The 229,866-nt window shown below is 70.5% G+C and carries 203 protein-coding genes, 4 tRNA genes, 1 pseudogene and 1 riboswitch (1 of these 209 only partly in view); of the genes and pseudogenes, 67 read left to right on the top strand and 141 right to left on the bottom strand.

Annotated elements, in window-relative coordinates:
- On the top strand, positions 1-336 hold a 336-nt coding region (locus tag BLT82_RS18400), incomplete at its 5' end, for an integrase core domain-containing protein (RefSeq protein ID WP_143041504.1).
- Here BLT82_RS18400 and BLT82_RS18405 read toward each other — a convergent pair.
- Positions 333-1,181, bottom strand: a complete 849-nt coding sequence (locus BLT82_RS18405) for a DUF3017 domain-containing protein (RefSeq protein ID WP_093656181.1) — start codon at positions 1,179-1,181, stop codon at positions 333-335. The two genes, BLT82_RS18400 and BLT82_RS18405, sit on opposite strands and share 4 nt — an antisense overlap.
- A gap of 5 nt (positions 1,182-1,186) precedes the next feature.
- Entirely contained in the window at positions 1,187-2,044 is an 858-nt protein-coding gene (locus BLT82_RS18410; protein WP_093656183.1) for a bifunctional methylenetetrahydrofolate dehydrogenase/methenyltetrahydrofolate cyclohydrolase, read from the bottom strand.
- A 337-nt stretch (positions 2,045-2,381) separates the two neighbouring features.
- Here BLT82_RS18410 and BLT82_RS18415 point away from each other — a divergent pair, with 337 nt between their 5' ends.
- On the top strand, positions 2,382-2,963 hold the full coding sequence (locus BLT82_RS18415; RefSeq protein WP_093656185.1) for a hypothetical protein: 582 nt from the start codon (positions 2,382-2,384) through the stop codon (positions 2,961-2,963).
- Positions 2,964-3,163: 200 nt separating this feature from the next.
- Here the strand turns inward: BLT82_RS18415 and purH are convergent, their stop codons facing one another.
- Both purH and purN read right to left on the bottom strand, forming a co-directional pair.
- Positions 3,164-4,744, bottom strand: coding sequence for a bifunctional phosphoribosylaminoimidazolecarboxamide formyltransferase/IMP cyclohydrolase (purH, locus tag BLT82_RS18420; protein WP_093656187.1), 1,581 nt, complete (start codon positions 4,742-4,744; stop codon positions 3,164-3,166).
- Positions 4,731-5,348, bottom strand: a complete 618-nt coding sequence (gene purN, locus BLT82_RS18425; RefSeq protein ID WP_093656189.1) for a phosphoribosylglycinamide formyltransferase — start codon at positions 5,346-5,348, stop codon at positions 4,731-4,733. The genes purH and purN overlap by 14 nt, the downstream gene beginning before the upstream one ends.
- A gap of 226 nt (positions 5,349-5,574) precedes the next feature.
- Here purN and BLT82_RS18430 point away from each other — a divergent pair, with 226 nt between their 5' ends.
- The gene (locus tag BLT82_RS18430; protein ID WP_093656191.1) at positions 5,575-6,405 is read left to right on the top strand and encodes a hypothetical protein; all 831 of its coding nucleotides are present in this window, start codon (positions 5,575-5,577) and stop codon (positions 6,403-6,405) included.
- 167 nt (positions 6,406-6,572) lie between these two features.
- Here BLT82_RS18430 and BLT82_RS18435 read toward each other — a convergent pair whose 3' ends face one another.
- Positions 6,573-8,723, bottom strand: coding sequence for a cell division protein PerM (locus BLT82_RS18435; protein ID WP_093656505.1), 2,151 nt, complete (start codon positions 8,721-8,723; stop codon positions 6,573-6,575).
- 117 nt (positions 8,724-8,840) lie between these two features.
- On the opposite strand from BLT82_RS18435, the gene BLT82_RS18440 reads away from it, so the two are divergent.
- Positions 8,841-10,331, top strand: coding sequence for a helix-turn-helix domain-containing protein (locus BLT82_RS18440; protein WP_093656193.1), 1,491 nt, complete (start codon positions 8,841-8,843; stop codon positions 10,329-10,331).
- 104 nt (positions 10,332-10,435) lie between these two features.
- Here the strand turns inward: BLT82_RS18440 and sucD are convergent, their stop codons facing one another.
- The 7 genes from sucD to BLT82_RS18475 all read right to left on the bottom strand — a co-directional run bounded on the left by sucD (position 10,436) and on the right by BLT82_RS18475 (position 19,892).
- Positions 10,436-11,320 carry a succinate--CoA ligase subunit alpha gene (gene sucD, locus BLT82_RS18445; protein ID WP_093656195.1) on the bottom strand — a complete coding sequence of 295 codons (885 nt, stop codon included), beginning with the start codon at positions 11,318-11,320 and terminating at the stop codon, positions 10,436-10,438.
- A 20-nt stretch (positions 11,321-11,340) separates the two neighbouring features.
- Positions 11,341-12,516: an ADP-forming succinate--CoA ligase subunit beta gene (sucC, locus tag BLT82_RS18450; protein ID WP_093656197.1), complete on the bottom strand. Its 1,176-nt coding sequence runs from the start codon at positions 12,514-12,516 to the stop codon at positions 11,341-11,343.
- A gap of 452 nt (positions 12,517-12,968) precedes the next feature.
- Positions 12,969-13,970, bottom strand: coding sequence for a hypothetical protein (locus tag BLT82_RS38565; RefSeq protein WP_093656199.1), 1,002 nt, complete (start codon positions 13,968-13,970; stop codon positions 12,969-12,971).
- 87 nt (positions 13,971-14,057) lie between these two features.
- Positions 14,058-15,011, bottom strand: coding sequence for a hypothetical protein (locus tag BLT82_RS18460; RefSeq protein ID WP_093656201.1), 954 nt, complete (start codon positions 15,009-15,011; stop codon positions 14,058-14,060).
- Between the two features lie 212 nt (positions 15,012-15,223).
- Entirely contained in the window at positions 15,224-16,414 is a 1,191-nt protein-coding gene (locus tag BLT82_RS18465) for a VWA domain-containing protein (RefSeq protein WP_093656203.1), read from the bottom strand.
- Entirely contained in the window at positions 16,411-18,783 is a 2,373-nt protein-coding gene (locus tag BLT82_RS18470; RefSeq protein WP_093656507.1) for a DUF5682 family protein, read from the bottom strand. Before BLT82_RS18470 ends, BLT82_RS18465 begins: the two co-directional genes overlap by 4 nt.
- Positions 18,780-19,892, bottom strand: a complete 1,113-nt coding sequence (locus BLT82_RS18475) for an ATP-binding protein (RefSeq protein ID WP_093656205.1) — start codon at positions 19,890-19,892, stop codon at positions 18,780-18,782. The genes BLT82_RS18470 and BLT82_RS18475 overlap by 4 nt, the downstream gene beginning before the upstream one ends.
- Before the next feature lie 118 nt (positions 19,893-20,010).
- Here BLT82_RS18475 and BLT82_RS18480 point away from each other — a divergent pair, with 118 nt between their 5' ends.
- A complete protein-coding gene (locus BLT82_RS18480; RefSeq protein ID WP_208867971.1) occupies positions 20,011-21,360 on the top strand; it encodes an SWIM zinc finger family protein in 1,350 nt (449 codons plus the stop codon).
- Positions 21,361-21,377: 17 nt separating this feature from the next.
- Positions 21,378-22,985: a DUF5691 domain-containing protein gene (locus BLT82_RS18485; protein ID WP_093656209.1), complete on the top strand. Its 1,608-nt coding sequence runs from the start codon at positions 21,378-21,380 to the stop codon at positions 22,983-22,985.
- A 467-nt stretch (positions 22,986-23,452) separates the two neighbouring features.
- Here BLT82_RS18485 and BLT82_RS18490 read toward each other — a convergent pair whose 3' ends face one another.
- Positions 23,453-23,860 (bottom strand): coenzyme B12-dependent isobutyryl CoA mutase small subunit, encoded by a 408-nt coding sequence (locus BLT82_RS18490; RefSeq protein WP_093656211.1) that lies wholly within the window; start codon positions 23,858-23,860, stop codon positions 23,453-23,455.
- A gap of 412 nt (positions 23,861-24,272) precedes the next feature.
- Here BLT82_RS18490 and BLT82_RS18495 point away from each other — a divergent pair, with 412 nt between their 5' ends.
- Entirely contained in the window at positions 24,273-25,142 is an 870-nt protein-coding gene (locus tag BLT82_RS18495; RefSeq protein WP_093656213.1) for an esterase/lipase family protein, read from the top strand.
- 210 nt (positions 25,143-25,352) lie between these two features.
- Complete coding sequence (locus BLT82_RS18500; RefSeq protein WP_093656215.1) at positions 25,353-26,954, top strand: M23 family metallopeptidase; 1,602 nt, start codon at positions 25,353-25,355, stop codon at positions 26,952-26,954.
- A gap of 211 nt (positions 26,955-27,165) precedes the next feature.
- On the opposite strand, the gene pcrA is transcribed toward BLT82_RS18500, so the two are convergent.
- Positions 27,166-29,613 carry a DNA helicase PcrA gene (gene pcrA, locus BLT82_RS18505; RefSeq protein ID WP_093656217.1) on the bottom strand — a complete coding sequence of 816 codons (2,448 nt, stop codon included), beginning with the start codon at positions 29,611-29,613 and terminating at the stop codon, positions 27,166-27,168.
- A gap of 211 nt (positions 29,614-29,824) precedes the next feature.
- A riboswitch (cyclic di-AMP (ydaO/yuaA leader) is annotated at positions 29,825-29,993 on the top strand.
- On the opposite strand from pcrA, the gene BLT82_RS18510 reads away from it, so the two are divergent.
- Positions 29,992-31,158 (top strand): C40 family peptidase, encoded by a 1,167-nt coding sequence (locus BLT82_RS18510; protein WP_208867972.1) that lies wholly within the window; start codon positions 29,992-29,994, stop codon positions 31,156-31,158. Its footprint overlaps the riboswitch before it by 2 nt.
- Before the next feature lie 135 nt (positions 31,159-31,293).
- Here BLT82_RS18510 and BLT82_RS18515 read toward each other — a convergent pair whose 3' ends face one another.
- Positions 31,294-31,647: a hypothetical protein gene (locus BLT82_RS18515; protein WP_093656219.1), complete on the bottom strand. Its 354-nt coding sequence runs from the start codon at positions 31,645-31,647 to the stop codon at positions 31,294-31,296.
- Positions 31,648-31,897: 250 nt separating this feature from the next.
- Between BLT82_RS18515 and BLT82_RS18520 the strand changes: the two genes are divergently transcribed.
- The 5 genes from BLT82_RS18520 to BLT82_RS18540 all read left to right on the top strand — a co-directional run bounded on the left by BLT82_RS18520 (position 31,898) and on the right by BLT82_RS18540 (position 40,053).
- Positions 31,898-32,947, top strand: a complete 1,050-nt coding sequence (locus BLT82_RS18520) for a C40 family peptidase (protein WP_093656511.1) — start codon at positions 31,898-31,900, stop codon at positions 32,945-32,947.
- 227 nt (positions 32,948-33,174) lie between these two features.
- On the top strand, positions 33,175-33,927 hold the full coding sequence (locus tag BLT82_RS18525) for a TnsA-like heteromeric transposase endonuclease subunit (RefSeq protein ID WP_208867973.1): 753 nt from the start codon (positions 33,175-33,177) through the stop codon (positions 33,925-33,927).
- Positions 33,924-35,975: a Mu transposase C-terminal domain-containing protein gene (locus tag BLT82_RS18530; protein WP_093656223.1), complete on the top strand. Its 2,052-nt coding sequence runs from the start codon at positions 33,924-33,926 to the stop codon at positions 35,973-35,975. Before BLT82_RS18525 ends, BLT82_RS18530 begins: the two co-directional genes overlap by 4 nt.
- A complete protein-coding gene (locus tag BLT82_RS18535; protein WP_093656225.1) occupies positions 35,972-37,057 on the top strand; it encodes an ATP-binding protein in 1,086 nt (361 codons plus the stop codon). The genes BLT82_RS18530 and BLT82_RS18535 overlap by 4 nt, the downstream gene beginning before the upstream one ends.
- On the top strand, positions 37,054-40,053 hold the full coding sequence (locus BLT82_RS18540) for a TniQ family protein (RefSeq protein WP_093656227.1): 3,000 nt from the start codon (positions 37,054-37,056) through the stop codon (positions 40,051-40,053). The genes BLT82_RS18535 and BLT82_RS18540 overlap by 4 nt, the downstream gene beginning before the upstream one ends.
- 718 nt (positions 40,054-40,771) lie before the next feature.
- Here the strand turns inward: BLT82_RS18540 and BLT82_RS18550 are convergent.
- From BLT82_RS18550 to BLT82_RS18560, 3 genes are all read right to left on the bottom strand, one after another.
- Positions 40,772-41,866 (bottom strand): hypothetical protein, encoded by a 1,095-nt coding sequence (locus BLT82_RS18550; protein WP_093656229.1) that lies wholly within the window; start codon positions 41,864-41,866, stop codon positions 40,772-40,774.
- Between the two features lie 114 nt (positions 41,867-41,980).
- Positions 41,981-42,478, bottom strand: a complete 498-nt coding sequence (locus BLT82_RS18555) for a DUF6420 family protein (protein ID WP_093656513.1) — start codon at positions 42,476-42,478, stop codon at positions 41,981-41,983.
- Between the two features lie 44 nt (positions 42,479-42,522).
- Complete coding sequence (locus tag BLT82_RS18560; RefSeq protein WP_061445963.1) at positions 42,523-43,347, bottom strand: hypothetical protein; 825 nt, start codon at positions 43,345-43,347, stop codon at positions 42,523-42,525.
- A gap of 663 nt (positions 43,348-44,010) precedes the next feature.
- Here BLT82_RS18560 and BLT82_RS18565 point away from each other — a divergent pair.
- Positions 44,011-44,810 (top strand): IS5 family transposase gene (locus BLT82_RS18565; protein ID WP_167746039.1). Its coding sequence is split into 2 segments (ribosomal slippage): positions 44,011-44,350 and positions 44,350-44,810, totalling 801 coding nucleotides; the frame shifts between segments, so codons are not numbered across the junction.
- On the opposite strand, the gene BLT82_RS18570 is transcribed toward BLT82_RS18565, so the two are convergent.
- Together BLT82_RS18570 and BLT82_RS18575 are read right to left on the bottom strand one after the other, a co-directional pair.
- On the bottom strand, positions 44,782-45,117 hold the full coding sequence (locus BLT82_RS18570) for an ankyrin repeat domain-containing protein (RefSeq protein WP_093656231.1): 336 nt from the start codon (positions 45,115-45,117) through the stop codon (positions 44,782-44,784). The two genes, BLT82_RS18565 and BLT82_RS18570, sit on opposite strands and share 29 nt — an antisense overlap.
- A gap of 43 nt (positions 45,118-45,160) precedes the next feature.
- Positions 45,161-45,457 carry a transposase gene (locus BLT82_RS18575; RefSeq protein WP_093656233.1) on the bottom strand — a complete coding sequence of 99 codons (297 nt, stop codon included), beginning with the start codon at positions 45,455-45,457 and terminating at the stop codon, positions 45,161-45,163.
- Between the two features lie 182 nt (positions 45,458-45,639).
- On the opposite strand from BLT82_RS18575, the gene BLT82_RS18580 reads away from it, so the two are divergent.
- The 7 genes from BLT82_RS18580 (at position 45,640) to drmC (ending at position 60,903) form a co-directional block, all read left to right on the top strand.
- On the top strand, positions 45,640-45,873 hold the full coding sequence (locus BLT82_RS18580) for a helix-turn-helix domain-containing protein (protein WP_078884921.1): 234 nt from the start codon (positions 45,640-45,642) through the stop codon (positions 45,871-45,873).
- 444 nt (positions 45,874-46,317) lie between these two features.
- A complete protein-coding gene (locus BLT82_RS18585) occupies positions 46,318-46,815 on the top strand; it encodes a hypothetical protein (RefSeq protein WP_093656235.1) in 498 nt (165 codons plus the stop codon).
- Between the two features lie 395 nt (positions 46,816-47,210).
- Positions 47,211-50,453, top strand: a complete 3,243-nt coding sequence (drmD, locus tag BLT82_RS18590) for a DISARM system SNF2-like helicase DrmD (protein ID WP_244292034.1) — start codon at positions 47,211-47,213, stop codon at positions 50,451-50,453.
- A complete protein-coding gene (locus tag BLT82_RS18595) occupies positions 50,453-54,565 on the top strand; it encodes an Eco57I restriction-modification methylase domain-containing protein (RefSeq protein WP_093656237.1) in 4,113 nt (1,370 codons plus the stop codon). Before drmD ends, BLT82_RS18595 begins: the two co-directional genes overlap by 1 nt.
- A 67-nt stretch (positions 54,566-54,632) precedes the next feature.
- Entirely contained in the window at positions 54,633-58,160 is a 3,528-nt protein-coding gene (gene drmA, locus BLT82_RS18600; RefSeq protein ID WP_208867974.1) for a DISARM system helicase DrmA, read from the top strand.
- Positions 58,157-60,028 (top strand): DUF1998 domain-containing protein, encoded by a 1,872-nt coding sequence (gene drmB, locus BLT82_RS18605; protein ID WP_093656239.1) that lies wholly within the window; start codon positions 58,157-58,159, stop codon positions 60,026-60,028. Before drmA ends, drmB begins: the two co-directional genes overlap by 4 nt.
- A complete protein-coding gene (drmC, locus tag BLT82_RS18610; protein WP_093656241.1) occupies positions 60,025-60,903 on the top strand; it encodes a DISARM system phospholipase D-like protein DrmC in 879 nt (292 codons plus the stop codon). The genes drmB and drmC overlap by 4 nt, the downstream gene beginning before the upstream one ends.
- 172 nt (positions 60,904-61,075) lie before the next feature.
- Here the strand turns inward: drmC and BLT82_RS18615 are convergent, their stop codons facing one another.
- Positions 61,076-61,828 (bottom strand): transposase family protein, encoded by a 753-nt coding sequence (locus BLT82_RS18615; protein ID WP_093656243.1) that lies wholly within the window; start codon positions 61,826-61,828, stop codon positions 61,076-61,078.
- A gap of 275 nt (positions 61,829-62,103) precedes the next feature.
- Between BLT82_RS18615 and BLT82_RS37590 the strand changes: the two genes are divergently transcribed.
- The 4 genes and pseudogenes from BLT82_RS37590 to BLT82_RS37990 form a co-directional block, all read left to right on the top strand.
- Positions 62,104-62,736 (top strand): hypothetical protein, encoded by a 633-nt coding sequence (locus tag BLT82_RS37590; protein WP_208867985.1) that lies wholly within the window; start codon positions 62,104-62,106, stop codon positions 62,734-62,736.
- Positions 62,737-62,759: 23 nt separating this feature from the next.
- Entirely contained in the window at positions 62,760-63,410 is a 651-nt protein-coding gene (locus BLT82_RS37985; protein WP_244292035.1) for a hypothetical protein, read from the top strand.
- Positions 63,411-63,549: 139 nt separating this feature from the next.
- Positions 63,550-64,659: a hypothetical protein gene (locus BLT82_RS18630; RefSeq protein ID WP_143041505.1), complete on the top strand. Its 1,110-nt coding sequence runs from the start codon at positions 63,550-63,552 to the stop codon at positions 64,657-64,659.
- Positions 64,660-64,900: 241 nt separating this feature from the next.
- A pseudogene (locus BLT82_RS37990) lies at positions 64,901-65,080 on the top strand (IS5/IS1182 family transposase); the annotation flags it as partial.
- A gap of 574 nt (positions 65,081-65,654) precedes the next feature.
- On the opposite strand, the gene BLT82_RS18640 reads toward BLT82_RS37990, so the two are convergent.
- The 5 genes from BLT82_RS18640 to BLT82_RS18660 form a co-directional block, all read right to left on the bottom strand.
- Positions 65,655-66,026, bottom strand: a complete 372-nt coding sequence (locus BLT82_RS18640; protein ID WP_093656247.1) for a hypothetical protein — start codon at positions 66,024-66,026, stop codon at positions 65,655-65,657.
- Positions 66,027-66,266: 240 nt separating this feature from the next.
- Complete coding sequence (locus tag BLT82_RS18645) at positions 66,267-66,503, bottom strand: hypothetical protein (protein ID WP_208867975.1); 237 nt, start codon at positions 66,501-66,503, stop codon at positions 66,267-66,269.
- A gap of 205 nt (positions 66,504-66,708) precedes the next feature.
- On the bottom strand, positions 66,709-67,848 hold the full coding sequence (locus tag BLT82_RS18650; RefSeq protein ID WP_093656249.1) for an alpha/beta hydrolase: 1,140 nt from the start codon (positions 67,846-67,848) through the stop codon (positions 66,709-66,711).
- Between the two features lie 127 nt (positions 67,849-67,975).
- Positions 67,976-68,671: a LuxR C-terminal-related transcriptional regulator gene (locus BLT82_RS18655; RefSeq protein ID WP_093656251.1), complete on the bottom strand. Its 696-nt coding sequence runs from the start codon at positions 68,669-68,671 to the stop codon at positions 67,976-67,978.
- Positions 68,668-69,942 (bottom strand): ATP-binding protein, encoded by a 1,275-nt coding sequence (locus BLT82_RS18660; RefSeq protein ID WP_093656253.1) that lies wholly within the window; start codon positions 69,940-69,942, stop codon positions 68,668-68,670. The genes BLT82_RS18655 and BLT82_RS18660 overlap by 4 nt, the downstream gene beginning before the upstream one ends.
- A gap of 323 nt (positions 69,943-70,265) precedes the next feature.
- Between BLT82_RS18660 and BLT82_RS18665 the strand changes: the two genes are divergently transcribed.
- Both BLT82_RS18665 and BLT82_RS18670 read left to right on the top strand, forming a co-directional pair.
- The gene (locus BLT82_RS18665) at positions 70,266-71,564 is read left to right on the top strand and encodes a PspC domain-containing protein (RefSeq protein ID WP_093656255.1); all 1,299 of its coding nucleotides are present in this window, start codon (positions 70,266-70,268) and stop codon (positions 71,562-71,564) included.
- A complete protein-coding gene (locus BLT82_RS18670) occupies positions 71,551-71,814 on the top strand; it encodes a hypothetical protein (RefSeq protein WP_093656257.1) in 264 nt (87 codons plus the stop codon). Before BLT82_RS18665 ends, BLT82_RS18670 begins: the two co-directional genes overlap by 14 nt.
- On the opposite strand, the gene BLT82_RS18675 is transcribed toward BLT82_RS18670, so the two are convergent.
- From BLT82_RS18675 to BLT82_RS18685, 3 genes are all read right to left on the bottom strand, one after another.
- The gene (locus BLT82_RS18675; RefSeq protein ID WP_093656259.1) at positions 71,721-72,239 is read right to left on the bottom strand and encodes a DoxX family membrane protein; all 519 of its coding nucleotides are present in this window, start codon (positions 72,237-72,239) and stop codon (positions 71,721-71,723) included. The genes BLT82_RS18670 and BLT82_RS18675 overlap by 94 nt on opposite strands.
- A gap of 90 nt (positions 72,240-72,329) precedes the next feature.
- On the bottom strand, positions 72,330-73,571 hold the full coding sequence (locus BLT82_RS18680) for a hypothetical protein (RefSeq protein ID WP_404204547.1): 1,242 nt from the start codon (positions 73,569-73,571) through the stop codon (positions 72,330-72,332).
- 134 nt (positions 73,572-73,705) lie between these two features.
- Complete coding sequence (locus BLT82_RS18685) at positions 73,706-74,491, bottom strand: class II aldolase/adducin family protein (RefSeq protein WP_404204604.1); 786 nt, start codon at positions 74,489-74,491, stop codon at positions 73,706-73,708.
- Positions 74,492-74,579: 88 nt separating this feature from the next.
- Between BLT82_RS18685 and BLT82_RS18690 the strand changes: the two genes are divergently transcribed.
- Entirely contained in the window at positions 74,580-75,023 is a 444-nt protein-coding gene (locus BLT82_RS18690; protein ID WP_093656265.1) for a cupin domain-containing protein, read from the top strand.
- A 34-nt stretch (positions 75,024-75,057) separates the two neighbouring features.
- On the opposite strand, the gene BLT82_RS18695 is transcribed toward BLT82_RS18690, so the two are convergent.
- A complete protein-coding gene (locus BLT82_RS18695) occupies positions 75,058-75,639 on the bottom strand; it encodes a Uma2 family endonuclease (protein ID WP_093656525.1) in 582 nt (193 codons plus the stop codon).
- Positions 75,640-75,752: 113 nt separating this feature from the next.
- Positions 75,753-77,360: a glutamine-hydrolyzing GMP synthase gene (guaA, locus tag BLT82_RS18700; RefSeq protein ID WP_208867976.1), complete on the bottom strand. Its 1,608-nt coding sequence runs from the start codon at positions 77,358-77,360 to the stop codon at positions 75,753-75,755.
- Positions 77,361-77,669: 309 nt separating this feature from the next.
- On the opposite strand from guaA, the gene BLT82_RS18705 reads away from it, so the two are divergent.
- Positions 77,670-77,966 carry a chorismate mutase gene (locus tag BLT82_RS18705; RefSeq protein WP_093656269.1) on the top strand — a complete coding sequence of 99 codons (297 nt, stop codon included), beginning with the start codon at positions 77,670-77,672 and terminating at the stop codon, positions 77,964-77,966.
- 987 nt (positions 77,967-78,953) lie between these two features.
- On the opposite strand, the gene BLT82_RS18710 is transcribed toward BLT82_RS18705, so the two are convergent.
- From BLT82_RS18710 to BLT82_RS18740, 7 genes are all read right to left on the bottom strand, one after another.
- Positions 78,954-80,792 carry a GMC family oxidoreductase gene (locus BLT82_RS18710; protein ID WP_093656271.1) on the bottom strand — a complete coding sequence of 613 codons (1,839 nt, stop codon included), beginning with the start codon at positions 80,790-80,792 and terminating at the stop codon, positions 78,954-78,956.
- A gap of 95 nt (positions 80,793-80,887) precedes the next feature.
- A complete protein-coding gene (locus tag BLT82_RS18715) occupies positions 80,888-82,516 on the bottom strand; it encodes a succinic semialdehyde dehydrogenase (RefSeq protein WP_093656273.1) in 1,629 nt (542 codons plus the stop codon).
- Between the two features lie 266 nt (positions 82,517-82,782).
- Positions 82,783-84,456 carry a serine/threonine-protein kinase gene (locus BLT82_RS18720; protein WP_093656275.1) on the bottom strand — a complete coding sequence of 558 codons (1,674 nt, stop codon included), beginning with the start codon at positions 84,454-84,456 and terminating at the stop codon, positions 82,783-82,785.
- A 70-nt stretch (positions 84,457-84,526) separates the two neighbouring features.
- Positions 84,527-86,128, bottom strand: coding sequence for a serine/threonine-protein kinase (locus tag BLT82_RS18725; RefSeq protein WP_093656277.1), 1,602 nt, complete (start codon positions 86,126-86,128; stop codon positions 84,527-84,529).
- Between the two features lie 145 nt (positions 86,129-86,273).
- On the bottom strand, positions 86,274-89,345 hold the full coding sequence (locus BLT82_RS18730) for a protein kinase (RefSeq protein ID WP_093656279.1): 3,072 nt from the start codon (positions 89,343-89,345) through the stop codon (positions 86,274-86,276).
- Between the two features lie 251 nt (positions 89,346-89,596).
- Positions 89,597-92,218, bottom strand: a complete 2,622-nt coding sequence (locus tag BLT82_RS18735) for a protein kinase domain-containing protein (protein ID WP_093656281.1) — start codon at positions 92,216-92,218, stop codon at positions 89,597-89,599.
- Between the two features lie 163 nt (positions 92,219-92,381).
- Entirely contained in the window at positions 92,382-94,088 is a 1,707-nt protein-coding gene (locus tag BLT82_RS18740; RefSeq protein ID WP_093656527.1) for a glycerol-3-phosphate dehydrogenase/oxidase, read from the bottom strand.
- Positions 94,089-94,308: 220 nt separating this feature from the next.
- Between BLT82_RS18740 and BLT82_RS18745 the strand changes: the two genes are divergently transcribed.
- Positions 94,309-95,550, top strand: coding sequence for a nucleotide sugar dehydrogenase (locus tag BLT82_RS18745; RefSeq protein ID WP_093656529.1), 1,242 nt, complete (start codon positions 94,309-94,311; stop codon positions 95,548-95,550).
- A 111-nt stretch (positions 95,551-95,661) separates the two neighbouring features.
- A complete protein-coding gene (locus tag BLT82_RS18750; RefSeq protein WP_093656283.1) occupies positions 95,662-96,216 on the top strand; it encodes a hypothetical protein in 555 nt (184 codons plus the stop codon).
- Between the two features lie 116 nt (positions 96,217-96,332).
- On the opposite strand, the gene BLT82_RS18755 is transcribed toward BLT82_RS18750, so the two are convergent.
- From BLT82_RS18755 to BLT82_RS18770, 4 genes are all read right to left on the bottom strand, one after another.
- The gene (locus BLT82_RS18755; protein WP_093656285.1) at positions 96,333-97,457 is read right to left on the bottom strand and encodes a GuaB3 family IMP dehydrogenase-related protein; all 1,125 of its coding nucleotides are present in this window, start codon (positions 97,455-97,457) and stop codon (positions 96,333-96,335) included.
- 127 nt (positions 97,458-97,584) lie between these two features.
- A complete protein-coding gene (gene guaB / locus BLT82_RS18760) occupies positions 97,585-99,087 on the bottom strand; it encodes an IMP dehydrogenase (protein WP_093656287.1) in 1,503 nt (500 codons plus the stop codon).
- Between the two features lie 150 nt (positions 99,088-99,237).
- Positions 99,238-99,825, bottom strand: a complete 588-nt coding sequence (locus tag BLT82_RS18765) for a sigma-70 family RNA polymerase sigma factor (protein ID WP_093656289.1) — start codon at positions 99,823-99,825, stop codon at positions 99,238-99,240.
- 335 nt (positions 99,826-100,160) lie between these two features.
- Positions 100,161-100,772: a response regulator transcription factor gene (locus BLT82_RS18770; protein ID WP_003948568.1), complete on the bottom strand. Its 612-nt coding sequence runs from the start codon at positions 100,770-100,772 to the stop codon at positions 100,161-100,163.
- Positions 100,773-101,151: 379 nt separating this feature from the next.
- Here BLT82_RS18770 and BLT82_RS18775 point away from each other — a divergent pair, with 379 nt between their 5' ends.
- A complete protein-coding gene (locus BLT82_RS18775; RefSeq protein WP_093656292.1) occupies positions 101,152-101,475 on the top strand; it encodes a WhiB family transcriptional regulator in 324 nt (107 codons plus the stop codon).
- 92 nt (positions 101,476-101,567) lie between these two features.
- Here the strand turns inward: BLT82_RS18775 and BLT82_RS18780 are convergent, their stop codons facing one another.
- On the bottom strand, positions 101,568-102,458 hold the full coding sequence (locus BLT82_RS18780) for a LysR family transcriptional regulator (protein WP_093656294.1): 891 nt from the start codon (positions 102,456-102,458) through the stop codon (positions 101,568-101,570).
- 79 nt (positions 102,459-102,537) lie between these two features.
- Here BLT82_RS18780 and BLT82_RS18785 point away from each other — a divergent pair, with 79 nt between their 5' ends.
- Positions 102,538-103,206, top strand: a complete 669-nt coding sequence (locus BLT82_RS18785; RefSeq protein WP_093656296.1) for an MOSC domain-containing protein — start codon at positions 102,538-102,540, stop codon at positions 103,204-103,206.
- Between the two features lie 207 nt (positions 103,207-103,413).
- Entirely contained in the window at positions 103,414-104,187 is a 774-nt protein-coding gene (locus tag BLT82_RS18790) for an SDR family NAD(P)-dependent oxidoreductase (protein ID WP_093656298.1), read from the top strand.
- On the opposite strand, the gene BLT82_RS18795 is transcribed toward BLT82_RS18790, so the two are convergent.
- Positions 104,150-105,952 (bottom strand): DUF2264 domain-containing protein, encoded by a 1,803-nt coding sequence (locus tag BLT82_RS18795; RefSeq protein WP_093656531.1) that lies wholly within the window; start codon positions 105,950-105,952, stop codon positions 104,150-104,152. The genes BLT82_RS18790 and BLT82_RS18795 overlap by 38 nt on opposite strands.
- Positions 105,953-106,094: 142 nt before the next feature.
- Here BLT82_RS18795 and BLT82_RS18800 point away from each other — a divergent pair, with 142 nt between their 5' ends.
- From BLT82_RS18800 to BLT82_RS18810, 3 genes are all read left to right on the top strand, one after another.
- Entirely contained in the window at positions 106,095-107,186 is a 1,092-nt protein-coding gene (locus BLT82_RS18800; protein WP_093656300.1) for a substrate-binding domain-containing protein, read from the top strand.
- Positions 107,187-107,456: 270 nt separating this feature from the next.
- Positions 107,457-108,515, top strand: coding sequence for a hydroxyacid dehydrogenase (locus tag BLT82_RS18805; RefSeq protein ID WP_093656302.1), 1,059 nt, complete (start codon positions 107,457-107,459; stop codon positions 108,513-108,515).
- A 139-nt stretch (positions 108,516-108,654) separates the two neighbouring features.
- Entirely contained in the window at positions 108,655-109,347 is a 693-nt protein-coding gene (locus tag BLT82_RS18810; RefSeq protein ID WP_093656304.1) for an ester cyclase, read from the top strand.
- A 107-nt stretch (positions 109,348-109,454) separates the two neighbouring features.
- Here BLT82_RS18810 and groL read toward each other — a convergent pair whose 3' ends face one another.
- The 3 genes from groL to BLT82_RS18825 all read right to left on the bottom strand — a co-directional run bounded on the left by groL (position 109,455) and on the right by BLT82_RS18825 (position 112,885).
- A complete protein-coding gene (gene groL, locus BLT82_RS18815) occupies positions 109,455-111,077 on the bottom strand; it encodes a chaperonin GroEL (RefSeq protein ID WP_093656306.1) in 1,623 nt (540 codons plus the stop codon).
- Between the two features lie 101 nt (positions 111,078-111,178).
- Positions 111,179-111,487 (bottom strand): co-chaperone GroES, encoded by a 309-nt coding sequence (gene groES, locus BLT82_RS18820; RefSeq protein WP_017949608.1) that lies wholly within the window; start codon positions 111,485-111,487, stop codon positions 111,179-111,181.
- Between the two features lie 333 nt (positions 111,488-111,820).
- Entirely contained in the window at positions 111,821-112,885 is a 1,065-nt protein-coding gene (locus tag BLT82_RS18825; RefSeq protein ID WP_244292036.1) for a polysaccharide deacetylase family protein, read from the bottom strand.
- A gap of 148 nt (positions 112,886-113,033) precedes the next feature.
- Between BLT82_RS18825 and BLT82_RS18830 the strand changes: the two genes are divergently transcribed.
- Positions 113,034-114,245 carry a class I SAM-dependent methyltransferase gene (locus tag BLT82_RS18830; protein ID WP_455431877.1) on the top strand — a complete coding sequence of 404 codons (1,212 nt, stop codon included), beginning with the start codon at positions 113,034-113,036 and terminating at the stop codon, positions 114,243-114,245.
- Between the two features lie 37 nt (positions 114,246-114,282).
- Here the strand turns inward: BLT82_RS18830 and BLT82_RS18835 are convergent, their stop codons facing one another.
- From BLT82_RS18835 to tsaB, 5 genes are all read right to left on the bottom strand, one after another.
- The gene (locus tag BLT82_RS18835) at positions 114,283-114,933 is read right to left on the bottom strand and encodes a hypothetical protein (protein ID WP_093656310.1); all 651 of its coding nucleotides are present in this window, start codon (positions 114,931-114,933) and stop codon (positions 114,283-114,285) included.
- Positions 114,934-115,056: 123 nt separating this feature from the next.
- Positions 115,057-115,341, bottom strand: a complete 285-nt coding sequence (locus BLT82_RS18840) for a hypothetical protein (protein WP_093656312.1) — start codon at positions 115,339-115,341, stop codon at positions 115,057-115,059.
- Entirely contained in the window at positions 115,338-116,450 is a 1,113-nt protein-coding gene (gene tsaD, locus BLT82_RS18845) for a tRNA (adenosine(37)-N6)-threonylcarbamoyltransferase complex transferase subunit TsaD (RefSeq protein WP_093656314.1), read from the bottom strand. The genes BLT82_RS18840 and tsaD overlap by 4 nt, the downstream gene beginning before the upstream one ends.
- Complete coding sequence (rimI, locus tag BLT82_RS18850; RefSeq protein WP_093656316.1) at positions 116,443-116,940, bottom strand: ribosomal protein S18-alanine N-acetyltransferase; 498 nt, start codon at positions 116,938-116,940, stop codon at positions 116,443-116,445. Before rimI ends, tsaD begins: the two co-directional genes overlap by 8 nt.
- Positions 116,937-117,590 (bottom strand): tRNA (adenosine(37)-N6)-threonylcarbamoyltransferase complex dimerization subunit type 1 TsaB, encoded by a 654-nt coding sequence (gene tsaB / locus BLT82_RS18855; protein WP_093656318.1) that lies wholly within the window; start codon positions 117,588-117,590, stop codon positions 116,937-116,939. Before tsaB ends, rimI begins: the two co-directional genes overlap by 4 nt.
- Before the next feature lie 102 nt (positions 117,591-117,692).
- On the opposite strand from tsaB, the gene BLT82_RS18860 reads away from it, so the two are divergent.
- Positions 117,693-118,247 (top strand): L,D-transpeptidase, encoded by a 555-nt coding sequence (locus BLT82_RS18860; protein WP_244292037.1) that lies wholly within the window; start codon positions 117,693-117,695, stop codon positions 118,245-118,247.
- Between the two features lie 72 nt (positions 118,248-118,319).
- Here the strand turns inward: BLT82_RS18860 and BLT82_RS38000 are convergent, their stop codons facing one another.
- The 8 genes from BLT82_RS38000 to BLT82_RS18900 form a co-directional block, all read right to left on the bottom strand.
- The gene (locus BLT82_RS38000; RefSeq protein ID WP_093656322.1) at positions 118,320-118,514 is read right to left on the bottom strand and encodes a hypothetical protein; all 195 of its coding nucleotides are present in this window, start codon (positions 118,512-118,514) and stop codon (positions 118,320-118,322) included.
- Between the two features lie 180 nt (positions 118,515-118,694).
- Complete coding sequence (gene tsaE / locus BLT82_RS18870) at positions 118,695-119,219, bottom strand: tRNA (adenosine(37)-N6)-threonylcarbamoyltransferase complex ATPase subunit type 1 TsaE (RefSeq protein WP_093656324.1); 525 nt, start codon at positions 119,217-119,219, stop codon at positions 118,695-118,697.
- Positions 119,191-120,420, bottom strand: a complete 1,230-nt coding sequence (locus tag BLT82_RS18875) for an alpha/beta fold hydrolase (RefSeq protein WP_093656326.1) — start codon at positions 120,418-120,420, stop codon at positions 119,191-119,193. Before BLT82_RS18875 ends, tsaE begins: the two co-directional genes overlap by 29 nt.
- Positions 120,421-120,444: 24 nt before the next feature.
- Positions 120,445-121,629 carry an alanine racemase gene (gene alr / locus BLT82_RS18880; protein ID WP_093656328.1) on the bottom strand — a complete coding sequence of 395 codons (1,185 nt, stop codon included), beginning with the start codon at positions 121,627-121,629 and terminating at the stop codon, positions 120,445-120,447.
- 90 nt (positions 121,630-121,719) lie between these two features.
- On the bottom strand, positions 121,720-123,153 hold the full coding sequence (locus tag BLT82_RS18885) for an NAD(P)H-hydrate dehydratase (RefSeq protein ID WP_093656535.1): 1,434 nt from the start codon (positions 123,151-123,153) through the stop codon (positions 121,720-121,722).
- Positions 123,154-123,347: 194 nt separating this feature from the next.
- Positions 123,348-123,716 carry a holo-ACP synthase gene (locus tag BLT82_RS18890; RefSeq protein ID WP_093656330.1) on the bottom strand — a complete coding sequence of 123 codons (369 nt, stop codon included), beginning with the start codon at positions 123,714-123,716 and terminating at the stop codon, positions 123,348-123,350.
- Complete coding sequence (glmS, locus tag BLT82_RS18895; RefSeq protein ID WP_093656332.1) at positions 123,713-125,560, bottom strand: glutamine--fructose-6-phosphate transaminase (isomerizing); 1,848 nt, start codon at positions 125,558-125,560, stop codon at positions 123,713-123,715. Before glmS ends, BLT82_RS18890 begins: the two co-directional genes overlap by 4 nt.
- A 101-nt stretch (positions 125,561-125,661) precedes the next feature.
- Positions 125,662-126,468, bottom strand: coding sequence for a hypothetical protein (locus BLT82_RS18900; RefSeq protein ID WP_093656334.1), 807 nt, complete (start codon positions 126,466-126,468; stop codon positions 125,662-125,664).
- Positions 126,469-126,644: 176 nt separating this feature from the next.
- On the opposite strand from BLT82_RS18900, the gene coaA reads away from it, so the two are divergent.
- Entirely contained in the window at positions 126,645-127,637 is a 993-nt protein-coding gene (coaA, locus tag BLT82_RS18905) for a type I pantothenate kinase (RefSeq protein ID WP_093656336.1), read from the top strand.
- A 61-nt stretch (positions 127,638-127,698) separates the two neighbouring features.
- Positions 127,699-128,649 carry a DUF389 domain-containing protein gene (locus BLT82_RS18910; protein WP_093656338.1) on the top strand — a complete coding sequence of 317 codons (951 nt, stop codon included), beginning with the start codon at positions 127,699-127,701 and terminating at the stop codon, positions 128,647-128,649.
- Positions 128,650-128,698: 49 nt separating this feature from the next.
- Here BLT82_RS18910 and BLT82_RS18915 read toward each other — a convergent pair whose 3' ends face one another.
- Positions 128,699-128,947, bottom strand: a complete 249-nt coding sequence (locus BLT82_RS18915; RefSeq protein WP_093656537.1) for a GntR family transcriptional regulator — start codon at positions 128,945-128,947, stop codon at positions 128,699-128,701.
- A 162-nt stretch (positions 128,948-129,109) separates the two neighbouring features.
- Here BLT82_RS18915 and BLT82_RS18920 point away from each other — a divergent pair, with 162 nt between their 5' ends.
- Together BLT82_RS18920 and BLT82_RS18925 are read left to right on the top strand one after the other, a co-directional pair.
- The gene (locus tag BLT82_RS18920) at positions 129,110-129,343 is read left to right on the top strand and encodes a hypothetical protein (protein ID WP_093656340.1); all 234 of its coding nucleotides are present in this window, start codon (positions 129,110-129,112) and stop codon (positions 129,341-129,343) included.
- A complete protein-coding gene (locus BLT82_RS18925; protein WP_093656342.1) occupies positions 129,340-129,537 on the top strand; it encodes a hypothetical protein in 198 nt (65 codons plus the stop codon). The genes BLT82_RS18920 and BLT82_RS18925 overlap by 4 nt, the downstream gene beginning before the upstream one ends.
- A gap of 73 nt (positions 129,538-129,610) precedes the next feature.
- Here BLT82_RS18925 and BLT82_RS18930 read toward each other — a convergent pair whose 3' ends face one another.
- The 5 genes from BLT82_RS18930 to BLT82_RS18950 form a co-directional block, all read right to left on the bottom strand.
- Entirely contained in the window at positions 129,611-131,017 is a 1,407-nt protein-coding gene (locus tag BLT82_RS18930; protein WP_093656344.1) for an alpha/beta hydrolase family protein, read from the bottom strand.
- Between the two features lie 85 nt (positions 131,018-131,102).
- Entirely contained in the window at positions 131,103-132,461 is a 1,359-nt protein-coding gene (glmM, locus tag BLT82_RS18935) for a phosphoglucosamine mutase (protein WP_093656346.1), read from the bottom strand.
- A gap of 201 nt (positions 132,462-132,662) precedes the next feature.
- Positions 132,663-133,181, bottom strand: coding sequence for a 30S ribosomal protein S9 (rpsI, locus tag BLT82_RS18940; RefSeq protein ID WP_093656348.1), 519 nt, complete (start codon positions 133,179-133,181; stop codon positions 132,663-132,665).
- Between the two features lie 41 nt (positions 133,182-133,222).
- Positions 133,223-133,666 (bottom strand): 50S ribosomal protein L13, encoded by a 444-nt coding sequence (gene rplM / locus BLT82_RS18945; protein WP_017949632.1) that lies wholly within the window; start codon positions 133,664-133,666, stop codon positions 133,223-133,225.
- 293 nt (positions 133,667-133,959) lie between these two features.
- Positions 133,960-135,588 (bottom strand): ABC-F family ATP-binding cassette domain-containing protein, encoded by a 1,629-nt coding sequence (locus tag BLT82_RS18950; protein ID WP_093656350.1) that lies wholly within the window; start codon positions 135,586-135,588, stop codon positions 133,960-133,962.
- A 47-nt stretch (positions 135,589-135,635) separates the two neighbouring features.
- On the opposite strand from BLT82_RS18950, the gene BLT82_RS18955 reads away from it, so the two are divergent.
- Positions 135,636-136,517 (top strand): hypothetical protein, encoded by an 882-nt coding sequence (locus BLT82_RS18955; RefSeq protein ID WP_093656352.1) that lies wholly within the window; start codon positions 135,636-135,638, stop codon positions 136,515-136,517.
- Between the two features lie 100 nt (positions 136,518-136,617).
- On the opposite strand, the gene BLT82_RS18960 is transcribed toward BLT82_RS18955, so the two are convergent.
- The 5 genes from BLT82_RS18960 to BLT82_RS18980 all read right to left on the bottom strand — a co-directional run bounded on the left by BLT82_RS18960 (position 136,618) and on the right by BLT82_RS18980 (position 143,507).
- Positions 136,618-137,697, bottom strand: coding sequence for a C40 family peptidase (locus BLT82_RS18960; RefSeq protein WP_093656354.1), 1,080 nt, complete (start codon positions 137,695-137,697; stop codon positions 136,618-136,620).
- 20 nt (positions 137,698-137,717) lie between these two features.
- Positions 137,718-138,200 (bottom strand): poly-gamma-glutamate biosynthesis protein PgsC/CapC, encoded by a 483-nt coding sequence (locus BLT82_RS18965; protein ID WP_093656356.1) that lies wholly within the window; start codon positions 138,198-138,200, stop codon positions 137,718-137,720.
- Positions 138,201-138,275: 75 nt separating this feature from the next.
- Positions 138,276-139,874 (bottom strand): poly-gamma-glutamate synthase PgsB, encoded by a 1,599-nt coding sequence (gene pgsB / locus BLT82_RS18970; RefSeq protein WP_093656358.1) that lies wholly within the window; start codon positions 139,872-139,874, stop codon positions 138,276-138,278.
- Between the two features lie 6 nt (positions 139,875-139,880).
- Positions 139,881-142,124: a HAMP domain-containing protein gene (locus BLT82_RS18975; protein WP_208867982.1), complete on the bottom strand. Its 2,244-nt coding sequence runs from the start codon at positions 142,122-142,124 to the stop codon at positions 139,881-139,883.
- Between the two features lie 204 nt (positions 142,125-142,328).
- On the bottom strand, positions 142,329-143,507 hold the full coding sequence (locus BLT82_RS18980; RefSeq protein ID WP_093656362.1) for a CapA family protein: 1,179 nt from the start codon (positions 143,505-143,507) through the stop codon (positions 142,329-142,331).
- Positions 143,508-143,614: 107 nt separating this feature from the next.
- Here BLT82_RS18980 and BLT82_RS18985 point away from each other — a divergent pair, with 107 nt between their 5' ends.
- On the top strand, positions 143,615-144,508 hold the full coding sequence (locus tag BLT82_RS18985) for a hypothetical protein (RefSeq protein WP_167746038.1): 894 nt from the start codon (positions 143,615-143,617) through the stop codon (positions 144,506-144,508).
- Positions 144,509-144,539: 31 nt separating this feature from the next.
- Here the strand turns inward: BLT82_RS18985 and truA are convergent, their stop codons facing one another.
- The 32 genes from truA to BLT82_RS19150 all read right to left on the bottom strand — a co-directional run bounded on the left by truA (position 144,540) and on the right by BLT82_RS19150 (position 163,494).
- A complete protein-coding gene (gene truA, locus BLT82_RS18990) occupies positions 144,540-145,409 on the bottom strand; it encodes a tRNA pseudouridine(38-40) synthase TruA (RefSeq protein WP_093656364.1) in 870 nt (289 codons plus the stop codon).
- Between the two features lie 97 nt (positions 145,410-145,506).
- Positions 145,507-146,001 carry a 50S ribosomal protein L17 gene (rplQ, locus tag BLT82_RS18995; protein WP_093656366.1) on the bottom strand — a complete coding sequence of 165 codons (495 nt, stop codon included), beginning with the start codon at positions 145,999-146,001 and terminating at the stop codon, positions 145,507-145,509.
- 200 nt (positions 146,002-146,201) lie between these two features.
- A complete protein-coding gene (locus BLT82_RS19000; protein ID WP_003956430.1) occupies positions 146,202-147,224 on the bottom strand; it encodes a DNA-directed RNA polymerase subunit alpha in 1,023 nt (340 codons plus the stop codon).
- A gap of 199 nt (positions 147,225-147,423) precedes the next feature.
- Positions 147,424-147,828, bottom strand: a complete 405-nt coding sequence (gene rpsK / locus BLT82_RS19005) for a 30S ribosomal protein S11 (protein ID WP_017949643.1) — start codon at positions 147,826-147,828, stop codon at positions 147,424-147,426.
- Between the two features lie 65 nt (positions 147,829-147,893).
- A complete protein-coding gene (gene rpsM, locus BLT82_RS19010) occupies positions 147,894-148,274 on the bottom strand; it encodes a 30S ribosomal protein S13 (protein WP_093656368.1) in 381 nt (126 codons plus the stop codon).
- Between the two features lie 198 nt (positions 148,275-148,472).
- A complete protein-coding gene (gene rpmJ, locus BLT82_RS19015; protein ID WP_003956441.1) occupies positions 148,473-148,586 on the bottom strand; it encodes a 50S ribosomal protein L36 in 114 nt (37 codons plus the stop codon).
- 58 nt (positions 148,587-148,644) lie between these two features.
- Positions 148,645-148,866 carry a translation initiation factor IF-1 gene (infA, locus tag BLT82_RS19020; RefSeq protein ID WP_003956442.1) on the bottom strand — a complete coding sequence of 74 codons (222 nt, stop codon included), beginning with the start codon at positions 148,864-148,866 and terminating at the stop codon, positions 148,645-148,647.
- 209 nt (positions 148,867-149,075) lie between these two features.
- Positions 149,076-149,912, bottom strand: coding sequence for a type I methionyl aminopeptidase (map, locus tag BLT82_RS19025; RefSeq protein ID WP_093656370.1), 837 nt, complete (start codon positions 149,910-149,912; stop codon positions 149,076-149,078).
- 121 nt (positions 149,913-150,033) lie between these two features.
- Positions 150,034-150,699: an adenylate kinase gene (locus tag BLT82_RS19030; RefSeq protein ID WP_093656372.1), complete on the bottom strand. Its 666-nt coding sequence runs from the start codon at positions 150,697-150,699 to the stop codon at positions 150,034-150,036.
- The gene (gene secY, locus BLT82_RS19035) at positions 150,699-152,018 is read right to left on the bottom strand and encodes a preprotein translocase subunit SecY (RefSeq protein WP_093656374.1); all 1,320 of its coding nucleotides are present in this window, start codon (positions 152,016-152,018) and stop codon (positions 150,699-150,701) included. Before secY ends, BLT82_RS19030 begins: the two co-directional genes overlap by 1 nt.
- A gap of 244 nt (positions 152,019-152,262) precedes the next feature.
- Positions 152,263-152,718 (bottom strand): 50S ribosomal protein L15, encoded by a 456-nt coding sequence (rplO, locus tag BLT82_RS19040; protein ID WP_093656376.1) that lies wholly within the window; start codon positions 152,716-152,718, stop codon positions 152,263-152,265.
- 2 nt (positions 152,719-152,720) lie between these two features.
- Positions 152,721-152,903 (bottom strand): 50S ribosomal protein L30, encoded by a 183-nt coding sequence (gene rpmD, locus BLT82_RS19045; protein WP_071273185.1) that lies wholly within the window; start codon positions 152,901-152,903, stop codon positions 152,721-152,723.
- Positions 152,903-153,514, bottom strand: coding sequence for a 30S ribosomal protein S5 (gene rpsE, locus BLT82_RS19050; protein ID WP_093656378.1), 612 nt, complete (start codon positions 153,512-153,514; stop codon positions 152,903-152,905). The genes rpmD and rpsE overlap by 1 nt, the downstream gene beginning before the upstream one ends.
- 40 nt (positions 153,515-153,554) lie before the next feature.
- The gene (rplR, locus tag BLT82_RS19055) at positions 153,555-153,938 is read right to left on the bottom strand and encodes a 50S ribosomal protein L18 (protein WP_093656380.1); all 384 of its coding nucleotides are present in this window, start codon (positions 153,936-153,938) and stop codon (positions 153,555-153,557) included.
- Positions 153,939-153,941: 3 nt separating this feature from the next.
- Positions 153,942-154,481: a 50S ribosomal protein L6 gene (rplF, locus tag BLT82_RS19060; RefSeq protein ID WP_093656382.1), complete on the bottom strand. Its 540-nt coding sequence runs from the start codon at positions 154,479-154,481 to the stop codon at positions 153,942-153,944.
- A gap of 22 nt (positions 154,482-154,503) precedes the next feature.
- A complete protein-coding gene (rpsH, locus tag BLT82_RS19065) occupies positions 154,504-154,902 on the bottom strand; it encodes a 30S ribosomal protein S8 (RefSeq protein ID WP_017949652.1) in 399 nt (132 codons plus the stop codon).
- 264 nt (positions 154,903-155,166) lie between these two features.
- Positions 155,167-155,352: a type Z 30S ribosomal protein S14 gene (locus tag BLT82_RS19075; RefSeq protein ID WP_003956452.1), complete on the bottom strand. Its 186-nt coding sequence runs from the start codon at positions 155,350-155,352 to the stop codon at positions 155,167-155,169.
- 5 nt (positions 155,353-155,357) lie between these two features.
- On the bottom strand, positions 155,358-155,915 hold the full coding sequence (gene rplE, locus BLT82_RS19080) for a 50S ribosomal protein L5 (RefSeq protein WP_019329632.1): 558 nt from the start codon (positions 155,913-155,915) through the stop codon (positions 155,358-155,360).
- The gene (rplX, locus tag BLT82_RS19085) at positions 155,915-156,238 is read right to left on the bottom strand and encodes a 50S ribosomal protein L24 (RefSeq protein WP_017949655.1); all 324 of its coding nucleotides are present in this window, start codon (positions 156,236-156,238) and stop codon (positions 155,915-155,917) included. The genes rplE and rplX overlap by 1 nt, the downstream gene beginning before the upstream one ends.
- Before the next feature lie 2 nt (positions 156,239-156,240).
- Positions 156,241-156,609: a 50S ribosomal protein L14 gene (gene rplN / locus BLT82_RS19090; RefSeq protein ID WP_003956455.1), complete on the bottom strand. Its 369-nt coding sequence runs from the start codon at positions 156,607-156,609 to the stop codon at positions 156,241-156,243.
- Between the two features lie 167 nt (positions 156,610-156,776).
- On the bottom strand, positions 156,777-157,061 hold the full coding sequence (rpsQ, locus tag BLT82_RS19095; protein ID WP_093656384.1) for a 30S ribosomal protein S17: 285 nt from the start codon (positions 157,059-157,061) through the stop codon (positions 156,777-156,779).
- Complete coding sequence (rpmC, locus tag BLT82_RS19100) at positions 157,061-157,285, bottom strand: 50S ribosomal protein L29 (RefSeq protein WP_030759371.1); 225 nt, start codon at positions 157,283-157,285, stop codon at positions 157,061-157,063. Before rpmC ends, rpsQ begins: the two co-directional genes overlap by 1 nt.
- Positions 157,285-157,704 (bottom strand): 50S ribosomal protein L16, encoded by a 420-nt coding sequence (rplP, locus tag BLT82_RS19105; RefSeq protein ID WP_005313579.1) that lies wholly within the window; start codon positions 157,702-157,704, stop codon positions 157,285-157,287. The genes rpmC and rplP overlap by 1 nt, the downstream gene beginning before the upstream one ends.
- Before the next feature lie 5 nt (positions 157,705-157,709).
- A complete protein-coding gene (gene rpsC / locus BLT82_RS19110) occupies positions 157,710-158,546 on the bottom strand; it encodes a 30S ribosomal protein S3 (protein WP_093656386.1) in 837 nt (278 codons plus the stop codon).
- The gene (rplV, locus tag BLT82_RS19115; RefSeq protein WP_009327087.1) at positions 158,546-158,893 is read right to left on the bottom strand and encodes a 50S ribosomal protein L22; all 348 of its coding nucleotides are present in this window, start codon (positions 158,891-158,893) and stop codon (positions 158,546-158,548) included. Before rplV ends, rpsC begins: the two co-directional genes overlap by 1 nt.
- Before the next feature lie 42 nt (positions 158,894-158,935).
- Positions 158,936-159,217, bottom strand: coding sequence for a 30S ribosomal protein S19 (rpsS, locus tag BLT82_RS19120; protein ID WP_017949661.1), 282 nt, complete (start codon positions 159,215-159,217; stop codon positions 158,936-158,938).
- A 12-nt stretch (positions 159,218-159,229) separates the two neighbouring features.
- Positions 159,230-160,066, bottom strand: a complete 837-nt coding sequence (gene rplB / locus BLT82_RS19125) for a 50S ribosomal protein L2 (RefSeq protein ID WP_017949662.1) — start codon at positions 160,064-160,066, stop codon at positions 159,230-159,232.
- A 37-nt stretch (positions 160,067-160,103) separates the two neighbouring features.
- Entirely contained in the window at positions 160,104-160,418 is a 315-nt protein-coding gene (rplW, locus tag BLT82_RS19130; protein ID WP_093656388.1) for a 50S ribosomal protein L23, read from the bottom strand.
- Positions 160,418-161,068: a 50S ribosomal protein L4 gene (gene rplD, locus BLT82_RS19135; RefSeq protein ID WP_093656390.1), complete on the bottom strand. Its 651-nt coding sequence runs from the start codon at positions 161,066-161,068 to the stop codon at positions 160,418-160,420. The genes rplW and rplD overlap by 1 nt, the downstream gene beginning before the upstream one ends.
- Positions 161,069-161,076: 8 nt before the next feature.
- Entirely contained in the window at positions 161,077-161,721 is a 645-nt protein-coding gene (rplC, locus tag BLT82_RS19140) for a 50S ribosomal protein L3 (protein ID WP_093656392.1), read from the bottom strand.
- Between the two features lie 17 nt (positions 161,722-161,738).
- On the bottom strand, positions 161,739-162,047 hold the full coding sequence (gene rpsJ, locus BLT82_RS19145; RefSeq protein ID WP_003948644.1) for a 30S ribosomal protein S10: 309 nt from the start codon (positions 162,045-162,047) through the stop codon (positions 161,739-161,741).
- Between the two features lie 565 nt (positions 162,048-162,612).
- A complete protein-coding gene (locus tag BLT82_RS19150; protein WP_244292042.1) occupies positions 162,613-163,494 on the bottom strand; it encodes a hypothetical protein in 882 nt (293 codons plus the stop codon).
- Between the two features lie 416 nt (positions 163,495-163,910).
- On the opposite strand from BLT82_RS19150, the gene BLT82_RS19155 reads away from it, so the two are divergent.
- The 3 genes from BLT82_RS19155 (at position 163,911) to BLT82_RS19165 (ending at position 169,237) form a co-directional block, all read left to right on the top strand.
- Positions 163,911-164,378 carry a hypothetical protein gene (locus tag BLT82_RS19155; RefSeq protein ID WP_093656394.1) on the top strand — a complete coding sequence of 156 codons (468 nt, stop codon included), beginning with the start codon at positions 163,911-163,913 and terminating at the stop codon, positions 164,376-164,378.
- A 248-nt stretch (positions 164,379-164,626) separates the two neighbouring features.
- Positions 164,627-166,297 (top strand): RNA ligase family protein, encoded by a 1,671-nt coding sequence (locus BLT82_RS19160; RefSeq protein WP_093656397.1) that lies wholly within the window; start codon positions 164,627-164,629, stop codon positions 166,295-166,297.
- Positions 166,298-169,237 (top strand): poly(A) polymerase, encoded by a 2,940-nt coding sequence (locus BLT82_RS19165; RefSeq protein ID WP_093656399.1) that lies wholly within the window; start codon positions 166,298-166,300, stop codon positions 169,235-169,237.
- A 283-nt stretch (positions 169,238-169,520) separates the two neighbouring features.
- Here the strand turns inward: BLT82_RS19165 and nshR are convergent, their stop codons facing one another.
- Positions 169,521-170,336 carry an NshR/TsnR family 23S rRNA methyltransferase gene (gene nshR / locus BLT82_RS19170; RefSeq protein WP_093656401.1) on the bottom strand — a complete coding sequence of 272 codons (816 nt, stop codon included), beginning with the start codon at positions 170,334-170,336 and terminating at the stop codon, positions 169,521-169,523.
- A 29-nt stretch (positions 170,337-170,365) separates the two neighbouring features.
- Complete coding sequence (locus tag BLT82_RS19175; protein ID WP_093656403.1) at positions 170,366-170,710, bottom strand: hypothetical protein; 345 nt, start codon at positions 170,708-170,710, stop codon at positions 170,366-170,368.
- A 316-nt stretch (positions 170,711-171,026) separates the two neighbouring features.
- Between BLT82_RS19175 and BLT82_RS19180 the strand changes: the two genes are divergently transcribed.
- Entirely contained in the window at positions 171,027-172,229 is a 1,203-nt protein-coding gene (locus BLT82_RS19180) for a cytochrome P450 (RefSeq protein ID WP_093656405.1), read from the top strand.
- Between the two features lie 97 nt (positions 172,230-172,326).
- On the opposite strand, the gene BLT82_RS19185 is transcribed toward BLT82_RS19180, so the two are convergent.
- From BLT82_RS19185 to BLT82_RS19195, 3 genes are all read right to left on the bottom strand, one after another.
- A complete protein-coding gene (locus tag BLT82_RS19185; RefSeq protein WP_093656407.1) occupies positions 172,327-173,376 on the bottom strand; it encodes a lantibiotic dehydratase C-terminal domain-containing protein in 1,050 nt (349 codons plus the stop codon).
- A complete protein-coding gene (locus BLT82_RS19190; RefSeq protein WP_093656409.1) occupies positions 173,267-175,942 on the bottom strand; it encodes a lantibiotic dehydratase in 2,676 nt (891 codons plus the stop codon). Before BLT82_RS19190 ends, BLT82_RS19185 begins: the two co-directional genes overlap by 110 nt.
- 347 nt (positions 175,943-176,289) lie before the next feature.
- The gene (locus BLT82_RS19195; RefSeq protein ID WP_094030676.1) at positions 176,290-176,433 is read right to left on the bottom strand and encodes a thiocillin/thiostrepton family thiazolyl peptide; all 144 of its coding nucleotides are present in this window, start codon (positions 176,431-176,433) and stop codon (positions 176,290-176,292) included.
- 185 nt (positions 176,434-176,618) lie between these two features.
- On the opposite strand from BLT82_RS19195, the gene BLT82_RS19200 reads away from it, so the two are divergent.
- From BLT82_RS19200 to BLT82_RS19220, 5 genes are read left to right on the top strand one after another with little or no spacing between them, the layout of a single operon-like run.
- Positions 176,619-177,695 (top strand): hypothetical protein, encoded by a 1,077-nt coding sequence (locus BLT82_RS19200; protein ID WP_093656411.1) that lies wholly within the window; start codon positions 176,619-176,621, stop codon positions 177,693-177,695.
- A 46-nt stretch (positions 177,696-177,741) separates the two neighbouring features.
- A complete protein-coding gene (locus tag BLT82_RS19205; RefSeq protein WP_093656413.1) occupies positions 177,742-179,088 on the top strand; it encodes a YcaO-like family protein in 1,347 nt (448 codons plus the stop codon).
- Positions 179,085-179,723, top strand: coding sequence for a TOMM precursor leader peptide-binding protein (locus tag BLT82_RS19210; protein ID WP_244292039.1), 639 nt, complete (start codon positions 179,085-179,087; stop codon positions 179,721-179,723). The genes BLT82_RS19205 and BLT82_RS19210 overlap by 4 nt, the downstream gene beginning before the upstream one ends.
- A 15-nt stretch (positions 179,724-179,738) precedes the next feature.
- A complete protein-coding gene (locus BLT82_RS19215) occupies positions 179,739-181,364 on the top strand; it encodes a tpaE (RefSeq protein ID WP_093656415.1) in 1,626 nt (541 codons plus the stop codon).
- Positions 181,361-182,062 carry a tpaF gene (locus BLT82_RS19220; RefSeq protein ID WP_143041506.1) on the top strand — a complete coding sequence of 234 codons (702 nt, stop codon included), beginning with the start codon at positions 181,361-181,363 and terminating at the stop codon, positions 182,060-182,062. The genes BLT82_RS19215 and BLT82_RS19220 overlap by 4 nt, the downstream gene beginning before the upstream one ends.
- 204 nt (positions 182,063-182,266) lie before the next feature.
- On the opposite strand, the gene tuf is transcribed toward BLT82_RS19220, so the two are convergent.
- The 14 genes from tuf to BLT82_RS19295 form a co-directional block, all read right to left on the bottom strand.
- Entirely contained in the window at positions 182,267-183,460 is a 1,194-nt protein-coding gene (tuf, locus tag BLT82_RS19225; RefSeq protein ID WP_093656419.1) for an elongation factor Tu, read from the bottom strand.
- Between the two features lie 152 nt (positions 183,461-183,612).
- Positions 183,613-185,739, bottom strand: a complete 2,127-nt coding sequence (gene fusA, locus BLT82_RS19230; protein ID WP_093656421.1) for an elongation factor G — start codon at positions 185,737-185,739, stop codon at positions 183,613-183,615.
- A gap of 39 nt (positions 185,740-185,778) precedes the next feature.
- A complete protein-coding gene (rpsG, locus tag BLT82_RS19235) occupies positions 185,779-186,249 on the bottom strand; it encodes a 30S ribosomal protein S7 (RefSeq protein WP_093656423.1) in 471 nt (156 codons plus the stop codon).
- Between the two features lie 2 nt (positions 186,250-186,251).
- On the bottom strand, positions 186,252-186,623 hold the full coding sequence (gene rpsL, locus BLT82_RS19240; protein ID WP_003948652.1) for a 30S ribosomal protein S12: 372 nt from the start codon (positions 186,621-186,623) through the stop codon (positions 186,252-186,254).
- A 627-nt stretch (positions 186,624-187,250) separates the two neighbouring features.
- Complete coding sequence (locus BLT82_RS19245; RefSeq protein WP_093656425.1) at positions 187,251-191,162, bottom strand: DNA-directed RNA polymerase subunit beta'; 3,912 nt, start codon at positions 191,160-191,162, stop codon at positions 187,251-187,253.
- Positions 191,163-191,255: 93 nt separating this feature from the next.
- Complete coding sequence (gene rpoB / locus BLT82_RS19250; protein WP_093656427.1) at positions 191,256-194,741, bottom strand: DNA-directed RNA polymerase subunit beta; 3,486 nt, start codon at positions 194,739-194,741, stop codon at positions 191,256-191,258.
- Positions 194,742-195,283: 542 nt separating this feature from the next.
- The gene (rplL, locus tag BLT82_RS19260; protein WP_093656429.1) at positions 195,284-195,667 is read right to left on the bottom strand and encodes a 50S ribosomal protein L7/L12; all 384 of its coding nucleotides are present in this window, start codon (positions 195,665-195,667) and stop codon (positions 195,284-195,286) included.
- A gap of 112 nt (positions 195,668-195,779) precedes the next feature.
- A complete protein-coding gene (gene rplJ, locus BLT82_RS19265) occupies positions 195,780-196,310 on the bottom strand; it encodes a 50S ribosomal protein L10 (protein ID WP_093656431.1) in 531 nt (176 codons plus the stop codon).
- Positions 196,311-196,650: 340 nt separating this feature from the next.
- Positions 196,651-197,595, bottom strand: a complete 945-nt coding sequence (locus BLT82_RS19270; protein ID WP_093656433.1) for an SCO4651 family lipoprotein — start codon at positions 197,593-197,595, stop codon at positions 196,651-196,653.
- 156 nt (positions 197,596-197,751) lie between these two features.
- Positions 197,752-198,474 (bottom strand): 50S ribosomal protein L1, encoded by a 723-nt coding sequence (rplA, locus tag BLT82_RS19275; RefSeq protein WP_093656435.1) that lies wholly within the window; start codon positions 198,472-198,474, stop codon positions 197,752-197,754.
- A gap of 82 nt (positions 198,475-198,556) precedes the next feature.
- Positions 198,557-198,991 (bottom strand): 50S ribosomal protein L11, encoded by a 435-nt coding sequence (rplK, locus tag BLT82_RS19280; protein ID WP_093656437.1) that lies wholly within the window; start codon positions 198,989-198,991, stop codon positions 198,557-198,559.
- Positions 198,992-199,166: 175 nt separating this feature from the next.
- Positions 199,167-200,051 (bottom strand): transcription termination/antitermination protein NusG, encoded by an 885-nt coding sequence (nusG, locus tag BLT82_RS19285; RefSeq protein WP_093656439.1) that lies wholly within the window; start codon positions 200,049-200,051, stop codon positions 199,167-199,169.
- A 74-nt stretch (positions 200,052-200,125) separates the two neighbouring features.
- Positions 200,126-200,413 (bottom strand): preprotein translocase subunit SecE, encoded by a 288-nt coding sequence (secE, locus tag BLT82_RS19290; RefSeq protein ID WP_093656441.1) that lies wholly within the window; start codon positions 200,411-200,413, stop codon positions 200,126-200,128.
- 106 nt (positions 200,414-200,519) lie between these two features.
- Positions 200,520-200,592: transfer RNA gene (locus tag BLT82_RS19295), tRNA-Trp, on the bottom strand.
- Positions 200,593-200,795: 203 nt separating this feature from the next.
- Between BLT82_RS19295 and BLT82_RS19300 the strand changes: the two genes are divergently transcribed.
- Positions 200,796-202,022, top strand: coding sequence for a pyridoxal phosphate-dependent aminotransferase (locus BLT82_RS19300; protein WP_093656443.1), 1,227 nt, complete (start codon positions 200,796-200,798; stop codon positions 202,020-202,022).
- Positions 202,023-202,187: 165 nt separating this feature from the next.
- Complete coding sequence (locus BLT82_RS19305) at positions 202,188-203,207, top strand: adenosine deaminase (protein WP_093656445.1); 1,020 nt, start codon at positions 202,188-202,190, stop codon at positions 203,205-203,207.
- Positions 203,208-203,333: 126 nt separating this feature from the next.
- On the opposite strand, the gene BLT82_RS19310 is transcribed toward BLT82_RS19305, so the two are convergent.
- The 6 genes from BLT82_RS19310 to BLT82_RS19335 all read right to left on the bottom strand — a co-directional run bounded on the left by BLT82_RS19310 (position 203,334) and on the right by BLT82_RS19335 (position 206,276).
- Positions 203,334-204,389, bottom strand: a complete 1,056-nt coding sequence (locus tag BLT82_RS19310) for a UDP-N-acetylmuramate dehydrogenase (protein WP_093656447.1) — start codon at positions 204,387-204,389, stop codon at positions 203,334-203,336.
- Positions 204,390-204,828: 439 nt separating this feature from the next.
- Complete coding sequence (locus BLT82_RS19315; RefSeq protein WP_093656450.1) at positions 204,829-205,257, bottom strand: MaoC family dehydratase; 429 nt, start codon at positions 205,255-205,257, stop codon at positions 204,829-204,831.
- Between the two features lie 4 nt (positions 205,258-205,261).
- Entirely contained in the window at positions 205,262-205,714 is a 453-nt protein-coding gene (locus BLT82_RS19320; RefSeq protein ID WP_093656451.1) for a MaoC family dehydratase N-terminal domain-containing protein, read from the bottom strand.
- 118 nt (positions 205,715-205,832) lie between these two features.
- On the bottom strand, positions 205,833-205,997 hold the full coding sequence (gene rpmG / locus BLT82_RS19325) for a 50S ribosomal protein L33 (RefSeq protein WP_003948671.1): 165 nt from the start codon (positions 205,995-205,997) through the stop codon (positions 205,833-205,835).
- 86 nt (positions 205,998-206,083) lie between these two features.
- Positions 206,084-206,156: transfer RNA gene (locus tag BLT82_RS19330), tRNA-Met, on the bottom strand.
- A gap of 47 nt (positions 206,157-206,203) precedes the next feature.
- Positions 206,204-206,276: transfer RNA gene (locus BLT82_RS19335), tRNA-Thr, on the bottom strand.
- Between the two features lie 284 nt (positions 206,277-206,560).
- Between BLT82_RS19335 and BLT82_RS19340 the strand changes: the two genes are divergently transcribed.
- The 4 genes from BLT82_RS19340 to BLT82_RS19355 all read left to right on the top strand — a co-directional run bounded on the left by BLT82_RS19340 (position 206,561) and on the right by BLT82_RS19355 (position 210,431).
- Positions 206,561-207,808 (top strand): amidohydrolase family protein, encoded by a 1,248-nt coding sequence (locus BLT82_RS19340; protein ID WP_093656455.1) that lies wholly within the window; start codon positions 206,561-206,563, stop codon positions 207,806-207,808.
- Between the two features lie 317 nt (positions 207,809-208,125).
- Positions 208,126-208,782 (top strand): SDR family oxidoreductase, encoded by a 657-nt coding sequence (locus BLT82_RS19345; protein WP_093656545.1) that lies wholly within the window; start codon positions 208,126-208,128, stop codon positions 208,780-208,782.
- 214 nt (positions 208,783-208,996) lie between these two features.
- Positions 208,997-209,506, top strand: coding sequence for a GyrI-like domain-containing protein (locus BLT82_RS19350; RefSeq protein ID WP_093656457.1), 510 nt, complete (start codon positions 208,997-208,999; stop codon positions 209,504-209,506).
- A 466-nt stretch (positions 209,507-209,972) separates the two neighbouring features.
- The gene (locus BLT82_RS19355; protein ID WP_093656459.1) at positions 209,973-210,431 is read left to right on the top strand and encodes a transglycosylase SLT domain-containing protein; all 459 of its coding nucleotides are present in this window, start codon (positions 209,973-209,975) and stop codon (positions 210,429-210,431) included.
- 1,050 nt (positions 210,432-211,481) lie between these two features.
- Here BLT82_RS19355 and BLT82_RS19365 read toward each other — a convergent pair.
- Together BLT82_RS19365 and BLT82_RS19370 are read right to left on the bottom strand one after the other, a co-directional pair.
- Positions 211,482-213,257 (bottom strand): FAD-dependent monooxygenase, encoded by a 1,776-nt coding sequence (locus BLT82_RS19365; RefSeq protein ID WP_093656463.1) that lies wholly within the window; start codon positions 213,255-213,257, stop codon positions 211,482-211,484.
- A gap of 140 nt (positions 213,258-213,397) precedes the next feature.
- On the bottom strand, positions 213,398-214,192 hold the full coding sequence (locus BLT82_RS19370; RefSeq protein ID WP_093656465.1) for a DUF4253 domain-containing protein: 795 nt from the start codon (positions 214,190-214,192) through the stop codon (positions 213,398-213,400).
- 320 nt (positions 214,193-214,512) lie between these two features.
- On the opposite strand from BLT82_RS19370, the gene BLT82_RS19375 reads away from it, so the two are divergent.
- Together BLT82_RS19375 and nadE are read left to right on the top strand one after the other, a co-directional pair.
- Positions 214,513-215,745: a cation:proton antiporter domain-containing protein gene (locus tag BLT82_RS19375; RefSeq protein ID WP_093656467.1), complete on the top strand. Its 1,233-nt coding sequence runs from the start codon at positions 214,513-214,515 to the stop codon at positions 215,743-215,745.
- Positions 215,746-216,139: 394 nt separating this feature from the next.
- A complete protein-coding gene (gene nadE / locus BLT82_RS19380) occupies positions 216,140-216,970 on the top strand; it encodes an ammonia-dependent NAD(+) synthetase (RefSeq protein WP_093656469.1) in 831 nt (276 codons plus the stop codon).
- A gap of 758 nt (positions 216,971-217,728) precedes the next feature.
- Here the strand turns inward: nadE and BLT82_RS19385 are convergent.
- Positions 217,729-217,810, bottom strand: a tRNA-Tyr gene (locus BLT82_RS19385).
- 189 nt (positions 217,811-217,999) lie between these two features.
- Between BLT82_RS19385 and BLT82_RS19390 the strand changes: the two genes are divergently transcribed.
- The 3 genes from BLT82_RS19390 to BLT82_RS19400 all read left to right on the top strand — a co-directional run bounded on the left by BLT82_RS19390 (position 218,000) and on the right by BLT82_RS19400 (position 219,852).
- Complete coding sequence (locus BLT82_RS19390) at positions 218,000-218,488, top strand: YajQ family cyclic di-GMP-binding protein (RefSeq protein ID WP_093656471.1); 489 nt, start codon at positions 218,000-218,002, stop codon at positions 218,486-218,488.
- Between the two features lie 198 nt (positions 218,489-218,686).
- Positions 218,687-219,193, top strand: coding sequence for a methylated-DNA--[protein]-cysteine S-methyltransferase (locus BLT82_RS19395; protein WP_093656473.1), 507 nt, complete (start codon positions 218,687-218,689; stop codon positions 219,191-219,193).
- The gene (locus tag BLT82_RS19400) at positions 219,190-219,852 is read left to right on the top strand and encodes an alpha-ketoglutarate-dependent dioxygenase AlkB family protein (protein ID WP_093656475.1); all 663 of its coding nucleotides are present in this window, start codon (positions 219,190-219,192) and stop codon (positions 219,850-219,852) included. Before BLT82_RS19395 ends, BLT82_RS19400 begins: the two co-directional genes overlap by 4 nt.
- Positions 219,853-219,890: 38 nt before the next feature.
- Here BLT82_RS19400 and BLT82_RS19405 read toward each other — a convergent pair whose 3' ends face one another.
- The gene (locus BLT82_RS19405; RefSeq protein WP_093656477.1) at positions 219,891-220,160 is read right to left on the bottom strand and encodes a GlsB/YeaQ/YmgE family stress response membrane protein; all 270 of its coding nucleotides are present in this window, start codon (positions 220,158-220,160) and stop codon (positions 219,891-219,893) included.
- 115 nt (positions 220,161-220,275) lie between these two features.
- On the opposite strand from BLT82_RS19405, the gene BLT82_RS19410 reads away from it, so the two are divergent.
- Positions 220,276-221,520, top strand: a complete 1,245-nt coding sequence (locus BLT82_RS19410) for an APC family permease (RefSeq protein ID WP_093656479.1) — start codon at positions 220,276-220,278, stop codon at positions 221,518-221,520.
- A 185-nt stretch (positions 221,521-221,705) separates the two neighbouring features.
- Here the strand turns inward: BLT82_RS19410 and BLT82_RS19415 are convergent, their stop codons facing one another.
- The 9 genes from BLT82_RS19415 to BLT82_RS19455 form a co-directional block, all read right to left on the bottom strand.
- Positions 221,706-222,098, bottom strand: coding sequence for a YccF domain-containing protein (locus tag BLT82_RS19415; protein WP_093656481.1), 393 nt, complete (start codon positions 222,096-222,098; stop codon positions 221,706-221,708).
- Positions 222,095-222,958 (bottom strand): zinc metalloprotease HtpX, encoded by an 864-nt coding sequence (gene htpX / locus BLT82_RS19420; protein ID WP_093656483.1) that lies wholly within the window; start codon positions 222,956-222,958, stop codon positions 222,095-222,097. Before htpX ends, BLT82_RS19415 begins: the two co-directional genes overlap by 4 nt.
- Before the next feature lie 163 nt (positions 222,959-223,121).
- Positions 223,122-223,580, bottom strand: a complete 459-nt coding sequence (gene mscL, locus BLT82_RS19425) for a large conductance mechanosensitive channel protein MscL (RefSeq protein WP_093656485.1) — start codon at positions 223,578-223,580, stop codon at positions 223,122-223,124.
- Between the two features lie 194 nt (positions 223,581-223,774).
- Positions 223,775-225,313 carry an NADH-quinone oxidoreductase subunit N gene (locus BLT82_RS19430; RefSeq protein ID WP_093656487.1) on the bottom strand — a complete coding sequence of 513 codons (1,539 nt, stop codon included), beginning with the start codon at positions 225,311-225,313 and terminating at the stop codon, positions 223,775-223,777.
- A complete protein-coding gene (locus tag BLT82_RS19435; protein WP_093656547.1) occupies positions 225,310-226,863 on the bottom strand; it encodes an NADH-quinone oxidoreductase subunit M in 1,554 nt (517 codons plus the stop codon). The genes BLT82_RS19430 and BLT82_RS19435 overlap by 4 nt, the downstream gene beginning before the upstream one ends.
- A 27-nt stretch (positions 226,864-226,890) precedes the next feature.
- Positions 226,891-228,882 (bottom strand): NADH-quinone oxidoreductase subunit 5 family protein, encoded by a 1,992-nt coding sequence (locus tag BLT82_RS19440; protein WP_093656489.1) that lies wholly within the window; start codon positions 228,880-228,882, stop codon positions 226,891-226,893.
- Complete coding sequence (gene nuoK / locus BLT82_RS19445; RefSeq protein ID WP_093656491.1) at positions 228,879-229,238, bottom strand: NADH-quinone oxidoreductase subunit NuoK; 360 nt, start codon at positions 229,236-229,238, stop codon at positions 228,879-228,881. Before nuoK ends, BLT82_RS19440 begins: the two co-directional genes overlap by 4 nt.
- Positions 229,238-229,807: an NADH-quinone oxidoreductase subunit J family protein gene (locus tag BLT82_RS19450; RefSeq protein WP_093656493.1), complete on the bottom strand. Its 570-nt coding sequence runs from the start codon at positions 229,805-229,807 to the stop codon at positions 229,238-229,240. The genes nuoK and BLT82_RS19450 overlap by 1 nt, the downstream gene beginning before the upstream one ends.
- Positions 229,804-229,866: the final stretch of a NuoI/complex I 23 kDa subunit family protein gene (locus BLT82_RS19455; RefSeq protein WP_093656495.1), read on the bottom strand. Its footprint extends 564 nt past the window's final position; the window shows 63 of its 627 coding nt (coding positions 565-627); its start codon lies off the right edge, out of view — the gene reads right to left on this strand; it ends in the stop codon at positions 229,804-229,806. Before BLT82_RS19455 ends, BLT82_RS19450 begins: the two co-directional genes overlap by 4 nt.

The raw sequence follows: 229,866 nt of genomic DNA on the forward strand, positions 1-229,866 counted from the left end.
GCGTTCTTCACCTCCTGCGGGATCACCGTCGAACGCGTCCTGACCGACAACGGAGCCTGCTACCGCTCCCGCGACTGGCGCGACACCCTCGCGGCAGCCCAGATCACCCACAAACGCACCCGCCCCTACCGGCCCCAGACCAACGGCAAGGTCGAACGCCTCAACCGCACCCTGCTCGACGAATGGGCCTACGCCCGCCCCTACCGCTCAGAGCAGGAACGACGCGACGCCTTCCCCGGCTGGCTGCACACCTACAATCACCACCGCGGACACACCGCGCTCGCAGGCAAACCACCCGCCAGCCGCGTCCCCAACCTCACAGGGCAATACAGCTAGCGCACCGTGAAGCGGACCGCTTCCTCGAGGAACGGGATCTCCAGCCACGGTCGCGGCTGGACCATCAGGGCGAGCAGCACGATGACGGTGCCGAGCGTGCCGTAGGTGACCATGTCGGTGAAGCGCGAGCGCACCGCCAGCATGCCCACGGACGGCAGCACCCGGCGCAACGACGCCCCGGTGAGCAGCGCGGCGCCGACGAGCACCGTGCCGACCCTGAACGCCTGCTCGAACGGGTCCGCGCCGACGATCAGCAGACCGAGCGCCGCGAGCCCGAGGACCGTCAGCAGCGGCCACTGGCGCGCCGGGGCCGGAGCGTCACCGGGCGCGGCGCGTCCGCCGCCCTCGGGGCGCGCGGTGTCCCGGGTGACGGCGGGCGGGCGGCGCGACCTGCCCGCTGCCCGCTCGCCCGTGCCGTCCGGGCTCTCCGGCGCTTCCGGACGGGAACCGTCCGACGGTCCCGCCTCCTCGGCGGCGCCGGCCACGTCACCGGTCGGTGCCGTACGGCCCGGACCGCTCGCGCCGTTCGCCGCGACGCGGTCCGGGCCGCTCACGGATCGGTTCGCCGCGACGCGCTCCGGGGTACGGGCGGAGCCGGCGGGTGCTTCGGTGTCGCGCCGGACCGGGTCCGCCCCGTTCAGCGGTGGGGGCTCGCCGGAGGCTTCGGGGCGGGTGCCGTTCGCGCCACCCGCCGTCTGGTCCGCGCGGCCCGCGCCGTCCACCGACGGGGCGGGCCCGGGCGCGCCCGGGCCCGCCGGCTCGCCCTGCGAGCCGCGGGACGCGCCGTTCGCCCGGGTCGGCCGGCGGCCGGCCGCCGGGTCCGCGTGGTTGTCCGGGGTGTCCATGGATCTCAGTCCGCGGCTGCCAGCTCGGCCGCCTCGACGACGTTGACGAGGAGCATTGCGCGGGTCATCGGGCCGACGCCGCCCGGGTTCGGCGACAGCCAGCCGGCGACCTGCGCGACGTCCGGGTGGACATCGCCGACGATCTTCCCATCGCCGTCGCGGCTGACGCCGACGTCCAGCACCGCCGCGCCCGGCTTGACGTCCTCGGGACGGACCAGATGGGCCGAACCCGCCGCGGCCACGATGATGTCGGCCCGGCGCAGATGCGAGGAGAGGTCCCGCGTGCCCGTGTGGCACTGGGTGACCGTGGAGTTCTCGGAGCGGCGCGTCAGCATCAGCGGCAGGGAGCGCCCGATGGTGGTGCCGCGGCCCACGACGACGACGTCCGCGCCGTTCAGCTCGACCTCGTACCGGCGCAGCAGCCGGATGACGCCGTTCGGCGTGCACGGCAGGGGGGCGGGCTCGTTCAGCACGAGGCGGCCCAGGTTCGTCGGGTGCAGGCCGTCGGCGTCCTTGGACGGGTCGATCAGCTCCAGGACCCGGTTCTCGTCGATGCCCTTCGGCAGCGGCAGCTGCACGATGTAACCGGTGCACTCCGGGTTCTCGTTCAGCTCGCGGACGACCGCCTCGATCTCCTCCTGCGTGGCGGTCTCCGGAAGTTCGCGCTGGATGGAGGCGATGCCCACCTCCGCGCAGTCGCGGTGCTTGCCGGCCACGTACTTCCGGCTGCCGACGTCGTCACCGACCAGGACGGTCCCGAGGCCGGGCGCGAATCCCCTGGCCTTGAGCGCCGCCACGCGGGCGGCCAGTTCGGACTTGATCTCGGCCGCGGTGGCCTTGCCATCGAGAATCTGGGCGGTCATGCCCCCATCCTCGCGGATGACCCCGTCCCGGTTCCAATCAGGTTCGGCTCGGGGCCTTCGCGTACCGCCCGCGTTCCGGCTTCCGCGGCTGCGCCGGAGTTCGCAGCGGCCATCCCATGATCCGCTCCGGCAGGCCGCCGCACGGTTCGCCGAGCGGTACACGAGGTTGCACTTGCACAACACATCGGCATATCGACTGGACAAAAAGTCGACGGTAATACGACGATGAGCCGCGCAGTGTCGCGGGCAGTGTCGGGGGGCAGCCGCTTAGTCACATGTGAAGTTCCTCCGCCAGGACCGCGTCGTCCCCGCAGAACCCCGACGGAGGAAACCCGCCATGAGCTTCGGCGACCCGAACAACCCTTACGGCCAGCAGCAGGGCCAGCCGGGCTACGGCTACCCGCAGGGCCAGCAGCAGCCGCCCCAGCCCGGATACGGCTATCCCCAGGCCCCGCCCGTCCAGCCGTACGGTGGCGGCTATCCCGGCGCCCCCATGTCGATGCCCGGCCTGATGCAGACCGCCCGCGTCCTGCTCTTCATCGTCGGCGGCCTGCAGCTCCTGTTCGCCATCCTCGCCGCGGTCTTCGTCGCCGCCGCCCAGGACACCGCCAGCTCGGTCGGCGTCGGGGAGGAGACCGGCGTGCTGGCCGGCCTCGGCTTCTTCCTCGTCTTCATCCTGCTGGCCTTCGCCGTCTGGGCGATCGTCCTGGGCGCCAAGTTCGCCAAGGGCGGCAACGGCGTGCGGGTGACGACCATCGTCTACGCGTCGCTGTACATCCTGCTCAGCCTCGCCAACTTCGCCGGCGGGACTGCGAGCTCGGCGGTCGGCGGCGTCATCGGTCTGGCCATCGGCGGCATCATCCTCGCCTCGATGGTCAACAGCAGCGCCACCGCGTGGTTCAACCGCCCGCGCTACTGATCCCTCCGCCCCGGACGGCCGGACCGGCCCGTCCCGGACGCCCGTGCCGTAGGCACGTAGGCACGAAGGCACGAAGGCACGAAGGCACGAAGGCACGAAGGCCGTAACCCCCGCCGCTGAGCGGGCGTTACGGCCTTCGGCCTGTCATGTCTGTGGCAGATGGTGCGGGTGCGCCGGCGGACGCCTCCGCGGAGGCCGCCTCAGTGGAAGAAGTGGCGCGTACCCGTGAAGTACATCGTCACGCCGGCCTTGCTCGCCGCCTCGACGACCTGCTCGTCACGGACCGAACCTCCCGGCTGGACCACTGCCCTGACGCCGGCCGCGGTCAGGATCTCCAGCCCGTCGGGGAACGGGAAGAACGCGTCGGACGCGGCGTAGGCACCGGCGGCCCGCTCCTCGCCCGCGCGCTCGACGGCGAGCTTGGCGGAGTCGACCCGGTTGACCTGACCCATGCCGACGCCCACGCTCGCACCGTCCTTGGCGAGGAGGATCGCGTTGGACTTCACCGCGCGGCAGGCCCGCCAGGCGAAGGCGAGTTCGGCGAGCTCGTCCGCGGACAGCGCCTCACCCGTGGCGAGGGTCCAGGAGGCCGGGTCGTCGCCCTCGGCCTGGAGGCGGTCGGTGACCTGGAGCAGCGCGCCCCCGTCGATCGGCTTGACCTCCACCGGCGCTGACGGGGCGTCGGGGCAGCGCAGCACGCGGATGTTCTTCTTGCGGGCCAGCACCTCGACGGCGCCGTCCTCGTAGTCCGGGGCCACGATGACCTCGGTGAAGATCTCGGCGACCTGCTCGGCCATCGCCACCGACACCGGGCGGTTGACCGCGATCACTCCGCCGAACGCGGACAGCGGGTCGCAGGCGTGGGCCTTGCGGTGGGCCTCGGCGACATCCTCGCCGATCGCGATGCCGCACGGGTTGGCGTGCTTGATGATGGCCACGCACGGCTCGGCGTGGTCGTACGCGGCACGGCGGGCGGCCTCCGTGTCCGTGTAGTTGTTGAACGACATCTCCTTGCCGTGCAGCTGCTCGGCCTGGGCGAGCCCGCCGCCCTCCTCGGTGACGTACAGCGCCGCGTCCTGGTGCGGGTTCTCGCCGTAGCGAAGGACGTTGGAGCGGTGGTAGGTGGCGCCGAGGAAGTCGGGGAACGCGACCGCGGCGGAGCCGCTGTCGGACGCGGCGTCGGCCGGGGCGTACGAGGAGGCGAACCAGGAGGCGACGGCCACGTCGTACGCGGCCGTGTGCTGGAACGCCTCGGCGGCCAGGCGCTTGCGCGCGGCGAGGTCGAAGCCGCCCGAGGTGACCGCGGTGAGCACGTCGGCGTAGCGCGCCGGGCTGGTGACGACCGCGACCGAGGGGTGGTTCTTGGCGGCGGCGCGGACCATCGACGGGCCGCCGATGTCGATCTGCTCGACGCACTCGTCGGGGCTCGCGCCCGAGGCGACGGTCTCCCGGAACGGGTACAGGTTCACGACCACCAGCTCGAAGGGCTCCACGCCGAGCTCGGCGAGCTGCTCGCGGTGCGCATCGAGGCGGAGGTCGGCGAGGATCCCGGCGTGCACGCGCGGGTGCAGCGTCTTCACACGGCCGTCGAGGCACTCGGGGAAGCCGGTCAGCTCCTCGACCCTGGTCACCGGGACACCGGCCGCGGCGATCCTCCCCGCGGTGGAACCGGTGGAGACGAGCTCGACGCCGGCCTCGTGCAGCCCGCGGGCGAGCTCCTCCAGCCCCGTCTTGTCGTAGACACTGATCAACGCGCGACGGATGGGCTTATTCACCGACATGAACCTTTCGTCCCTCAATGCGGTAGCCGTTACGGGCCAGACGCCCCACGACCTCGACGAGCAGCTGGCGCTCGACTTCCTTGATGCGCTCGTGCAGAGCGGCTTCGTCGTCCTCGTTGCGGACCTCGACCACGCCCTGGGCGATGATCGGGCCCGTGTCGACGCCGTCGTCGACGAAGTGGACGGTGCACCCGGTGACCTTCACCCCGTAGGCGAGTGCGTCACGCACTCCGTGGGCACCGGGAAAGCTGGGCAGCAGTGCGGGGTGCGTATTGACGAACCGGCCGCCGAACCGGGCGAGGAAGTCCTTGCCGACGATCTTCATGAAGCCGGCCGAGACGACGAGATCCGGCTCGTACGCGGCCGTGGCGCCGGTCAGCGCGCGGTCCCACTCCTCGCGGGTCGCATGGTCCTTGACCGTGCACACGAAGGTGGGGATCCCGGCCGCGCGGGCCCGCTCGAGACCGGCGATGCCGTTCCGGTCCGCACCCACGGCGACGATCCGGGCACCGAAGCCTTCGGGATCGTCGCCGATGGCGTCGAGCAGCGCCTGGAGATTGGTGCCGGATCCGGAGACCAGGACGACGAGGCGGGCGGCAGCCACAAGGGACTCTTTTCGCGTTGCGGTTCGTATTTGTATGGTCGTACGAATGAAACGAGCCCGGCGATAGGGGAACTCTACGAAGCCGTCGACCGTCAGCAACGATACCGGCACACCGAGCGGCCCCCGCGGGACGGGGGCTGGGCCGGGAGGTAGCGTCTGGGGGCAGGGCCCGTCCCAGACGGAGTACCCGCGTACCGAGGTACAAGAGGGGAAGACGTTCACCACCATGCCGGACCGACGCCGCCGCACGGCACTCCGCCTCCCGCTCTCCGCCGAGCGGGGCTCCCTGCTGCTGCGGGAACGCCAGTCCACGGAGCCCACGGAGCCGCCGAAGGACGAGAGCAATCCGTTCGCGCCTCCGCCGGAGGGCTCGCCGGACCGGCCGTGGCAGCCGCGGCACGGGTCCGGCGACGACTCGTCGGGCCGCGACCAGGAGCGCGGCTCCGGTGACGACGGCGAGCGTGAGGGCGGGCGTACGCCCTGGGGCAGCCAGTGGAGCGACCGTCAGCCGGGCCGTTCGTCGGGCGGCTTCGGCAGCCGGCCGGGCAGCCAGGGCGGCGGCGGCCAGGGCGGGAACGGCGGCCAGGGCGGTCCCGAAGGCGGACCCGGTCAGGGCACGGGCCTGCGCTGGGACCCGACGGACCCGGTCCAGCGCCGCGCCCGGTACGCGCTGCTCGGCGGTATGTGGGCGTTCTTCTTCGCCCTGTTCGACTTCCCCGAGATCGCCCTTCTCCTCGGGGCCCTGGCGATCTACTGGGGCGGCAGCTCGCTTCGCTCCAAGTCCCGCCGCGCGACGACGGGCGACTCGACGTCCGCGGCGGCTCCCTCACCGCAGGGCCCCGGCCGGCCGGCGGGACGGCCGCAGGTGACGGCCGCCGTGAGCGGACTGGTGATGGCCGGTATCGCGCTCACGATCGTGGCGATGACGTTCACGATGCAGCTGGTCTACCGCGACTTCTACACGTGCGTGTCCGACTCCCTGACGAAGACCGGCCAGATCTCCTGCAACGAACTGCTGCCGGAGCCGCTGCGCGGGGTCATCGGGGTCAAGGAGTAGCCGGACCGGAGCGAGCGGCAGCCGCGCCGGAGCAGGACGTGTGCGCGGCCGGGCGTCATGGGGCGCGGCATGGTCGCCGCGGCCCAGGGTCGATCGCTCCACCACCCGACGGCGTGACACGGCCGCCCGCACGGGACGTGCGGGCGGCCGTCGCTCGGGGCGCCCGGTCACGGGGCGGCGTCACCGCCCGGTGCCCCTGGCCCGGTGCGCGGGTCCTCGGGCGGTACGGAGCCGTCGGGCCCCTGCGACCGCCTGCCGGAGAGGCCCGGCCAGTTGCCGAGTCCGCTGCAGCCGACGGGGCCGACGGGGCCGGGTGCGCGAAGGCGGGCCGCCGACGCGGCGCCGTCGGGGGCCGGTACGGCCTCGACGGGCCCGCCCGCTCCGGGCTTCGGGTGCGAGGACGCGCCCGGCATGGCTTCCGGCGCGGGTCCGGGGGCGCGGGACGGTGCCCCCGGCGGGGCGCCGGGTCCGGCCGGCGCCCGGGACGGTGCCCCCGACGGGACGCCGGGTCCGGCAGCCGCCGAAACGGGACCGGCCGGCGCAGAACCGGGTCCGGCCGGCGAGAAGCCGGGCATCGCGAGGACGGGCGGCAGTTCGTCCCAGACCCCCCCGTTGATCCCGGGGCCGGCGGCGGGCATCGCGAGCCAGGGAAGCGGGCCCGTTTCCGGCACCGGTGGCACCTTCGGCGGCGCCCCCGCCCCACCCGCCGGACCGGTCGAACCGCTCGGGTCGGGCGGGCCGGACGGGCCGGTGGAGGCATCGGCACCGGGCGGGGACCCCGCCGCTGGCACGGCTCCGAGCGCGGAGCCCGACCCGGCAGACACCTCGGGCACGGACTCCGCGCCGGAACGCCCGGAGTCCGGGGACGCCGGCGCGGACGCGGGCATGGGCGGGGCCGGGGGCACCGGCGCGGACGGCGACGGCGACGGCGACGGCGACGGCGACGGGAAGGGGATCGCCGCCATCAGACCGCCCGACGCCTGCTTGATGGCCTCCCAGCGCGGGACCCGCAGCCGGCGGTCGGCGTCACGGAAGCGCCATGCGTGGAGGGCCAGGGCGACGGGGACCCCCACCGTCGCCGCCCAGAGGAACGCGGCCGGGCCCGTGAGCCACCAGAGGGGGCCGAAGGAGGCCAGGACGCCCGTGCCGAGGGCCCCGCCGGACGCCGCCGCCAGGACCGCCGTCAGCGCCCCGCACACCGCGGCCGCAAGCAGCGCGGTGAGTGCGGTCTCACGACGGCTCACCGGCGCCGGCGCGGCGCCCGTGCCGGTTCCCGGAGCGCCGGCGCCCCGGGCGTCCGCCCGCGGGGATTCCGGCACGGCGCACCAGGCCAGCATCAGACCGGCCGCGAGCGGGACCACCGCAGTGGCCGGGCCCCACGGCATGCCGGTCCTGTCGAGCGGCACCGCGGCGAGCAGCGGGAAGGGCGGCAGCGCGGGGGTTCCCGCGAGCCCCATCGGCGTGGCCGTCGCGCCGGCGCCGAGCACGAAGCCCGGGCCCAGCCCGTACGCGGCCGCCCAGACCGCGGCGTTGGGCATCAGCGCCAGCACGAGCAGCAGGAGCGCGAATCTGCCCTGCCAGTCGTGCGCGAGCCCCACGAACGCCTCCTGTGCCGCGCTCGCGTGTCCCACCAGAGAGGCACCGACGATCAGTGCTCCACCGCCGACCAGCACCGCGACCGCGAGCCCCGCGGCCCGGAACGCCACGATGACCCAGGAGCGGACCAGGGCGATCCGCACGGTCTCCGGCACCCAGCCGGGCAGCGGCCCGAGCGGGCGCCCGTGAGCCGTCCACACGCCCGCCGCCGCCGCGATCGCGACCAGCACGGGTACGTGCAGCAGCGCGCTGAGGGGTTCCGCGGCGAGCTCGCCACCCCTGGAGTAGAGCACGGCACCGGCCGCCACCAGCAGATATCCGCAGCTCACACCCATGACCACCGTGCTCGCCGACGGCTGCTGCGGGTTTTCGGCCGTCTCGACGGCATCGCGCGCTGCCCGGTACACCAGGAACACCGGCAGCGCCGTGAGCAGCAGTGGGACGAGCCCTACGGGCGCGGGCACCTCGGAGATCGTCTCGGCTCTGATCAGTTCCGTGCCGTGGGCGAGGAGCCACATGGCGGCTGCGGCGTGAAGTGCTCCGCCGGGGCCGCTGTCGGGGTACGGGGAACTGATCCACATCACCGTCACGAGAGCGGCGAGGGCGCCGAGCCCGAGGCCCGCGGCGATCGCCCCGCGCATCAGGGACATCGCCGACGCGGCCGCGGACCGGCCGCCCTGCGCGGCCACCGGTGTGGTGCCGCGATCGGTCGTCTGGGTCACGCGGGCCATGCTGCCAACGACACGCGCTTTATCCGCGTAACGGGAGATTGCTCGCTGTGTCGCTAAAAATACGCTTATGTACTTTTCGGCCCAGTACGCCCTCCCGGGGAGGTCTTCATGACGAAGAGCACCGCGGACAGCACCGAAGCGGCCGCCCCTCCGTTGCCCTCGCCCAAGGAACGCCGCAGGCTGCGTGAGGCGAAGGCGCTGTCCGAGGAGCAGGTGGCGGAGGCCCTGGGCGTCACCAGGGCGACGATCAGGTCCTGGGAGACGGGCCGCAGCGACCCTCGCGGCCGCAAGCGGGAGGCGTACGCGAAGCTGCTCGCCGCTTACGAGGCGGAGCTCTCGTCCCGGGAGCCCTCGCCCGGGGCGGATCGTGAGGCCCGACCGGCCGAGGCTCCCCACGGGGGCGTGGAGCGGTCCGGAAGCCCGTCGTCCCCACCGGTGCGCCGGCCCGGTGGAAGCCGGCGCACCGAACGCGCGGAACGAACCGCCGATGCCGCCGACGACGCCGCCGAACGGGAAACCCGTGGCACCACCGCCGGGAGCCCCGCCGCCGGTGGATCCCCCGGCGCCGGACCTGCGGGCGAGCGCTCCACCGCCGGTCAGCCGACCGCCGGTGGACCTGCCACCGGACTCGCGAAGTCGGCCCCGGCCCGGCCCGGGACCACCGCTCCGCCCCCTCCCGTCGAGGCCCCGCGTCCGTACCCCGCCACCTCCGCCGCATGGGGCCCCGACGAGTCCCCCGAAGCCCCCTCCGAGCGGCCGCCCGCCCGGGACGGAGCCACGCCCACCGCCGAGCAGGCGTTCGACGAGTTGTACGCCCGTACCGCCGTCGGCCTCGTCCGCCAGACCCTGCTGCTCACCGGGCGGCAGTCGCTCTCGCAGGAGGCCGTCGAGCGCGCCTTCCATCTGGCCTGGCAGCGCTGGCCCGAGGTCGCCGTGGACCGGGATCCCCCGGGCTGGGTACGGGCGGCAGCGTACGAGTACGCCATGTCCCCCTGGCACCGCCTGCGCCGCGCCCACCGCCGACCCGACCCGGTCGCATCGGCCCGCCCCGCCTCGGCCGCGTATCCCGGCGGGCGCACGCTCCGCGAGGCGCTGCTCGCGCTGCCGCCGTCGTACCGCCGCACCCTGCTCCTCTACGACGGCCTGGGCCTCGACCTCCCCGAGACGGCCGCCGAGATCGAGGCGAGCACTCCGGCGGCCGCGAACCGGCTGCTGCACGCGCGTGCGGCCGTCGCCGAGCAGATCCCCGAGCTGGCCGACCCCGAGGCTCTCCAGCACGAGCTGAGCGATCTGGTGGCGAACCTCACCACGCCGAAGATCGCCTCGGCCCGCTCCGTGCGCGGCGGCAGCGAGCGCCGTGCCGAGCTCTGGACGCGTGCCGCGATCGGACTCACCGTGCTGATCCTCGGCGCCGCGGCCGTGACCATGGCCGTCACCGAGGACCACTACGAGCCGCCGCAGGCGCCCGGCGAGCGGGTCGGCGGGGTTCCGCCGCGGAACGGACCGGAGCCGTACTCGAAGGAGGACTACCGCCTGCGCGTACAGCTCCACGCCCACCCCGGCGCCGGACCGGCACGCCTCGTCCCCCTGGCCCGCTGAACCCCGCCGCGGAACGCGGCTGGGCCCGCACCCCGGAAGTCCGGGGTGCGGGCCCAGCCGCATGCGTTCCCGCAGGAGACGGCCGTCGCGGCCGCGTCGGGGGATCAGCCGAGAAGGATCTCCCGCGCCAGCTTGGCGGTCTCGGTCGGGGTCTTGCCGACCTTCACGCCCGCGGCCTCCAGGGCCTCCTTCTTGGCCTGCGCGGTGCCGGAGGAGCCGGAGACGATGGCGCCGGCGTGGCCCATGGTCTTGCCCTCGGGGGCGGTGAAGCCCGCGACGTAACCGACGACCGGCTTGGTGACGTTGGCCTTGATGAAGTCGGCCGCACGCTCCTCGGCGTCGCCGCCGATCTCGCCGATCATCACGATCAGGTCGGTGTCCGGGTCGGCCTCGAAGGCGGCCAGGGCGTCGATGTGGGTGGTGCCGATGATCGGGTCACCGCCGATGCCGACGCAGGAGCTGAAGCCGATGTCGCGCAGCTCGTACATCATCTGGTAGGTCAGCGTGCCGGACTTGGACACGAGACCGATGCGACCGGGCTTGGTGATGTCGGCCGGGATGATGCCGGCGTTCGACTGGCCGGGGGTGATCAGACCCGGGCAGTTCGGGCCGATGATGCGGGTCTTGTTGCCCTTGGCACCGGCGTACGCCCAGAACTGCGCGGTGTCGTGGACCGCGACGCCCTCGGTGATCACGACGGCGAGGCCGATCTCGGCGTCGATCGCCTCGATGACCGCGTCCTTGGTGAACTTCTCCGGGACGAAGATGACGGTGACGTCCGCGCCGGTCTTCTCGATGGCCTCCTTGACCGATCCGAAGACCGGGATCTCGGAGCCGTCGAAGTCGACGGTCGTGCCCGCCTTGCGCGGGTTCACGCCACCGACCACGTTCGTGCCGGAGGCCAGCATGCGCTTGGTGTGCTTCTGGCCCTCGGAGCCGGTCATGCCCTGGACGATGACCTTGGATTCCTTGGTGAGGAAGATAGCCATGGTGTGGTGTCCCTCGTCCCTTACTTCGCAGCCAGCTCGGCGGCCTTGTCGGCCGCGCCGTCCATGGTGTCCACACGCTCGACGAGCGGGTGGTTGCGGTCCGCGAGGATCTGGCGACCCAGCTCCGCGTTGTTGCCGTCGAGGCGCACGACCAGCGGCTTCGTCACGGCCTCGCCCCTGGACTCGAGGAGCTCCAGGGCCTGCACGATGCCGTTGGCGACCGCGTCGCACGCGGTGATGCCGCCGAAGACGTTGACGAAGACGGACTTGACGTCCGGGTCGCCGAGGATGATCTCCAGGCCGTTCGCCATGACCTCGGCGGAGGCACCGCCGCCGATGTCGAGGAAGTTGGCCGGCTTGACACCGTTGTGCTTCTCACCGGCGTACGCGACGACGTCGAGGGTCGACATGACCAGACCCGCGCCGTTGCCGATGATGCCGACCTCGCCGTCGAGCTTGACGTAGTTGAGGCCCTTGGCCTTGGCCGCGGCCTCGAGCGGGTTGGCCGACGCCTTGTCCTCGAGCGCCTCGTGCTCCGGCTGGCGGAACTCGGCGTTGGCGTCCAGCGACACCTTGCCGTCCAGGGCGATGACGCGGCCGTCGGCCACCTTCGCGAGCGGGTTGACCTCGACGAGGAGGGCGTCCTCGGCGACGAAGGTCTTCCACAGGGTCACGAGGATCTCGGCGACCTGCTCGGCCACCTCGGCCGGGAACTGCGCCGCCTCGACGATCTCACGGGCCTTCTCGGGGGAGACGCCGTCGTTGGCGTCGACCGGGATCTTGGCGAGCTTCTCGGGGGTCGTCGCGGCGACCTCCTCGATGTCCATGCCGCCCGCGACCGAGGCCATGGCCAGGAAGGTGCGGTTGGTGCGGTCGAGGAGGTAGGAGACGTAGTACTCCTCGGCGATCTCCGGAGCCGTCTCGGCGATCATCACCTTGTGGACCGTGTGGCCCTTGATGTCCATGCCGAGGATGTCCGTCGCGCGGGCGACGGCCTCGTCCGGCGTGGCGGCGAGCTTGACGCCGCCGGCCTTGCCGCGGCCGCCGACCTTGACCTGGGCCTTGACGACCGAACGGCCGCCCAGTCGCTCGGTCGCCTCGCGCGCCGCCTCAGGCGTGTCGATGACTTCACCGGCCAGCACCGGTACACCGTGCTTGGCGAAGAGGTCCCTCGCCTGGTACTCGAACAGGTCCACGCGCGTCCGTCCCTTTGCTTCTAATCGTCGCAGTAGTGATTCGCGGTTCGTTGTCTGCGTGGGCGTGCCGCGAAGGGCAACGTGACTGCGCAGTCACTAGGGAGGCGTACACGGTGTCCGGGCACGCGGCATGTCCGTCTCGCAGGTTATCCCCGTGGGCCGTGGGTCCCTAAATCGCAGATCACAACCGAGCGGTGATACCGGTCACAGATCGCGTGCGCCACGGAACCCCGGGTTACGGGTCGGCCACGCGCCGGGCACGGTCCGGCACCCGAGCGCCTCCGGCGGCCCCGGCGGCGGTTCTGACACCGCCGCCCCCCTCGCGGATCGCCCCGCCGGCCGCGTCCCGGCCCCGCCCCGACACGGGACGGGCGGCCCCCACCCCAATGGGGACCGCCCGCCGAAACACGTTGACCCGCCGGTCACCCGGTTCGCTTCGCGCCCATTCGCGCTCAGAAGCCCTGGGTCGCGTAGCGGCCGAGGGAGTCGGCGTAGCCGGGGGTGATCGCGTCGGCCGCGCCCTGCGCACCGGTGACGGCGTTGCCGGCGACCGGCGAGGCGGCGACCGTGCCGTACACGTCCTGCGCGAACGGCCGGACCTCGGAGACCACACCGCCGGCGAACGGAGTCACGTCGCCGGCGACACCGTGGGCGAAGTCGCCCGCGCTGCCGCCGACCCCCTGGGTGACCGGCTGGACGTGGTCCGCGACGGTCTCGACGAGCGGCTGCACGGAGCCGACGACACCGCCGGCGAAGGGCTGGACCTCCGAGACCACACCGCCCGCGAACGGCCGGACCCCGGAGACCACACCCCCGGCGAACGGAGCCACGTCGCCGACGACGCCCGTGGCCAGACCACCGGCGTCGCCGACCGCCTGACCGGCCACCGGGAGCACACCGTCGACCGCGCGGCCGGCGATGGGCGGAAGCACGTCCTGCGCCGTCTCGTCGGCGATCGGCGCCGCGTGGGCGACCGCGTCCCGGGCGTGGCCGTGGGCGGTGGCCGGGGCGCGGTCCGCCAGCTCGGGAGCGAAGGAGGACAGCGGGCCGAAGAGGTAGTCGATCTCGGCGCCGGCGTCGGCCACCTCGGCCTCGGCGTACTGGCGGGCCTGGTCGGCGGTGGCGGCGGGTGTCTGGGCGGCCTCCCGCACGGTCCCTGCCGCCTGCCCGGCGGTGGAGGCCGCGGTACCGGTGGTGGTGGCCGCGGTACCGGCGGTGGAGGCCGCGGTAGCGGCGGTGGTGGCCGCAGCGGCCTTCGCCTTGCCGGTGGCGGCGGCGACGGCCGGTGCCTCGGAGACCCCGGCGACCGTGTCCTCGACGGAGTCGGCGGTCTTGTCGGCGGTGGAGAGGGAGAGCGAGGGGAGTTCGTCGGCGCTCGCGGCGGCGGTGCCGACGGCCCACATGCCCGCGGCGCCTGCGGCGACGGCTATGGAACGGCGGATGTTCTTGTTCATGATCGGGAGAGTCCTTCGAGTTCCGAGGAATAGGGCAGACCTGCTCCGCCCCCGCGCGGCAGGTCTCGGGCAGGGGAACGGCCTGCCCTATCCGGGGAATTCGGGGATCTCCCGCAGACGGTCGCGCACTCCGCCGGCGGCCTCGGGATGCCCGGAGCCGGGCGGAAGCGCTGAGACCGGCGCGGTCCGGAACCAGACGGCGTGCTGGTCGCCGGGCCGAGGCGGGTGGCTGTCGCCGGCGGTCTGCAGCACGGCGGCGCCGTGCGGCGCGGCCGGGGAACGGCCCGGGTACCGCGGGAAGGGACCGCCGCCGAGGCCGTGGCCCAGGATTGGCGAGCGGCCGTCGCGGGCGGTGTCCGCCGGCGTCCGGGTGTCGTGGAACGGCGGGAACTGCCCGCCGCCCACGCGGTCCGAGTCGCGCTCGGCAGCATCGGCTGACCGGGCGTCCCCGGGCTCCGCAGCGAGTGGTGCGCCGAGCCGGAGCCCGGCCGGCGCGCCCGTCTGCGAGCCGTACTGCGCGTCGCCATGGGGAAGTTCCAGTCCCGGGAGGGGCTGGGAGCCCGCGCCGGGCCACTGAGGCCCGGGGGCGGGCAGCGGCCCCGCGGCCGAGCCTTCGACGACCCCGCCGACCACGTCGCCGACGGGTTCGGTCACCTCCGAGACCGTGTCCTCGAGGGCCCGGGCTACGGGGCGGACAACGGGACGGACCGCTTGCTCCACGACGGGCTCGGCGACCGGCCGCACCACATCTCCCGCGACGGGCTCGGCGACCGGGCGCACCACATCTCCCGCGACGCGATCGGTGACCGGCCGCACCACATCTCCCGCGACGGGCTCGGCGACCGGGCGCACCGTGCGGTCGACCGCGTCGTCGGCGACCGCCTCGGTGTCATCACGGAGTTGGCGCACCGGGCCGGCGGAGCCGGCCTGCGACGTCGCCTCGGACACCCCGGGCCGCTCCGCGGCGTGCGCCTGGCTGCCGAGGACGAACCCCAGCACGACGAGACCGCCGAGGAGCAGCAACGTCTTGACGGCGCGCACCGCATGCCGACCGGCCGCGTGGCGCACAGGGCGCCCGGCGGCAAGGGTCTGAGCAGCGGCGACAGTCGAAATGGGGCAAGCCCTCCCAGTTGTGGAACGTGGCCCTCCGGGGCAACGGTGACGATGCTCGCACGAGTCTCCCGGGGGCGCGCAAGTCCCTTGTTACCGATGAGTCGCCTTGTCCGCTATGCGCGATGACAAGCCGTCCGCTCTCATATGTCGGCCGGTACCGGCAGCGGCCGCTTCTCGATCGCGGCCGCCATGACCTCGGGGAAGAGGTCGGGAGTGCACGCGAACGCCGGGGCTCCCAGGGCCGCCAGGGCCGCCGCGTGCTCGCGGTCGTACGCCGGTGCCCCCTCGTCGGAGAGCGCGAGCAGAGTGACGAACTGCACGCCCGACGCCTTCATCGACGCGACCCGCTTCAGCATCTCGTCGCGTATGCCGCCCTCGTAGAGATCGCTGATGAGTACGACGACGGTGTCGGCGGGCCGGGTGATCTGCGACTGGCAGTACGCGAGCGCCCGGTTGATGTCCGTGCCGCCGCCGAGCCGGGTGCCGAACAGCACGTCCACGGGATCGTCCAGCTGGTCCGTCAGATCGACGACCGAGGTGTCGAAGACGACGAGCCGGGCGGCGATGGACCGCATCGAGGCGAGCACCGCGCCGAACACCGAGGCGTAGACGACGGAGGCCGCCATCGACCCGGACTGGTCGATGCACAGCACGACGTCCTTCTTCACCGACCGGGCGGCACGGCCGTAGCCGATGAGCCGTTCGGGCACCACCGTGCCGTACTCGGGCAGGTAGTTCTTGAGGTTCGCCCGGACGGTGCGGTCCCAGTCGATGTCCCGGTGCCGGGGCCGGCTGATGCGCGCGCTGCGGTCGAGCGCTCCCGTGAGAGTCGAGCGGGTGCGTGTCGCCAGCCTCTCCTCCAGGTCCTCGACGACCTTCCGGACGACCGCGCGGGCGGTCTCCTTCGTCGTCTCGGGCATCGCCTTGTTCAGCGACAGCAGCGTGCCGACGAGATGGACGTCCGCCTCGACGGCCTCCAGCATCTCCGGCTCGAGCAGCAGCGCGGACAGACCCAGCCGCTCGAAGGCGTCCCGCTGCATGACCTGGACGACGGAGGCGGGGAAGTACGTCCGGATGTCGCCGAGCCAGCGGGCGACGGAGGGTGCGGAGCCCTCCAGTCCGGCCGAACGCCTGCCGCTGCGCCGCTCCTTGCCGTCACCGCTCCCGTAGAGGGCGGCCAGCGCGCCGTCCATGGCGGCGTCCGTACCCGTGAGAAGACGGCCCGTGCCCTCCTCCGGCCCCCCGCCGAGCACCAGCCGCCAGCGCCTGAGCCTCTCGTCGGACGCCGCGGCCGCCGCCGCTGAGCCCGTCGTCGCGGCCGTCGCGCTCATACCCGCTCCTCCTGGAGAATCACCCGCAGTACGGACAGCACCGCGTCGGCCCGCTGCTCGTCGAGCCCGGACCCGAACCCGGGGACCCCGGTCTCCGCGCGCACCGGCCCGCCGGCCGCCGGTCCCCGCCGCGCCAGCTCTCCGAGGGTGCGGCGCACACCGGGCTCGTACGCCGAGAACGTGCGGCGCAGCAGGGGGAGGACGTCCGTGAAGGCGTCCGCCGGGACCGACGTCAGCCAGGCGTCGACGAGGCCGAGGAGGCGCTCGTCGTGGACGAGGAGCATCCCGCCCCCCGACGCACCACCGACGAAGCCCTCGATCCAGGCGGCCGCACCGGCGGGCGGGGTGCCCGGCGAGAGGGCGAGGCCCATCAGCCGCGCCGCCTCCCCCTCGGCGAGGCGGCCGTCGTCCAGCAGCAGGCGGGCCGCTCGCCCCCGTATCAGCCCGGGCACGGCGTCCCGCAGCACGATCCTGCGCAGCACGTCGGCCCAGCGGCCGCCCAGCTCCTCGGCCTGCGGGAGCAGTCCGATCGCGGAGTGGACTCCGTCGAGCCGGTCGCGCATAGCGGCCGCGGCGTCGGCGTCGAGTCCGGCGCAGGCGGGCGGCAGCCCGACGCAGACGCGCTCGGCCAGTCCCGCGGCCACCTCGCCGAGCGCGGCGGTGTCCGTCGCACGGACGTCCCCGTACCGCAGCGAGCGGGCGAGCGCCGGCAGGGCCTCGGCGAGATGGCCCACGTCCGCGTCGAGCGCGGCCCGGTCGGCGAGCGCCCTCATCACCACCGGCAGGGCGTCGGGGAGTTCGGCGAGCAGACAGCGCTCGGCGAGGGAGGTGACATCGGCCAGCGCCGTCGCCGAGACCGCCTGTGACTCCGCCTTGGCGGTGGCCGCGGTCGGCACGGTGGTGCCCCAGACGCCCGCCTCGGCGACCCTGACGTACAGCTCGGGCTCCCAGCGCAGCCGCCAGGTCTCGCGGAAGGTGCCGGTCGAGCCCCGGCCCGACTCCGGGCTGCCCCAGCCGACGCCGAGAATCCGCAGCCGGTGCAGGAGCCGGCTGCGCGCGGCGTCGGTGTCCTTGCGCAGGTCGAGCTCCAGCTCCCGCTCGAGCGGGTCAGGCTTGAGCCGCAGGCCGCGCTGGAGGCGGGCCAGATCACGCTGCAGCGGCACCGCGGGCGCGGTGTCCGGGACTTCGCCGAGTACGTCCCCGACGGTCAGCCTGTCCCGCACCAGCGCGAGGGGCACGTCCGAGCCGTCGCACATCACGGCCCGGATCGCGTCGGTGGTCTCCCCGAGTCCGGCCAGCGGACGGCCGCGGACGGCCGCGAGCGTCACGGCGAGCCGGACCGCCTCGATGACATGGGCGGAGGACACCGCCCGGTCCTCGTCCCTGAGCAGTCCGGCCACCTTGGTCATCCAGCGCTCCACGGGCCGGTCCGGGGCGCTGAACAGATGGGCGTACCACCCGGGCGACTCGATGCCCGCGCCGTATCCCCGCCCGGGTGCTCCCAGCCGGGCGAGCCTGCGGTGGGTCCAGGGGACCCAGGTCGTCTCGGTCCTGACCTTCGGCAGGCCCTTCAGCAGGGCGCGGTCGGCGGTGGCGGTCGACCGGGCCGTGAGCGCGGGCACGTGCCAGGCCCCGCAGACGACGGCCACCTCCTCCCCGAACTCCCGGCGTGCCGCCCGCAGCTGGATCCGCATGTGGGCCTCACGGACGAGGTCGTGCGCATGGCCCCCGTGGCCGTACCGCTCGCGGAGGGCGGCCATCGCCTCGCCCACCGCGGCGAACGGAGCGAAGGCGCCGTCCACCGGACCGGCCCGGTCCGTCGCCTCCGTGCCGCGGCGGTGCTCCATCACGTCCTCCCACCAGCGCTCCGGGTCGTCGTACCCGGCGGCTTCGGCGAGCACCCCGATCGGGTCGACGCGCAGCGCGGGCTCCCCGTCGTCGGCGACGTCCTCCTCGTCGCCCCACGAGGGGTCGGCTGCGGCCGCCAGGGAGTGCGCGGCGGGCAGGTCGATGAACCGCACGGCCACGTCACGGGCCAGCGCCCAGCGGATCGCCACCCACTCCGGGGAGAACTCGGCGAAGGGCCAGAAGGCCGCCCGCCCCGGGTCGTCCACGGCGTGGGCCAGCAGGGCCACGGGCGGCACCATGCCCTCGTCGGCCGCCAGCGGCAGCAACGCGTTTCCCTCCGGGGGGCCTTCGACCAGCACGGCCCTCGGCTCCGCCGCGTCCAGGGCGGCCAGCACCGCCCTGGCGGACCCCGGGCCGTGGTGCCGCACCCCGAGCACCAGCGGCCCCTCGCAGGGCCACGCCCGGTCCGGGCGGCCGGCGCCCGCAGTTCCCCCGGGCAGGGCAGCCGTCTGCGTCGTCATGCGCTCACCTCCCGGCACGCCCGGTAGAAGTCCTTCCAGCCGTCCCGCTCGCGGACCACCGTCTCCAGGTACTCCTGCCATACGACGCGGTCCGCGGCCGGGTCCCGGACCACGGCCCCGAGGATGCCCGCCGCCACGTCGCCGGACCGCAGCACTCCGTCGCCGAAGTGCGCGGCGAGTGCCAGCCCGTTGGTGACGACCGAGATCGCCTCCGCGGTGGAGAGCGTCCCCGAGGGCGACTTGAGCTTGGTGCGTCCGTCCGACGTGACGCCGTCCCGCAGTTCGCGGAAGACGGTGACGACCCGGCGGATCTCCTCGATGCCCTCGGGCGCCGCGGGGAGGTCCAGCGAGCGCCCCAGCTGGTCCACGCGCCGGGACACGATGTCGACCTCCGCCTCCGCGGTCGCGGGCAGCGGCAGGACCACCGTGTTGAACCGTCGGCGCAGCGCGCTCGACAGGTCGTTGACGCCGCGGTCGCGGTCGTTGGCGGTGGCGATGAGGTTGAACCCGCGGACCGCCTGCACCTCCTCGCCGAGCTCAGGGATCGGAAGGGTCTTCTCCGACAGGATCGTGATGAGCGTGTCCTGCACGTCCGCCGGGACGCGGGTGAGCTCCTCGACCCGCGCGGTCGCGCCCTCGGCCATCGCCCGCATCACGGGGCTGGGCACGAGCGCGTCGCGGCTGGGGCCGCGGGAGAGCAGCTGCGCGTAGTCCCACCCGTACCGGATCGCCTCCTCAGGCGTGCCGGCGGTGCCCTGCACCAGCAGGGTGGAGTCCCCGCTGACCGCCGCGGCCAGATGCTCGGACACCCAGGTCTTGGCCGTGCCGGGCACGCCGAGGAGGAGCAGCGCACGATCGGTGGCGAGCGTCGTCACCGCGACCTCGACGATCCGGCGCGGGCCGACGTACTTCGGGGTGATCAGCGTGCCGCCGGGGAGCGTGCCGCCGAGCAGATAGGTGGCCACGGCCCACGGCGAGAGCCGCCAGCGGGCCGGACGCGGCCGGTCGTCGGCCGCGGCCAGCGCCGCCAGCTCGTCGGCGAACGCGTCCTCGGCATGCGGGCGCAGGGCCTCGCTGCCGATGTCGGCTCCGGTTGCGGTCACGGTCATGGATCCCCCTCCAGATCGGTCGGCCGGATGTGGTCCCCACCGTGCACCACGCCACTGACAACGCGCCGTCGGCGCAGGTCAGGGCCGATTGTCAGTGGCTGCCCCTAGCGTCGTCGCCATGAATCAGCAGGGGGTGCGCTGGACGGCTGAACAGGTGCTGGACCTGGCTCCTGACGCCGCGTCACGCAGGGCGGGGAGCAGGCTCGGCACGGCCGGCCCGTGGTCGGAGACGGGCGGCAGCGGCGCGGGGGCCGTGTGGGGTCTGTGCAAGGGCAGTGGCAGCAGGCCGTACGCGACGGTCGTCGACACATCCGGTCCGGCGTACAAGTGCAGTTGCCCGAGCCGGAAGTTCCCGTGCAAGCACGCGCTGGGACTGCTGCTGCTCTGGGCCGGTGACGAGGGGACGGTGCCGGAGGCCGCGGCGCCCGGCTGGGCCGAGGAGTGGCTGGCGGGGCGGCGCACGCGCGAGCGGCGGCAGGAGGACCGGGCTGCGGACGGCGGGCAGTCCCCGCGGACCGCCGATCCGGTGGCGGCCCGGCGCCGGGCCGAGCGCAGGGCGGCCAGGATCACCGCCGGTGCGGCGGAGTTGGAGCAGCGGCTCACGGACCTGCTGCGCGGCGGACTGGCCGCCGCGGAGCGGTCCGGGTACGGGCCGTGGGAGGAGACCGCCGCGCGCATGGTCGACGCCCAGGCCCCGGGACTGGCCGCCCGGGTCAGGGAGTTGGGAGCGATCCCCGGCTCCGGTCAGGGCTGGCCGGTGCGGTTGCTGGAGGAGTCCGCGCTGGTGCACCTCCTCGATCGCGCCTGGCTGGGTATGGACCGGCTTCCGGATTCCCTCGCCGCCACCGTGCGCACCAGGGTCGGCCTGACCGCCCCCGCCGAGGGCCCGGCGGTCCGGGACGACTGGCTGGTCCTCGCACAGTACGACTCGGCGGACGCCAGGCTGACCACCCGCCGGATCTGGTTGTACGGACGGAGGACGGGCCGCACGGCCCTGCTGCTCTCCTTCGGCGCGGCCGGACGGGCGCCGCAGCTCGCGCTGCCGCCCGGGCTGATGATCGACGCCGAGATCGTGCCGCACGCCGGCGCGGGTCAGCTGCGGGCGGAACTGCGGGAGCAGTTCGGCGCTCCGGTGCCCATCGAGGCGCCGCCGCCGGGCGGCTCCACCGAGGACGCCCTCGCCGCGTACGGGACGGCATTGGGCGACGACCCCTGGCTGGACTCGTGGCCGGTCACTCTGACGGACGTCATACCGGTGCCGTCGGACGACGGCTGGCAACTGGCCGACGCCCGCCGGCCGCAGGCACTGCCGATCGCGCCCACCGCACCGTCGCGGGCCGGGCTGTGGAGGCTCGTCGCGCTCTCCGGCGGCGGTCCGGTCACGGTCTTCGGCGAATGCGGGCACCGCGGCTTCGCACCGCTGGCGGCCTGGTCGGCCGGCAGCCCCGAGACGGTCACCCTCACCTGACGCACCCGGAGGATCCGATGTCCGGCACCACCCCCGCGAGCTACTGGGACGAGCTCGTCACCTCGGCGCTGCTCGGCACCGACCGGCGCACGCCGCCGGCCGACGTGGCGCCCCGGGGCGTCGACGCCCCCTCCGCGCTGCTCGACGCCGCCGCGGTGCACACCGTGCGGCGGCGGGCCGGACTGCGGCCCGCGACCGCCAGGCCCCGGCCGGAGCCCGCACCGCCCGACGACCGGCGGGAGCTGCCCGAGCCGGCCCGGCGGCGGCTGGCCGTTCTGCTGGCCGACCGGGCCGCACCGGCGGGCTCCGGAGGGCGACGCGGAACCGCGCCGGACCTGACGGAGCTCCTGCCCCAGTGGCTCGCCGCCGCCAACGACCGCGGCTACCGCGCCCCGGCGTCCGCGCTGCCGGCGCTGCTGGACGCCGCCCGCGCCCGCACCGATCTGCGGGCCCCGGCGCTGCGCTTCGCGGGGCCGCGGGGGATCTGGCTCGCCGGTCTGAACGCGGAGTGGAAGTTCGCCCTTCGCGGCACGTCCGCCGGCACCGCCCTCCCGGCGCCCGAGGACCGGGAGGCCGTCCGCCGGCTGTGGGAGGAGGGCCTGTTCGCCGAGCGGGTCGCCCTGCTCGGGTCCGTACGCGCGCACGACCCGGCAGCGGGGGCGGCCCTGCTCGCGGAGACCTGGCCGACGGAGCGCGCCGAGGACCGGCTGATGTTCCTGGACTCGCTGCGCACGGGACTGTCCGACGCGGACGAGCCCTTCCTGGACCGGGCGCTGTCCGACCGCAGCCGCAACGTCCGGGCGACAGCGGCCGAGCTGCTGTCCGCCCTGCCGGGTTCCGCGCTCGCCGGGCGGATGGCGGCGCGCGCGGCAGGCTGCGTCAGCCTGGACCGCACGGCGGCCGTCGCGACGATCGCCGTGGAGGCCCCGCACGAGTGCGACGCCGGGATGGAGCGCGACGGGGTCGTCCCGACCGCCCCCTCGGGACGGGGCGAACGGTCCTGGTGGCTCGGTCAGCTGGTGGAGGCGACCCCGCTCGCCACCTGGCCGGGACGGCTGGGCGGCCGCACGCCGGAGGAGATCGTCGCCCTGCCGGTCGCCGACGACTGGGGCGACGAACTGCACGCCGCTTGGTGCCGGGCGGCGGTGCGCCAGCACGACCCGGAGTGGGCCCGTGCACTGCTGGGGGCACCCTCGCAGCCCCCCGCGACCGGCCCCGGGACGTCCTCGCTCGCCGAGCGGGCGAAGCTGCTCGCGACGCTCCGGACGGAGGTACGGGCCGAGTGGGTGGCCGGGTTCATCTCCGCGCACGGCCTGTCCGAGGCGTTCCAGCTGCTCGGCGTCTGCGCGGTGCCGTGGGCGGAGCCGCTCGGCCGCGCCGTGGTCGACGCACTCGACATCGCCCGGGACGCGGGGAGCTACCCGTGGAGCTTCAGCGGCGTCATGGGTCTCGCGGAGCGCTGCCTCGACCCTGCCGAGGCGAGTCGCCTCGAACTCCTCACCGCCACGCCCGACGAGGCGGAAGGGGCGTCGCCGGGAGCGGGCAGCTACTGGTCCGAGGCCTTCCGGCGACTGGTCTCGACGCTGCGGCTGCGCGCGGAGATGCACGCCGAGCTCTCGTCGTAGCCGCGGCGGAGCGCGGACGCCGTCACACGGCGCCGCGACCACGACGAAGGGTCGGCAGCCGGTCGGCGTGCGCCTCGCGGCGGTCCTCGTCGTTGCTGACGGCACGGACGAGCTGAGGGGCCGCGTGCTGGGCGCCCCGGGCGCGGCGTCGCCGTACGGGCGTCTCCGTAGGGGGCTCAGGTGTCGCAACCCCATGCCAGGCGTTTCGGCCGCGGCGATCCGTGCGAGGCGCCCGGGCGCGGCGTCTCCGCACCCCCGCGCTCAGGTACCGCGAGCCGTGCAAGACGTACGTCCACCGCGATTCCGCACGGGGCGCCCGGGCCCCTGTGCTGCTGCCCGTCCGGGGCGCTCGGACGCTGTGCCCCGCGCCGGGCACCCACCTGTCACACGGGCGGACCCGACCCGCGGCGGAGCGCAACGGAACGGCCACGCCATCCCGCAGCGCCCGCCCGCAGGCCCCGTGGCGCCTACGCCGCCTGGCGGACGTTCGCGTTGACCCAGTCGACGATCGACGTCGTCGTCGCTCCCGGGGTGAAGATCTCCGCGACGCCCTTCTCCTTCAGCGGAGGGATGTCCGCCTCGGGGATGATCCCGCCACCGAAGACCTTGATGTCCTCCGCGTCGCGCTCCTTCAGCAGGTCGAGCACCTTCACGAAGAGCGTGTTGTGCGCGCCGGAGAGGATGGAGAGGCCGATCGCGTCGGCGTCCTCCTGGATCGCGGTGTCGACGATCTGCTCGGGGGTCTGGTGCAGCCCGGTGTAGATGACCTCCATACCGGCGTCCCGCAGGGCTCGTGCGATCACCTTCGCACCGCGATCGTGGCCGTCGAGACCCGGCTTGGCCACCACCACGCGGATCGGACCGGTCACACCCATCACTGCCTCCACATACCGACTGTGCCGCCATTGGCACTGTGCCCTCATTGGCACCCAGGCGTGCCGATCGACGCGCGCTGTGTGCCGTCGTGGCACGGATCCCGTGCCGCGCCCCGTGCCGATGCGGGCCCGGGAGGTGAACGAACGTTATCTACAGATCTACAGCATCCCGCAAGCCACCGTTTCGCGGTGGACGGGGAGGGGGAAATCACACATGGGACATATTCGCTACGCGCCGTATCCGCCGGAGGGCCCAGGGCCGCGGGCGGGACGCCGCGAGGGAGCCGCTGTTCGGTCGCCGTGACCACCGTGCCCACTGCCGCGGGCCCGGTGCGGCCGGGGCCGTGGGCAGCCCCAAGAGGGCACACGGGGGACGGAGCCGCGATCCCGTGCGCCAGTCGGGAGGTCGGCCATGGGGTTCCTGCCGCTCTTGCGGATGAGGATGTCGATCGCCCTGCTGCGCGCCACGGCCCTTGAACTGGCGGTCCTCACCGCACACATGATCGTTTACCCGTCGGGGCTGATCCCGGAGCGGCGCATCCCCGGGCCCACAGGTGGATCCCCGTCCGCGGACGTCCCGGACGTCCCGGACTCCCCGCATCCCCCGCACGTCCCCGATTCCCCGGCGCTGCCGGCCCTCCCCGCACCGCACCCGCCGGCCGTCCTGCTCCACGGCTTCGTCGACAACCGGTCCGTGTTCGTCCTCCTTCGCCGGGCCCTGGTCCGCCAGGGCGGGCGCCATGTGGAGTCGCTCAACTACTCCCCCCTGACCTGCGACATCCGGACCGCCGCGGAGTTGCTGGGCCGCCATGTCGAGGAGATCTGCGCCCGCACCGGGCGGCAGCGGATCGACATCGTCGGCCACAGCCTCGGCGGGCTGATCGCGCGCTACTACGTCCAGCGGCTGGGTGGCGACCGCCGCGTCCGGACGCTCGTCACACTCGGCACGCCCCACGCGGGCACCAGCGTCGCCCCGCTCGCCAGCGCGCACCCCATCGTGCGCCAGATGCGCCCGGGCTCCGCCGTGATCGAGGAGTTGCGGCTGCCCGCACCCGGCTGCCGGACCAGGTTCGTCAGCTTCTGGAGCGATCTGGACCAGATCATGGTGCCCCTGGAGACCGCGCGGCTGGAGCATCCGGATCTGATTGCGCGGAATGTCCGTGTGAGCGGCATCGGCCATCTCGCCCTTCCGGTCCATCCGGCCGTCGCGGCGGGCATTCGGGAAGCGCTCGAGGCGTCCGGCGTCGAGGCCGAGTCGTCCGATGCCGTTTCGGTGGCATGAAGTCGAACAACAGTCGAACGTAAGGCCAAAGGTCTGCCCGCAGTCCGCCGAAACACGGCCGAATGCCCGTTTCCCGCTTCCCCAAAACCTGCCGAAGATTGTCGGCGTCGCATACCGCCGGGTACAGTCGCGCCACTGCGTTGCCTCTGGGACCCCCGCGCAGGGTGGCCCCCAGACCCTGGTCCTGCTGCCGAGGCGAGAGAGAAGTTGGTGAACGACCAGCACCCCCACGCCGGGTACGACGCGTACGCCACCGGCAGCTTCGACACCGACCCGCTCTTCGGCGCCATGCCCGGCAGTTACGAGGACGGTCACCTCGCCCACAGCGGCCAGTACGACGCGACGCAGTGGAACACCGCGTCACCGACGGGCTACGACGCCTACGGCAACCCCCAGCATGCGTACGGGCAGCAGTACGACGCAACGCATTTCGACGCTGCCGCGCAGTACGACGCCACCGGCCAGTGGGACGCCAACGCCTGGAACGAGGCGGGGCAGTTCACGGCGGCGCAGTTCGAGACCTCCGCGCAGACCTACGACGCGACCGGCCAGTGGACCACCACCGGCTACGGCACGGCGACGTCGTACGAGACCGGCGCCTACGACGCCACCGCGTGGAACTCGGCCGGCGCCGACGCCACCGCCGTCCACACGCAGTACGCCGACCACCCGGGGCAGACGCCCGGAGCCGAGCACTCCGAGTACGCGCTCTACGAGGAACACCACGATCCCGCCGGGGCCTTCGTCCCCGAACAGTTCTCCCCCGCCGCCGAGTTCGGCACGTCCCACGAGACGCAGCCCGGCACCGGAACCGGCTACGAGACGGAAGCCGGCCCCGGCACCGAGAACGGCTTTGAAACCGCCGGGGAGTACGACACCGCCGGGGAGTACACGGAGTACGCCGAGTACGAGCCGGAGCGTTCGGCAGCGGACGCGTACGACGAGGAACCCGACTCGGGCCACGACCCCGACGCCGAGCTGATCGCCGGCGCCGCCACCGTCTCGGCGCCCGCCGTCACCCTCTCCTCCGCCGCCTCGGCCCGCCCCGTGCGCCGGGCCGGCGGCAGCCGCAGCCGCCGCCGCACTCCCGCCAAGCGTTCCGCGCTCCTCACCGTCGCCGTGCCCTCCGTCTGCGTGATGGGCGTCGCCGGTGTCGCGGCCGCCTCGGTCGGCGGGCTCACCGACGGCGACCAGCAGAAGGACGACAACACCGCGGTCACGGCCGCCGATCCGTCGTCCGTGAAGCCCGTCGCCGCGAACAACGCGCTCGACACCCAGCTCGCCGCGCTCAGCGCCGACGCCCGCGACTTCGGTGACCGCGCGAGCCGGACCCAGGAGCGCATCGACCTCAAGGCGCGCCAGGAGGCGGAGCGCAAGAAGCGTGAGGAGGCGGCCGCCCTTCGCGAGCGGCTGCGGCCGAAGTTCGCCCTCCCCGTCGCCCAGCACGGCCTCAGCGCCTACTACGGCCAGGCCGGCGTCAACTGGATGTCCATGCACACCGGAATCGACTTCCCCGTCTCGTACGGGACGCCGGTGATGGCCGCGACCGACGGAACCGTACGGACGCAGTGGAACAGCGCCTACGGCAACATGGCCATCGTCACCGCCGCCGACGGCACGGAGACCTGGTACTGCCATCTGAGCAGCACCAAGATCCGCTCCGGCAAGGTCAAGGCCGGCGAAGTCATCGCCTACTCGGGCAACTCGGGCAACTCCACCGGCCCGCATCTGCACTTCGAGGTGCGGCCCGGCGGCGGATCCGCGATCGACCCGCTGGCGTGGCTGCGCAGCCACGGTCTCAGCCCGACCTGATCCCGTATCCCGTCGACTGCGCCCGGACGCGCGGCCCGGCGCGAACCGCCCAGCCGCCCGGCAACCGGCCCGTCGCTCCCGAAGCGCACGACCCGGCCCGTTCTCCATCCCGTCCGCAGCGTCCCTGGCCCAGGAGCGCCGCGCCACGCGCCGACCCCACCGCAGGGCCCCCGCCGTCGGGGCCCTGCGGTCCCGGAGCCTTCTCAGCGCGTCAGAGCTTCTCCACCGGCGCGTACCGCAGCAGCAGCCGCTTCGGCTTGGTGTCGCCGAAGTCGATGGTCGCCTGGGCATCCGCGCCCGAACCCGTCACCGCCGTCACGGTGCCCAGACCGAACTGGTCGTGGGTGACCCGGTCCCCGACGGCCAGGGCGATCACCGGCTTGTCCGTCGTCCGCCTGGTCGCGAAACCCGAAGGGCCGGAGCGGGAGCGGGACGAGGAGAGCGCCGAGGCGATGCCGGACGTCGGACCGGCGGGCGCCGCCATCGGGCCCGTCCGCTTCCACTCCAGGTGCGCGTCCGGGATCTCCTCCAGGAAGCGCGAGGGCGGGTTGTAGGCGGGCTGGCCCCAGGCGCTGCGCATCGAGGAACGCGTCAGGTAGAGGCGCTCGCGGGCGCGGGTGATCCCCACATACGCCAGGCGGCGCTCCTCCTCCAGCTCCTTGGTCTGGCCGAGCGCCCGCATGTGCGGGAAGACGCCGTCCTCCATGCCGGTGAGGAACACGACGGGGAACTCCAGGCCCTTCGCCGTGTGCAGGGTCATCAGCGTGATCACGCCGCTGCCCTCCTCGTCCTCGTCGGGGATCTGGTCGGAGTCGGCGACGAGCGCCACCCGCTCGAGGAACTCGGCGAGCGTGCCCGCCCCCTCCTCCTCACCGCGCTCCTGCTCGAACTCCAGGGCGACCGCCGCGAGTTCCTGGAGGTTCTCGATACGGGTCTCGTCCTGGGGGTCCGTGGACGCCTGGAGCTCGGCGAGATAGCCGGTCCGCTCCAGTACGGCCTCCAGCACGACCGCGGGGCCGGCGCCGGAGTCGACGATCGTGCGCAGTTCCTCCATGAGCGTGTTGAAGCGCTTCACGGCGTTGGCGGAGCGGGCCGCCATGCCGTACGCCTCGTCGACGCGGCGCAGCGCCTGCGGGAACGTGATCCTCTCCCGCAGGGCGAGGGCGTCGATCATCGCCTCGGCGCGCTCGCCGATGCCGCGCTTCGGGACGTTCAGGATGCGCCGCAGCGGCACGTTGTCCTCGGGATTGGCGAGGACCCGCAGGTACGCCAGGACGTCCCGGACCTCCTTGCGCTCGTAGAAGCGCACACCGCCGACGACCTTGTAGGGCAGGCCGACGCGGATGAAGATCTCCTCGAAGACACGGGACTGGGCGTTGGTGCGGTAGAAGACCGCCACATCGCCGGCCTCGGCCTCGCCCGCGTCCGTCAGCCGGTCGATCTCGTCCGCGACGAACTGGGCCTCGTCGTGCTCGGTGTCCGCGACGTATCCGGTGATCTGGGCTCCGGCGCCGGCGTTCGTCCACAGGTTCTTGGGACGGCGGCTCTCGTTGCGCTCGATCACGGCGTTGGCCGCGGAGAGGATCGTCTGTGACGATCGGTAGTTCTGCTCGAGCAGGATCGTGGTCGCGTCCGGGTAGTCCTCCTCGAACTGGAGGATGTTGCGGATCGTGGCACCGCGGAACGCGTAGATCGACTGATCGGCGTCGCCCACCACGCACAGCTCGGCGGGGCCGAGGTCCTCGTAGCCCGTGCCCACCAGCTCGCGCACGAGCGTGTACTGGGCGTGGTTGGTGTCCTGGTACTCGTCGACCAGGACGTGGCGGAACCGGCGCCGGTAGTGCTCGGCGACGTCCGGGAACGCCTGCAGCAGGTGGACCGTGGTCATGATGATGTCGTCGAAGTCCAGCGCGTTGGCCTCGCGGAGGCGCGCCTGGTACATCCGGTACGCCTCGGCCAGCGTCTTCTCGAAACCGTCGGCGGCCTGACCGGCGAAGGTCTCCTCGTCGATCAGCTCGTTCTTCAGGTTCGAGATCTTGGCGCTGAACGACTTCGGAGGGTAGCGCTTCGGGTCGAGGTCGAGGTCGCGGCAGACCAGCGCCATCAGCCGCTTGGAGTCGGCGGCGTCGTAGATGGAGAAGGACGACGTGAAGCCGAGCCTCTTGCTCTCCCGGCGCAGTATGCGGACGCAGGCGCTGTGGAAGGTGGAGACCCACATGGCGCGGGCGCGCGGGCCGACGAGATGCTCGACGCGCTCCTTCATCTCGCCCGCGGCCTTGTTGGTGAACGTGATCGCCAGTATCTGGCCGGGGTGGACGTCGCGGGTCCCCAGCAGATGGGCGATCCTGTGGGTCAGCACGCGGGTCTTGCCGGAGCCGGCGCCGGCGACGATGAGCAGCGGCGATCCCGTGTGAACGACGGCGGCGCGCTGCTGCTCGTTCAGCCCGCCGAGGAGGGCCGCCGGGTCGACGGCGGGGCGCGGGGCGCCGTTCCGGTAGTGGGCGTCCCCGGACGGAGGCGCGTCGAACCTGCCCTCGAAGAGGTCGTGCGGGACCTCCTCCGCGGCCGGGTGCTCGTCGTCCTCCGGCGGCGGAGGTTCCTCGGGGGCCGAGGTGCGCTGGAGGTCCGCCAGGAAACTGTCGTCAAAGAGGCTGCTCATCGCTCTCCGAGTCTAGGCGGCCCCACCGACAGCCCGCGGCCGCCTTCGCGGGAATCACCACCGGACACCTCCAGTCATGGCACGGACACACAGTGCCAAGGTCACGAAAATGTATCGGGCATATCGGCCACTCTCCTTCACAGCAGCACCACACTTTGGCTAGCGTGCTCGCCCAGGGCAGCCCGTACCCCCTTCGGCGAACCACGCCGGCCGGGCAGCCGCGCCGAATCCGTGCTCCGTACAGAGGAGTTCGGAACCGGGGACCCAATCAAAAGCACAACCGGGGTGAATCGGGCCTGGTTTCACCGGACCCGTAGGGCAAACCTTCCGTTCCGTCCGAACCCGACAGCTAACCCGGTAGGCGTTCCACGGAAGGAGATGCCGGCCTTGGCGTCGCACCGCAAGCCGCGCAGCCGCACACGTACGAACACACCTGCCGTCGGGATCACGACGGCCGCCATAGCGGGGGTCTCGCTCCTCTCGGCCCAGAATGCGACAGCCGACCCGAAGCCCAGCATCGAGGAAGTCCAGAAGAAGGTCGACGACCTCTACCGGCAGGCGGGTTCGTCGACCCAGGAGTACAACAAGGCGAAGGAGTCCGCCGAGCAGCAGCGGCGCAAGGTGGACCGGGCCCTCGACGAGGCCGCGGAGCGCACGGAGGCGCTCAACGAGTCCCGTCGCGCGCTCGGCAGCTACGCGGCGGCGCAGTACCGCACCGGCGCCGTCACCCCGACCGCCGCGCTGCTCTTCGCCGACAACCCGCAGTCCTACGCCGACCAGACGCAGCTGATGGACCGGCTGACCGAGCAGCAGCGAAGCGCCATCGCCGACTACGAGACCCAGCGGGCCGAGGCGGCCGAGCAGCGTGCGAAGGCCACCGAGAGCCTGGAGAAGCTCACGGACTCGCAGGATTCGCTGCGCGCGAGGAAGCAGGCCGTCCAGAAGAAGCTCGCCGAGGCACGGGAGTTGCTGTCGCAGCTCACCGCCGAGGAGCGGGCCCGGCTCGCCGAACTCGAGCGCAAGAAGGAGGAGGAGGCCCGCCGGAAGGCCGAGGCCAGGGCCAAGGCGGAGGCCGAGGCGGAAGCCGAGCGCCGGCTCCAGGAGCGTGAGCGCCAGGCGCAGGAGCAGACCGGCACCGGCACGGACACGGGCGCCGGGACGGGCTCGGGCTCGGGAACCGCCGGCGGCACGTACGCGGCCAAGGCCGAGAAGGTGCTGTCCTTCGCACGCGCCCAGATCGGCAAGCCGTACGTCTGGGGCGCCACCGGTCCGAGTTCGTTCGACTGCTCCGGGCTCACCCAGGCCGCCTGGCGCGCGGCGGGCGTCGATCTGCCCCGCACCACCTGGGACCAGGTCAATGCCGGGCAGAGCGTGGCGACGGCCGACCTCCTCCCGGGCGACCTGGTCTTCTTCTACGACGACATCAGCCACGTCGGGATCTACATCGGCGACGGCAAGATGATCCACGCCCCCAAGCCGGGTGCGAACGTCCGCGAGGAGTCGATCTACTACATGCCGATCCACGGCAGCGTGCGCCCCGCGTAACGCTCGCGCGCCGGGTCGCCGGCGCCTCCGTGCTCACGCCGCAACGGCTCTCGGAAGAGGGAGTTGCGGCGTGAGGCGGGCAAGCCGGGCAAGGGAAGGGCGGGCGCGAGGACGCCCCCGGCCCTCCGGGGGCGCTCAGGTCCAGAGGGTCGCGATGAAGACGTTCGCCAGGGTCAGGCCGCCGACCGCGCCGAACACGCCCTTGTCCACGGTCTCCTCGTCCCGCTTCACGTAGACCAGCGCCAGGATCACCACGAGTACGGCCAGCTTGATGCCGATCTTGAGGTTGTTCACCGGCTGGTCGTCCGCCTGGTTCAGCCCCACCAGTGCCACGCCCGTCACCAGCATGGTCAGCGCGCCGTGCAGCATCCCGGGGGTGAAGCGGGCCGTCCCCGCCCCCATCGCCTTCATCTGGGTGAGGAAGCCGCCGAGCAGCGCCGCGATACCGATGATGTGCAGGGCGACGAAGACATTGATGAGTACGTCCATGGCACCGGAGCCTAGCCGTACGGTCCCAAAGCGAACCCCGGCGGTCCAACTCCCGCCAATTCCGTTCAAGACGCCGCTTCGCCGTAACCCCGAGGTCTAGCGTCCTCTCCCAGGTGGCCGGCTCCACCACCGTCCGTACCGGGACGGCTGCCGGCCACCCCCGCCGGAAGAGCCGGTGGTGGGCCGCTCCCCCTGTGCGGTCCGCCACCGGTACCCGTTCCGGCGGGCCCCGACGGAAGGACTGGCCCTCGTGGCAGCGCACCGCAAACCCAGGCAGCGCACGCTTCCCGGCACCGCCGCACGCTTCTCCGCCACCCTCGCGCTCGCCGGTGCGGCCACCGCCACCGCCTTCGAGGGCGCCGGGCACGCCGAGCCGGCACCCACCCCGGACGAGGTCCGGGCCAGGGCCGACCGGCTGTACCAGGAAGCGGAGGCCGAGACCGAGAAGTACAACGGGGCCAAGGAGAAGGCCGAGACGGCGCGGAGGGAGGCCGAGGAACTCCGCGATGAGGCCGCCCGGCGCACGGAGCGCCTGAACACCTCGCGCAACGCCCTGGGTTCCTTCGCGACGGCGCAGTACCGGGCGGGCGGCCTGGACCCCGCCCTGCGGTTCGTCCTCGACTCCGACCCTGCCCGGTACCTCGCGGGCGCCGAGCTGACCGAGCGGGTCGGGGACCGTCAGGCCGCCGCCCTCGCGGCGGTGCGCCGGCAGATGAGGGAGCTCGAGCAGGTGCGGGCCGAGGCCGGCGAGCGGCTGGCCGAGCTGGAGGAGCAGAGGGCGCGCGTGGCCCACCACCGCACGGTGGTACGGAAGAAGCTGGCCGCGGCCGAGACCCTGCTGGCGCGGCTCACGGCCGAGCAGCGCGCCGCGTACGCCGGCTCGGACGACACCCGGACGGGCCGTGCGGACCGCGGCACCCTCCGCACCGCGCCCGCCGTCGCGGCGCCCAACCCCCGTGCCGCACAGGCCGTCGCCTACGCCTACGGGGCGCTCGGGAAGCCGTACGTATGGGGCGCGACGGGACCGTCGGCCTTCGACTGCTCGGGGCTGACGCAGGCCGCCTGGCGCTCCGCCGGGGTGGCGCTGCCGCGCACCACGTACACGCAGATCAACGCGGGGCAGCGGGTGCCGCGCTCCCGGCTCGCGCCGGGGGACCTGGTGTTCTTCTACTCAGGCGTCTCGCATGTCGGGCTGTACATCGGGGGCGGCAACATGATCCACGCCCCCCGCCCGGGAGCGCCCGTACGGATCGCGCCCATCGACCAGATGCCGTACGCGGGAGCGACGCGGGTCGCCTGAGCCGTGTCCGACAATGTAGGTTCCGATTAGAGATGTCGTTGTCCAAGTGATTTGTCATCAACTTGTCGTCTAGAGACCCATCGTCCAGGGGCGGCCGTACGCGAACGACCTACGTCATCTCGGTTCAAGAACCACGCTTTCGGTTGGTTTATCGCGCGCTTTCAGCAAGTTTGCGCTGGCAGCCCGCCATTGTCCCCGTGTCGGTATCACCTGCACAGGGAGTTGCCGTGGCACGCGTGCCCAGCTGGGAGAGTGCGACAGAAGGTCGGACGGTTTCGGTCCGCTATCGGCAGGCAGACGGTCGACTGGTTGAGACCGACCTGGACCGCCTCGTTGTCGGCGAGGTGAGCGGTGGTGTGCCGGTGCGGGATTTCCGCTGGTACAAGGGCCGTCGCCACTACTCGGGCTGGTACTTCGCCGCCACGGTGCAGCGGCTGGTGGCCTACGAGAGCCTGCTGGAACTAGCTCGAATCTTGCTGGCCGACTTCGACCACAGTGTGGTGGAGATCGCATCCCAACCCTTCCATCTGGCCGGCCGTGACGGCGACCGGCTTCGACACCACGTCCCTGATCTGCTGCTTGTCCATGCCGACGGCCTGGTGACCGTCGTCGATGTCAAAGCCCCCTCACGCATGAAGGACCCGAAAGTGACCGCACAGTTCACGTGGACGCGACGCGTGTGCGCTCGACGCGGGTGGGCCTATGAGACCTGGTCGGGCGGCGATGCCACCGTGGTGGAGAACGTCCGGTTCCTCGCAGGCTTCCGGCGCCCTCAGTTGCTGGAGATGGACTGGGTGCCGACGGTGCTTGCGGCGGCACGAGGCCAGTCGACCGTCGGCGGAATCGAAGCGGCCCTGGCCGGTCGGCTTCCAGTAGAGGTGATGCGTCCGCTGGTGCTGCACCTGATCTGGTCCGGAGCGCTGGTCGCGGACCTGCGCCGTCCCCTGGCGTCGACGACCACGGTCAAGGTGGCGTTGTGAACGGGCAGGCAGTGACCGTCTTCCCCGGAGTGCGACTGCTCTACTGTGGCGACGTGGTGGAGGTTGTCGAGCTGGAGGGTCTCGCCGCCACGCTGCGCAACGAGCGGACAGGCGAGTTCAGCACGCTGCCTCTGGGGCGGCTGGCCGCCGGTGCCCGGTCTCTGGAAGAGAGGCATGAGCCAGAAGTGCAGGGGGCGTCTGTCCTGCTGGCGAACCTGTCGGCCTCCCAGCGCGCGAAACTACACGAGCGCGCGGGGCACGTCCGGGAGGTGCTGACCGGCTACCGGTCCGGAGATGTGGGCCGGGCCCTGAGCGACGAGCCGCGTGAGCAGTTCCATCCCGATTTGCCGCTCGGTGAGCGCACCGCGGCCAAGGCGGCGGAGCTGGAGGTCTCGCCCCGGACCATCGACCGGTGGGTGGCGGCCTACCGGGAGGTCGGCGAGGCCGGACTCGTGGACGCTCGGGCCCTCATGGGCCGGGGTTCGCGGGTGGATCCGCGGTGGGACGAGGCCCTGCGCCGGGTGCTGGCGGAGTTGGTGAACGCCTCCACGCCGACCCGCTCAGCAGTGCTGCGCCGCATTGAGGACCAGCTGACTGAGGAGTTCGGCCGTGGAACGGTCCCTCTGCCGTCCCGCAGCACCGCCTACAACCGCCTGGCCCGGCTGGCGAAAGGTACGAACGCTGTCTCTGGCAGCGCCAAGGCCCGTCGTTCGATTGCGGATCGCCCCCGCGGCACCTACGGACGGCTGCGGGCGACACGGCCGGGCGAGTACGTGGTGCTCGATACGCAGGATTTGGACATCTACGCGATGGAGCCGGTCACCTGCCGGTGGGTGCCCGTGCAGGTCACGGTCGCCCAGGACCTGTTCTCCCGCTGCATCGTGGGGTTGCGGGTGACGGCGTGCTCGACCAAGGCGGTGGATGTCGCCAGCGTGCTGTTCGAGGCGGTCTGCCCGCCGATGGAGGACGCCCGTTCTGAGCTGGCTCCGTATCACGGGCTATGGGACCAGGTGGTTTTCACCGAGGAGGGCCTGGTCCCCGGCAGGGGGCTGTGTCCACCGGAGACGCTGATCATCGACCATGGTCGCGCGTTCATGTCCGCGCATGTCATCAGCGTCTGCACGCGGTTGGGCATGTCGATCCAGCCGGCCCAGCCGAAGAAGCCGACGGACAAGCCGACCGTCGAGCGGTTCTTCCGCACTTTGCGGGAGGGGCTGATCCAGCATCTGCCCGCCTACAAGGGCCCGGACGTTCACAGCCGGGGAGAGCGGATCGAGGATCAGGCGTTCTTCTACCTCCACGAGGTCGAGGAGATCATCCGCGAGTGGGTCAGCGAGGTGTTCCATCGCCGCGCGCATGAGGGACTCGTCGTCCCGCAGTGGCCCAAGCTGGAGCTGTCCCCACTGGAGATGCTACGCATCGGACTGCACCGGGCCGGACGGCTGCGGATGCCCGCCACGGCTGAGCTGGCATTCGAGTTTCTGCAGATCAAGCCCCGCACCATCCAGCACTACGGCGTCGATGTCGACGGCATGCGTTACAACGGGCCCGCACTGGACGGCCGCCGGGGAACGACCAGCCCCTACGGCGGGCGGCTGGCCGGACGGTGGCCCATCCGGGTCAATCCCGACGACGTGCGGTTCGTCTACTTCCAGGACCCCGACGACGGCTCCTGGCATGCCCTGCAGTGGGAACATGCACCCGCGCTGAGCATGGCCTTCAGCGCCGAGGCCGCCGCCTATGCCCGGCGGCTGGCCGCCCGCACCGGACGGCACATCGACGCCTCCGAGGCCCTGGGCGAACTGCTGGCCCGCTGGGACCAGGGGCTGGTCACGGATCGGCGTGAACGCCGCATGGCCGTGCGGTTGTCGGCCGAACGGGCCGCGCTGTCCCTGCCCACCCTTCCTGACCAGACCACGGCCACCGCCCGGCCCGAGCTGACGGTGGTGCCAGATCCGCCAGCTGGGGACAGCGACGACGAGGAGGAGATCTTCGATGCACCGGAGGACGAGGACTACTACGCGGACGCCTTCGAGGTGATCGAATGAGGCAGCCCAACCTGTTCAGCCTCTCCCGCAAGGAGGGCTGGCGCCGCTTCGTCGACGAGGCACCACGCAAGCGGCCCGAGATCCTTACTCGGCGTCAGCTGGAGGCCCTGAGCGAGGAAGCGGCCGAGGACTACAACGACGCCCGGCACGACTGGCACGCCAACTTCGGCATCGTCCAGACTCCTCAACTTGCCGCTGTTCATAATGCGTTGGACGAGATCGTTGCGGCCAACCGGCAAGACGGTGACCGCATCCGTTCCGCGGCCGTCATCGATGCCCTGCCCGGCCTGGGTAAGACCACCATCGCCAACCTCTTCGGCCGCACCTTCGACCGCCAGCAGATGCGCCGCCTGGGCCCGGTCACCGACGCCGGGCACGAACGCGTCCCTGCCTTCCGCGTCGGACTGACCTCCAACACCACGCTGCGGACCCTGAACCGGATGATCTGCGAGTTCTACGGCCACCCGGCCACCGACCGCGCCAACGCAGCCACCCTGGCCAGCCATGCCCTGGACTGCGTACTGTCCTGCGAGACCCAGCTGGGCATCATCGACGACATCCACTTCATCGACCTGGACCGCCGCGACGGCCTGGCGGTCTCCAACCACCTCAAGTGGCTCGCCAACGAGCTGCCGGTCACGTTCATCTACGTCGGCGTGGGCCTGGCCGAACGGCGCTTCTTCGCCGACGGCCTGAGCGGCAAGAACGTCGCCCTGGCCCAGACCGCTCGGCGCTGGACACGACTTGAGGTCGCCCCCTTCTGCCTCAGCACCGACCACGGCCGGCGCCACTGGCGGAGCCTGCTCAAAGCCACCGAACGCCAGCTCACCCTTGCCGATCACCGCCCCGGGATGCTCGGTCGCAACGCCGACTACCTCTTCGAACGCACCAGCGGGCACATTGGGTCGTACTTCACGCTGGTCATGCGGGGCTGCTACCGCGCGATCCGCACCGGCACCGAAGCTCTCACTCGCGACCTGCTTGATGAAGTCCGCCTCGATGAAGCCTCCGAGCAGGCTCGGCAGCAGTTGGCCGCCGCCCTCACCCACGGCACCCTCACCGGCACCCAGGCGGCCTCATGACGGCGCCGCGAGTACTGCCCTTGCGAGTCGCCCCGCTGCCCGGGGAAAGCCTGGACAGCTGGCTGGAAGCCCTTGGCCGCCGCAGCGGCCTGTCGCTACCTGCCCTGATGGACATCCTGCGTCTGCCGCGAGTGCTCACCACTCGCCTCCTGGTCACCGGCCTGGAGCCGGACGTTCTGCGGAATCTCGAACGTGTCACCGACCTTCCCGAAGGACGCCTGGATGCACTGGTGCTGGACCCCAACTTGCCCTGGGGCCCGCAGCGGCAGCCCCGATGTTGCTTCTGTCCCAAGTGTCTGAAGGAACGCGAGGGCCACTGGCTGCTGCGCTGGTGGCTGCCCTGGGTGTTCGCCTGCACCACCCACCAGGTGCTGCTGCATGACCTCTGCCCGCGCTGCCACACCGCACCGCGACGCCATCTTCCCCGCGGGAACCACCTCCACCCGCCGGCCACCTGCTTGCGCAGGATCCGCAGTGGACCCGTCTGCGGCACCGACCTGACCACCGCACCCTCTACCGTGCTCCCGGCCGGCCACGCTCTGCTCCAAGCCCAGCACTGGATCGACGATCTGCTGGACCGGCACGACCTCGCCGAGGCCCACACGGTCTTCTCGGACTTGAACGCCTGCACGTCCTGGCTGCAACGCGCGATCCGCACCACGGATCTTGAGGATCTGGGCACCGCGGTCGTCGAGGGCTGGATGCGGCAGCCGCCTCCGAGCCTCCAGACCCGTCTCCAAGCGCTCTCACCAGCGGTCCGAGGCATCATCGCCCACATCGTGCGTCCCGTCCTCGCAGGCACCGACGCCGAGGCCATCGACGCCATCCGCCGACTACGGCAGCAGCAACCCACGGCATCTCCGGCACCGCGGGGGATGGACTTCCACCAGTGGCGTCGGCTATCCGCACCCGCCCACCGGCGGTTCCTGCGGGCCGCCGACTCAGACATGCGCTCTCTGGACCGGCTCCGCCTGCGGTCGGCCACCCCTCACGCCGGACACCCCGCGGTCAGCTCCCCCCTGTCAACAGACCGCCTCCGGCATGTTCCCCAGGTGCTCTGGCCGGGCTGGACCGTCCGTCTCATGCCGCACGCAGGTATCGACGAGGATTACTTCCGGGCCATGGCCTGCGCACTGCTTCTGCTGCCCCGCGAACCACAGCGCACTCCGCGCGAGGTCACCGACCGGCTCCACCCCTACCTGTCGGGCACCATGGCAGTCGTGCTGCGGCGGATCACCCGCATGCACCCCGACGTGCTGATCGCGCTCTGCCGGCTCGCCGACCATCTCGACGAGCACCAAGGCGCCATCGACTACCAACGACGCCGCGACCTCGTCCCTCCCGAGCCCATCAGCTACGAGGCGTGGAAACAGTTGTGCTTCGCCACCGGTACGCAGCCCGGTGAATCGCTCAGCCAGTCCGCCCAGACCCCTCGAATCGTCCAGGCACAGCGCTACCTCCACCACCTGCTGACCGGATCGGACCTCGCCGACCCCGCTCACCCACTGGCCTGGCAGTCAGCCCGTGACCGCAGCCGCTACCTCGCCTTCCTTCCCACCCTCACCCTCGACCAACGACATGCCCTGCACACCCACGCCCGCGCTCTCCTCGACCGGCTCGGCATCGCCGAGGCCCTCACCTGGGAGCCACCCGAACAGTGCGCCGCCGGTCTGTCGCTGCCCGGCCGCCCGCTCACCGACATCAACTTGGACGCCCTGAAGCACATCGTGTTCGCCGAACAGCGCACCCCTCGTGAGGCGGCACGAGAGCTGGGAACAACCATCACCCACGTCCGTTTCGGCCTCGAACGCATCGGCGCCGAGCCCCAGGAATGGACCAGCCGGCACTCGCCACTGGCCTCCTGGCGCCTGCGGAAGCGGGCGCAGACGATCCTCACCGCCGAGTTCTTCGAGCGGGAATACACCCAGCAGGGGAAGGCCCTGGCCCAGATCGCAAAAGAGGTCGACCTGCCCCGGGGCATCGTGATCGAACAGGCCAACGCAGTCGGGCTGACGATCTACTACTCCAGGCGTCCCGTCCCGATCGACGAGAACTGGCTGCGCGAGCAATACCTCACCCGCAAACGCTCCACCTACGACATCGCCCAGGAGATCGGAACTGAGGACGAGACCGTTCGGCGCCGACTCCGGCGGCTCGGCGTTCCCCTGCGCCCGCAGGGTGTTCACAGCCGGACCGTCATAACCGCCAAACTCGACCGCTCCGTCCCCCGTGACGTCCGTGCTGCTGTCGAAGCAACGCTGCACGGCTGGCTCCGGCTGCACCGCTTCCAGATCGCCATGGCCTTCCCGAACCTGGCCACCGCCAGCGCCTACCTCGCATGCGAACGAAAGGCCCTGACCACACAGTTCAAGCGACTGGAGACCGACATCGGCCACACCCTCTACTACCGATCCGTCCAGACCAGACCCCACCGCCCCACCCTGCGCGGCCACTCACTGCTGCAGGCCCTCGCCCGACCCCAGATCCAGAAGCTGATGAACGACGCCCTTACCCCCGACCAGATCCGCCCCCAACCTGACGCCGCGTCCCTCGCCGAAGCTAAAGCCGCCGCCCGCCGCAGGCGGCCACGCGGCCCGCTGGCGCCCTTCGACGGCATCGCCGTCGAACGCATCCGCATCCATCAGGAAACCCTCACGCTCCTCAACGATCTTCTCTCCCACGCCGACGAGGAGAGCTACGGAGCACAGATCCACGCCCGAACCGGTCTCTCCCAGGGAACTGTCTCCGACCAGCTCAGACGCCTCCAGCGCGCGGGATGGCTGACCAGCCGCCCCGAGGACGATGTCTCCTGGCGCACCCGGGCACCAGCCACACGCGGCCCAGGCCGCCGCCGCACATACCACGCGCTCACACCCGAAGGGCGCCGAGCCGCGGAGCACGAACTCCAGCAACGTTCGACGCAACTCACATCGCTGCCGGCCGCAGCGGCAGGGAGCGAAATCGGTGGAATGCCTCACAGTGCCCCTATCGGTTAGAGAACACCTCCGTTGGCACGGATGTTCTGGCCCGTCAACCACCACCCGTCTGGCCAGGCGAGGAAGGCGACGACGTCCGCCACGACGGTGCCTGGACCGGCTACTGTCGTCGCTCATCCCGGAGCGCTACGGGGTGTACGCCACGATCCCCTCGGCCGGCGTGGTCGGCGCGCTTGACGACCTGGTTCGGTCCCTGACCCCGGCCGCCCGGGCGTGTGTCATCGAGCGGCTCGCCGGCAGGGGTGGCGTCACCGCCGATGAGCAGACGCTGCTGTACGCGGCCCCCACGTCCTGGTGCACGACCGGGCCGCCGTCCCGCTGGTGTGGGAGCGGGGCATCCCCGTCCCGGGTCACGCCAGTGTGATCGACAGCGGTGGCTGCAGGAGCGCCACTTCCATGCCGTACGACGCCTGTTCGCGTCCGAAGCGGCGGGCGGCCCTGGAGCACTCACGCTGACCCGGCACTCGGTGCCTCCCTACACCATGGCGCGGGGTGGGGACATCGGACTGCGCGCATTCCTGGGTGGTGGTCCGACGGGTGGGCCGTTGGCCCCCGCCGCCCGTCACGATCTGCGGCTGCTTTGGACCGAAGTGCCACTGGAACTCGCAGAAGTCTTGGCCGCTGAACGACAGTCCGGTGATCGCGCCGGTAGTCCTGGAATCCTGAATGCCGCAGCCGCGTGGGGCAAGTATGGTTCTCGTGCTTTCTGACTGTCGGGTCAGGATGGCTGCAGGCGGAATCGCCAAAGGCGGAGGACGCGCTCCTGCCCCTGGTCCCAGTAGTCGTTGGGGACAAGCTGAGTCATCAATGCCGGGCTGGGTTCCCGGCGGAGAGCGGTGATGTCACCGTTCTCGGTGGTCGTGGACATAAGAAAACGCCGTGTGTAGAGGCTACTGAGCGCTCCAAAGAAGGCGAAACCCTGCCGGGTGTAGGCAGCGAAGGCTTCCTCATCGCCGTCAGGGGCAAGGTTGTAGTCCAGTCTGACGATGCGGCCGTCACCGTCGGTGTGGGTTGCTTCTTCTGGCACCCATCCGGCGTATTGGGCGAGAAACCAAGCCAGTTTTTGCTCCACGGGATCGGTGATGACCTGTCCCTCGATAGTCAACTCGAGGCCGGTGACCGCGACCTGACGCTCACCCTCCTGCGCGTCTGGTCCGGTCGCCGGCTGCTCCTGCTCGGGGTCGAAGAGTACGGAGATGGTCAGTGGCCACCGCCCCGCGAGCGTCGCGTCACCGAGGAGGGCCATCTCGTTGCCCTTCATGGCAGATGAGATTGAAAGGCGCCGCTGCGCTCCCGCCTTCTCGAACCTGGAGGGATCGACAAGGGTCCACAGCTTGGGCCTGGCCCAGAAGTGGGCGTAGAGCAGGCGCCCGCCCGTCATACGGGCGTAGGCCTGTGCGGCGACCATGTCATCGGCCCGTACTTTGACCTTCCCCTCCATGCCAGGCGCTACCGTCTTGACCTCGACCAAGAGCACAGAGCCGTCACGCAGTACGATCCTGAAGTCGGGCGGCAGCAGCTTGCCCTGGGCATCATCGAAGTAGTACAGGCCCACATCCTCGGTCTTGATGAGGCGGATCGCACCCAGCGCCACAGTCACCGCCTCAAAGGCGTACTGCGTCTGGTGCCCCTGCAGCCGGGAAATGTTGTCCAGCGACTCACGCAGTGCGCGGCTGATAGCCGCGATGGTCTCCGGGTGCCGGTCCCGCAGGAGTGCAGATGTCTGGCCGTCCGGTGGTTCACCCAAGGCCAGCTCGATCAAGGGCAGAACCTCGATCCCCAGCTCACCTTTCCTGCCCCGTTTCAGCACCATGATTCCCCTCCAGATCGCTACGCTGGTCGCAGGTGCGGCGCTTCCCCCCGTGGCGCCGCACCTCCCGCTTTCATGGGCCCGCCGGTACCGCTGCGGCAGGCGGACATCGGGCGTCTAGCCGCCGCTGACCTGCTCCCCCTCACCCTCCCGGCGGACAGGCCCGGCCAGCGCTTCGGCCTCCTGCACGAGTCGGTCCGCAAGGGTGAAGTCCCCCAGCTCGACCGCAAGCGCGGCGCGCACGAACGTGGCGAGTGCGATGCTCTCGTTGCGCACCTCGAAGATGCGGAACACCCCGTCCGCGTACGCGGCGCTGTGTCGGCACCGGGCCTGCACGCAGTAGCCCTCGGCGGCCAGGGCGAGCCGTTTGAAGGCGGCATTCTTCTCGTCGGTGAACTGCGCGGGACAGCCCAGGTGGTCCAGCGTGATCCGGACGTGGGCGCGCATCTCGGCCGGGCGGATGGTGAGCCGTCCGCCGCCGGGCGTGAGGTAGCGGCCCGGCGTCACCGGGCCGTACGGATGGATCAGCGGCAGATCCTTGTCCACCACATGCTGGGCGGGCAGTCCGTCGTACTCGAAGTAGGGGCCTGCAATGCCGTTGTGCTCGATTGCCATGCGGTCCTCGCTTTCGGTCGCGGAGCGGGCACCGGGCCGCCTCATCACGCGCTGGTGACGGGCACGTTCCGCAGCAGTGCGGCGGTCATCGCCAGGAGCGTCTCCGCCTCGGCCCGGTTGTACTTGAACGTCTTGGTGACCACGTCGTTGTGCAGGGCGCCGCAGGTCTGGCTGTACAGGGCGTCCTGGATCCGCCACCATCGCTCGCTCTGGTTGCACTGGTTGCCGAGCTTCTTCGACCCGGGGTTGTCCCAGGTGACGTTCTCCCGGACCCACTCCAGCGCCCGCCTGACCTGCAAGATGGACGCCAGGACCTCGCCGATGGTCAGCAGCCGCTGCGCCTCCCGCAGTGTGCGGCCGACCTCGTCGCGCTCCGGGTCGCCGAGCGGGTACGGCACGGCCATCTCGAACGCCGCGGACGGCCCCAGCTGCGCGAGCTGCTGTTCCCACCGGCTCTTGGCGATGGTGATGTGCGCCGTGTCCTGGGCACTCCCCGGGTAGCCGGACGCCTGCGGCAAGGTCGCATTGAGGTCGATCTCGAACCGTACGTCGCCAGCGCGGCCCTCCTCGATCGCGTGGACCTGAAGCGACGTCAGCGAAAACGACAGGTTCACGCGGTGGACGATCACCGTCGGGGTGTAGGCCAGGTTCGCCGTGGTCCGGGTGAGCCGGGAGCGCTGGCCCGTCGCCTCAAAACCGAACAGGTCCGCCTCCAGATCGAGGATCTTCCCTGCATCGGTGAAGGGCGACACCCCGACGGCGACCTGGACGCTCAACTCGTGGGCTCCCAGTGCGCGCTTCAGCCATGTCTGGTCGCTGCTGACCTCTGCGGTGAACCGGATGTCGTCGTCGAAGCGGAGTTCCTGCATTGCTCCCCCAAAGGGCGTGTCGATCACCTGATTCTGCCGGGTCGGCTGCCGCATCACCGCGGTTTTCCCCGGCGTCGCCCAGCTCCGCGCCGAAGGACACGAGTCCGCGACAAGGGCATCGTCCGACTCTCCGTAAGGAGCGGCGCATCCGCCGTCGTGGGGCGGGTCGTTGTGTTTGCCGCCCCGGCCGGCGGGGGCGGGATACAGAGAGGGAGCTGGGATGGGTGTGAGGGACCCGTACGACGAGATGAGGCACCATGCGCGAGGCCAGGAAACGCTTCGCCGCCGATCGTGAGGATGCGACGATGACCGTACTCAAGGATGACGGGGTCTACCGGCACTTGCGCCTTCACTTCCCCAAGGCGTCCTGGGGCTGGTGCGAGATCGTCACCTGGCCCGAGATGCTCATCCTGCGGGGCCCCTGGGCTACTGGTCCTTCAGTCGTGTGGAGGACATGTTCGACTTCACATCTGTCCTGTGGCCTCCATGCACTCGGCGGCGGCGCGCGCTTCGGCCCGGCGGTAGGACAGCCCGGCCTGACCGTGGAAGCCCGGAATCATCAGCGGGTCTGGGCAAGCTCCAGCTCTGAGGCGAACATCAGCGTGGCGGCCCTAAGAGGTCATCTCATTTGGCTACCTCGGTAGGCTGTGGGGCGTGGTGGGGATCGTTGAGCGGCTGGTGCCGGACGAATTGTGGGAGTTGTTCCAGCGGGTGGTGCCGGAGGCGCCTTCGCGGCCTCAGGGCGGTGGCCGCCGTCGGCATGGCGACCGTGAGGTGCTGGCCGCGATCGTGTTCGTTGCCACGTCGGGCTGCACGTGGCAGCAGTTGCCTGCTGCGTCGTTCGGTCCGTCGGGGGCGACGGCTCACCGCCGTTTTGCCGAGTGGACGAAGGCCAGGGTGTGGGCCAAGCTCCACCGCCTGGTCCTCGATGAGCTGGGCTCCCGCAGCGAATTGGACTGGTCCCGCTGCGCGATCGACTCGGTGAACATGCGGGCCCTGAAAAGGGGGACCTGACGGGCCCGAATCCTGTCGACCGGGGCAAGTACGGGTCGAAGATCCACCTCATCACCGAGCGGACCGGTCTGCCCCTGTCCGTCGGAATTTCGGGGGCGAATCTGCACGACAGCCAAGCCCTGATCCCTCTGGTGCAGGGCATACCGCCCATCCGTTCCCGCCGCGGACGTCGGCGACGCAGGCCGGGCAAGCTCCACGCCGACAAGGGATACGACTACTCCCACCTGCGGCGATGGTTACGAGGGCGCGGCATCACCCACCGCATCGCCCGCAAAGGCACCGAGACCTCGCAGCGACTGGGCCACCACCGCTGGACCATCGAGCGCACGATGTCCTGGCTCGCCGGCTGCCGCCGCCTTCATCGCCGCTACGAACGCAAGGCCGAGCACTTCCTCGCCTTCACGAGTATCGCCTGCACCCTCATCTGTTATCGGCGACTCGTCTGCTGATATGGGTCTGCAGCAGTTTGACCGCCAGGTCGTGACCGTAGTGACTGGCCATGTCCATGGGGGTGTGGCCGTCTGGGTCTGCGAGCTCTGGATGAGCCCCGAAGGCCAGCAGCACGGCCGTGGTGTGCACAGTCAACGGCTGTCCGCTCTGCAGGGACCCATCGCCCTCAACGTCGATCGCGTGCGTCAGCAGCGTCATATTGCCGCAGACCTCATCGGGATCGGAACCAGCGGCCAGCAACCGAGCCAGGGCCTCTGCATCCTCCTGCTCGACCGTTTGATGCGCGGGGGTCCAGTAGTCGCTCATCACGGCATTCAACCGTCCCCACAGCACGCCTGCCAGCGACTATCTACGCCCTCACCCACCAATTGAGATGATCTCTAAGAACTGCATTGGCACGGCGCAGGTCCCGGATTTCGCGCTCCAGCTCGCGCAGCCGATCGTCCCCTGGAACCTGGGCCGTGGGCTCACGACGGCTCGCCTCGGCCTTCTTGACCCAATGCCGCAGTACCTCAGGGTGAATCTTCATGAGATCGCCGACAGCACCGACCACGCCAACACGGTCCGGGTCCTGTGCGCGGATGTCGAGCACCATGCGCACCGCACGTTCCATGACCTCGGGCGGATACCTGCGCTGAGCGGGCACGTCGTTACCTCCAAGCCGTTCGGCACGGCCGGACTTCTGCCACGGACTGCAGCCTACTGATCTGTCTCCACACGCTACTGGAAGAATTATGCACAGCTGTTCATGGTGGTCAAAGAGGCGCGAGTGATCAAGTCGGTGTCGTGTCTCCGTCTCTGCCCGACCCTGTGCTCCACGCGTTCGGAATGCACCTCCGGCGCATTCGCGAGGATCGCGGCATGACCTTGGAGGAGCTGGCAGCTCATAGCGACCTGAGCTTCCGCGGAGTGGTCTATATCGAGCACGGCCAGCGCAATCCAAGCTTGACGACCCTGATCAATCTTGCTCGCGGCCTGCACGTCCAACCTTCTCGTCTACTGGCCGTCTTCGATGTCGAGCAAGGGACATTCCCGGAGGCTGGAAGCCCGGCGCAAGATTGAGGCCAAAGACTCAAAAATTCCCGGCGGTAGCAGCGTGCCGGCGGCCCCAGGCATTGCGAAGGTCCCGGCCGTCTCGATCGGGGCCCCGCGATGTGCTGTCCTGCTACTGGATACCGAGGTCGTGCCCGCCCACGGCACCATGCCTCAGCCGATCGTCACGGTGACACTGGCACCGCTGCCAATCACGACCAGTGCCAACGTGATGGCGCCCACCACCACAAGGATGCTGATCAGGCGGTAGTCCGGCACTCCTCCATGATGGCGTACCGGACGGGCCGCCACCACTCCTTTCCCAGCTTCATGCTCCTCACCTCCTTTGTTTTGAAGCTGAGTTGAGCATCCCAGCGGCGAGGGACCAGACTTCCAAGTCACTACGCTGTACTCCAAGATTGCACAGCGCGCTACAAGACGCTTTGGGGACAGGTCCACTGGCCGGCCAGACCAGTGCTCGACTACCTGACGTGGCTGTACAAGCTCTACGAGGAAGCAGGCAAGCCGGGATCGGTGAAACTGGGCCGTGCCATCGGGTGTGCGCACACCACAGTCCTCAGTCTGCTCAAAGGGCCGCCGCCGGAGGACGACACGTACGCGTACCGCCTCATCGGGTACCTGGCGGAGAACCCGACGCAGAACTCCAAAGAGGAGTGGGACGGCGGCTGCCGTCACTGGCCCGGGAGCGTCACGTGGCGATTCGGTGCGGAGTACCGGGGCCGCCTGGCCTGCGACGCGTGCCGCCGTGATGATCCACCGGTAACGGCCACGCCCAGGGGGATCGAACCGCGGCCGCAGAGGATCGCGAGGCCCGCGCTGCCGTCGACGCCGCGGAATTGGTGCGCCACCCGGAACACCGGGCCCAACCACCGTTGGATCCTGCGGAGCGGCGACACCGTGATCGGCTCCATGGAGTCGACCTACAGCGACGGCCTCCCGCTCCGGACGTAACGGCTGGACCGGCTACCTCGGCACCCACCCCCGGCCCGCGCTGCAGGACCCGTGAGCAGGCACCAGCGGACCTGGCGGCGCGCTGGGTCCGGTTGGTCACCGCCGCACCGAGGCGCACCATCACCAGCGACTCCTGACCACCGTCAACGACCGGGGACTACCTGGGCACCTTGTAGGCCGCTTTGTCCATGCACGCAGGTTTCTGCTGTTCAAAATCATGGGAAACCGCTTGGCTTTCCGAGCTGTTGCTGTTCACCGTCTCCCAGGATCTGGGGCAGCCCTCAGGCTCGTGGCAGGATGCACAGGGAGCAGTAGGTGATCCAGGGGCGGAGAGTATGGCGCGGGTGGGTGTCGAAGAGCGTGACGAAGCGGACATGTTCACGCACGATGCTACGGTGCCGGCCGTAGGACAGCTGGTCACCGTACGCAACCGTCAATGGGTGGCCACGGCGGTGGAGCGCTCCTCGATCACAGTCGAGCAGCCGGGCAGCCCACTACTCGCCGAAGCCCAGCACCTGGTCTCTCTGGTCTCCGTGGACGGTGACGCTGGCGACGAGGAGCTTCGCGTCCTGTGGGAGCTGGAGCCCGGTGCCACGGCTCGCGAGCAGCACGCCCTGCCCTCTCCGACTGCAGGGTTCGACGATCCGGCGAAGCTGGACGCCTTTCTGGACGCGGTGCGCTGGGGTGCGGTGGCGACGGCAGACAAGACGCTGTTGCAGGCGCCCTTCCGTTCCGGGGTCAAGCCGGAGGACTATCAGCTCGACCCAGTGGTGCGGGCGCTGCAGATGCCGCGTACGAACCTGCTGATCGCGGACGACGTCGGCCTTGGAAAGACCATCGAAGCCGGTCTGGTGATGCAAGAGCTGAAGCTGCGGCACCGGGCCCGGACGATGCTGATCGTGTGCCCTGCGTCACTCACCCTGCAATGGCGCGATGAGATGCGGGACAAGTTCGGTCTCACCTTCAAGATCGTGGACGCGGAGCTGCTGAAGGAGCTGCGACGGTCACGCAGCCTGTACGAGAACCCGTGGAATCACTATCCGCGCTTGATCGTCTCGATCGACTGGCTCAAGCGCGAGCGGCCGCTGGCGCTACTGCGCTCGATCCTGCCGCCGGTGCCCCAGTACCCGCGGACCTTCGATCTGCTCGTGGTCGACGAGGTGCACACCTGCGCGCCCTCGGGCTCGGGGAGGTACGCGGTCGACTCTCAGCGCACGAACGCGATCAAGACTCTGGCCCCGCACACCGAGCACCGGCTGTTCCTCTCGGCCACCCCGCACAACGGCTACCTGGAATCCTTCACCGCACTGCTGGCACTGCTCGACAGCCACCGCTTCGCCCGCACGCTCAAGCCCTCGGAGGAGGCCAAGGCCCAGGTGATGGTGCGCAGGCTGAAGAGGGACCTGCCGCCGAACTGGGACGGCAGCCCGCGTTTCCCGGAGCGCGACCTCGACCATCCCCTGGAGGTCGCCTACGACTCCGCCACCCGCGATGCCTACGCGAAGCTTGATCAGTACGCGCAGTCCCGCCGAGAGGCGGTCAACGGGCAGCTGACGCTGGCAGGCATAGCTCCGAGCCGCGCCGCGGACTTCGTCGTCACGCTCCTCAAGCGCCGCTTCCTGTCCAGCCCGAAGGCCTTCGCCAACACGGTGGAGGCCCATCTGCAGACGATGCTGGCCCGGGAGCGGCAGGACGAGCTCGAGCGGGATGGTGACTCCGGCGCGCACACGACGTCGGAGAAGATCCTGGTCAAGATGATCGAGCAGCTGGACGAGACGGCGGAGGACGACACCGCCTTCGAGGAGGCCGCGCGGGAGGCCCTCACCACCGCCCGCCGGTTCGTCCCGCCGCTGTCCCCTGCCGAGAAGACCCTCCTGGAGGAGCTGCGCGACTGGGGGCTGCGCAACTCGGACAAGGCCGACGGTAAGTTCACCGCGTTCCTCGGCTGGCTGCGCAAGAACGTGCAGCGGAACGAGATGGGTGCCGACGGTGTGAAGGGCCGCTGGGACGGCGAGCGGGTCATCGTGTTCACCGAGTACCGCGACACGCAGCGCTGGCTGTACGAACGGCTGATCAGCGCCGGGATCCCCCACGAGGCCATCGCCCAGCTCTACGGCGGCCAGGACCTTGACGAACGCGAGCGCGTCAAGAACGTCTTCCAGGACGACCTGGATGTCGACCCGGTGCGCATCCTGCTCGCTACCGACTCTGCGAGCGAGGGCATCAACCTGCAGAACCACTGCCATCGCGTGCTGCACTGGGAAATCCCGTGGAACCCCAACCGTCTCGAACAGCGCAACGGCCGAGTGGATCGGCACGGACAGACCGCCGCGAAGGTCGAGATCGTGCACTTCGTCCCCCAGGGCTGGGATCGGCAGCGTGAGGAGGACACCGGATTCACCGAAGGCACCCTGGAGGACGCGATGGCGTTCCTCGGCGTCGCGGTCCGCAAGGTCGAACAGATCCGCACCGACCTCGGCAGCGCCGGAGACGTGATCGCCAGCCAGGTTGAGCAGAAGATGCTCGGCAGGCGCTCCAGCTGGCAGACCACCGACCGGGAGATCCAGCGCCGAGCCGGTAAGGCCGTACTGAAGATCGAACGGGATCTGGCGCACGACCTGCAGCAGGCCCAGGACCAGCTCACCTGGACCCGCACCGAGCTGAACCTGAGCCCGCAGACGATCGAGCGGGTGGTGCGCACCGCGCTGCGGCTGGCCCACAACAAGGACTTGATCGACATGCCGTCGCCCAAGAAGGTTGCTGCGCGCTGCTTCAGGCTTCCGGAACTCAAGGGAGATTGGGCGCAGGCCCGCAACAACGGCCTGCGGCACCCGGTGAGCGGCAAGGAGCGCCCGGTAACCTTCGACCAGGACTACGCTGGTCGCACCGACGTCGTGCTGCTGCACCTGAACCATCCCCTGGTCGACCTGTGCCTGCGCCTGCTGCGCGCCGAACTGTGGTCCCAGGGCGAGCACGGCGACCACCTGACCCGGGTCACCGCCCGCGTCGTCCCCGGTGACCTGCTGCGCAGCCCGGCGGTAATTGCACACGGCCGTGTCGTGATCACCGGAAACCGCGGCGTGCGCCTGCACGAGCAGATCGCCCTGGCCGGTGGACTGATCGAGCACGGCAAGCTGGCCGTGGAGAAGGACTCCGACGTCCTGGAGCGCTGGCTCGCCGCCGCGTCGCAGGACGCACCACCGCCCGAGCTCCTCGACCGGCTCGCCGGACTGTGGGGGGCACTGGAGGCACCCCTCGGCAAGGCACTGGCGGTCGAGTCCAACAAAATCGTACGCAAGCAGCGCAAGGCCCTGGCCAAGCGCTGCGAAGAGGACGTCAAGGCGATGCAGACGGTGTTGACCGAACTGGAACGCAACATCCGCGAATCCCTGGACTCCAGCCCGCAGTGGCAGCAGATCTCTCTGCTCACCGTCGACCCGGAGCGCGAGCAACTCAAAAAGGACCACACGGAATTGGAGGCACGCCTCGCGGCCATCCCCGCACAGCGCGACTCGGAGGCCGCTGCCCTGCGCCACCGCTACGCCGACCCGGTCGCCCGCCGCTTCCCCGCCGCGGTCACCTTCCTTGTCCCCGCCTCCTTGACCGTAAGCGCTACCGCACACCAGGCAGGCCGCTGATGCCAGCACGCACCCGCACCTCGAAACCCAAGCAGCAGACCCCGATCGAGCAGCACGGCGAGTGGCTCAACCTACTGCGCGCGGACGGCCCCTTCATCAGCGCGAAGATCCTCGCCGAGGCATTCCCGCAGGGCCTCGACGTCGTCGAAACCGCGATCCGGGCCCGCCTCCGGCAGGCGTGGGCCGAGCTTCAGGCCGCGCCGGAAACCCTGTGCTCCGCCTGGCAGAATCTCGTCCTGGATGAACTGCTCGACTACCGCGGGCAAGGGCTGCGCCAGGGCTCGATGCTGCCACGCGAACTCACCGAAGGCTCCGGCACCGTCCCCGACGCGCTGCTGATGGGCCCGGCCGACCCGACCAGCGGCCTGCCCGGCGTAGCCGAACGCGCCCTGATCTACCGCCGCCCCTGGGGCGAATCCCTCACCCGCGCCCGAAAGAGCCTGCCGTCACTGGTCGAGCAGGCTGCCGAACTGTGCCGACGGCGCGCCGTCCCCCTCGCGCTGCTCACCAACGGGCGCCTATGGGCCCTGGTCCACGCACGACCCTCGACGCCGACGTCCGTCGCCGTCTTCGACGCCGACCTCTGGTCCGAAGAGCCACTGCTACTGCGCGCCTTCGTCTCGCTGCTGGGAGCCCGCTGCGCCGCGATCGCTCCAAAGGACCGCGACGGCAAGGACACCAACTCCCTGAGCGCCCTGTTCACCCGCACCGCCCAGGACACCACTGCCGTCACCAAGACTCTCGGCCGGCAGGTCCGCGCGGCCGTGGAACTCCTCATTGCCGAGCTCTCCCGCCGCGACCGCGAGGCCGGCGGCACGGTGCTGACGGACGTCGCCCCCCGCACCGTCTACCGCGCCGCCCTGACAGCCATGATGCGCGTCGTCTTCCTCCTCTACGCAGAGGAGCAGGCGCTACTGCCCGCCGACGACGAGCTGTACGCGGAGTCCTACTCGGTCACCAAGCTCTACGAGCGCCTCAACCAGGACGACGCCACCATCGCGGACCGAGAGTGGGCCGCCTGGCCCACCCTGCTCGCCACCTTCCGGGCCATCCACGGCGGCGCCCGCCACCCGGACATGTGGATCCCCGCGTACGGCGGATCACTGTTCGACCCGAGCAGGTTCCCGTGGCTGGAAAGGTTGAAGGTCAGCGACCGCGTCGTCTTCGCCATGCTCGAAGCGCTGATCATGCTCAAGCGCACCACCAGGACCGGCAAGAGCGCGCCACCGGAACGCCTCTCCTACAAGGGCCTCGACGTCGAACAGATCGGCCACGTCTACGAAGGCCTCCTCGAATACTCCGCCGTACGCCTCGACGAGACACACCTCGGACTCAAGGGCAAGTCCGGCAGCACCGCCAAGCTCGCCGACCTCGAAACCTGGCACGCCACCGGACGCCTCCAGGCCGAGGTAACCAAGCTCGCCGGACTGACAGACAAGCAGTTCACCACCGCACTGGCCACCGAACCGACCGGGGAAGAGATCGGCCAGCTTGACGCGGCCTGCGACAATGACCCTGAACTTGCCGCCCGCGTCAGGCCGTTCTTCGGCCTGCTGCGCCCCGACCTGCGCGACGAGCCGGTCGTTCACCCCGCCGAGACGGTCATCGTCACCCAGGTCGGCGACCGACGCGACTCGGGCACGCACTACACCCCGCGAGCCCTCGCCGAAGAGATCGTGCTCCACACCCTCGACCCACTCTGCTTCTCACCCGGCTCTCCGGACGGCATCCCGCGCCCCGCCGACGGCACCCAACCGGCCGAGTGGCGAGTACGGCCGGCCTCGGAACTCCTGGCGCTCAAAATCCTCGACCCCGCGATGGGCTCCGGAGCGTTCCTGGTCTCGGCGTGCCGGTACCTATCCGAACGGGTCGTCGAAGCATGGGACCGAGACGGAGTGCCGGAGACGGTCGCCGCGCGCCTGGGAGCACAGCTCGAGGACCGTGACGCCCTGCTCCTCGAAGCCCGCCGCATGGTCGCCGACCGCTGCCTGTACGGCGTCGACAAAGACGAGATGGCGGTGGAGCTCGCCAAGCTCTCGCTGTGGCTGGTCACCCTCGCCAAAGGCCGGCCCTTCAACTTCGTCGACCACGCACTGCGCTGCGGTGACTCCCTCATCGGCTGCCTCACGGTGGAACAGATTGAGGCCTTCCACCTCGTGCCCAGCGAAGGCCGGATGAAAATCCGCCTCACCGATGAGATCGACAGGGTCATCGGCCCGCGGTTGTCACAAGCTGCGGAACTGCGTCGTGAGATTGAGGAGCATGAGGTCTTCGACATCCGCGATGCGCGGCAGAAAGCGGCGAAGCTCGCCGAGGCGGAGTCCTTGACCGAACAGCTGAGGCTCGCTGCAGACGCTGTGGTAGCGGCGAAGCTGTCTACAGCGACGACTAAGTCCGAAGACGCATACAACGACCGTCTTGCTTTTATCGCTCCCCTTGTTGAACGGGCACTGCTGGGAGACGGTGAGGCAGCAGTCGAGTCCCGTTCCATCATCGATAATTGGCTCCTCGGTCCTAGCGGTGGACCGCGTACAGCTCCCTTGCGTCCACTGCACTGGCCCCTGGAGTTTCCTGAGCTTTTCGCCGCCCCTCTTCGGAACAAAGGTCACTTCGACGCTGTGGTGGGGAACCCTCCCTTCTCGGGCGGCAAGCTGCTTGGCAAGAGAATCGGGACCGATTCGCAAGCATATATTGGAGAAGTGATTTCACGGGGGTTCACTGCAGGTGGACGCGCTGACATAGTGGCCTACTTCCTGCTGCAAGAAACGTCATTGGTCCAGAGTGGGCGCGTGGGCATGATCGCAACCAAGACCATCGCGCAAAACGAGACCAGACAAGTCGGGCTTGATCAAGTCATCGGCGGCGACACTTGCATTTATCGGGCCGTCAAGTCTCGAGCATGGCCGGGCGAGGCAGCCGTGCACGTTGCACTAGTCTGGGTTGGACAATCCCGCGACCCTGAGCCGATTATTCTAGACAACCAAAGGGTCGATAGGATCGAAAATAGCCTGACCACTTCGGTGCGTACTGTTAGTGAGCCCCATAAGCTCATGCAGTTTGCGGGTCAATATTCACAGGGCTGCATCGTAAATGGCAAGGGGTTTTTGCTTACGCAAGAGGAGAGGCAGGATCTTATTGCGGAGGATGGTCGCAATAAAGAAGTCATCTTCCCGTACCTGATTAACGATGACGTAAACGGCCGTCCTGATTCGTCGGCAAGGCGCTGGGTGATTGACTTCACCGGCATGAGTGAAGAGGAGGCACGCCGCTATCCCGGGGCTTTTGCCGTGCTTGACGAGAAGGTGCGTCCAGTGCGACAGCGCAGAAAGGCAGACGGAAGCTACCAATTGCGCAATCAACTTCCAGTGCTCTGGTGGCTCTACGAAGAAGATCGCGCAGTTATGCGGAGAGCCATCGCTGATCACGACCGTGTCCTTGTCGTCGGCCGTCACAGCAAGTACGGTCTTCCAAGCATTGTGAAAAATGGTCAGGTCTTCTCAGACTCCATGGTGGTTTTCTATACGCCTGACCCTGCAGCGATGCTTGGGCTCTTGAGCAGCGCCTGGCACTTCAATTGGTGGACCGTAAAGGGTGAATCAACGCTGGAGACACGACTCCGCTACACCCCATCGAAGGGCTTTGATACCTTCCCCCAGCCGGATCTCACCGAGCGTATTGCCATTGCTGGTGAGGAGTTGGACACCTACCGCCGCCACGTCCAGTTGGCGCGCACGCCGCAGCTAGGCATGACCGACCTTTACAATGAAGTCCACAATCCGGCGAATCACGACACCGACATTCAACGATTGCGCGAGATCCATGTCGAAATCGACGAGGCTGTTTCCGCGTCCTACCTCGCGCACCCTCTCGCAACACGATTCGGTTGGACTTCGCTCGCGCTGAACCACGGCTTCCACGAGACTGTCCACGGCCTGCGCTGGACCGTTGATCCTGACGTTCAGATCGAGATGAACCACCGTCTGCTCGAACTCAACCATGCCCTCTACGAAGACGAGGTTCGCCGCGGCCTCCACAGCAAGAAGAGTTCGGCAAAACCCAGGAAGGCCGCGGCCAGCAAGCCACCCCACGCTCCCGGGGACGTGCTCTGGTAGCGGAGCCGCCTGCTGCTTGGCAGCGATCCGTCTGTCTTGTCAGTGCCGCGCCCTATCGTGGTGGTCCATGAGCGACATGTTGCCGACCGCACCGTCGAGCGGTCCGATCCTGGCTGTCCCGTCCCCTGGTGCGGTGCGGGACGAGCTGGCCGAGCTGGTGGTGCGGGACCTCCTCGGGCCGGTGGGCGGCGAGATGGAGGAGGTCGCGGACGCTCCGACGGATTGGTATGTGCTCGGGCGGCTCGCACCGAACGGCACCACGATCTTTCCGGAGGAGCTGGACGCCCCGCTAGGCGACAGCAGGCTGGCCGGCGCGGACGAGGGGGCACCGGACGCGGATGCGCCGAACGTGCCGAGCCTGAGTCCGTCGTCGATCGGGTTCACCGCGCGGGTACGCGGTGACGCAGACCGCTTGGAAGTGACCGGGGAATGGGCACGCTATGTCCGCGCGCATTCGACGGATCCAGGCGTCGAGAAGCTGATCTGGCGGCGTGAGCCGCACGCCGGCAGGGTCCCGGTCAAGCTGGTCGAGGGTGCCGTGGAGCCGCTCGTTCTCGACAGCGAGGACGAGAAGATGGTGTTGCGTGGACGGGTGCGTCGCTTCGAGGACGACTGGCTGGTCACGCTGTTCCTGGTCAACACGACCGAGACCGATTCCAACTCCGCACGGCACTGGGCTTTCCAGGCCGAACTCTCGGCGACCGGGGCTGAGGGCGCGGCGGTGTTCCTTCCCCGGCACGAGCCTGGTTCCGGCGGCGACGGCGCAGACCGGGCCGAGCAGCGACGTCTGGCGATGGCGTATCGGTTCAGTCCGGAGTTCGCGGTGGGACACGCCACCGGCGTACATGCGACGGCAAGTGAAACCGATCCGATGACGGCGGTCGCAATTCGAACGAAGGCCGCACCGGAGTATGACATCGCGCAGACCGACGCCCCGTCGGCACACACTGACCCGGACTTGCCGGAGTTGGCCGACCTGCTGGTCGACATGAAGGTGCTGGCCACGTGCGAAAGGCAAGAGCTGCGCGCTGGGCTGATGCCGCTGGTGGCCGGTTACCGGGCATGGATCGGGCGGTCCGAAGCTCGAGTCGGGCAGGAGGGCCAGCACCTTGACGAGTACCAGACCCAGGCGGGTGAGGCGCTGAGGGATGCGAAACGGGCAGCGGATCGTATCGAAGCGGGGATCGAGCTGGTACTCGGGAACGACGACGCTTTGACCGCGTTTCGGTTCGCCAACAGTGCGATGCACCTGCAGCGCATCCACACCCGGGTCGCCGCGGCGCGGCGCCGTGACCCGTCCCGTGATGTCGAGGGGGTGTTCTTCGAGGAGGACCAGCCGGTCCACCGGTCTTGGCGCCCGTTCCAGCTCGCGTTCCTGTTGCTGAACCTGCCTGCGTTGACGGATCCGGCGCACCCGGAGCGTGCCACGGGGGCTGAGGCGGTGGCGGATCTTCTGTGGTTCCCCACCGGTGGTGGCAAGACCGAGGCGTACCTCGGTCTGACTGCCTACACTCTGGCCATCCGCAGGCTTCGACCCGATCTTGGTGGTCTCGACGCGTGCCACGGGGTTGCGGTCCTCATGCGCTACACGCTTCGGCTGCTAACGATCCAGCAGTTCCAGCGCGCCACTGCGCTGATCTGCGCTTGCGAGGTCCTGCGCCGGGCGGACGAGACGCGGTGGGGCACGGAGCCGTTCCGGATTGGGTTGTGGGTCGGCGGAAAAGTCTCTCCGAACACGACCGACCATGCCGATAAATGGGTCAAGGACGTACGGAAGGCCAGTGGGCGGCCCAATCGGGATTCGGGCTCGCCCTACCAGCTCACCAGCTGTCCGTGGTGCGGCACGAAGATCGAGAAGGGACGCGACGTCGAGGTCGACATGACTCTTCGCCGCACCTACCTGCGCTGTCCGGAGCTGTTCTCCTGCCCGTTCGGTAGCTGGGACCCGAACGGGGAGGGCCTGCCGGTCGTCGTGGTCGACGAGGAGATCTACCGGGTCCTACCGAGCCTGGTCATTGCGACCGTCGACAAGTTCGCGCAGCTGGCCTGGAACGGGCGCACCCAGGCCTTGTTCGGGCGGGCGTCACGACACTGCTCACGCCACGGGTATGTCACGGCGCAGATCGCGGATGAGAGCTGGGAGACCGGCAGCCACATCGCGGAGGGCCGCTACCGGTCCGCGGCACTCACCACAGCCGCACAGGTGCGTCCGCTGGATCTCATCGTCCAGGACGAGTTGCACCTGATTTCAGGCCCCCTGGGATCACTGACCGGCCTGTACGAGGCCGCCGTGGACCGGTTGGCCACCTGGGAGTACGCGCCGGGCAAGACGGTGCGGCCCAAGGTGATCGCCTCGACAGCCACAGTCCGCCGCGCGGAGCGGCAGATCCACGCTCTGTTCGACCGGCGCACCGAAGTCTTCCCGCCGCAGGGCCTGGAGATCGGCGACAGCTTCTTCGCCCGTCAGCGGTCTGCCGACTCGCATCCAGGACGCCGCTACATCGGGATCTGCGCGCAGGGGGTGCGCACAAAGTCCACGATGATTCGCGTGTACGTCGCCGTGCTCGCCGCCGCTCAGACCGTGCACAAGAAGTACGGAAGCAACCCGGTGACCGACCCGTACATGACGCTGGTCGGCTACTTCAACAGCCTGCGCGATCTCGGTGGTATGCGTCTCTCCGTGGAAGACGACGTCTCCACCCGACTGGAACGCGTCAACGAGCGTGGTCTGTCCCGGCGCTACGACTTGAGACTCGAGGAACTTACCTCACGGCTGACCTCGGAGAAAATCAAGGACATCCTTGATCAACTGGAGTACACCTTCCCCAAGGCGAACAAGCTGACGCCCATCGACGTGCTCCTGGCCACCAGCATGATCGCCGTTGGCGTCGATGTCTCCCGCCTCGGCGTCATGGTCGTTGCCAACCAACCCAAGTCCACCGCCGAGTACATCCAGGCGACCAGCCGCGTCGGCCGTGCCACCCCGGGCCTCGTCTTCACCGTGTTCAACTGGGCCCGCCCACGGGACCTGTCCCACTACGAGACCTTCGAGCACTTCCACTCCACCGTGTACCGGCACGTCGAGGCCCTCTCAGTAACCCCGTTCGCCGAGCGCGCCATAGACCGCGGCCTGGCCGGTGTCCTGGTGGCGCTGGCCCGCAACCTGGACGCCAGCGACAACGGCAACCTCGGCGCGCAGACCTTCGACACGCACAGCAGCAAGGCCGACCACATCGTCCGCTACCTCGAACGCCGCGCGGGCGAGATCTCCACCCATCGCACCGTCGCAGCTCGGGTACGCGAAGAACTCGACAGCCTCCTGGATCTGTGGGCGCGTGAGCAGCGCCGCCCGGCGACCCGGCTTGCCTTCGACGCCAAAGGCAAGGCCGACGACATTGTGGGACTGCTCCGCAGCCCGGACGCCGGCCCCTGGGGTCCCACAACCTGTCCGACCTCGTTGCGCGAGGTCGAGCCGGGCATCCGTCTGGTTCTGCGAGCTGCACCGGGCAGCATCGACGACCATGAGAAACACCCCTTCCTCCCACGTACGACCCCGGATATTGATGGCGCCAGGCAGGAAGGGGACCTCTCATGACCAGCACCACGAGCGTTTCACGACCGGCGGACGACCTGCGGGTCGGGGAGCTGCGGCCCAGCCAGCTGCTGCACACCTACGGAGTCGGCGCGGTCGCGGACCTGCCGAACCTCTCGGTGATGATCCTCGGACTCGACGAGTGGGCGTTGGAGCAGGCCGCGATCGTTCCCGAGGAACGGCTACTCGCGGCGGTGCGCAGCAAGCTCGGCAACCAGGTCCAGAACCTGCGGATGCCGCCGTACACGCCGGAGGACCCGAACGACTTCAGCGGCGCCTGGTCGCGGATCGGCGTTCCGGTCGCGGTGTTTCCGGGCTGGCTGCGGTGCACCGACAATCGCTGCAACCGGCTCGCACCGGCTGACTCTGGGCTCTTTCATCTGCTGCCGAACAGCTTTGCGCCCGACCAGACCCGCTACGTCCATTCCTGCCGCGAGAGCGGGCGCAGGCGGCCTACCGCGGTACCGGCCAGGTTCGTCTCGGCCTGCCCGGCCGGGCATCTCGACGACTTCCCGTGGATGTACTTCGTCCACCGCGGCGCGCCGCACGGGCCGGACCACACGCTGAAGCTGGTCGAGCGCGGCACCACCGGTGAGGCGGCGAACATCTTCGTCGAATGCTCCTGTGAGGTGAAGGCCCGTTCCATGGCCGAGGCCATCGGTACCCGCAGCGAGCTCGTCCTGCCGGCCTGCCGGGGCCGGCACCCGCACCTGGGGACCTTCGAGCCCTGTACCGAGCAGACCCGGACCATGGCGCTAGGCGCCACGAACGGCTGGTTCGCGATGCAGCTGCGGGTCTTCTCCCTGCCGCACGCCGAGAATCCGGTGGACAGCGCGGTCGCCGAACACTGGGCCGGACTGCAGGTGGTGGCGAGCCTGCCACGCGAGACCGCCCGCCTGGTCCTGCCCACCCAGGTGATGTGGCCGCAACTCGAGCGCTTCGGCGCAGACGAGGTATTGAACGCGATCGCCCGCCACCGTGACGGAATACAGTCCGGCGCCGTCGAGGACGTGGACGCACTGGACATTGCCGGCCCGGAATGGCTCGCCTTCACCGGCCGTCCCCAGAACCATCCTAATTTCAGCGTCAGCAACGAGCCCGTACCGCCCACCCACCGCAATTGGCTCAGCCAGGTGCGGCTCGTCAAGCGGCTCCGAGAGGTATCAGCCCTGTACGGGTTCAGCCGGATCGACGCACCGGAATGGGGATCCGCAACCAGTGGCGGGCCGGTGCAGGAGGAGAACCGCGCACCGCTGACCGGCTCTGCGCCGAGCTGGGTGCCGTGTGCGGAGACCCGCGGCGAGGGGATATTCCTTCGCTTCGACGAACAACGGGTCGCCACCTGGGAACAGAACCCGGACGTCATCCGACGCGCCGGCATCCTGAGAGCCGCACATCGGAAGTGGTGCGCCCAGCGCCGGACCGCTGCGGAGTGGCCGGGCATCCGCTACCTGCTGCTGCACACCTTCGCCCACGTCCTGATCCGCGAGTTCGCTTTGGAGTGCGGCTACGGCGCCTCCGGTATCGGCGAACGTATCTACGCACGCTCCGGCAACGACCCGATGGCCGGGATCCTGCTCTACACCGCGGCCCCCGACAGCGAGGGCACCCTCGGAGGCCTGGTCACCCTCGGCGGACAACACCGGCTGGGCGCTCTGATCGACCAAGCGCTCGAGGCCGCGCGGCTATGCGGCTCGGACCCCCTGTGCGCCGACCACAACCCGGTCGCCCACGGCCGCCTGCACGGCGCAGCCTGCCACGCCTGCCTGTTTGCCGCGGAAACATCCTGCGAACGAGGCAACCATTTCCTGGACCGCGAACTGCTCGTCGAGACGTTCAGCGGCCGGCCAGGCGGATTCTTCACGCCATGACCGGCCACAAGGTCGGCCAAGCCGCGATCCCCCTTCCCGAAGTGATCTCTGAGCTCGTCGCAAGCCTCCCCGAGACCCATCTCGCAGCCTGGACCAGGGCATTGCGCACCATCACAGTTCCCGACGATCAGACAGAGTCCCGTCTCATCGCCGCGCATCCCGGCGCGGGACTCGGGCCGCGCGCCGCTATGCTGCTGTCCGCCTGGAGATCTGCCGATCCGCAACTGCCGGGGCCCGCGCTGGCCCTAGCCCTCGAAGCTGCCATCTGCCGCTACGAGCAGGACCTCGCCTCCCACCATGTCGACATCGTCGTCTCCGGCCCGCTGAGCGGTACCGTGCCGCTCAGGCTCACCACATCCGCAGCAATCGAGGTCATACAGTCGGCGACCCGCACGCTCCTGCTTACCAGCTACGCCGCATTCGGCATACAGGAGATCGTCGACGAGATCACAGAGGCCGCAGACCGTGGCGTCAGCGTGAACCTGGTCTTGGAGACCGCGCGCTCCGCCGGCGGCAGGCTGCACGGAGAGACTGACGGGCGTACCGCATTCCACGCACTGCGCTTCCACCCGGACGTGCACTTATGGCAATGGGCGAACACCGAGCGGCGCGGCTTCAGCGGCCGACGCGGCAGCATGCACGCCAAGGTCATCGCTGCTGACCGAAGCACCGTCCTACTCGGCAGCGCGAACCTCACCGACAACGCGTACAACGACAACCTGGAGGTCGGTGCCGTTATCCACGACCCGATCGCCGTTGGCAAGCTCGTCGATCACTTCACCACCCTGATGCACTCAGAAAGCAGCTTGCTTGTCCGATTGCCGTGGATATCCTCCCAGGGAAACGGAGTCGACGAGAGCGACGGACATACCTGAACCACGGTCGAGGTGCCCTACGGCTCACGCGCCCACCTCTGCTCGGTCTGGGCCTGGCGCTGGTGGAAGGAGACCACCGGGCTGACCTTCGAGGAAGTGCGACCTGGGAACATCGATACAGCGGTTCTCGGTAAGGTCGATCTTGGGTGACAGTGAGCCTTTTCCATCTTGATCAGGTGGCGAGTTCGAGGGCGACGACGGCACGGACGGCGGCTGTGATCCGGGTGGTGCTGCAGCGGAGCTTTCGCACGAGCCGCCAGGACTTGAGTATGGCCATGGCGCGTTCGCCGAGGCTGCGAATCTTGGCGTGATCGCGGTTGTGGTGTCGGCGCCAGCCGCGGAGGTGCTTGCCACGGATCGGAACACGGATCGCAGGGCCGGCGCCCTGGTACGCCTTGTCGGCCCAGCACTTGATGTCATCTACGGCGAGGGCGGCGGGTATGCCATGGTTCCGGGCCGCGGTCAGCTCGTGTGTGGCTCCCGGCAGTGCGTCCGAGGCCCAGATCAGGCGCCCGGCGGGATCGGCGAGGACTTGCACGTTCATCCCGTGGTGCTTCTTCTTCCCGGAGTAGTACGGCTGGTCGGCGGCGATACGGTCGATGGGTAGCACAGTGCCGTTGAGGATCACGTATGCCTTCTTCCGGACGGTCGTCATGGCCTGTTGCAGCGTGGGCGCGAGGGCGGCCAGTAGGTCGACGGCCTCGCGTATGTAGCGGTAGGCCGTGGCGATCCCGATGCGGAAGCCCGCGGTAGGGCGGGCGTAGGTGTCGCCGCAGCGTAGGTGGGCCAGGACGAGCAGGGCCTGCCGACCGCAGGTTAGGCGGCGCCAGCGCGAACCGATCCGACGACGGTGACCTGCGAGAAGACCGGAAAGATGCCGCAGAGTGCGGCTGGACAGATCGATGCCGGACGGGCAGACAAGCACGCGAAAGCTCCTGGCGGACTGGTGACCTTCGTCGTGAACCCGTCTACCAGGAGCTTTCTTCATGCCCGCCGCCGGGGCTGCCAGCCCAACCATCCGTCAGGTTGGAAAGGCTCACTGCCCAAGATCCACTTTCGATGCACGGCCTAGCACAGGCCGCGCCGGTTCGGTGGACCTCGGCAATCCACTGGCGCGAGGGCGCTGTCGGGCCATATCCTGATCCGTTCTTCGATGATCAACTACCACACTGAGGCTGCGAGTTGATGGACGTAGCGAGGATGATGGCTCAGCTTGATGAGCTTATTGCTGAGTACCGAGAAATGATTAGCATCCGTACCGAAGGAGTACTGGCCTCTGATCGAGCCAAGCTCCTTGTGAGCCGTCTCGAAGCCGCTATCGATCGCTTGGCACCTCCTGGTAGTAGCTACGTAAGGCAGCTAGATGTCTATCGGGAACAAAAGCGAACCTCGCTAAAGATTCGCGAGGTCTTTAGCATTGCTCTTGGCCTCCATCACGATCTGGCATCCGGATGGGTGGAGACAGTTGTTGAGATGGTGCACGCTGGCACCCATAGCGATTACCTGGATATGGCAGAGACGTTGTTGCAGTCGGGGTACAAGGACGCCGCAGCTGTCATCACAGGTACGTCATTGGAAGTTCATGTGCGAACACTCTGTGTTAAATATGGCGTAGACACCGAACTGGCCAGTGGTGCACCGAAGAAGGCCGACGTCATGAACGCCGACCTGAAGAAGGCTGACGTCTATGACGGACTACGGCAAAAGCAGATTACGGCCTGGATGGACCTGCGCAACAAGGCGGCTCACGGTGACTACCAAAGCTACGACGAACACCAGGTACGTATGTTCATTGATGGCGTGCGGGACTTCATGCTGAAGTACTCGGCATAGCGCGCAGACAAGGGGACTAAACGATGGCCAACATCGACAAGGTAGTCGAGCAGCTCAACTTTCTGATCAAGGCTTCCGAAAACTACGCACGGAACGATAACTGGTCTCTCCTGCATGACGGAGCAGACGACCCCGTTGTTCTCAGCAACCGGCTCGAAGCCGCAATCGAGCGAGCTACGCGACCGACCTCTATGTATATGAAGCAGCTTGACACTGCCCGCCGTAGAGTACAGCCTTATCGACTCAGAGAAGTGCGCATCGTCGCACTGGGACTACGTGACGATTTGGTCGCCGGGTGGGTTGAATCGGTCGTCGAGCTGGTGCACGCCGATACCTACCGCGATTACTTGGAAATGGCGGAGGGGCTGCTTGCCAAGGGATACAAGGACGCCGCAGCCGTCATCACGGGAACGTCCCTCGAAGTTCATGTGCGCGCTCTGTGCGCGAAGAACAATGTGACGACGGCAGTGGCAGGCAAGCCAAAGAAGGCCGACACCATGAACGCCGACCTCAAGAAGGCTGGAGTGTACGACGGCTTGCAGCAGAAGGAAGTTACCGCCTGGATGGACCTCCGGAACAAGGCAGCCCACGGGGACTACGCCGACTACGACCGCGATCAGGTACGTCGGCTCATCGGTGGAGTAGAAGCCTTCATGAGGAAGTACCCAGCGTAGGCGAACCCAGTAGGTCAGGGGTAGGTGTGAAGACTTCTTACTAGCAGCCACCCTTAGCGTACGGACGACTTGGGCCATTGTGATGATGTCCTGACGTCAGGTGCGCCGAGAATAATTCTGATCGAAAGAAAAGGGAATAATGACAGTTCAAGATGATGTGGTGGCGCTCGGCATAAGAAGTGATGCTGCCTATGTCGGCCGGTTCAGTCGCGATTTGGGTGCATCGAGAGCCTCCGGGAACAGCGGTACGATCATGTTCTGTTTGGCGCCGTACCTGTCACTGTTTGTACATGAGTCGTATAGCAAGCTCAAGCGCATTGATCCCGCCTTGCCCGCCTTGTTGTCGGCTGACGTCGAAGCAATCGTGGCGCGTTCACGCCACAGTTTGAAGCTTTTCGAGGACAATCGGCGCGGCATTGAAGGGCAGCTTGCGTACTTCCGTGACGAGATCTCGCCTGCACACGCGGATAGGTTCCTGAACAACACGTGGCTTAAGGCCGCCCGATTTCTAGAGACAGACTTGGGTCTCTATAGCTACGACGGAAGGATTATCTCGACAACACATGCCGCCACGTTCCATCTGGGATTTGATCCTGTCGCACTACTGGAGGAGGGGTCGGGTCCGAATCTGCAATCCGTCTACGAAGAGTACGGCCGTTACTTCCGCGGGCTAGGCGCGAGGACCGATTCAGGCGCGAAGACCTTCGCGAGTCATCTCGACCCGATGCGCTTTGATCAGCGGGGCAACGACGTTCGATCGACTAAGTACTACGGCCAGATATTCAATGGCAAGGGTACGCCAGACATCAACCGGCTACTGATGGTGTTCCGGGGTTTGATGAATTTCGTCGACTCGATGGTCGGGCTGGGCGCAGATGCGAATGAGGTCGAGTACACCGTATTCAAGATGCGCTTTCTGACCCTGTACCAGGTTCTTGGCAGCTTGCAGATGCTTCATGACGAACGACCCGGTGATCTCACCACGCAGTCCACAAGGATTATCGAGAAGATCACGGGCACGTGGTCGGCAAGCCTGATTATGGATCGCTCAGCAAAGCCGTTCCGCAACACACTGATGCACTACAACCTAGACTCTCGCGTCGACCTGGCGAGAGTGGATGCAACTCAGCCACTCTTTGGACTCGTGCCGATCTATTTTCCGTCGCACGACGCTGCATCGTTCGTCGAGGCCGTTGACAGCTGTATCAAGGAAACCGCATCGGTCATAGAGGAGTGGGCTACTGCCTGAGCAGTGAGCGCGGAGTTGGTTCGGCGGGCACGGGGGCTCGACCGTCTGCACATAGAACAGCCCTGCGGCCGCTGGTCGCGGGGTGTTTGGCTTGCGCGGCTTGTTCAGGCGGACCTGGCAGGCGTGGCCGGCGCAGGGTTGGTCGACTCGATCCATGCGGCCGTCTCCGGCTTCCCGCTCCTGGTGTCTTTGACGGCAAGGCTGACGGCTACGACACCGATCAGCCACCGTCTACGGCTGTCCTGCAAGAGGTCGTTGGCGGCGCCGGCACAACAGCACACACGCCAAGATTCGATGCCTCGGCGAGCAGGCCATGGCCACCCTGAATGGCTGGCGCCTCCTACGAAAGATCCGTTGCAGCACCAACCGCATCACCGCGATCGTCCAAGCCGTCCTCATCCTTCAACACGCTTCCGCGTGAGGTTGGAAAGGGCTCAGTGAGACCGGCGGGGGCCTGTGCGGGCCCCCGCCAGGGCCGCCGCTTTCAAAGACGGCGCTGAGCCCAAAAGATGATCAGACTCACGCACCCCGACCCGGCACCATAAGCAGCTCCGAGCAAGAATCGCCTGCTCATGACCTTGATCTGGCGGCGCTGCCACTTGATCGTCCGCTGCCAGCGTCCCGGGGGTTCGACATCCCCGTGAGGCATGGGATTAGCATGCACTGTGGTTCTCCAATCCGTTGCAGAGCGGCAAAAGGAATCGAAAGAGGGCCCCCTCGGCACGGTTTCTCAGGCCATGTGCCGGAGGGGTCCTTTATTTGGCTGTCATCAGGGACCCTACTGAGGGCTCAGGCAGGGGAATTCTGCACGATGAGCGATCAGCGTCCTGATTAAGGGAGTTGACGGTCCGTCATGCGTCAACCTTGACAAGCTGCCACTAACTTGACGACCCACGATTTTTTGATCTCGTTTTGATAACGAGACTCGCGAGGAATTCGCCGCTGCGGCGTGCAACGCACGGCCCCGGCTAGTGCTGTGCGGCACCCAGCGCGGCTCAGTGACGGATGGTCTGCAACCGGCTACCGGTCTCTGCGATGATCCAAAACGACCAGCCGTTCCGGCTCGCACTCACCTTGGGGTTCTGTGCACGCAGCACCGCAGCGGCTGCGCCACTCGGAGACTTGTACCGTCCCTGTGCCGGCCCGTTCGTCACGGTCACACTTTCCGTCGCCGGATCGTAAAGCCCCTCGATCCGCACCCCTTCGTACAGGGCGTAAACATCGATCATCCCCCCCTGGTCGCTCTTCTTGGGAGTGGAAGAGCGCTGGAAGTGCTCCACCAGCCTCTGTACTGCCTCGCTCTCGGAGACCCCCCAGGCCAGCGCCAGCAGTGCCACCTGGTTGTGCGTGGTCTCCGTGATCTCCATGCACACATTTCTTCTGATACTCACGGCCGTGATCATACGCCCTGGACAGCTATGCCTGCAGCTGTTTCTTAGAGCCGAGGAGGCGATCGCCGCCAGTTCTGCAAATGACCAGTTGAGAGACGTCCTGAGTGCTGCATGGCCGACGCGTTGGCCCAGGTTGCCCGTCGCGGAAGGCCTCTCAGGGCCGGCTAGTGGGCCCTGACCGGTTTCCAGCCGCGCCCGTCGAACTTCACCAGGCCCTCACCGACGGCTAGGTGCTTCCCCGTCCGGCCGGGCCAAGCGTATGGAGGGGACGGTGTCAAGCCAGGGCGGGCAGAACTGGTTAGTGAACCAGATCGAGGCGGTGCCGTCCGCCTGCATCTTCTCGGTGCGGGCGGTAATGCCAGCGCCCGTGATCGGCGCGAGCTGGGCTTCCAGCGCCGTCCAGGGGCGTGGAGAAATCGGCGGCACGGTTTGGGAAACGATCTTCGGGAGCACCGGCGTAGCTCCTGACCAACGGCTTCCGTCGGTGTCCCGGTACGTCTGAGGAATCCGACAGATCGGCTGGACGAATCCACCGACAAACCGCCTGGACAGTCACACGAAGACGCAGGTCAGTGCGATGCCCGGCGACATCTCAGATCGGAACCTACAGACAAATAGCGCCGCCCGCCCGGGCCGCGGGCCGTCGGCGACGACGCCGTCAGCGGCCCGCCGCCGACGGCGTCGTGCCCCGCTCGTAGCCGACCTGGCGGGTCAGCCAGAAGAAGACGTCGGGGACCTGCCGCCGCCACTCACCGGTGTCGTGCGCGCCGCCGATCTCGACCACGTCGACCGTCGTCGGGGGCTTGGCGGCGGAGCGCAGTGCCTGGCCGGACTCGAAGCCGTCGCCGCGTGCGCCGGAGACGAACAGGGCGGTCCGCGGCGGCGTCGTCGCGGAGTCCAGGATGCTCAGCGGGTCGTTGGCGCGGCGCAGTTCCTCGTCCCGGCCGGCGAGCGAGGCCTTCTCCGCAGCGGGGTCGTTGTAGCCGGACAGGCTCACCCCGGCGCGGTAGCGGTCCGGGTGGGCCACGGCCAGCTTCGCCGCGCAGTGGCCGCCCGCGGAGTATCCGGCCACGGCCCAGCCCTCCGGTCGGTTCATCGCACGGAAGTTGTCCATCACCATCTTGCGGACGTCGACGCTCAGCCAGCTGTCCGCGTTGATCCGGCCCGGGATGTTGGCGCAGCCCGTGTCGACGCGGCCGAGCAAAGTCGTGCGCGGGGCGACGAGGATGAACGGGGCCACCTCTCCGCTCTCCATCATCGGCCGCAACTGCTCCTGCACCTTCAGCGTGCCGAACCACGCCTTCGCCGAACCCGGATACCCCGGCAGCAGTTCGACGACCGGGAACTTCGTGTTCCGGTAGGCGGGTTCGTCGTACTGCGGAGGCAGCCAGACGTACACCTCGCCCCGGACGCCCGACACCTGCCCGGTGAGATCGGTGACGTGGACGCCCTCGCCCAGGAGCGGGTCGGTCGCCCGCCTGAACGTCACCCTGCTCTTCGGGAGGTCGGCGAAGCGCACCCCGCCCATGCCGTCCTTGCCGAGGTCGGCCGCAGCCTCGACGTGGTCGCCCGTTCCGAGCAGGTCATCCCAGCTGCCGTACAGGCCGTTGGCGTTGTTCACGGCGACGAACACGACCACGAGCGCGGTCGCCTGCGCGAAGCCGAGCATCACCAGCCGGACGGCGCCCCGCACCAGGGCCGGGCCGCGCACCCTGCTCCACAGCGCCAGCGGCAGCAGTACCGCCACCGCGGCCAGCACGATCGAGGTCACGAAGAAGGGAGTACCGGTCAAGCTCATCACGGACCGTTAGAGGGAGCGGACCCCGTCCCGGTTGCCGCGTCTACCGGGCGGTTTCGTCACACTTCCGCGTCATGCCGCATTCGTGGACACGGGCCGCGCGCCGGGGCGCCCCCGAGGCCCGGACTCAGACCAGCCGGCGTGCCGTCGCCCAGCGCGTCAGCTCGTGCCGGTTCGACAGCTGCAGCTTCCGCAGCACCGCCGACACGTGCGACTCCACCGTCTTCACCGAGATGAAGAGCTGCTTGGCGATCTCCTTGTACGCGTAGCCCCGGGCGATCAGCCGCAGCACCTCGCGCTCGCGCTGGGTGAGCCGGTCCAGATCCTCGTCCACCGGGGGCGCGTCCGTGGAGGCGAAGGCGTCCAGGACGAAGCCGGCCAGCCGCGGGGAGAACACCGCGTCGCCCTCCTGGACCCGGAAGATCGAGTCGACCAGATCGGTTCCCGTGATCGTCTTGGTCACATAGCCCCGGGCGCCGCCGCGGATCACCCCGATGACGTCCTCGGCCGCGTCCGAGACGGACAGCGCCAGGAAGCGGACGGGACGCTCGGCGGCCGCCGCGAGCCCGGCGCAGCGGCGCAGCACCTCGACGCCGCCGCCCCCGGGCAGATGGACGTCGAGGAGCACCACCTCGGGCCGGGTCGCCGTGATCACGGTGACCGCCTGGTCGACGTCGGCTGCCTCGCCGACGACCTCGACTCCCGTCTCCTCGGTCCTGCCGATCTCGGCCTGCACTCCCGCGCGGAACATCCGGTGGTCGTCGACGAGCACGACCCGTACCCGGCGCTCCGTCCCCTCGGCTGCGTCGGTCTGCTCGGTCATCCGTCCGCCCTCTCCATCTCCAGCTCCACTTCGGTGCCCCCGCCGGGCACGGAACGCAGACGCGCCGTGCCTCCGTTGCGCTGCATACGGCCGACGATCGATTCTCGTACGCCCATGCGGTCCTCCGGTACCGCGTCGGGGTCGAACCCCGGCCCGCGGTCGCGCACCGAGACGAACACCGTACGGCCCTCGACCTCCGCGTACACCTGTACGGGCCCTCCCTCGCCACCGTACTTCGCGGCGTTGACCATCGCTTCGCGCGCGGCCTGCATCTGGGCCGTGAGCTTCTCGTCGAGCGGGCAGTCGCCCACGACCACGACCTCCAGCGGGACGCCGTGCTTGTCCTCGACCTCCGCCGCGGCCCGCTTCACCGCGTCCGCGAGCATGGTGGGCTCCTCGTCCTCCTCCTTGCCGGTGCCCTCCGGCCGGTACAGCCAGTTGCGCAGCTCGCGCTCCTGGGCGCGGGCGAGCCGGCGCACCTCGCCCGCGTCGTCCGCGTTCCGCTGGATCAGGGTGAGGGTGTGCAGCACGGAGTCGTGGACGTGGGCGGCGACCTCGGCGCGCTCCTGGGCGCGGATGCGCATCAGGCGCTCCTCGGACAGGTCCTGGGTCATCCGTACCAGCCACGGGCCGGCGAGCAGGGCGACACCGACGATCACGGCCAGGGCGGCGGTCAGGACGTTGCCGAGCTGCTCGGCGGAGCCGCGGACGACCACGAAGACGGTGAGGCCCATGCCGACCAGAGCGACGCCGGCCAGTCCGCGGGCGAGCTGCAGCAGCCTGCGGCGCCGGTCGTCGCCGGTCCACTGGGCCCGGCGGGCGTTGTCCGCCTGCCGCCACACCAGCACGACACCGGCGCCCGTCAGGAGCACGGGCCAGACGTAGCGGTTCGCGGGGCCGCCGAGGTCGATGTTGGTGACGAAGACGACCGCGCCGATCAGCAGGGCGACCAGCGCGAACAGCTGTCCCCTGTCGGGCTTGCGGAGCCGCCGTCTGCCGTCCGGGGCGGTCTCGAAGACCGGCTTGGGCTCGGCCGACCTGCCGCCGACGCCCAGCGGAACGGCGATCCAGAACACCGCGTAGAGCAGCGTTCCGAGGCCGTCCGCCATGAAGAGCCCGAGGAACACGAGCCGGACCCAGATCACCGGCAGGCCGAGATGGCCCGCCAGCCCGCGCGCCACGCCACCCAGCCAGCGGCCCTCCGCGCTGCGGTACAGCTTGCGGAGGGGGGGCTCTTCGGTCTCGGGCGGGCGGGCGGCGGCGACGGGCATGCCCCGATGGTCACACGGGGCCGGCGGCGGGGGCATCAGGGCCGTCCCTGAGACAGACCCTGAGCCTCGGCGCCCCGGGCGGTGTCCACGGCGGTCCCGCCCGGCACACGACGCCCTGCACGGCCCGCGCATTGCCGGGGTCGCCCGTGTTGGCCCGTTGCGGCGCGGCCCCCGCCTCGCGATCGGACGCACCGGACGCCGCGGTCCCGCCGCCCCTCCGGCGGACGGCGCCGCTTCGCGGACGGGACCCAGGGTGCAATATCAGGGAAGGGCCAGGGTCGGGACGGCTGCCGCCGGGGGTGGCGGACCGTCACCATGGAGGAATGACTCAGCCGACCGCCCCGGCGCCCGGGCCGCCGCCGGAGCACCAGCTCCCGCCCGTGCTGCTGCGCCGGACCGCACGGCACAAGGTCGTCGGCGGGGTCTGCGGCGGCCTCGGCCGGTACTGCGACGTCGACCCGGTGATCTTCCGAATCGCCATGGGTGTGCTGTCGGTGACCGGAGGCATCGGTCTGATCTTCTACGGCTTCGCCTGGCTGCTGATCCCACTGGAGGGCGAGGAGGAGAACGAGGCGCGGCGCGCCCTGTCCGGCCGGGTCGACGGGGCGGCCCTGGTCGCCGTGCTGCTCGCGCTGCTCGGCTGCGGACTGTTCCTGTCGATGCTGGGCAACGACGGGACGCTCGCGTTCTCCGCGCTGCTGTCGCTCGCCGTCGTGGGCGCCGCCGTGTGGTCGCGGCGGCGTACGACGGCCGCCCCGGACGGCGGGCCGCTGGACGGGGCGACCGCGCACGCCGTGGCGGAGGCCCCGCCCGAGGCCAAGGCGCCCCCGACGCCCGACAGCCCCTCCTGGTGGCGCGACCCGATCGTCAAGGACGGCACCACCGGACCCGTGGCGACCGGATACCTGTGGGGTCCCCCGGACGCGTCACCGGACCTCGCGCCGCTCCCCCGCGGCCGGCGGGCCGGAGTCGCCGCGCGCCGCCCCCGAGGGCCGCGCGGCATCGCCGGAGTCGTCTTCCTGCTCGCTCTGGTGGCGGGCGGGCTGGGCACGGGGCTGACGTGGGACTCCCAGCCGCTGGGCACGAGCCTGCAGATCGGGCTCGCCTGCGCGCTGGCCGTGTTCGGACTGGGCCTGGTGGTCGGCAGTCTCCTCGGCCGGATCGGCGGGGGCACGATCCTGCTGACCGTGGTCACGTCCGTGCTGCTGGTCGGCGCCTCCGTGCTGCCCAAGCAGATCGACACGCAGTGGATGCGGACGGAGTGGCGGCCCGCGACGGCCGCGGCCGTCGCTCCGCAGTACCAACTGGGTTCCGGCATGGCCACGCTCGACCTCAGCCGGGTGGCCGTGCCGGTGGAGGAGACGGTGAGCACCAAGGCGGAGGTCGGAGCCGGCCGGCTCCGGGTCGTGCTGCCCGGGGACGCCACGGTCCGGATCCGGGCGCGCGCGGGCGTCGGTGACGTGCGGCTGCCGGGGGATCCGGTGAACGACGTGGACGTCGCCCCGGACCGGGACCGCACGCGTACGCTCGCTCCGCCCGCCGGAGCGAAGCCCGCGGGCACGCTCGACCTCGATCTGGCGGTCGCGCTCGGACAGGTGGAGGTCACCCGTGCTGCGTCATGAGTTCCGTCCGGGCAGGCTGATCGCGGGCGCGGCGGCCCTGGGGACCGCCGCGGCCTATCTGGGCGACGCGACCGGCGCCTGGCAGACCCCGTGGTTCACGGCCGTCCCGGTGATGTCGGGCGGCCTGTTCCTCGCCGCCGTCGTCACCTTCGTCCACTACCGGCTGCGCCGGCGCCGTTCCGCGATGGCCGCGTCCAGCGAGAACACGGAGGCGCCGGCGAGCACCAGCGGCAGCCAGGCCATCATGTAGGCGAGGTCGTTCCCGTAGTAGTACGGCTCGGTCTGCCAGCTGACGGTCAGCCACAGGCTCAGCGAGATCAGCACCCCGCCGAGGGCGGCCAGTCGTGCGAGCAGCCCCAGCAGGGTGCCGATGCCGACGGCCAGCTCGCCGAAGGCCATCGCGTAGCCGAAGCCCTCGGGGCTCTTCAGGGCGACGTCCACCAGCGCGGGCACCGCGGAGCTGTTCCGCACGGTGCTCATCAGCTCTCCGATGGAACCGGTCCCGGTCGCGGAGAGGAACGCGCTGTCGAAGAGCTTGTCCAGTCCCGCGTAGATGAAGGTCACTCCCAGGAACAGCCGCAGCGGCAGCAGCGAGTAGCGCGCCGCCCGTTCCTTCCAGTTGGTGCTCGCGTCGTCGGCCGCGTACGTCGCCGTCGTCCGGTACACATGCGTCATCGTCGCCTCCGTGTCTCACCCGGCTGGGACGATTGTCCCCACGTACCGCGCTCGTGAATACGGGGGCGACGGCCGTACGGCTCAGCCGGTTCAGTCGACGACGTCGACGGTCACGCGGTTCGACTCCGCGCCCGCCGCCGTCACGACCTGCACCTCGACCCTGCCGGGCTCGACCTCGGCCGGCACCGGGACCGTGATGCTCGTATCACTGGGGCTGGTGAATCCGCCGGGGACGGGGACCAGCGGCACATGGACGTGGACGGCGCCGATCCGGACGGTCATCAGGGCGAGCCGGTCGGGGCTCCCGGCGCCGGGTGGGACGAACCCGGCGCCCCGGATCTCGATGTCGTCGCCGATGCGGACGGGTCCGTCGAGGCCGCCGGGCTCGCGGGTGCGGACGACGGACAGGACGACCGGGCGGCCGCCCTCGGCGTACTTCCCGGCGAGGTAGACCGTCGCCGATACCAGGACCAGCGCGGTGAGGCCCCACGGCAGCTCCGGCAGCCGGTCGGGCCGGCGCGCGAGCAGCACGGTCGAACAGACCAGGGCGACCGCCCCGACGAGGACGTACTGTGCGTCGGAGAAGCTGCCGCGGCCCGCGTCGTCGCACACGAGGTCCGCGGGCCGGGGGCGGTCCGCCTCCATCTTCTGCAGCCGCTGGGTGATGACGCGCACGGTGACCACACGGCGTACGACGACGGCGATCAGGGAGACGGCCGCGACGACCGTGAGCAGTCCGGCCCCCTGGGCGAGGCCGAGTCCGGCGGGGACCGACAGGGCGAGCCGGCACGCCAGGAACAGCACGGCGTAGGCGGCGAACAGCACCCACACGGCGGCCACGGCCCGCGAGGTCGACAGCCGGTTGTCCTCGCCGACGAGCGGTGCGAGCAGCCCGCCGTGCGCCCGGTGGAGCCAGGCGGTCCCGGTGAGCAGTCCGGCCAGACAGGCCGCGGCGGCGAGGCCGGCGGTGCGCGCCACGGTCCAGCCGGAGCCGATCGCGGTCACGGCCTGGACCAGGAGCAGCAGCACGACCGAGCCCCACAGGACCAGCAGGGTGCGCTGCCGGACGCGGGTGAGCCATGACTCGCCGGCGGCGCGGCTGCGTTCCGCGACGGCCCGGGCCGACTCGGTCAGCTCGTCCGAGATCCACTGGCGGGTACCGGCCGCGGAGGAGGCGATCTGGGCGGGCAGCCCTCGTCCTCCGGCGAGTTCGTCGCGCCTGGCGATGAACCGGGCGACGGCCCTCCGGTGTCCCTCACGTCTGCCGTGCGGGCAGTCGCCGCAGGTGCAGCCACCGCCGTGCACGCTCTTTCCCGCTTCCTGCACCGCCACGGCGACGCACCCTTCCCCGGTAGGCAGCTTCGGCAACTACCCCGTGATTCCAAGGAATTGTGCCGTACGGGCGGGACCGCGCACGCATCGGGAAGCCGACGCGAGGGTGATTTGCGCACGATCAAATTGACGTACTACGACATGAGTTCGGGTTCCGCGGAGGCGATCTGCCGCCACATCGGCTGGTAGTTGATCCATGCGGCGAGATCGCCGCCGAGCAGTTCACGGGTCGCGACCGCGTCGCGGTGGTCGATGAGCACCGGCTTCCCGGCGGCCCGGGCACTCAGCTGCACCTGCGCGCAGCGCTCCATGGAGACGAACCACCAGGCGGCCGCGTCCACCGAGTCCCCGACCGTGAGGAGCCCGTGGTTGCGCAGGATGACGGCCTTGCGGGGGCCGAGGGCGGCAGCGATGCGGCTGCCCTCCTCGGCGTCGACGGCCACTCCGGTGTAGGCGTCATACAGCGCGTGGTCCTGGTAGAAGGCGCACGCCTCCTGCGTGATCGGGTCCAGCAGTTCGCCGAGCGAGGCCAGCGCGCGGCCGTGGACGGAGTGGGTGTGCACGACGGCGACGGCCTCGGGCCGGGCCCGGTGGACCGCGGCGTGCACGGCGAACGCGGCCTGGTTGACGTGCCGGGTGCCGAGGACGACCTGGCCGTCGCCGTTGACCAGGACCAGACTGCCCGCGGTCATCGTGGCGAACGGTTCCCCGAACGGGTTGACCCAGAAGCAGTCCGGCACCTCCGGGTCCCGCACGCTGATGTGCCCGGCGACGCCCTCCTCGTACCCGAGGCGGGCGAACAGCCGCAGCGCGCCGGCCAGCCGCTGCTTCCGGTACACGCGCTCGTCCACCACGGACTCGTGCACCGGCGGCATCGCGAAGTGCAGCCGCTCGACGGGTATCGGCTCCGGCACCGGCATGTCGGTCATGGCGCGGAAGGTACCTCCGGCTGCGCCAACTGGCCATATACGGCGCGCACCTTGCGCGGGACCGGACGACAATGGGCACATGACCGCACCGGCTTCCCCACTCGTCGAGCTCCTCGGGCTGGAACCGCACGTCGAAGGCGGGTGGTTCCGCGAGACGTGGCGCACGGCGGGCTCGACCGCTCCGCCCGGCTATCCCGGCGAGCGCGCCTACGCCACCGGGATCTACTTCCTGCTCCACCCCGGCGAACGCTCGCGCCCGCACCGGGTCCGCTCCGACGAGGTGTGGCTCTGGCACCGCGGCGGCCCGCTGCGGCTGCACCTGGCCGGCACCGGCGACAAGCCGGACGGCACCGGGACGACCCTGGTCCTGGGCCCCTCCGTCGAGTCGGGCGAGCGGCCCCAGCTCCTCGTCCCGGCGGGCACCTGGCAGTCCGCCGAGCCGGCGGGCGACGAACCGGTCCTGGTGACCTGCGTGGTGGCGCCGGGCTTCCACTACGAGGACTTCGCGCTGGAAGAGGGGTGAGGGGCGGGCGCGGGCCGCGGGGTGAAGTCCGGGCTCAGAGCCGGTCGATGCCGGCCAGGTCGATGTCGATGTCGAAGGGGACGGAGACCTTGAGCCGGTCGCGGAACGTGCCGCCCGGCACATAGACGCGCGATTCCTTGTCGAGCTCGAAGACATGGACGACCGGCTGCTCGTCACCGGCCATCTCGACACGCCAGAAGTACGGGATGCCCGCGCCCGCGTACTTGTGCGGCTTGGTGTCGGTGTCGCGCGCCTCGGAGTCCGGCGAGACCACCTCGACCGCCAGCAGGACGTCCCTGACCTGGAAGTAGGTCTGTTCCCGGCTCCGCGCGGCGGCGGCACGGACGACCGAGACGTCCGGCTCGGGACCGTTGCGCTTGTCGAGCACGACGGTCATCTCCCGGCGGACTTTCAGTTCGGGGGGCGCCGTGCTCCGCAGCCCTTGCACCAGCAGGTCGATCGCAACGCTGTGGAAATCCCGCTGCGGACTCACGAAGACCAGGCTCCCGTCGATCAGCTCGGTGTGCGGCGGGAGGTCGGGCAGGGTGAGCAGGTCCTCCACGGTGTAGCCCTCTCGCGGCGGCACCGGCCAGTGGTGCGAGATCTCTGCGCTCATGAGTGCTCCCATGGACGTGAGTCTGGTACGTACGATCAGACTACCCACCGTGAACGGCGACGCCGCCGCTCAAACGAATGAGCGACGGCGTCGGCGTTGACTCGTGGGAGGGTTCACTCCCACTCGATGGTGCCCGGCGGCTTCGACGTCACGTCGAGGACGACGCGGTTCACGTCGGCGACCTCGTTGGTGATGCGGGTCGAGATCTTCGCCAGCACGTCGTACGGCATGCGCGTCCAGTCCGCCGTCATCGCGTCCTCCGACGAGACCGGGCGGAGCACGATCGGGTGGCCGTAGGTGCGGCCGTCGCCCTGGACGCCGACGGAGCGGACGTCGGCGAGGAGGACCACCGGGCACTGCCAGATGTCACGGTCGAGACCGGCGGCGGTCAGCTCTTCGCGGGCGATGGCGTCGGCCTCGCGCAGCAGGTCCAGGCGCTCCTTGGTGACCTCGCCGACGATGCGGATGCCGAGGCCGGGGCCGGGGAACGGCTGGCGCTGGACGATCTCCTCGGGCAGGCCCAGTTCCTGGCCGACCATCCGGACCTCGTCCTTGAACAGCTTCCGCAGCGGCTCGATCAGCTCGAACTCGAGGTCCTCGGGGAGGCCGCCGACGTTGTGGTGCGACTTGATGTTCGCCGTGCCCGTGCCGCCGCCGGACTCCACCACGTCCGGGTAGAGCGTGCCCTGCACCAGGAACTGCACCGGCTGCTCGCCGTGCTCGCCCGCCGCCTCGGCGACGATCTCGGCCTGGGCCTGCTCGAAGACCCGGATGAACTCCCGGCCGATGATCTTCCGCTTCTCCTCGGGGTCGGAGACCCCGGCGAGCGCGTCCAGGAAGCGCTGCTCGGCGTCGACGACCTTCAGGGAGACGCCGGTCGCGGCGACGAAGTCCTTCTCGACCTGCTCGGTCTCGCCCTTGCGCATCAGACCGTGGTCGACGTACACGCAGGTCAGCTGCGAGCCGATGGCCTTCTGCACGAGCGCGGCCGCGACGGCGGAGTCGACACCGCCGGACAGTCCGCAGATGGCGCGCTTGTCGCCGACCTGCTCGCGGATCGCGGCGACCTGCTCCTCGATCACGTTTCCGGTCGTCCACGTCGGCTCGATGCCCGCGCCGCGGTAGAGGAAGTGCTCCAGGACCTGCTGGCCGTACGTCGAGTGCATCACCTCGGGGTGGTGCTGGACGCCGTAGAGCTTCTTCTCGTCGTTCTCGAACGCGGCCACGGGCACGACGCCCGTGGAGGCGGTGACGGTGAAGCCCTCGGGGGCCGCGGAGCAGGCGTCGCCGTGCGACATCCAGACCTGCTGCTCGGCGGGCGTGCCCTCGAAGAGGGTGGAGCCGGACTTGCTGACGTGCAGGTCGGTGCGGCCGTACTCGCGGGCGCCGGAGTTGTCGACGGTGCCGCCGAGCGTCTGCGCCATCAGCTGGAACCCGTAGCACATGCCGAAGACGGGTACGCCGGCCTCGAACAGCGCACGGTCGAGGCGCGGGGCGCCCTCCGCGTACACGGAGGACGGGCCTCCCGAGAGGATGATCGCCGCCGGCTTCCTGGCCAGCATCTCCTGCACCGGCATGGTGGACGGGACGATCTCGCTGTAGACCCGCGCCTCACGGACGCGGCGGGCGATGAGCTGGGCGTACTGCGCGCCGAAGTCGACAACGAGGACCACGTCCGGGTTGGTGACGTCGGGCGCGGCAGCAGGGGACGCAGATGACACTACGGCGGCCTTCCGGCGGTGGGAGGAGGGGGCTCTGTGAGTCGATTCTACCGGCGCCGCGGCACCGCTCTTCGTCTCACCATCCGAACCCGTATTGGCCCCGGCGGGGGCAGGGGGGCCATACTGAGCCCCATGCGCAAGCACCCGACCTTCGTCTTTACCTATGGCACCCGGCCCGCCGGCTGCCATGGTCGTGCTGCTTGAGCAACTGACAAGCGACTTCCCAGGCGCCCCGGGCCGACAAGGCCCGGGGCGTCCTGTCGTTTCCGGGCCCGGTCGGTTCGGGGCCCGGAAACCAAGGAGCCCCCTGTGCCCGCCACCGACACCGCAGCCCGTCCCGACACCGGCGCCCGTACCGACGACGCAGCGGACCTGATCCACGGCGCCCGTGAACGCATCGACGCCCTCGACGACCGGATCATCGGGCTGATCCAGGAACGGATGGCCGTCTCGGCCGTCATCCAGGAGGCCCGGATCACGTCCGGCGGCCGCCGGGTGAACCTGTCGCGCGAGATGGAGGTGCTCGGCCACTACCGGGACGCGCTCGGCAAGCCGGGGACGGCGCTGGCGATGACCCTGCTGGAGCTGTGCCGCGGCCGCATCTGAGCGGTGCGCGACGCTCCCCGTGCTCCGCGGCGCAGGGCGCCGCCACCGTGGACAGCTGCACACCCTTGTACGTACGTCTGTGCGGGCGGGCTCTCACCCGTACGGCCCGTGACCGGTCCCGGAACGCTTCGTTGGTACCGATGTCCGTGCCAGCCAGGGGCGGGCCCCGAAGGAAAGAACCACGCGTGGCTCCGCTGGGGCGTGTGGCGTACCGCAGGTACGTCGTGGGACCTCGCCCCGGCGCGCGTGACCGGTCGGCAGGGGACAGCAGCCCGGTCACCCCAAGGCGGTCGGTTCCGGGGACGCCCGGAACCGGCCGCATCCGGCCGAAGCGGTTGCGCACTCGCGCGGCCGGCCCGCCACGATCCGGTCGCCTCCTTCCCCCACCGCACCGCGCACCACACTCGCCCACGGGACCGCACCCCCGCGCCGTCCGGCCGCAGCCCGGACCGGGGCGACGCGGACCGGGCGACCCAGTCCAGCGGCGCCCTCCCCCCTGGCGCCGCCTCTCGGTACCGGCGCGGCCCTGACGCCGGCACCGACAGCCGAGGGCCCCGCGGAAACGCTTCCGCGGGGCCCTTCCTGTTGCCGCGGCGACCCGGTGGGCAGCCCGGCGGGAGGCGGGAGCGCCCTCTCCCCACGCACATTTCGCGCCATGTGGCGGTCGTCACATAAATTCTGTGTGAGTTCCCGTGCAACCAATTGCACAGTCCACAGGTCATGCATGCGGAACCAACGGCCACACCAACACCTCTGCCGAGGTCACCGGCAGCCTCGCGGACCGGTTCCCCGTCGGCGCTCCCGGCCATCGGGATCGCGGGCGGTGTCGCCGTGGTCGCCGGCGCCGGTGTCGTCTTCGCGATGAAGCGCCGCGGGAGCGACGCCGCGGTGTAACGCACCGCAACAGGCAAGGGAGGCGCTGCACTCGGAGGGGGGTGCAGCGCCTCTCTCATGTCCCGTGTCCGGGGCCGAGGGCCCCGGACGGGTTCAGGAGGACTTCGGCGGGACCGCGGGGATACCGAGGAACGGGAGGTTCAGGGCACCGAAGGCGTCCGCAGGGACGGCCGGGGCCTTGGGTGCGACCGGGGCCAGGCGTTCGTAGGCGACGCCCTGTTCGGGGCGCGGGTCAGCCTCGCCCTTGTTGGGCCAGAAGGACATCGCGCGCTCGGCCTGCGCCGTGATCGTCAGGGACGGGTTCACGCCCAGGTTCGCGGACACCGAGGCACCGTCGACGACCGAGACGCCCGGGTGGCCGTACAGGCGGTGGTACGGGTCGATGACGCCGGTCTCGTCGGTGGCACCGATGGGGCAGCCGCCGAGGAAGTGCGCGGTGAGCGGGGTGCCGATCAGTTCGCCGATGTTGGAGCCGGCGAAGCCGTTGATCTCCTCGGCGAGGAGGGTCGCGGCGCGCGTGGCCTCGGGGATCTGGCCGGGGTTGGGGGCTCCGTGGCCCTGGCGGGCGGTGAGCAGGCCCTTGCCGACGCCCTTGGGCTTGCGGTAGGTCGTCAGCGAGTTGTCCAGGGACTGCATCACGAGGCCGATGATGGTCCGCTCCGACCAGCGCCGGTTGGAGAGCGCCCGGAGCGTGAGCAACGGGTGCCGGGCGCAGTTGGCGAGCCAGGCCAGGACGCGCCGCGAGCTGTACGGGACCTGGAGGACGGTCATCCCGCCCATGGCGTTGGAGCCCTTGCCGTAGCGGACCGGCTCGATGTGGGTACTGGCGTCCGGGTGGATCGAGGACGTGATCGCGACGCCCTTGGTGAAGTCCACCCGGTCGGCGCCGTGGCGCTTGCGGTAGCGCCGGTTGTCGGTCTGGGCGCCGACGATGGCCTCGGAGTTGGTGCGGGTCAGCTCGCCCAGCCGGGCGGAGACGCGCGGCAGCAGGCCCTCGTCCTTCATCTTGTGCAGCAGGGTCTGGGTTCCGTACGTGCCGGCGGCGATGACGACCCGCCGGGCCGTGAACGTACGGCCGCCGCCCTTGCGCCGGCCGTCGCTGGGGACGGTGCCGACCTCGAAGCCGCCGCGGGAGTCCTCGCGCACCGTGACCACCGACGTCATGGGGTGGATGACGGCTCCCGCCTTCTCGGCGAGGTAGAGGTAGTTCTCGTTCAGCGTGTTCTTGGCGCCGTGGCGGCAGCCGGTCATGCACTCGCCGCACTCGGTGCAGGCGCGGCGCGAGGGCCCGGCGCCGCCGAAGTACGGGTCCGGCACCTCGGCCCCGGGCTCGGCCTTCGCCCTGCCGGTCCCGTCCTCGCCGACCGCGTCCTTGCCGTCGCCGAAGAAGACGCCGACCGGGGCCATGTGGAAGGTGTCGCCGACGCCCATCGCCTGGGCGGTGGCCTTCAGATGGACGTCCGACGGCGTCATGGTCGGGTTCAGCCGCACCCCGAGCATGCGCTTGGCCTGGTCGTAGTACGGCTTCAGCTCCTCCTGCCAGTCCGTGATGTCCTTCCACTGGGGGTCGTTGAAGAACGGGGCCGGCGGCACGTAGAGGGTGTTGGCGTAGTTGAGGGAGCCGCCGCCGACGCCGGCGCCGGCCAGCACCATCACATTGCCCAGCAGATGGATGCGCTGGATGCCGAAGAGGCCGAGCGCCGGGGCCCAGAGGTAGTTGCGCAGGTCCCAGGAGTTCTTCGGCAGCGTCTCACGGGTGAAGCGGCGTCCGGCCTCCAGGACGCCGACGCGGTAGCCCTTCTCGGTGAGACGCAGCGCGGAGACCGAGCCGCCGAAGCCCGAACCGACGACGACGACGTCGTAGTCGTACGCGGAATCCGCGTCGTTCTCGCCCTGGTCGCCCGGCTTTTGGGCAGGGAAGTCCTCGGACATGGCTCTCCTCGTGAAAAGACGTGCGGGTGCTGTGGGGGCTGCTGGTGCGTGCTCCGAAAGTCCCTCCTGGCCCGGAGTGCTCTCGGAACACTGCCCTAGCGCAGCCGAAGGGCCTTCATCACCTTCAGCGACGTGCTCATGAACGCCGCGTACTTCTCGTCGTCCATGCCGAAGGACGGGGCGAGCGGGATCAGCCGCTGCTGTGCCACGGTCTGGGCCTCGGTGTACTTGAGGATGCCCTCGGAGCCGTGCCGCCGACTCAGACCGGAGTCCTTCATGCCGCCCATCGGCGACTGCACGCTGCCGTAGGCGGGCGCATAGCCCTCGTTGATGTTGACGGTGCCGGTGCGCAGCCGGGCGGCGACCGCGTGGCCCCGCCTGCCGTCCTTGGTCCAGACGCTGGAGTTGAGGCCGTACGGGGTGGCGTTGGCCTGCTCGACGACGTCGTCCTCGTCCTGGAACCGGTAGACGGAGACGACCGGGCCGAAGGTCTCCTCGGTGCAGACGGACATCGGCGACTCGACCCCGTCGAGGATGGTCGGCTCGTAGAACAGCGGGCCGATGTCGGTGCGGTGGACGCCGCCCGCGACGAGCGTGGCGCCCTTGGCGACGGCCTCCTCGACGTGTCGCTTGACCGTCTCCAGCTGGCGCTCGCCGACCAGGGACCCCATGTCGGCGCCGTACGCGAGGGCGCTGCCCAGCCGCATGGCCTTCGTGCGGGCCGCGAAGCGCTCCAGGAAAGCGTCCGCGACCGACTCGTGCACGTACAGCCGCTCGATGGAGATGCAGAGCTGCCCGGCGGAGGAGAAGCAGGCGCGGACCGCACCGGCCGCGGCCTTGTCGATGTCCGCGTCGTGCAGCACCAGCATGGCGTTCTTGCCGCCGAGTTCGAGGGAGACGCCGACGAGCCGCGCGGCGGCGCCCTGGGCCACCTCCCGGCCGGTGCGGGTGGAGCCCGTGAACGAGACGTAGTCGGCGTGCCGCACGACCTCGGGGCCGACGACCGGGCCGTCGCCGAGGACGACCTGGAAGACCCCTGCCGGGAGACCTGCCTCGATCAGCAGGTCACGGGCCCAGAGTGCGGTCAGGGCGGTCTCGGTGTCGGGCTTCATCACGACGGCGTTGCCGGAGACGAACGCGGGGAGCGCGTCGCCGACCGACAGCTCCAGCGGGTAGTTCCAGGGGGCGATCTGGCCGACGACTCCGCGCGGCTGGCGCAGTTCGGTGGTCTTGGTGAGGACGGGTACGACACCGGTGTGCCGCCTGGGCCTGAGATAGGAGGGCGCCTTCCGGCCGTAGTGGCGGGCGGCCACGGCGACGGCCAGGACCTCCTCGTGGGCGTGCAGGCGGGCCTTGCCGGTCTCCAGCTGGATGAGGTCCAGCACCTCGGCCTGCCGCTCCAGGACCAGGTCGTGGAAGCGCAGCAGCACGGCGGCGCGGGCGCGCGGGGAGGTCGCGGCCCAGGCGGGCTGGGCGGCCCGGGCGCGGGCGAAGGCCTCGGCCACGTCCTCGGGGGTGGACTCGGGCAGGTCCGCCAGCTTCTCGCCGGTGAACGGGGTGTGGTTGGCCGTGCGGCCGGAGCCGACGACCCCCCGGGTGAGCTGGGCGACCACCTCGGGTGTGACCACGTCGGCGGCGGTGCGCGCGCCGGCCGGGGCGGCGGCGGTGGGGTTGGTGCCGAGGGCGCCGGTGTGCTGGGCGGCGGGGGCCTGCGAGTCCGTCATGGGGGCGAGAGTATGACGCATTCAAGGCTTTGGGTACCCGTCGGTAACAGCTTTTCGCCAGGCCCACACATTGCGCCAGTGATCACTGGCAGATAAGCCCTGATCAGGGCCTTGTGACGTCCTGAGCCGCACCCGTCGCCACATTTCCGGGTTCGACGCGCTCCTCCCGCGCACTCGAGGAGGCCGACCTCTCCGGCCGCCTCCCCGCCGGCGTCCCGTGGTGATCCGCTCCCGCCGGAACGGTTGATCCGGTCGAGCCGAACGGATCACAACCCCTGGATCTGCAGGTGCTTCACGACGTTCGTGAAGATCTGCTCACCGTCCTGCCGTGCGGCGCCCTCCGAGGGCATCTGCACCCTCAGCCGCCAGTGCACCTTGTCCTTGCCGGGCACGACCATTTCGTGCCAGCGGTAGCGGACGGCGTCTTCCTCGTTGTCCCCGTAGAACAGGAAGTCGACCGTGGTCTCGAAGGACTTCGCGCCCTGGTGTGTGACGTCCCTGGTGGCGATGTCGGCGTCCTTGATCTCCGTGCCGTTCTTGCCGCCCTTCGCGTACCAGTCCTTCCACACCTCCTTCCGGGGCTCGAGGACCTCCGCGGTGGTGTCCTCGGCACCGGCCGCGACGCGCTCCAGATAGATCGAGAACACCCCGCTGGGGTCGCGGTAGTCCACGGCGAAGCCGTCGTCGAACTCCGACCGTTCGTACTCCTCCGGCACCGCCACATCCGCCGCGAGGATCTCGCTCTCCGGGCGGACCTTCCACCCCTCGGGCAGTTCGTCGCCGCCGAAGGGGTCGACGACGACGGCGGTGGCGGCGAGCACGACGGCGAGGAGTCCGCCGAGAAGCCCCCACTGCGCAGGGCGGTTGCGGTGCAGCACGGGAGGCACCCAGCGGGAGCCGGCGCTCGCTGCGGCCCCGGCGCCGTACACGCGCGTCGCGTCGGCGGAGGGCTGGGGCGGCCGGGCCACCGACTCCAGGGTGGAGCGGACCTCCGCGGCGCCCGGCCGGGCCGCCGGGTCCTTGCGCAGCAACTGCATGACCAGCGTGCCGAAGGCGCCCGAACCGCGCGCCGGAACCTGAGGCTCTGCCGAGAGCACGGCCTGGAGCGTGGCGGGGGTGTGCGAGCGCCGGTACGGGGAGACTCCCTCGACGGCCGCGTACAGCACCACGCCGAGCGACCACAGGTCGGACTCCGGGCCGGGCCGCTGGCCCAGCACCCGTTCCGGGGCGATGTACTCGGGCGAGCCGACGAACGCACCGGTCTCGGTGAGGCCCTGCTCCCCCTCGACCTGCGCGATGCCGAAGTCGGTGAGCACGACCCGGTCGCCGCGCCCCAGCAGGACGTTGTCCGGCTTCACGTCGCGGTGCAGCACACCCGCCTCGTGCGCGGCGGACAGCGCGCCGAGGACGGCGAGGCCGATCCGGGCGGCCTCGCGCACGTCCAGCGTGCCCTCCTGCAGCCGGTCGCCGAGGGACTGGCCGCGCACCAGCTCCATGACGATCCACGGCTTGCCGTCCTCCATGACGACGTCGTGCATCGTGACGACCGAGGGGTGGTCGATCCGGGCGGCGGCGCGAGCCTCGCGTTGCATGCGCAGATGGACGTTCTCACGCTCCCGCTCGCCCAGGTGCTCAGGGACGCGCGGCTCCTTGACCGCCACCTCGCGGTCGACGACCTCGTCGTGGGCTCGCCAGACGGTGCCCATGCCGCCGTGTCCGAGGCGGGAGACGAGCCGGTAGCGGCCGCCGATGACCCGTCCGGTCCGCGGGTCGGCGGCAGGTGCGGCCGGTGCGCCGGCCACCTGCTGGGTCGGCACCGGATGCGTACCGGGACCGGACTGCGGCGGTCCGGACTGCGGTGCCCCGGCAGGCGGCTGGGCCTGCGGCGGGCGGAGTGCGTAGCTGGTGGGCTCGTTCGCCCGGCCCCCGTCGTTCGTCATGCTCATATCCTGGCGAAGAGCGTTTGCCGTCGCCACCGGCGGAGTTGAGCGATGCAGAGCCGTGACCGAGTCACCCGGCCGGGGGCTGGAAGCTCTGCACCATTTTGTCGAAGCGCTGTCGGGTCGTCGCCCATTCCTCGGCCGGACTCGACATGTAGAGCGCGTACTCGGTGCCGTCGTCGCCGAAGTACACCTGGTCGATGGCGCGCCGCTCGCCGGCATTGTTCTTGGTCTCGGTCCAGGTGAACTCCCACAGGGCGGACTTCTCCTGGTCCCGGAAGGTGTTCTGGTCGAGCCGCACCCGCTTGTACTCCGGCAGCCGCTTCCTGACGGTCTTCTCGACGTCGAGCATGTGCATGAACGGGTTCTCGAAGTCGGGGGTCGGGTCGATGCTGATGCGGATGAGCCGGCGGCCGTTGTCGGGCGTGTAGTCGATCTGGTCGCCGTCCCTCTGGCGGGTCCAGCCCACCGGTACGAGCAGGCTGAAGCCCTCCGGGTCCCGCACCCGCTGCCACTTCTCCTCGTCCGCGGGCTTCGGGGCCGGGCCCGAGGCGCCGGGCGAGGCGCCCGACGAGGCGGAGGAGCGCGTGTCGTCGGCGACGGGGTCCGCACCGCTGTTCCCGTAGCGCAGGGCGAGGAATCCCGCGGCGCCGCCGACCGTAGCCGCGAGTACGGCCACGACCAGCGCCCGCCGCACACCGCCGGAACGTTTCGGCGCCGACGTGGCAGGCACCGGGACCGACGTCGATCCGGTCAGCAGTGCGGTCGCCGCGCGTCGTTCCTCGGGGTCCACCGACTGCGTCGGCACATACGCCTGCGCCGCTCTGGGCCGGCGGCCCTCCATCGCCTCCAGCAGCATCCGTTCGGCCTCGTCGGCCGGCGGCCGCTGCTCGGGCTCCTTGCGCAGCAACGCCGAGATGACGGGCTCCAGCGCGCCCGCGTGCGGGAGGGGCGGGTGCTCCTCGGTCACCACGGCCTGCATCGTGGACAGCGGCGAGGTGCGCCGGAACGGCGAACTCCCCTCCACCGCCGTGTAGAGGGTCGCGCCCAGCGACCACAGGTCGGAAGCGGGCCCGGGATCGCCGCCCCGGACCCGCTCGGGGGCCAGGTAGTCGATGGAACCGACGAGTTCACCGGTCCTGGTGATGGTCGAGTCGCCTTCGATCGCGGCGATGCCGAAGTCGGTCAGGAGGACCCGCCCGTCGGAGGCGAGCAGCACGTTGCCGGGCTTGACGTCGCGGTGCAGCACGCCGGCGGCGTGCGCGGCGCGCAGGGCACCGAGGACGTGCAGCCCGATACGGGCCGCCTCGGCCGGCTCGATGCGACCCGACTCCTTGGCCGCGTCGGCGAGTGACGACCCGTCCACGTACTGCATCACGATCCACGGCCGGCCGTCGTACTCCAGGACGTCATGGACGGTGACAACGTTGGGATGGCTGATCCGGGCGGCGGCGCGGGCCTCTTTCTGGGTGCGTGCGTGCAGCACCGTGCGGTCCGCCTCGGACACGTACAGGCCGGCCGTGAGTTCCTTGACCGCGACCGTACGGTGCAGGACTTCGTCCTGCGCGCGCCAGACCTTGCCCATGCCTCCGCGGCCGATGCTCTCGGTCAGCCGGTACCGGCCTGCCAACAGAAGTCCCGCCGCCGTACCCGCGCTCTGTGCGTGTTCCACGTGTTCCGCCCCGTTCCTTGGATTCCCAGGTTACGGAGGGGAGGTACGTGCACGGAACCTGGGGCGGGTCAGTAACTCGCACCGTGATGTGCCGGTTGCGGCGCGCGGTCGGGGACGGAACGGCTCCGGGACGGGCCGTCCGGAGTCAACTCCCGGCGCGATAGGCGGACATGGCCTGCTGGTAGATCTCGGTCACCTTGTCACGCTGGCCCTCGGGTCCGATCACCTGCAGCACGTGGTACCTGTCACCGACGATCATGGCGAGATTGCGTACGTACACCTCGCGTCCCGTGCTGTCCTGCCAGGTGAACTGCCCTTCCGCCATCGCCTGTTTGCCCACGTCGATCCGGCGGAGCCCGGAGGCCGTCGACCAGGAGGAGTCACGGAAGGGCTGGAGTTCGCGCTCCCTGTCGCGCTGGTAGGCCATGGGGTCGGAGCCGTTCGCCCCGACGGAGTCCCGGCCGGGGACGACGATGAGCGTGAAGTCGCCGCCGACGTAGCGGACCTGACCGCTGTCGTTGACCGGTCTGCGCTGCCAGGTCCTGTCGACGCCGACCCGGAACCCCTCCGGGTCCACGCGCACGACATAGCCGTCGGCGAGGTCCACGGCGGGCGCGGAGGTCTGCGGCCCGGTCCCGTCCGGCGACGACGGGCCACCGCCGGCCTCACCCTCCGGGGCCCCCTGCCCGTCCGGGCCCTGGGACGAGGTCGCGGCCGGTGAGGACGACGGAGCGGAGCCGCGGTCGGCCCTCGGCATGAACAGCACGGCGTAGGCGATGGCGGCGGCGAGGGCGAGCAGGATCAGGACGAGCAGCGTCCGGCCCAGCGAACGCGGGCTGCGCGTCCGCCGCGCGCGGGGTTCACGCGGCTCCCTGGGCTCACGGGGTTCCCTGACCTTCTTGTGGCGGTGCCGGCCGCGGAGTTCGGCGGAGCCGCCGCGGCGCCTGCGGACCAGCTCGCCTCTGCGTCGTACGACGGGGAGGCGGGTGCCGTCGACGGAGGGCAGCGGAACCACTTCGGTGCCCGCGTCGGGTTCCGGAGCGGACCGGACGAGCGAACGCAGCCAGCCCCGGAGCTCCTCGAAGTCCGGCCGCTCGGTGGGGTCCTGACGCAGCAGCGACTCCACCACCGGGCGCAGCGGACCGCACTCCTCGGCGAACGCCGGCGGCTCGGCGCAGACGAGCTGGACCAGTTCGGCCGCGTTCTCCTCCGGATAGGGGGCGTGACCCTGCACCGCGCGGTAGAGCAGTGCGCCGAGCGCCCAGAGGTCGGTTGCGGGCCCGATGGGCGGGGCCAGTTGCCAGTTCTCGTGGACCGGGCCGGCCTGCTCGGGAGCCCAGCGTTCGGTGACCGCGCCGACGACGGCGATCCGGGTCTGCCGGGCGCGCTCGGCGGCGAGGGGCGTCGTGGGGCCGCGGTAGGCCGCAGCGGGCGCGCCGGCGGCGACGACCTCGTCCCACCGGCCGCCCACGGGAACGGGCCGCGCACCGGCGTGCGCTTCGGTCCCCCGCTGGGCGTCGGCGCGCAGGGCGTCACGTGCGCCGCCCCCGTACCGCGTGGCACTGCCGCCGGCCGGGACCGGGGCGGAGCCGTCCGAGGCGGGGCCGGGCCCGTCGCGCCAGACGCCGGCGAGCCGGGGCCTGCGGGGACCGCCGGGCGGTTCCCGGTGCGGACCGCCGTAGGGGCCGCCGTGGTCCGGATCGTCGTGGTCGTCGGGGTCATCGGCCTCGTCGGCGTCCGCGGGCCGGGACCACCACTGCGGGGCGGACACGCCGGCGCGCGGGACGGGCACGGCGGCGCCCGGTCGGGGCGGGGGCACGACCGTGCCGGGCGCCGTCCCGGAGTCGTCCGGCGCGTCGCGCCCGTCCCGTACGCCGGGGTGGTGCAGCCGGCCGATGCCGTCGGTCCCCCGGCCCGCGGGCGGCAGGGCGATCCGGCCGTCGGGGCCGTCGGGACCGGGCCCGGCCGTCCGCTCGTCGCCCTCGGCCCGGTGGCCCGTGCCGTCGGGGCCGCCGACGGCGGGGCCGGTCAGGGCGTGGCCGCGGAACCGGCTGACGTCACCGCCGCCGAAGGGATCCTCCTCGGGGCCCCGCCGGTCACCGTCCCCGGAACGACCGCCCGCACGACCTGAATCGGCGCCGCCGGGCAGGGCGTGGCGCTCGCCGCCGTGAAGGCCACCGTCGCCGGCCGCCCGAGCGGCGGTCCGGTCCTGCTCGCCTTCGGCGCCGGCCGCTTCCCGGCGGCTCTCCTCGCTGAGCCGCGCGGCGGCGCGGGCTCCCGCCCGGTAGGCGGCGATGGCACCCGCCCGCGCGGCGCGCGCGTCGACCGGGCCGCCGCCGAATCCGTGGCCGTACGCCGGAGGGGTGTACCGGTCCCCCGCGCCGGCGGGGGCGGGCACGACCGGCCCGGGCCCACTGCCCGGCGGGGGCACGGGCGCGGGCAGCTGCTCGTAGGACGGCCGTCCCCAGTGGGGCTCCGCCGCGGCCGTCCCCGGGTCCGGGGCCTCCGGCCCGCCGGGACCCAGCGGGATCGGCGCCGACGCATACGGGGGCGCGTACGGCGCGTGGGGCGGCCCGAGCGGCGGGTCGACGGGCTCGGCCTCCTCGAACTCGGCAGCGGGGTCCGGGACCGGCGCGTACCCGCACAGGGCCTCCTCCGCCGCTCCCGCCGCGAGACCGGTCAGCACGACGCGGCCGTCGTCGCACACGAGCACCGTGCGGACGGTGATGTTCCGGTGGGTCCAGCCGTGGGCGTGCAGGGCTCGCAGGGCCGTCAGCACGTCCGAGCCGATCTCCGCCGCCCGGTACGGGTTCAGCGGCTTCTCGGCCAGCAGCGCGGCGAGGGGCCGTGCGGCGACCAGTTCACTCACTATCCACAGCGACCCGTCCTCGGCGAACACGTCGAAGACCTGGTCGAGCCGCGGATGGTCGGGGATCTGCGCGGCGGCCTGGGCGGCCTCCACGGCCCGCCGCACCGCCGGGTCGGTCGGCCGGCGGGTGGAGCGCCCCGCGGCCCGGCGCGGCGCGGGAAAGCCCGCACCGCCCGGCTCGTCGAGCACCTCCGCCTCGACGACCTCCGGCAACGGGACCTGCCGGACGAGGACTTCCTGGCCGCTGTAGGTGTCGAAGGCGCGCGTCTCGACGAGTTCGTACTCGTCGGAAGGCGGCAGGGGAAGGCGGTAGCGGTCGGCAAGCACCCTTCCCGCGTAGTCGTCCACGACGCCTCCCCACCAGCGTGCAGCTTTCCCGGCCCGGTTCCCGCCTGCACCGCCGGTGGGAACGTCCCCGTCGGCGGTACTCCGACCGGTGCCAGGGTCGATCGTGTGCGCGGCCCTGGTCGACAGGGCCCCGCCGGTCCTCGGGAACCGCACGAACCGTCAAATCCGGTCACTCACCGGGCTCTTGCGGCTGCGTACGGTCCACGACCTCTCACGATACGTGGCCTGCCCAGTCCTTGGGGGCGAACCTCTCAGTCCTTCGGGGCGAACGTGGCGAACGCCGTCTTGCGCAGCGTGCTGCACTCCGCGCCGTCCCATTCGCTCGCCTTGCAGCTGATCATGATCGAGTAGCCGTGACCGGCGTCGACCTTGAAGCCGCGGTTGAGCACGCGCACCCGCTGGCCGCTCTGGTTCCGCTCGAAGCTCCAGTCGGCGACCGTCGGATAGCCCTTGTACTCGACGGACTTGATGCCCAGGTGCTTGTACCCGTTGCTGCTGGCGCTCACCGCGAACCGGGCGGCGTTCCACGCGGCGGCGGCGTCGCCCTTGGGGCTGTCGGTGAAGTCCACCTGGACGCGCGGGAAGCCGCCGTCCGCGCTGAAGATCGCACCCGAGTTCTGGCCCGCGGTGCCGGTGCGGCGGAAGGACTTCGGCATCGCCATGCTGAAGTGGAACTGGTCGTTGGACACGGTCGCGTATCCGGCGGGGAGCCCGTTCCCGGCTGGGGCCCCCGGGTCGGTGCCGCCGGACGGCTGCGCCCCGCCCGTGCTCCCGTTGTCCTTGCCGGCGTCGCCCGTGCCCGACCCGTCGCCCTTGCCCTGGTCGTTCGGGTCGCTGCCGGAGCCGTCGGTGGCACCGCCGTCGTCCTTGGCGTCGCCGCCCGCGGTGGAACCGGCGGAGGCGGAGGTGTCGTTCTTCGGCTTGTTCTGACCGCCCTTGTCCGCGCCCCCGTTGAGGGCGAGGACGAGCACGGTGGAGAGGACCGCGAGCGCGGCGACGACGGCGATGACCACCAGGGTGCGCCGGGGCACCACATCGGTGAGCGGCGCCCGCACGGGGGGCGTCCGGGAGGCGGCGGGCGCCGGGGGCTTGGGGGCGCCGTCCTTGCCCGTGGCCGGCCTGGTCTCGGTCTTGGCCGCGTTCCGCACGGAACGCAAGGCCCCGCGGACCCGCTCGGCCGCCGCGTCGGCGGCTTCCTTGGCCCGGTCCCTGGCGGGGGCGGGCGGCTCGGCCGGGGCGGACGGCAGGGCGACGACCCGTGTCGCCTCCGGCGAGGGCTCCGCCGGGGGCTCGGGCGTGTCGATCACGTTCCGCAGCAGCGCACGGGCGCCCGCGTCGTCGAGCCGCTGCGCCGGGTCCTTGGCGAGCAGGCCGTAGATGACCTCTTCCAGCGGACCGGCGTTCTTCGGCGGATCGAGCGGCTCGGTCATCACGGCGGTCAGCGTCGCGATGGCGGAACCCTTGTCGTACGGAGGACAGCCCTCCACGCTCGCGTACAGCAGCCCGCCCAGCGACCAGAGGTCGGCGGCCGGGCCCGGCTTGTGGCCCCGGGCGCGCTCCGGGGAGATGTACGAGGGCGCGCCGACGAGCATTCCGGTGGACGTGATCGAGGGGTCGCCCTCGACCTGGGCGATGCCGAAGTCGGTGAGCACGACCCGGCCGTCCGACGAGATGAGCACGTTGGACGGCTTCACATCGCGGTGCAGGATGCCTTCGCGGTGCGCGGAGCGCAGCACGTCGAGGATGGCGAGACCGACCTCGGCGGCCCGCCGCGGCGTCAGGAGGCCGTCCTCACGGATGGCTTCGGCGAGGGACTTGCCCTCGATGAGCTCCATCACGATCCACGGGCGGTCGTCCTCGTCGACGACGTCGTAGACCGTCACGGCGCCGGTGTTGCGGATCCGGGCGATGGCCTTCGCCTCGCGCAGGGTACGGGTGATGAGGCGGCGCTTCTCGTCCTCGTCGATGCTGTTCGGGAAGCGCAGTTCCTTCACGGCGACCGTGCGGCCGAGCGTCTCGTCGTCGGCACGCCAGACGGTGCCCATGCCGCCGCGCCCGAGCACCCCTCCGAGCCGGTAGCGGCCGGCGAGCAGCCGGCCCTCCGCGGTCGGTCCGCGCCGCGAGGAGGCCGCCGGGGCCTTCGCCGCGCCCGGCCGCCCGGCCGGCCCGGAACCCGCGTCCGCGGTCTTCGCGTCCCCGCGCCCCGAAGCCCCCTGGCCCGCCGGCTCCTTGGCCGGGCCTCGCGCGCCCTTGCCCGCGGCGTCCCCGGCACCGGTCCGCCGCCGGCCGGGCTCGGCACCCTCGGCGCCCTCGGGAGCGTCCGCGCCCGCGGCACCGCGGCCGATGCCCTGCGAGGCAGCGTCCCCGGGAGCTCCGCCGGCGTCCTGCGCGGCGCCGCGCTTCGCGGGGTCCGCCCGGTCCGGCCGTGCCTCGGAACCCGCACCGGCCGCCGAGGCGCCGGCGCCCGGATCCGCGCGCCGGCCCGTGCTCTGTGACCCACCGTCCTTCATCAGGTCCGCCTGCCCCGCCGCCGGCTTCGCACGCGTACCGTCCCCGTCCACGGGCGCGTTCGCGCCACCGGAGTCGGGCCGGTCCTGGGTCCGCCCGTCATCCGGCTTCGCGTCCTCGGTCGCGGGACCGCTCACCGCACCGGCGCCGCCGTCCGACGCGCCGCGCGCGGATTCCCGCGCCGTGCCCTTGTCCGCGGTCCCACCCGAACCACCGTCAGGGGAACCGGGGCCCTCGTCCGAATGCTCTGCCGGCTTCCCGGCCGAACTCGCCGCGGAGTCCGCGCCGGTGGGGCGCTCGCCCTCCCGCTGCGCGCCCCGAAGAGGTTCCCGTGTCGTGTCCCGCGACTGCTCCGCCTCCGACATGCGTCCCCTCTGCGATCCCTGATCCTCGCTCGCGCCCGCCGCTCCCGCGCGATGCGGTAACCCGCCCTGGAAGAGCCCCCATTCTCTCTCACTCCGGGACTGGTCGAGCTCCCGGGTCCACCGAGCGTCAGGAAGGCTCCGGAGAAGGGGATTCCGCAGGATCCTAGATCGGGACGATGTCCGGCGCGCCCAGCCGCGCCGCGTCGGCCGTCAGGTCGTCCGGCTGCAGTTGCGACTCGCGCTCGGCCTCCACCCGCTTCTCGTAGTGCTCGACTTCCTTCTCGATCTGCTCCTTGTCCCAGCCGAGCACCGGGGCCATCAGCTCGGCGCACTCCCGCGCGCAGCGCGTGCCCCGGTCGAACGTCTCGATGGAGATGCGGGTCCGCCGGGTGAGCACGTCGTCGAGGTGCCGTGCGCCCTCGTGGGAGGCGGCGTAGACGACTTCGGCCCGCAGGTAGTCGTCCGCGCCCGACAGCGGCCGGCCGAGCCCCGGATCGGCGGTGACGAGCTCCAGCAGTTCCTCCGTCATGGACCCGTAGCGGTTCAGCAGATGCTCGACGCGGGCGACGTGGAGGCCGGTCCTCTCCGCGATCCTCGCCCGTGCGTTCCACAGGGCCCGGTATCCCTCGGCGCCCAGCAGCGGCACGTCCTCCGTGACGCACTCCGCGACCCGGCGGTCCAGACCGTGCACCGCCTCGTCCACGGCGTCCTTCGCCATCACCCGGTACGTCGTGTACTTGCCGCCGGCCACGACGACCAGACCGGGGACCGGATGGGCCACCGTGTGCTCGCGGCTGAGTTTGCTCGTCGCGTCCGACTCCCCGGCGAGCAGCGGGCGCAGTCCCGCGAACACCCCCTCGACGTCGTCGCGGGTGAGCGGGACGGCGAGGACCGAATTCACGTGTGCCAGAAGGTAGTCGATGTCGGCGCTGGAGGCGGCCGGGTGCGCCTTGTCCAGGTCCCACTCGGTGTCCGTGGTGCCCACGATCCAGTGACGGCCCCAGGGGATGACGAACAGGACGGACTTCTCGGTGCGCAGGATGATGCCGCTGGTGGAGTGGATCCGGTCCTTGGGCACGACGAGATGGATGCCCTTGGAGGCCCGGACGTGGAACTGGCCGCGCTCGCCGATCATGGCCTGGGTGTCGTCGGTCCAGACGCCCGTGGCGTTCACGATCTGCTTCGCCCTGATCTCGTACTCCCCGCCCGTCTCGATGTCCTTCACCCGGGCGCCGACGACCCGCTCCCCCTCGCGGAGGAAACCGATGACGGGCGCTCTGCTGGCGACCCGTGCTCCGTACGAGGCGGCCGTGCGCACCAGGGTCGCCACATAGCGGGCGTCGTCCATCTGGGCGTCGTAGTACTGCAGGGCACCGACCAGGGCGTCCTTGCGCAGACACGGGGCCACCCGGAGTGCGTGCCCGCGGGTGAGGTGTCGATGGACGGGCAGCCCGCGGCCGTGTCCCGAGGACACCGACATCGCGTCGTACAGCGCGACGCCCGCTCCGGCGTAGACCCGCTCCCAGCCCTTGTGCTGCAGCGGGTAGAGGAAGGGCACGGGCTTCACCAGGTGCGGGGCGATCCGCTCCAGCAGCAGTCCGCGCTCCTTGAGCGCCTCCCGCACCAGCGCGAAGTCCAGCATCTCCAGATAGCGCAGCCCCCCGTGGACCAGCTTGCTCGATCTGCTCGAGGTGCCCGACGCCCAGTCACGCGCCTCGACGATTCCGGTGGACAGCCCGCGCGTCACCGCGTCGAGCGCCGTCCCCGCACCGACCACTCCGCCACCGACCACCAGCACGTCCAGCTCGCGCTCAGCCATCGCGGCCAGGGCCTCGGCTCGCTGCGCCGGTCCCATTGTCGCTGTCCTCACGGTGCCTCCCGTCGCCCCCATTGGTCGGGCCCACACACATGATTCTGTCCGCACTCCCGGACTTCAGCCACCGCCTGTGGACAACACTCGGGCGACCTGAAGCGCGCAATACCGCATATCGGTCATATTTACTCCTAGTCTGACATTGCCCCTGCTCGTTCTGTCCACAGGACTTGCACGTCACGTGCCCTTCGGCTACTGGGAAGGACGGCTCACCGCCATGCCCGCAGATCTCGCCGTCATCGGACTCGGCCACCTCGGACTGCCCCTCGCCCAGGCCGCCGCAGCCGCGGGCATCGGGACCATCGGCTACGACCCCGATCCACGCCCCGCCGCCGAACTCGCCGCGGGACGTCCGCCCGTGGACGGTTCCCTCAGCGCGTCGGAGATCCGCCGGATGCTCTCGGGGGGCTTCCGGCCCACCACCGACCCCGCCGAGCTGGGCAGGGTGCGCACCGCCGTCATCTGCGCGCCGACCCCCCTCGGCGCGGACCGCAGACTCGACCTCACGGCGGTCGGCGAGGCCGCCCGGGCACTCGCGGCACGGCTGCGCCCGCACACCACCGTGCTGCTCGAGTCCCCGGTCGAACCCGGCACCACGGAGGGCTATCTGCGGCCGATCCTCGAGGAAGGCTCGGGACTGCGCGCCGGCGCCGACTTCCATCTCGCGTACTCCCCCAGCCGGCTCGACCCCGGCAACCGCGCCCACGGCCAGGCCAACACCCCCCAGGTGATCGGCGGACTGACGCCCGCCTGCACCGAGTCGGCGGCGACCTTCTACAGCCGCTTCAGCGACAAGGTGGTCCGGGCCCGCGGGCTGCGCGAGGCCGAGGCCGTGAAGCTCCTGGAGACCAACTTCCGGCACGTCAACATCGCCCTGGTCAACGAGATGGCGGTGCTCTGCCACGACCTCGGCGTCGACCTGTGGGACGTCATCCGCTGCGCCGAGACCAAGCCGTTCGGGTTCCACGCCTTCCGCCCCGGCCCCGGGGTGGGCGGGCACGGCCTCCCCGTCGACACGGTCGGACCCCACCGCTCCCTGCGGCTCGTGGAACTCGCGGGCCAGATCAACGAACGCATGCCGCAGTACGTCGTCCAGCGCTGCGCGACCCTGCTGAACGAGCACGGCAAGTCGGCCCGCGCGGCCCGGGTCCTCCTGCTCGGCATCACCTACAAGCCGGATCTCGCCGACCGGCAGGGCTCCCCCGCCCCGGAGATCGCGAGCCGCCTGATGGAGCTCGGTGCCTCGGTCGGCTACCACGACCCCTATGTGACGGACTGGCGCGTCAACGACCGGCCCGTCCCCCGCGCCGACTCCCTCTACGAGGCCGCGGCCACCGCCGACCTCACCGTGCTGCTGCAGCACCACCGCACCTACGACCTGCAGGGGCTGGCGGTCAAGGCGCAGATCTTCCTGGACACCAGGGGTGCCTCCCCGGCAGGCGCGGCGCACCGTCTGTGAAATCCGCGGGCGCCGGAATTCCGCGTGTGCGGTGTCGGACCAGGGTGCTAGCCTCCAGCGCCACTCGTCGCACATCCGTGCGCTTCAGCGTTCCATGGGGGGAACACCATCATGTCCCAGTCCACTCCGCCGTCCGAGCAGTCCACGCCTCCGTCCGGCGCTCCGTTCCCCGACGGCACCGCACCGGCGCCCGCACCGGTCCTCGGCGCGGACGTCCCGGCGACCGCACCGGTCGGCGCGGACGTCCCGGCGCCCGCCCCCGCGCGCGGCAACGTCGCCCTCGGACTGGTCGCCGCGCTGGCCGCGGCACTGGTCGCGGGCGGCGTCTACGGCGGTGTCGCCGGCGCGATCGAGCGGGAGATCGGCTGGGCCGCCATCGGCGTCGGCTTCCTCGTCGGATTCGCGGCCGGCAAGCTCGGCGGCCGCAACCCGGTCGTGCCCGTCGTCAGCGCCCTGCTCTCGCTCGGCGCCGTCTACCTCGGCCAGCTCCTCGCCATCGCGGTCATCGCCGGCAACGAGCTGAAGGTGTCCGCGTCCGAGATGTTCTTCGACAACTTCGGTCTGATGACGGACGCCTGGAGCGCGAGCAAGGACTTCATGACGTTGGTCTTCTTCGCACTGGCCGCCTTCGCCGCTTTCGCCGGAGCCAAGAAGGCGACGGAGTGACCGTCCGGCGCCACTGCCGGCGTCCGGCCTGACCGGCCACGCGGAAACGGCAGGGGCCGGCACCGTCTCGGCCGAGACGGTGCCGGCCCCTGCCGTGCGTACGGTCCGGGCCGCCGTCAGCGCTTGTGCTGGGAGTCCGCGACGGTCACCTCGACGCGCTGGAACTCCTTCAGCTCGCTGTAGCCCGTCGTCGCCATGGCGCGCTTGAGTGCGCCGAACAGGTTCATCGAACCGTCCGGGGTGTGCGAGGGACCGGTGAGGATCTCCTCCGTCGTACCGACGATGCCCAGGTCGACGAGCTTGCCGCGCGGCACGTCCTCGTGGACGGCCTCCATGCCCCAGTGGTGGCCGCGGCCCGGCGCGTCCGTCGCGCGGGCCAGCGGGGAGCCCATCATCACGGCGTCCGCGCCGCAGGCGATGGCCTTCGGGAGGTCGCCCGACCAGCCCACCCCGCCGTCGGCGATGACGTGGACGTACCGGCCCCCGGACTCGTCCATGTAGTCGCGCCGGGCCGCGGCGACGTCCGCGACGGCCGTCGCCATGGGCACCTGGATGCCCAGCACGTTGCGGGTGGTGTGCGCGGCGCCGCCGCCGAAGCCGACGAGGACACCCGCGGCGCCGGTGCGCATCAGGTGGAGCGCCGCCGTGTACGTGGCGCAGCCGCCGACGATGACCGGCACGTCGAGCTCGTAGATGAACTGCTTCAGGTTCAGCGGCTCGGCCGCCCCCGACACGTGCTCGGCCGAGACGGTCGTGCCGCGGATGACGAAGATGTCCACACCCGCGTCGACGACGGTCTTGGAGAACTGGGCGGTGCGCTGCGGCGACAGGGCGGCCGCCGTGACGACGCCGGCGTCGCGCACCTCCTTGAGCCGCTGCCCGATCAGCTCCTCCTTGATCGGTGCGGCGTAGATCTCCTGCAGACGGCGGGTCGCGCTCTCGGCGGGCAGCTCGGCGATCTCGTCCAGCAGCGGCTGCGGGTCCTCGTACCGGGTCCACAGGCCCTCGAGGTTCAGCACGCCGAGTCCGCCGAGTTCACCGATGCGGATCGCGGTCTGCGGGGAGACGACCGAGTCCATGGGGGCGGCCAGGAACGGCAGCTCGAAACGGTAGGCGTCGATCTGCCACGCGATCGAGACCTCCTTCGGGTCCCGGGTACGCCGGCTCGGTACGACGGCGATGTCGTCGAACGCGTACGCCCTGCGGCCGCGCTTGCCGCGCCCGATCTCGATCTCAGTCACGATGTGTGGCCTTTCCCTCTACGTCTGCGTCTACCAGTATCCCCGACACACATGCCAGGGGCGGTCCCGGGAATCCCCGGGACCGCCCCTGCGGAAACGCCACCGCAGCCACCTGCCGCGGTTCGCGCTACTTCCTGCTGTAGTTCGGCGCCTCGACCGTCATCTGGATGTCGTGCGGATGGCTCTCCTTGAGACCCGCCGAGGTGATCCGGACGAACCGGCCGCGGTCCTGCAGCTCCGGCACCGTGCGGCCGCCGACGTAGAACATCGACTGGCGCAGACCGCCCACGAGCTGGTGGACGACCGCCGAGAGCGGGCCGCGGTAGGGCACCTGGCCCTCGATGCCCTCGGGAACGAGCTTCTCGTCGGAGGCGACGCCCTCCTGGAAGTAGCGGTCCTTGGAGAAGGAGCGCTGGTCGCCGCGGGACTGCATCGCGCCGAGCGACCCCATCCCGCGGTACGACTTGAACTGCTTGCCGTTGATGAAGAGCAGTTCGCCCGGGGACTCCTCGCAGCCGGCGAGCAGCGAGCCGAGCATCACCGTGTCGGCGCCCGCGACCAGGGCCTTGGCGATGTCGCCGCTGTACTGGAGGCCGCCGTCGCCGATGACCGGGACGCCCGCAGCCTTGGCGGCGAGGGACGCCTCGTAGATCGCGGTGACCTGCGGGACGCCGATGCCGGCGACGACGCGGGTCGTGCAGATGGAGCCGGGGCCGACGCCGACCTTGATGCCGTCCACGCCGGCGTCGATGAGCGCCTGGGCGCCGTCGCGGGTCGCGACGTTGCCGCCGATGACGTCGACGGGGGCGTTCGACTTGATCTTGGCGACCATGTCGCCGACCAGCTTGGAGTGGCCGTGGGCGGTGTCGACGACGATGAAGTCGACACCGGCCTCGATGAGGGCCTGGGCGCGCTCGAAGGCGTCACCGGCGACACCGACCGCGGCGCCGACGATGAGCCGGCCGTCCTTGTCCTTCGCGGCGTTCGGGTACTTCTCCGCCTTGACGAAGTCCTTGACGGTGATGAGGCCCTTGAGGATGCCCGCGTCGTCGACCAGCGGAAGCTTCTCGATCTTGTGGCGGCGCAGCAGCTCCATGGCGTCGACGCCGGAGATGCCGACCTTGCCGGTCACCAGCGGCATCGGGGTCATGACGTCGCGCACCTGCTGGGAGCGGTCCGTCTCGAAGGCCATGTCGCGGTTGGTGACGATGCCGAGCAGTTTGCCGGCCGCGTCGGTGACCGGGACGCCGCTGATCCGGAACTTGGCGCAGATCGCGTCCGCCTCGGCGAGCGTCGCGTCCGGGTGCACCGTGATCGGGTCGGTGACCATGCCGGACTCGGAGCGCTTCACCAGGTCGACCTGGTTGGCCTGGTCGGCGATCGAGAGGTTGCGGTGCAGCACGCCGACGCCGCCCTGCCGCGCCATGGCGATCGCCATCCGCGACTCGGTGACCTTGTCCATGGCCGCGGACAGGAGCGGGATGTTCACCCGCACGTTCTTCGAGACGAGCGAGGAGGCGTCGATCTGGTCGGGCGCCATGTCGGACGCGCCGGGCAGGAGCAGCACGTCGTCGTAGGTCAGCCCGAGTGTCGCGAATTTCTCGGGCACTCCGTCGACGTAGGCAGTCATGACACCTTCCCCAAATGGCCTTGATCGGTGCGGATGTCCATGCTAACGGGATCCGAAGGTGTCACATTCCACGATCAAGATCACCGAGCAGCTTTGTACGTTCGTACGTACGGACGCGGCGCTCGTACGGTTCAGGCGCCGCCCTCCACGCTACTGCTCCGCGAGCGCCCGCAGTCTGCTGAGGGCCCGGTGCTGGGCGACGCGGACCGCACCCGGCGACATGCCGAGCATCTGTCCGGTCTCCTCGGCGGTGAGCCCGACCGCGACCCGCAGCACCAGCAGCTCGCGCTGGTTCTCCGGGAGGCTGGCGAGGAGCCTCTTGGCCCACTCCGCGTCATCGCTGAGCAGCGCGCGCTCCTCGGGGCCCAGCGAGTCGTCGGGCCGCTCCGGCATCTCGTCGGAGGGCACCGCGGTGGACCCGGGGTGCCGCATGGCGGCCCGCTGAAGATCGGCGACCTTGTGTCCGGCGATCGCGAAGACGAACGCCTCGAAGGGGCGCCCGGTGTCCTTGTAGCGCGGCAGCGCCATGAGGACCGCGACGCAGACTTCCTGCGCGAGGTCCTCGACGAAGTGACGGGCATCACCCGGCAGCCGGCTCAGCCGGGTGCGGCAGTACCGCAGCGCGAGCGGGTGGACCCGGGCCAGCAGATCGTGTGTGGCCTGGTCGTCGCCGTCGACGGCACGCTGAACGAGGGCACCGATGGCCCCCTGGGCAGCCGCCGCCTCGTCGTCGCGCATCGGTCCATGGTGCCCTGGCTGCCGCTGATCCGTGGCACCGCGTCCGTAGTTGTGCACCGAAGCGTTATGAGCAGGTGCGCCGGAACTCATCTCCTGCGCCCTCCCCTTGCGCTCGACCGACTCGTCCCCGAGGAACTCCACAACTCAAGGATGCGGCATCGCGCGGGAAACGTGCGCCCCCCGCCGTCCGCCGCCCCGCCCACAGCATGACGGGCGGGACTCGCGATGCCTGTGGGGCCCGTGCGACAGGGCCCCGGGCGCGCGTCTCGTGCACGACGGCCGCGCGCCCTTCCGGTTCTCCCGCCGGGAGCGGTCCCGGCTTCGCCCGGCACCGCTCAGCGGACCAGGCCCCAGCGGAATCCGAGCGCGACGGCGTGCGCCCGGTCCGAGGCACCCAGCTTCTTGAACAGCCGCCTGGCGTGCGTCTTCACCGTGTCCTCGGAGAGGAACAGTTCGCGCCCGATCTCGGCGTTGGACCTGCCGTGACTCATGCCCTCGAGCACCTGGATCTCCCGGGCGGTGAGGGTCGGGGCGGCGCCCATCTCGGCCGAGCGCAGCCGGCGCGGGGCGAGCCGCCAGGTCGGGTCGGCGAGGGCCTGGGTGACCGTGGCCCGCAGCTCGGCGCGCGAGGCGTCCTTGTGCAGGTATCCACGGGCGCCGGCGGCGACGGCGAGCGCGACGCCGTCCAGGTCCTCGGCGACGGTGAGCATGATGATCCGGGCGCCGGGGTCGGCGGAGAGGAGCCGGCGGACCGTCTCGACGCCGCCCAGTCCGGGCATGCGTACGTCCATCAGAATCAGATCCGAGCGGTCGGCCCCCCAGCGGCGGAGGACTTCCTCGCCGTTGGCCGCGGTCGTCACGCGCTCCACGCCGGGCACGGTTGCCACCGCGCGGCGGAGCGCTTCTCGGGCGAGCGGGGAGTCGTCGCAGACGAGGACGGATGTCATGGCCGCCCTCCGCAGCTGATGCGCGTCACCTTGAGCCTCCAGGCTGGTTACGTATCGTCACCTGTGCGGTTGACGCCCCCGGACTTCTGCCCGAGCGCTTGTTCTCTCAACCGCCTCCGCCCTCTCAACGACGGTCACTCGAAAGAGTTACGGGTGGGCCGGGCACCTTCGGCACTCTACGTGAGGACCCGTGAGCGGAGGAGAGCGACACAGCTCAACTGCATGTCAGATGGCAGCTATGCCCCATTTAGCGGCATTTCTTCCCATTTACTGGTGTCTGCGACTAGATTCGCAATGAGTCATATTTACATCTACTTACACCGTAGATGTACGGTCGGAGCTCAGAACCACTCAGCACGGCTACAAGGGGACATGCGCTATGGCAGATTTCTCCCGCCTTCCCGGACCGAACGCCGATCTGTGGGACTGGCAGCTGCTCGCAGCATGCCGTGGGGTAGACAGCTCGCTCTTCTTCCATCCCGAGGGGGAACGCGGCGCGGCAAGGAGTGCGCGCGAGAACTCGGCAAAAGAGGTCTGCATGAGGTGCCCGGTACGCGCGGAGTGCGCGGCGCACGCACTCGCGGTCCGGGAGCCGTACGGGGTGTGGGGCGGACTGACGGAGGACGAGCGCGAGGAGCTCATGGGACGGGCGCGGCACCGGCTGATTCCGGCAGGTGGCGCGGGCCACGCGCCGCACGGCTGACCCGCAGCCGTCACGACTTGAGAAGAAACGTTCCTGCACCGTCCGGGCCACTTCCGGGACGGCGCTGAAACCAGGGGGCGCGCGTCGGCGCGTCAGCGGGCGGCGGCCAGTGCCAGCCGGTCCAGCGTGGCCGCGACCGTGGGCACCTGGGCGAGATCCGGCAGGGTCAGGGCGACGATCTCGCGGTGGACCGAGGGCTCCACCGCCACTGTGCGGGCGCCCTTGGGCAGCACGGACTCCAGCGCGAGCTCCGGCAGCACCGCGACGCCTAGACCCGCACCGACGAGTCCGACCACGGCCGGGTAGTCGTCCGTGGCGAAATCGATCCTGGGGGTGAACCCCGACTCCTCGCAGACCGCCACGAGCTGGCGGCGGCAGCGCGGGCACCCGGCGATCCACGGTTCGTCGGCGAGATCCGCGATGGACACGGACCCCGCGTCCGCCAGGCGGTGCCCCTCGGGCACCAGCCCCACGAGCCGGTCGCTCAGCAACGGCCGTACGACGAGGTCCGCCCACTCCGTGCCGCCGGTGCCGTACCGGAACGCCAGGGCCACGTCGCAGTCCCCCTCGCGCAGCATCTCCTCGGAGCGCGGCGGCTCGGCCTCGACGAGGGAGACGCGCGTGCCCGGGTGCGCGGCGCGCAGGGCGGCGAGCGCGGTGGGCACCAGCGTGGAACTGCCGCTGGAGAACGACACCAGCCGCACCCGGCCGGCGCGCAGCCCGGCGATCGCCGCGACCTCCTCCTCGGCGGCGGTGAGCCCCGCCAGGATGCCCGCCGCATGGCGCACCAGCGCCTCCCCGGCCTGGGTGAGGCGCATCTCCCGCCCGGCACGGACCAGCAGCGGGGTTCCCGCGGACGCCTCGAGTGCCTTCATCTGCTGGCTGACCGCGGGCTGGGTGCAGCCCAGTTCACGGGCCGCCGCCGAGAAGGATCCGGTGGCGGCCACGGCGCGCAGGACGCGGAGGTGACGGGCTTCGATCACCCCTCGATCATAAGAGACGCTTGGGGCGTAGGCGAAATACTCCGTGGATCCTTTGGGGTAGTCGGATTAGCGTCGGGGCATGGAAATTCTCTCCGTGAACGTGGGGCGGCTCAGGGCCGTCGAGCACACCTCCGCGGCCACCGGCCTCAGCGGTGTGGACAAGCGGCCCGTCCCGGGTCCGGTGCGGGTCCTCGCCCCCGGGCCCCGGGACACCGGCGCGAGCGGTGTCGAGGGGGACGAGATCGGCGACCCCCGCTTCCACGGGGGCGGCGACCGCGCCGTCACCGCGTACGCCCGCGAGGACCTCGACCACTGGGAGCGGGAGCTGGGCCGGACGCTGGCCGACGGTGCGTTCGGGGAGAACCTCACGACCACGGGCGTCGATGTGAACGGGGCCCTGATCGGGGAGCGCTGGCGCATCGGCTCCGGAGTGGTCCTGGAGGTCACGGGCGGCCGGGTGCCCTGCAACACCTTCCAGGGGCACCTCGGGGAGAAGGGCTGGGTCAGGCGGTTCACCCGGGCGGGGCAGCCGGGTGCACTGCTGCGTGTGATCGAGCCGGGGACGCTCCGGGCGGGCGATCCGGTGCGGGTGGTGCACCGGCCGGAGCACGACATCACCGTCGCGCTGCTGTTCAGGGCGGCCACGGTGGAACGGGAGTTGCTGCCGCGCACGCTCGTCGCGGCGCCGTGGATGGAGTCCTCGCTGCTGGAGGTCGCCCGGGAGTACGCGGAGAAGCACGGCGGCTGACGGTGCCTCGGGGCGGGGGCCGGGGCGGGGCCCGGGGGCGGGGCCCCGCCCTGACGAGCCGCAGGACGGCGGGCCGGCGACGGCGGGAGCGGCGGCAGCGGGACCTGCGGGGACGCCGTCCGGCGGCCGCCGGACGGGCCGGCAGGCGGCCCGGCACCGGGCCGGGCCGCACGGCGCCCGTGCACGCGGCGCACTAACGTGCCGCCTATGACGACAGCACTCATCACGGGCTCGACCGCGGGCATCGGGGCCGCTTTCGCGCGGCGGCTCGCGGCGGACGGGCACGATCTGGTCCTGGTGGCCCGGGACACCCAGCGCCTCCAGGAGCAGGCCACCGAACTCCACGACCGGCACGGCATCGAGGCGGAGGTGGTGACCGCGGATCTGGCCGAGGAGGACGGCATCTCCTCGGTGGAGAAGCGGCTCGGCGACCGCAGGCGGCCGGTGGACCTGCTCGTCAACAACGCCGGTTTCGGCAACAAGGGCCGCTTCCTCGAGGTCTCCATGGCCGACGAGCTGCGGATGCTCAAGGTGCACTGCGAGGCGGTGCTGCGGCTGACGGCCGCGGCCACCGCGCCCATGCGCGACCGGGGCCGGGGCGGGGTGGTGAACGTGGCCTCGGTCGCCGCGTTCGTGCCGCGCGGCACGTACGGGGCGTCGAAGGCGTGGGTCGTGCAGTTCACCCAGGGAGCGGCCCGGGACCTGGCGGGCACGGGGGTGCGGCTGATGGCGCTCTGCCCCGGCTTCGTGCGGACCGAGTTCCACGAGCGGGCCGGGATGGGGACGGACAACATCCCCGGCTGGATGTGGCTGGACGCCGACAAGCTGGTGTCGTCCGCGCTCGCCGATCTGGCGCGCGGCAAGGCGCTGTCGGTGCCGGATCCGCGCTACAAGGCGCTGATGGGCGTGGTGAAGCTGGCCCCGCGCGGTCTGCTGGGTGGGGTCAGCTCCAGGGCGGGCCGCAAGTACGGACCGAAGTAGTCCCGTCCTGCCAGGTCACCGTGAGGGTGCGGCCGCTTGTCCCGACCTCGGCGAGGGCGGTGACCGGTGCGGGATCGGGTTCGGCGGTGAGCGAGGCGAGGGCGACGAAGAGCGTGTCCGGTCCCGGGCCGGTCGTGCCGTGCAGGGCGGCGGTGCGGGTGGCCGGGCCCTGGAGGGTGGGGCCGGACGGGGAGGCCGTGCGGACCGTGTAGCCCTGCACGGGCTGGAGTTGGGCCGTGGGTCCATCCGGGTCGGCGGCCCAGCCGGTCTGCCGGACTTGGGTTCCCTCGGGCGCCCCGGTGACGAGATGGGCCCGGACCTCCGCCCGGCCGTGCGCGAGCGTCAGGGAGTGCACCCGCACGCCCGGGCACGGGGTGTGGGAGGAGGCCGCCCAGCCGGGACCCGAGCCCTCGGGTTCCACGGGGCCGCGGGCGGTGTGCCCGCCGCCGACCAGCAGCGCGAAGTGGTTGTCGGGGAGGGTGCCGTCCGCCGGGGTGGGGCCGGTGCCGGTGGAGTAGGCGAAGCGCGCGTAGCAGGGGTCGTCCACGGCTGCCGCGTAACCGGTGCCGTGGTTGTGGAGCCGGACGAGTCCGTCGGCTGCCGTCGACTGGACGAGCAGGCAGGGCGGGGCGAGGGTGGTGACGGCGTCCCCGGTCTCGGCCGGCAGCGGTTCCTCGCGGTTCGTCCAGACCGGGTGGGAGGGCGGGATCAGCAGGCCGAGGAAGCCTTTCGACGCCCAGTAGGGGGAGGCGGGGCCGGAGTAGTCCTGCAGGACCGGTTCGTACGGACCGTGCCAGCCGAGGGTGAGCAGGCCCCGGTCGTCGGTGGCACCGCGGTCGAGGAAGTGGCGCATGGCCCCGGAGGCGAGCCGGCGGGTGGTGCCCGGGGTGAGCGGGCTGTACCCGGTGAGGGCGCCGAGCCAGGGGGCGGCCGCGGCGGCGAATCGGTAGGTCAGCGAACGGCCGTAGGGCATCGGCGATCCGTCGGCGCCGAAGAGGCGTGCGTAGCCGTCCAGATGTGCGCGCAGCCGGGGGCCGTAGCGCTCGAGGAGTTCCCGGTCGCCGCCGAGGTGGGCGTGCAGGACGGGATAGAGGTGCAGGGCCCAGCCGTTGTAGTGGTCGAAGGAGCGTCCGGCGCCGTCGCTGTACCAGCCGTCGCCCCGGTACCACTCATCGATGCGCGCGAGGGAACGGTCGATCGTGCGCCGGGCCAGGTCGGTCTCGATGCCGGCGTCCTGGAGGAAACCGGCGACGGTGAGGCCGAAGAGCCACCAGTTGTTGTCGACCGGCGAGGGGCCGAGGGCGGGCAGCAGCCGGTCGACGGCGCGCTGCCGGGTGCGGTCGTCGAGGGCGTCCCACAGCCAGGGGCGGGTCAGCCGCAGGGACAGGGCGACGGACGCGGACTCGACGATCGCCTGGGGGACGTCGGAGATGCGCGGCCAGCCGTCGGGCCCGCGGTCGGTGGCGGTTCCGGAGGCAAGTCCCTCGGCGTAGCGGGCGAGATGACCGTGCGGGTCCTCGCCGTGGGCTCCGGCGACCCTGAGGGCGGCGAGCAGGAAGGTGCGGGCGTAGCCTTCGAGCCCGTCCGACCGGTGTCCGGACGAACTGGGGCGCGGCCCTGGCAGGTCGATCAGTCCGCGACGGGGGGAGGCGAACGGCCGGACCGCCAGCAGGAGCTCGTCGGCGACGGTCTCCCAGTGGCCGCGGGTCCAGCCGGTGAAGGGGCTCAACTCACGGTTCTCGGACGGCGTGGCCACGGGCGGCATCATCACCGCAAGTGCTTCAACGGTCAATAGATTAAGAGTGAATGATCGAAACTCTTGTCGTTCGATCACGTTGCACTAGGGCCTGACCCAGGCGGACCGGCCCGGGGCGCCGGGGCCACCACACCGCTAGGGGACCGCCGCCGTGCGCGAGAGAGCTGCCGAACGTCACGACCGACTGCTGGACCTGGTACGGGAGCACGGCACCGCGCGGGTCGCCGAACTCGCCGACCGCCTCGCGGTCTCGGCCGTGACCGTCCGCAGGGACGTGGAGGCACTGTCCGGGCGCGGCCTGCTGGACCGGGTGCACGGCCAGGTGTCCTGGCCGGAGGGCGAGGGCGCACCGGGGCGGCGCACGAACGGCGGTGGGCTGGTGGTGGGAATGCTGGCGCCGTCCTCCACCTACTACTTCGCCGAGGTGATCCGTGGGGCGCACGAGGCGGCGGCACGCGCCGGCGCCCGGCTCGTCCTGCGCATCTCCGACTACCGGCCCGAGGAGGACCGCGCCCGTACGGAGGGACTCCTCGCGGCCGGCGCGAAAGGGCTCCTGGTCGCACCGGGCTGGCGCGGGCCCGGGGACCCGGCGGAGCACGGCGGCTGGATCGCCGGACTGCCCGTGCCCACCGTGCTACTGGAGCGGCGGCCCGTGCCCGGGAGCGCGCTCGACGAGCTGGACCGGGTCTCGTCCGACCACGGACACGGGGTGCTGCTCGCGGTACGGCACCTGGTCGGGCTCGGGCACGGCACGCCCCTGCTGGTGGCGCGGGCGGACAGCCCGACGGCGCTCGCCGTGCGTTCGGGGTACGGGGAGGCGCTGGGGGCGCTCGGGCTGACCGCACCGCGGGCCGTGATCGACTCGGTGCCGGCCGAGCGCGACCCGGAGGGCTTCGAGGCGGCGGCGCAGGCGCTGCGGTCCGCGGCGACCTCGGGGTCGGCGACGGCGGCGCTGGCGCACAACGACGTGGACGCGATCCAGATGGTGCAGCGGCTGGCCGAACTGGGCGTACGGGTGCCGGAGGACCTGGCGCTGATCGCGTACGACGACGAGGTCGCGGCACTGGCCGACACCCCGCTGACGGCGGTCGCCCCGCCGAAGCGCCATGTCGGGCGGTACGCGGCGGAGTTGCCGGTCGAGCGGCTCACGGCCGGCCGGGACGAGGACGGGCCGGGGCGGCACCTGACGCTGCTGCCGCGGCTCAAGGTCCGGGCCTCGTGCGGAGCCGGGTACCGCCCGTGATCTGATCACTCTTCGATCAGTCAGTCTTTCGCTCTTGACTTCGCTCATACCTGGCTCAAGTATCTCGGCCAACGCCAGCACCCGTGCCGCAGCCTCAGGAACCCGGCCGTGAGCCGTAGTTGGAGCAGATCGACCCGAGTCACAGCAGGCACCGCCACCGCCCTCGTTCTCCTCAGGGCGTGCGGCGGGGGCGGCATTGACGACGCGTCGGGCCCCGCGGCCGGCCGCCGGTTTGACCTGAGGTGACCACCGAGGAGTCGGACTTCCACCATGCACCACGCCACTGACAACGCCACCGGCGAGGCCGACGGCAGCAGCGGCGGGCCGCTTCTGCTGCTCGCCATGGGCACCGGTATCGCCGAGCGCCTGTTCACCGACGCCCACCGGGCCCGTCTGGCCGACCTGACCCGGACCGACCCGGACCTCGTCGCCCACGACCTGGCCGATCCCCCGCCCGCCGTCGCGGCCGCCCTCGCCGAGGCGGAGCTGCTGCTCACCTGCTGGGGCGCGACGCCGCTCGACGAGCGCGTCCTGGACGCCGCGCCGCGGCTGCGGGCCGTCGTCCATGCGGCGGGTTCGGTGAAGCACCACATCACCCGGGCGTGCTGGGACCGCGGCATCCTCGTCACCTCCGCGGCCGCGGCCAACGCGCTGCCCGTGGCCGAGTACACGCTCGCCGCGATCCTCTTCGCCAACAAACGGGTGCTGCACAGCAGTCAGCGCTACCGCGAGCTGCGCGCCCCGCACGACTGGCGCCTGGAACTCGACGGCGCCGGCAACTACGGCCGTACGGTCGGGGTCGTCGGGGCGTCCCGGATCGGGCGGCGGGTGATCGAGCTGCTGCGCCCCTTCGATCTGCGAGTGCTGCTCCACGATCCGTACGCGGACGAGGACGAGGCCGCCCGGCTGGGGGTCGAGGCGGTGCCGCTGGACGACCTCTGCCTGCGCAGCGACATCCTCACCGTCCACGCACCGGAGATCCCGGCCACCCGCCACATGATCGACGCCCGCAGGCTGTCCCTGATGCCCGACGGCGCGACCCTGATCAACACCGCGCGGGGGTCGCTGGTCGACACGGACGCGCTGCTCCCGGAGCTGCTGTCCGGCCGCCTCCGCGCCGTGCTGGACGTCACCGAGCCCGAGGTGCCGCCCGCCGACTCACCTCTCTACGACCTCCCGAACGTCCTGCTGACCCCGCATGTCGCGGGCTCACTGGGCGAGGAGCTGTACCGGATGGCCGATCTGGCGCTGGACGAGGTGGAGCGGTACGCCCTGGGCCTGCCCTTCACCGAGCCGGTCGTCCCCGCGGCGCTGGACCGGTCGGCCTGAAGCGGGCCCGCCCCGCTGCGCCGCGACCACCCGGCCCCCGGCAGAACCGCTCGCCCAGCAGGGCGAATTAAGGCGTAATGCACGGATTTCACTAGAATGGAGGCATCCGACGCAGCGCCCCACGCGCCCGGGAGACGCCATGACATTCGTACAGATGATCGACTGCAAGACGGATCGTGTCGACGAGCTGAACCGGCTTTTGGACACCTGGGTCGAACAGACCAGGGGCAGGCGCACCGCCACCCACAGCCTCCTCGCACAGGACCGATCCGACGGTACCCATGTGGTGGAGATCGTCGAGTTCCCCTCGTACGAGGACGCGATGCGGAACTCGAACCTCCCCGAGACCGACCGGATCTTCCAGGAGATGGTCGCGCTGTGCGACGGCATGCCGACCTTCACCGACCTGGAGGTCATCCGCGACGAGCAGTTGCACAAGGACGTGTGCGCCCGGTTCTTCACCGAGGCGCTTCCCGGCGACCCCGGCCTCCTCGACGGACTGCTCACCCGGGACTACCACGACCACGACCCGGCCAACTCCCCGGACGTGATCGGCGTCGAGGCCCTCCGCCGCGAGGTCGCGATGTGGCGCGACGCCTTCGATTTCACCTTCACCCTCGAGGACCAGGTCGCCGAGGGCGACCGCGTCTGCACCCGCTGGACGTGGGAGGGCACGCACAAGGGCGAGTTCCTGGGCCTCGCGCCCACCGGAAGGCAGGTCTCGATGACCGGGACGACCGTCCACCGGCTCCACGAGGGCCTGATCTGCGAGGGGTGGTGGCAGTACGACCGGCTCGGGCTGATGGGCATGCTCGGGGCGCTGGACATGTAGCCGGAGACGCAGCCGGTGCCGGGCCCCGGCGCCCCGGCCGCTCACAGGGGAAGGCCCCCGGGAACGGGGGCCTTCGTGCGTCCTGTCGGACGGGAGAGCGGTACGGGTCAGTGGGCGTGGCCGTGACCGTGGCCCGCGTCCGCCGGCTCCTCTTCCTTCTTCTCCACCACGAGGGTCTCGGTGGTGAGGAGCAGGGAGGCGATCGACGCGGCGTTCTCCAGGGCGGAGCGGGTGACCTTGACCGGGTCGATGACGCCGGCCTTCACCAGGTCGCCGTACTCGCCGGTCGCGGCGTTGAAGCCGTTGCCCTTCTCGAGCTCCGCCACCTTCGCGGTGATGACGTAGCCCTCGAGGCCGGCGTTCTCGGCGATCCAGCGCAGCGGCTCGACGGCGGCACGGCGCACGACCGCGACACCGGTGGCCTCGTCGCCGTTCTTGCCGAGGTTGCCGTCCAGCACCTTGACGGCGTGGACCAGAGCGGAGCCACCACCGGAGACGATGCCCTCCTCGACCGCGGCGCGGGTCGCGGAGATGGCGTCCTCCAGACGGTGCTTCTTCTCCTTCAGCTCCACCTCGGTGGCGGCGCCGACCTTGATCACGCACACGCCGCCGGCCAGCTTGGCGAGGCGCTCCTGGAGCTTCTCGCGGTCCCAGTCGGAGTCAGTGGCCTCGATCTCGGCCTTGATCTGCGCGACGCGGCCGGCCACGTCGCCGCTCTGGCCGCCGCCGTCGACGATCGTGGTGTCGTCCTTGGTCACGGTGACGCGGCGGGCGGAGCCCAGCACGTCCAGACCGGCCTGGTCGAGCTTGAGGCCGACCTCCTCGGCGATGACGGTGGCACCGGTGAGGGTGGCCATGTCCTGCAGCATCGCCTTGCGGCGGTCACCGAAGCCGGGGGCCTTCACCGCGACCGCGTTGAAGGTGCCGCGGATCTTGTTGACGACGAGCGTGGACAGGGCCTCGCCCTCGACGTCCTCGGCGATGATCAGCAGCGGCTTGGAGGCACCGGCCTGGATGACCTTCTCCAGCAGCGGGAGCAGGTCCTGGATGGAGGAGATCTTGCCCTGGTTGATCAGGATGTACGGGTCGTCGAGAACGGCCTCCATACGCTCCTGGTCGGTCACCATGTACGGCGACAGGTAGCCCTTGTCGAAGGCCATGCCCTCGGTGAAGTCCAGCTCCAGACCGAAGGTGTTGGACTCCTCGACGGTGATGACGCCGTCCTTGCCGACCTTGTCCATCGCCTCGGCGATGAGCTCGCCGACCTGCTGGTCCTGGGCGGACAGCGCGGCGACGGCGGCGATGTCGGACTTCTCCTCGATCGGACGCGCGGTGGCGATCAGCTCGTCGGAGACGGCCTTGACCGCGGCGTCGATGCCCTTCTTCAGGGCGGCCGGGGAGGCGCCGGCGGCGACGTTGCGCAGACCCTCGCGGACCAGGGCCTGGGCGAGAACGGTGGCGGTGGTGGTGCCGTCACCCGCGATGTCGTTGGTCTTGGTCGCCACCTCCTTCACCAGCTGGGCGCCGAGGTTCTCGTACGGGTCCTCGATCTCGACCTCACGGGCGATCGTGACACCGTCGTTGGTGATGGTGGGGGCACCGAACTTCTTGTCGATCACGACGTTGCGGCCCCGGGGGCCGATCGTCACCTTGACCGTGTCGGCGAGCTTGTTGACGCCGCGCTCAAGGGCGCGACGGGCGTCCTCGTCGAACTTCAGGATCTTCGCCATGGAGCTTTTCAAGTCCTCTCAAAGCGAGCCGCGCCCCTCGCCGCCCGGCTTCATCATCAGCGGGGGCCAGGGGCGCGGCTCTGAGCAAATCTGCCGGTGAATTACTTCTCGACGATCGCGAGCACGTCGCGCGCCGAGAGGACGAGGTACTCCTCGCCGCTGTACTTCACCTCGGTGCCGCCGTACTTGCTGTAGAGCACGACATCGCCGGTCTTGACGTCGAGCGGAAGACGCTCGCCGTTCTCGAAGCGGCCCGGGCCGACGGCCAGGACGACGCCCTCCTGGGGCTTCTCCTTGGCGGTGTCCGGAATGACCAGGCCAGAGGCGGTGGTCTGCTCGGCGTCGAGCGGCTGGACCACAATGCGGTCCTCGAGCGGCTTGATGGCAACCTTGGAGCTGGTGGTCGTCACGATCCGACCTCCCCCTTCGGAGATCTCACGGGGTTCATCTGTCTGAGGTGGCGACCAGGTGGATCCGTCGTCGCGGGTGCCGGACCTGCCCGTCGCTGTGTTGGCACTCTCCGGTGGGGAGTGCCAGAGCCGAGACTATGACCGGGATTAGCACTCGGTCAAGCGGAGTGCCAATCCACTGCGTGTTCGGCCGGTTCCGGCCGGGACGGCGCGGCTCCTGCGCCCGGTCGCGACCCGTCGCACACGGCGGCCACGGCGCGTCGGGCCGCCGTGTGCGACGGGCGCGTCGGGCGCGCCGGGCGCGTCCGAGCCGGGCACGGCGGCCGGCGGCCCTCAGACGTAGTCCTCCAGCCGCGCCACCGCGTAACCCTTCGACGTGACGACCTTCATCACGTTGCGGATCATGTCCGGCATGCTGCCCTTCCACTCCGCCCTGCCGCGGAAGTGCGTGAGGATGATGTCGCCGGGGTGCAGGTCCCGGTCCCACTCGCGCCACTCCATGTGGTCCGGGAACGCCTCCGCCGCCCACAGCGGCACGGCCTTCACGCCGCAGGACTTGGCGGCGCGCAACGTGTCCCGGTTGTAGCTGCCGTACGGCGGGCGGAAGAGCCGCGGCCGCTTGCCGAACCGCTTCTCGATCCTGGCCTGCTGCCCGCAGATCTCCGCCTTCTGCTTCGCGTACGACAGCGCCGGCAGATAGGGGTGGGTGAGCGTGTGGTTGTGCAGCCGTACGCCGCGGTCCTGCATCTTCTCGAAGTAGCCGTAGTCGTCCCGGACGACGTAGTCGCTGAGGAAGGCGCTGTACGGGATCTGCAGTTCGCTCATCATCCGCAGCAGCTTCGGGTCCTTCTCCGCACCGTCGTCGATCGTCAGGAAGACGACCTTCTGCTTGGTGGGCACGGTGGTGAAGACCGGCGGCAGGCCCTTGTGGCGGTCGACCTCGAAGCCCTTGCGCGTGGTGATCGTCGGCTTCTCGTCGGGCGGCAGGGGGGCGGGCAGCGGCGTCTGCCGAAGGCCCCAGCGCCTGGCCGCGGCCGCCCGGGCGGCCTGGATCTTCTTCACGCGCTTCGCGTACGCGGCGAGCGCCTCGGCCGGTCCGGCGGCCAGAGCGCCCTTCTCCCCCGCTCGCTTCCGCCCCTCGCCGAAGTCCGCCCGGTCGCCCTCACGGCCCTTCTCCCGGTCACCCTCCTCCCGGGACCCGGCGTCCCCGTCCCGCTCCTTGCCGGCCGCCTCGCCCTTCCGGTCCTCCCGCCCCGGCGACCGCGGCTCCTGGCCGTGCGCGGGAGCGGCGGCGGAGGCGGAGGCGCCCGCCTTCCCCGTGGCCCGGACCCCGCCGCCGTGCTGCCCGGGCTCCGCGGCACAGCCCGAGACGACGGCCGTGACGAGCAGCACGCACATCCACATACGGCTGCGCCGAATTGCTGGCTTCTTTTCGTTTTGTCGTACTTGCTGCATGGCGCCGCATCCTGTCAGCGCAGCCCGCCCGCGAAGGCCCGACAGCGCCGCCCGGCCGCACATCGTCCCCCGGCTGGCCGACAATGGCCGGGTGAACGACGCCGGCTCGCCCTCCCCGCTCGCCCCCCTGCTCACCGACGAAGGGCAGGCCCTGCTCGCCGCCCTGCGCGACTACGACCCGGGACAGGAGCTGAGCGTCGCCACCCGGCTGCGCCGCGACCACCCCGCCGAGCTGGTCTCGGCGGCGCTGACGCAGGCGCGGCTGCGGCAGCGGGCGGTGGCGAAGTTCGGCGCCGAGGACGCGTACCGGATGTACTTCACGCCCAACGGTGTGGAGCAGTCGACGCGGGCGTCCGTCGCCGCCCACCGCGCCGCCCGGTTCGCGGAACTCGGCGTACGGAGCGTGGCGGATCTGTGCTGCGGGATCGGCGGCGACGCGATCGCGCTCGCCCGCGCCGGGATCTCCGTACTGGCCGTGGACCGCGATCCGTTCACCGCCGACGTCGCCCGCGCCAACGCCGAGGCACTGGGGCTGGCCTCGCTGATCGAGGTCCGGCAGACCGATGTCACCGAGGTCGACACCTCCTCCCACGACGCCGTCTTCGTCGATCCCGCCCGCCGCGCCGGCCGGGGCGGGCGCGGGCCGAAGGGCGGCAGCGGCCGGATCTTCGACCCTGAGGCGTACTCACCGCCGCTGTCCTGGGCCGTCGGCGCCGCCCGCACGGCCCGGTACGCGGCGCTCAAGATCGCGCCGGGGATCCCGCACGAGGCGATCCCCGAGGACGCCGAGGCCGAGTGGATCTCCGACCACGGGGACGTGAAGGAGGCCGTGCTCTGGTTCGGCACGGCCCCGGGCGCCCGTCGCGCCACCCTTCTGCCGCAGGGCGCCGCGCTGGTCGGGCGCGGTCTGCCCGACCCTCTCGTACGGAAGACCGGCCGCTGGCTCTACGAGCCCGACGGCGCCGTCATCCGCGCCCATCTCGTCGCGGAGGTCGCCGAGGAGCTCGACGGCGGCCTGCTCGACGGGACGATCGCCTACATCACGGCCGACGAACTGCGTCCGACGCCGTACGCGACGGCGTACGAGATCACCGACGAACTCCCGTTCAACCTCAAGAAGCTCAAGGCACTGCTGCGCGAACGGGGGGTCGGCACGCTCACCGTGAAGAAGCGCGGATCGGCGGTCGAACCCGAGGAGCTGCGCCGCAAGGTGAAGCCGAGCGGCCCGAACGCCGCCACGGTCTTCCTGACCCGGGTGGCCGGCGCGCCCACCGTGCTCATCGGGGCTCCGGCGGGCGTCTGACGGGCCCGCCGGCCGGCGCCGCGCGCCCGGCCGCCTCTCAGCCGCGCCCCTCCCCCGGCGCCACCGCAGCGGAGGCCACGGAGGTCAGCCGCGCCGCCCAGCGGTAGTGCGCCACCGCCTTGGTGACACCGGCCAGGCCCGCGACCCAGCACAGCACGCCGACCCCCATGAAGTACGCGACCTCCCCGTAGGTCCAGCTCCCGGGGCGCGCGGCGGCCGGGGCCGCGAAGGACACCCACAGCCCGAACGCGGCGAGCAGGAACGACACCAGGAACCAGGCCAGGCTCCGGCCGGGGGCGCCGAGCCGGGAGTCGCGGGCCGGGTCGAGGTCGAGCGCGGACCACTGCGCGAGCAGCCTGCGGATCCTCAGGTCGCGCCGGACGTCGAAGCCGGCCACGAGCCCGAACGGCACCAGCACGGCGAGGCCGAGCGCGACGCAGACGCCGAGGACGAGGGCGCTCAGCGGATCGAGGGCGTCGAAGCCGGCCAGCCCCGCCCCCACGAGGCCCCAGCCGAGCTGAAGCCCCGACAGCTGCAGCAGGAACAGCAGCAGTCGGGGCACGCCGAGCAGTCGTCCCGTCAGCCCCTGGAGCACCGCGGCACGGTCGGCGAGCATCGCGTCGCGATCCGGCCAGGTGCGGATCTCCGCGGGAGGCGGTGGTGGCGGAAGAGGCGTGCGTTGGGACATGCGTACGAGGCTATCGCCCGGCCTGCGGGCGCCGTCCGGCCCCGACCCGGCGTCCGCAGAGGGGAGTTGACGCCCCACCCGGCGGGCGCTGCCGACCTGCCGCCCGGACCGCCCGAGAAGAGCTCAGCCCCCGGTGAAGTCCGCTCCGGAGAAGTCGAGCGACTGGAAGCGCCAGCGGTGCACGGGCCGGCCGATCAGCTCGGCGTCCGGGTCCGGCAGCTCCGGGAGTTCGTCGTCCGGGCCGTCCGTCTCCCACCAGGTCAGCACCAGCACCCGCTCACCCGGTGCCCGGAAGGTCTCCCGGCGCAGCGGGGCGGCGGCGAGGGTCCTGGCGCGGGCCCACTCCAGCAGTTCCCCGCCGCGTCCGGAGGCCGCCCTGGCCTCCCACATCAGGGTGACGACGGTCATGAGTAGAGGTTGTCCTTGCTGATCTCGTGCACATGGTCGTGGTCGTGCACATGGCCGTGGTGGTGCTCGCCCGGCACATGCGGGTCGGTCACCGGCAGCGAGGAGTCGGCGGACAGCTCCCAGTCCGACGCGGGCCGGTTCCTGGCGACCATCTCCGCACCCAGCGCGGCGACCATGGCCCCGTTGTCCGTGCACAGCTTCGGCCGGGGCACCCGCAGCCGGATCCCGGCGCGCTCGCAGCGCTCCTCGGCCATCGCGCGCAGCCGGGAGTTCGCGGCGACACCGCCGCCGATCATCAGGTGGTCGACGCCCTCGTCCTTGCAGGCGCGCACGGCCTTCCGGGTCAGCACGTCGACCACGGCCTCCTGGAAGGACGCGGCCACGTCCCGCACCGGGACGTCCTCGCCCGCGTTGCGCTTCGCCTCGATCCAGCGGGCCACGGCCGTCTTCAGCCCGGAGAAGGAGAAGTCGTAGGCGGGGTCGCGGGGACCGGTCAAACCGCGCGGGAACGCGATCGCCTCCGGGTCGCCCTCCTTCGCGAGCCGGTCGATGACCGGACCGCCGGGGAAGCCGAGGTTCAGCACCCGGGCGATCTTGTCGAACGCCTCGCCCGCCGCGTCGTCGATCGTCGCCCCCATGGGCCGTACGTCGGCGGTGATGTCGGGGGCGAGCAGCAGCGACGAGTGGCCGCCGGAGACCAGCAGGGCCATCGTCGGCTCGGGCAGTGGGCCGTGCTCCAGCTGGTCGACGCAGATGTGCGAGGCGAGGTGGTTCACGCCGTACAGCGGCTTGCCCAGCGCGTACGCGTACGCCTTGGCGGCGGAGACGCCCACGAGCAGCGCGCCCGCGAGTCCAGGACCGGCGGTGACCGCGATGCCGTCGAGGTCCCTGGCCGTGACCCCGGCCTCCTTGAGGGCGCGCTCGATCGTCGGGACCATCGCCTCCAGATGGGCGCGGGAGGCGACCTCGGGCACGACCCCGCCGAAGCGCGCGTGCTCGTCGACGCTGGAGGCGATGGCATCGGCGAGGAGCGTCGTCCCGCGGACGATGCCGACGCCCGTCTCGTCGCAGGACGTCTCGATGCCGAGTACGAGGGGTTCGTCAGCCATGGTTTCCGGTTCCTTGTGCGTCGTGTACGTGCAGCCGCATCACGAGGGCGTCGACGTTGCCGGGCTGGTAGTAGCCGCGGCGGAAGCCGATCGGCTCGAAGCCGAAGCGCTCGTACAGCTTCTGGGCCCGGGTGTTGTCCACCCGTACTTCGAGCAGGACCTCGTCGCACTCGAACGCGGTCGCGTGCTGCAGCAGGTCGGTGAGGAGCCGCGCGCCGAGTCCCGTGCCCCACTGGTCGCGCGCGACGGCGATGGTCTGGACGTCACCCAGCCCGCCGGCCGCCGCGAGGCCCCCGTAGCCGACGATCCGCCCCTCCGCCGGGTCCTGGGCGACCACGTAGCGGCGCGTCGCCTGCGGCCCGCGCGCGTGCGCCAGTTCGGACCAGAACATCCCGGGGGACCAGGCGTCCTCCGGGAACAGCTCGTGCTCGAGGTCCAGCACCGGCGCGATGTCCCACCAGCGCATCTCGCGCAGGAAGGGGGTGCTCACTGTGGCGTGACCACCTTGTAGTTCTTGGGCACCTGGGCGTCCGGACGGCGCAGGTACAGCGGCCGCGGCGGCAGCAGTTCCTCGCCGGCGGCCAACTTCTCGGCGGCCAGTGCGGCGAGCGCGGCCGCCGACTGGTGCTCGGGGCCGCGGGCGTCCGCGAAGACCTCGGGGTACAGCAGGGCGCCGGCGCCGACCGCGGGAAGCCCGGCGACCTGCTCGGCGATCTCGGCCGGCCGGTCGACCGCGGGCCCGCCGGTCCTCGTACGGGAGCCGTCGTACGACGCCCAGTAGACCTCCTTGCGCCGCGCGTCGGTGGCGACCACGAACGGCCCCTCCAGTCCGGAGGCGTACGCGAGCCCGTCCAGCGTGCACAGTCCGTGGACCGGGACCCCGAGCGCAGAACCGAAGGTGGCGGCGGTGACCAGCCCCACGCGCAGTCCGGTGTACGGGCCGGGGCCGACGCCGACGACGACACCGGTGACCGCGTCGAGCTTGAGCCCGGCGGCGGCGAGGACCCGGTCGACGGAGGGCAGCAGCAGTTCCCCGTGCCGGCGGGCGTCGACCTGGGTGGACTCGGCGACGACGGAGTCGCCGTCGTGGAGGGCGACGGTGACGGCGGGCGTGGCGGTATCAACGGCGAGCAAGAGCACGCAAACAGCCTACGGCCACCGCGGGGGAGGCACGGCGTCCCGTCCCGCCGCCCCCCTGCTGCTACCGTCACTCAGGCAGGTGTGCGAGCGAGGGGAGCAGGCGTGGCAAGGAGCAGCTCGGGAACGGTGGCCGGGCTCACCGCTGCGGCCCTCGCCGTCGTCGCGTTCCTCGCCTACCAGGCCTCCGCGAACGTGCCCGCCGGCCTGGAGAAGCCCGCGGCGGCCGCCCCCAGCGCCCGTCCGTCGGAGCCCGCCGCCGAGGGCCCGCGCAAGGACCCTCTGGCCGTCCCCACGGGATCCGGCAAGGGCGTCCGGGTGGTCTACTCGCTGGCCGAACGCCGGGTCTGGCTGGTCGGCGCGGGTCAGCTCACCCAGACGTTCCCGGTCGTGCCCAGCACGGTCAGCCCGAGGCCCGGCACGTACGAGGTGACCTCGCGCAGCGGCCGGATCGAGGGTTCGGACGGTGTGGAGATCGAACACGTCGTGCGGTTCGCCAAGGTCGACGACGTGTCGATCGGCTTCAGCGCCGCCGTTGACGGATCGATGGCGAGCCCGGCCCCCGGCAGGAAGACCGGTGGCGTACGGATGAAGCGCGCCGACGGCGACGCCATGTGGACGTTCGCGACGGTCGGCTCGAAGGTCGTCGTCGTCCCTTAGCGCAGCACGGGAGACCGGATTGCCACGACGCCCGGGGGCGGGCACCGCGCCAGGGAGTTTCACTCGTACGGGCTACGCCGCGTCGCGATGCGCTTCCCGCTCCTCCGGAGTCTCTCCAGCCGGGGCGGCTCCGCCGCGGTCGTGCGGCGGGGTGGAGACCGCACTGGCCGCCGCGCACGACGCCAGCAGATCACGCATGGAGAACGCCGCCGGCGACGGCCGGGGCGACGGCTTCGGCCGTGACTGCGTTTCGTGCTCAGCCGGCATGGATGCCTCCTGGTGCTCCGGGGGCAGGCACGGTTAGGCAGCCCTAACCACGTACTGTCCTCCATGTGACCATGCCCGGGACGGCGGACGCAACACCTTGCCGACGTCTTGTCGGAACGTACACACAGGCGGATCAGGCGGCGTCCGGCCGGACGCCGCGCCTCCGGATCCCGGCGGGGCTCAGGCGCTGAGACCCGCCAGCCCGGCGTCCGCCCAGCGCGCGCCGACGCCGGTGAGCGTGATCTGGCGGCGGTCGTCGTCCGTGTTGCCCACGACCCGGTGGATGACCACGTGCAGCCGGTCCTCCGACAGGTCCTCGACCTTGCCGTCGCCCCATTCCACGACGACCACCGAGTCCGGCAGCGACACGTCGAGGTCGAGGTCCTCCATCTCGTCCAGCCCGCCGCCCAGCCGGTACGCGTCCACGTGCACCAGCGCGGGCCCGCCCACCAGGGACGGGTGCACCCGCGCGATCACGAAGGTCGGGGAGGTGACGGCACCGCGCACACCCAGGCCCTCGCCGAGCCCGCGCGTCAGAGTCGTCTTGCCGGCGCCGAGCTCACCGGTGAGCATTACGAGGTCACCGGGCCGCAGCAGCTTCGCGAGCCGGCGGCCCAGCTCCTGCGTCTGCTCCGGCGAGGCGAGGGTCAGACGGACGGCGGACGGGTCTGCGGTGTCAGCCGCCGGGCTGTGCGGTGCTTCCATACGTGCCAACGTTAGCCGCTGCCGGGACCGCTCCGACCCGCACCAGCAGGTCCGCCAGCCGGTCGGTGACCACCTCGGGGTGCTCCAGCATCACCAGGTGCCCCGCGTCCGGCACGATGACCAGCTCCCCGTCCGGCAGCAGGTCCGCGATCGCCTCACTGTGCGAGCTGGGGGTGACCAGGTCGCGGTCCCCGGCCAGCACCAGCACCGGGACCTCCTGGAAGACGTCCAGCGCCGCCGCCTTGTCGTGCTCGGCGAACGCCGGGTAGAACTCGGCGACGACGTCGATCGGCGTCCCCTCGATCATCCGCTCGGCGAACCTGGCCACCGCCGGATCCACGTCCCTCGAACTGAACGAGTAGCGCTTGATCAGCCCCGCGAAGAGGTCGGCCGTCGCCCTGCGGCCGCGCTCCACCAGCTCCGCCTGGGAGCCGAGCGCCTTCAGGACCCCCGGCAGCACCCTGCGGACCACGTTCACGCCCGCCACCGGCAGCCCGTAGTTCACCTCGCCGAGCCGGCCCGCCGAGGTGCCGACGAACGCGGCCCCTGCGACCCGCTCCCGGATCAGCTCCGGATACGCGGCGGCCAGCGCCATCAGCGTCATGCCGCCCATGGAATGGCCCACCAGCACGAGCGGCCCCTCGGGGGCGGCCTCGTCGATGACCGCCTTCAGGTCACGGCCCAGCTGGTCGATGGAGACCGGCATTCCTTCCGGGCCGGTCTGCGAGGCGCCCCGTCCCGAGCGGCCGTGGCTGCGCTGGTCCCAGTGCACGGTACGGATCAGCCCGCGCAGCGCGGCCCGCTGGAAGTGCCAGGAGTCCTGGTTGAGGCAGTAGCCGTGGCTGAAGACGACGGTCACCGGGGCGGGGGCCTTGCGGCCGAACAGCCTGCGCCGGCGCGGCGCCGCGCCGCCCGTCTCCGGGTCCACCTCGTCCGTCTCGTAGTACAGGGCCGTGCCGTCGTCGGCCACGGCCCTGCCCGGAGTGCCGCGCAGTGCCCCGTACGGCCCGGAGGCGTCCAGGGCGAGCCGGGCCTTCCGGCGCATGCCGCGGCCCACGGTCATCCGCTCTATCGCGACTCCCGCCGCCGCACCGGCGGCGATCACCCCTATGGCGGCGCCGGCGACACCCGCCCGGCGCCAGTTGCCCATGGCGGCGTCGGTCACCGCCGCCGCCACGTCCCCCGCGCTGTTCTCGCTCACCGTGCCGCTCCTACTGGTGGTCGTCTACTGGTCGTCCGGTCCTTCGCCGGGTGCCGTGCCGTCACCCTCGTGGAGATGGACGCGCGGCACGCGCGCCCCGATCCGGGTCACGATCTCGTAGGCGATCGTGTCCGCCGCCTCCGCCCAGTCCTGCGCGGTCGGTTCGCCCCGGTCGCCCGGGCCGAACAGCACGGCCTCCGCACCCTCCTCGACCGAGTCCCCCTCGGGGCCGAGGTCGACGACGAACTGGTCCATCGCCACCCGGCCGGCCACCCGCCGCCACTCGCCGCCGACCAGCACCGGACCGCGGCCGGAAGCGTGGCGCGGGATGCCGTCCGCGTACCCCACCGGCACCAGGCCAAGGGTGGTCTCGCCACCGGTGACGTAGTGGTGCCCGTAACTGACGCCGTGTCCGGCGGGAACGCGCTTCACCAGCGCCACCGACGCCTTGAGCGTCATCACCGGGCGCAGCCCGAAGTCGGCGGACGTGCCCAGCTCCGGGCTCGGCGAGATCCCGTACACGGCGATTCCGGTGCGCACCAGGTCGAAGTGGCTCTCCGGAAGGGTCAACGTGGCCGGAGAGTTGGCGATGTGCCTGACCTCCGGCTCGATGCCCTCCTTCTCCGCGTACGCCACCAGGTCCTTGAAGACGGCCAGCTGGGCGGCGATCGACGGGTGGCCGGGCTCGTCGGCACACGCGAAGTGCGACCACAGGCCGGTGACCCTGACCGTGCCCGCCTCCTCGGCGGCGCGGGCCGCCGCGACCAGTTCGGCCCAGTCGGCGGGCTGGCAGCCGTTGCGGCCGAGGCCGGTGTCCGCCTTGAGCTGCACTCGCGCGGGGCGGCCGGCCTCCTCGGCCGCCCGCGTCACCTCGCGCAGCGCCCACATGCCGCTGACCGACACGTCCAGGTCCGCCTCGACCGCCTCGCGCCAGGGACCCCCCGGCGTCCACAGCCAGCACATCACGCGGCCGCCGATCCCGGCCGCCCGCAGTCCGAGCGCCTCCTCCGGCGTCGCGGTCCCCAGCCACTCGGCGCCCGCCGCCAGGGCCGCTTTCGCACAGGGCACCATCCCGTGTCCGTAGGCGTCCGACTTGACCACGGCCATGAGGGCGGCACGGGGCGCCCGCGCACGCAGCGCGCGGACGTTGGCGCGCAGCGCGGCGAGGTCGATCTCGGCACGGGCCCGGAAAACTGGGTTCTGAGTCATCGCGCTCAGTCTCTCAGAGGCCCACCGTTCAGTTCGTACGGCAACGACCACGAGTGGCCCTGGTCACCCACCTGCGGTGGCTGCGGAACCTCAGGGGGTCCGAGTGTCGCCCCAGGCGCGCGGAATCGCCCCGGCCACGTCCTGGGCGGAAACCGGGGCGCCCTGCGAGGCCAGCCGCGCCGCCAGGCCGTGCAGATACGCCGCCACCGACCCGGCGTCGACCGGTTCGAGGCCCGCCGCGAGGAGCGAACCGGCGAGGCCGGACAGCACATCGCCGCTGCCGGCCGTGGCGAGCCAGGAGGTGCCGGTCGGGTTCACCCTCACCGGACGGCGGGCGTCCGCGTCGGCCACGAGCGTCGTGGATCCCTTCAGCAGCACCGTGGCGCCGTACTTGGCGGCCAGCGCCCGTACGGAGCCGAGCCGGGCCCCCTCGACCTCCCCGCGGTCCACCCCGAGCAGCACGGCCGCCTCGCCCGCGTGCGGAGTGAGCAGCGTCGGGGCGCTGCGGGCACGCACCGCGTCCGGGTCCAGCCCCCTCAGCCCGTCGGCGTCGACCAGCACCGGGACGTCGGACTCCAGCACCTCCGCCACCCCCGGCCCGTCGCCGAGGCCCGGTCCGATGACCCACGCCTGCACCCGGCCCGCCCGTGAGGGCGGCCAGCCGTGCACCAGCACCTCCGGGAACCGGGCGATCACCGCGTCCGCCCCCGGCCCGACGTACCGCACGGCCCCGGCGCCGCCGTGCACCGCGCCCGCCACCGCGAGCACCGCTGCGCCCGGGTAGCGGGCGGACCCCGCCACGACGCCGACGACCCCGCGCCGGTACTTGTCGCTCTCCGCGGCGGGCACCGGCAACAGCCTCGCCACGTCCGCGTGCTGCAGCGCCTCCAGGTCCGGCACGGACGGCAGCCGGGGACCGAGCCCGATGTCGACGAGCCGCACGGCCCCGGCGTACTCGTGCGCCGGGTCGACGAGCAGGCCGGGCTTGTACGTACCGAAGGTGACGGTGGCGTCGGCCCGTACCGCCTCGCCCCGCACCTCCCCCGTGTCCGCCTCGACGCCGCTCGGCAGATCGACGGCGACGACCGTGGCTCCGGAGCCCCGGGCGGCCCGCGCGACCGGCACGGCGTCGGGGCGAAGGCCGCCGTGGCCGCCGATGCCCGTGATGCCGTCCAGGACGACGTCGGCGACGGCGAGCACTCCGAACGGGTCCTCGGCGACCCGGCCCCCGGCGGCCCGCAGCGCCGTGAGCCCGCCCTGGTGGGCGCGGTCCGGAGCGAGCAGCACCGCGCTCACCCCGGCGCCCCGGCGGGCCAGCCGCGCGCCCGCGTACAGGGCGTCGCCGCCGTTGTCGCCGCTGCCGACGAGCAGGACGACACGGGCGCCGGAGACGCGGGGCAGCAGACCGGCGACCGCGGCGGCGAGACCGGCGGCCGCCCGCTGCATGAGCGCGCCCTCCGGCAGTTCGGCCATCAGTTCGGCCTCGGCGGCCCTTACGGTGTCGACGCTGTAGGCATGACGCATGCTCAGAAGCATGCCGTGCGAGCGCGCGTGGCGCTTGCGGGGCGTCACGTTCCGGACGCCCGCCGGGCGGGCCCCACCGGCTCCGGCCGGTCCCGGCTGTTCGCCCCGGGACCGGGCGGAACGGGGGATCCGCCGTGGGGCGGGTCGTGAAAGCAGCTCCGTCCGCCCGCAGGACGGGGCTCTCACCACACGCCCTACCCCTCCGCGATCACCATCGCCGACGCCACCCCCGCGTCATGGCTCAGCGAGATGTGCCACGTCCGCACACCCCGCTCCCGCGCCGCCGACTCCACCGTGCCGGTGACGCGGAGGCGCGGACGGCCGGAGTCCTCGACGTAGACCTCGCAGTCCGTCCAGAGGAGCCCCGCCGGCGCCCCCAGCGCCTTCGCGACCGCCTCCTTCGCGGCGAAACGCGCCGCGAGGGAGGCGATTCCGCGCCGTTCGCCGCTCGGGAGGTGCAGCTCGCTCCGGAGGAAGAGACGGTCCGCCATCGCCGGCGTCCGGCGCAGCGCCTCCTCGAAGCGGTCGATCTCGGCGACGTCGATCCCCACCCCGATGATCATTCGACGGTGACCGACTTCGCCAGGTTGCGCGGCTGGTCCACCTCGTTGCCCCGTGCGGTGGCGAGTTCGCAGGCGAAGACCTGGAGGGGGACGGTCGCCACCATCGGCTGGAGCAGCGCCGGAGTCTGCGGGATGCGGATCAGGTGGTCGGCGTACGCCTCGACCGCCTCGTCGCCCTCCTCGGCGATGACGATGGTCCGCGCACCACGGGCCCGGATCTCCTGGATGTTGGAGACGATCTTGTCGTGCAGCACGGAGCGACTGCGCGGCGACGGCACCACGATGACCACGGGCACGTCGTTCTCGATCAGGGCGATGGGCCCGTGCTTCAGCTCGCCCGCGGCGAAGCCCTCGGCGTGCATGTAGGCGAGCTCCTTGAGCTTCAGTGCGCCTTCCAGGGCCACCGGATAACCGACGTGCCGGCCGAGGAAGAGCACCGTGTTCTTGCGCGCCAGGGAGCGGGCCAGGGCACGCACCGGCTCCATGGTCTCCAGGACCTGGTCCACCTGGGTGGCGATCTGGGAGAGGTCCCGGATGACGGCCCGGATCTCGTCGCCCCACTTGGTGCCGCGCACCTGCCCCAGGTACAGGGCCACCAGGTAGCACGCGACCAGCTGGGTCAGGAACGCCTTGGTCGAGGCGACCGCGACCTCCGGACCGGCGTGCGTGTAGAGCACGGCGTCCGACTCGCGTGGGATCGTGGAGCCGTTGGTGTTGCAGATGGCGAGGACCTTCGCACCCTGCTCGCGGGCGTGGCGCAACGCCATGAGCGTGTCCATGGTCTCGCCCGACTGCGAGATGGCGACGACGAGCGTCCGCTGGTCGAGGATCGGGTCGCGGTAGCGGAACTCGCTCGCCAGTTCCACCTCGCAGGGGATCCTCGTCCAGTGCTCGATGGCGTACTTGGCGATCAGCCCGGCGTGGAACGCCGTGCCGCACGCCACGATCACCACCTTGTGCGCCTCCCGCAGCACCGCGGCCGGGATGCGCACCTCGTCGAGCGTGAGCGAGCCCTCCGCGTCGATCCGCCCGAGGAGGGTGTCGGCGACGGCCTTCGGCTGCTCGGCGATCTCCTTGAGCATGAAGTAGTCGTAGCCGTCCTTCTCGGCGGCCGAGGCGTCCCAGTCCACGTGGTACGAGCGCACTTCCGCGGGCGCACCGTCGAAGTCGGTCACCGTGACGCCGTCGCGCCGGAGTTCGACGACCTGGTCCTGGCCGAGTTCGATGGCCGAGCGCGTGTGGGCGATGAACGCGGCGACGTCCGAGGCCAGGAACGCCTCGCCGTCGCCGACGCCGACGACGAGAGGGGAGTTGCGGCGCGCGCCGACCACGACGTCCGGCTCGTCCGCGTGGACGGCGACCAGGGTGAAGGCACCGTCCAGCCGCCGGCACACCAGGCGCATGGCCTCGGCGAGTTCACCGCAGGACGAGAACTCCTCGGCGAGCAGATGGGCCACGACCTCGGTGTCCGTCTCGGAGGCGAGGTCGTGGCCGCGCTCGGCGAGTTCCGCCCGCAGCGCGGCGAAGTTCTCGATGATGCCGTTGTGGACGACGGCGACGCGCCCGGCGTTGTCCAGATGCGGATGGGCGTTGGCGTCCGTGGGGCCCCCGTGGGTGGCCCACCTCGTGTGCCCGATGCCCGTGGAGCCGCTGGGCAGCGGGCGGTCGGTGAGTTCCTTCTCCAGATTGAGCAGCTTCCCGGCCTTCTTGGCCGCGGCCAGCCCTCCGTCGGCGAGCACGGCCACGCCTGCCGAGTCGTAGCCCCGGTATTCGAGCCGCTTGAGCCCCGCGATGACGACATCGAGCGCGGACTGCGCTCCCACGTAACCCACGATTCCGCACATGGCGGCAGCCTACGGCTCCGACGCCGCGCCCGCCTCGGCCGCGGCCCGCACGTGCCCGGTGGCCCGCCGCCGGCCGTCCGTGCGACCGGCGGCGGTTCCGGTCAGCCGAGCTTGGCGGCCTGGGCGTCGATCACGACGGTGGGCAGCGGGAACTCCTTGCCCGAGGCGATGGAGCCGAGGTTGATGGAGGAGAACGAGGCGATGGTGGAGCCCTGACGCACCAGCACCACCTTGTGCGGCATCTTCTGGCCGTCCTGCTCGGAGACGAGCGCCCAGGCGGCGGCCTCCTGGCCACCTGACGCCTTGATCTCCTCCACCTTGACGACCTTGGACTTGTCCGTGCCCATCGTCATGCCGAAGCCGCCCGCGCAGGCGTCGGCAGCGGTCCGCAGGCCGGCGACGGCCTCCTCGGCGCCCTTGCCGTCGTACGAGGAGAGGGAGACCATCGTGGCGGTCATGTCGAGGGCCGCCCCGAGCGCCTCCTCCACGTCCTTGTCCGTCAGGTCGCCCAGGCCGGTCGCCGCGTCGTCCTTCTTCGGCTCCTCGATCACCTTGCGCTTGACGGTCGCCTTCGCCTCCCCGAGCGGCACGGCGGCCACGGCGTCGGCCAGCGGCTTGCAGTCGGCCTTGTCGACGACGACCTTGTCGCCCGCGACCTCGTCCTCGGGCCCGGTCTTGGTGACCTTGTGGCCCTTGACCTCGCCCTCGGCCAGGGCGAGCTTCTCCAGCTCGGCGGCGGTCAGCGCCTTGGCCGCGGGCTCGGCGGCGGCGGAGGAGCCGCCCTTGGCCTTGTCGCCGCCCCCGCCCTCGCCCCCGCCCTCGCTGCCGCTGCAGGCTGTGGCGAGCAGGGCCAGGGAGACGGCGGTGACGGCGGTGACGGCGGTACGGCTGATGGCGGAGGTTCGCATGGAGGATCTTTCTGTGTGAATGATGTGAACACGATAGGACCGCCGTGTGACAGGGCGATCATGCAGGACGCCCCGGTGCCCGAACCGTGACGCCCGCGTGATCAACCGGAGCCGGCCCCGGCCCGCGTGACCGAGCCCACCCCCCACGACCCGCCCTCAGCCCCGACAATGAGCATGTGATCACTTCGCCGCCACGAAGCCGCAGGGCCGACCGGACCGAGGCGTCCCCGTATGTCGACCTGACCCGCGAGGAGTGGAGCGCCCTCCGCGAGAAGACGCCGCTGCCGCTGACCGCCGCCGAGGTCGAGCAGCTCCGCGGCCTCGGTGACGTCATCGACCTCGACGAGGTACGGGACATCTATCTGCCGCTGTCCCGGCTGCTCAATCTGTACGTCGGGGCCACCGCCAACCTCCGGGGGGCCCTCAACACCTTCCTCGGTGAGGCGGGCAACGGCCACGGCACCCAGCGCGGCACCCCGTTCGTCATAGGGGTCGCGGGCTCCGTGGCCGTCGGCAAGTCGACGGTGGCCCGGCTGCTGCAGGCGCTGCTCGCCCGCTGGCCGGAGCACCCGCGCGTCGAGCTGGTCACCACCGACGGCTTCCTCTATCCGATGAAGCAGCTCCAGGACCGGGGACTGATGTCGCGGAAGGGCTTCCCCGAGTCGTACGACCGCCGCGCCCTGACCCGTTTCGTCGCCGACATCAAGGCCGGCAAGGACGAGGTGTCCGCGCCCGTCTACTCGCACCTCATCTACGACATCGTCCCCGGCGAACGGCTGACCGTGCGCCGCCCCGACATCCTGATCGTCGAGGGCCTCAACGTCCTCCAGCCGGCCCTGCCCGGCAAGGACGGACGCACCCGGGTCGGTCTCGCCGACTACTTCGACTTCTCCGTGTACGTGGACGCCCGCCCGGAGGACATCGAGCGCTGGTACCTCAACCGCTTCCGCAAGCTGCGCGAGACCGCGTTCCAGGACCCGTCCTCGTACTTCCGCAAGTACACCCAGGTCTCCGAGGACGAGGCGCTGGACTACGCGCGGACGATGTGGCGCACGATCAACGGCGTCAATCTGCAGGAGAACGTGGCTCCGACACGGGGGCGTGCCACCCTGGTCCTGCGCAAGGGCCCCGACCACAAGGTCCAGCGGCTGTCCCTGCGCAAGCTCTGAGTCCGCCGTCCGCCGCCACGGCCGGACCGGCCGAACGGACCAACGCCGAGGAGTCGTCCGCGTGCTGCACCTGCGCCTGATCGTCCCGCCCGACCGCACCGAGCGGGTCGTCGACACCATCGAGAGGACGGTCGGCACGACGCACCTCGCCGTGCTCGCCGGTGCCGCGCGCCATCCGTCCGGGGACCTGGTCATGTGCGATGTCGCCCGCGAGGCCGGTGACGAACTGATCGGCAGTCTGCGGGAACTGGGCCTCGACCGCGACGGTGCGATCTCCGTGGAGACGATCGACCTGTCGCTGTCGAGACGCGCCGACGACGCCGAGGAGGAGGCGCCGGGCGAGCCCGCGGACGCGGTTCTGTGGGAGCAGCTGACGGACGCGACCCATGAGGAGTCGACCCTCTCCGTCACCTATCTGGCGTTCCTGACGCTGGCGACCATGATCGCCGCCTGCGGTGTGGTCCTGGACAACGCGATCCTCATCGTGGGCGCGATGGCCGTCGGCCCGGAGTTCGGACCGCTCGCCGGCTTCAGCACGGCCGTGGTGCAGCGGCTCCCCCGGCTCGCCGTGCGCTCGCTGGTGGCCCTGGTGGTCGGGTTCGCCGTGGCCATGGCGGTGACGGTCGCCTTCAGCCTCTTCATGCACGGAGTCGGGCTGTTCACTTTCTCGATGCTCGAAGGCGACCGCCCCAACACGGCCTTCATCTATGACCCGGACGCGTTCTCGTTCGTCGTCGCCGTCCTCGCGGGCGTCGCCGGCACGCTGTCGCTGACGTCCGCCAAGTCCGGGGCGCTGGTCGGTGTCGCCATCTCCGTGACGACGGTCCCGGCGGCCTCCAACGCGGCGGTGGCTCTCAGCTACGGCGACTACGGGCAGGCAGGAGGCTCCAGCCTGCAACTCGTGGTGAACCTGCTCGGGATCATCATCGCGGGGACGCTGACGCTGTTCGTCCAGAAGTGGCTGTGGACGCGCCAGCGCCGGTCGATGCGGAAGCCGGCCGGGACGGCCTGAAGCGTCGCGCGGGCGTTCCAAGCAAACGATTCGGCAGGCAGCCCGTCGCTCAGTTGCGCCTTCCCCCGCCGTCGACGACAAAGACACCCATGCCCGTCACGGTCTCGACGAGGCCCTCGTCCTTGAGCACCTTCACGGCCTTGCGCAGGGTGTCCCTGGCCACGCCGAATTCCGCTTCGAGCTCGACCAGGCTCGGAATGCGCCGCCCAGGAGGAATCGCGCCGCTCTCAATGCGCTCCCGCAGAAACGCGGCGATCTGCTGATACGGCGGCACGGGGCCTTCCCGGTCAATCTTCATGATCGCGACCGTAGACGGCGGGCGCCCACACTCCATAGCTACCCCAGGGGGTAGACGGGGGTAGTACACCTCCTCTACGCTGCGACGACAAGCCCCGGCGACGGATGCAGCCGTCCCGGGGCGTGGCCATCAACCGACAAGGGAACCAAGGGAGCCGATGACGTGAACGACCTTATCCCCCGCCTCGCCGCATGGCTGCGGAGTTGGCTGGACCGGCACTTCCCCGCGGGTGCGGGCCCCGGCCTCGCTCCCCCGCCCGCGCCGGTCGTGCGCCCGGCGCCGCCCCTTCCCGCACACCGCAGCCCCTACGGCCTCGACGGACCGCTCGACGGGGACGTGAGCGCCCTGGTACGGCCCTACCTCGGCGACACCCTCGCCCACGAGGCGGCCGCATGAGCGGCACCGGCCCTCCGGACCGGCCGTCGCCCGTGCGCATGTGCGTGCGCTGCGAGCAGGTCACGGACGAGCCCGTGCTGGTGCACGAGGTCCACAGCGCGAGCGGCCCCGGCTGGAACGTCTACGCCTGCCGCGGCTGCGCCCCTCGATTCCCGCCGCCCGTCGACGTGTTCGACCTGCTGCGGGGCGACTGAACCGGGGCTGCCGAGCCCGCAACGGAGACGGGGCGGGCCCGGCCTCGTGCCGTGCCCGCCAGCGTCGGGCGGACTACCCCAGTGTTCCCTGGAGCCAGTCGAAGACGACCTCGCAGTGCAGCTGCGGCGCCATCGGGGAGCAGTGGAGCTGCGCTCCCTGGGCCGCGGTGAGCTTCACATAGTCCTTGGGCGCGGTCAGGGTGTCGAACATCTGCTGGGCCTGGCCGGGGTAGAACTGCTCGTCCTCGTAGTCGAGCACGAGCGTCGGCATCTTGATGCGCGGCACAACGTCCGTGATCTTGAGCGACTGGATGAGCCTGGCGGGTGTGTAGAAGTCGGTGAACATCTTGCCCTCGCGGGCCGAGAGCATCGCCGGGATCGAGAAGGGCTCGATACGCTTCTTCATCGTCGCGGCTGCGTCCGGGGGCAGTTGGGGGACGACCTCCTTGTTCCAGATCTCGTTGGTCTCCTCCTTGCTCGGGGTGAGGATCTGCCGGATCTCGGCGGGGAAGCCCAGCCACGGATCCACACAGCCCGGCATCGCGACCAGTGCCGCGATCCGGTCCTCGAAGGCCGCGGCCCGCGGCGCCAGGTCGCCCGCCATGCTCAGCCCGGTGAGGCCGATCTTGGACGCGTCCACGTCGGAACGCTTCGACAGCCAGTCGACGAGGGGCCCGACGACCTTCTCCCAGGTCGGAGTGAAGACCACCTGGTCCACGAAGAGCAACTGGCCCTGGCCCGGGCCGTCGTAGACGAGGGCGTTCCAGCCGCGTTCCAGGGCGGCCGGGACGCCGTAGGTCCACATGTCGACGTTCTGCCCGTCGCTGCCGTTGGTGAGGATCACGGTCGGACGGCGGGTGTTCGACGGGTCCGGCCGGAAGAACCACACGGGCAGCGGGGTCTTGCCGTACGGGACGTTCGCCTTCACCGGCGCCGGGTCGCACAGGTCGCAGAACTTGTCCCAGGCGCCGCGCCCCGCCTTGTACAGGTCCTCCTCGCTGCCCGGGTCGTCCGAGCCCAGCACGAAGAACAGCGCCTGGCCGTAGTACTGCGCGGCCCGCAGCGCGCGGAAGCGGGTGGTCTGGTCGTCGGGCTTGCTGCCCTCCGGCGGCTCCATCAGCTGGTCGCCGAGCTTGCGGAAGGTCTCGACGTACGTCTGCGAGGAGAGGCCGGCCTTGTTGATGGCGTTCACGGCGGTGAGGACTTCGCCCACCTCCGCGCTGCCGGCGCCGGACCCGCCCAGCGCCAGGAGGCCGTTGAAGTTGAAGGCCGGGTCCTTGAACAGGGTCATCGCGCCGGGCGTCGGGTCGCCCGCCTGCGCCTGCGGCGATCGGGCCCCGCTCGGCGTGGGCGCGTTGGCGGGCCTCGCCCCCTGCGAGGTGCACCCGGCCAGTACGGCCGCCCCGGCCCCGCCGACGAGCCCGGCCAGTGCGGCGCGACGGCTGGGCCCGGACACGCGGTCAGCTGATACGTACGTCATGCCAGCCGAACGTACGAGCCGCGCCGCCGGGCCCCGGGCCGCGACACCCGCCGTTCGCCCGAACGGCGGGCCGGGGAGTCCCGCGTCAGCCCAGTGCGGACTTGACCGCGTCGGCCAGCCGGCCGGCCACCGAGCGAGCCTGCTCGATGTCCGCGGCCTCGACCATCACCCGCACCAGCGGCTCGGTGCCGGAGGGGCGCAGCAGCACCCGGCCGGTGGTGCCGAGCTCCCGCTCGGCGTCGGTGACCGCTGCGGCCAGCTCGGCCGACGACGAGACACGCGACTTGTCGACGTCCGGCACGTTGACCAGGACCTGCGGCAGGCGGTCCATGACGGCGGCCAGCTCGGCCAGGGAGCGGCCGGTCGCGACGACGCGGGCCGCGAGCATCAGTCCGGTGAGCGTCCCGTCCCCGGTGGTGGCGTGGTCGAGGACGATGACGTGGCCGGACTGCTCGCCGCCCAGGGCGTAGCCGTGCTCCTTCATCGACTCCAGCACGTAGCGGTCGCCGACGGCGGTCTGCACCAGCTCGACGCCCTCGCGCTCCATCGCCAGCTTGAAGCCCAGGTTCGACATCACGGTGGCGACGACGGTGTTGCCGCGCAGCGTTCCCGCCTCGCGCATGGCCAGCGCCAGCACCGCGAGGATCTGGTCGCCGTCGATCTCGTTGCCCTCGGCGTCCACGGCGAGGCAGCGGTCGGCGTCGCCGTCGTGGGCGATGCCGAAGTCGGCCTTGTGGTCGACGACCGCGGCCTTCAGCAGGCCCAGGTGGGTCGAACCGCAGTTGTCGTTGATGTTGAGACCGTCCGGCTCGGCGCCGATCGTGACGACCTCGGCACCAGCCCGCGCGAACGCCTCGGGCGAGACCCGGGCCGCGGCGCCGTGCGCCTCGTCGAGGACGACCTTCAGCCCGTCCAGCCGGTTCGGCAGCACGGCGATGAGGTGGGCGACGTACTTGTCGAAGCCCTCGTCGTAGTCCCGGACGCGGCCGACGCCCGCCCCGGTCGGGCGGTCCCACGGCGCACCCGTGCGGTGCTCCTCGTACACGGCCTCGATGCGATCCTCCAGCTCGTCGGCGAGCTTGTGACCGCCGCGGGCGAAGAACTTGATGCCGTTGTCCGGCATGGCGTTGTGGCTCGCGGAGAGCATCACGCCGAGGTCGGCGCCGAGCGCGCCGGTGAGATACGCCACCGCCGGGGTGGGCAGCACGCCGACCCGCAGGACGTCCACGCCCGCGCTCGCGAGGCCCGCCACCACGGCGGCCTCCAGGAACTCCCCGGACGCGCGGGGATCACGACCGACCACCGCCGTCGGCCGATGGCCCTCGAACGTGCCCGCCTCCGCGAGCACGTGCGCCGCCGCCACCGACAGGCCGAGCGCCAGCTCCGCCGTCAGATCCGCGTTCGCGACGCCGCGCACACCGTCCGTGCCGAAGAGTCGTCCCACTGGTGTCCTCCGATTGTGCTCCGATAACGCAAGCCCCCGCGGGGTCCCTGCGCGAGGGTGCGGGGTCCCCCAGGTGCCGTTATACGCCGGGGGTGGGGGGCCGTGTCACCCCGGGGGGTCGCCCCGGGTCCGATATACGGAACGCCCCGGCGGCACCGAGTGCCGCCGGGGCGAACGTACGCCGTACAGGCGAGCAGGCGATTAGCGCTTGCTGTACTGCGGGGCCTTGCGGGCCTTCTTCAGACCGGCCTTCTTCCGCTCGACCGCGCGGTCGTCGCGGCGCAGGAAGCCGGCCTTCTTCAGCGGGCCGCGGTTGTTCTCCACGTCCGCCTCGTTCAGCGCGCGGGCCACGCCGAGGCGCAGGGCGCCGGCCTGGCCGGACACGCCGCCACCCGCGATGCGGGCGATGACGTCGTAGCGGTCGTCGAGCTCGAGCACCTTGAAGGGCTCGTTGACTTCCTGCTGGTGCACCTTGTTCGGGAAGTAGTCCTCGAGGGTGCGACCGTTGATCGTCCACTTGCCGGTGCCCGGAACGATGCGGACACGGGCGATGGCGTTCTTGCGGCGGCCCAGGCCGGCGGCCGGCTGCGGCTCGCCGAAGCGGGAGGCGAGCGACTCGCTCGTGTACTCGCCCTCGACGGGGGCCTCGGACTCGAAGGTGGTGACCTCGGCGTAGGTCTCTTCGCCCTCGAGCGGGGTCTCGGTGGTGGTCTCGGCCACGATTCTCCTCAGATTCTGTTCGTCTTAGGGGGTGGCCGGACTTACTGCGCGACCTGGGTGATCTCGAACGGGACCGGCTGCTGGGCAGCGTGCGGGTGGTTCTCGCCCGCGTAGACCTTCAGCTTCGAGAGCATCTGACGGCCCAGGGAGTTCTTGGGGAGCATGCCCTTGACGGCCTTCTCGACGGCCTTCTCGGGGTTCTTGTCGAGCAGCTCGTCGTAGCGGACGGAGCGCAGACCACCCGGGTAGCCCGAGTGGCGGTACGCCATCTTCTGGGTCCGCTTGTTGCCGGACAGGTGCACCTTGTCGGCGTTGATGATGATGACGAAGTCACCAGCGTCGACGTGGGGCGCGTAGATCGGCTTGTGCTTGCCCCGCAGGAGGGTGGCAGCGGTCGTGGCCAGACGGCCCAGGACGACGTCCTGGGCGTCGATGACGTGCCACTGGCGCGTCACATCGCCGGGCTTGGGGCTGTACGTACGCACGGTCGTAGCCTTCGCTTCTTCAGTGATGGGGATCCTCCGGCTCGTGAAAGCACAGAGGACGGGGTCCTGACAAGGCCACCCGGACGATCACGACAGCCCTGGCCGCACATCGGGGACGCAACCCGAGTGCATGCCGCTGGTCATCGGCCCGGTGAACCGGCGTAAGGGCCCCTCACGTGAGATAGAGCAAGCCAATACGCATAACGAACCAGCAGAATACCCGCGCTCCCCCGCACGGGTCAAAACGCCCCCGGCCCGGCGCGCGGCTCGGCCCGGCGGCCCGGCGCCGTCCGCTACCGGGCCCGGGCCACCCTCCGCTCGTCCCACACCGGCTCCGGCGCCTCCCTGACCACCCCGTCCGAGCCGAAGACGAGGAAGCGGTCGAAGGAACGGGCGAACCACCGGTCGTGCGTCACCGCGAGCACCGTGCCCTCGTACGCCTCCAGGCCCTCCTGAAGCGCCTCCGCGGACTCCAGGTCCAGGTTGTCGGTCGGCTCGTCCAGCAGCAGCGCGGTCGTGCCGCGCAGCTCCAGCAGCAGGATCTGGAAGCGGGCCTGCTGCCCGCCCGAGAGCCGGTCGAACGTCTGGTCGCCCTGGCGCTCCAGTTCGTAGCGGCGCAGGGCGCTCATCGCGGCCCCGCGGTCCTTGGCGTGCTCGGTCCACAGGATGTCGACGAGCGTGCGGCCGAGCAGCTCGGGGTGGGCGTGCGTCTGGGCGAAGTGCCCGGGCACCACCCGGGCGCCCAGCTTCCACGTCCCCGTGTGGGCCACGCCCTCCCCCGCGAGCAACCGCAGGAAGTGGGACTTGCCCGAGCCGTTCGAGCCGAGCACCGCGACCCGCTCGCCGTAGAAGACCTCCAGCGAGAAGGGCTTCATCAGCCCCGTCAGTTCAAGGTTCTCGCAGGTCAGGGCCCGTACCCCGGTCCGGCCGCCGCGCAGCCGCATCCGGATGTCCTGCTCGCGCGGGGGCTCCGGCGGCGGGCCGGCCTCCTCGAACTTCCGGAACCGCGTCTGCATCGCCCGGTACCGCGACGCCATGTCGGGACTGATCGCCGCCTGCTGCCGCAGCTTGTGGACCAGTGCCTTCAGCCGGGCGTGCTCCTCCTCCCAGCGCCGCTTCAGCTCCTCGAAGCGCGCGAAACGCTCACGCCGGGCCTCGTGGAAGGTCCCGAAGCCGCCGCCGTGGACCCAGACGTCGCTGCCCGCGGGGCCCGGCTCCACGGCCACGACCTTCTGGGCGGCCCTGGCCAGCAGCTCCCGGTCGTGCGAGACGAAGAGCACGGTCTTGCGGGTCTCCCGCAGCCGGTCCTCCAGCCAGCGCTTGCCCGGCACGTCCAGATAGTTGTCCGGCTCGTCGAGCAGCAGCACCTCGTCCGGGCCGCGCAGCAGCGCCTCCAGCACCAGCCGCTTCTGCTCGCCGCCGGACAGCGTGCGCACGAGGCGCCACTGGGCCTTCTCGTAGGGGACGCCCAGCGCGGCCGTGGTGCACATGTCCCAGACGGTCTCGGCCTCGTACCCCTGCACCTCGGCCCAGTCGCTGAGCGCCTGCGCGTACCGCATCTGCGCGGCCTCGTCGTCGACGGTCATGATCAGGTGCTCGGCCTCGTCGACCGCGCGGGCCGTGTCCCTGATCCTGGGCGGCGCCACCGAGACCAGCAGGTCCCGGACCGTGCGCTCGTCCTGTACCGACCCCACGAACTGCTGTATCACACCGAGGCCGCCGCTCACCGAGACCGTGCCGCCGTGCGGCTTCAGCTCGCCGGACAGCAGCCGCAGGAGCGTCGTCTTGCCCGCGCCGTTCGCCCCCACCAGGGCGACGACCGATCCCTCGCCCACCCGGAACGACACGTCGCCGAGCAGCACCCTCCCGTCCGGGAGGAAGTACTCCAGATGCGCGGCCTCGAGATGTCCCATGGTGGGCATTGTCACCGCAGGACATGCTCACGCCCAACAGGTTTAGGATGCGCGGCATGAGCTTTGGGGGATCGCAGTGGCCGCAGGAGCCGCGGCAGCCGTACCAGTCGTACGGTGAGCCGGAGGCCTCGTCGTCGTCGACGCCCGACTGGGCGGCGCTGGCCGACGCCTCCGCCGCGCGGGCGCGGCGCAAGAGGTGGCTGCTCATCGGGGCGGGCGGGGTCGCGACGGCCGCCGTCGCCGCGATCGTGGCCACGGCCGTCGTCTTCACCAACGACGCGGCGCCCTCCGGCAAGAACGCCAGTGACCTGCCCACGGCGCCCGAGCTGCCGAACCAGACCACGCAGCCGGAGCCGTCGTTCTCCACGGTCGCTCCCCCGCCGCCGCCCGACCCCAAGGACTTCATCTCCAGCGCGAAGAAGGACACCGCGCCGCTGAGCGCCGACACCCTCTTCCCCGGGAAGAAGCTCACGATGGGCGACCGGGTCTACGCCAAGGGCCCCACGGCCCGCACGACGAACTGCGCCTCCGCGACCCAGGCGTCGCTGGGCGCGGCGCTCCGCGCGCACGGCTGCGACCAGGTCATCCGCGCCACGTACACGAAGGACGGCGTGGCCGTGACGATCGGCGTCGCCGTGTTCCCGACCCAGGCGCAGGCCCAGGCGGCCGTGAAGCAGTCGGCCCGCAACATCGCCCCGCTCTCGGGGTCGGGCGTCGCGGCCTTCTGCAAGGGAGGGCCGGTGTGCCGCTTCGTGGGCAACTCCTACGGCAGGTACGCCTACTTCACCACCACCGGCCACATCAACGGCAAGTCCGTCACGAAGGGCGACACCAAGGCGTTCCAGCCCGGCGACGACCTCGCGGAGTTCACGTTCCGCCAGATCGTGCGCCGCGGCGAGATGCAGGCGTCCGCGGCAGCCACCGCCCCGGCGGGCTGACGGCCGGGCCGGGCGGCTCCCGGGGCGGTCCCGGGGCGCCGGCCGAGTGTCGGCGCACGCCCCGCGGCACCCGGGCCGCGCCGCCGCGGCCCGGATCACGTCACAGGCGCTTGGCGCTGCGCAGCGTCTTCGCGTAGTAGCCGTTGCCGTCCAGACGGGAGGCGCCGCCGATGTCGCCGATGGTGGGCCCGTTGACCTCCTCGCGGCTGGAGATGAAGATCAGGTGGCCCTCGGTGTCGTAGCCGATCACCATGCCCACGTGGTCCAGTCGCTCGTTGGTGCGCGCGTCGAGCTTGAAGAAGACGAGGTCGCCCGGCTGGAGCTGGTCGATGCCCGACGGGCGGTCCTTCACCGACACCCCGGTGAGCGGCAGCACGTCGACGCCCTGCTTCGAGCGGGCCATGCCGTTGGCGGTGCGCGGGAGGCCGTCGCCGGACTTGTCGGAGGACATCAGCGGATAGCGCGCGCGGTAGCCCAGCACCATGCGGATGTATCCCGAGCAGTCCAGGGAGCGGGCGCGCATGGCCTCCGGAGAGCCGGTGGCGCCGTCCCGGAAGGGGTAAGGGACGCCGAGGTAGTCGTAGAAGTCGGACTGCTCCAGACGCAGGTCGCCGCCCTCGGCGCCCGAGGTGTTCAGAGGACCGAAGTTCGCGTCACCGCGGAAGGCGATGCCCTGTCCGTCCTTCTTCTGGGGTGCCCCGGCCACGTACTGGAAGGCGAACGCGAAGACGTCGTCCTCCTTGCTGTCCCGGTTCTCGGCGTACCAGTCCTTGAACCACTTCTCCTTCTGTGCGCCCTCGCTCCAGGGTTCCGGCATGAGCCGCACCCAGTCGGTCGTGGAGACCTTGGAGGCGGTCGACGACGGCTCGGCGAAGGTCCGCGCGGGACCGGTCAGGGTCGCGGTGCGCGCCCCGTCGGTCAGCACCGCCTTGACCTGGCCGTCGGAGCCGCGCAGCACACTGCGTGCGGGGTTCTCCAGCCGGGACCAGGACGCGTCGCCCTTGTCCTCGGACGGAGCGCCCGAGCCGCGGGTCCCGTTGAGGACCCCGACGTTCCGGACCTCCGTGATCCCCTGCTCCTCCTGCTTGCGCAGCTCCACGGTGAGATATCCGGACGTGGCGACGAGCCCGAGCACCACCAGGCCCGAGACGACCGGGCGCGACTTCTTCTTTCCTGCCATCGCTGGCTCTTCCTCGATTCTCAGACGGCGGGCATGACGCCGAGCAGCAGGCCGGCGGCGACGACGATGTAGGCCATGAGGGACACGGCGCCGGTGGCCAGCAGGGTGGGCCCCTTGGGCTGGCGGACCAGCTGGTACGCGATCAGTCCGGGCACGATGAACCCCAGGGTCTGGTTGCCGTACAGCAGCGGGAACTCGATCGAGAGCACGATCATGACCGTGGCCTGCAGCAGCACCCCGAGGAGCACCACCGCGGCGAAGAGCCGCTTGCCGTAGAGGATCACCAGCCGCTGCATGACCTTGGTGCCCGCGTAGGTCAGGGCGGTGACGCCCACCACCATGGCCGCCCGCTGCAGGTCCTCGATGAGGGTCAGGGCGAGCCAGCCCGGCGTGATCATCCCGCCGGGCGAGAGGTTCGTGGTGAGGTAGCACAGCAGTGAGAAGAACAGGCCTATGGCGATGCCCAGGGCTGCCATCTCGGGGGTCAGGGCGGCGGTGGTCAACGGGGTCTCCGGGCGGTGTACGGATTGTGGGGGCTGGGCGGTCGACGGCGGCCGGGGCCGCCCGGCCCGCGAGGGTCAGGAGTACGACGGGGGCTGTCCGCCGCCCTCGGCCGTGGGGTGGCGGGGCCGGCCGTGCGGATCCTCGGCGTGCGGCCACGCCTGCCGCCCCTCGGCCTGCTGGTCCCACTGCTGCCGGGCCTGGTGGTCCCAGCGCTCCTGGGCCTGGGCCCGCCGGTCCCACTCCTGCTGAGCACGGGCCCGGGCGTGCGGGTCCCACTGCTGCTCGGTCTGCGGTTCCGGCGCCCGGTGGGCGTCGGCGGCCGGTCCGGACGGCTGGACCGGGATGCGGACCACCGGAATCTCCTGTGTCTGGGAAGCCTGGTAGCGCTCCTCGTACGCCACGGGGTACGTGGCGAAGGGGTCCAGCCGTGCCGGCTGGGAAACCGCGGCGGCGGCCGGCGGCCGCTCCTCGCCCGCGGAGCCGCTCTCGCTCTCGTCCGCCGGGAGCTCGGCCAGGTACTCCAGCAGCTCCTCGCCCTGTCCGTGGATGTTGCCGATGGCGACGAGCGAGGAGCCCGAGGCCATGCGGTCGAGCAGGGCCGGCATGAACTCCTCGGCGGAGCGCCGCTCGCCGCCCAGGTCGACGGCCCGGTCGCGCCACTCGGCGGGGATGGCGTCGATGGCGCTCTTGGCGGGATGCCCGATGACGAAGACGTTGTCCGGCTTCAGATCGGGGATGATCTCGCCCATCTGCCCGTTGCGTTCGACGCGGTCGGGGCGGCAGTTGATCACGACGTTCAGAGGGCGGTTGACGGCCCCCAGGTCGAGCAGCTGGTTGATGTTCATCAGGGTGGACTCGGGGTCGTTCGCCGCGAAGACGTTGGCGAACGCGAGCCGCTTGCCCTCGGGAGTGACATAGCGCTCCACCGAGAGGACACCCGGGTCCGGCGGGGCGTCGTACATGCCCTGCAGGGCGACCTGCCGCTCCACGCCGAGGAGTTCCGCCACGGCCAGGGCGATCGCGACGTTCTCCTTGAAGGTGAACCAGCTGAAGCCGCGCAGTTCCGCGTCGGTGACCGACTCCGGGTCGGCGTACACCAGCTCGCAGTTACGGGCGTCGGCCTCCTCCTGGAGGATGTGGAACCGCTCCTTCTCCGCGGTCACGCAGATGCCGTTCTCCGGCATCGAACGGCAGAGCGACCGGGCCACGTCGTCCAGGGTGGGGCCCATCTCGGCGAGGTGGTCCTCACGGACGTTGCACAGCACGCCGATCGTGGAGCGGATCAGCTTGCTCTGGTTCACCTCCTGCAGGGCCGGCATGACGGCCATGCACTCGATGACGAGCGCGTCGGGCCGGTAGGTGGCCGCGCGGCGCACGATGCCGATCTGCTCGACCACGTTGGCGATGCCGAACTTGCGGTAGACCGGCTCCTCGGTGGCGTCGGGGTGGATGAAGCGTGCGGCCGTCCCCGTCGTCTTCGCGACGGTGACCAGGTCGCCGCCGCGCAGTGCGCCCGCGCACAGCCGGGTGATGGAGGACTTGCCGCGGATGCCGTTGACGAGCACACGCGACGGGATGCTGTGCAGGGCCGCGTAGTGCCTGCGCTGCTCGACGATTCCGGCCGCGAGCAGGAACACCCCGCCGATGAGCAGGACGAAGTAGAGGTAGAGCACAGCCGGTCACCTTCCTCCGACGCGGAGCCGTTGGTCGGCGGGCCGGCGCGCCTGGTTCTGTCTGTGGGCCTGCAACTGCTGCCGGAGCAGTTCGAGACTGCGGACGACGGCTCCCACCTCGTCCTGGTAACGGGGGTAGAGCACCGTCTTGAGGTCGCCGTCGGCGAGCTTCTCGGCACTGGTGGCGAGGGCCCGCAGCGGACGGGCGACCACGAGGTGCACCCAGCCCAGGCAGACGATGATCGCGGCCAGTCCGAGCATCCCTGCGAGGACACTGCGGTCCTCGCGCTCGTAGGGGGCGATCTGGAAGCGGTCGGCCTTCTGCCAGCTGACGACACTCCAGCCGACGTCGGCCGCGACGCCGCCGCCGGAGAACGGGGCCGCCGCGGCGACGGTGACGCGGCCGCCTTCACGGATGAGGAGGCCGTTCTCGACAGGGCCGGCGCCGACCTGGACCGCGGCGGCCCGGACCAGGTCGGGCAGCGCGTCGTTCGGCAGCTCCTCGAAGGCGAGGAAGCCGTCACTGGCGGCGAGGGTCTGCGCGTCGGCGTCCACGACGCGGACCTCGCCGAGGCCGGGCCGCTTCAGCAGCGAGTTGAGGAACTCCACCCGCAGCTCGCCGACGAGGGTCGTGCCCTTGTGCTTCGGCACGGGCGCGCCGACCTGGACCGTCGGCTTCTTCTCGCCCTTGCCGGACACACGGACCAGGGGCAGGTCCTCGCCCTCGCTCCAGGGGCGCGGGTCGCCGCCGGCCCGGGCGAGGACCTTGCCGCCCTCACCGACGACGTACAGCGCCTGGTAGCGGGTGTGCTTGCGCAGGGCGTCGGTCAGCCGGTCCGCCGTGGCGCCGGGGTTGTCCGCATCGATCAGGCGCGAGGTGGAGACGAGGTCGGCCTGGGCCTCGTTCAGCGCCCGGCGGACCCGGTCGGCGATCAGGTCGGTGCGGTCGCGCTGGTCGTTGACCATGGCCGCGGGCACGCTGACCGAGCCGTCGGTGCGGTTCAGCAGCAGGCCGACGGGGACGCACCACAGCAGCAGCAGGGCACCCGTCAGCACCAGCGGTCCGCGTGTCCCGAACCGGCTCCTGCCGCCGCGGGGAGCGGCGTCTTCGTCTCCCGCGCCGCGCAGCTGCTCGCGCAGCCGTTCCAGGGCGGAGCCGATCCGGGCGGCCTCTCCCCAGCGGGGCACCGCGACGGGCCGGGTCAGATCGCCACGGGCGAGCCGGCGGGACTCCAGGAACAGCCGCAGCAGCGGCCGCTGCACGGTCGCCCACAGCACGGCCGCGGCCAGCATCCCGAGCACCACGAGGGCGCCGGCCGCCACGAGCCCGAACAGCTTCCGGTCCTGCTCACCGGATTCCTGCTGGACCACGGGGAGCATGGCCACGACCGTCAGCCCGAGTCCGGCGGCGACGCTCTCCTTCTCCTCCGGGTCGGAGGAGGCGAGGGAGGCGTAACCGGCGGTGGCGATCCGGCCGTTGTAGTCGTCGCCCAGCAGGGTCCCGCTGACGCCGGGGTAGCCCCGGGAACCGGGTTCCTTGGCGCTGAAGGGGTGCTGCTGGGTCCGTTCGGCCGCCTGGTCGGACAGGCGGGACATCTGCTTCTGGAGGAAGGTGAGTTCCTGACGCTGCTTGTCCGAGTTCAGCGCTTCGGCCTGCTCGAAACCGGCCGTGGCGAGGACCTCGCCGTCCCGGGTGGCGACCGCCATGCTGCGGAACGGGCCGAGGGTGATGGCGGGGACGGTCAGGCTGTTGGAGGCGACCAGCAGTTGCTGCGGCCGGTCCTTCCAGTCGAGGACGACCATCGTCATCAGCCGGACGTCACCGGTCTCCAGCCGCACCATGTGGGGTTTGAGGGCGTTGTCACCGGTGAGGACGTCCTTGTCCAACCAGGCGAGTGGAATCGCCTCCCCGCGTGCGGCGAGGACCTTCCCGCTCTCCAGGTCCAGCACGGTGGTGCCGGTCCACTTCTGGTAGGTCCTGCCCAGGTCGGACAGCACGCGCTCCGGTTCCACGGGGGCACCCGCGTTCAGGGCGGCGGCGGTCCGCTGGAGGTCGGTGACCCGCTCGTCGATCGACGCGCGCAGGGCGATGGCGCCGTCCTCCGCGAAGTGCTGCTGCGAGGACAGCACCGCCTTCGGCACGACCGGGTCGCTGCCGGGGCCGAGCACCTTGGCCGTCAGACCGGCCAGGGCGAGGATCAGCACGCACAGGAGCGCGATGGGCGGACGGATGCCGCCCAGCAGCGGCATGTCCGCCCGTCTGCGGCTGCGCCGCCGCCCTCCCCGCCCGGACGCGGCATGGCTCGATGTCACCGGTGCTCTTCCCCTGGTTTCTACGGATGCGCGGCGCTCGACGCGACCGTCGCTGTCGTGGCCGCCGGACGCCGCCACTACTGAGACTTCTCAATCACGCCCGGGTTGTGCGCTCCCGAGCGGAACGGTCTGTGTTGCCGCTCACGTCCCGAGTGGAAGCTCGGCCAGCCCGTCGCCGTCCGGGGCCCCGCGGTTGAAGAGGAAGCCCATCGTGCGGTCCGCCGCCAGCCGGTAGCGGGCGAGCCGGTCCTCCGACAGCTCGCCCGGATTGTCGAGCACGTGCCTGACGTCCACGACCCGGTGGTCCTCGACCGCGCCTGCGGGCAGCTTCTCTCCGGGCTCCACCTCCGGCGGGATCTCCACCAGCGTGGTGCGGTAGCGGGCGGTGACGTCCCACCCGTCGGCCGCCTCCCGGAACTCGAACCAGCCGATCGCCCCCTCCTCGGTGATCCCCGCGGGCGAGGAGTGCCGGGCCACCTGGTTGCCGAGGCTGTAGGCGACCCAGGTGCCGTTCACCTTCTGAATCGGCTGGACCACGTGCGAGTGGTGCCCGATCACGAGGTCGATCCCGGTCTCCTCGGTGAGCCACTGGGCGAGCCGCAACTGGGCGACGCCCGGCTCGTTGTAGTATTCCGCGCCCCAGTGGATGGAGAGGATCACCACCTCGGCGCCCTGGGCCCGGGCCCTGGCCTCGGACTTCTTGATCTTCGACGGATCCGTCCGGTTGAGCACCCACCTCTGCTTCTCCGGCGTGGGGTGCACGAAGGATTCCCAGGAGTAGGAGAGATGGGCGACCTTGACGCCGTTGACGTCACGGATGTTGAGCCGCTCCGCTTCCTCGGGCGTGCGCGCCGAACCGGTGTGCCCGAGGCCCACCTTGTCCATGGCGTCCAGGGTGCGCTTCACGGCCTTGAAGCCGTGGTCGAAGGTGTGGTTGGAGGCCGTCGAGCAGGTGTCGTAGCCCACGTCCTTCAGGCTTGTCAGGACCTGCGGCGGCACCAGGAACTCCGGGTAGCCCTGGAAGGGACCCCTGGGCTCTCCGACGGGGGTCTCCATGTGACAGATCGCCAGGTCGGCCTTGCTGATGACCGGCTTCACCCCGGCGAACATCGGCCCGAAGTCCAGACCGGCTTCCCCTTTGCCGGTCTCCTCCGCGTCCTTCGTCGCCTGCTCCACCAGCTCCGGATGGACGAGCACGTCGCCGGAGGCCGCGACGGTGAAGGCGCGTCCCCCCGCCTTGCCCGGTGACTCCGGGGTACCCGAGGCACACCCGGCGGTCAGAACGGCGATTACCGTGGGAACCGTCAGATACCGAGCCATGCGGAGAGACTTACGGAATGTCACCGGCTTAGGATCACATGACCACAGAGACCGGAAGCGAAATTACCATTACAAGAACATCACTTTTCGCGCACATTATCGTTCAAGTGGGTTTGGTGCTGGCGCTGGTGGGCTGTCAGTCCACACCGGGCGAGGCCCCTGAGACCTCGAACCCGACTGCCCGGGAACTGGTGGATCTTCGCAGCCGGATCCTCTCCTACACGGCGGAGTTCGGTCCCGACACGCCCTACGCTGCGCCCGACGAGCGGCAGCGTGAACAGCTGGCCAAGGGCGTCGGCCGTCTCCTCGCGGGCGACGCGAGGGAGGCCGAGCGGCTGCTCGCCCCCATCGGCCTGGGCATCACCCGGCTCACGGACACCGACTCCGGCCGGCGCTACGACGAGGTCGCCGCTCTCCGCCCGGGCAGGAGCGCCCGCTGGGGCCGGCTCTACGTCAGCGCCGACTCCGGCGTCCGCTGGAGCGCACAGGTGCCGCACCCGGTCTCCGACCGGAACACCGAGTCGCTCGGGGTACGGCTGCTGGAGGACGCTCCCGGAGGCGCACTGGTACTGGCCGGCGCCCACCGCGAAGCGGGCCGCGGGGGCGCGGCGGACGTCGCGCACCGCGAGGACAGCGCCTTCCACACCATCGTCCGGGAACTCCAGGAACGCGGTGTGCCCGGCGTCCAGTTGCACGGCTTCGCCAAATCCTCCGACCGCCCCTACGACGCAGTGATCTCCACCGGCGCCGCGGAGAGCGCGCCCGGCGAGGTCGCGGCCCTGGCCGACCGCATGGCGGCGGAGGGGCTCCGCGTCTGCCGGGGCTGGTCCGCGCCCTGCCCCCTGGAGGGCACCACGAACGTCCAGGGCAGGGAAGCACAGCGCCGGCACGCCACGTTCGTCCATGTGGAACTCGCTCCCCGCGCCAGGGACGGCGGTCCGGAGACGAAGGAGGCGGCGAAGGCCCTGTCGGGCCTCCTCACGACGTGGGCGAAGGACTGAGCGGCGACCGAGGGTTCGGGCAGCCGCCGGCTCAGCAGCAGCCGGACGCCCCGGCGCCGCGAGCCGGCAGCGTGCGCCGGTTCCGCGCCTCCAGGTTCCTGGCGGCCAGCAGCTCGTCGGCGGGATAGCCGACTTCCTCCAGCGTGAGCCCGTGCGGCCGTACGACGTGGACCGCCGAGTCACGGACCCCGGCGGCCAGGACCTTCGCCGGCCAGTCCGCGGGGCGGTGGCCGTCACCGACGAACAGCATCGCGCCGACGAGCGAGCGGACCATGTTGTGGCAGAAGGCGTCGGCCTTCACGGTCGCGGTCAGGATCCCGGCCGCGTCCCGCTCCCAGCGCAGTTCCCGGAGCGTGCGGATGGTGGTGGCGCCCTCGCGCTTCTTGCAGTAAGCGGCGAAGTCGTGCTCCCCGAGGAGCCGTTCGGCCGCCGCGTTCATGGCGTCCACGTCCAGCGGCCAGTCGTGCCACAGCACATGGCCGCGCAGGAGCGGGTCGACTCCGGCCGGATGGTCCGTGACGCGGTACGCGTAGCGCCGCCAGATGGCCGAGAAGCGGGCGTTGAATCCGGCGGGGGCCTCCTCGGCCTTCCACACCCGGACGTCGTGGGACAGCCGGCCGGCGAGCCGCCGCAGCAGCTTGTCCCGTTGCCCGTCCCAGAGTTCCTGCGGCAGATCGACGTGCGCGACCTGGCCGCGGGCGTGCACTCCCGCGTCCGTGCGGCCGGCGACGGTCAGTTCGTACGTGTCCTGCGAACGCGTGACGGTACGGATCGCGTCCTCGATCTCGCCCTGGACCGTCCGCTGCCCACGCGTCTGCCGGGCCCAGCCCGAGAAGTCCCTGCCGTCGTAGGACAGGTCCAGCCGCACCCGTACGAAACCGGGCCTCACGTCATCGCTCACGTCTTGTGTGCCTCTCACGTCCTGTCAACGGAACGGGCCCGCCCCCAGAAAAGGGGAACGGGCCCGTCCATCAGCCGTCAAAGCGTCGCGGAACGCCTCAGGCGTCCTTCGACTCCTCGGCCGGAGCCTCGGCGGAGTCCTCGGCCTTGGTCTCCTCGGCCTTGGCCTCGTCGGCTTCCTTGACCGCACGCTTGGTGGCGGCCTCGGCCTCGGCGACGGTGGCCTTCTTCGCGATCTCGCCCTCGACGAGCTCGATCACGGCCATCGGCGCGTTGTCACCACGGCGGTTGCCGATCTTGGTGATCCGGGTGTAGCCACCCGGACGCTCGGCGTAGCGCGGGGCGATCTCGGTGAAGAGCGTGTGGACGATGCTCTTGTCCGTGATCGTCTGCAGCACCAGGCGACGGTTGTGGATGTCGCCCTTCTTCGCCTTCGTGATCAGGCGCTCGGCGACCGGACGCAGGCGGCGGGCCTTGGCCTCGGTCGTGGTGATGCGGCCGTGCTCGAAGAGCGACTTCGCGAGGTTCGCGAGAAGCAGCTTCTCGTGCGCGGCGCTGCCGCCCAGACGGGCACCCTTGGCGGGCTTCGGCATGGTTCTTCTCCTCGTGATCTGCACCGGCCGTGTCAGGTACCGGTGTCAGCCTGTGCGAAGGGCTCGCGCCCCTCGCGCACCCCCCGGCGGTGCCGGGGACATCTGTACCGGGCTCGCGCCCGGGGCCCGGGGCGGTGCCCCGGAAGCAGCCACCCCGGCGGGGTGCGGGGCGATGCGCCCCGCACCCCGCCGGGAGGTGCTCAGTACTGCTCGGTCTCGACGAAACCGGCGTCCGCGTCGTCGTCGGCGCCGAAGGCGTCGGCGGCGGCGGTCGGGTCGAATCCGGGCGGGCTGTCCTTGAGGGCCAGGCCCATGCCGGCCAGCTTCGCCTTGACCTCGTCGATCGACTTCGCACCGAAGTTGCGGATGTCGAGGAGGTCGGCCTCGGAGCGGGCGACGAGCTCACCCACGGAGTGGATGCCCTCGCGCTTGAGGCAGTTGTAGGAGCGGACGGTGAGCTCCAGCTCCTCGATCGGCAGCGCCAGGTCGGCGGCCAGAGCGGCATCCGTCGGGGACGGGCCCATGTCGATGCCCTCGGCGTCGATGTTGAGCTCGCGCGCCAGACCGAACAGCTCGACCAGGGTCTTGCCGGCGGACGCCATGGCGTCGCGCGGGCGCATGGCCTGCTTGGTCTCGACGTCGACGATCAGCTTGTCGAAGTCGGTGCGCTGCTCGACACGGGTCGCCTCGACCTTGTACGTGACCTTGAGCACCGGCGAGTAGATGGAGTCGACCGGGATGCGGCCGATCTCCTGGCCCACCTGCTTGTTCTGCACGGCGGAGACGTAGCCGCGACCGCGCTCGACGGTCAGCTCCATCTCCAGCTTGCCCTTGCCGTTCAGCGTGGCCAGGACCAGGTCGGGGTTGTGGACCTCGACACCGGCCGGGGGCGCGATGTCGGCGGCGGTGACCAGACCCGGGCCCTGCTTGCGCAGGTACATCACGACCGGCTCGTCGTGCTCCGAGGAGACGACCAGCTGCTTGATGTTCAGGATGAGGTCGGTGACGTCCTCCTTGACGCCCGGCACGGTGGTGAACTCGTGCAGGACACCGTCGATCCGGATGGACGTGACGGCCGCACCCGGGATCGAGGAGAGGAGCGTACGGCGGAGGGAGTTGCCGAGGGTGTAGCCGAAGCCCGGCTCCAGCGGCTCGATCACGAACCGGGAGCGGTACTCGTCGACGACCTCTTCGGTCAGCGAGGGACGCTGAGCGATCAGCATGTCTGTGATCCTTCAGTCATGGGCGCCCGCTATTTGACGCCCGACTCGACCGGGCGGAGGCCCGGCTCTCAAAAATACTGCGTACTGCAAGGGTACGGGCGGCACGTCCCACAAGGGGCCGTACCGCCCGAAGCCTCGGCCCGAGCGTCGACGCGTCGGACGCGCCGTCGCTAGGGGTCAGCCGTACAGCGGCGACGCGTCAGACGCGGCGGCGCTTGGGGGGACGGCAGCCGTTGTGCGGCGTCGGGGTGACGTCCTGGATGGAGCCGACCTCGAGGCCGGTGGCCTGGAGGGAACGGATCGCGGTCTCACGGCCGGAGCCCGGACCCTTGACGAACACGTCGACCTTGCGCATGCCGTGCTCCTGCGCGCGGCGGGCGGCCGACTCGGCGGCCATCTGCGCGGCGAAGGGGGTGGACTTGCGCGAGCCCTTGAAGCCGACGTGGCCGGCGGAGGCCCAGGAGATCACGTTGCCGCTGGGGTCCGTGATCGAGACGATCGTGTTGTTGAACGTGCTCTTGATGTGCGCGTGGCCGTGAGCGACGTTCTTCTTTTCCTTGCGGCGCACCTTCTTGACGGCGCCCTGGCGTCCCTTGGGGGGCATGTATTTCTCCCGTGGAGGTGGTCGGTCCTACAGCGAAGACCGCTGGTAGAGCGTCCTGCTGAGGACTACTTCTTGCCCGGCTTCTTCTTGCCGGCGATGGCGCGACGCGGGCCCTTGCGGGTACGGGCGTTCGTGCTGGTGCGCTGACCGTGGACCGGCAGACCGCGGCGGTGACGGAGACCCTGGTAGCAGCCGATCTCGACCTTGCGGCGGATGTCGGCCTGGATCTCGCGACGGAGGTCACCCTCGGTCTTGAGGTTGGCGTCCACGTACTCGCGGATCTTGACGAGGTCCTCTTCGGCCAGGTCACGAACGCGGGTGTTCGGGTTCACACCGGTCGCGGCGAGGGTCTCCTTCGCCAGGGTGCGGCCGATGCCGAAGACGTAGGTGAGTGCGACCTCCACGCGCTTGTCGCGCGGGATGTCAACACCGGAAACGCGTGCCATTCAATGGCTCCTGTGGTGTTCGGGGGTCTGCAGCAGAACCGTCCCGGGCCGCCGACCGCTCCCGAAGGAGAGGTGGTACGTCCCGGTCCCCGGCCCCCGCCGGAGGTGCCGCCGGTCCTTGCGGACTGGGCGGGCTCTGCTGGTGAACGTGTTTTGCTCGCGTCGCGCGAAGATCTGCGAAGTGCAGGTCGGCGTGCGTCAGCCCTGGCGCTGCTTGTGGCGCAGGTTGTCGCAGATGACCATGACCCGGCCGTGGCGGCGGATCACCTTGCACTTGTCGCAGATCTTCTTGACGCTCGGCTTGACCTTCATGGGATGTGAGGTTCTCCGGGTCAGTGCCACCACCCCTCGGGAGGGGTGAGGGCAAGATCTACTTGTAGCGGTAGACGATCCGCCCACGCGTCAGGTCGTACGGAGAAAGCTCCACCACGACCCGGTCGTCCGGAAGGATTCGGATGTAGTGCATCCGCATCTTGCCGGAGATGTGCGCGAGGACCTTGTGACCGTTCTGGAGTTCCACCTTGAACATGGCGTTCGGCAGGGACTCGATCACGGTGCCCTCGATCTCGATGGCACCTTGCTTCTTGGCCACGCTTCGCCCTTCGAATCGGCTACCTTGATCGGCTCTTGTCACCCTGCGACCGCAAGCGGACATACGGGTACACGCGAGCCGACGCATCAGTCTACGTCAGGCCCCTGGAAAAGACGAATCCGGGGAGTTTGCCCAAGGTGAGAGATCCTTAAGCAGAACGGGGGCCGCAGGGTCTCCCCCGCCGCCCCCGGTGTGCCGCGCCGCCCGGCTCAGGCCAGCGGGTCCGGCGCCGCCGTGACACCCAGCTCCGCCAGCTTCGCGCGGCCGCCGTCGACGGCCGTCAGCACCAGCGGGCCCTCCTCGGTCAGAGCCACCGAGTGCTCCCAGTGCGAGGACCAGGTGCCGTCCGTGGTGATCACGGTCCAGTCGTCGGAAAGCACCTCGGTGTGCGGGGTGCCGAGCGACACCATCGGCTCGATCGCCAGGCAGAAGCCCGGGACCAGCTTCGGGCCCTTGCCGCGCTTGCGGCTCACGTAGTTCAGCAGGTGCGGGTCCATGTGCATCTCGGTGCCGATGCCGTGGCCGCCGTAGTCCTCGATGATCCCGTACCGGCCGCCGCCCGGCTTCGGCTGGCGGCGGATGTAGGTCTCGATCGCACGGGAGACGTCGACCAGCCGGTTGCCGCTCTTCATGGCGGCGATACCGGCCCACATGGACTCCTCGGTCACCCGGGAGAGCTCGATCAGCTCCGGGGCGTGACCCCCGCCGACGAAAGCGGTGAACGCCGCGTCGCCGTGCCAGCCGTCCACGATCGCCCCGGCGTCGATGGAGATGACGTCGCCGTCCTTGAGGACAGTCTTCGCGTCCGGGATGCCGTGGACGACGACCTCGTTCACCGAAGTGCAGATGGTGGCGGGGAAACCGCCGTACCCCAGGAAGTTCGACTTGGCCCCGTGGTCGGCGATCACCTTGCGGGCGACCTCGTCCAGGTCCTTCGTCGTGGCGCCGGGGACCGCCGCCTCACGGGTCGCCGCGTGGATGGCGGCGACGACCAGCCCCGCCTCACGCATCTTCGCGATCTGCTCGGGGGTCTTGATCTGCACCATGAGGGCCGGCGCCTTTCAGAGTCGGAGAGTGGTTCGGCGGAATGCCTGGGTAATCAACGATACGGCCGCGGCGTCCTGGGGACACCGCGGCCGTATGGCGATCGGTCGGAGGTACTGCGGGTCAGGCCTGGGCGGCCCGGTCCGTCTGCAGAGCCTCCATCGCGCGCTCGGTCACCTCGTCGACCTTGCCGAGCGCGGAGATGGTCACCAGCAGGCCCTGGGCCCGGTAGTGGTCGATGATCGGCTCGGTCTGCGTGTGGTAGACCTCGAGCCGCTTGCGCACGGTCTCCTCGGAGTCGTCGTCGCGCTGGTACAGGTCACCGCCGCAGACGTCGCAGACGCCCTCGGTCTTCGGCGCGCTGTAGGTGACGTGGAAGACGTGTGCGCTGTCGTTGCGGCAGATGCGGCGGCCCGCGATCCGCTTGACGACCTCGTCCTCCGGGACCTCCAGGTCCAGCACGGCGTCCAGCTTCACGCCGTCCGACGCGAGCGCGGCGTCGAGCGCCTCGGCCTGGGACACGTTCCGCGGGAAGCCGTCCAGCAGAAAGCCCCCCTGGGCGTCCGGCTGGGCCATCCGGTCCCGTGCCATCCCGATGGTGACCTCGTCGGGCACCAGGTTGCCGGCGTCCATGTACGCCTTGGCCTGCTTGCCCAGGTCCGTGCCCTTGCTGATGTTGGCCCGGAACAGGTCGCCCGTGGAGATGTGCGGGATCGACAGGTTCTTGGCAAGGAACGCGGCCTGCGTTCCCTTGCCTGCACCGGGCGGCCCGACGAGGACGATTCGCATCAGCGGAGGAACCCTTCGTAGTTGCGCTGCTGGAGCTGGCTCTCGATCTGCTTCACGGTCTCGAGACCGACACCCACGATGATGAGGATGCTGGTGCCACCGAACGGGAAGTTCTGGTTCGCACCACCGAAGCCGGCCAACGCCATCGTCGGCACAAGAGCGATCAGACCCAGATACAGCGAGCCCGGCCAGGTGATCCGGTTGAGCACGTAGCTCAGATACTCGGCGGTAGGTCGACCAGCCCGGATACCCGGGATGAAGCCACCATACTTCTTCATGTTGTCCGCGACTTCCTCGGGGTTGAACGAGATCGCCACGTAGAAGAAGGCGAAGAACACGATCAGAAGGAAGTACGTCGCGATGTAGTAGGGGTGGTCACCCTTGACGAAGTGCGCTTCGATCCAGGTTTTCCATCCGGCGTTGGAGTTCGAGAACTGCGCGATCAACGCCGGGATGTAGAGCAGCGACGAGGCGAAGATGACGGGAATCACACCCGCCTGGTTCACCTTGAGCGGGATGTATGTGGACGTACCGCCGTACGACCTGCGGCCGATCATGCGCTTCGCGTACTGGACCGGGATGCGGCGCTGGGCCTGCTCGACGAAGACGACGAGCGCCACCATCACGAAGCCGATCAGGATGACCGTGCCGAACTCGATCCAGCCCTTGGCGAGCTTGCCGCTCTCCTTGATGGCCCACAGCGCGCCGGGGAAACCGGCGGCGATGGAGATGAACATCAGGATGGACATGCCGTTGCCGATGCCGCGGTCCGTGATCAGCTCGCCGAGCCACATGACCACGGCGGTGCCGGCGGTCATGGTGATCACCATGGTGGCGGTCACGAAGATCGACTGATCGGGGACGATCTCGTTGGCCACCTGACAGCCGGAGAACAGCGCACCGCTGCGGGCCGTGGCCACGAGACCGGTGCCCTGCAGCACGGCCAGCGCGACCGTGAGGTAACGCGTGTACTGCGTGATCTTCGCGGTGCCGGACTGGCCCTCCTTCTTGAGGGCCTCCAGACGCGGGATCACCACGGTCAGCAGCTGCAGGATGATGCTCGCCGTGATGTACGGCATGATGCCGAGCGCGAAGATCGTGATCTGCAGCAGGGCTCCGCCGCTGAACATGTTGACGAGGCCGAAGAGGCTGCTGTTGTTCTTCGAGGCCTGGTCCACACAGATCTGGACGTTCTCATAGCTGACGCCGGGCACCGGGATGTGCGCGCCGAGCCGGTACAGCACGATGATGCCGAGCGTGAAGAGCAGCTTCTTGCGCAGGTCGGGCGTCTTGAACGCCCGGGCGAACGCGGTGAGCACGGTGCCTCCTGCGACCCCCGCGCAAAGCGTCAGAGGTGACGGTCTTGAGGTTCGACGAATTCGTATGAGACAAGAACCGCTCCGGGAGCCCTGCGGGCCTCCGTCACGGCGTGGGGGTCGCCCCCCGGGGATAACAGCAACAACGCACGCCACCTTACCGGCGAGTGTGCCCCCCTTGGAACGACCAACCGGGGATGCCCCGTTTCAGAGCATCCCCGGTTGGTGTTCAGGCCATCGGCTCGTCTCAGACGAGCTCGGTGACGGTGCCGCCGGCGGCGGTGATCTTCTCCTTGGCGGAGCCGGAGACGGCGTCGACCGTCACCTGCAGCGCCACGGAGACATCGCCCTGGCCGAGCACCTTGACGAGCTGGTTCTTGCGAACCGCGCCCTTGGCGACCAGGTCGGCGACCGTGACCTCGCCACCCTCGGGGTAGAGGGCAGCGAGCTTGTCCAGGTTCACGACCTGGAACTCGGTCTTGAACGGGTTCTTGAAGCCCTTCAGCTTCGGGAGGCGCATGTGGAGCGGCATCTGGCCGCCCTCGAAGCGCTCCGGAACCTGGTAACGGGCCTTCGTGCCCTTGGTACCACGACCGGCCGTCTTACCCTTCGACGCCTCACCACGACCCACACGGGTCTTGGCGGTCTTGGCGCCCGGGGCGGGACGGAGGTTGTGGATCTTCAGCGGGTTCTGCTCCGCCATGATCAGTCGACCTCCTCGACCGTCACGAGGTGGCGGACGGTGTGCACCATTCCGCGGAACTCGGGGCGGTCCTCCTTGACGACCACGTCGTTGACCCTCTTCAGGCCAAGCGAACGCAGCGTGTCACGGTGGTTCTGCTTGCTGCCGATGTACGACTTCGTCTGCGTGATCTTGAGGCGGGCCATTACGCACCCGCTCCCGCACCGGCGCGCGCACGAAGCAGAGCCGCGGGGGCCACGTCCTCGAGCGGCAGACCGCGGCGGGCCGCGATCTCCTCGGGACGCTGCAGACCCTTCAGGGCCTCCACCGTCGCGTGCACGATGTTGATCGCGTTGGACGAGCCGAGCGACTTCGACAGGATGTCGTGAACGCCGGCGCACTCGAGCACGGCACGCACCGGGCCACCGGCGATAACACCGGTACCGGGGGAAGCAGGCTTGAGCAGGACGACGCCCGCGGCCTTCTCGCCCGTGATCGGGTGCGGGATGGTGCCCTGGATACGCGGGACCTTGAAGAAGTGCTTCTTGGCCTCCTCAACGCCCTTGGCGATGGCGGCCGGCACCTCCTTGGCCTTGCCGTAACCGACACCCACGGTGCCGTCACCATCGCCCACCACGACCAGCGCGGTGAAGCTGAAGCGACGACCACCCTTCACAACCTTGGCGACGCGGTTGATCGCGACAACGCGCTCAACGTACGCGGTCTTCTCGGCGGCAGCAGCGCCGCCGTCACGGCCCTTCCGGTCCCGCCGCTCGCCGCCACCGGCACCGCTGCCGCGGCGCTGGGGTCCAGCCATTGGATTTACCTCTCTCTATTCCGCTAGCTACGGAACCGGCTCAGAACTTGAGCCCGGCTTCGCGGGCGGCGTCGGCCAGGGCGGCGATGCGCCCGGCGTACTGGTTGCCGCCACGGTCGAACACGACAGCCTCGACGCCGGCGGCCTTCGCACGCTCGGCCACGAGCTGGCCGACCTGCTTCGCCTTCGCCGACTTGTCGCCCTCGCCGCCGCGGATGGAAGCGTCCAGGGTGGACGCCGACGCCACGGTGTGGCCCTTGAGGTCGTCGATGACCTGAGCGGTGATGCCGCGGTTGGACCGGGTGACGACGAGACGCGGACGCTCCGCCGTACCCGAGATCTTCTTGCGGATGCGGATGTGGCGACGCTTCAGGGAAGCGCCCTTGTAGGCCTTGCCCTTGGCAATCTTCACGCCGTATGCCATGGCTTACTTACCAGCCTTTCCGACCTTGCGGCGGATGACCTCGCCCGCGTACTTCACGCCCTTGGCCTTGTACGGGTCGGGCTTGCGCAGCTTGCGGATGTTCGCGGCGACCTCGCCGACCTTCTGCTTGTCGATGCCCTCGACCGAGAACTTGGTCGGCGACTCGACCTTGAAGGAGATGCCCTCGGGGGCCTCCACCAGGATCGGGTGGCTGTAGCCGAGCTGGAACTCCAGGTTGGAGCCCTTCGCGGCAACGCGGTAACCGACACCGCTGATCTCGAGCGCCTTGGTGTATCCCTGGGTCACACCGGTGATCATGTTGGCCACCAGCGTGCGGGACAGGCCGTGAAGGGCCTTGTTCTGACGCTCGTCGTTGGGGCGGGTGACGTTGATGACGCCGTCCTCACCCTTCGCGATCTCGATCGGCGCGGCAACGGTGTGGGTCAGGGAGCCCTTGGGACCCTTCACCTGGACCGTACGGCCATCGATGGTGACATCCACGCCGGCGGGAACCGAGATGGGGAGCTTGCCGATACGCGACATTGTTCTTCTCCTCCGTTCCCGACTACCAGACGTAGGCGAGGACTTCCCCGCCCACACCCTTCTTGCTGGCCTGCTTGTCGGTGAGGAGCCCGTGCGACGTGGAGATGATGGCCACGCCCAGGCCGCCGAGCACCTTCGGCAGGTTGGTGGACTTCGCGTAGACCCGGAGACCGGGCTTGGAGATCCGCTTGATGCCCGCGATGGAGCGCTCACGGTTCGGGCCGAACTTCAGCTCGAGAACGAGGTTCTTGCCGACCTCGGCGTCCTCGACCTTCCAGCCCGTGATGAAGCCCTCCTGCTGGAGGATCTCCGCGATGTGCGACTTGATCTTGCTGTGCGGCATCGTCACGGAGTCGTGGTACGCCGAGTTCGCGTTACGCAGACGGGTCAGCATGTCCGCGATCGGATCAGTCATGGTCATGAATTGGCCTTCGGCCTCTCTCGCCGGGGTTTCCTGTATGCGCCATCCCTCTCCCCGCACAGGGGCGGGACGGGTGCGGCGCGGGGACCTACGGCGTAGTAAGTCGTTCAGGGCGGCGGGCGCCCAACCCCACAAGCCTACGGCATGTGAGGGAGGGCCCCGCCGACCCGTTGCTTACCGAGAGCCTCTGGTAATCCCGCCCACCCGTCGCCCGACCGCCGCCCCTCAAGGGCGGCCCTTCGGGCCGACGGACTGGACTGGGTACTACCAGGAGCTCTTGGTCACGCCCGGCAGCTCGCCACGGTGAGCCATCTCACGGAGGCACACGCGGCACAGGCCGAACTTGCGGTACACGGAGTGCGGACGGCCGCAGCGCTGGCAGCGGGTGTACGCACGCACACCGAACTTGGGCTTACGAGCAGCCTTGGCAATCAGAGCCTTCTTCGCCATCTCGCTTACGCCTCCTTGAACGGGAAGCCGAGGTGACGGAGAAGGGCACGGCCCTCAGCGTCGTTGGTCGCCGTGGTGACCACGGTGATGTCCATACCCCGGACGCGGTCGATCTTGTCCTGGTCGATCTCGTGGAACATGACCTGCTCCGTGAGACCGAAGGTGTAGTTGCCACGGCCGTCGAACTGCTTCGGGGACAGACCGCGGAAGTCGCGGATGCGCGGCAGCGCGAGCGACAGGGTGCGGTCCAGGAACTCCCACATGCGGTCGCCACGGAGCGTGACGTGGGCACCGATCGGCTGGCCCTCACGCAGCTTGAACTGCGCGATGGACTTGCGGGCCTTGGTGACGGCCGGCTTCTGACCGGTGATCGTGGTGAGGTCGCGGATGGCGCCCTCGATCAGCTTGGAGTCGCGGGCGGCGTCGCCCACACCCATGTTGACCACGATCTTCACGAGGCCGGGAACCTGCATGACGTTCTCGTACGAGAACTCCTCACGCAGCTTGCCCGCGATCTCCTCGCGGTACTTCGTCTTGAGACGCGGAGTGGTGGTGGTAGCCATCAGATGTCCTCACCCGTCCGCTTGGCAACGCGGATCTTGTTGCCCTCGTCGTCGAAGCGGTAACCGACGCGGGTCACGACCTTCTTGCCGTCCTTCTCCACGACCAGCTGAACGTTGCTGACGTGGATGGGGGCCTCGGTGGTGACGATGCCGCCGGCCTGCGAGGCACGACCCGGCTGGTTGGCCTTCGTGTGCTTCTTGACCCGGTTGACACCCTCGACCAGGACGCGCTCGTCACGCGGGAAAGCGGCGATGACCTTGCCCTGCTTGCCCTTGTCCTTGCCGGTGATGACCTGGACCAGGTCGCCCTTCTTGATCTTCATGCTTACAGCACCTCCGGCGCGAGCGAGATGATCTTCATGAACTTCTTCTCGCGCAGCTCACGGCCCACGGGGCCGAAGATACGGGTGCCGCGAGGGTCGCCGTCGTTCTTCAGAATGACGGCGGCGTTCTCGTCGAAGCGGATGTACGAGCCGTCCTGGCGGCGGCGCTCCTTGACGGTGCGAACGATGACCGCCTTGACGACGTCACCCTTCTTCACGTTGCCACCGGGGATCGCGTCCTTGACGGTGGCGACGATGACGTCACCGATGCCCGCGTAGCGGCGACCCGAGCCACCGAGAACACGGATGCAAAGGATCTCCTTGGCACCAGTGTTGTCGGCGACGCGAAGTCGCGACTCCTGCTGGATCACGTCTATCTCCTGATCGTCTGCCGGTTCCCGGCGGGGGCTGCTCCCGAAGGAGACGACCCCCGCCGAGCCTGGCGGAACTTAGTGCTGGGGCAGCGCCCCCGGAGGGGTTCCCCCAGCGGGGGGCATGCGGGGGAGCACTCCCTTTCCAGGGAGGGCCCCCCGCAAAATTACTTGGCCTTCTCGAGGATCTCGACGACGCGCCAGCGCTTCGTCGCGGACAGCGGCCGGGTCTCCATCAGGAGGACGCGGTCGCCGACACCCGCGGCGTTCTGCTCGTCGTGCGCCTTGAGCTTGTTGGTACGGCGGATGACCTTGCCGTACAGCGCGTGCTTGACGCGGTCCTCGACGGCGACGACGACGGTCTTGTCCATCTTGTCGCTGACGACCAGACCCTCACGGGTCTTGCGGAAGCCGCGCTCGGTCTTGTTCTCGGTCACGTTGCTCTCGCTCATCAGGCGTTCTCCACCGTCTCGATGCCCAGCTCGCGCTCACGCATCAGGGTGTAGATCCGGGCGATGTCCTTGCGGACGGCCTTAAGCCGGCCGTGGTTCTCGAGCTGACCGGTCGCCGCCTGGAAGCGGAGGTTGAACAGCTCTTCCTTGGCCTCGCGGAGCTTGGCAACAAGCTCCTCGTTGCCCAGCTCGCGCAGCTCGGACGCCTTGGTACCGGCCGACATCACGCTTCACCTGCCTCGCGCTTGACGATCCGGCACTTCATCGGCAGCTTGTGGGCGGCGCGAGTCAGAGCCTCACGTGCAATCTTCTCGTTCGGGTAGGACAGCTCGAACATGACCCGGCCCGGGTGCACGTTCGCGACCCACCACTCCGGGGAACCCTTACCGGAACCCATGCGGGTCTCGGCAGGCTTCTTCGTCAGCGGGCGGTCCGGGTAGATGTTGATCCAGACCTTGCCGCCACGCTTGATGTGGCGGGTCATCGCGATACGAGCCGCCTCGATCTGGCGGTTGGTCACGTACGCCGGAGTCATGGCCTGAATGCCGTACTCGCCGAACGCAACCGTCGTACCACCCTTGGCCATACCGCGGCGCTTGGGGTGGTGCTGCTTGCGGTGCTTGACCCTGCGGGGGATCAGCATTTCGGTCAGGCCTCCGTTCCGGTGCTCTCAGCAGCCGGAGCGGCGGCGGGAGCGTCGGCCTTGGGGGCCTCGGCAGCCGGCGCGGACTGCTGCTGCGGCTTGCGACCGCGACCGCCACGCTCGCCACCACGGCCACCACGGGCCGGGCGGTCGGAGCCGCCACGGGCCGGGCGGTTGCCGGCGCGGGCAGCGGCGTTCTCGGCGCGGACCTCGGCGATGTTCTTGACGTCGCCCTTGTAGATCCAGACCTTCACGCCGATGCGGCCGAAGGTCGTCTTGGCCTCGAAGAAGCCGTACTCGACGTTCGCGCGGAGCGTGTGCAGCGGCACACGGCCCTCGCGGTAGAACTCCGAGCGCGACATCTCGGCGCCGCCGAGACGGCCGCCACACTGGATCTTGATGCCCTTGGCGCCGGCCTTCATGGCGGACTGCATGCTCTTGCGCATGGCCCGGCGGAAGGAGACGCGGGAGGACAGCTGCTCGGCAACGGCCTGGGCCACGAGCTGAGCGTCGACCTCGGGGTTCTTGACCTCGAGGATGTTCAGCTGGACCTGCTTGCCCGTGAGCTTCTCGAGGTCGCCGCGGATGCGGTCGGCCTCGGCGCCACGGCGGCCGATGACGATGCCGGGACGCGCGGTGTGGATGTCCACCCGCACGCGGTCACGGGTGCGCTCGATCTCGACCTTGGAGATGCCGGCGCGCTCCATGCCGGACGTCATCATCCGACGGATGGCGACGTCTTCCTTGACGTAGTCCTTGTACAGCTTGTCGGCGTACCAGCGGGACTTGAAGTCCGTGGTGATGCCGAGCCGGAACCCGTGCGGGTTTACCTTCTGGCCCATTACCGGGTTCCTTCCTTGCTGCTGACGACCACGGTGATGTGGCTGGTCCGCTTGCGGATCCGGTAGGCACGGCCCTGGGCGCGCGGACGGAACCGCTTCAGGGTCGGGCCCTCGTCGACGTACGCCTCGCTGATGAACAGCGAGGAGGCGTCCGTGTGGTCGTAGTTGTGCGCGGCGTTGGCGATGGCGCTGTCCAGCACCTTGCCGACCGGCACGCTCGCGGCCTGCGGGGCGAAACGCAGGACCGCCTGAGCCTCCGTGGCATCCATGCCACGGATGAGGTCCACCACGCGGCGGGCCTTCATGGGCGTGACGCGGATGTACCGCGCCTGGGCCCTGGCTTCCATGGTTGTCCCTTCGGTGTAAGTCATAGTCGTTCCACCCCGCGATTAGCGGCGCTTCGACTTCCGGTCGTCCTTGACGTGGCCGCGGAAGGTGCGAGTCGGCGAGAACTCGCCGAGCTTGTGGCCGACCATCGACTCGGTGACGAACACCGGGACGTGGGTCTTGCCGTTGTGCACCGCGATCGTGTGGCCCAGCATGGCCGGGACGATCATCGAGCGACGGGACCAGGTCTTGATGACGTTCTTGGTGCCTGCTTCGTTCTGGGCGTCCACCTTCTTGATCAGGTGGTCGTCGACGAAGGGCCCCTTCTTGAGACTGCGCGGCATCTAAACCCGCTCCTAGCGCTTCTTGTTCGTCTTGCGGCGGCGGACGATGTACTTGTTGCTCGCCTTCTTGGGAGAACGAGTACGACCCTCCTTCTGACCCCAGGGGGAGACCGGGTGGCGACCACCGGAGGTCTTGCCCTCACCACCACCGTGCGGGTGGTCGACCGGGTTCATGGCGACACCGCGGACGGTCGGGCGAACGCCCTTCCAGCGCATACGGCCGGCCTTGCCCCAGTTGATGTTCGACTGCTCGGCGTTGCCGACCTCGCCGACAGTGGCGCGGCAGCGGACGTCGACCAGGCGGATCTCACCGGACGGCATGCGCAGGTGGGCCATGGAGCCCTCCTTCGCCAGCAGCTGCACGGAGGCACCCGCGGAGCGGGCGAACTTCGCGCCGCCGCCGGGCCGCAGCTCGATGGCGTGCAGGGTCGTACCGACGGGGATGTTGCGCAGCGCCAGGTTGTTGCCGGGCTTGATGTCGGCACCGGGGCCGTTCTCGATCCGGTCACCCTGCGACAGACCGCGCGGGGCGAGGATGTAGCGCTTCTCGCCGTCCGCGTAGTGCAGCAGCGCGATGCGCGCGGTGCGGTTGGGGTCGTACTCGATGTGCGCGACCTTGGCCGGCACGCCGTCCTTGTCGTGACGACGGAAGTCGATCACGCGGTAGGCGCGCTTGTGGCCACCACCCTGGTGGCGAACGGTCACACGACCGGCGTTGTTACGGCCGCCCTTGCTGTGCAGGGGGCGGACCAGCGACTTCTCCGGCGTGGACCGCGTGATCTCGACGAAGTCGGCGACGCTGGAGCCACGACGGCCCGGAGTCGTCGGCTTGTACTTGCGGATACCCATTTCTCAGTCCTCGTCCGATATCGGACCAAGGTCTCCGTTAGGAGGCCTGGCCGAAGATGTCGATACGGTCGCCCTCGGCGAGGGTCACGATGGCGCGCTTGGTGTTGGCGCGCTTGCCGAAACCGGTGCGGGTGCGCTTGCGCTTGCCCTGGCGGTTGATCGTGTTCACCCCGGTGACCTTGACCGAGAAGACCGCCTCGACGGCCTGCTTGATCTGGGTCTTGTTGGCGTTGGGCGCGACGATGAACGTGTACTTGTTCTCGTCCAGCAGCGCGTAGCTCTTCTCCGAGACGACCGGCTTGACCAGAAGGTCACGCGGGTCGGAGAAGGTCTTGCTGGTGATCTCGGCCATCAGGCCTCGCTCCCCTCATTGTCGTTGGCCTTGGGGCCGGACACGAAGGACTCGAAGGCGGCCTGGGTGAAGACCACGTCGTCGGAGACGAGCACGTCGTACGTGTTCAGCTGGCCCGGCTCCAGGATGTGCACCTGGGGCAGGTTGCGGGCGGACAGCCACGCGGCCTCGTCGCTGCGCTCGGCGATCAGGAGCAGGTTCTTGCGCTCCGAGATCTTGCCGAGCAGCGTCTTGGCGGCCTTGGTGGAGACCTCGCCCTCGACCACGCCGGAGACGACGTGGATGCGGGAGTTGCGGGCCCGGTCGGTGAGGGCACCGCGCAGGGCGGCGGCCTTCATCTTCTTCGGGGTCCGCTGGGAGTAGTCACGCGGCACGGGGCCGTGGACGACGCCACCGCCGGCGAACTGCGGCGCACGGGTCGAACCCTGACGGGCGCGGCCGGTGCCCTTCTGGCGGTAAGGCTTCTTGCCACCACCACGGACCTCGCCGCGAGTCTTGGTCTTGTGCGTGCCCTGACGGGCAGCGGCCAGCTGCGCGACGACGACCTGGTGGATCAGCGGAACGCTGACCTTGGCGTCGAAGATCTCCGCGGGGAGCTCGACGCTACCGGCCTTGTCGCCAGCGGGCGAAAGGATGTCAATGGTGCTCATCGGTTACCTCAGGCCCCCTTGGCCGCGGTACGGACCAGGACGAGGCCGCCGTTCGGACCGGGAACCGCGCCCTTGATGAGCAGCAGACCCTTCTCCGCGTCAACGGCGTGGACGGTCAGGTTCTGGGTGGTGACCCGCTCGTTGCCCATGCGGCCCGCCATACGGAGGCCCTTGAACACACGGCCCGGGGTGGCGCAGCCACCGATGGAACCGGGAGAGCGGTGCTTGCGCTGGGTGCCGTGTCCGGCGCCCAGGCCACGGAAGTTGTGGCGCTTCATGACACCGGCGAAGCCCTTGCCCTTGCTCTTGCCGGTCACGTCGACCTTGACGCCGGCCTCGAACACCTCAGCGGTGATCTCCTGGCCGAGCGCGTACTCGGAGGCGTCCGCGGTGCGGATCTCGACGAGGTGGCGACGGGGGGTGACGTCGGCCTTGGCGAAGTGGCCCTTGAGGGGCTTGTTCACCTTGCGCGGGTCGATCTCGCCGAAGGCGATCTGGACCGACTCGTAGCCGTCGACGTCGTTCGTACGAACCTGGGTGACGACGTTGGGGCCGGCCTTGACGACGGTGACCGGAACAACGCGGTTGTTCTCGTCCCACACCTGCGTCATGCCGAGCTTCTCGCCCAGGATTCCCTTGATCTGCTTAGCCATCTCTCAGATCACCGGCCTCAGAGCTTGATCTCGATGTCGACACCGGCCGGAAGGTCGAGTCGCATCAGAGAGTCAACGGTCTTGGGGGTCGGGTCGAGGATGTCGATGAGGCGCTTGTGCGTGCGCATCTCGAAGTGCTCGCGCGAGTCCTTGTACTTGTGCGGCGACTTGATGACGCAGTACACGTTCTTCTCAGTGGGCAGCGGCACCGGGCCCGCGACCGACGCACCAGTGCGGGTCACCGTCTCGACGATCTTCTTCGCCGAGGAGTCGATGACCTCGTGGTCGTAGGCCTTGAGCCGGATGCGGATCTTCTGTCCCGCCATGGCTACTTCGTAGTCCTGTCTCTCGTAACGCTCTGGAACCCGGCGGCTTCCCGTCTCCTCCGACCCACGCGGTCGGGCGTGTCGCAGTCCCTCTACGCAGATCTCCCGAAGGATTTCCCAACCAAGGGGTGCGGTCCCTGAGACCACGAAGCCGGGGGTGACCACCCACCGGGTGCCTGGCAGGCGCCCCGCCCACGCTTCCCGAAAGATTCCCGTACTTCCACCCCTGATCAGGGGTGACGAGTACTGTGGGACTCGCTTCCGGTCCTCCCGGCGGGAGGCGCGCAGCATCGGCACTCAACCGAGCAACCCGGACAGTCTGCCATACGGGCCGTGACGGGCGCCAATCGGGCCGAAGACATTACCCCGCGGGGTTTGCCTGTCAAACCGCCGCGCGCATGGGGCCCGGCGGCGCCCTCCGGTCCGGGGCTTCCGGTCGTCCACGACCGCACCTTCCCTGCGCGAACGGGTGAACGACTTCAACTCCTCCCCACCGGGGCCGTGTCGACGTCCTCCCCGCGCGGCCGCCCGGGCCGGAACGCGCCGCTTCCGGGCGCCTTCCGGATCAGGTGCGCGTCACCGTCCCGCACTCCTCCGGCAGCGCGCCCAGGTCCTTGCTGCGGTCGTACGGGTCCGCGGCAGGGCCGGAGGGGCCGGGGGTCAGGCCCGTCATGTCCTGCCGGAACTGAGGGTGCAGAAATCCGTCGCCGTCCCTGGCGCAGTCGGAGTTCCCGCTCTTCGACTTCCACACGACGACGACCAGGCTGCCCGGAGTGGTCACGGTCTTCGCCGGGTCGTACACCGCGACGGTCAGCTCCCTGCGCACGATCGTCCGTGTCACCTCGTCCGCGCCCGGCTTCGCCTTGGTCAAGGGGTAGACGAAGGTGTAGTCGGCCTTGATCTCGACGGAACCGTCACGGTCGCCTCTGCCGAAGGTCATCCGGCCACGGGTCTTCACGACCTCACCCACCACGCGCACCTCGGCCGGGTCGAAGCGGCTGAGCAGCCACAGCGGGTCCTGGTCCTCGCTGGGCTCCCGCAGCCCCTTCTCCAGCAGGACGCGGCCGTCCTGCTGGAGCGGGTCCAGCAGCCGCAGCGCCTCGGCCGGGTGCCCGCCGCGGAGGGTCGCGGGATCGAGGTTCGAGGCGACCAGCAGTTCCTTCGTGCTGCGCAGCGCCTGCGCGACCTGGTCCTCGCTCATTCCGCCGACCGCCCTGGCCGCGGGAACCTCGATCCCGGCGGCCCCGTCCGCCCAGGCCACCGCGGGCGAGCCCCGGAACGGCTCCTCGAGCGTCGGCGCGTCCGGGAACGGTTCCCCGGGCGGCGCGGCGGTGGGTCGCGCGGTCTCGGGCGCGAGCGGCGCGGCGTCCGAACCGGTGGCGGACACGGCTCCCGAGAGCCGGTCGACGACCACCTCCGGCCAGATGCCGACGACGGCGAGCCCCATGACGGCCACGCCGGCGAGGACCGGCGCGAGCCTCCGGCGCTTGCGGGGCCGGTCCCTCCACGGGGCCGCCGGCCCGGTCGCGCCCCCCCTCCGCCCGCAGCCGTCCGGTCACCATGCGCGCTCGCGCGGACGGCTCCACAGGCGCGTCCCGCCCGCCCTCCTCGGCCCTGCGGAGGAACTCGGCCCACTCCGCGTCCGTGACGGGCGCGTCGCCGGCCCGGCCTTCGGGAGTACTCGTCCCCGCGTGCCCCCACCCCTTTTGCACGTGGTACGGCACCTGTGTGCCCATGTCGTGGACATTCCACGAGCAAGCGGAGGATACAAGCCCTTCCCGACCGGCCCCCGCTCCCCTGCCCCTATGATCATTTGCGCCTCGGACAGCACGTCCGAGGCGGGTTCGCACATGGGGGAAACACATGCGCAAGACAGTGGCGGCCACGGCCCTCGCACTGGCCGCGGCCCTGCTGACCGGGTGCGGTGACGGCACCGGGAAGCACTCCGGCGGCAAGGGCGACGGGGACACGGGCAAGGGCACGGAGCAGGCAGCGAAGCCGGACGCCGGGGCGGGCGCCGGGGACGCCGGAGGGCGGGTGAAGCGCGAGGTCACCCTCGAGGTGCTCGGTACGGGGACCGCCCAGATCGCCTACACCCTCGACAGCAGCAAGTTCGAGCAGGTCACCCTGCCGTGGAAGAAGACGGCGACCATCGATCTGACCGCGGCCGAACAGCGGGTCGGCCGTCTGGTCTCCGTCGTCCCCGGCTCGGTCCAGGGCTCCGACGGCCTCCTCCGGGCGGCCGCCTGCGCGATCACCGTCGACGGCAGGAAGGTCGCGGACAACGAGGAGGGCAAGAGCGCCAAGCCCTGCCAGTCCAGGGTCAAGTGACCGCCGGCAGCGCGACGTGACGCGCGGCCCCACCGGGAGGCCGCACCGGCAAGAGGGGCAGCGCCGGCCGAGGGGACGGCTCCGTCGGCACGACGTGCCGGGACGGACGGGACGGCCGCCGCACCCCTCGCGGCCCTGCCGGACGTCCCCGGGGCGGGCCTCCGACCGGGGGGTAATTCGGTCGATCACCGTCGCTCCCCTGCCTAGAGTGACGACGGACCGCATGCCGTCGACGGGGGGCGAGAACCATGCGCCAGCACCCGGCGCGCACGCACTATCCGCGCACACCCCATCTGCCGTGGTCACCCGGCGCGTCCGGCGACGACGTACGGATCGGAGACCTCGCCGGGCTGCGCGGCCGCGAGGTCGTCGTCACCGAGAAGCTCGACGGCGAGAACACCACGCTGTACGGCGACGGGCTGCACGCACGGTCGCTCGACTCCGCGCACCATCCGTCGCGGGCCTGGGTGAAGGCACTGCAGGGCCGTGTCGGCCGGATGATCCCGGCCGGATGGCGTGTGTGCGGCGAAAACGTGTACGCCCGGCACTCGCTCGCCTACGACGACCTGGAGAGCTGGTTCTACGGCTTCTCCGTCTGGGACGGCGACGGCCGCTGCCTGGACTGGGACCGCGGCGCGGACTTCCTGCGCGGGCTCGGGATCCCCGTGCCGCGCGTGCTGTGGCGCGGGGTCTTCGACGAGCGGGCACTGCGGCGGCTGAAGCTCGACGCCGAACGCCACGAGGGGTACGTCGTCCGCACGGCCGACGGTTTCCCCGCCGGGGAGTTCCGGCACCGCGTCGCCAAATGGGTCCGGCCGGGACACGTGCGGACCGGCACCCACTGGATGCACGCCGCCGTCGTGGAGAACGGTCTGGCACCGGCCGCCGCGCTGTGGTCGGTGCGGTCGGGGGCGGCACCGGACGCGGCCACGCTGCTCGATGCGGTCGGCCTGCCGGACGGCGACGCCCCGGCCGCGGCCGAGGTCGCGGCGCGGCTCGGCGGCACGGGGGACGAACGTCTCGCGGGCGTCCTCGCCGCGCTGCTGCACGCGCGGCACCGCGCGACGCTGGCCGGCCGGCTCGCCCGGCCGCTCGGCCTTCCGCTCGCCCGGCGCGTCGCCGATCTCGTCGGTCTGCACACCGCGTTGCACCGCCCCTACCCGGACGAACAGCGCCGGACCGGTCTGGTGCGCATGTCGTACGCCGTCGGCCTGGAGGCGCTGCACGCCGTCGCCGCCGCGGCCGCCCCGGACGCGGCCGCCCTCGAGCAGGTCGAGTGGTCCGCCCTGCACGCCGAGGAGGCCGGGCCGATCGGTCCGCTGCGGGAGGCGTTCGCCGGGCTCGACCCGGATGCCGCGGCCCGCTGCCTGGGCGAGGCCCGGGAGGCGTACGCGCTGGGCCGTGTAGGGACGGTCGAGGAGGCCGTCGCCGCCACCTGGCGCCGGCGCACGGGGGACTTCCCCAGACTGATCCACATGGTCGGCCCGTCCGGCAGCGGCAAGAGCACCTTCGCCCGGGGCCTGTCCGGCGTCGACGCGTACGTCTCGCTCGACGAACTGCGCGAGGGCCGCGGCAGCCGCGCGGACCAGAGCGCCAACGGCGAGGTCCTGCGCCGGGGCCTCGACCGGCTCGGTGCCGCTCTGGCGGAAGGTGCGACGGTGGTGTGGGACGCCACATCCCTCAACCCGCACCAGCGGTCGCTGGTGCACTCGGTGGCCCGCCGCCGCGACGCCCTGGTCACCCACGCCGTGGTGCTCGTCGACGAGGACGAACTGGTCCGGCGCAACGAACGGCGGACGCATCCGGTGCCCTCGGAGGTGCTCACCGCGCAGTTGCGCCGATACGTGCCTCCGTACCCCGGCCAGGCGCATCGCACCTGGTACGTCGGCGCGGGCGGCACGATCGAGGAGGAGGCGTAGATGCGTACGAGCGAGGAGATCTACCACCGGGTCCGCTGGGACCCGCGCTTCGACCCGGCCCGCTTCGTGATGGGCATCCGCCGGCGCACCGCCGAGCCGAAGCGGATGCCGCTGGAGGACTTCGACCCCTCCGGCGAGATCCCCTGGCACCGGGTGCTGTTCTTCGAGGCGGACGGCGAGGTGGTGTGGGACCGGACCGCGGGCGTGGACCGGATCGACGCGACCGCCGCCGGACGCGTGCGGGACCCCCGACGGCTGCGGGCGCCCTTCTTCGCCGCCCGCACCCCCTACGTCTGGGACGCGGCGCGCGGCTGGACCCCCACCGACGTCCCTCGGCGCGCTCCGGCGGCCGCGGGTCTGCGCGTGCTGACCTGGAACACCCTGTGGGACCGCTACGACAGCGACCGCATCGACACCGCCCGTCGCAGACCGCTCCTGCTTCAGGCCCTGCACGACGCCGACGCCGACGTCATCGCGCTCCAGGAGGTCGAGGCCGAGCTGCTCGCGATGCTCCTCGGTGCGGGCTGGGTGCGGGAGTCGTACACGCTCGGCACCGACCCGGGCGGGAAGGACGTCGGCGACTGCGGTCTGCTGCTGCTCAGCCGGCTGCCCGTGCGCGAGGCCGCGCTCCTGTCCCTCGGCCCGCACAAGGCCGTCGCCGCCGTGGTCGTGGAGACCGCCGACGGCCCCGCCACCGTCGCCGCGACCCATCTGAGCAGCGACCATTCGGAGAACGGAGCGGCGCGGCGCGAGACCGAACTGGGCCGGCTGGCCGAGGCCCTGGCGGGCGTCGAGGGCGAGGTACTGCTGCTGGGGGACTTCAACGACGGCGGGGACACGCCCGCCACGGCGCTCGGGCTGCGCGACGCCTGGACCGAGGCGTACGGACCCGCCGACCGCACTCCCACCTTCGACCCGGCCGTGAATCCGCTGGCCGCGGTCTCCTCGCGGAGCGGCCGTCCGGGCCGGCTCGACCGGGTGCTGCTCCGGGCGGAGGGGCTGCGGGTGGACGCGGCCGCGCTCCTGGGCGACTCCCCCGCGCCCGACGGGCTGTACCCGTCCGACCACTACGGCGTCGTGGCCGACCTGAGCCCCGGGGAGCCGGAGGACGCGGGCCGGGCCCCTTCGGCGGAGCCCGGCGCCGTCCCGCACGCCGCGCGGCCGACGGACGCGGGCGGGCGCGCGGGCCGGGGCGACGGCGCGGGCGGGCGCGCGGGCCGGGGCGACGGCGCGGGCGGGCGCGCGGGCACGGGCACGACGGCGCCCACCGGCGCCGGTCGGGCCGACGGCGCGGACGTGCCGGTGGAGGTTCTCGCCGTCCCTGCGACGCCTCGGACGGCAGTCGCCTGGCTCCCGCCGGACGAGCTGTGGCCCCCGATCCAGCACATCCGGCGTGAGCACGACCGGCAGATCCGTCGCTGGCCGCCCCACGTCAACGTGGTCTTCGGCTTCGTACCGGAGTGCGACTTCGAGCGGGCGGCACCACTGCTGTCCGCCGCGGTCTCGGACACGCCCCCGTTCACGGCGCGCCTAGAAGGGGTACGGAGCTTCCGGCACCGGGAGGACTCCACCGTCTGGCTCGACCCCGCGGCGGCCGGCACGGGTCCGTGGGAACGGCTCCACGGGGCGCTGGAGGAGCGCTTCCCGCGATGTGCGGGCCGCGCCGACGGATACGTCCCGCACCTCTCCCTCGGCAGGACCCGCCGTGCGCCCGAACTCGCCGCCCACTGCGAGGCCCTGCTCGGCGCCATGACGGCACGCGTCGAGGAGGTCGTCCTGCTGTCCCGGCGCGGTGACGAGCCGATGAGGGTGCGGGCGCGGGTCGCCCTCGGCAGCGGTGAGGTGCGCTGGGAACCCGAGGAGAGCGACGCGACGGCACCGGCGGCCGAGAACCGGGACCTCGCGGAGCACGCCCACCGCACCGTGCGGCGCGTCTCGGCGGCGCTGGCCGACGGCGTGGTGCACCTCGTGGGCTCGCGGCGCATGGGCTGCGCGCTGCCCGGCGCGGATCTCGACCTGGTGGCCGCCCTGCCCGGCACGGCAGACCCGGACGAGGTACGGGCCCGGCTCGCCGAGGCCCTGCCGGAGGCGGAGGACGTGCGCGAGGTGGTCGGCGCACGGGTCCCGGGTCTGCGGCTTCGGGTGGGCGGGTCGGCCGTCGATCTCGTCCTCGTGTCCACCGGGGCGATGGACCCGGTGGAGGCCGTCGCCCGCCGGGCGGAACTGGGCGAGGCGGCGGCCGTGGCCCTCAGCGCGGTGAGCGACGCCGAAGCCGTACTGGACCTGGCGGGACCGCATCGGGAGGCGTTCGTGCGGCTGGCCCGGGAGGTCAAGGCCTGGGCGAGGGCCCGCGGACTGGACTCGGCCCCGCACGGCGGGCTGCCCGGGCTGGCGTGGGCGCTGCTGGCCGCCCGCACCGTGCGCGAGGCCGGGGATCTTCCCGCCGCCGAACTGCTGCGCCGGTTCTTCGCCACCTGGGCGGTGGCCGACTGGAGCGAGCCCGCGGTGCGTACCCCGACCGAACCGGTCCGTTCCTGCACCGCGCAGGTGGGCCCCGGCTTCCGCGAACTGCTGGTGCAGGAACTGTTCCGTGCCTGGGAGCTGCTGGAGGCAGGCCACCCGGTCGGGACCCTGCTCGCCCCTCCCCCACTGCACCGCAGGCATGCGGCGTGGGCGGTGCTGACCGCCGGGGCCGGCGCGGACGAGGGGCGGGTGCGCGGCCGGATGCGGGCCGTGCTGTCCGACCTCGAGGAAGTGGCTCCGGCCGCCCACGCGTGGCCGCGCCCGTTCGCGTTCGGCCCAACTCGGTGGGCGATCGGTCTCGGCCAGTCTCCGCCGGGCCCGGGCGTCGTCGACCGCGTCGCCCGGGAACGGTTGCGGAGTCTGGCCGATGTGACGTTGGCGTACGCGGACGGCGGCGAGGTCCCGACCCTGCCCTGAACGCGGCCCGGCACGGAAACCGGGGAGGCACAGGGCCCCGACGGGGAACGGGTGGCACGCGGCCGATGCCGGGTGCCACCCCGCAGGAGTCATGGGGACGAGCGCGCCCACGGCGGGTATGGGAGCGGATACGGCTGCGGGCACGACAAGCTCGTGCTCATCGGGCTCCGGACACCTCAATGGTCACGGAGCCGGGGCCTGCCTTGCCGTGCATCCCACCGTCACACCCCGAGCCGCACGGCCCCGAAACCTGCGACTGACCCGCCTGCACCCACGGCCCGGTCTACGCCGTAGGAGACGCGGAGAGATTCCGGCGCGCTCGCCCGTGCAGCGCGATTCCGGCCGACACGGAGACGTTGAGCGACTCGGCTGCCGGGTTCATGGGAATCGACACCGATTCGGCTGCGACACTCGAGAACTCGTCCGACGGGCCCGCCTTCTCGCTGCCGAACATGAGGACGATCCGCTCGTCGATAGCGTTGAGATCATCGACGGCGAGATCCCCATCGGCCTCGAAGACCATCGTCCGCATGCCGCTGTCCTGGAAGTAGCGGAGCGCCTCGGTCCGTGGCGAAAGGACGATCGGCAGGGAGAACACATATCCCCGGCTCGCCCTGATCAGACGCCGGTCCGCTACGGTGTCGAGATCACTGTCCACGAGGACGATACCCGAGGCTCCGAGCGCGAACGCGGTCCGCACGATGGCCCCGATGTTGCCGACGATCTTCACGCCGTCGAGGACGACGATGTCACCGGTCTTGTCGGCCAGGTCCTCGAGACGGCTGGGCCGCGGGACCCTGGCGATACCGAAGGCCTTGGGCTTCTTCTCGGTCTTGAAAACCTGATTGGCGATCGCCGACGCGAGCAGCCGGACCGGAATTTCGCGCTTCTCACATGCGGCGAGCAGTTCGGCCGGCAGGGGCGTGGTGTCAATGCCGTAGACCTCGATGAACATCACTCCGGCGTGGATGCTCTGCAGAAGAGGCTCAACGTCCTCGATCAGCACGGTCCGTACGACGGACCTCGAATGCTTCGTGACATCGATGATTCGCTGTACCGCAGGATCGGAACGTTCGACAATAACATCTTGACTGGCCACGATGGAGACGCTAGCACAGGCACTTCCGGTTACGGCGCCCCGCCCTCCAGGGCGACACCCAGGCCGGCCAGCGTCTCGTGGACGCTCTTCCCTTCGGCGATCGCCTCAAGTGCGAAGCCGCCGACCGAGGTCGGCGGATAACCGATGAGTTCGACCACGCGGCTGACGCCGTACAAGCCCGGCATCTGGTCTGCCCTGTCCCATAGGTAGACCGCGCCCCACAACTGTCGATCGGCGTCGGAGAACCACGCCTTGAGTCGCATGCCTTCCAGTGTGGAGTAGGCATCCACGGCATAGTCCCGCAGATATTCCCGGAGGCTCTCCACGGTGGCCTCCGACTTCTTCAGATCCCACATAACGATCGAAAGGTACATACCTCGAACCCCCTGAGCGCAGAGCTGCCATCGACACCATGAAGCGTACTCTTCACAACTCGGAGCATGCGGCGGAAGATTGCGCCTTCCCGCCGCCCGCACCCGGAAGAAAACGTTCCGGATCTCCGCGAAGGCGACCTGTTCTCCTTGTAGCGAAACAGGCGCGGATCCACGGCCGAATTGAAGACGCGCGCGATCTGCCGTGCGAAACCGCGTGAGTTCAAACTCATTCCGTTGCGCCGCCACGAACGAAGTGGCCCATCCGCTTGGATGGAGTCGTAAGTCGATTCCCTTGAATCAACAACGGAGACAGACCGTGACGGACCGTCAAGACACCTCCTTCCCCTATCCGCGAACCTGCCCGCTCCACCCGCCGCGGGAGTACGCCTCCCTGCGCGCCGAGCAGCCCATCAGCAAAATCACCCTGGCCTCGGGTCGAACCGCCTGGCTGCTCACCCGGCACGAGCACATAAGGAAGTTGCTCGCCAGCCCTGATGTGAGTTCGAATATGGCCCACCCCGGCTACCCGCTCCACTTCGACGTGCCGACGGAAGTCATGGAACAGATGCGACCGGTGCTGCTCGCCATGGACCCCCCTGTGCACACCGCACAGCGCAAGATGCTGATTTCAGAGTTCACCGCCAAGCGGGTGCAGCGACTGCGTCCACGTATCGAGGAGATCGTGGACGAGTGCATCACCTCCTTGCTCACCCGGGAGGGGCCGGTCGATCTGGTCGAGGCGCTCGCCCTCCGCGTCCCGTCCCTGGTGATCTGCGAACTGCTCGGAGTGCCGTACGCCGACCGAGAGTTCTTCCAGCGCCGCACCGAGCAGCTCGTCTCGGTCGAAGCCGACCCGCAGGAGCGGAACACCGCCCATCAGGAGCTCCACGAATACTTCGACAAGCTGGTCACCGCACAGGAGGCCGATCCCGGTGACAACCTGCTCGGCAGGCTCGTCGTGAAGAACCGCGAGACCGGCACCTTCACCCATGGAGAACTGGTCGGGATCGCGAACGTCCTGCTGGTCGGCGGTCACGAGACCACCGCGAACATGATCTCTCTCGGCGTCCTGGCCCTGTTGGAGAATCCCGACCAGCAGGCCAAGCTCAAGGCCGACCCGGGTCTGGCCCCGCAGGCCGTCGACGAGCTGTTGCGCTACTTCAGCATCGCCGACCAGGTGACCTCCCGCGTCGCGACAGCCGACATCGAGATCGGCGGGGTGCTGATCCGCGCGGGCGAAGGCGTCATCGGGCTCAGCGCCTCGGGTAACCACGACGAGTCGGTGTTCTCCGATCCGGAGCGTCTGGACTTCGAGCGCGGCGCCAAGCATCACCTGGCCTTCGGCCACGGCATCCACCAGTGCATCGGCCAGAACCTCGCCAAGGTGGAGCTGGAGGTCGTGTTCAACGCCCTCCTCGCCAGGGTTCCCGGCCTGAAGCCCGCCGCCCCGGTCTCGGAACTGCCGTTCAAGGACAGCATGGGCGTGTACGGCCTTCACAGACTTCCGGTGACCTGCTGAGACACCGTGAGCCTCCGGCCGGTGCGGCTCCGGAAGGGAGCTTGCCCGGCCGGAGGCTTCACGGTCGTTCGGCGCCGGGGCCACCACGCCCCGCCGCCTACTCGGGCAGCTCTGCGAGCGCTCGGCGCACGAGGTACGCGACGAGCCCCTCGGCCGCGGGGACCAGCCCGAGGCGGTTGTTGGTGGTGTGCACGTAGTTCGAGAGGCAGCCCGAGTACGGAGTCCCGTCGAGACGCAGGTCGCGGGCGTCGCCGTCGGGCTCCGCACCGCACAGGGAACGGGCATGGGCGGTGGCCTCCGCGCTGATCTCGTGGAACACGTCGTCCGTGGCACCACCACGCCAGATCGCGGTGCACAGCTTGGCGAGCCGGGCCGAGGCGCTGCTGTACAGCTGCGGCCAGGCACGCTGCATGACTTCCGGCGCATACGTGCGCCACCAGTCCTCGTAGTCCCGCAGGAACAGCGCCGCGGCCTCCGGGTCGAAGCCCGCCCCGTGGAGGGACATTGCCATGACCCTCGCGGCCTCCCCGATCGGGGCCCGTCGCTCTTCGACCCACGCCCGCGGTTGCCGGCCCAACAGGTCGAGGACCGCCGCCGACGACTTCCGGAAGACGGTCTCGGCGATCTCCACCCCCTCCGGCCCCCCGTACTTGCGGTACTCCGGCTCATAGGGCACCCGATCGAGGGCGCCGACGGGCCGGCCCTCCCTCGGGATCTCCCCCTCCAGCCGGGCGAGTTCGTCCTGCATCGCGAGCCCGAGCGCGTACTCCTCCCGCGCCTCGGCCCCGAACTCCGGCATGGCGCCGGCCAGACCCGCGACGACCCGTTCGGCCGCCTCCGCCGATCCGGCCCCGGGGCCGCAGCGCATCCGCAACCGCAGGTGGGGTCCGCCCTGCCAGTAGCGGAGGAAGAAGAAGTCGTCCCGGAGCCCCTCGGCCCGGAGAAGCGGGTCGACCACGTCACACAGGAAGGGGGTGTGCAGTGAGTGCGGAACGTGGATGTGCACCACCCGCCACTCACGCGTCCCTGCCTGCCCACTACTTGTCTGTGCATAGTTCAACGAAGAACTCCTCTGCCGCGGTCCAGCCAGTGTCAGGACCGTAGTCGTCCACCGAAGGGAGGCACTCGCGCACGGACACGAGCACATCGCCGCGCGACAGCGCGGACTTCGCGAAGCTCCGGACCAGGAAGGGGTTCCGGAAGTCGACGTACATCGGCTTGTGGACACTGGCGCGACGCAGGTGCGCGTAGTCCGACCACTGACGAGTCACCTTCCGGCTGCGCCCGGCCATCACGTCGCGCTCCTCGGGCGTCTGGCACAGCACGAAGGCGTGACGGGGAAGGCCCCGGGACCGGCGCCACGCGTCGAAGGCGACGAGGGCGTCGAACGAGTCCCGGCTCAGATCCTGGAGCATGGGGATGTCGGCGGCGGTCACATTCCAGGACCTGCGCTCCGCCACGACGTCACCCACGAGGAGGCGGGGTGCGGTGTCGCTGTACGCCACGGGCCCCCCGGCGTCCTGGATGTCCTCCAGTGGCTTCCACAGGTAGCGGTTGGACGGGGAGAGCGCCTCGAGCAGACGGTAGAGCAGCGGCACGCCGACCGGGGTCATGAAGTTCATGGGCACGAGGTCGACGAATTCTTGCGCCTCCGGGTCCCAGAGACGCAGGGACTTGGTGCCGGGCTCCGCACGGACCTCCAGGCGGTTCAGCGTGTACACCGTCCGGTCGGCGCCGAGCGACACCGCACCTGGGTAGTTCACGACCCGCTGCGTCACCGAGGGGTGCAGGTTGAAGTTGAACCCGAGCACGGAGTTGAGGTCGACCTGGCGGGGGAACCGGTCGGCGAGATGCGCCCGTTGCGCTGCCGGCAGGGACCAGTCGCCGGTGCCTTTGACGAACGATCCGAACCGTGAGAAGTAGACGCCGTAGCCGGTCAGCAGACCGTTCACGACGAGCGTCCGGTCCCGGTCCGGAAGCACGCCCCGGGCGAACTGCGCCCGGAAGGTCACCGACTCGGTGTGCAGGAGGTCCTCCACCCCTTCGCAGGCCCGCTCGATGTCCGTCGGGTCCAGGTGCACTGCACCGTCCCCGGGCACAAGTCGCTCCCGGATCGTGCGCAGGGCCTCTGCCCGCTGCGTCATGTACCGCCCGGCAGCCTCCACTTCACGCCCCATGAACACGTCGGCCTGTTCCTGGTCGGTCAGCGACGAGAACGCCTGGAAGAACTCGATGAAGGGCATGCTGCGGCGCTCCCCGAGCACACGGATCGCGAAGGCGTGCAGACCGAGCCGCTTCACCTGGCCGTTGTCCATCATCGAGGCCAGACGCCAGAGACCCGTCAGGGCGGGCATGCTCTGCTGCACCGTCGGCAGGCTCCACGCCTGGGGCGCCGTGGAGGCGGGTGTGTCCTCGAAGACCGGTGACTTCAGGACGTCCTCGGGGGGCGGTGACACCTTGCACAGCTCGGCGATGCTGTCGATCGCGGCGTAGGCCGAGTCGAGCAGCTTCTGGCGCTCCCCGGCGGCCGCTGCGGCGAAGTCCACCTCCAGCCGCCGGAGTTCGGAGAAGTGCCCGCGCAGCGCCGCCATCTCCCCCGTGCCGCCGTCGGCGAGCGTCTCCTCCAGCTTCGCCGCGTAGTCAGGGTCGTGATCGTCGATCTTTGGCCGGAAGAACAGGACGCCAGCCCTGATCAGACCATGCGCGACCTCCCGGCTCACCACTTCCCTGCCCGTGACGGCGGTGAGCTCGCGCAGCACGTGGGCCGCCGGCGCCGAGCCGTCGGGCATCGCCACGAGCAGGGCGTTGAAGATCGCCTCCCGGCGGATGCGCAGTACCGTCTCCGAGGGGATCTTCCCGTCCTCGCGGGACCCGGGCGCGACACCGACGTACTCGATCGACTCGTCGCCGGCCCGCAGGGTCGAGTTCAGCACCAAGTGCCCGGATTCCAGGCCACCCGGTACCCGCGGCACCGCGGCGAGCACCCAGTTCACGAGCAGGCGGTTCAGCGTCGTGACCGACTCGTCCGGCTCCTGTTCCCGGCGGCCGGAGCCCACCGCGACCAGGTCACCCCGATCGCCGGGAGCATCCGGGTGGAACGCGCCGATTTCCGTGAACCGTCCGAACGGCGACGGCTTCAAGCTCGCCCGGTAAGCGAAGTTGACGAGGGACGACTCCCGCAGTCTGGCCTTGCTCGGCTTGAGGGTGGCCTCTGCATCGCCCGTGACGAAGTCATGCAGGCCGCGGTAGAGCCGGTCGCCGGAGAGCTGGATGCTCCGGGCCATCGCATCGTGCTCGAAGAGCGCACGGAAGCCGTCGGCGGCCTGGGCCATCTCACGGTCGAGCTCCGCACCGCCCTCCCGCTCGCACTGCGCGGCCCGGAGACCGAGTCCGCACCAGCTCTCGACCTCGTCGAACAACTCGGCGTCCAGATGCGGGCGAAGCGGCTCCAGCCTTGTCACCACCCGGTCGTGCCGCAGATTGTGCACGTCGCGCCGCACCCCGATGAGGTGGGTCCTGACGTCGTTGCCCAGCGTGGGCACGGCCTCGCCGAGACGCTCGGCCAGGCCGACGGCACGGTCACGGATCTCCGCCCGCAGGGCATGGAGTTCATCGATGCGCGACCAGGCTGTGGTGAACGACATCCCTCCGAGCTCGCCCAGCGGAAGCCGGCTCCGCCTGTAGACGACATACGGACTGATGTTCACATCCATGGGTATCCCCCAACTTCGTCACGCGGGCCCGGTTCACCACGGCGGGCGGACGCCGGGGCCGGGCCACGAAGAAGGGTGCCCGCCCCACGGATCCCGCCGCTCATTCCTCTGAGCCGGCCGGTTCGCGCGCGCAACCATGCGATCAGGTCTCCGCTGACCGGCGGCGCACGCTCTGGCCCCGCCCTGACGCAGGCCCTGGCGCCGCTCCGAGCGGTTCGGCACCCTTGCCTTGGCACGCCGCCGAGAACGACTTGATTTCTCGATACTCAAATAAAAGCGCCAGAATTAAATTGAGCCACCGTCGAGGTGCACCTCGACGGTGGCTCAACTATTTCCTAGTCCCTTAATCAGGACGAGGACGACGAAGAAGACGTCGAAACGCTGCTGGTCGTGCACGAGGCGGCCATCACCTGCGCCAGGTCGTCGTTCTCACCAGCGCCAGCGATGAGGTCCGAGATCTCGAGGACGTCGAGCTCAATCTGCTGCTCCATTGCTTTCACCCCCTTTCGTCGATGCACTTCGAACCTAACCCCGGCAATCGATCTTCGGCAACCAACAGCCGGGTGGCGTAGATCACACCACATTCGAAGCCCTCGGGCTTGACCATTCGAGTTACAGTCGGTTCAAGATCATGTGACGGCACACCTGGCGCCGGCTCGAATCTGGGGGCTACTTCGTGCATCTTTTCGCCAGCATCCCGCAGCCCGATGGCGCAAAATACACCGAGACTTTTGCGCCACTCATTCGGGCACTGTTCTCGCCAGAGCGGGTAGGCGGCCACGGCCCCTACTACTTCGTCCGCACACACGACGGGCAGGTCGGCGCGGACACCCTTCAGATCAGCATCGACGAGGTGCCGAATCCCGACTCCATACGTGATGACCTGCAGAGTCTCGCCCGGCAGTACGGGTGCGTCGCGCGCGTCGACGAGGTGCCGCGAGAGGCGGTCCCGTCACCGATGTGGAATGCGGGATTCAGCGGAAGCGGATTCTCCGCCTCCTCTCAGCGACTCTTCCAGGAGGCCGCACCCGCCCTCGTCGCATTCTTGAACCGTGCAGCGGAAGAAGGACGTCCACTATTTGGAGCGCTCGGCGCCCTCCGCCTTATGACCGCGCATACCAGAGCGACTCTATTGAGGTCTCCGCAGCGGAGTATTGACGGTTACGAACTCCGCGACCTGCTGTCCCTGCGCCTGTTGAGCTACCGATCGCATTTCGAGGCTGTCTATCTTCGCACCAAGGATCCGGAGTCCTTCGAAGCCGCTTGCGCGCGGTTCTACGAACAGGTCGGGCCGACCATTCGAGCCTTCATCGAGGCGTGTGGAGACCCGAACGTCGAACTGGCGGATGATACGCCGGCGCAGAAATGGACGGAGCTCATCACGTCCCAATCCAGCCACCTGGCTGAAACCTTTCTGGCCGGCTCCATCGTCAACGCCGGCTACACGCTCGAAGACCTCGTGCGCGAGCGCGGGGCTCCGGTCGAGCCCACACGGTTCCACACGCCGCCCAGTCCGGAGCTGGACCGCCTGATGCACCGCGACGCCGACTTCCTGGCCTTCCGGCTGCAGACCAGCCTGCTGTACAGCGGCCTGTACTCGCTCGGTTTCAGCCTGGCGGAGCGATACGTCTTCTGTTACGTCATCGCACGTGCCAACGAAGAGGTCTGCGGAAAGTCCATGCAGGAGCTCCAGGACGGCCTCGACGACCTCGCCAAGACCATGGCGGCGGTCCCCTCGGCGGCTGTCGAGTGACGCGGCCCGGGCTCGGAGATCTCACGACCGCAGGAAGAAGATCCACATGCACGTGAACAGGCACCAGGAGTACATCCCGGACGAGCTGCGCCGTCTCGAGGAACTCGTCTCGCCGTACGGACTGGTCTCGCGCACCTCACCGCTGCCGGTACGCGAGGGCGAGCCGCCCTTCGCGGTCCATCTGTCGCACCTCGGCGTCCCGTCCCGCGCCCTCTCGAACCTTCGGACGTGGGCCGCCGACGAGGACACCGGCAACTCCGACGGCGCGGGCACCGGACTCACGCCCGAGCGGGCCAGGTTGCTCTCCATCGCGGAGGCGCTCGAACGGTACTCCACGTGTGCGTGGGACGACGGCGAGATGGTGGTCGCCGCTGAAAACGACCTCACCGAGGAGTTCGCGTCGCCGTCGCGGTGGCCCAGGTGCTCGCCCACGGAGCTGGATCGGGACGACTGCAGACTGAGCGAGTACGACCCGTCCGTCCCGATCCGCTGGGTCCGCGCGTGGTCGCTCACCCGCCAGGTGCCCGTGCTCGTCCCCGCGATCTCCGTATACCTCCACATGCCCTACTTCTCGGAGTCCGAGAAGTTCACCCGCGGCATCACGACCGGGGCCGCGGTGCACTCCGACGTACGGGCCGCCGTGCTCGGCGGGTTGCTGGAGGTCGTCGAGCGGGACTCCATCGCGCTGGTCTGGCTCCAGCGGCTGCGACTGCCCGAGCTGGTCGTGGACCCGGAGCAGCTCAGCGCCGGCACACGGGCGCTGCACCGGGTCGGCACCTCGACGGATCTACGAGTCAGGCTGTTCGACGCGACGACGGACTTCGGTGTCCCGGTGATCTACGCGGTGCAGCTCGCCGACGCCGATCCCACGCTCGCCCAGATCGTCGCCGCCACGTGCGACGTCCGTCCGGAGGGTGCTCTGGGCAAGATCTACCGCGAACTGTCCTCCCTGCGCGTGGCATTGCGCGGGTACGTATCCGCCTACGCAGGGCGCGAACCCGACCTTTCCCAGGTGAGCGTGGTCGGCGGCGCCGTCCACAACGCGTCATCGGAACGGCGCGGCGTCTTCGACTTCCTGCTGGAAGGCGAACGCCCCGCGTACGGACTCGACGGCATGCCGAGTCTGCCCGCGGAGGCGGACCCGCTGGACACCGTGGTCTCCCGGCTCGCGTCACGCGGCGCCGAGGTACTCGTCGCCGACATCACCACGGACGAGGCGCGCCAGGTGGGCATGCGGGCGGTGAAGGTGCTCGTGCCCGAGGCGATGCCCGTGTCGTTCGTGCACGGCGAGCGCTACCTCGGCACGCCGCGCCTGTACAAGGCGCCCCATGCCATGGGGCACACGAGCCACGCCGAGGACGCGCTCAACCCCGAGCCGCAGGCGTTCGCATGAGCGAGAAGAAGGAGCAGAGCAGCATGTCGCCCGATCCCCGTCCGCGGTGCCTCTACCTCGTACGCGACAGCTTCGGACGAAAGCTCATGGAGCACCGGGGTGTCCCCGCGGAGCAGCGGGTCTCCTTCGAGGACTTCGTGAGCGGCGCGGCGCCGCACGCGGATGCCGTCGTCCCCGTGCATTCCGGCAGCGCCCCCGAGCTCCGCGACGAGGTCGACCGGATCTGCGCGGAGCAGGGCACGCCGTCCGTCGGACTCCAGCTGCTGTCGACCAAGATCGTGTGCGGGCCGGCCGTCGTCCCGGACCGGACGGCGTGCTACGCGTGCTACCGGAAGCGCGCCGCCCAGCACGCGGGCACGGCCCACCCGTACGACATGGAGGCGGCGCTGACCGGCCTGCCGGAGGGCTTCGGCCCCCTGCACCTGGCCGTCGCCTCCGGCCTCCTGGAACTCGCTCTCGCCGACATCGCAGCCGGCACCACCGGGCTCGGGGGCGCCGTGCGCACGTTCAGCCTCATCTCGGGAGCCGTGTCGTCCGCGGCGACGGTGTCGGTGAACCGGTGCCCGCGGTGCGGGGACCGGTTCGCCCAGGTGCGTCCCGACAGCGCGATGCCGTTCCCGGAACTGCTGCGGTAAGGAAGGAGATCGATCATGGTTGCCGAGATGAAGGCCGAGCAGATCGGGCAGGCCGCACGTACGGACATGCAGTTGATGGTGCCTGTCCGGCCCATCCTTCGACGCGGGGTGCGACTCCGACGGGCCGGAGATTCCGTCGTGCTCGACGGGGCGGACCGGGCACAGGTGTTCTCCGGTGCGTTCGCGCGGGACGGGCTGGTGCCCCTGACCGACGCCTGCGACGGCACCCGCGGACACGCGGAGTTGGCGAGCAAGGTCGGGTTCGACGAGAACACGGTCTACAAGTGCCTGGCCCTGCTCTGGACGGCCGGGGCGATCGAGGAGGCCGCGTCCGGCGAAGAGCCGAGCGTGGCGCCGGAGTGGGCCGTCTTCCTGTCCCGGCTGGGCAACTCCACGGGGGCGAACCCGTCCTGGGCGGACGCCGTCTCGCGGCTGGCCCGCCGTACAGTGCGCCTCGAGGGGGACCCCGCCCTCGTCACCGCGGCCAGGCGGTCGCTGCGGGAGGTGTGCCGGCCGGTCACAACCCCGGTCGGCCCGTCGGACCCCCCGGACGAACTCACCGTGTTCTTCGAAACGGCCTCGTCGACGCCGCTTCTGGCAGCCGTCGAGGAACGATGCCGACAGGACGGGCGTCCGCTGCTGCGGGTGCGCGCCGACGCGCGGGCGATCACCGTCGGCCCCTACGTCGACGTCTCGATCACTCCCTGCCTGGACTGCGGCAGCCACGGCGAGGCGGAGTTCTCCGGCCAGCTGCCAGAGCACCTGCACGACTTGGTCGCCGGCCTCGCGGCGCACCACGTCGTCGCTCTGCTCGCACGCGCCACGATCTCGCACCTTCCGGCCGACTCCACCGTGACGGACACCGCGACCCTCTCCACGGTCTACCGCCCGGCGGCCATCCGCCCGGGATGCCCGCGGTGCTCCTACACGCGGGGGCCTGTCGCGCAAGCGCCCGCCGGCGCCGTCTACGAGGCCTCGGTCGCGATGCCGCCGCGTGCGTTCCTCGCGCCGAAGGACCACCAGGCGCACTACTACGCAGCCAATCTGCGCCTTCAGTCGCAGTTCAAGGACTGGCCGAGCCGCCCGCACACACCGCTTCCCGCCCTCGATCTCGCCGCCCTCGCGGAATCCGAGCGGCACGATCCGTCCCGCGGCGATGTCCCGCTCTCCCTGGACGCCCTGGGAACGGTGCTGAAGATCGCCTTTGGAATCAAGGACGAGGAGAGCACGACGGAACGCGTAAAGCGATGGACCGCGGCGTCGGGGAACATCGGGTGCACAACCGCATACGTGGTCCTGCGCGACGAACGGATCATGCCTCCGGGAATCTACGCGTACGCCCAGGGCAGTCACACGCTCGCGGCCGTCTCCAGCCAGGTGCCCCCGGGTGACGCGCCGTGCGAGATCGTCATCACCGGCGATCTCAAGAAGGTCATGACCAAGTACGGCACGTTCGGCTTCCGGCTGGTCTTCCTGGACGCCGGCTGCAACCTGGCCGCCGCCCGGGAGGTCGCGCGGCAACTGGGACTCGGCTTCGCGCCGCGCTCGGACTGGGACGACGAGGCGCTGTCCCTCGTACTCGGCACTTCACCTGCCGATGAGCCCATCGCCGGCGTGGCAACCCTCGGAGGTACGGCGTGAGAAGCGATCTGACATCCATGACGGCCGTGCTGGAGGGCTTCACCTCCCGGAAGAGCACGTCGGACGGCCTGGCCGCGGAGCGCCGGCCGGTCCCGTTCCCGAACGCCGTGCCCGTCGAACCGGCCGTGCAGACCGACGACCTGCGCCCTGTCCACGATCTGCGGGACACGCTTCAGCGCCGGCGCTCCACGCTCCAGTACGCGCCGCAGCCGGTACGTACCGGCGTGATCCTTTCCCTGCTGACCGAGGCGCTGCTCAGGGACCGCGACGACTGGGGACTCGACGCCGCGGCGGGCGCGCTGGAGGGCTTCGTCTTCGCCTTCCGCAGCGAGGGCGCGGCGCCGGGACTGTACCGCGTGACAGCCGAGGGCAGTTGGCACCTGGCGGGACTCGACGCACTCGGGCCGGTCGAGAACCTCGGCGTCCAGCGCGAGTTCTCCACCGCGGCGGGGATCGTCGCGGTGTACGCCAACCTGGACCGGGCAGACACCTGGGCGGGGTCCCACGGGTACCGCGTCAGTGCGGGTCGGGTCGCGATGGCAACCTACGACCTCAATCTCCGGATTCAGGCGCTGGGGCTCGTCGGCACGCTGTTCGGCGGATTCATCCCCTCTTCCGTGCATCGTCTGGTGCACAGCGACGGGGCGTCCCGCCATTCCCTCCTGGCCACCACATACGCCTGTCCCCCACCGAACTGACCGTACTCGGCAAGGGCGAGACCGGGGCCCGTAAACGACGGCCTGCGCAACCGATGGGTTGCGCAGGCCGTCGTTGTACGCACGGAGGCGTCATCCGCGCGGGCACGGCGAAGGGCCCGTACGACGTGCTGCCGTACGGGCCCCTGCTTGGTGCGATGCGCTCTAGTTCAGAGCAACCGGGTCAACCCGATCGAACAAGCGAGATTACTTGGTGATCTTGGTGACCTGGCCGGCGCCGACGGTCCGGCCACCCTCACGGATGGCGAACTTCAGGCCCTCCTCCATGGCGACCGGCTGGATCAGCTGGACGGACATGGTGGTGTTGTCGCCCGGCATGACCATCTCGGTGCCCTCGGGGAGGGTCACGACGCCGGTCACGTCCGTGGTACGGAAGTAGAACTGCGGGCGGTAGTTGTTGAAGAACGGGGTGTGACGACCACCCTCGTCCTTCGACAGGATGTAGGCCTGGGCCTCGAACTCGGTGTGCGGGGTGACCGAACCGGGCTTGATGATGACCTGGCCGCGCTCGACGTCCTCGCGCTTGATGCCGCGGAGGAGCAGACCGACGTTCTCTCCGGCCTGGCCCTCGTCGAGCAGCTTGCGGAACATCTCGATGCCGGTGACCGTGGTGGTGGTCTTCTCGGTCTTGATACCGACGATGTCGACGGTCTCGTTGACCTTGAGGACACCACGCTCGATACGACCGGTGACGACGGTGCCACGACCGGTGATCGTGAAGACGTCCTCGATCGGCATCAGGAACGGCTTGTCGACGTCACGCTCGGGCTGCGGGATCGCCTCGTCGACGGCGGCCATCAGGTTCAGGACCGACTGGCCCCACTCCTTGTCGCCCTCGAGAGCCTTGAGCGCCGAGACCTTGACGACGGGAACGTCGTCGCCCGGGAACTCGTACTCGGAGAGGAGCTCACGCACCTCGAGCTCGACGAGCTCCAGGATCTCCTCGTCGTCCACCATGTCGGCCTTGTTCAGGGCGACGACGATGTACGGAACGCCGACCTGGCGGGCCAGGAGCACGTGCTCCTTGGTCTGCGGCATCGGGCCGTCGGTGGCGGCGACCACGAGGATGGCGCCGTCCATCTGGGCGGCACCGGTGATCATGTTCTTGATGTAGTCCGCGTGACCGGGGCAGTCGACGTGGGCGTAGTGACGCGACTCGGTCTGGTACTCGACGTGCGCGATGGAGATGGTGATACCGCGCTGGCGCTCCTCAGGAGCCTTGTCGATCTGGTCGAACGCCGAGGCCTCGTTCAGGTCCGGGAACGCGTCGTGCAGCACCTTGGTAATGGCGGCCGTGAGGGTCGTCTTACCGTGGTCGATGTGACCGATGGTGCCGATGTTGACGTGCGGCTTAGTCCGCTCGAACTTCGCCTTCGCCACTGGGGTCCTCCTGTGGAGTGGTTCTGTACGCCTTACTCATCGGCGCCAGGGTGATCTTTGCTGGTGGTGCCGACCGCCGGGACGAGCCTCACGGGTTCGCGCGAAACGTCCCGACGGTTCGGCGTCAAGCCTAAAGCGTGTACTCGGGTGAGTTACTCGCCCTTGGCCTTCGCGATGATCTCCTCGGCGACGTTCCGCGGAACCTCGGCGTAGGAGTCGAACTGCATCGAGTAGCTTGCGCGACCCGAGGTCTTGCTGCGGAGGTCGCCGACGTAGCCGAACATCTCCGACAGCGGCACCAGGCCCTTGACGACACGGGCACCGGCACGCTCCTCCATGGCCTGGATCTGGCCACGGCGGGAGTTGATGTCACCGATGACATCGCCCATGTAGTCCTCGGGCGAAGTGACCTCAACGGCCATCATCGGCTCGAGGAGAACCGGGGACGCCTTGCGCGCGGCCTCCTTGAAGGCCTGCGAACCGGCGATCTTGAACGCGAGCTCGGAGGAGTCGACCTCGTGGAAGGCACCGTCGAGAAGCGTGACGCGGACGCCCGTCATCTCGTAGCCGGCGAGGATGCCGAACGACATCGCCTCCTGGCAGCCGGCGTCCACGGAAGGGATGTACTCCTTCGGGATGCGGCCACCGGTGACCTTGTTCACGAACTCGTAAGCGGCGTCGCCGCCCTCGATCGGCTCGACCGCGATCTGCACCTTGGCGAACTGACCGGTACCACCGGTCTGCTTCTTGTGGGTGTAGTCCACGCGGTCGACCGACTTGCGGATGGTCTCGCGGTACGCGACCTGCGGCTTGCCGACGTTGGCCTCGACGCGGAACTCGCGCTTCATGCGGTCGACGAGCACCTCGAGGTGAAGCTCGCCCATACCGCCGATGACGGTCTGGCCGGTCTCCTCGTTGGTGTGCACCTGGAAGGAGGGGTCCTCCTCCGCGAGACGCTGGATGGCGACACCCAGCTTCTCCTGGTCGCCCTTGGACTTGGGCTCGATCGCGACCTCGATGACCGGCGCCGGGAAGTCCATGGACTCCAGGATGACCGGGTTCTTCTCGTCCGCGAGCGTCTCACCGGTGGTGGTCTGCTTCAGGCCCATGACGGCGACGATGTCGCCGGCGCCCACCGACTCGATCTCCTCACGCTTGTTGGCGTGCATGCGGTAGATCTTGCCGATGCGCTCCTTGCGGCCCTTCACGGAGTTCAGCACCGCGGTGCCGGACTCCAGACGGCCGGAGTAGATGCGCACGAAGGTGAGCTTGCCGAGGTGCGGGTCGCTCATGATCTTGAACGCCAGCGCCGACAGCGGCTCGTCGTCGGACGGCTTGCGGCGGACGATCTGCTCGGCGTCCTTGACGTCGTGGCCCTCGATGGCCTCGACGTCGAGCGGCGACGGCAGGTAACGGACGACCGCGTCGAGCAGGGGCTGGACGCCCTTGTTCTTGAACGCGGTGCCGCAGAACACCGGGGTGACCGTGGTGCCCTTGCTCTTGCCGGAGGCGATGGTGATACGACGGATCGCGGCGTACAGCTGCTCCTCGGAGGGCTCCTGGCCCTCGAGGTACAGCTCCATGATCTCTTCGTCGTTCTCGGCCACGCCCTCGAGCAGCTTGCCGCGGTACTCCTCGGCAGCCTCGGTGTGGGTGTCCGGGATGTCGACGACGTCGTACATCTCGCCCTTGGCGGCCTCGGCGGACCAGACCAGGGCCTTCATGCGGACCAGGTCGATGACGCCCTTGAAGTCCGCCTCGGCACCGATCGGGAGCTGCATGACGATCGGCTGCGCACCCAGGCGGTCGCTGATCATGTCGACACAGCGGTGGAACTCGGCACCGGTGCGGTCGAGCTTGTTGACGAAGCAGATACGCGGAACGCCGTACCGGTCGGCCTGACGCCACACGGTCTCGGACTGCGGCTCGACACCGGCGACACCGTCGAACACCGTCACGGCACCGTCGAGCACGCGCAGCGAACGCTCCACCTCGACGGTGAAGTCGACGTGGCCCGGGGTGTCGATGATGTTGATGGTGTGGTCGACGTCCTCGAGCGGCCAGTGACAGGTCGTCGCGGCGGACGTGATGGTGATGCCGCGCTCCTGCTCCTGCTCCATCCAGTCCATCGTGGCGGCGCCGTCGTGGACCTCACCGATCTTGTACGAAACACCGGTGTAGAACAGGATGCGCTCGGTGGTCGTCGTCTTGCCCGCGTCGATGTGGGCCATGATCCCGATGTTGCGGACCTTGGCCAGGTCAAGCGAAGTGGTGGCCATAAGGCTCAGTCTTCTCTCGGTTCTCGATGTGGGTAGCGACTACCAGCGGTAGTGCGCGAAGGCCTTGTTGGACTCGGCCATCTTGTGCGTGTCCTCGCGCTTCTTGACCGAAGCACCGAGGCCGTTCGAGGCGTCGAGCAGTTCGTTCATGAGGCGCTCGGTCATGGTCTTCTCACGGCGGGCGCGGGAGTACCCGACGACCCAGCGCAGCGCGAGGGTGGAGGCGCGACCGGGCTTGACCTCGATCGGCACCTGGTAGGTGGCGCCACCGACACGGCGGGACTTGACCTCGAGGGACGGCTTGACGTTCTCGAGAGCGCGCTTCAGCGTGATGACCGGGTCGGCACCGGTCTTCTCACGGAGGCCCTCCATGGCGCCGTAGACGATGCGCTCGGCGGTGGAGCGCTTGCCGTTCAGCAGGAGCTTGTTGATCAGCGAGGTGACCAGAGGAGAACCGTAGACCGGGTCGATGATGACCGGGCGCTTCGGGGCGGGGCCCTTACGAGGCATTCTTACTTCTCCTTCTTGGCGCCGTAGCGGCTGCGGGCCTGCTTGCGGTTCTTGACACCCTGGGTGTCGAGGGAACCGCGGATGATCTTGTAGCGAACACCCGGCAGGTCCTTCACACGGCCACCACGCACGAGCACGATGGAGTGCTCCTGCAGGTTGTGCCCCTCACCCGGAATGTAGGCCGTGACCTCGATGCCCGAGGTCAGACGCACACGCGCGACCTTACGGAGGGCCGAGTTCGGCTTCTTCGGGGTGGTCGTGAACACACGCGTGCAGACGCCGCGGCGCTGAGGGGAACCCTCGAGTGCGGGCGTCTTGTTCTTCTCGACCTTGTCCTGCCGGCCCTTCCGGACCAGCTGCTGGATCGTAGGCACTACTTCTCCGGTTTCTGTGTGCCGTAGTAAAACTAACCTGGAACGTCGCCGACCCACGCGGTCGGGTGTGTCGAATACCGCGGACCCCCGCCCAAGGCGGAAAAGGCGCAGATTACGGTGGCCGGTCTTGGCTCGCTGTGCGGCTGAGGACACGCACATGAGCCCAGGCACACCCCAGGCACAAGGTCTGAGCGTACCTACCTCACCGACTTCGGTCAAAACAAATGGAGCCCGCCCGACACTCCGGACTTTCGCCAGATGTCCACCCTGGCCGTCGGCGCCCTCGATTCCATTGTGCCGCGCCCCCCGGAACTTCTCTCCGTCGATCGCCGCCGCGGCTCCCCGCTCACACCCGGACACACCGTGCGCAGCCGCCCGACGGCGGAGAACCAGCACGTGAGAGCGGTGCGCCGACGCGCAGGCGACCTGCCGCCGCCCTCCGGACCCCTGCGCCCCACCGGGTCAGGACCACCGCCCCGCGCCCCCGCCGACCGGCCGCCGGCCTCCGCGGCCCGCCTCACGTGCCCCGGCGCACGGGGGACGCTCACCCCGCCCGCCAGACGCCCTGAACACGCCAAGGGCGGCCACCCCCTCAGGGGTGACCGCCCTTGGCGTCAGACGTACGCCTTACTGGTTGTACGGACCGTAGTCGTAGTCCTCCAGCGGAACGGCCTGGCCGGAGCCGGTGCCGAACGGCGAGTAGTCGATGTCGTCGTAGCCGACGGCCGAGTACATCGCGGCCTTGGCCTCCTCGGTCGGCTCGACCCGGATGTTGCGGTAGCGGGCGAGGCCCGTGCCGGCCGGGATGAGCTTACCGATGATGACGTTCTCCTTGAGGCCGATCAGGGAGTCCGACTTGGCGTTGATCGCCGCGTCGGTGAGGACCCTGGTCGTCTCCTGGAAGGACGCCGCCGACAGCCACGACTCGGTCGCCAGCGAGGCCTTGGTGATACCCATCAGCTGCGGACGGCCGGAGGCCGGGTGGCCGCCTTCCTGGACCACACGACGGTTCTCGTGCTCGAACTTCGAGCGCTCGACCAGCTCGCCCGGCAGCAGCTCCGCGTCGCCGGATTCGATGATCGTCACACGGCGCAGCATCTGCCGGATGATGATCTCGATGTGCTTGTCGTGGATCGACACACCCTGCGAGTTGTAGACCTTCTGGACCTCGCCGACCAGGTGGACCTGGACGGCGCGCTGGCCGAGGATCCGCAGCACGTCGTGCGGGTTGGTGGCACCGAAGGTGAGCTTCTGGCCCACCTCGACGTGGTCGCCGTCCCGCACCAGGAGCTTGGCGCGCTTGGAGATCGGGTAGGCCGCCTCGTCGCTGCCGTCGTCCGGAGTGATGACGATCTTCTTGGTCTTCTCGGTCTCCTCGACCCGGACGATGCCGGCGACCTCGGAGATCGGGGCGACACCCTTCGGGGTACGGGCCTCGAAGAGCTCGACGACACGCGGCAGACCCTGGGTGATGTCGTCACCGGCCACACCACCGGTGTGGAAGGTACGCATCGTCAGCTGGGTGCCGGGCTCACCGATGGACTGGGCGGCGATGATGCCGACCGCCTCGCCGATGTCGACCAGCTTGCCGGTGGCGAGCGAACGCCCGTAGCAGTACGCGCACGTACCGACCGCGGACTCACAGGTCAGGACCGAGCGGGTCTTGACCTCCTCGACACCCGCCGCGACGAGCGCGTCGATCAGCACGTCACCGAGGTCGACGTTGGCCGGCGCGATGACCTTGCCGTCCACGACGACGTCCTCGGCGAGCATCCGCGCGTACACCGACGTCTCGACGTCCTCCGCCTTGCGCAGGACACCGTCGGCGCCCCGCTCGGCGATCCGCAGCTTCAGACCGCGGTCGGTGCCGCAGTCCTCCTCGCGGATGATGACGTCCTGCGAGACGTCGACCAGACGACGGGTCAGGTAACCCGAGTCGGCCGTACGCAGAGCGGTGTCGGCGAGACCCTTACGGGCACCGTGCGTGGAGATGAAGTACTCCAGCACGGAGAGACCCTCGCGGAAGGACGCCTTGATCGGACGCGGGATCGTCTCGTTCTTGGCGTTCGACACCAGGCCACGCATACCCGCGATCTGACGCATCTGCATCATGTTTCCGCGAGCACCCGAGTTGACCATCATGAAGATGGGGTTGGTCTTCGGGAAGTTCTCGTTCATCGCCTCGGCGACCTCGTTGGTCGCCTTGGTCCAGATCGCGATGAGCTCCTGCGTGCGCTCGTCCTTGGTGATCAGACCGCGCTCGTACTGCTTCTGGACCTTCTCGTCCTGCGCCTCGTAGCCCGCGACGATCTCCTTCTTCGCCTCGGGAACGACGACGTCGGAGATGGCCACGGTGACACCGGAACGGGTCGCCCAGTAGAAGCCGGCCGCCTTCAGGTTGTCGAGCGTCGCCGCCACGATGACCTTCGGGTAGCGCTCGGCGAGGTCGTTGACGATCTCGGAGAGCTGCTTCTTGCCGACCGTGTAGTCGACGAACGGGTAGTCCTCGGGCAGCAGCTCGTTGAAGAGCGCGCGGCCCAGGGTGGTCGTCAGCCGGAAGCTGTCGCCCTGCTGCCACTCGGCGGCACCCGAGTCGTCGCCCTCCTCCGCCACCGGCGGGGTCCAGCCGCGCGGCGGGACGGTGCCGATCGGGAAGCGGATGTCGATCTTCGCCTGGAGCGAGAGCTCCCGGGCGTCGAACGCCATGATCGCCTCGGCGGTGGAGTTGAACGCACGGCCCTCGCCGCGCACCTCGCGCTCCTCCTCGTCCGTGGTGAGGAAGAAGAGGCCCAGCACCATGTCCTGGGTCGGCATGGTGACCGGACGGCCGTCGGCCGGCTTGAGGATGTTGTTCGAGGACAGCATCAGGATGCGGGCCTCGGCCTGCGCCTCCGCGGACAGCGGCAGGTGCACGGCCATCTGGTCACCGTCGAAGTCCGCGTTGAACGCGGTGCAGACGAGCGGGTGGATCTGGATGGCCTTGCCCTCGACCAGCTGCGGCTCGAAGGCCTGGATGCCGAGGCGGTGCAGCGTGGGCGCACGGTTCAGCAGCACCGGGTGCTCGGCGATGACCTCTTCGAGGACGTCGTACACCACGGTGCGGCCGCGCTCGACCATGCGCTTGGCCGACTTGATGTTCTGCGCGTGGTTCAGGTCGACCAGGCGCTTCATCACGAACGGCTTGAAGAGCTCCAGCGCCATGGCCTTGGGCAGACCGCACTGGTGCAGCTTCAGCTGCGGGCCGACGACGATGACGGAACGCGCCGAGTAGTCGACTCGCTTGCCGAGCAGGTTCTGACGGAAACGGCCCTGCTTGCCCTTCAGCATGTCGCTGAGGGACTTCAGCGGGCGGTTGCCGGGACCGGTGACCGGACGGCCGCGGCGGCCGTTGTCGAACAGCGCGTCGACGGCCTCCTGGAGCATGCGCTTCTCGTTGTTCACGATGATCTCGGGCGCACCGAGGTCGAGAAGCCGCTTCAGGCGGTTGTTGCGGTTGATCACACGGCGGTACAGGTCGTTCAGGTCGGAGGTCGCGAAGCGGCCACCGTCCAGCTGCACCATCGGACGCAGGTCCGGCGGGATCACCGGCACGCAGTCCAGCACCATGCCCTTGGGGCTGTTGCTCGTCTGCAGGAACGCGGAGACGACCTTGAGGCGCTTGAGCGCACGGGTCTTCTTCTGGCCCTTGCCGGTACGGATGATCTCGCGGAGGCGCTCGGCCTCCTCCTCCAGGTCGAAGGACTCCAGGCGCTTCTGCAGCGCCGCGGCACCCATCGAGCCGTCGAAGTACGTGCCGAAGCGGTCACGCAGCTCGCGGTAGAGCAGCTCGTCGCCCTCGAGGTCCTGGACCTTGAGGTTCTTGAAGCGGTTCCACACCTCGTCGAGACGGTCGATCTCGCGCTGGGCGCGGTCGCGCAGCTGCTTCATCTCGCGCTCGGCGCCCTCGCGCACCTTGCGGCGCACGTCGGCCTTGGCGCCCTCGGCCTCGAGCTCGGCCAGGTCGGTCTCGAGCTTCTTGGCGCGGGCCTCGAGGTCCGCGTCGCGGCGGTTCTCGATCTGCTGGCGCTCGACGGAGATGTGGGCCTCGAGCGAAGGCAGGTCGCGCGTGCGGCGCTCCTCGTCCACGTACGTGATCATGTACGCGGCGAAGTAGATGACCTTCTCCAGGTCCTTCGGGGCGAGGTCGAGCAGGTAGCCCAGCCGCGACGGAACGCCCTTGAAGTACCAGATGTGGGTGACGGGAGCGGCCAGCTCGATGTGGCCCATCCGCTCGCGGCGCACCTTGGCGCGTGTGACCTCGACGCCACAGCGCTCACAGATGATGCCCTTGAAGCGGACGCGCTTGTACTTGCCGCAGTAGCACTCCCAGTCCCGGGTAGGACCGAAGATCTTCTCGCAGAAGAGTCCGTCCTTCTCGGGCTTGAGCGTGCGGTAGTTGATGGTCTCCGGCTTCTTGACCTCGCCGTGGGACCACTGACGGATGTCGTCAGCGGTGGCCAGGCCGATCCGCAGCTCGTCGAAGAAGTTGACGTCGAGCACTATGCGTCAATCCCTCTCAGGGTCGTGTCTCAATCATGGTCTGTACGGGGTCCCGGGGCCCGCCACCCCCGGTGGGGGGTGGCGGGAGGCCCGTCAGACCTCTTCGACGCTGCTCGGCTCGCGCCGGGACAGGTCGATACCGAGCTCCTCCGCGGCGCGGAAGACGTCCTCGTCGGTGTCGCGCATCTCGATGGACATGCCGTCCGAGGACAGCACCTCCACGTTGAGGCACAGGGACTGCATCTCCTTGATGAGCACCTTGAAGGACTCGGGGATGCCGGGCTCGGGGATGTTCTCGCCCTTGACGATGGCCTCGTAGACCTTCACTCGGCCGGTGACGTCGTCGGACTTGATGGTCAGCAGCTCCTGGAGGGCGTACGCGGCGCCGTATGCCTCGAGCGCCCACACCTCCATCTCACCGAACCGCTGGCCACCGAACTGAGCCTTACCACCCAGCGGCTGCTGGGTGATCATCGAGTACGGACCGGTCGAGCGCGCGTGCAGCTTGTCGTCGACCAGGTGGTGCAGCTTGAGGATGTACATGTACCCGACCGAGATCGGGTCCGGGAACGGCTCGCCGGAGCGGCCGTCGAACAGGCGCGCCTTGCCGGACGGGAGGACCATGCGGTCGCCGTCGCGGTTCGGGATCGTGTGCTCCAGCAGACCCGCCAGCTCGTCCTCACGGGCACCGTCGAAGACCGGGGTGGCGACGTTGGTGCGGGGGTCGACCTGGTCGGCACCGATGGCCTGGAGACGCTGGGCCCACTCGTCGGCGAGGCCGGAGACGTCCCAGCCCTGGCTGGCGAGCCAGCCAAGGTGGATCTCCAGGACCTGTCCCGGGTTCATTCGGGACGGGACGCCGAGCGGGTTGAGGATGATGTCGACCGGGGTGCCGTCCTCCAGGAACGGCATGTCCTCGATCGGCAGGATCTTGGAGATGACGCCCTTGTTGCCGTGACGGCCGGCGAGCTTGTCACCGTCGGTGATCTTGCGCTTCTGCGCGACGTAGACGCGCACCAGCTGGTTCACACCGGGGGGAAGCTCGTCGCCCTCCTCGCGGTCGAAGACGCGGACGCCGATGACCTTGCCGGTCTCGCCGTGCGGCACCTTCAGCGAGGTGTCACGGACCTCACGGGCCTTCTCGCCGAAGATCGCGCGGAGCAGGCGCTCCTCCGGGGTCAGCTCGGTCTCGCCCTTCGGGGTGACCTTGCCGACCAGGATGTCGCCGGCGACGACCTCGGCACCGATACGGATGATGCCGCGCTCGTCGAGGTCGGCGAGGACCTCCTCGGAGACGTTCGGGATGTCCCGGGTGATCTCCTCCGGGCCGAGCTTGGTGTCACGGGCGTCGACCTCGTGCTCCTCGATGTGGATCGAGGAGAGGACGTCGTCCTGCACGAGGCGCTGCGACAGGATGATCGCGTCCTCGTAGTTGTGGCCCTCCCACGGCATGAACGCCACGAGCAGGTTCTTGCCGAGCGCCATCTCACCGTTCTCGGTGGCCGGCCCGTCGGCGAGGACCTGGCCCTCGATGACCCGGTCGCCCTCGGAGACGACGACCTTCTGGTTGACCGAGGTGCCCTGGTTGGAGCGGGAGAACTTCGCGATGCGGTACGTGGTGTACGTGCCGTCGTCGTTGGTGACGGTGATGTAGTCGGCCGAGACCTCCTGGATAACACCGTCCTTCTCCGCCTTGATGACGTCGCCGGCGTCGGTGGCACAGCGGTACTCCATGCCGGTGCCGACGAGCGGGGCCTCCGCCTTGATGAGCGGAACGGCCTGGCGCATCATGTTCGCGCCCATGAGGGCGCGGTTGGCGTCGTCGTGCTCGAGGAACGGGATCATGGCGGTCGCCACCGACACCATCTGGCGCGGCGAGACGTCCATGTAGTCCACGTCCTCGGGCGACACGTAGTCGACCTCGCCGCCACGGCGGCGGACGAGCACGCGGGCCTCGGAGAAGCGCAGGTCGTCGTTGAGCGCGGCGTTGGCCTGCGCGATGACGAAGCGGTCCTCCTCGTCGGCGGTCAGGTAGTCCACCTCGTCGGTGACCTGGCCGCCCTGGACCTTGCGGTACGGCGTCTCGACGAAGCCGAACGCGTTGACGCGGCCGTACGAGGCGAGCGAACCGATCAGACCGATGTTCGGGCCTTCGGGGGTCTCGATCGGGCACATGCGTCCGTAGTGGGACGGGTGCACGTCTCGGACCTCGAAGCCCGCCCGCTCACGGGACAGACCGCCGGGGCCCAGCGCCGACAGACGGCGCTTGTGGGTCAGGCCCGACAGCGGGTTGTTCTGGTCCATGAACTGGGACAGCTGGCTGGTGCCGAAGAACTCCTTGATGGAGGCGACGACCGGCCGGATGTTGATCAGGGTCTGCGGCGTGATCGCCTCGACGTCCTGGGTGGTCATGCGCTCGCGCACGACGCGCTCCATACGGGCGAGACCCGTACGGACCTGGTTCTGGATCAGCTCGCCGACGTTGCGCAGGCGGCGGTTGCCGAAGTGGTCGATGTCGTCGGTCTCGACGACGATCTGGGTACCGCTCTCGCCGACCGTCTCGGTCTCACCGGCGTGCAGCTTGACCAGGTACTTGATGGTCGCGATGACGTCGTCGGTGGTGAGCACGCCGGCGTCCAGCGGCTCGTCGGCGCCGAGCTTCTTGTTGACCTTGTAGCGGCCGACCTTGGCGAGGTCGTAGCGCTTCGGGTTGAAGTACAGGTTCTCAAGAAGGGTCTGCGCCGCCTCACGCGTCGGGGGCTCGCCCGGGCGCAGCTTGCGGTAGATGTCGAGAAGCGCGTCGTCCTGGCCCTGGGTGTGGTCCTTCTCCAGGGTGGCGCGCATCGACTCGTACTCGCCGAACTCCTCGAGGATCTGCTCGGTGGTCCAGCCGAGCGCCTTCAGGAGGACGGTGACGGACTGCTTGCGCTTGCGGTCGATGCGGACACCGACCATGTCGCGCTTGTCGATCTCCATCTCCAGCCAGGCACCCCGGGACGGGATGATCTTGGCGGAGAAGATGTCCTTGTCGGACGTCTTGTCGATGGAGGAGTCGAAGTAGACACCCGGCGAGCGGACCAGCTGCGACACCACGACACGCTCGGTGCCGTTGATGACGAACGTGCCCTTGTTGGTCATGAGCGGGAAGTCGCCCATGAAGACCGTCTGGGACTTGATCTCGCCGGTCTCGTTGTTGGTGAACTCGGCCGTGACGAAGAGCGGGGCGGCGTACGTGAAGTCGCGCTCCTTGCACTCGTCGATCGAGTTCTTGGGAGGCTCGAAGCGGTGGTCGCGGAAGGTCAGCGACATCGACCCGGAGAAGTCCTCGATCGGGGAGATCTCCTCGAAGATCTCCTCCAGACCGGACTTCGTGGGGACGTCCTGTCCGGACTCCAGAGCCGCCTCGACACGAGCCTTCCACGCGGCATTGCCGAGCAGCCAGTCAAAGCTCTCGGTCTGGAGCGCGAGGAGGTTCGGAACCTCGAGGGGCTCCTTGATCTTTGCAAAGGAGATGCGCAGCGGGGCGGTGCTTGCGCCGTTGTTCGTATTCGCGGTCGAGGCGTTGCGCGAGGCGGCCAAGAGGGGGTCCTTCCGAGGGCTCGGACTCACTACGCGCGTACCGGTCCCAAGCCGGGCACAAAGACAGAAATCCCAGGTCAGGGTTATTCCGGTCAACGATGCTCGTGCGTGGGGATGCCCCTGGTGACGGGCAGGGGGCAGCTAACAGGCAGCGCAAAGGGTCAGTGTAGCCACTTGGCCCACTGATGTCCAGGGCGGGTAAACCGAGACCCTCGTTGTTCTCAACTCCGCGGTATGCCGTGCGCCGGGAGGCGCACACCGATACTGCCCGTTCGGTCGCCGATCCATGCCTCGAACTTGGACCGTTGTGACGACGCGTCCTGAGAATTGCGCGCTGCGTGCGGTTCGTCAAGGCCCCCCAGCCCAATCCTGGCTGCGGGGATCGTCACCTGGCGCACGGCGAAGATCACCCTACTCTCCGCAGCGGCCATCGCAAGGCGCCCGCCCGACGGTGCGGGGAACGCCGAAGGGCGACCACCCGAATGGATGATCGCCCTTCAGTGTGTGCGCGTTACAGCGCGAGAGTCAGAAGACTCCCAAGGTCACTTGACCTCGACAGCGGCACCGGCGCCCTTGAGGGCCTCGGCGGCCTTGTCGGCGGCCTCCTTGTTGACCTTCTCGAGGACCGGCTTCGGGGCGCCGTCGACGAGGTCCTTGGCCTCCTTCAGGCCCAGGGAGGTCAGCTCACGCACGACCTTGATGACCTGGATCTTCTTGTCGCCGGCACCGGTGAGGATGACGTCGAACTCGTCCTGCTCCTCGACGGCCTCGGCGGCGGCGGCCGGACCGGCCGGGCCCGCGACGGCGACCGCGGCGGCGGCGGTGACGTCGAACTTCTCCTCGAACGCCTTCACGAACTCGGAGAGCTCGATGAGGGTCATCTCCTCGAACTGCGCGAGCAGGTCTTCCTGAGACAGCTTCGCCATGATGGCGGTCCTTCCACTAAATCGGCTGGTGCCGGGTGTACATGTCGGCGGGCGTACGTTGGGCCCGCTGCGACCCGCGCGCTAGGCGGCGCGGATCAATGCGCGAGCCGAATTACTCGGCACCGCCCTGCTCGGCCTGCTTGGCGCGAAGAGCGTCCACGGTGCGGACGAGCTTCGACGGGAGCGCCTGGAAGAGCTGAGCAGTCTGCGTCTGCTTGCCCTTGAAGGCACCCGCCAGCTTGGCGAGCAGAACCTCGCGGGACTCGAGGTCCGCAAGCTTCTTGATCTCATCGGCGGACAGCGCCTTGCCGTCAAGGACACCGCCCTTGATGATGAGGTTCGGGTTCTCCTTGGCGAAGTCACGAAGACCCTTCGCCGACTCCACCGGGTCACCGGTGATGAAGGCGACCGCCGTCGGACCAGCGAACTGGTCGTCGAGCGAGGTGATCCCGGCCTCGTTGGCCGCAATCTTGGTCAGCGTGTTCTTCACCACGGCGTACTGGGCGTTCTCACCGAGCGAACGACGCAGCTGCTTGAGCTGCGCAACGGTGAGACCGCGGTACTCGGTCAGCACGGCGGCGCTCGAGCTGCGGAACTTGTCCGTCAGCTCGGCGACCGCGGTGGACTTGTCGGGCCTCGCCATGAGCCTCGGCCTCCTTCCGGGTGATTCGGACCGCATGGGCTGAAGGAAGGAGGCTGGGCAAAACGAAACGCCCCGGCGCAGGCGCACGGGGCGTGGCTCGACCGAACGAACGTCCGGGAGCTTCATCCACAGTCACCTGCGCGGGTCGTCCGCAGCTAGCGGATCCTTCGGCCGCCGAAACCCTGACGGGCACGGCAACGACCAGCGGTCTTTGGCTTCCGGGGAAGACTACGCGAACGGATCGGCGTCAAGCAAATCGGGCGTCCGGACCGGCCGGACCCTCGGAGGGGCGGGCGGCAGGATCTGCCGGGCCACCCCGTCCGGGGCCGTAGGGGACCGCTCAGCCGTCCAGGCCGGCGCCGCTCCCCGCGCCCGAGCGCTCCAGCTCCTTGAGCATCTCGAACAGGTCGAAGGTGTCCTTCGCCGGCGGCGCCTCGACCGCGGCCGCGGAGCCGTAGTCGGAGTAGTTCGCCGTCATGTTCATCGTGCCCTGCGGCATCTTCATGCCGACGACCATCTTGACCGGGTAGTCGTCCTCGTTGACCCAGACCTCGGTGTCATAGCCCGTGATGCCGGCCTTCTTGACGTTGGCGACCAGCTTCTTGCGGTCCTCCGCGGAGAGCACGTCGAAGGACTTGTTGGCGTCGACCATCTCCTGGAGGGTCAGCGTGCCCTTGTAGTGCTGCGCCTCGACGCCGTCGACCTTCTCCGCGCCGATGTGCTTGATGCTCGGCGAGCCGAGCAGCAGGGCGAGCTGCTGGGCCGGGTCCTGGTTCAGGTTCTCCAGGCTGCCGGTCATCTGCTTCTGGAGCGCCTTGTCACCGCTCGCCTCGGCGGCGGCCTTGAGGTCCAGCTTCATCCAGCGCTTGCCGTCCATCTCGGCGGCCTGCTTGGCGCCCATCTCCATGTACATGGCTTCGTCCACCATGACCATGCGCACCTGGGAAGGCGCGTCCGGGTCGCCCGCGGTGAGCATGGAACCCTTCATGGTGACGTCCAGCACACCCGGGTCCCAGCCCTGTACACCGGACATCTCCATCGTGCCGCCGCCCTCCAGGCCGGCCGGCATGGTCATGGTCATGCGGACCTTGGCGGACTTGGCGTCCGACGTCTTCTTGTAGGCGGCCTGGATGACCTTGGTGATCTCGCCCTGCGACTGGACGGCGGACTGCGGGGAGTCCGCGGCCTTCTTCTTCCCGCCCCCGTCACCGTCCTGACAGCCCGCGACACCGACGACGACGGCCACGGCCGTCAGGGAGACGCCTGCGCGCTTCCACGCCGACATGCTCATGAATCCCCACCCCTGTTTTTCTGTTCTGTTGCGTCCGTGAAGTCAACTGCACGGTAACGCACCGCACTGACACCGTCGTACGAAAAAACCGGCCCCCGCGCCTCGGGAAGAGGAGCGGGGGCCGGTCTCACCGTGCGTGAGCCGTCAGGCTCAGACCGCGGCCGGGTCCTCCTCGACGAGGAGGTTGCGGGTGCGGTTCGAGTCCAGCGGGATGCCGGGACCCATGGTGGTGGTCAGGGTCGCCTTCTTGATGTAGCGGCCCTTCGCGGCGGACGGCTTCAGACGGAGGATCTCCTCCAGCGCCGCGGCGTAGTTCTCCACCAGCTTGGTCTCGTCGAAGGAGACCTTGCCGATGATGAAGTGCAGGTTCGAGTGCTTGTCGACCCGGAACTCGATCTTGCCGCCCTTGATGTCGGTGACGGCCTTGGCGACGTCCATGGTGACGGTGCCGGTCTTCGGGTTCGGCATCAGACCACGGGGACCGAGCACGCGGCCGAGGCGGCCGACCTTGCCCATGAGGTCCGGGGTGGCGACGACGGCGTCGAAGTCCAGACGGCCCTTCGAGACCTCGTCGATCAGTTCGTCGGAGCCGACGATGTCGGCGCCCGCGGCCTCCGCGGCCGCAGCACGGTCACCGGTCGCGAAGACCAGGACCCGGGCGGTCTTGCCGGTGCCGTGCGGAAGGTTCACGGTGCCACGGACCATCTGGTCGGCCTTGCGCGGGTCGACGCCCAGGCGGAAGGCGACCTCGACGGTGCCGTCGAACTTGGTGCTGGCGGTGTCCTTCGCAAGACGGACGGCCTCGAGCGGGGCGTAGTTGCGCTCCCGGTCGACCTTGGCGTCCGCGTTGCGGAGAGCCTTGCTGCGCTTCACTTCTTCTCCTGTGGTGTTTCAGGCGTGGAGTTCGTGGTACGGGCCGGCGCGTGGCCCTGCCACTGAGGTCTCGGGGAGCTGATCAGCCCTCGACCGTGATGCCCATGGAACGGGCGGTGCCGGCGATGATCTTCTCGGCGGAGTCCAGGTCGTTGGCGTTCAGGTCGGGCATCTTGGTGGTGGCGATCTCGCGGACCTGGTCGCGCGTCAGTTTGCCGACCTTGGTCCTGTGCGGCTCGCCGGAGCCCTTGCCCACGCCCGCGGCCTTGAGGATCAGCTTGGCGGCCGGCGGAGTCTTGGTGATGAAGGTGAAGGAACGGTCCTCGTAGACCGTGATCTCCACCGGCACGACCATGCCACGCTGCGACTCGGTCGCGGCGTTGTAGGCCTTGCAGAACTCCATGATGTTGACGCCGTGCTGACCCAGCGCGGGGCCGACCGGCGGAGCCGGGTTGGCCGCGCCGGCCTGGATCTGGAGCTTGATAAGCCCCGTGACCTTCTTCTTCTTGGGAGGCATTCGCTCTCTCCGGGTCCAGTTGAGAGTTTGCTGAAACTGCATGACTTCCACCCGATCGTCCGGATGGAGGCATACCGCACCACGATAGCGGGTACCACTGTGCGGCTGAAAACCGAGCAGGTCAGAACAGCCGCGGGGGCCGTTCTGACCTGGTCGGAACCTGTGGGTCGATCCGTCAGTTCTTCTGGATCTGGTCGAAGCTCAGCTCGACCGGGGTCTCGCGGCCGAAGATCTCGACGAGGCCCTTGACCTTCTTCGAGTCGGGGTTGATCTCGTTGATCGTGGCCTGCAGGGTGGCGAACGGACCGTCGGTGACGGTGACCGAGTCGCCGACCTCGAAGTCCAGCACCTGGACCTCGACCTTGCGGGCCGGCGCCGGCTTGCCCTCGGCCTCGGCCGCCTCGCGGGCCGCCTTCTCCTCCGCCTCCGGGGCGAGCATCTTGACGATCTCGTCCAGGGTCAGCGGGTACGGGTCGTAGGCGTTGCCGACGAAGCCGGTGACACCGGGGGTGTTGCGGACGACGCCCCAGGACTCGTTCGTCAGGTCCATCCGGACGAGCACGTAGCCGGGCAGCTTGTTCTGCCGGACGTTCTTGCGCTCGCCGTTCTTGATCTGGACGATCTCTTCCTCGGGCACCTCGGCCTGGTAGATGAAGTCCTCGACGTTCAGCGAGACGGCGCGCTGCTCCAGGTTGGCCTTCACGCGCTTCTCGTAGCCCGCGTAGGTGTGGATCACGTACCACTCGCCGGGCAGCCCGCGCAGCTCGTCGCGGAGTGCGGCGACGGGGTCGGCCGGAGCCTCGGGCTCGGCCTCCTCGGCCGGCTCCTCGTCGGCCACGGCCTCGACGGCCTCGGCGTCCTCGTCGACCTCGGCCACGGCCTCGGCGTCCTCGTCCACGTGGATCGCGGCCTGCTCGGCGGGCTCGCCCGCAGCGGCGTCCGCAGCCTCCGCCTGGTCCGGGTCGACGGAGTCCGCCGCCTCGACGATGTCGAGCGTGTCCTCAGCGGACTCGAGGCTGTCGCTCGGCTCAACGGCGTCGTTCAGGTTCGGGTCAGACACGGTGGCTGCTTCTTCCTGGATACAGATGGGGTGGAACATGCGAAAAAGGCGCCGGTCAGGCGCCCTCCGCGGGATCAGCCGAAGACGTACTTGACGGCTGCCTGGAAGCCATAGTCGATCACGGTCACAAGACCGATCATGATGACGACGAAGACGATCACCACGGTCGTGTACGTCGTCAGCTGGCTGCGCGTCGGCCAGACGACCTTGCGCAGCTCGGCGACGACCTGCCGGTAGAACAGCGCGAGGCGGCCCAGGGGGCCCTTCTTCCCGCGCTTGCCACCCTTACGGGTCTTCTTACGGGACTCGGGCGCCTCGTCCTCGGCATCAGGCATGTCGATGGAGCCCACGGCGTCCGTCACGTCTCTCACCTGATTCCGGGTCGTGGCCGTGCCGCGCCCGGTCGAGCCGCACGGCTATGCATCGAAGTACGTACATGCGCACACATCCTGGCGAAGGTGTGTGTAGCAGGGCCGGAGGGACTTGAACCCCCAACCGCTGGTTTTGGAGACCAGTGCTCTACCAATTGAGCTACGACCCTTTGTGGTTCCCCCCAAACCTACCGCATCGGCGGTGGTGGTCCGTGAGGGCCAACGACGAGTGAGTGTACGTGGTCGGAAGCCGTGCGTCGAACAGATAGCTTCCAGGCGGTTCCTGTCCGCGTTCTGTCCGGACCCTGTCAGCCGCGGTCCGACCCGCGAAACCCCTGTGCCCGGGCGCTTCGCGTTCTGGGACGATGGCCCTATGAGCGCTGCAACTCCTCCCACCGAGCGCCGGGTCTCCGCCCGTATCGGCGCGATCTCCGAGTCCGCGACCCTCGCCGTCGACGCCAAGGCCAAGGCCCTCAAGGCCGCCGGTCGTCCTGTGATCGGTTTCGGCGCGGGCGAGCCGGACTTCCCGACCCCGGACTACATCGTCGAGGCCGCGATCGAGGCCTGCAGGAACCCGAAGTACCACCGCTACACCCCGGCCGGCGGCCTTCCCGAGCTGAAGAAGGCGATCGCGGAGAAGACCCTCCGCGACTCGGGCTACGAGGTCGACCCCGCGCAGGTGCTGGTGACCAACGGCGGCAAGCAGGCGATCTACGAGGCCTTCGCGGCGATCCTGGACCCGGGCGACGAGGTCATCGTCCCCGCGCCGTACTGGACGACCTACCCGGAGTCGATCCGGCTGGCCGGCGGTGTCCCGGTGGAGGTCGTCGCGGACGAGACCACCGGCTACCGGGTCTCCGTGGAGCAGCTGGAGGCGGCCCGTACGGAGAAGACGAAGGTCGTGCTGTTCGTCTCCCCGTCCAACCCGACCGGCGCGGTCTACAGCGAGGCGGACACCGAGGCGATCGCCCGCTGGGCGCTGGAGCACGGTCTGTGGGTGCTGACGGACGAGATCTACGAGCACCTGGTCTACGGCGACGCGAAGTTCACCTCGGTCCCCGCGCTGGTGCCCGAGCTGCGCGACAAGTGCATCGTGGTCAACGGAGTGGCGAAGACGTACGCGATGACCGGCTGGCGGGTGGGCTGGATCGTCGGCCCGAAGGACGTCGTCAAGGCCGCGACCAACCTGCAGTCGCACGCCACCTCCAACGTCTCGAACGTGGCGCAGGTCGCCGCGCTCGCCGCGGTCTCCGGCGACCTGGACGCGGTCGCGAAGATGCGTGAGGCGTTCGACCGCCGCCGGCAGACCATCGTGCGGATGCTCAACGAGATCGACGGCGTGGTCTGCCCGGAGCCCGAGGGCGCCTTCTACGCGTACCCGTCGGTGAAGGGCCTGCTGGGCAAGGCGATCCGCGGGCAGCGGCCGCAGACCTCCGTGGAGCTCGCGGCGCTGATCCTGGAGGAGGCCGAGGTCGCGGTCGTCCCCGGCGAGGCGTTCGGCACACCGGGCTACCTGCGGCTCTCCTACGCGCTGGGCGACGAGGACCTGGTCGAGGGTGTGTCGCGCATGCAGAAGCTCCTGGCGGAGGCACGGGACTGAGGTTCGGTCCCCACCGGACGAAGCGAGGGGCGGGCCCCGGCCGTACGGCCGGGGCCCGTTCCGCGTCCTGCGGCGCGTCCGCGCGGAGGCGGTTCTTCGTTCGGGCAGGAACCCGATCGGGGAAAGGGGCTGCCGGACGGCCGGTGTCTGCGGCAAGATCCTTCAATGGAGCGAGTACGCGATCTCAGCCTGCTGCCCAAGGCCCATCTGCATCTGCACTTCACCGGGTCGATGCGGCCCGGCACCCTGCTGGAGCTCGCCGACAAACACGGCGTGCACCTCCCCGACGCGCTGACCGGCGGCGAGCCGCCGAAGCTCCGGGCGACGGACGAGCGGGGCTGGTTCCGCTTCCAGCGGCTCTACGACATGGCGCGGTCCTGCCTGCGCGAGCCGGAGGACATCCGGAGGCTGGTGCGGGAGACGGCCCAGGAGGACGTCAGGGACGGTTCCGGCTGGCTGGAGATCCAGGTCGACCCGACCTCGTACGCCCCGATGCTGGGCGGGCTGATCCCCGCCCTGGAGATCATCCTCGACTCCGTGGAGGAGGCGGCGCGGGAGACCGGGCTGGGGATGCGGGTCGTGGTCGCCGCCAACCGGATGAAGCATCCGCTGGACGCCCGCACGCTGGCCAGGCTGGCCGTGCGCTACGCCGACCGCGGGGTGGTCGGTTTCGGACTCTCGAACGACGAGCGCCGGGGTATGGCGAGGGACTTCGACCGTGCGTTCGCGATCGCCCGTGACGGCGGTCTCCTGGCGGCCCCACACGGCGGCGAGCTGACCGGCCCGTTCTCCGTGCGGGACTGTCTGGACGATCTCCACGCCTCCAGGATCGGCCACGGGGTCCGCGCCGCCGAGGACCCGCGGCTGCTGCGCAAGCTGGCGGAGCGCGGTGTGACGTGCGAGGTCTGCCCCGCGTCGAACGTGGCCCTCGGGGTGTACGAGAAGCCCGAGGACGTACCCCTGAGGACGCTGTGGGACGCGGGTGTGCCGATGGCACTGGGCGCGGACGACCCCCTGCTCTTCGGCTCGCGGCTGGCGGCCCAGTACGAGATCGCCCGACGCCATCACGGCTTCACCGACGAGGAGCTGGCCGAGCTGGCCCGCCAGTCGGTCCGCGCCTCGGCGGCACCGCAGGACGTGCGCGACGGTCTGCTCACCGGGATCGACGAGTGGCTGAAGGACTGAGCCCTCGGGCCCGGCGCGGGGGACGGCCGCCGGGTGGCGTCGTCCCCGCGCCCGCGGGTGACGGCCCCGCGGGTCGCGGGCCGGCCCCGGGACCGCCCTGGAAGGAGCAGGCCGCCCCGGGCGTTCTCAGAGGCTGACGCCGACCGTCACCGGCTCGTTGACGAGGGTGACCCCGAAGGCGTCGCGGACCCCGGCGACCACCTCGCGGGCGAGCGCGAGCAGGTCCTCGGTGGTCGCCTCGCCGCGGTTGGTGAGGGCCAGGGTGTGCTTGGTGGAGATCCGGGCGGGGCCGCTGCCGTAGCCCTTGGTGAAGCCGGCCTTGTCGATGAGCCAGGCGGCGGAGGTCTTGGTGTGCCCGTCACCGGCCGGGTAGGCGGGCGGGGCGACGTCCTCGCCGAGCCGGTCCCTCGCCCGGCCGAGGAAGGCCTCGTACTCGGCCGTCGTCAGGATCGGGTTGGTGAAGAAGGAACCGGCCGACCAGGTGTCGTGGTCCTCGGGGTCCAGCACCATGCCCTTGCCGGCGCGCAGCTTCAGCACCGCCTCGCGGGCCGCCTCCGCCGGCACCCGGTCGCCCGGCTCGACCCCGAGCACCCGCGCGGTCTCGGCGTACCTGATGGGGGCGGACAGGCCCCCCGCGTCCTCCAGCCGGAACCGGACGCGCAGCACCACGTAGCGGTCGGGGTCGGCCTTGAAGCGGCTGTGGCGGTAGGAGAAGCCGCAGTCGGCGTTCGGCACGGTGACCGTCCCGCCGGTGCGCCGGTCGTAGGCGACGACCTCGGTGATGGTGCCGGAGACCTCCTGGCCGTACGCCCCGACGTTCTGGATCGGGGTGGCGCCGGCCGAGCCGGGGATGCCGGCGAGGCATTCCAGTCCGGCGAGCCCGGCCTCGACGGTGCGAGCCACTGCGTCGGTCCACACCTCGCCCGCGGCGAGCTCCAGCTCCTCCCCCTCCAGGCGGAAGCCGGTGGTGGCGATGCGCAGGGCGGTGCCGTCGAACCCCTTGTCCCCGATCACCAGGTTGCTGCCGCCGCCGATGAGCAGCAGCGGGGTCCCCGCCGCGTCCGCCTCGCGGACGGCGGCGATCACCTCGTCGTCGGTGGTGGCCGTGACGAGTCGGGTGGCCGGACCACCCAGACGGAAGGTGGTCAGCGGGGCGAGGGGCGCGTCATGGAGTTCCAGCACGGGGACAAGGGTACGGTCCGGGCCGTCCCGGCCGGGGAGCGGCCGGGGGCGTCGGGGCGGGGGCGGGAAGCGTCGCGGTGCGGCCCGGCCCCGACGGATCGGGGAGAGGGTGGGGACGCGTCGCGGCACGGGATGTGTCCGGTCTCACGCCGCCGTCCGCGCGGGGAGTGCCGGTCACGTGTCGTCCCTGGGGGAGCGCCGTCACGCGGCTTCCGCGTCGGGAGTGCCCGTCACGCGGACCACGGCCGCCGTCGCGGCGATGTGGATCGAGGAGGGGAAGACGTCGTTGGACGACTGCGAGGCTGCCGGGAGTCCCGGCGCAGTCGCGGGCTGCGGCCGGCAGCCGGCCGGGAGCCACCGCGTCACGGAGCGGCGGGGGCGCGGAGCACGTGCGCCCCGGAGCCGTGGGAAGCTCCGGGGCGCCGGGACCGATGGCCCGTCAGGCGAGCCGGACGACCGCCCGGGACATGCCCAGCACCTTCTGGCCGGCCGAGACCGCCGTCAGGTCGACGCGCACCCGGTTGTCCTCCAGCTTGGCCGCGACCTTGCCGCTGACCTCGATGACCGCGCCCTGGTCGTCGTTGGGCACGACCACCGGCTTGGTGAAGCGGACGCCGTACTCCACCACCGCGCCCGGGTCGCCCACCCAGTCGGTCACGACGCGCGCCGCCTCGGCCATCGTGAGCATGCCGTGCGCGATCACGTCGGGCAGGCCGACCTGCGTGGCGAACGTCTCGTTCCAGTGGATCGGGTTGAAATCCCCGGAAGCGCCCGCGTACTGCACCAGAGTCGCCCGGGTCACCGGGAAGGTCCCCGCCGGCAGTTCGGTGCCGACCTCGACGTCCTCGTATGCGATCTTCGCCGCCATCGGGTCAGCCCTCCTCGGCGGCGCGCGCCACCAGCTTGGTCCACGCGGTGACGACGTGCTCCCCGGCCTCGTCGTGCACCTCGCCGCGGATGTCCAGGATGTCGTTGCCCGCCAGCGACTTGATCGCCTCGATGGTGGAGGTGACCGTCAGCCGGTCCCCCGCCCGCACCGGCCGGGTGTAGGCGAACTTCTGGTCGCCGTGCACCACACGGCTGTAGTCCAGGCCCAGCTGGGGGTCCTGGACGACCTGTCCCGCCGCCTTGAACGTGATGGCGAACACGAAGGTCGGCGGGGCGATCACGTCCGAGTGGCCGAACTGCTTGGCGGCTTCGGGGTCCGTGTAGGCGGGGTTGGCGTCACCGATCGCCTCCGCGAACTCCCGGATCTTCTCCCGGCCGACCTCGTACGGCGCGGTGGGCGGATAGGTCCGCCCGACGAAGGACTGGTCGAGCGCCATGGACTCGCTACCTCCTGTTTTCCATTTCTGGCCGGTGCCACCGGAACTCGCCGGTAACCCCGCGACAAACGACGCGAGGCCGCCCCCGGGTGGGGACGGCCTCGCAATCGAGCCTGATTCAGCGCGTCTCGCGGTGCGCGGTGTGCGCGTTGCAGCGCGGGCAGTGCTTCTTCATCTCAAGACGGTCCGGGTTGTTGCGCCGGTTCTTCTTGGTGATGTAGTTCCGCTCCTTGCACTCCACGCAGGCCAGCGTGATCTTCGGGCGGACGTCGGTGGCAGCCACGTGAGTGCTCCTTGGACGGATGGAAGGATTGAACGCAGAAAAGAGTAGCCGATCGGAGGACCGACCCCACAATCGGCTACTGTGTGTAGCGGTGACCGGACTTGAACCGGTGACACAGCGATTATGAGCCGCTTGCTCTACCGACTGAGCTACACCGCTTCGATGAAGGATCCCCCCGCCCGAAGGCGAGGAACATCCAACATCAGAGCCCCAATACGGAATCGAACCGTAGACCTTCTCCTTACCATGGAGACGCTCTGCCGACTGAGCTATTGGGGCGAGCGATGAAGACATTACACGGTCGGCCGCCGATCGCCCAAATCCGTTTACGGGCCACGTTGGCCACCTTCGTCGCGTACCGGCCGAGCGGCCTCCCGGCCGTGTCACGAGGGCGCCGCCGGCTCCCCGCCGCGCCCGTTCCCGTACGCCACTCGTGGTCACACCGGTACGACTATTGCGCTCCTCCTCGATGCGCGGTCGGGCCGCCCCTAGGCTCGGCACACGCCGGGTGATCTTGATCGTCCCGCGGGCCCCAGGCCACTCCTCCGCCCATCAGGAGCGCGATGCCCGACAGCCAGGCGCAGCCGCCCGACGGCACCACCGCGGACAGCACCACGCTGCTCCTGTGCGGTGCCCGGCTCACCGACGGCCGCACGGTCGACGTGCGGCTGAGCGGCGCACGCATCGAGGCCGTCGGCACCGCCGGCAGCCTCAGCGCCGTGCCGAAGACGCACTCCGCGCGCGTGGACCTCGGCGGCTATCTGCTGCTGCCCGCGCCCGCCGAGCCGCACGCCCACGCCGACACCGCGCTCACCGCGCTCGCGCCGGAGGGGCCCGTGTCGTACGGCACAGAGGACGTGCAGCGACGGGCCACCGAGGCCGCGTTGCTCCAGCTCGGGCACGGGGCGACGGCGCTGCGTTCGCACGTGCGGATCGGCGATGTGCAGGAGCTCGGCCCGCTGGAGGCCGTGCTGGAGGCGCGGCGGGCGCTGCGCGGACTCGCGGAGGTGACCACCGTCGCCGTGCCTCGGCTGCTCACCGGCCTGGCGGGCGCGGACGGACTCGCGATGCTGCGGGACGCGCTGAAGGCGGGCGCGTCCGTGGTGGGAGGCAGCCCGGACGCCGACCCCGATCCGACGGGCTACACCGAGGCGGTGCTGGAGGCCGCCGCGGAGCACGGCTGCCCCGTCGACCTCCACACCGACGGCGACGATCCGGCGCGGCTGGCCCGGCTCGCCGCCATGGCCGGGGGCCTGCGCCCCGGTGTGTCGATCGGCCCGTGCGCCGGTCTGGCCCGGCTGCCCGCCGATGTGGCGTCCCGGTCGGCGGACCAGCTGGCCGCCGCCGGGGTCACGGTCGTGTGCCTGCCGCAGGGCGGCTGCCCGGGCTCCGAACTGCGCGGCGTCGCTCCCGTAAGGCTGCTGCGCGCCGCGGGAGTGCCCGTCGCCGCGGGCGGCGGCGCGATGCGGGACGTGGCGAATCCGGTGGGCCGCGGCGACCCGCTGGAGGCGGCGTTCCTGCTCGCCTCCCAGGGCGGCCTTCGGGTCGCCGACGCGTACGACGCGGTCAGCGCGGCGGCCCGGGAGGCGATGGGTCTGCCGGAAGTACGGGTGGAGGCCGGCTTCCCCGCGGAGCTCCTCGCGGTCCGCGGCGAACGCCTCGCGGGTGTCCTCTCGCTGGCGTACAGCCGGATCGTCATCCACCGGGGGCGTGTGGTGGCACGCACCAGCGCGGTACGGGAGTACTGCGACTCGGCGGCGGCGGTGGCGCTGGAGCTGCCGCGCCAGGGACGGCCCGACCCGAGGCCGTGAGGCGGGTCGGGCGCGGACCGATCCCGGGCCTGCTCCGCGGAGCCGCCGGCACGGCCGGCGGCCGAGGTTCGGCGGGTCGGTCCGAGGTCCTGACTAGGCCGGCCCGATCGGCGGCTGGTCCGGCCGACGCGGCCGAACGGGCCCGCGGACGCTGGGGGACCGAGCGCGCCGGCGGACGGGGCGGACGCCGTGCTCCGGGGCCCCGCGGCGGGCAGGAAGGCGCGCCGGGAAGCCGGTCCCGGGCGGTGGCCGAAACCGGCGCCCGGGACCACGGCCGTCGCGCGCGCCTCGCATCGGACGGGCGTACGGTCGGGAGCATGCGCATAGTCATCGCTGGAGGACACGGCCAGATCGCGATGCGCCTGGAGCGGCTGCTCGCGGCGAGCGGGCACGAGCCGGTGGGCATCATCCGGAAACCGGAGCACGGTGACGACCTGCGGGAGGCCGGTGCGGAACCGTGCCTGCTGGACCTGGAGTCCGCCTCGGTGGAAGAGGTGGCCGCGGTGCTCCAGGGCGCGGACGCCGCGGTGTTCGCGGCGGGCGCCGGGCCGGGGAGCGGTACCGAGCGGAAGAAGACGGTGGACCGGGACTCCGCGATCCTCTTCGCCGACGCGGCCGAACGGGCCCGCGTGCGACGGCACATCGTCGTCTCCACCATGGGCGGCGACCCCGAGCACCGGGGCGACGAGGTGTTCGACGTCTACCTGCGGATGAAGGGCGAGGCGGACGCGTACATCAGGGACAAGGAGACGCTGGACTGGACGATCCTGCGCCCCGGAATGCTGACGAACGACGCCGGCACCGGGCTGGTCCGGCTGGAGGCCGGCGCCGGGCGCGGGACGATCCCCCGGGACGACGTGGCCGCGGTGATCGCAGAACTGCTGGAGACGTCGGCGACGGCGGGGCTGGTACTCGACGTGATCAGCGGCAACGTCCCGGTCGCGGTCGCGGTGAAGGCGGTCGCGGGCAACTGACGCCCGCGTCACGGCCGATGGCGTCCCTGCCGGGCCGGCCCGGCAGGGACGGACGGTCACGGCAGGCCGAACGGGTCACGGCAGGCCGGGCGGTGGGCGCGGCCGGTCGGCCACCGGGTACGGGAACGACCCGTGCGACAGACCCGCGGGGGCTGTACGGCAACGACCACGGGGCGACCGATGATTTTCGGCCACCCTCGCGGTCCGCCCTCCCATGAGCGAAACCGCGCACCATCACCCCACCGCCGTGGAACGGCCCGAGCAGACCTACGTGGCCGTCAGGCGTTCCGTCCGCATGGACGGCTTCGCCGTCATCGCCGACCGGCTGCCCGAGATCTTCGCCTGGCTTGCCTCGCACGGCGCCGTCCCGGCGGGGCCGCCGTTCTTCCGCTTCCACACCGTCGACATGGACGGCGAGTCGGACGTCGAGGCGGGTGTCCCCGTCGACTCCGCGCCGGCCCCCGAGGGCGACATCGCCGTCGGCACGCTCCCGGCGGGCCGCTACGGGACGCTGACGCACCACGGCCATCCCGACAAGCTGTTCGACGCCATCACCCGGCTGCGGGCGTGGGCGGCGGAGCAGGGGCTGGAGTGGGAGATGACGGCGGGGCCGGGCGGGGTGGAGCACTGGGGGTGCCGCGTCGAGTCGTACCTCACGGATCCCCGCGTCGAGCCGGACATGGACCGGTGGGAGACGGAGCTGGCCTTCCGCCTGGCCGATTGACCGTCGCCGGGCGCGACGCGAGCACCACCGTGTGTGGCCGGACCCCCGCCGCGCACGGCCGGAACTCCGCCGCGCACGCCGTGGTGAATTCCTGAGTCGTCGTCACCGGCATTCGCAACAGAGCGCGTTGGCGCCGGAATCCGGTATGCCCATCACCGGATTCCGGCGGCCCGCCGGTTTCCCGCCGCACCGCCCGCGGCAGCGCGCGGCGGAAATTGTTGTGCACACGCCCGGAGTCCGCCTAGGGAAGTCCGATCCCCCACCGCCCTGCCCGATCTGGCACGTGACGGGAACCACATCCCGCTTTACCCCGCATTTATTCCCCTTGTGGTGCCAATCACAGAATTGCCTCTTGCCGTCGCCCGCCTTCACTCGGATGCTGAAACCCCCCGGCGGAAATCCCCATTCCTGATTAACCGCCTTACATGGGATCAGAACCCCAAGATTCATGTGAAAGGGCGGCGTCATGCAGCTTTCCCTGCTCCCCCAGCGAGCGACGTCCAAGATCGCCAAGTACCTCGTGGGCGGCGTTGCCGCCGCCACGGTCATGACCGGCGTGACCACGGCCGTCGCACCGACCGAGGCCTCCGCAGCTCCCGCCAGCGCACAGCGGATCGACGGCTGGATCAAGCACTCCCTCCTGGTCATGAAGGCCAAGGGAATCCCCGGCAGCTACGAGGGAATCCGCCGCAACCTGATGCGGGAATCGAGCGGCGATCTCTACGCAATCAACCTCTGGGATTCGAATGCCCAGAAGGGCATTCCGTCCAAGGGCCTCATGCAGGTCATTGACCCCACATTTCGGACATACCACGTGGACGGCACCTCGTGGGACATTTATGACCCAATTGCGAATATTACGGCGGCGTGCAATTACGCGGCCAAGCGCTACGGGTCCATCGACAACGTGAACGGCCCCTACTGATCCGTCGTCCCGGCGGATTCCGCTTCGCCGGGTCCAAGCGTCCCGAAGGCCTCCTCCCTGCGGCGGCGGCCGCACGCGGGAGGTCCGGCACCACGTACCACCTGGACTGCCCCCACGGCAGCGACACCTCCCCGGGCACCAATGACGACGCCCCGGCGCAGTCCCGCCAAGGCCTCGCCCACCTACGGCCCCGGTGACGGCTGCTGCTGCGGCGCGGCCGGACCTGCGCCGGGGCCTCGGCCCCACGGTTCCGGCACGGCCGCACGGCCGATCTCGGTCGACGCTTGCGACCGGGGCGCGAAACGGCGTATCGAAGGCGCCGGCGCCCGGGCAGCCGTGCTGCTGCTGACGTCGAGGACTGGGAGCTGCGCAACCTCGACCTCTCCAACACCGGTGCACCGACCACCACCGGCCGCCGCGCGGGCCTGCTCGGTCCGGCTGACCGACCACGGGGCCGGCAGGCACTACGTCGTGGACGGCGTGGACGTGCACGACGTCAGCGGCGCCGACTTCAAGGACCCCGACCCAGCGGCGGCATCCCCTTCTCCGTCACCGGCTCGGCCGAACCGGCCCGCTTCGACGACGTACGGATCGTGGACTCGACCGTCCGCCGGGCCGACCAAACCGTCATCGGCATCTCCTCCACCTGGGGCCGCAGGCCCGTGCACCCGATCGGCCAGGCACCGGCTGGGAGGCGATCACCGGACTGCGGATCCAGCACAACGAGGTGACCGACGTCGGCGGCGACGGCATCGTCGTGCAGACCGCGAGGCCTGCCGGCCGCCGACGGGGTCGTCCGCGACTTCTTCGGGAACCGGATCCCCACACCATCGAACGTGGGCGCGGACCAGGGCCCACGGGGCTGACCGGCCGGCGGGGGGCCGGTCAGCGCGGCCGGGCCACTCGGACCGGACGGACGGACGCGCGGGGCCGGGCGTGGTCGCTCGGGGCCGGGCGTGGTCGCTCGGGGCCGGGCGTGGTCGCTCGGGGCCGGGCGTGGTCGCTCGGGGCCGGGCGTGGTGGCTCGGGGCCGGGCGTGGTCGCACGCGCCTACAGCCGGAAGACCCGCGCCAGCTCCTCCGACAGCGCGGCGACCGCACCGGGCACGGCCAGCGGCGCCACGCGCGCGCCCAGGTAGCCGTCCGGCCGCACGAGGAAGGCCGCGGGGCCCGCGGTGCGGTAGGCGCGGGCGAACTCGCCGCGGCTGTCGAGGAACGCGGGCAGATGCCTCCCGTCCGCGTCCGTCGCGTAGTCCACGATCTCCGCGTAGTCCACTACCTCCGCGGCGCCCCCGGTGCCGCTGCCGGCCGCCGCGGTCCCGGCTCCGTTCCCCATCGAGTCCGCCGCCGTGCCCGTGGCGGCGTGCGTTCCGGCGTCCGGGGCGAGGAGTACCAGAGCGGTCGCCTGTCCGTCCGTCAGATGGTGGATTCCGGAGGCGACTTCACCGCACACGCCGAGCCCGTCGGCCGAATCGGCGTGGAGGAGGAGCACATGGCCGCGGTCGCGCAGCAGGTCGTACAGCCGCAGCGGGACGGCGGAGATGCCCCCGGTGAGGCCGCCGCAGTCGGGCGCCCGGTCGCCGGGGCCGGGCCCCTCCAGGCCCGGGGTGCCCCGGCCGACGACGGGGCTGTCGGGGTAGGCGACGAGCAACTGGGCCTCGCGCAGCATGACGGTCGTGAAGTCGTCGGGGTCGGCCTGGACACCCTCGGAGGCGTGCCGGACCGTACGCCCCACGACCTCCTCGCCTACGGGCCGGCGCTCGGCGTCATAGCTGTCGAGGAGGCGGGGATGCGCGGCGCCCCGCACGGTGAGAGCCAGTTTCCAGGCGAGGTTGCAGGCGTCCTGGATACCGGTGTTCATGCCCTGGGCGCCGGTCGGCGGGTGGATGTGCGCTGCGTCCCCGGCGATGAAGACCCGGCCGTCCGCGTACTTGTTCACCAGACGGTGGCTGATGCGGAAGACGGAGGACCAGCGCATGGCCGAGGCCGTCGTGGGCTCCGGCGAGAGCCGGTCGAGGACGGCCTGGACGTGCTCGATGCCCGGTGCCCGCCGACCGGTCTCCAGTCCGTGCGCGACACCGTCCCCGGTGCCCTGCTCGCCCGCGGGCTTCCGGGCGGAGAGTTCGGGCGGGACCATCATGGACATGCGGTAGCGGCCGCGCCCCGGCAGCGGGATGCAGACGAGCAGGTCGTCGACGGCTCCGTCGTCCCCGTGGTGCATGACGCGGACGCCGTAGCCCGGCGGCAGGCTCCAGTCGACCTCCACGTCCGCGAGCATGTACTCCTCGGGGAAGGCGGCGCCTACGAAGGAGAGTCGGAGCGTCTTGCGCACGATGCTGTGCGCCCCGTCGCAGCCGACGAGGAAACGCGACCGGACCTCCTCCTCCCCGCCGTCGACCGTGACGATCCGGCTGAGGACGCCGTCCGTGTCCTGCTTGAACGAGACCAGCTCCGTGCCTCGCTCGATCCCGGTGCCGAACCGGGCCAGATGCTCCTCGATGACGCGCTCGGTCTCGTACTGCGGCAGTGCCGCGAATCCATAGGGCACCTCCGGCGGGAGGCGGAAGTCGATGCGCCCCTGGTCGGCGCCGTCGGAGTACAGCAGCTGGCCGCGCATCGGCACGGCGGCGTCCAGGGCCTCGCGGCCCATGCCCATCCGGTCCCAGATCTCCAGGGTCCGGGGCTGGATCCCCACGGCCTTGGCGTACGGAAGACGGGCCGGGAGCCTGTCGACGATCCGGCATTGCGCTCCATGACGCCGCAGCTCCGCGGCCGCGGTCAGGCCCACCGGTCCGGCACCCACGATCAGTACATCGGTGTCCACCACTGGCGTCTCCCACCGACAGGCCCCCGGCTGCGCTGTCCCTCCATGGTCGGCCGCCGGATCCGGTCCGGCGACTCGGAACCCCGCGTACGCGCCTCGTCCCCGCAGTTCGGAGCCGTCGGGACGGGGCAGGCGCGCCGGGCTCAGTCCCACCAGAACCGCCAGTCCCCGAGGTGCATGAGCTCCGAGGGGTAGGCGTCCCAGTCCGCCTCCGGGTACTCGTGGAAGACATCCGGGCAGAGGGCGTAGTGCTCCTGGCCGAGGGCCCGGGCCCGGGCGTACGACGTCGGCGGGGAGGCGACCGACACATGGAGCGTGCTGTGCTCGAACCCCACCACGCGTATCCCGAACCGGTCCTCCCACGAGCGCAGCACCGCGGTCAGCCCGGCGGCGTCCACGTGGTTGGCCGGGCCCCGCCAGCCGACGGCGGCGGGCAGATCTGCGCTCCGCCCCACCTCCACGAGCGCCAGGCTCCGGGCGCTCCCCTCCCGGCACAGCCGCTGCGCGAGCTCCCAGGCCCGCGCGTCCGGGTCGGGGGCGGGGCCGGCGACCTGCCCTGGGGCGGCATCACGCCTCGGGACCCCAGCCGCGCCCGGGACCCCAGCCGCGCCCGTGACGTCGGACGTGCCCGTGACGTCGGCCGCGCCCGCGTCGGTTTCCGCGCCCTGTGGGAGGGGGGACGGGTCCGGCACTGACGCGGCGACGGGCGTGGGTTCCAGGGAGTCGTCCTCGTACTCCAGCAGCAGAGGATGGAACCCGGACCCGAGCCGGTCCGCGTACAACCGCCGCCACCAGCCTGCGAGATCCGGCACCGGCCCCCGGCTCAGCCACACGACGGGGTGGTGGGGGCGCGGCCTGCGCGGGCCCAGGAGTCTGCCGGGAGGCAGCGCGGACGGCAGGCGGCGGCCGATGGCTTCTTCTCTCCGGAGCGGGAACACGCCCGGAGGCTACGCGACGCCACTGACAGCCCGCCCGGGCAGAGTTCGCCCGGCGAATCCGGCCCGGCGGGTCCGCTGCGGCGCTTCCCGACCCGCCGACCCCGCGGCCGTCTCCACCCGCTCCCCGAATTCCTCTCGCCAATCTCCTTTCTGTGGCTCCGACTTCACACCGAATTCAGTACGAGTCTCGAACGTTCACCGTGCCGACCGAGTCGCAAAAGGCGGAATTCCCCGGCGCCGTCGGCAAGGGCTGCGGGAAGTGACCGCCCTAAGCTCGGTTTCCGAGCCGGGCGATGCGCGTAACGGAAAGCGGGGGTCGCATGCTTGCCGTCACGGTCATGGCGGGAATCCTCTTCGTCTGGTCGCTGCTGGCGCTCAGGCTTTCGCGCTGGAGCATCACCGCGCCCATCGCGATGATGGCGGCGGGCATCGCCCTGACCGCCGGCTCGAATCCTCCGCTGAGGTTCGAGCTCGAGACGACCGTCTTCGAACACGCGGTGGAAGTCATCCTGGCCCTGCTGCTGTTCGTCGACGCCATCGAGGTGCCCGGCAGGATCCTGGGCCGTGAGAAGGGCATCGTCCTCCGCCTCCTCGGCGGCGGGCTCCCGTTGACGCTCTGCGCCGCGTTCCTGACCGGTCTCCTCCTCTTCCCCGGTCAGTCCGGATGGCTGATCGCGGTGCTGGCGGTCGTCGTCGTCCCGCTGGACCTCGCCCCCACCGCGTCCGTCGTCCGCGACGAGCGGGTCCCCGTGCGGCTGCGCGAGGTCCTCAACGTCGAGGGGGGCCTCAACGACGGCATCGTGTCGCCGGTCTTCCTCCTGTGCATCGCGGTGGCCGTCGAATCGCACGATGTGCACGCCGACTACGGCGACGCGCTGCTGACGGCGGTCGAAGCGGCCGGCTGGGCGCTCGCCACCGGGCTCGCCGTCGGCTGGACGACCGGCTGGCTGCTGCGCAAGTCGTGGTCGCGGGGCTGGACGCAGACGTCGGCGATGCGACTGGGCGTGCTCGCGGTCCCGTTGATGGCGTACACCTTCTCCAGCGCGGTCGGCGGAAACGGATTCGTCGCGTCCTTCATCGCAGGCGTTGTCTTCGGCCCGGCAGTACGGGAACTGCCCGAGACGGCCGTGGAGCTGACGGACGACGTGGTCACGCTCCTGAGCCTGGCGCTGTGGTTCATCTTCGGGCAGATCGTCAACAACGCCTTCTGGCCGGGATTCCAGACCACGGTCGTCCTCTACGCACTGCTCGCCGTCTCACTGGTCCGCATGGTTCCCGTGCTCCTCGTCCTCACGGGAGCGGGAATGAGCCGCGCGGACAAGCTCTTCCTCGGCTGGATGGGGCCGAGAGGCGTGACCTCCATCGTCTTCGGGTCCCTGGCCGTCATCGAGCTCCCGGACGCGAGCGCGGACTTCGTCTCCCGGGTCATGGTGATCACCGTGATGCTGAGCATCGTGCTCCACGGACTGAGCGCCGAGCCGATCGCCCGCTACTACGCCCGGCGCACCGAGAAGCAGCGGCCTGCCACGCCGGCGGGCGACACCGGCCGCTGAGCGTCGGCGGCGACGCGGAGCCCAGGGCCGCGGGCGGCGGGCTTCGTAGGCCGCGGGCGACAGGCGGCGGGCGCGGCACCGGCAGCCTCCCCGACGAGGACCGCGGACCGCCACCGCTACCTGGCCGCGTCCGCGGCGAACTCCGCGCCCTCGCGGCGGAGCGCCCGGCCGGACGCGCGCCGGGCGCCCGCCCCGTATTCCGACGGGACGCCGAGCCCGCCTCACGGAGCTTCGAGGCCGGCTCACGGAGCTTCGAGCCGGTGGTTCCACCACGGATCACGGGGCGAGGCGATGGGGTCGTTGGGCGTACGGCCCGTCCGGCCCCGGTCCGCCCTAACCCCCTGGGTAGGGTGGGCGCGTCAGCAGTACACGTGGACCGGAGCAAGGAGCAGACGTGAGCGGGTCGGCGTCCATCGCCCTGCAGCAGGAGATCGCCCGGGAACTCGACGTCGCCGAGACCTTCGACGCGGAGCGCGAGATCGAACGCCGGGTGGCCTTCCTCGCCGAGCGTCTGACCTCCACCGGCCTGCGCTCCCTCGTCCTCGGCATCAGCGGCGGCGTCGACTCCACCACCACCGGCCGGCTCTGCCAGCTCGCGGTGGAGCGGGCCCGGGCAGCCGGGCACGAGGCCCGGTTCCATGCGATGCGGCTGCCGTACGGAGTCCAAGCCGACGAGCACGACGCCCAGCTCGCGCTCTCCTTCATCCGGGCCGACCACGTGCTGACCGTGGACATCAAGCCTGCGAGCGATGCCGCGCTCGCCGCCCTGCCGGCCGCCGAGGTGAGCTTCCGCGACGCCCACCACCGGGACTTCGTGCACGGCAACATCAAGGCCCGGCAGCGCATGATCGCCCAGTACGCGGTGGCGGGGGCGCACGACGGTCTGGTCGTCGGCACCGACCACGCCGCCGAGGCGGTCTCCGGCTTCTTCACCAAGTTCGGCGACGGCGCCGCCGACCTGGTCCCACTGACCGGTCTGACCAAGCGCCGGGTGCGCGCCCTCGCGGACGCGCTGGGTGCGCCCGCGGAGCTGGTGTGGAAGACCCCGACGGCCGACCTGGAGACCCTCGACCCGGGCAAGGCGGACGAGGACGCGCTCGGGATCACCTACGACGACATCGACGACTTCCTGGAAGGCAAGCCGGTCGACGAACGCGCCTTCGACACGATCGTCCGCCGCTACCGCGCCACCGGCCACAAGCGCGCGCTGCCCATCGCGCCCTGATACCGGTCGGCCCGCAGCGGCAAGGCACCCGCCGGCCCCGGCGGCGAGACGCCGCTTCGTCAGCGGGCCGGCCGCAACGGCCCGCACGGCGACCGGGCATGGGGGTGCCGGCCGCGCCGGCTCACGGAGACGGGCATGGAAACCGTCGGCGTCCGATTCGTCGACCGCGTCGCGTGTCGCCCTCGCAACGAGAGCTGTTGACCCGTGGATACGCTGGTCAGCGCGGAGGGCGTGGCACATGACCAGGCGGCACTGTCTCACCCGCCGCACATGAACCGGAGTTCCACCGCCATGCGCCGTGCCCTTGCACCAACCGTCCTCTGCACCGCGCTCCTCGCCACCGGATGCGCCAAGGCGGAGTCGGGCAGCACCGGCGCCGCGCCAACGGCAGGCGCCACGACCGCGCCTCCCGGAGTCGCGCCCACACCCGAGTACCCGCTGCGGCAGGCCGCCATGGGTGAGAGTTCGAGCAGGTCGGCGAGGAGAACCTGAGCGCCACCCCCGTCACCCGGTACCGCGGTCTTCTCACCCACGAGGCGCTGACCCTGGAGATGACCAAGGAGTCACGGGCGAAGGCGGACCGGATGCGCGACCTGTTGGGTGGCCCGATTCCCGCGACTGCCGAGGTGTGGGTCGAGAGCGGAACCGGGCCGTGCAGGTGCGCCTCTCCATGAAGATCGAGGGCACCGTGTCGTCCGTCAACGCAGAACCCCCCTCGAAGCTACGTTTCCGCAGTTCAGAGGGGGGTTCCTCAAGCGTGGCGGCGCCAGGATTCGAACCTGGGTAGGCTAAGCCGACGGATTTACAGTCCGCTCCCATTGGCCACTCGGGCACACCGCCATGGGATGTCGCTCCGGAGCCGCTTTCGTGCGGTGCTCCGTGGCAACGACGTAAACGATACCTGATCCTCAGGGGTGCTCCGCCACCGGATTGATCAGCGCCTCCGGCGGGTGCGGGTGGCTAGGCTTTGCGGTGCGGTCCGGGCATCCGGCCGTGCGTCCCACCACCCGATACAAGGAGCCACAGGACATGGCCGACTCCAGTTTCGACATCGTCTCGAAGGTCGAGCGGCAGGAGGTCGACAACGCCCTCAACCAGGCCGCCAAGGAGATCTCGCAGCGCTACGACTTCAAGGGCACCGGCGCGACCATCGAGTGGTCGGGCGAGAAGATCCTGATGCAGGCGAGCGGCGAGGAGCGGGTCAAGGCGATCCTCGACATCTTCCAGTCCAAGCTGATCAAGCGGGGCATCTCGCTGAAGGCACTGGAGGCGGGCGAGCCGCAGCTCTCCGGCAAGGAGTACAAGATCTTCGCGTCGATCCAGGAGGGCATCTCCCAGGAGAACGCGAAGAAGGTCGCCAAGACCATCCGCGACGAGGGCCCCAAGGGCGTCAAGGCTCAGGTGCAGGGCGACGAGCTGCGGGTCAGCTCGAAGAGCCGCGACGACCTGCAGGCCGTCATCTCGCTGCTGAAGGGCAAGGACTTCGACTTCGCCCTCCAGTTCGTGAACTACCGCTGAGCCATGACCGCCGCCGAGCCGTCCGGCCAAGCGGAAGCAGGCACTCGGGGGTGGTGCGGCCCGGTCCGCACCACCCCCGCCTCGCGTTCCAGCAGCCTGGAGCGACGTCCGAATACCGCCGGTCCGGGCGGCGTCCGCGCCGCAGACTCGTAGCTGCGGGGCCGCGGACGAACGGGCCCATGGCAGAGAGGAAAGACGATGACGGTGTACGCGACGTTCGACAGCCCGCTCGGTGAGCTGCTGCTGGTCGGCGAGGAGTCCGCGACCGCCGTCGGCGGGACCGCGCTCGTCTCGCTCTCGCTGCCCGGGCAGAAGGGCGCGGCGGAGGTGCGGGACGGCTGGCGGCTCGCGCCGGAGGAGTTCGAGGAGATCACCGCCCAGCTCCGGGCCTACTTCGCCGGGGAGCTGACGTGCTTCTCGATCGAGTTCGCGCGGGGCGCCGGCACGGACTTCCAGCGGCGCGTCTGGCGGGCGGTGGAGGAGATTCCGTACGGACGGACGGCGACCTACGGCCAGATCGCCGAGCGGGTCGGCTCCGCCGGGGCCGGGGTGCGGGCCGTGGGGACGGCGATCGGCCGCAATCCGCTGCTGGTCGTGCGGCCGTGCCACCGCGTGATCGGCGCCGACGGCGCGCTGCGCGGGTACGCGGGCGGACTGCCGAGCAAGGAGCGGCTCCTCGGGCTGGAAGGCGCGCTGGTGCCGTGAGCGCGGGGCTGTTCCCGCGGGAGCGGGCCGAGGTGGCGCCGGGGGCGGTGCACGTCCCCGGCTGGCTGTCCCTGGTCAGGCAGCGCGAACTCGTCGCGACATGCCGACAGTGGGCGCGCGGGCCGGTCCCGATCCGGCACACGAAGCTGCCGGGGGGCGGGGTGATGTCCGTGATGACGGTCTGCGTGGGCTGGCACTGGCAGCCGTACCGATACACGCGGACGGCCGACGACGTGAACGGCGCGCGGGTGGCCGGATTCCCCGATTGGCTGGTGGAGTTGGGCCGCGAGGCGCTGTCCGCAGCATACGGCGGCGCGGGAGCGGGCCGCGGGGCGTACGCGCCGGACAGCGCGCTCGTCAATTTCTACGACGGCGACGCCAGGATGGGCATGCACCAGGACAAGGACGAGCGGTCCGGTGCCCCGGTGGTGTCGCTCAGCATCGGTGACACCTGCGTATTCCGCTTCGGGAACACCGAGAACCGGGGACGCCCGTACACGGACGTGGAGTTGGTCTCCGGGGATCTGTTCGTCTTCGGCGGCGCGTCCCGCTTCGCGTACCACGGGGTGCCCAGGGTCCTGCCGGGCACGGCCGACCCCGCGCTGGGTCTGGCCGGCCGGTTGAACATCACCCTGCGCGAGACCGGGCTCCGGGACTGAGAACCCCCGCGGGCCGGGGAGGTGCCCCGGCCCGGCGGTCAGCGGGACCGCGAGTGGCCGAAGAGGATGCGGTACGCGATGAGCAGGACGAGCGCACCTCCGATGGCGGACACCCACGTGGCACCGTCGTAGAAGTCCTTGGCGATGGGCCGGTCCAGGAAGCGGGACGATATCCAGCCACCGACGAAGGCGCCGGCGACACCGATGAGGGTGGTGCCGATCAGTCCGCCCGGGTCGCGGCCCGGCAGCAGGATCTTGGCGATGATCCCGGCGAGCAGACCGAGGACGATCCAGCTGATGATGCCCATGCCATGACCTGCCTTTCCTCGTGCGCGTTCCCGGACTCCTGCCCGTAGTGCGCTGTTGTCATGTCAGACGCCGGCGGTTCGGAGTGCGGTTGCGGCCGTGGGTAGGGTGCGGCCCATGACACAGGAACTGCGCAGGTCGCTGGGCCTGTTCGACGCCGTCGTCATCGGGCTGGGCTCGATGGTCGGCGCCGGGGTCTTCGTCGCCCTGGCACCCGCGGCCGCGGCGGCCGGGACCGGGCCGCTGCTGCTCCTGGCGCTGGGGCTGGCCGCGGTCGTGGCGTACTGCAACGCCACCGCGTCGGCCCGGCTCGCGGCCCGCTACCCGGCGTCGGGCGGGACGTACGTGTACGGGCGGGAACGACTGGGTCCGTTCTGGGGGTATCTCGCGGGCTGGGGCTTCGTCGTCGGCAAGACCGCCTCGTGCGCGGCGATGGCACTGACCGTCGGGGCGTACGTCTGGCCCTCGCAGGCGCACGCCGTCGCGGTGGCCGCGGTCGTGGCACTGACGGCGGTGAACTACGGCGGTGTCCAGAAGACCGCCTTGCTGACCCGGGCGATCATCGCGGTCGTGGCGGCGGTCCTGGCGGCGGTGGTGGCCGCCTCCCTCGCCTCTCCGTCAGCGGACCCCGGGCGGCTGCTGTCGGGTGGCTCCGGCGGCGGCGCCGGGGGCGTGTTGCAGGCGGCCGGACTGCTGTTCTTCGCGTTCGCCGGGTACGCGCGGATCGCCACGCTCGGCGAGGAGGTACGGGATCCGGCCCGGACGATCCCGCGTGCGATCCCGCTGGCCCTGGGGATCGCCCTGGCCGTGTACCTGGGCGTGGCCTGTGCGGTCCTCTCCGTGCTGGACGTGGACGAACTCGGCCGGGCGACGGCTCCGCTGGCCGACGCCGTCCGGGCGGCGGGAGCGGACTGGCTGGTCCCCGTCGTACGGGCCGGGGCGGCGGTGGCCGCGCTCGGCTCGCTGCTGGCGCTGATCCTCGGGGTTTCCCGGACGACGCTGGCGATGGCCAGGGACGGCCATCTGCCGCGCACGCTCGCGGCCGTGCACCCCCGCTTCCGGGTGCCGCACCACGCGGAGCTCGCGGTGGGCTCGGTGGTGGCCGTGGTGGCGGCGACGGCGGACGTGCGGGGCGCGATCGGCTTCTCCTCGTTCGGCGTGCTCGTGTACTACGCCGTCGCCAACGCCTCGGCCTGGACGCTCGGTTCCCGGGGAAGGGCACTCACCCTCGTCGGGCTTGCGGGCTGTCTGGTGCTCGCCCTCGCGCTGCCGCTGTCGTCGGTGGTGGCGGGCGCGCTGGTGCTGGCGGCGGGAGCGGCGGCGTACGGGGTACGGGCGCGGGCCGGCCGGGAACGCCCCTGACGCCCGCGGTCCCGAGGATGCCGACGCTCTCCTCGCAGGCAGGCGGATCCGCGAGGCGGGGCGTCACGCCGGGACAGCGGCGCAGGTGCACCGGGCCGGCCGGCGGAACGCCAGGTGCCCGGGGGACCTCGCCCGTTCAGGGCTCGCCGCCCCGGTCTCACCGCCCCGGGCTCACCTCGCCGGTCTCACCTCGCCGCGAACGGCTGGTCGGCCGGCACGATCTCCTTGCCCAGGGGCAGCAGCGAGACGGGGATCAGCTTGAAGTTCGCGAGGCCCAGGGGGATGCCGATGATGGTGATGCAGAGGGCGATCCCCGTGACGACGTGTCCGAGCGCGAGCCACCAGCCGGCCAGGATCAGCCAGAGCACGTTGCCGATGCAGGAGGGGGCGCCGGCGTCCCTGCGCTCCACCACCGTCTGTCCGAAGGGCCACAGCGCGTAGACGCCGATGCGGAAGGCGGCCAGGCCGAAGGGGATGCCGATGATGGTGATGCACAGCAGTACACCGGCCAGCAGATAGCCGAGGAACATCCAGAAGCCGCACAGGACGAGCCAGATGACGTTCAGGATTGTCTTCATGGGCGGTGACCTGCCATCTGTTCGAGACGGGCGATGCGTTCGGCCATCGGCGGATGGGTGCTGAACAGTTTCGTGATGCTCTGCCCCGGCCGGAAGGGATTGGCGATCATCATATGACTCGCCGTCTCGATCTTCGGCTCGGGCGGGAGGGGCAGCTGCTTGGTGCCCTCCTCCAGCTTGCGGAGGGCGCTGGCGAGGGCGAGCGGGTCGCCCGTGAGTCTGGCCCCGTCGGCGTCGGCCTCGAACTCACGGGAGCGGCTGATGGCGAGCTGGATCACGGACGCCGCGAGCGGCCCAAGGATCATGATCAGCAGCAGGCCGAACAACCCTGGACCGTCGTCGTCGTCCGAGCGGCCTATGGGAATCAGCCAGGCGAAGTTCACCAGGAACATGATCACGGAGGCGAGGGCGCCGGCGACTGACGAGATCAGGATGTCCCGGTTGTAGACGTGGCTCAGCTCGTGGCCGAGGACGGCCCGCAACTCGCGCTCGTTGAGGATCCGCAGGATGCCCTCGGTGCAGCAGACGGCGGCGTTGCGCGGATTGCGGCCCGTGGCGAAGGCGTTGGGCGCCTGGGTCGGCGAGATGTACAGCCGAGGCATCGGCTGGCGCGCCTGGGTGGAGAGCTCGCGGACGATCCGGTACAGCGCGGGTGCCTCGAACTCGCTGACCGGGCGGGCACGCATGGCCCGCAGCGCGATCTTGTCGCTGTTCCAGTACGCGTACGCGTTCGTCCCGAGGGCGACGACGACGGCGATGATCAGGCCCATACGGCCGAACAGACTGCCGATGACGATGATGAGGGCCGACAGCCCCCCGAGGAGAACGGCGGTCCTCAGTCCGTTGTGCCGGCGGTGCACGGTACGCCCTCCAAGTGGTTCGGCAGGGGAACCCTCTGCGGTCGTGGTCCGCTCTCCAGTGGACCCTCCCGTACTGGTCAACGCCAGGCGAGAGCCGCGGGTTCCCCCGTCGCCACGGGCGGGGGCGCCGGCGCCGCTGGGCCGTTCGGGTGGCCCGGCCGGCTCAGCGCTGGGACGGGAGCAGCCCGGCCTTCTCCAGTGCCTCGGGAAGGGGCTCCACGTCGCTGGTGCAGTGCGCGCAACGGCTGGCGATGGCGGGGATCTCCGTGTAGCACCGCGGGCAGTCGCGCACTGCGGCCTTGATGCCGGCCGGCTCCTCCTTGGTGAAGCGGTTCTGCACCTTCAGCATCGGGACGACGACGCAGAAGTAGAGGACGGCCGCCGTGATCAGGAAGGCGATGGTGGCACTGATGAAGAGCCCGTAGGGGAACTTCACCCCCTGGACCGTGAAGGCCGCCTTGCTGAAGTCGCCGGCGCCCTGTGTGGCCACGCCGATCAGCGGAGTGATGAAGGCGTTGGTCAGCCCCGTGACGACCGCCGTGAAGGCGGAGCCGACCGCGAGGCCGATCGCCATGGTGATCACGTTTCCGCGGAGGATGAAGTCCTTGAACCCGCTCAGCACAGCGGTACTCCCTTGTCGTTCCTGCTGCCGTGTCGTTCCTGCAGCCATCCGGATGCGGCCAACACCGTGCCCGCTCGGGGCACCGCTTGTCGAACCGCCGGGTTCCGCCTCCCCTCCCCGGCGCCGTTCACGGGTATCCGGGGGAATCACGCCTCCAGGGGCCGGGCCCCGGGCCGACGTGTGTCGTGAGCCCGTCAGAACAGGTCGACGGCCGCGAAGCGCAGCACCAGCTGCGGCCAGCCCGACAGCACGACGCCCGCGGCGGCCGTGAGTGCGATGGCGGTGGTGACCAGGGCGGGTGCGCGGCGCCGCGCCGGCGCGGCCTCCGAAGCTGCCTCGGGCGCCTCCTGGGGCGCCCGGAAGAGCTGGGCGGTCCACTGCAGGTAGTAGTACAGCGCGATCACCACGTTGACGCCCATGACGACGGCGAGCCACCCGAGGCCCGCGTCGACCGCGGCCGAGAACACCGCGACCTTGGCGAAGAGGCCGATGATGCCGGGCGGCAGCCCCGCCAGGCAGAGCAGGAAGAAGCCGAGCACCAGGGCGGTCACGGGACGGGTCGCGTACAGGCCGCGGTAGTCGGAGATCCGGTTCAGGGGCTTCGTGCGGGCGACCAGGGCCACCACGGCGAAGGCGCCGAGGTTCACGACGGCGTACATGAGGGCGTAGGCGACGGTGGATCCGATCCGGACGTCGCCGGACCAGGCGGCCGCGGCGATCGGGACCAGGAGGTAGCCCGCCTGCCCCACGGAGGACCAGGCAAGCAGCCGAACCGCGCTGTTCGCGCGCGTGGGCGACTGGCGCACGGCCGCGACGTTGCCGGCGGTCATGGTGAGCGCCGCGAGCACCGCGATGGCCGGACCCCACACGTCCGCGTGGGCGGGGAAGGCGATGACGGTCACCAGGATCAGCCCGGAGAAGCCGACGGCCTTGCCGATCACGGACAGGTACGCGGCGACGGGCAGCGGCGCGCCGACATAGGTGTCGGGCACCCAGAAGTGGAAGGGCACGGCGGCCGTCTTGAAGGCGAAGCCGACCAGGGTGAGCGCCACACCCGCCTGGGCGAGGGTGTCCAGCTGACCGGGGACGTCCTCCATGCGGGACGCGATCCGGGTCAGGTGCAGGCTGCCCGTCGTCGCGTACACGAAGCTGACGCCCAGCAGCATCACGGCGGTGGCCGTGACCGAGGACAGGAAGAACTTCAGCGCCGCCTCGCTGGACATCCGGTTGCCGCGGCGCAGGCCGACCAGCGCGAACGCGGGCAGCGAGGCGACCTCGAGGGCGACGACGAGGGTGGCCAGGTCCCGCGCGGCGGGCAGCAGGGCCGCTCCGGCCGCCGAGGACAGCAGCAGGAACCAGTACTCCCCCGCCGGCAGTCGCCTGCGGGTCTCGGTGACGGAGATCAGCGCGGTGACGAGGGCACCGCCCAGCACCAGGAACTGGATGACGAGCGTGAACCGGTCCGCCGTGTAGCTGCACACATCGGGGGCGGTCGTCAGGCAGAAGGTGGCGCGGTCGGCCTTGCGCAGCGGCAGCAGCGACACGACGGCGACGACGAGCGAGGCGATGGCCGCGTAGCCGAGGAACGCCTTCCTCCGCTCGGCCACGAAGAGGTCGGCGACCAGGATGAGCAGGGCGGCCACCGCGGTGATGGTGGGCGGGGCGATCGCGAGCCAGTCGACGGACTGGACGACGGGCGCGACGAGCGCCTGCGGGGCGGCGGCCAGGGTCATGCCTTTCCTCCAGAGAGGAGCTTCTGCACGGCCGGGTCGGTGAGGCCGAGGAGGACCGCGGGCCAGAGCCCGGCGAGGACGGTGAGGGCGACGAGCGGCGTCCAGGCGGCGAACTCGTAACCCTGCACATCGGCGAGCCGCGCCTCCCCGGCCGGCCGGGGGCCGCCCATGCAGACGCGGCGGACGACGACGAGCACGTACGCGGCGGTGAGCAGGGTGCCGAGGCCGCCGATCGCCATGAAGGTGAGGAAGGCGGGGCGGCTGAGGCCGTCGGCGGGGTCGAAGGCCCCGAAGAGCGCGAGCATCTCGCCCCAGAACCCGGCGAGGCCGGGCAGCCCCAGCGAGGCCACGGCGGCGAAGGCGAGCAGTCCGCCGAGGCGGGGCGCGCGGCCGTACAGCGCCGCGCCGGTCGCGCCGGCGAGCGTGTCGAGGTCGGCGGTCCCGTAGCGGTCCTTGACCGCGCCGGCCAGGAAGAAGAGCAGACCGGTGATGAGGCCGTGTGCGATGTTCGCGAAGAGCGCGCCGTTGACGCCGGTCGGGGTCATGGTCGCGATGCCCAGGAGCACGAAGCCCATGTGGCCGACGGAGGAGTACGCGATCAGGCGCTTCAGGTCGCCCTTGGAGCCGGGCCTGGCGAGCGCGAGACAGGCGAGGGACCCGTAGATGACGCCCACGACGGCGAAGGCGGCGAGGTACGGGGCGAAGACCTGCATGCCGTCGGGAGCGATCGGCAGGACGATCCGGACGAACCCGTACGTGCCCATCTTCAGCAGGACGCCGGCGAGCAGGACCGAGCCGACCGTCGGCGCGGCGGTGTGGGCGTCGGGGAGCCAGCTGTGCAGCGGCCACATCGGGGTCTTCACGGCGAGGCCGATCCCGATCGCGAGTACGGCGAGGACCTGCACGGACAGGGTCAGGCCGCGGCCGTTGTCAGTGGCGAGTGCCAGCATGTCGAACGTGCCGGCCTGCAGTCCCACGAGGAGCAGGCCGAGCAGCATGACGACCGAACCGAGCAGCGTGTAGAGGATGAACTTCCAGGCCGCGGGGCGGCGGCCCGCACCGCCCCAGCGGGCGATGAGGAAGTACATCGGGATCAGGACCGTCTCGAAGGCGAGGAAGAAGAGCAGGAGGTCGAGGACGGCGAAGGTGGCGAGGGTGCCGCCCTCGAGCACGAGGAGCAGTGCGACGAACGCCTTGGGGGACGGGCCCTCGGGCATCTTGAAGTAGCTGTAGAGCGCGCAGAGGAAGGTCAGCAGCGCGGTCAGGACGAGGAGGGGGAGGGAAATGCCGTCGGTGCCGAGGTGGATCCGCACGTCCAGCGCCGGGATCCAGCTGATGTCGGTCGTGGCCTGCATCTTCGACGGCTGGTCGTGGTCGAAGCCCAGCGCGAGGACGATCGCGGCGGCGAGGATCGCGCCGGTGACGGTCACGCCGTGCCGCAGCACGGCCTGGTCCGGTGACTTCCCCTTCAGTCCGGGCGGGGCCGGCAGGAGGGCCGCCGCGGCACCGATGAGCGGGCCCACGACGATGAACGCGAGAAGGAACTGCATCACGGATTCGCTGATATCGATCACGGCTCACACTCCCGCGGCGACGAGTACGACGGCGATCGCCAGGACGACGGAGCCGGCCAGCAGTGCGCTGAGGTAGGTCTGCACGTTTCCGGTCTGGGCGCGGCGGACGAGCCACCCGAGCCAGTTGGTGCCGGTGCCCGCGCCGCGCACGTACGTGTCGACGACTTCGCGGTCGAGGAACCTGACCAGTTCTGCGCCGGCCGTCACGGGCCGGACGAAAAGGGCGTGGTAGACGGCGTCGAGGTGGAAGCCCGCTGCCGCGGGCCGGTGCAGCGGGCCGAGCAGCAGCCGGCCGGGGTCGGCCGGGTCGGGCGCGGCCGCGATGTCCCCGTAGACGGGTTCGTGACTGGTGATCGCCTCGGCTTCGGAGACGGCGGGTTCGGCCTCGGGGTGGGCGGCGACGGCGCCCATCGGGACGCGTGCCGCCAGGGCCGTCGTGTGCCGCCAGGTGGCGTAGGTGACCAGTCCGCCGACGAGCGCGACACCCGTGCCCAGCACGGCGGTGGTGAGGGTCGGCTGCAGCGGGCGGCCGTGGAACCAGTCGTCGATGAAGCCCGCGGTCAGGCCGAAGGCGAGCGACGGCACGGCCAGCACCCAGAGGACGGCGGTCATGGCCAGGGGCTGCCGACCGTGGTCGGGGGCCTCGGCACCCCGGCCGCGGAACGTGAGCAGCCACAGCCGGGTGGCGTAGGCGGCGGTGAGGAGGGCGGTGAGCAGACCCGAGACGAGGACGGCCCAGCCCGCCACGGCCGGGGCGACGGCGGACTCGCCGAGCGCGGTGTGCTCGGCGGCCACGAGCACGGCTTCCTTGGAGAAGAAGCCGGCGAAGGGAGGAATGGCGACGAGCGCGAGCAGGGCGATCGTCATCGTCCAGTAGGCGTCGGGGATCCGCTTGGCCAGCCCGCTCATGCGGGACATGGCCGCCAGCGAGTTGGTGCCGGCGGCATGGATGATCACGCCGGCCGCGAGGAAGAGCAGTGCCTTGAACGCACCGTGCGACAGGAGGTGGAAGACGGCGGCGCCGCGGTCCCCGACGGCCAGCGCGCCCGACATGTAGCCGAGCTGGCCGATCGTCGAGTAGGCGAGGACCCGTTTGATGTCGTCCTGGGCGAGGGCGGCGAGCGCGGAGCCGACCATGGTGATCGCGGCCATCACGGCGAGGACGACCAGCGCTGCCGCGGAGGCGGTGAAGACCGGGAGGAGCCGGGCGACGAAGTAGACACCGGCGGCGACCATCGTCGCGGCGTGGATCAGCGCGGAGACCGGGGTGGGGCCGGCCATGGCGTCGGGGAGCCAGGTGTGCAGCGGGAACTGGGCGGACTTGCCCGCGACACCCGCGAGCAGCAGTAGCGCCACCAGGGTCGGGTGGTCGAGCGCACCCGCCGCGACGGCGCCGAGGATGCCGGTGATGCGGAACGTTCCGGCGTCCACGGCGAGCGCGAACAGGCCGAACAGGAAGGGCACGTCGCCGAGCTTGGTGACGAGGAACGCCTTCAGGGAGGCGGCCCGTGCCTCGGGCGTCTCCCAGTAGTGGCCGACCAGGAAGTACGAGCAGATGCCCATGATCTCCCAGCCGACCAGCAGCACCATCAAGTCGCCCGAGTAGACGACGAGCAGCATCGCGGAGGTGAACAGCGATACCAGGGCCGCGTAGGAGGGGTAGCGCGGGTCGTCGCGCAGATAGGCGGTCGAGTAGATCTGCACGCAGGAGGCGACGACGCCGACCAGGACGGCGACCAGGACGGCGAACCCGTCGAGGTACAGGGCGAGGTCGATCGGGACCGACCCCGTGGGGGTGAGCTGGGTGGACACGCTGATGGGCCGCCCCCCGCCCTGGCGTACGGCGACGAGCGCGGCGAGCACGGTCGCGGCCAGCGTCGGCAGCACGGCCAGGGGCCGGACGAACCCCGGGGCCGAGCGGCCGAGGAGGAGACCGGCCGCGGCACCGAGGAAGGGAAGGAGGGGGACGAGAACGGCGAGGGTCGTCGTGGTCACGCGGTGGCCTCGGCCTTCTCTGCCGGCGCGGTGGCGTCGGCCGGTTCGTGGCCCTCGGCGGTGTCGCGGAGTTTGTCGATGTCCGAGGTGCCGCGGTTGCGGTAGACCATCAGGACGATCGCCAGACCGATACCGATCTCCGCGGCGGCGATGGCGATGGTGAACAGGGTCAGCGCCTGGCCGCTGTGCAGCGCGTCGCGCAGCCAGACGTCGAAGGCGACGAGGTTGAGGTTGACGGCGTTGAGCATGAGCTCGACCGACATCAGGACGAGGATCGCGTTGCGGCGCGCCAGCACCCCGTACAGCCCCGTGCAGAAGAGGAGGACGGAGAGCACCGCCGGATAGGCGAGATGCATCAGTTCTTCCCCTCCCGGTCCTGGGGGCTCTTGCGGGACAGGACGATCGCGCCGACCAGGGCGGCCAGGAGCAGCACGGAGAGTGCCTCGAACGGCAGGACCCAGTGCCGGAAGAGGATCTCGCCGGAGACCCGGGTGGAGCCCTGGGCCGGTCCTTCGAGGTCGATCCACGTCGTGCGGAACGCGTCGACGACCACCCACACCAGGGCGGTCGCGGAGGCGGCGGCCACGACGAGCGCGGCGGGGCGGTTGCCGGAGTCCGCGTCGGCGGAGCGGCCGATGGGGGCCTTGGTGAGCATCAGTCCGAAGAGGAGGAGGACCACGACGGAGCCGACGTAGATCAGCACCTGCACCCAGGCGATGAACTCGGCGGTGAGCAGGAGGTACTCGACGGCCAGCCCGCCCAGCGCGACGACCAGCCACAGGGCGGCGTGCACCAGTTGCCGGGTCGTGACGGTGAGCACCGCTGCGGCCAGGGTGGCGATGCCGACGAGCAGGAAGGCGATCTCGACGCCCGTCGGGGACAGGAAGCCGTTGCCCGTCTGGGTGACGGCATGGGCGAGGATCATGCCTGGCCTCCCTCGGCCGGCGGGGCGGCCGGGCCGGTGGCGTCCGGTGCCGCGGGCGC

This window comes from Streptomyces wuyuanensis (genome assembly GCF_900103455.1).
In the GTDB taxonomy this organism is placed as follows: Bacteria; Actinomycetota; Actinomycetes; order Streptomycetales; family Streptomycetaceae; genus Streptomyces; species Streptomyces wuyuanensis.

Excerpts from the sequence above, each read along its gene's own strand:
- BLT82_RS18735 (WP_093656281.1), bottom strand. The coding sequence starts at position 92,218 with ATGTCGGAGGCGGAGCAGTCGCGGGACACGACACGGGAACCTCTTCGG.
- BLT82_RS18485 (WP_093656209.1), top strand. The coding sequence starts at position 21,378 with ATGTCCGGCACCACCCCCGCGAGCTACTGGGACGAGCTCGTCACCTCG.
- purH (WP_093656187.1), bottom strand. The coding sequence starts at position 4,744 with ATGTCGGTGAATAAGCCCATCCGTCGCGCGTTGATCAGTGTCTACGAC.
- rplE (WP_019329632.1), bottom strand. The coding sequence starts at position 155,915 with ATGGCTACCACCACCACTCCGCGTCTCAAGACGAAGTACCGCGAGGAG.
- BLT82_RS18440 (WP_093656193.1), top strand. The coding sequence starts at position 8,841 with ATGACGAAGAGCACCGCGGACAGCACCGAAGCGGCCGCCCCTCCGTTG.
- BLT82_RS18805 (WP_093656302.1), top strand. The coding sequence starts at position 107,457 with ATGCACCACGCCACTGACAACGCCACCGGCGAGGCCGACGGCAGCAGC.
- map (WP_093656370.1), bottom strand. The coding sequence starts at position 149,912 with ATGGTGCAGATCAAGACCCCCGAGCAGATCGCGAAGATGCGTGAGGCG.
- rpsK (WP_017949643.1), bottom strand. The coding sequence starts at position 147,828 with ATGCCCCCCAAGGGACGCCAGGGCGCCGTCAAGAAGGTGCGCCGCAAG.
- BLT82_RS18560 (WP_061445963.1), bottom strand. The coding sequence starts at position 43,347 with ATGCAGGAACTCCGCTTCGACGACGACATCCGGTTCACCGCAGAGGTC.
- rpsE (WP_093656378.1), bottom strand. The coding sequence starts at position 153,514 with ATGGCTGGACCCCAGCGCCGCGGCAGCGGTGCCGGTGGCGGCGAGCGG.
- BLT82_RS19030 (WP_093656372.1), bottom strand. The coding sequence starts at position 150,699 with ATGCGAATCGTCCTCGTCGGGCCGCCCGGTGCAGGCAAGGGAACGCAG.
- rpsC (WP_093656386.1), bottom strand. The coding sequence starts at position 158,546 with ATGGGCCAGAAGGTAAACCCGCACGGGTTCCGGCTCGGCATCACCACG.
- BLT82_RS18415 (WP_093656185.1), top strand. The coding sequence starts at position 2,382 with ATGAGCTTCGGCGACCCGAACAACCCTTACGGCCAGCAGCAGGGCCAG.
- BLT82_RS19350 (WP_093656457.1), top strand. The coding sequence starts at position 208,997 with ATGAGCGAAACCGCGCACCATCACCCCACCGCCGTGGAACGGCCCGAG.
- BLT82_RS19165 (WP_093656399.1), top strand. The coding sequence starts at position 166,298 with ATGCGTACGAGCGAGGAGATCTACCACCGGGTCCGCTGGGACCCGCGC.
- BLT82_RS18790 (WP_093656298.1), top strand. The coding sequence starts at position 103,414 with ATGACGACAGCACTCATCACGGGCTCGACCGCGGGCATCGGGGCCGCT.
- BLT82_RS18405 (WP_093656181.1), bottom strand. The coding sequence starts at position 1,181 with ATGGACACCCCGGACAACCACGCGGACCCGGCGGCCGGCCGCCGGCCG.
- BLT82_RS37985 (WP_244292035.1), top strand. The coding sequence starts at position 62,760 with ATGGCCAACATCGACAAGGTAGTCGAGCAGCTCAACTTTCTGATCAAG.
- rplR (WP_093656380.1), bottom strand. The coding sequence starts at position 153,938 with ATGGCATACGGCGTGAAGATTGCCAAGGGCAAGGCCTACAAGGGCGCT.
- rplK (WP_093656437.1), bottom strand. The coding sequence starts at position 198,991 with ATGCCTCCCAAGAAGAAGAAGGTCACGGGGCTTATCAAGCTCCAGATC.
- BLT82_RS18915 (WP_093656537.1), bottom strand. The coding sequence starts at position 128,947 with ATGAAGATTGACCGGGAAGGCCCCGTGCCGCCGTATCAGCAGATCGCC.
- rpmD (WP_071273185.1), bottom strand. The coding sequence starts at position 152,903 with ATGGCCCGCCTCAAGATCACGCAGACGAAGTCGTACATCGGCAGCAAG.
- BLT82_RS18810 (WP_093656304.1), top strand. The coding sequence starts at position 108,655 with ATGACATTCGTACAGATGATCGACTGCAAGACGGATCGTGTCGACGAG.
- BLT82_RS18550 (WP_093656229.1), bottom strand. The coding sequence starts at position 41,866 with ATGGTGCTGAAACGGGGCAGGAAAGGTGAGCTGGGGATCGAGGTTCTG.
- rpsS (WP_017949661.1), bottom strand. The coding sequence starts at position 159,217 with ATGCCGCGCAGTCTCAAGAAGGGGCCCTTCGTCGACGACCACCTGATC.
- BLT82_RS18890 (WP_093656330.1), bottom strand. The coding sequence starts at position 123,716 with ATGATCATCGGGGTGGGGATCGACGTCGCCGAGATCGACCGCTTCGAG.
- fusA (WP_093656421.1), bottom strand. The coding sequence starts at position 185,739 with ATGGCCACCACTTCGCTTGACCTGGCCAAGGTCCGCAACATCGGGATC.
- BLT82_RS19390 (WP_093656471.1), top strand. The coding sequence starts at position 218,000 with ATGGCCGACTCCAGTTTCGACATCGTCTCGAAGGTCGAGCGGCAGGAG.
- BLT82_RS18900 (WP_093656334.1), bottom strand. The coding sequence starts at position 126,468 with ATGCGAACCTCCGCCATCAGCCGTACCGCCGTCACCGCCGTCACCGCC.
- BLT82_RS19210 (WP_244292039.1), top strand. The coding sequence starts at position 179,085 with ATGAGCGAGAAGAAGGAGCAGAGCAGCATGTCGCCCGATCCCCGTCCG.
- BLT82_RS37590 (WP_208867985.1), top strand. The coding sequence starts at position 62,104 with ATGATGGCTCAGCTTGATGAGCTTATTGCTGAGTACCGAGAAATGATT.
- rpmJ (WP_003956441.1), bottom strand. The coding sequence starts at position 148,586 with ATGAAGGTCAAGCCGAGCGTCAAGAAGATCTGCGACAAGTGCAAGGTG.
- rplQ (WP_093656366.1), bottom strand. The coding sequence starts at position 146,001 with ATGCCGAAGCCCGCCAAGGGTGCCCGTCTGGGCGGCAGCGCCGCGCAC.
- BLT82_RS19075 (WP_003956452.1), bottom strand. The coding sequence starts at position 155,352 with ATGGCGAAGAAGGCTCTGATTGCCAAGGCTGCTCGTAAGCCCAAGTTC.
- BLT82_RS18690 (WP_093656265.1), top strand. The coding sequence starts at position 74,580 with ATGACCGCACCGGCTTCCCCACTCGTCGAGCTCCTCGGGCTGGAACCG.
- drmA (WP_208867974.1), top strand. The coding sequence starts at position 54,633 with ATGAGCGACATGTTGCCGACCGCACCGTCGAGCGGTCCGATCCTGGCT.
- BLT82_RS18930 (WP_093656344.1), bottom strand. The coding sequence starts at position 131,017 with ATGACGTACGTATCAGCTGACCGCGTGTCCGGGCCCAGCCGTCGCGCC.
- BLT82_RS19270 (WP_093656433.1), bottom strand. The coding sequence starts at position 197,595 with ATGTCGGCGTGGAAGCGCGCAGGCGTCTCCCTGACGGCCGTGGCCGTC.
- BLT82_RS19340 (WP_093656455.1), top strand. The coding sequence starts at position 206,561 with ATGCCCGACAGCCAGGCGCAGCCGCCCGACGGCACCACCGCGGACAGC.
- BLT82_RS18470 (WP_093656507.1), bottom strand. The coding sequence starts at position 18,783 with ATGACGACGCAGACGGCTGCCCTGCCCGGGGGAACTGCGGGCGCCGGC.
- BLT82_RS18495 (WP_093656213.1), top strand. The coding sequence starts at position 24,273 with ATGGGGTTCCTGCCGCTCTTGCGGATGAGGATGTCGATCGCCCTGCTG.
- rpsQ (WP_093656384.1), bottom strand. The coding sequence starts at position 157,061 with ATGAGCGAGAGCAACGTGACCGAGAACAAGACCGAGCGCGGCTTCCGC.
- rplJ (WP_093656431.1), bottom strand. The coding sequence starts at position 196,310 with ATGGCGAGGCCCGACAAGTCCACCGCGGTCGCCGAGCTGACGGACAAG.
- BLT82_RS19150 (WP_244292042.1), bottom strand. The coding sequence starts at position 163,494 with ATGGGGCTCGCCGTCGTCGGCATCTGGCCGGAGGTGGTCGTCGACCGG.
- BLT82_RS18835 (WP_093656310.1), bottom strand. The coding sequence starts at position 114,933 with ATGTCCCAACGCACGCCTCTTCCGCCACCACCGCCTCCCGCGGAGATC.
- rpmC (WP_030759371.1), bottom strand. The coding sequence starts at position 157,285 with ATGTCGGCCGGTACCAAGGCGTCCGAGCTGCGCGAGCTGGGCAACGAG.
- rplB (WP_017949662.1), bottom strand. The coding sequence starts at position 160,066 with ATGGGTATCCGCAAGTACAAGCCGACGACTCCGGGCCGTCGTGGCTCC.
- BLT82_RS19000 (WP_003956430.1), bottom strand. The coding sequence starts at position 147,224 with ATGCTGATCGCTCAGCGTCCCTCGCTGACCGAAGAGGTCGTCGACGAG.
- BLT82_RS18555 (WP_093656513.1), bottom strand. The coding sequence starts at position 42,478 with ATGGCAATCGAGCACAACGGCATTGCAGGCCCCTACTTCGAGTACGAC.
- BLT82_RS18685 (WP_404204604.1), bottom strand. The coding sequence starts at position 74,491 with ATGCCGGTGCCGGAGCCGATACCCGTCGAGCGGCTGCACTTCGCGATG.
- rplV (WP_009327087.1), bottom strand. The coding sequence starts at position 158,893 with ATGGAAGCCAGGGCCCAGGCGCGGTACATCCGCGTCACGCCCATGAAG.
- groL (WP_093656306.1), bottom strand. The coding sequence starts at position 111,077 with ATGGCGAAGATCCTGAAGTTCGACGAGGACGCCCGTCGCGCCCTTGAG.
- BLT82_RS18515 (WP_093656219.1), bottom strand. The coding sequence starts at position 31,647 with ATGGACGTACTCATCAATGTCTTCGTCGCCCTGCACATCATCGGTATC.
- BLT82_RS19450 (WP_093656493.1), bottom strand. The coding sequence starts at position 229,807 with ATGATCCTCGCCCATGCCGTCACCCAGACGGGCAACGGCTTCCTGTCC.
- BLT82_RS18535 (WP_093656225.1), top strand. The coding sequence starts at position 35,972 with ATGAGGCAGCCCAACCTGTTCAGCCTCTCCCGCAAGGAGGGCTGGCGC.
- rpsM (WP_093656368.1), bottom strand. The coding sequence starts at position 148,274 with ATGGCACGCGTTTCCGGTGTTGACATCCCGCGCGACAAGCGCGTGGAG.
- BLT82_RS18630 (WP_143041505.1), top strand. The coding sequence starts at position 63,550 with ATGACAGTTCAAGATGATGTGGTGGCGCTCGGCATAAGAAGTGATGCT.
- BLT82_RS18660 (WP_093656253.1), bottom strand. The coding sequence starts at position 69,942 with ATGCCCGTCGCCGCCGCCCGCCCGCCCGAGACCGAAGAGCCCCCCCTC.
- BLT82_RS19405 (WP_093656477.1), bottom strand. The coding sequence starts at position 220,160 with ATGGGCATCATCAGCTGGATCGTCCTCGGTCTGCTCGCCGGGATCATC.
- BLT82_RS19195 (WP_094030676.1), bottom strand. The coding sequence starts at position 176,433 with ATGGAGCAGCAGATTGAGCTCGACGTCCTCGAGATCTCGGACCTCATC.
- BLT82_RS18465 (WP_093656203.1), bottom strand. The coding sequence starts at position 16,414 with ATGAGCGCGACGGCCGCGACGACGGGCTCAGCGGCGGCGGCCGCGGCG.
- BLT82_RS18715 (WP_093656273.1), bottom strand. The coding sequence starts at position 82,516 with ATGACGGACTCGCAGGCCCCCGCCGCCCAGCACACCGGCGCCCTCGGC.
- BLT82_RS19320 (WP_093656451.1), bottom strand. The coding sequence starts at position 205,714 with ATGGCGCTCGACCAGTCCTTCGTCGGGCGGACCTATCCGCCCACCGCG.
- BLT82_RS18475 (WP_093656205.1), bottom strand. The coding sequence starts at position 19,892 with ATGACCGTGACCGCAACCGGAGCCGACATCGGCAGCGAGGCCCTGCGC.
- BLT82_RS19155 (WP_093656394.1), top strand. The coding sequence starts at position 163,911 with ATGCGCAAGACAGTGGCGGCCACGGCCCTCGCACTGGCCGCGGCCCTG.
- BLT82_RS19415 (WP_093656481.1), bottom strand. The coding sequence starts at position 222,098 with ATGAAGACAATCCTGAACGTCATCTGGCTCGTCCTGTGCGGCTTCTGG.
- BLT82_RS19205 (WP_093656413.1), top strand. The coding sequence starts at position 177,742 with ATGCACGTGAACAGGCACCAGGAGTACATCCCGGACGAGCTGCGCCGT.
- rplW (WP_093656388.1), bottom strand. The coding sequence starts at position 160,418 with ATGGCCGAGATCACCAGCAAGACCTTCTCCGACCCGCGTGACCTTCTG.
- rpsG (WP_093656423.1), bottom strand. The coding sequence starts at position 186,249 with ATGCCTCGTAAGGGCCCCGCCCCGAAGCGCCCGGTCATCATCGACCCG.
- BLT82_RS18955 (WP_093656352.1), top strand. The coding sequence starts at position 135,636 with ATGAGCTTTGGGGGATCGCAGTGGCCGCAGGAGCCGCGGCAGCCGTAC.
- BLT82_RS19395 (WP_093656473.1), top strand. The coding sequence starts at position 218,687 with ATGACGGTGTACGCGACGTTCGACAGCCCGCTCGGTGAGCTGCTGCTG.
- BLT82_RS19345 (WP_093656545.1), top strand. The coding sequence starts at position 208,126 with ATGCGCATAGTCATCGCTGGAGGACACGGCCAGATCGCGATGCGCCTG.
- BLT82_RS18975 (WP_208867982.1), bottom strand. The coding sequence starts at position 142,124 with ATGCCGCTGCTGGGCGGCATCCGTCCGCCCATCGCGCTCCTGTGCGTG.
- BLT82_RS18640 (WP_093656247.1), bottom strand. The coding sequence starts at position 66,026 with ATGGAGATCACGGAGACCACGCACAACCAGGTGGCACTGCTGGCGCTG.
- BLT82_RS38000 (WP_093656322.1), bottom strand. The coding sequence starts at position 118,514 with ATGCCGGCTGAGCACGAAACGCAGTCACGGCCGAAGCCGTCGCCCCGG.
- BLT82_RS18695 (WP_093656525.1), bottom strand. The coding sequence starts at position 75,639 with ATGAGCGCAGAGATCTCGCACCACTGGCCGGTGCCGCCGCGAGAGGGC.
- rplD (WP_093656390.1), bottom strand. The coding sequence starts at position 161,068 with ATGAGCACCATTGACATCCTTTCGCCCGCTGGCGACAAGGCCGGTAGC.
- BLT82_RS18580 (WP_078884921.1), top strand. The coding sequence starts at position 45,640 with ATGCACCTCCGGCGCATTCGCGAGGATCGCGGCATGACCTTGGAGGAG.
- BLT82_RS18720 (WP_093656275.1), bottom strand. The coding sequence starts at position 84,456 with ATGACGAACGACGGGGGCCGGGCGAACGAGCCCACCAGCTACGCACTC.
- BLT82_RS19305 (WP_093656445.1), top strand. The coding sequence starts at position 202,188 with ATGGAGCGAGTACGCGATCTCAGCCTGCTGCCCAAGGCCCATCTGCAT.
- BLT82_RS18795 (WP_093656531.1), bottom strand. The coding sequence starts at position 105,952 with ATGCCGCCCGTGGCCACGCCGTCCGAGAACCGTGAGTTGAGCCCCTTC.
- BLT82_RS19175 (WP_093656403.1), bottom strand. The coding sequence starts at position 170,710 with ATGTACCTTTCGATCGTTATGTGGGATCTGAAGAAGTCGGAGGCCACC.
- drmC (WP_093656241.1), top strand. The coding sequence starts at position 60,025 with ATGACCGGCCACAAGGTCGGCCAAGCCGCGATCCCCCTTCCCGAAGTG.
- BLT82_RS18480 (WP_208867971.1), top strand. The coding sequence starts at position 20,011 with ATGAATCAGCAGGGGGTGCGCTGGACGGCTGAACAGGTGCTGGACCTG.
- BLT82_RS19315 (WP_093656450.1), bottom strand. The coding sequence starts at position 205,257 with ATGGCGGCGAAGATCGCATACGAGGACGTCGAGGTCGGCACCGAACTG.
- nuoK (WP_093656491.1), bottom strand. The coding sequence starts at position 229,238 with ATGCATCTCGCCTATCCGGCGGTGCTCTCCGTCCTCCTCTTCTGCACG.
- BLT82_RS19435 (WP_093656547.1), bottom strand. The coding sequence starts at position 226,863 with ATGCAGTTCCTTCTCGCGTTCATCGTCGTGGGCCCGCTCATCGGTGCC.
- pcrA (WP_093656217.1), bottom strand. The coding sequence starts at position 29,613 with ATGAGCAGCCTCTTTGACGACAGTTTCCTGGCGGACCTCCAGCGCACC.
- rplF (WP_093656382.1), bottom strand. The coding sequence starts at position 154,481 with ATGTCGCGTATCGGCAAGCTCCCCATCTCGGTTCCCGCCGGCGTGGAT.
- glmS (WP_093656332.1), bottom strand. The coding sequence starts at position 125,560 with ATGTGCGGAATCGTGGGTTACGTGGGAGCGCAGTCCGCGCTCGATGTC.
- rpsH (WP_017949652.1), bottom strand. The coding sequence starts at position 154,902 with ATGACCATGACTGATCCGATCGCGGACATGCTGACCCGTCTGCGTAAC.
- rplO (WP_093656376.1), bottom strand. The coding sequence starts at position 152,718 with ATGGCGGAGCAGAACCCGCTGAAGATCCACAACCTCCGTCCCGCCCCG.
- guaB (WP_093656287.1), bottom strand. The coding sequence starts at position 99,087 with ATGACTGCCTACGTCGACGGAGTGCCCGAGAAATTCGCGACACTCGGG.
- BLT82_RS38565 (WP_093656199.1), bottom strand. The coding sequence starts at position 13,970 with ATGAACAAGAACATCCGCCGTTCCATAGCCGTCGCCGCAGGCGCCGCG.
- rpsJ (WP_003948644.1), bottom strand. The coding sequence starts at position 162,047 with ATGGCGGGACAGAAGATCCGCATCCGGCTCAAGGCCTACGACCACGAG.
- BLT82_RS18770 (WP_003948568.1), bottom strand. The coding sequence starts at position 100,772 with ATGACATCCGTCCTCGTCTGCGACGACTCCCCGCTCGCCCGAGAAGCG.
- BLT82_RS18430 (WP_093656191.1), top strand. The coding sequence starts at position 5,575 with ATGCCGGACCGACGCCGCCGCACGGCACTCCGCCTCCCGCTCTCCGCC.
- BLT82_RS19160 (WP_093656397.1), top strand. The coding sequence starts at position 164,627 with ATGCGCCAGCACCCGGCGCGCACGCACTATCCGCGCACACCCCATCTG.
- BLT82_RS18595 (WP_093656237.1), top strand. The coding sequence starts at position 50,453 with ATGCCAGCACGCACCCGCACCTCGAAACCCAAGCAGCAGACCCCGATC.
- BLT82_RS18710 (WP_093656271.1), bottom strand. The coding sequence starts at position 80,792 with ATGTCCGAGGACTTCCCTGCCCAAAAGCCGGGCGACCAGGGCGAGAAC.
- BLT82_RS18510 (WP_208867972.1), top strand. The coding sequence starts at position 29,992 with ATGCCGGCCTTGGCGTCGCACCGCAAGCCGCGCAGCCGCACACGTACG.
- tsaD (WP_093656314.1), bottom strand. The coding sequence starts at position 116,450 with ATGGCTGACGAACCCCTCGTACTCGGCATCGAGACGTCCTGCGACGAG.
- tsaE (WP_093656324.1), bottom strand. The coding sequence starts at position 119,219 with ATGGAAGCACCGCACAGCCCGGCGGCTGACACCGCAGACCCGTCCGCC.
- BLT82_RS19215 (WP_093656415.1), top strand. The coding sequence starts at position 179,739 with ATGGTTGCCGAGATGAAGGCCGAGCAGATCGGGCAGGCCGCACGTACG.
- BLT82_RS18650 (WP_093656249.1), bottom strand. The coding sequence starts at position 67,848 with ATGAGCTTGACCGGTACTCCCTTCTTCGTGACCTCGATCGTGCTGGCC.
- BLT82_RS18570 (WP_093656231.1), bottom strand. The coding sequence starts at position 45,117 with ATGAGCGACTACTGGACCCCCGCGCATCAAACGGTCGAGCAGGAGGAT.
- BLT82_RS19430 (WP_093656487.1), bottom strand. The coding sequence starts at position 225,313 with ATGACCCTGGCCGCCGCCCCGCAGGCGCTCGTCGCGCCCGTCGTCCAG.
- BLT82_RS18840 (WP_093656312.1), bottom strand. The coding sequence starts at position 115,341 with ATGACCGTCGTCACCCTGATGTGGGAGGCCAGGGCGGCCTCCGGACGC.
- BLT82_RS18745 (WP_093656529.1), top strand. The coding sequence starts at position 94,309 with ATGCCCGCAGATCTCGCCGTCATCGGACTCGGCCACCTCGGACTGCCC.
- BLT82_RS18655 (WP_093656251.1), bottom strand. The coding sequence starts at position 68,671 with ATGACCGAGCAGACCGACGCAGCCGAGGGGACGGAGCGCCGGGTACGG.
- BLT82_RS19375 (WP_093656467.1), top strand. The coding sequence starts at position 214,513 with ATGCTTGCCGTCACGGTCATGGCGGGAATCCTCTTCGTCTGGTCGCTG.
- rplP (WP_005313579.1), bottom strand. The coding sequence starts at position 157,704 with ATGCTGATCCCCCGCAGGGTCAAGCACCGCAAGCAGCACCACCCCAAG.
- BLT82_RS19185 (WP_093656407.1), bottom strand. The coding sequence starts at position 173,376 with ATGTGCTCGTGTCCGTGCGCGAGTGCCTCCCTTCGGTGGACGACTACG.
- BLT82_RS18750 (WP_093656283.1), top strand. The coding sequence starts at position 95,662 with ATGTCCCAGTCCACTCCGCCGTCCGAGCAGTCCACGCCTCCGTCCGGC.
- BLT82_RS18960 (WP_093656354.1), bottom strand. The coding sequence starts at position 137,697 with ATGGCAGGAAAGAAGAAGTCGCGCCCGGTCGTCTCGGGCCTGGTGGTG.
- BLT82_RS18490 (WP_093656211.1), bottom strand. The coding sequence starts at position 23,860 with ATGGGTGTGACCGGTCCGATCCGCGTGGTGGTGGCCAAGCCGGGTCTC.
- BLT82_RS18885 (WP_093656535.1), bottom strand. The coding sequence starts at position 123,153 with ATGCGTCATGCCTACAGCGTCGACACCGTAAGGGCCGCCGAGGCCGAA.
- BLT82_RS18540 (WP_093656227.1), top strand. The coding sequence starts at position 37,054 with ATGACGGCGCCGCGAGTACTGCCCTTGCGAGTCGCCCCGCTGCCCGGG.
- rplL (WP_093656429.1), bottom strand. The coding sequence starts at position 195,667 with ATGGCGAAGCTGTCTCAGGAAGACCTGCTCGCGCAGTTCGAGGAGATG.
- BLT82_RS18665 (WP_093656255.1), top strand. The coding sequence starts at position 70,266 with ATGACTCAGCCGACCGCCCCGGCGCCCGGGCCGCCGCCGGAGCACCAG.
- sucD (WP_093656195.1), bottom strand. The coding sequence starts at position 11,320 with ATGGCTATCTTCCTCACCAAGGAATCCAAGGTCATCGTCCAGGGCATG.
- alr (WP_093656328.1), bottom strand. The coding sequence starts at position 121,629 with ATGACTCAGAACCCAGTTTTCCGGGCCCGTGCCGAGATCGACCTCGCC.
- BLT82_RS18785 (WP_093656296.1), top strand. The coding sequence starts at position 102,538 with ATGGAAATTCTCTCCGTGAACGTGGGGCGGCTCAGGGCCGTCGAGCAC.
- rplC (WP_093656392.1), bottom strand. The coding sequence starts at position 161,721 with ATGGCTAAGCAGATCAAGGGAATCCTGGGCGAGAAGCTCGGCATGACG.
- drmB (WP_093656239.1), top strand. The coding sequence starts at position 58,157 with ATGACCAGCACCACGAGCGTTTCACGACCGGCGGACGACCTGCGGGTC.
- BLT82_RS19300 (WP_093656443.1), top strand. The coding sequence starts at position 200,796 with ATGAGCGCTGCAACTCCTCCCACCGAGCGCCGGGTCTCCGCCCGTATC.
- BLT82_RS19410 (WP_093656479.1), top strand. The coding sequence starts at position 220,276 with ATGACACAGGAACTGCGCAGGTCGCTGGGCCTGTTCGACGCCGTCGTC.
- BLT82_RS18410 (WP_093656183.1), bottom strand. The coding sequence starts at position 2,044 with ATGACCGCCCAGATTCTCGATGGCAAGGCCACCGCGGCCGAGATCAAG.
- BLT82_RS18950 (WP_093656350.1), bottom strand. The coding sequence starts at position 135,588 with ATGCCCACCATGGGACATCTCGAGGCCGCGCATCTGGAGTACTTCCTC.
- BLT82_RS18980 (WP_093656362.1), bottom strand. The coding sequence starts at position 143,507 with ATGGCTCGGTATCTGACGGTTCCCACGGTAATCGCCGTTCTGACCGCC.
- BLT82_RS18765 (WP_093656289.1), bottom strand. The coding sequence starts at position 99,825 with ATGCGCGACGACGAGGCGGCGGCTGCCCAGGGGGCCATCGGTGCCCTC.
- rplX (WP_017949655.1), bottom strand. The coding sequence starts at position 156,238 with ATGAAGATCAAGAAGGGCGACCTGGTCCAGGTCATCACCGGCAAGGAC.
- BLT82_RS18825 (WP_244292036.1), bottom strand. The coding sequence starts at position 112,885 with ATGTGCGTGCTGCTCGTCACGGCCGTCGTCTCGGGCTGTGCCGCGGAG.
- BLT82_RS18925 (WP_093656342.1), top strand. The coding sequence starts at position 129,340 with ATGAGCGGCACCGGCCCTCCGGACCGGCCGTCGCCCGTGCGCATGTGC.
- BLT82_RS19355 (WP_093656459.1), top strand. The coding sequence starts at position 209,973 with ATGCAGCTTTCCCTGCTCCCCCAGCGAGCGACGTCCAAGATCGCCAAG.
- BLT82_RS19190 (WP_093656409.1), bottom strand. The coding sequence starts at position 175,942 with ATGGATGTGAACATCAGTCCGTATGTCGTCTACAGGCGGAGCCGGCTT.
- BLT82_RS18675 (WP_093656259.1), bottom strand. The coding sequence starts at position 72,239 with ATGACGCATGTGTACCGGACGACGGCGACGTACGCGGCCGACGACGCG.
- BLT82_RS18775 (WP_093656292.1), top strand. The coding sequence starts at position 101,152 with ATGGCAGATTTCTCCCGCCTTCCCGGACCGAACGCCGATCTGTGGGAC.